Annotated in this window: 244 protein-coding genes, 6 tRNA genes, 1 other RNA gene and 2 pseudogenes (2 of these 253 running past the window's edge); 109 read left to right on the top strand and 144 right to left on the bottom strand. The window is 34.3% G+C overall.

Features of this window, described 5'->3' with window-relative positions; translation table 11 throughout:
- Positions 1-22 carry the start of an amidase gene (locus tag ACMT7R_RS03535; RefSeq protein WP_415310049.1) on the bottom strand. Its footprint begins 1,373 nt before the window's first position, so the window shows 22 of its 1,395 coding nt (coding positions 1-22); its start codon is at positions 20-22; its stop codon lies off the left edge, out of view.
- Positions 23-397: 375 nt separating this feature from the next.
- On the opposite strand from ACMT7R_RS03535, the gene ACMT7R_RS03530 reads away from it, so the two are divergent.
- Positions 398-766, top strand: coding sequence for a hypothetical protein (locus tag ACMT7R_RS03530; protein WP_415310048.1), 369 nt, complete (start codon positions 398-400; stop codon positions 764-766).
- Positions 767-1,121: 355 nt separating this feature from the next.
- Positions 1,122-1,385 (top strand): hypothetical protein, encoded by a 264-nt coding sequence (locus tag ACMT7R_RS03525; RefSeq protein WP_415310047.1) that lies wholly within the window; start codon positions 1,122-1,124, stop codon positions 1,383-1,385.
- 469 nt (positions 1,386-1,854) lie between these two features.
- Here the strand turns inward: ACMT7R_RS03525 and ACMT7R_RS03520 are convergent, their stop codons facing one another.
- The 3 genes from ACMT7R_RS03520 to ACMT7R_RS03510 all read right to left on the bottom strand — a co-directional run bounded on the left by ACMT7R_RS03520 (position 1,855) and on the right by ACMT7R_RS03510 (position 4,542).
- The gene (locus ACMT7R_RS03520) at positions 1,855-2,262 is read right to left on the bottom strand and encodes a hypothetical protein (RefSeq protein WP_415310046.1); all 408 of its coding nucleotides are present in this window, start codon (positions 2,260-2,262) and stop codon (positions 1,855-1,857) included.
- A 221-nt stretch (positions 2,263-2,483) separates the two neighbouring features.
- A complete protein-coding gene (locus ACMT7R_RS03515; RefSeq protein WP_415310558.1) occupies positions 2,484-3,941 on the bottom strand; it encodes a tetratricopeptide repeat protein in 1,458 nt (485 codons plus the stop codon).
- A 10-nt stretch (positions 3,942-3,951) separates the two neighbouring features.
- Positions 3,952-4,542 (bottom strand): tetratricopeptide repeat protein, encoded by a 591-nt coding sequence (locus ACMT7R_RS03510; protein ID WP_415310045.1) that lies wholly within the window; start codon positions 4,540-4,542, stop codon positions 3,952-3,954.
- A gap of 632 nt (positions 4,543-5,174) precedes the next feature.
- On the opposite strand from ACMT7R_RS03510, the gene ACMT7R_RS03505 reads away from it, so the two are divergent.
- Complete coding sequence (locus tag ACMT7R_RS03505; protein WP_415310044.1) at positions 5,175-5,348, top strand: hypothetical protein; 174 nt, start codon at positions 5,175-5,177, stop codon at positions 5,346-5,348.
- A 502-nt stretch (positions 5,349-5,850) separates the two neighbouring features.
- Positions 5,851-7,218 (top strand): hypothetical protein, encoded by a 1,368-nt coding sequence (locus ACMT7R_RS03500; protein ID WP_415310043.1) that lies wholly within the window; start codon positions 5,851-5,853, stop codon positions 7,216-7,218.
- Here the strand turns inward: ACMT7R_RS03500 and ACMT7R_RS03495 are convergent.
- Complete coding sequence (locus tag ACMT7R_RS03495; protein ID WP_415310042.1) at positions 7,211-8,083, bottom strand: AAA family ATPase; 873 nt, start codon at positions 8,081-8,083, stop codon at positions 7,211-7,213. The two genes, ACMT7R_RS03500 and ACMT7R_RS03495, sit on opposite strands and share 8 nt — an antisense overlap.
- Positions 8,084-8,161: 78 nt before the next feature.
- On the bottom strand, positions 8,162-9,445 hold the full coding sequence (locus tag ACMT7R_RS03490; protein ID WP_415310041.1) for a sensor histidine kinase: 1,284 nt from the start codon (positions 9,443-9,445) through the stop codon (positions 8,162-8,164).
- 324 nt (positions 9,446-9,769) lie between these two features.
- Here ACMT7R_RS03490 and ACMT7R_RS03485 point away from each other — a divergent pair, with 324 nt between their 5' ends.
- A complete protein-coding gene (locus ACMT7R_RS03485) occupies positions 9,770-10,810 on the top strand; it encodes a hypothetical protein (protein ID WP_415310040.1) in 1,041 nt (346 codons plus the stop codon).
- 186 nt (positions 10,811-10,996) lie between these two features.
- Positions 10,997-11,392 carry a response regulator gene (locus ACMT7R_RS03480; RefSeq protein WP_415310039.1) on the top strand — a complete coding sequence of 132 codons (396 nt, stop codon included), beginning with the start codon at positions 10,997-10,999 and terminating at the stop codon, positions 11,390-11,392.
- Between the two features lie 42 nt (positions 11,393-11,434).
- Here the strand turns inward: ACMT7R_RS03480 and ACMT7R_RS03475 are convergent, their stop codons facing one another.
- Positions 11,435-11,644: a dodecin family protein gene (locus ACMT7R_RS03475; RefSeq protein WP_415310038.1), complete on the bottom strand. Its 210-nt coding sequence runs from the start codon at positions 11,642-11,644 to the stop codon at positions 11,435-11,437.
- 359 nt (positions 11,645-12,003) lie between these two features.
- On the opposite strand from ACMT7R_RS03475, the gene ACMT7R_RS03470 reads away from it, so the two are divergent.
- Positions 12,004-12,852 (top strand): sulfurtransferase, encoded by an 849-nt coding sequence (locus tag ACMT7R_RS03470; protein WP_415310037.1) that lies wholly within the window; start codon positions 12,004-12,006, stop codon positions 12,850-12,852.
- A gap of 8 nt (positions 12,853-12,860) precedes the next feature.
- Here ACMT7R_RS03470 and ACMT7R_RS03465 read toward each other — a convergent pair whose 3' ends face one another.
- Together ACMT7R_RS03465 and glmS are read right to left on the bottom strand one after the other, a co-directional pair.
- Positions 12,861-13,613, bottom strand: a complete 753-nt coding sequence (locus ACMT7R_RS03465; RefSeq protein ID WP_415310036.1) for a hypothetical protein — start codon at positions 13,611-13,613, stop codon at positions 12,861-12,863.
- 56 nt (positions 13,614-13,669) lie between these two features.
- Entirely contained in the window at positions 13,670-15,445 is a 1,776-nt protein-coding gene (gene glmS / locus ACMT7R_RS03460) for a glutamine--fructose-6-phosphate transaminase (isomerizing) (RefSeq protein ID WP_415310035.1), read from the bottom strand.
- Between the two features lie 167 nt (positions 15,446-15,612).
- Between glmS and ACMT7R_RS03455 the strand changes: the two genes are divergently transcribed.
- Complete coding sequence (locus tag ACMT7R_RS03455) at positions 15,613-16,596, top strand: hypothetical protein (RefSeq protein WP_415310034.1); 984 nt, start codon at positions 15,613-15,615, stop codon at positions 16,594-16,596.
- Positions 16,597-16,603: 7 nt separating this feature from the next.
- Here the strand turns inward: ACMT7R_RS03455 and ACMT7R_RS03450 are convergent, their stop codons facing one another.
- On the bottom strand, positions 16,604-17,113 hold the full coding sequence (locus ACMT7R_RS03450; protein WP_415310033.1) for a 30S ribosomal protein S4: 510 nt from the start codon (positions 17,111-17,113) through the stop codon (positions 16,604-16,606).
- Between the two features lie 15 nt (positions 17,114-17,128).
- A complete protein-coding gene (locus ACMT7R_RS03445; RefSeq protein ID WP_415310032.1) occupies positions 17,129-17,608 on the bottom strand; it encodes a 30S ribosomal protein S13 in 480 nt (159 codons plus the stop codon).
- Positions 17,609-17,912: 304 nt separating this feature from the next.
- Here ACMT7R_RS03445 and ACMT7R_RS03440 point away from each other — a divergent pair, with 304 nt between their 5' ends.
- From ACMT7R_RS03440 to ACMT7R_RS03410, 7 genes are all read left to right on the top strand, one after another.
- On the top strand, positions 17,913-18,419 hold the full coding sequence (locus tag ACMT7R_RS03440) for a PadR family transcriptional regulator (RefSeq protein WP_415310031.1): 507 nt from the start codon (positions 17,913-17,915) through the stop codon (positions 18,417-18,419).
- Between the two features lie 6 nt (positions 18,420-18,425).
- Positions 18,426-18,869, top strand: a complete 444-nt coding sequence (locus ACMT7R_RS03435) for an Sjogren's syndrome/scleroderma autoantigen 1 family protein (RefSeq protein WP_415310030.1) — start codon at positions 18,426-18,428, stop codon at positions 18,867-18,869.
- A gap of 290 nt (positions 18,870-19,159) precedes the next feature.
- Positions 19,160-19,843, top strand: a complete 684-nt coding sequence (locus tag ACMT7R_RS03430) for a PAC2 family protein (protein ID WP_415310029.1) — start codon at positions 19,160-19,162, stop codon at positions 19,841-19,843.
- Between the two features lie 201 nt (positions 19,844-20,044).
- Positions 20,045-20,227 carry a hypothetical protein gene (locus ACMT7R_RS03425; RefSeq protein ID WP_415310028.1) on the top strand — a complete coding sequence of 61 codons (183 nt, stop codon included), beginning with the start codon at positions 20,045-20,047 and terminating at the stop codon, positions 20,225-20,227.
- 68 nt (positions 20,228-20,295) lie between these two features.
- A complete protein-coding gene (locus tag ACMT7R_RS03420) occupies positions 20,296-20,481 on the top strand; it encodes a hypothetical protein (protein WP_415310027.1) in 186 nt (61 codons plus the stop codon).
- A gap of 240 nt (positions 20,482-20,721) precedes the next feature.
- A complete protein-coding gene (locus tag ACMT7R_RS03415; RefSeq protein ID WP_415310026.1) occupies positions 20,722-21,459 on the top strand; it encodes a hypothetical protein in 738 nt (245 codons plus the stop codon).
- Between the two features lie 105 nt (positions 21,460-21,564).
- Positions 21,565-23,367 (top strand): M3 family oligoendopeptidase, encoded by a 1,803-nt coding sequence (locus ACMT7R_RS03410; RefSeq protein ID WP_415310025.1) that lies wholly within the window; start codon positions 21,565-21,567, stop codon positions 23,365-23,367.
- A gap of 494 nt (positions 23,368-23,861) precedes the next feature.
- On the opposite strand, the gene ACMT7R_RS03405 is transcribed toward ACMT7R_RS03410, so the two are convergent.
- Positions 23,862-24,251, bottom strand: a complete 390-nt coding sequence (locus ACMT7R_RS03405; RefSeq protein WP_415310024.1) for a cyclic nucleotide-binding/CBS domain-containing protein — start codon at positions 24,249-24,251, stop codon at positions 23,862-23,864.
- Between the two features lie 349 nt (positions 24,252-24,600).
- A complete protein-coding gene (locus ACMT7R_RS03400) occupies positions 24,601-25,179 on the bottom strand; it encodes a methane monooxygenase/ammonia monooxygenase subunit B (protein WP_415310023.1) in 579 nt (192 codons plus the stop codon).
- A gap of 641 nt (positions 25,180-25,820) precedes the next feature.
- Between ACMT7R_RS03400 and ACMT7R_RS03395 the strand changes: the two genes are divergently transcribed.
- Together ACMT7R_RS03395 and ACMT7R_RS03390 are read left to right on the top strand one after the other, a co-directional pair.
- Complete coding sequence (locus ACMT7R_RS03395) at positions 25,821-27,848, top strand: 2-oxoacid:acceptor oxidoreductase subunit alpha (RefSeq protein WP_415310022.1); 2,028 nt, start codon at positions 25,821-25,823, stop codon at positions 27,846-27,848.
- Entirely contained in the window at positions 27,838-28,812 is a 975-nt protein-coding gene (locus ACMT7R_RS03390) for a 2-oxoacid:ferredoxin oxidoreductase subunit beta (protein ID WP_415310021.1), read from the top strand. The genes ACMT7R_RS03395 and ACMT7R_RS03390 overlap by 11 nt, the downstream gene beginning before the upstream one ends.
- 236 nt (positions 28,813-29,048) lie before the next feature.
- Here ACMT7R_RS03390 and ACMT7R_RS03385 read toward each other — a convergent pair whose 3' ends face one another.
- Complete coding sequence (locus ACMT7R_RS03385; RefSeq protein ID WP_134482982.1) at positions 29,049-29,699, bottom strand: ammonia monooxygenase; 651 nt, start codon at positions 29,697-29,699, stop codon at positions 29,049-29,051.
- Between the two features lie 171 nt (positions 29,700-29,870).
- Positions 29,871-30,212: a hypothetical protein gene (locus tag ACMT7R_RS03380; RefSeq protein WP_415310020.1), complete on the bottom strand. Its 342-nt coding sequence runs from the start codon at positions 30,210-30,212 to the stop codon at positions 29,871-29,873.
- A 216-nt stretch (positions 30,213-30,428) separates the two neighbouring features.
- Here ACMT7R_RS03380 and pdxS point away from each other — a divergent pair, with 216 nt between their 5' ends.
- Both pdxS and pdxT read left to right on the top strand, forming a co-directional pair.
- Complete coding sequence (gene pdxS, locus ACMT7R_RS03375) at positions 30,429-31,352, top strand: pyridoxal 5'-phosphate synthase lyase subunit PdxS (protein ID WP_415310556.1); 924 nt, start codon at positions 30,429-30,431, stop codon at positions 31,350-31,352.
- The gene (gene pdxT / locus ACMT7R_RS03370; protein WP_415310019.1) at positions 31,352-32,008 is read left to right on the top strand and encodes a pyridoxal 5'-phosphate synthase glutaminase subunit PdxT; all 657 of its coding nucleotides are present in this window, start codon (positions 31,352-31,354) and stop codon (positions 32,006-32,008) included. Before pdxS ends, pdxT begins: the two co-directional genes overlap by 1 nt.
- 208 nt (positions 32,009-32,216) lie before the next feature.
- On the opposite strand, the gene ACMT7R_RS03365 is transcribed toward pdxT, so the two are convergent.
- Positions 32,217-32,329 (bottom strand) — tRNA-Leu (locus ACMT7R_RS03365).
- 120 nt (positions 32,330-32,449) lie between these two features.
- On the opposite strand from ACMT7R_RS03365, the gene ACMT7R_RS03360 reads away from it, so the two are divergent.
- Positions 32,450-32,638 (top strand): hypothetical protein, encoded by a 189-nt coding sequence (locus ACMT7R_RS03360; RefSeq protein ID WP_415310018.1) that lies wholly within the window; start codon positions 32,450-32,452, stop codon positions 32,636-32,638.
- On the opposite strand, the gene ACMT7R_RS03355 is transcribed toward ACMT7R_RS03360, so the two are convergent.
- The 4 genes from ACMT7R_RS03355 to ACMT7R_RS03340 form a co-directional block, all read right to left on the bottom strand.
- Positions 32,627-33,100, bottom strand: a complete 474-nt coding sequence (locus ACMT7R_RS03355) for a hypothetical protein (RefSeq protein ID WP_415310017.1) — start codon at positions 33,098-33,100, stop codon at positions 32,627-32,629. The genes ACMT7R_RS03360 and ACMT7R_RS03355 overlap by 12 nt on opposite strands.
- A 651-nt stretch (positions 33,101-33,751) precedes the next feature.
- Entirely contained in the window at positions 33,752-34,837 is a 1,086-nt protein-coding gene (locus ACMT7R_RS03350; protein ID WP_415310016.1) for a class I SAM-dependent methyltransferase, read from the bottom strand.
- Positions 34,838-35,931: 1,094 nt separating this feature from the next.
- Positions 35,932-36,006, bottom strand: a tRNA-Thr gene (locus tag ACMT7R_RS03345).
- A gap of 368 nt (positions 36,007-36,374) precedes the next feature.
- Positions 36,375-36,833, bottom strand: a complete 459-nt coding sequence (locus tag ACMT7R_RS03340) for a cyclic nucleotide-binding/CBS domain-containing protein (RefSeq protein WP_415310015.1) — start codon at positions 36,831-36,833, stop codon at positions 36,375-36,377.
- 144 nt (positions 36,834-36,977) lie between these two features.
- Between ACMT7R_RS03340 and ACMT7R_RS03335 the strand changes: the two genes are divergently transcribed.
- Positions 36,978-38,732 (top strand): ATP-dependent DNA ligase, encoded by a 1,755-nt coding sequence (locus tag ACMT7R_RS03335; RefSeq protein WP_415310014.1) that lies wholly within the window; start codon positions 36,978-36,980, stop codon positions 38,730-38,732.
- A 250-nt stretch (positions 38,733-38,982) separates the two neighbouring features.
- Positions 38,983-39,765 carry a DNA-methyltransferase gene (locus ACMT7R_RS03330; RefSeq protein ID WP_415310013.1) on the top strand — a complete coding sequence of 261 codons (783 nt, stop codon included), beginning with the start codon at positions 38,983-38,985 and terminating at the stop codon, positions 39,763-39,765.
- 91 nt (positions 39,766-39,856) lie between these two features.
- Here ACMT7R_RS03330 and ACMT7R_RS03325 read toward each other — a convergent pair whose 3' ends face one another.
- On the bottom strand, positions 39,857-40,279 hold the full coding sequence (locus tag ACMT7R_RS03325) for a hypothetical protein (RefSeq protein WP_415310012.1): 423 nt from the start codon (positions 40,277-40,279) through the stop codon (positions 39,857-39,859).
- A 316-nt stretch (positions 40,280-40,595) separates the two neighbouring features.
- On the opposite strand from ACMT7R_RS03325, the gene ACMT7R_RS03320 reads away from it, so the two are divergent.
- Together ACMT7R_RS03320 and ACMT7R_RS03315 are read left to right on the top strand one after the other, a co-directional pair.
- A complete protein-coding gene (locus ACMT7R_RS03320; RefSeq protein ID WP_415310011.1) occupies positions 40,596-41,726 on the top strand; it encodes a Clp1/GlmU family protein in 1,131 nt (376 codons plus the stop codon).
- A gap of 519 nt (positions 41,727-42,245) precedes the next feature.
- Complete coding sequence (locus ACMT7R_RS03315) at positions 42,246-43,478, top strand: tetratricopeptide repeat protein (RefSeq protein WP_415310010.1); 1,233 nt, start codon at positions 42,246-42,248, stop codon at positions 43,476-43,478.
- A 43-nt stretch (positions 43,479-43,521) separates the two neighbouring features.
- Here ACMT7R_RS03315 and ACMT7R_RS03310 read toward each other — a convergent pair whose 3' ends face one another.
- From ACMT7R_RS03310 to ACMT7R_RS03275, 8 genes are all read right to left on the bottom strand, one after another.
- On the bottom strand, positions 43,522-44,448 hold the full coding sequence (locus ACMT7R_RS03310) for a PP2C family serine/threonine-protein phosphatase (RefSeq protein WP_415310009.1): 927 nt from the start codon (positions 44,446-44,448) through the stop codon (positions 43,522-43,524).
- A gap of 16 nt (positions 44,449-44,464) precedes the next feature.
- The gene (locus ACMT7R_RS03305; protein ID WP_415310008.1) at positions 44,465-45,913 is read right to left on the bottom strand and encodes a protein kinase domain-containing protein; all 1,449 of its coding nucleotides are present in this window, start codon (positions 45,911-45,913) and stop codon (positions 44,465-44,467) included.
- Positions 45,914-45,918: 5 nt separating this feature from the next.
- Positions 45,919-46,611 (bottom strand): vWA domain-containing protein, encoded by a 693-nt coding sequence (locus ACMT7R_RS03300; RefSeq protein WP_415310007.1) that lies wholly within the window; start codon positions 46,609-46,611, stop codon positions 45,919-45,921.
- A gap of 691 nt (positions 46,612-47,302) precedes the next feature.
- Positions 47,303-47,668: a hypothetical protein gene (locus tag ACMT7R_RS03295; RefSeq protein ID WP_415310006.1), complete on the bottom strand. Its 366-nt coding sequence runs from the start codon at positions 47,666-47,668 to the stop codon at positions 47,303-47,305.
- 84 nt (positions 47,669-47,752) lie between these two features.
- Positions 47,753-48,066, bottom strand: an RNA gene (gene ffs, locus ACMT7R_RS03290) — signal recognition particle sRNA.
- A gap of 99 nt (positions 48,067-48,165) precedes the next feature.
- Positions 48,166-49,830, bottom strand: a complete 1,665-nt coding sequence (gene thsB / locus ACMT7R_RS03285; protein ID WP_415310005.1) for a thermosome subunit beta — start codon at positions 49,828-49,830, stop codon at positions 48,166-48,168.
- 96 nt (positions 49,831-49,926) lie between these two features.
- Complete coding sequence (locus tag ACMT7R_RS03280) at positions 49,927-50,409, bottom strand: 50S ribosomal protein L11 (protein WP_415310004.1); 483 nt, start codon at positions 50,407-50,409, stop codon at positions 49,927-49,929.
- A gap of 41 nt (positions 50,410-50,450) precedes the next feature.
- Entirely contained in the window at positions 50,451-51,197 is a 747-nt protein-coding gene (locus ACMT7R_RS03275; protein ID WP_415310003.1) for a transcription elongation factor Spt5, read from the bottom strand.
- Positions 51,198-51,313: 116 nt separating this feature from the next.
- Between ACMT7R_RS03275 and ACMT7R_RS03270 the strand changes: the two genes are divergently transcribed.
- Together ACMT7R_RS03270 and ACMT7R_RS03265 are read left to right on the top strand one after the other, a co-directional pair.
- Positions 51,314-52,216 (top strand): D-aminoacyl-tRNA deacylase, encoded by a 903-nt coding sequence (locus ACMT7R_RS03270; protein ID WP_415310002.1) that lies wholly within the window; start codon positions 51,314-51,316, stop codon positions 52,214-52,216.
- 138 nt (positions 52,217-52,354) lie between these two features.
- Complete coding sequence (locus ACMT7R_RS03265) at positions 52,355-52,780, top strand: NUDIX domain-containing protein (protein WP_415310001.1); 426 nt, start codon at positions 52,355-52,357, stop codon at positions 52,778-52,780.
- 41 nt (positions 52,781-52,821) lie between these two features.
- Here ACMT7R_RS03265 and ACMT7R_RS03260 read toward each other — a convergent pair whose 3' ends face one another.
- Positions 52,822-53,268, bottom strand: coding sequence for a 50S ribosomal protein L19e (locus ACMT7R_RS03260; protein ID WP_415310000.1), 447 nt, complete (start codon positions 53,266-53,268; stop codon positions 52,822-52,824).
- A 5-nt stretch (positions 53,269-53,273) separates the two neighbouring features.
- Complete coding sequence (locus ACMT7R_RS03255; protein ID WP_415309999.1) at positions 53,274-53,711, bottom strand: 50S ribosomal protein L32e; 438 nt, start codon at positions 53,709-53,711, stop codon at positions 53,274-53,276.
- Positions 53,712-53,874: 163 nt separating this feature from the next.
- On the opposite strand from ACMT7R_RS03255, the pseudogene ACMT7R_RS03250 reads away from it, so the two are divergent.
- Positions 53,875-54,502 (top strand): annotated as a pseudogene (locus ACMT7R_RS03250) (superoxide dismutase).
- A 14-nt stretch (positions 54,503-54,516) separates the two neighbouring features.
- Here ACMT7R_RS03250 and ACMT7R_RS03245 read toward each other — a convergent pair.
- Positions 54,517-55,263 (bottom strand): YkgJ family cysteine cluster protein, encoded by a 747-nt coding sequence (locus tag ACMT7R_RS03245; RefSeq protein WP_415309998.1) that lies wholly within the window; start codon positions 55,261-55,263, stop codon positions 54,517-54,519.
- A gap of 84 nt (positions 55,264-55,347) precedes the next feature.
- Between ACMT7R_RS03245 and ACMT7R_RS03240 the strand changes: the two genes are divergently transcribed.
- Both ACMT7R_RS03240 and ACMT7R_RS03235 read left to right on the top strand, forming a co-directional pair.
- Positions 55,348-55,689: a hypothetical protein gene (locus ACMT7R_RS03240; protein WP_415309997.1), complete on the top strand. Its 342-nt coding sequence runs from the start codon at positions 55,348-55,350 to the stop codon at positions 55,687-55,689.
- 87 nt (positions 55,690-55,776) lie between these two features.
- A tRNA-Gln gene (locus tag ACMT7R_RS03235) sits at positions 55,777-55,905 on the top strand.
- Between the two features lie 52 nt (positions 55,906-55,957).
- On the opposite strand, the gene pckA is transcribed toward ACMT7R_RS03235, so the two are convergent.
- The 6 genes from pckA to pfdA form a co-directional block, all read right to left on the bottom strand.
- On the bottom strand, positions 55,958-57,520 hold the full coding sequence (gene pckA / locus ACMT7R_RS03230) for a phosphoenolpyruvate carboxykinase (ATP) (RefSeq protein WP_415309996.1): 1,563 nt from the start codon (positions 57,518-57,520) through the stop codon (positions 55,958-55,960).
- 192 nt (positions 57,521-57,712) lie between these two features.
- Positions 57,713-58,477: an SAM-dependent methyltransferase gene (locus tag ACMT7R_RS03225; protein WP_415309995.1), complete on the bottom strand. Its 765-nt coding sequence runs from the start codon at positions 58,475-58,477 to the stop codon at positions 57,713-57,715.
- 73 nt (positions 58,478-58,550) lie between these two features.
- Positions 58,551-58,859: a Rieske (2Fe-2S) protein gene (locus tag ACMT7R_RS03220; RefSeq protein ID WP_415309994.1), complete on the bottom strand. Its 309-nt coding sequence runs from the start codon at positions 58,857-58,859 to the stop codon at positions 58,551-58,553.
- 63 nt (positions 58,860-58,922) lie between these two features.
- Entirely contained in the window at positions 58,923-59,855 is a 933-nt protein-coding gene (gene argF, locus ACMT7R_RS03215; protein ID WP_415309993.1) for an ornithine carbamoyltransferase, read from the bottom strand.
- Positions 59,856-59,896: 41 nt separating this feature from the next.
- A complete protein-coding gene (gene ftsY, locus ACMT7R_RS03210) occupies positions 59,897-61,234 on the bottom strand; it encodes a signal recognition particle-docking protein FtsY (RefSeq protein ID WP_415309992.1) in 1,338 nt (445 codons plus the stop codon).
- 57 nt (positions 61,235-61,291) lie between these two features.
- Positions 61,292-61,789, bottom strand: a complete 498-nt coding sequence (gene pfdA / locus ACMT7R_RS03205) for a prefoldin subunit alpha (protein ID WP_415309991.1) — start codon at positions 61,787-61,789, stop codon at positions 61,292-61,294.
- 355 nt (positions 61,790-62,144) lie between these two features.
- On the opposite strand from pfdA, the gene ACMT7R_RS03200 reads away from it, so the two are divergent.
- On the top strand, positions 62,145-63,188 hold the full coding sequence (locus tag ACMT7R_RS03200) for a type II glyceraldehyde-3-phosphate dehydrogenase (RefSeq protein WP_415309990.1): 1,044 nt from the start codon (positions 62,145-62,147) through the stop codon (positions 63,186-63,188).
- A gap of 42 nt (positions 63,189-63,230) precedes the next feature.
- On the opposite strand, the gene ACMT7R_RS03195 is transcribed toward ACMT7R_RS03200, so the two are convergent.
- Complete coding sequence (locus ACMT7R_RS03195) at positions 63,231-64,760, bottom strand: 4-hydroxyphenylacetate 3-hydroxylase family protein (RefSeq protein WP_415309989.1); 1,530 nt, start codon at positions 64,758-64,760, stop codon at positions 63,231-63,233.
- Between the two features lie 139 nt (positions 64,761-64,899).
- Here ACMT7R_RS03195 and ACMT7R_RS03190 point away from each other — a divergent pair, with 139 nt between their 5' ends.
- Genes ACMT7R_RS03190 through ACMT7R_RS03180 form a run of 3 tightly spaced genes read left to right on the top strand, consistent with a single transcriptional unit; the run spans position 64,900 to position 66,006 of the window.
- Positions 64,900-65,217 carry a helix-turn-helix domain-containing protein gene (locus ACMT7R_RS03190; protein WP_415309988.1) on the top strand — a complete coding sequence of 106 codons (318 nt, stop codon included), beginning with the start codon at positions 64,900-64,902 and terminating at the stop codon, positions 65,215-65,217.
- A 53-nt stretch (positions 65,218-65,270) separates the two neighbouring features.
- Complete coding sequence (locus tag ACMT7R_RS03185) at positions 65,271-65,690, top strand: hypothetical protein (protein ID WP_415309987.1); 420 nt, start codon at positions 65,271-65,273, stop codon at positions 65,688-65,690.
- A gap of 1 nt (position 65,691) precedes the next feature.
- On the top strand, positions 65,692-66,006 hold the full coding sequence (locus tag ACMT7R_RS03180; RefSeq protein ID WP_415309986.1) for a hypothetical protein: 315 nt from the start codon (positions 65,692-65,694) through the stop codon (positions 66,004-66,006).
- Here ACMT7R_RS03180 and ACMT7R_RS03175 read toward each other — a convergent pair.
- Together ACMT7R_RS03175 and ACMT7R_RS03170 are read right to left on the bottom strand one after the other, a co-directional pair.
- Positions 66,003-66,809 (bottom strand): S-methyl-5'-thioadenosine phosphorylase, encoded by an 807-nt coding sequence (locus ACMT7R_RS03175; RefSeq protein WP_415309985.1) that lies wholly within the window; start codon positions 66,807-66,809, stop codon positions 66,003-66,005. The genes ACMT7R_RS03180 and ACMT7R_RS03175 overlap by 4 nt on opposite strands.
- On the bottom strand, positions 66,809-67,360 hold the full coding sequence (locus tag ACMT7R_RS03170; RefSeq protein ID WP_415309984.1) for an adenine phosphoribosyltransferase: 552 nt from the start codon (positions 67,358-67,360) through the stop codon (positions 66,809-66,811). The genes ACMT7R_RS03175 and ACMT7R_RS03170 overlap by 1 nt, the downstream gene beginning before the upstream one ends.
- Before the next feature lie 80 nt (positions 67,361-67,440).
- Here ACMT7R_RS03170 and ACMT7R_RS03165 point away from each other — a divergent pair, with 80 nt between their 5' ends.
- A complete protein-coding gene (locus tag ACMT7R_RS03165; RefSeq protein WP_415309983.1) occupies positions 67,441-68,058 on the top strand; it encodes an RlmE family RNA methyltransferase in 618 nt (205 codons plus the stop codon).
- Positions 68,059-68,079: 21 nt separating this feature from the next.
- Here ACMT7R_RS03165 and trpD read toward each other — a convergent pair whose 3' ends face one another.
- Genes trpD through ACMT7R_RS03150 form a run of 3 tightly spaced genes read right to left on the bottom strand, consistent with a single transcriptional unit; the run spans position 68,080 to position 70,781 of the window.
- Entirely contained in the window at positions 68,080-69,228 is a 1,149-nt protein-coding gene (gene trpD / locus ACMT7R_RS03160) for an anthranilate phosphoribosyltransferase (protein ID WP_415309982.1), read from the bottom strand.
- Positions 69,225-69,815, bottom strand: coding sequence for an anthranilate synthase component II (locus ACMT7R_RS03155; RefSeq protein ID WP_415309981.1), 591 nt, complete (start codon positions 69,813-69,815; stop codon positions 69,225-69,227). Before ACMT7R_RS03155 ends, trpD begins: the two co-directional genes overlap by 4 nt.
- Before the next feature lie 57 nt (positions 69,816-69,872).
- Entirely contained in the window at positions 69,873-70,781 is a 909-nt protein-coding gene (locus ACMT7R_RS03150) for a PfkB family carbohydrate kinase (protein WP_415309980.1), read from the bottom strand.
- A 57-nt stretch (positions 70,782-70,838) separates the two neighbouring features.
- Between ACMT7R_RS03150 and ACMT7R_RS03145 the strand changes: the two genes are divergently transcribed.
- A complete protein-coding gene (locus ACMT7R_RS03145) occupies positions 70,839-71,414 on the top strand; it encodes a UbiX family flavin prenyltransferase (RefSeq protein WP_415309979.1) in 576 nt (191 codons plus the stop codon).
- 111 nt (positions 71,415-71,525) lie between these two features.
- Here the strand turns inward: ACMT7R_RS03145 and ACMT7R_RS03140 are convergent, their stop codons facing one another.
- From ACMT7R_RS03140 to ACMT7R_RS03125, 4 genes are read right to left on the bottom strand one after another with little or no spacing between them, the layout of a single operon-like run.
- Positions 71,526-72,104 (bottom strand): KH domain-containing protein, encoded by a 579-nt coding sequence (locus ACMT7R_RS03140; RefSeq protein WP_415309978.1) that lies wholly within the window; start codon positions 72,102-72,104, stop codon positions 71,526-71,528.
- Positions 72,105-72,153: 49 nt separating this feature from the next.
- Complete coding sequence (locus ACMT7R_RS03135) at positions 72,154-72,408, bottom strand: MoaD/ThiS family protein (RefSeq protein WP_415309977.1); 255 nt, start codon at positions 72,406-72,408, stop codon at positions 72,154-72,156.
- 2 nt (positions 72,409-72,410) lie between these two features.
- Entirely contained in the window at positions 72,411-72,710 is a 300-nt protein-coding gene (locus tag ACMT7R_RS03130) for a 30S ribosomal protein S17e (RefSeq protein ID WP_415309976.1), read from the bottom strand.
- 9 nt (positions 72,711-72,719) lie between these two features.
- A complete protein-coding gene (locus tag ACMT7R_RS03125) occupies positions 72,720-73,499 on the bottom strand; it encodes a TatD family hydrolase (protein WP_415309975.1) in 780 nt (259 codons plus the stop codon).
- Positions 73,500-73,702: 203 nt separating this feature from the next.
- Between ACMT7R_RS03125 and ACMT7R_RS03120 the strand changes: the two genes are divergently transcribed.
- The gene (locus ACMT7R_RS03120; protein WP_415309974.1) at positions 73,703-73,933 is read left to right on the top strand and encodes a histone family protein; all 231 of its coding nucleotides are present in this window, start codon (positions 73,703-73,705) and stop codon (positions 73,931-73,933) included.
- Between the two features lie 97 nt (positions 73,934-74,030).
- A tRNA-Cys gene (locus ACMT7R_RS03115) sits at positions 74,031-74,124 on the top strand.
- Positions 74,125-74,130: 6 nt separating this feature from the next.
- Here ACMT7R_RS03115 and ACMT7R_RS03110 read toward each other — a convergent pair.
- The 5 genes from ACMT7R_RS03110 to ACMT7R_RS03090 form a co-directional block, all read right to left on the bottom strand.
- Complete coding sequence (locus tag ACMT7R_RS03110; RefSeq protein ID WP_415309973.1) at positions 74,131-74,733, bottom strand: DUF309 domain-containing protein; 603 nt, start codon at positions 74,731-74,733, stop codon at positions 74,131-74,133.
- Positions 74,733-74,909, bottom strand: a complete 177-nt coding sequence (locus ACMT7R_RS03105) for a hypothetical protein (RefSeq protein WP_415309972.1) — start codon at positions 74,907-74,909, stop codon at positions 74,733-74,735. Before ACMT7R_RS03105 ends, ACMT7R_RS03110 begins: the two co-directional genes overlap by 1 nt.
- 127 nt (positions 74,910-75,036) lie before the next feature.
- A complete protein-coding gene (gene sucD, locus ACMT7R_RS03100) occupies positions 75,037-75,954 on the bottom strand; it encodes a succinate--CoA ligase subunit alpha (protein WP_415309971.1) in 918 nt (305 codons plus the stop codon).
- Positions 75,955-75,967: 13 nt separating this feature from the next.
- Positions 75,968-77,080: a succinate--CoA ligase subunit beta gene (locus tag ACMT7R_RS03095; RefSeq protein ID WP_415309970.1), complete on the bottom strand. Its 1,113-nt coding sequence runs from the start codon at positions 77,078-77,080 to the stop codon at positions 75,968-75,970.
- 102 nt (positions 77,081-77,182) lie between these two features.
- Positions 77,183-77,656, bottom strand: a complete 474-nt coding sequence (locus ACMT7R_RS03090; protein WP_415309969.1) for a hypothetical protein — start codon at positions 77,654-77,656, stop codon at positions 77,183-77,185.
- A gap of 106 nt (positions 77,657-77,762) precedes the next feature.
- Here ACMT7R_RS03090 and ACMT7R_RS03085 point away from each other — a divergent pair, with 106 nt between their 5' ends.
- On the top strand, positions 77,763-78,083 hold the full coding sequence (locus tag ACMT7R_RS03085; protein ID WP_415309968.1) for a DUF424 domain-containing protein: 321 nt from the start codon (positions 77,763-77,765) through the stop codon (positions 78,081-78,083).
- A 24-nt stretch (positions 78,084-78,107) separates the two neighbouring features.
- On the opposite strand, the gene ACMT7R_RS03080 is transcribed toward ACMT7R_RS03085, so the two are convergent.
- A complete protein-coding gene (locus tag ACMT7R_RS03080) occupies positions 78,108-78,896 on the bottom strand; it encodes an orotidine 5'-phosphate decarboxylase / HUMPS family protein (RefSeq protein ID WP_415309967.1) in 789 nt (262 codons plus the stop codon).
- Between the two features lies 1 nt (position 78,897).
- Positions 78,898-79,611 (bottom strand): hypothetical protein, encoded by a 714-nt coding sequence (locus tag ACMT7R_RS03075; protein ID WP_415309966.1) that lies wholly within the window; start codon positions 79,609-79,611, stop codon positions 78,898-78,900.
- 290 nt (positions 79,612-79,901) lie between these two features.
- Here ACMT7R_RS03075 and ACMT7R_RS03070 point away from each other — a divergent pair, with 290 nt between their 5' ends.
- Together ACMT7R_RS03070 and guaA are read left to right on the top strand one after the other, a co-directional pair.
- Positions 79,902-80,585, top strand: a complete 684-nt coding sequence (locus ACMT7R_RS03070) for a hypothetical protein (protein ID WP_415309965.1) — start codon at positions 79,902-79,904, stop codon at positions 80,583-80,585.
- Positions 80,585-82,120: a glutamine-hydrolyzing GMP synthase gene (guaA, locus tag ACMT7R_RS03065; RefSeq protein WP_415309964.1), complete on the top strand. Its 1,536-nt coding sequence runs from the start codon at positions 80,585-80,587 to the stop codon at positions 82,118-82,120. The genes ACMT7R_RS03070 and guaA overlap by 1 nt, the downstream gene beginning before the upstream one ends.
- A gap of 315 nt (positions 82,121-82,435) precedes the next feature.
- Here guaA and ACMT7R_RS03060 read toward each other — a convergent pair whose 3' ends face one another.
- Positions 82,436-83,167 carry a 6-hydroxymethylpterin diphosphokinase MptE-like protein gene (locus ACMT7R_RS03060; RefSeq protein ID WP_415309963.1) on the bottom strand — a complete coding sequence of 244 codons (732 nt, stop codon included), beginning with the start codon at positions 83,165-83,167 and terminating at the stop codon, positions 82,436-82,438.
- A 162-nt stretch (positions 83,168-83,329) separates the two neighbouring features.
- Between ACMT7R_RS03060 and ACMT7R_RS03055 the strand changes: the two genes are divergently transcribed.
- From ACMT7R_RS03055 to ACMT7R_RS03035, 5 genes are all read left to right on the top strand, one after another.
- Positions 83,330-83,749 carry a CoA-binding protein gene (locus tag ACMT7R_RS03055; RefSeq protein ID WP_415309962.1) on the top strand — a complete coding sequence of 140 codons (420 nt, stop codon included), beginning with the start codon at positions 83,330-83,332 and terminating at the stop codon, positions 83,747-83,749.
- A gap of 97 nt (positions 83,750-83,846) precedes the next feature.
- Positions 83,847-85,034: a DUF373 family protein gene (locus ACMT7R_RS03050; protein WP_415309961.1), complete on the top strand. Its 1,188-nt coding sequence runs from the start codon at positions 83,847-83,849 to the stop codon at positions 85,032-85,034.
- 42 nt (positions 85,035-85,076) lie between these two features.
- On the top strand, positions 85,077-85,886 hold the full coding sequence (gene uppS / locus ACMT7R_RS03045; protein WP_415309960.1) for a polyprenyl diphosphate synthase: 810 nt from the start codon (positions 85,077-85,079) through the stop codon (positions 85,884-85,886).
- 37 nt (positions 85,887-85,923) lie between these two features.
- Positions 85,924-86,073: a hypothetical protein gene (locus tag ACMT7R_RS03040; protein ID WP_415309959.1), complete on the top strand. Its 150-nt coding sequence runs from the start codon at positions 85,924-85,926 to the stop codon at positions 86,071-86,073.
- A gap of 77 nt (positions 86,074-86,150) precedes the next feature.
- A complete protein-coding gene (locus tag ACMT7R_RS03035) occupies positions 86,151-86,564 on the top strand; it encodes a bis(5'-nucleosyl)-tetraphosphatase (RefSeq protein WP_415309958.1) in 414 nt (137 codons plus the stop codon).
- A gap of 8 nt (positions 86,565-86,572) precedes the next feature.
- Here ACMT7R_RS03035 and ACMT7R_RS03030 read toward each other — a convergent pair whose 3' ends face one another.
- From ACMT7R_RS03030 to ACMT7R_RS03020, 3 genes are all read right to left on the bottom strand, one after another.
- Positions 86,573-87,187, bottom strand: a complete 615-nt coding sequence (locus ACMT7R_RS03030) for an NERD domain-containing protein (RefSeq protein ID WP_415309957.1) — start codon at positions 87,185-87,187, stop codon at positions 86,573-86,575.
- A gap of 67 nt (positions 87,188-87,254) precedes the next feature.
- The gene (locus ACMT7R_RS03025; RefSeq protein ID WP_415309956.1) at positions 87,255-87,662 is read right to left on the bottom strand and encodes a plastocyanin/azurin family copper-binding protein; all 408 of its coding nucleotides are present in this window, start codon (positions 87,660-87,662) and stop codon (positions 87,255-87,257) included.
- A gap of 332 nt (positions 87,663-87,994) precedes the next feature.
- Positions 87,995-88,402, bottom strand: a complete 408-nt coding sequence (locus tag ACMT7R_RS03020) for a plastocyanin/azurin family copper-binding protein (RefSeq protein ID WP_415309955.1) — start codon at positions 88,400-88,402, stop codon at positions 87,995-87,997.
- A 148-nt stretch (positions 88,403-88,550) separates the two neighbouring features.
- Here ACMT7R_RS03020 and ACMT7R_RS03015 point away from each other — a divergent pair, with 148 nt between their 5' ends.
- Both ACMT7R_RS03015 and ACMT7R_RS03010 read left to right on the top strand, forming a co-directional pair.
- Complete coding sequence (locus ACMT7R_RS03015; protein WP_415309954.1) at positions 88,551-89,330, top strand: hypothetical protein; 780 nt, start codon at positions 88,551-88,553, stop codon at positions 89,328-89,330.
- A gap of 131 nt (positions 89,331-89,461) precedes the next feature.
- Positions 89,462-89,713: a Fe(2+)-trafficking protein gene (locus ACMT7R_RS03010; RefSeq protein WP_415309953.1), complete on the top strand. Its 252-nt coding sequence runs from the start codon at positions 89,462-89,464 to the stop codon at positions 89,711-89,713.
- A gap of 27 nt (positions 89,714-89,740) precedes the next feature.
- On the opposite strand, the gene ACMT7R_RS03005 is transcribed toward ACMT7R_RS03010, so the two are convergent.
- Positions 89,741-90,205: a hypothetical protein gene (locus tag ACMT7R_RS03005; RefSeq protein WP_415309952.1), complete on the bottom strand. Its 465-nt coding sequence runs from the start codon at positions 90,203-90,205 to the stop codon at positions 89,741-89,743.
- 94 nt (positions 90,206-90,299) lie between these two features.
- Between ACMT7R_RS03005 and ACMT7R_RS03000 the strand changes: the two genes are divergently transcribed.
- Positions 90,300-91,301, top strand: a complete 1,002-nt coding sequence (locus ACMT7R_RS03000) for an adenylosuccinate synthetase (RefSeq protein ID WP_415309951.1) — start codon at positions 90,300-90,302, stop codon at positions 91,299-91,301.
- Positions 91,302-91,455: 154 nt separating this feature from the next.
- On the opposite strand, the gene guaB is transcribed toward ACMT7R_RS03000, so the two are convergent.
- The 3 genes from guaB to ACMT7R_RS02985 form a co-directional block, all read right to left on the bottom strand.
- Positions 91,456-92,892 (bottom strand): IMP dehydrogenase, encoded by a 1,437-nt coding sequence (gene guaB, locus ACMT7R_RS02995; RefSeq protein ID WP_415309950.1) that lies wholly within the window; start codon positions 92,890-92,892, stop codon positions 91,456-91,458.
- 226 nt (positions 92,893-93,118) lie between these two features.
- The gene (locus ACMT7R_RS02990; RefSeq protein ID WP_415309949.1) at positions 93,119-94,195 is read right to left on the bottom strand and encodes a prohibitin family protein; all 1,077 of its coding nucleotides are present in this window, start codon (positions 94,193-94,195) and stop codon (positions 93,119-93,121) included.
- A 58-nt stretch (positions 94,196-94,253) separates the two neighbouring features.
- The gene (locus tag ACMT7R_RS02985; RefSeq protein WP_415309948.1) at positions 94,254-94,586 is read right to left on the bottom strand and encodes a hypothetical protein; all 333 of its coding nucleotides are present in this window, start codon (positions 94,584-94,586) and stop codon (positions 94,254-94,256) included.
- 123 nt (positions 94,587-94,709) lie between these two features.
- Between ACMT7R_RS02985 and ACMT7R_RS02980 the strand changes: the two genes are divergently transcribed.
- Both ACMT7R_RS02980 and ACMT7R_RS02975 read left to right on the top strand, forming a co-directional pair.
- Positions 94,710-94,850, top strand: a complete 141-nt coding sequence (locus ACMT7R_RS02980) for a hypothetical protein (protein ID WP_415309947.1) — start codon at positions 94,710-94,712, stop codon at positions 94,848-94,850.
- 39 nt (positions 94,851-94,889) lie between these two features.
- On the top strand, positions 94,890-95,096 hold the full coding sequence (locus ACMT7R_RS02975) for a hypothetical protein (protein WP_415310554.1): 207 nt from the start codon (positions 94,890-94,892) through the stop codon (positions 95,094-95,096).
- A gap of 133 nt (positions 95,097-95,229) precedes the next feature.
- Here the strand turns inward: ACMT7R_RS02975 and ACMT7R_RS02970 are convergent, their stop codons facing one another.
- A complete protein-coding gene (locus tag ACMT7R_RS02970) occupies positions 95,230-95,541 on the bottom strand; it encodes a hypothetical protein (protein WP_415309946.1) in 312 nt (103 codons plus the stop codon).
- 650 nt (positions 95,542-96,191) lie between these two features.
- Here ACMT7R_RS02970 and ACMT7R_RS02965 point away from each other — a divergent pair.
- The 3 genes from ACMT7R_RS02965 (at position 96,192) to ACMT7R_RS02955 (ending at position 98,573) form a co-directional block, all read left to right on the top strand.
- Positions 96,192-96,959 carry a hypothetical protein gene (locus ACMT7R_RS02965; RefSeq protein WP_415309945.1) on the top strand — a complete coding sequence of 256 codons (768 nt, stop codon included), beginning with the start codon at positions 96,192-96,194 and terminating at the stop codon, positions 96,957-96,959.
- Positions 96,960-97,029: 70 nt separating this feature from the next.
- Positions 97,030-97,578: a hypothetical protein gene (locus ACMT7R_RS02960; RefSeq protein WP_415309944.1), complete on the top strand. Its 549-nt coding sequence runs from the start codon at positions 97,030-97,032 to the stop codon at positions 97,576-97,578.
- Positions 97,579-97,583: 5 nt separating this feature from the next.
- Positions 97,584-98,573 (top strand): alpha/beta hydrolase, encoded by a 990-nt coding sequence (locus ACMT7R_RS02955; RefSeq protein WP_415309943.1) that lies wholly within the window; start codon positions 97,584-97,586, stop codon positions 98,571-98,573.
- 360 nt (positions 98,574-98,933) lie between these two features.
- On the opposite strand, the gene ACMT7R_RS02950 is transcribed toward ACMT7R_RS02955, so the two are convergent.
- The 6 genes from ACMT7R_RS02950 to ACMT7R_RS02925 form a co-directional block, all read right to left on the bottom strand.
- On the bottom strand, positions 98,934-99,848 hold the full coding sequence (locus tag ACMT7R_RS02950; RefSeq protein WP_415309942.1) for a branched-chain amino acid transaminase: 915 nt from the start codon (positions 99,846-99,848) through the stop codon (positions 98,934-98,936).
- 26 nt (positions 99,849-99,874) lie between these two features.
- On the bottom strand, positions 99,875-101,293 hold the full coding sequence (locus tag ACMT7R_RS02945) for an aspartate kinase (protein ID WP_415309941.1): 1,419 nt from the start codon (positions 101,291-101,293) through the stop codon (positions 99,875-99,877).
- 25 nt (positions 101,294-101,318) lie between these two features.
- Positions 101,319-102,413, bottom strand: coding sequence for a glycosyltransferase (locus tag ACMT7R_RS02940; RefSeq protein ID WP_415309940.1), 1,095 nt, complete (start codon positions 102,411-102,413; stop codon positions 101,319-101,321).
- A 209-nt stretch (positions 102,414-102,622) separates the two neighbouring features.
- Positions 102,623-102,883, bottom strand: a complete 261-nt coding sequence (locus tag ACMT7R_RS02935) for a DUF2024 family protein (protein ID WP_415309939.1) — start codon at positions 102,881-102,883, stop codon at positions 102,623-102,625.
- Positions 102,884-103,030: 147 nt separating this feature from the next.
- The gene (locus tag ACMT7R_RS02930) at positions 103,031-106,117 is read right to left on the bottom strand and encodes a S8 family serine peptidase (RefSeq protein ID WP_415309938.1); all 3,087 of its coding nucleotides are present in this window, start codon (positions 106,115-106,117) and stop codon (positions 103,031-103,033) included.
- Positions 106,118-106,164: 47 nt separating this feature from the next.
- On the bottom strand, positions 106,165-106,392 hold the full coding sequence (locus ACMT7R_RS02925; RefSeq protein ID WP_415309937.1) for a hypothetical protein: 228 nt from the start codon (positions 106,390-106,392) through the stop codon (positions 106,165-106,167).
- 155 nt (positions 106,393-106,547) lie between these two features.
- Between ACMT7R_RS02925 and ACMT7R_RS02920 the strand changes: the two genes are divergently transcribed.
- Positions 106,548-107,246, top strand: coding sequence for a hypothetical protein (locus ACMT7R_RS02920; protein ID WP_415309936.1), 699 nt, complete (start codon positions 106,548-106,550; stop codon positions 107,244-107,246).
- Between the two features lie 182 nt (positions 107,247-107,428).
- Here the strand turns inward: ACMT7R_RS02920 and ACMT7R_RS02915 are convergent, their stop codons facing one another.
- From ACMT7R_RS02915 to ACMT7R_RS02875, 9 genes are all read right to left on the bottom strand, one after another.
- Entirely contained in the window at positions 107,429-107,668 is a 240-nt protein-coding gene (locus tag ACMT7R_RS02915; protein WP_415309935.1) for an Lrp/AsnC ligand binding domain-containing protein, read from the bottom strand.
- A 55-nt stretch (positions 107,669-107,723) separates the two neighbouring features.
- Complete coding sequence (locus ACMT7R_RS02910) at positions 107,724-107,999, bottom strand: DUF3303 family protein (protein WP_415309934.1); 276 nt, start codon at positions 107,997-107,999, stop codon at positions 107,724-107,726.
- 1,629 nt (positions 108,000-109,628) lie between these two features.
- Complete coding sequence (locus ACMT7R_RS02905) at positions 109,629-110,963, bottom strand: glycosyltransferase (protein WP_415309933.1); 1,335 nt, start codon at positions 110,961-110,963, stop codon at positions 109,629-109,631.
- Positions 110,960-111,370 carry a hypothetical protein gene (locus ACMT7R_RS02900; protein WP_415309932.1) on the bottom strand — a complete coding sequence of 137 codons (411 nt, stop codon included), beginning with the start codon at positions 111,368-111,370 and terminating at the stop codon, positions 110,960-110,962. Before ACMT7R_RS02900 ends, ACMT7R_RS02905 begins: the two co-directional genes overlap by 4 nt.
- A 239-nt stretch (positions 111,371-111,609) precedes the next feature.
- On the bottom strand, positions 111,610-112,152 hold the full coding sequence (locus ACMT7R_RS02895) for a UDP-N-acetylglucosamine 2-epimerase (protein WP_415309931.1): 543 nt from the start codon (positions 112,150-112,152) through the stop codon (positions 111,610-111,612).
- 40 nt (positions 112,153-112,192) lie between these two features.
- A complete protein-coding gene (locus ACMT7R_RS02890; protein ID WP_415309930.1) occupies positions 112,193-112,645 on the bottom strand; it encodes a UDP-N-acetylglucosamine 2-epimerase in 453 nt (150 codons plus the stop codon).
- Between the two features lie 578 nt (positions 112,646-113,223).
- Positions 113,224-113,631 (bottom strand): hypothetical protein, encoded by a 408-nt coding sequence (locus tag ACMT7R_RS02885; protein WP_415309929.1) that lies wholly within the window; start codon positions 113,629-113,631, stop codon positions 113,224-113,226.
- Positions 113,632-113,637: 6 nt separating this feature from the next.
- On the bottom strand, positions 113,638-114,735 hold the full coding sequence (locus tag ACMT7R_RS02880) for a hypothetical protein (RefSeq protein ID WP_415309928.1): 1,098 nt from the start codon (positions 114,733-114,735) through the stop codon (positions 113,638-113,640).
- A 607-nt stretch (positions 114,736-115,342) separates the two neighbouring features.
- The gene (locus tag ACMT7R_RS02875; RefSeq protein ID WP_415309927.1) at positions 115,343-116,089 is read right to left on the bottom strand and encodes a family 16 glycoside hydrolase; all 747 of its coding nucleotides are present in this window, start codon (positions 116,087-116,089) and stop codon (positions 115,343-115,345) included.
- 159 nt (positions 116,090-116,248) lie between these two features.
- Here ACMT7R_RS02875 and ACMT7R_RS02870 point away from each other — a divergent pair, with 159 nt between their 5' ends.
- Positions 116,249-116,827, top strand: coding sequence for a hypothetical protein (locus ACMT7R_RS02870; RefSeq protein WP_415309926.1), 579 nt, complete (start codon positions 116,249-116,251; stop codon positions 116,825-116,827).
- A 467-nt stretch (positions 116,828-117,294) separates the two neighbouring features.
- Here the strand turns inward: ACMT7R_RS02870 and ACMT7R_RS02865 are convergent, their stop codons facing one another.
- Both ACMT7R_RS02865 and ACMT7R_RS02860 read right to left on the bottom strand, forming a co-directional pair.
- Positions 117,295-119,292 (bottom strand): PQQ-dependent sugar dehydrogenase, encoded by a 1,998-nt coding sequence (locus tag ACMT7R_RS02865; RefSeq protein WP_415310553.1) that lies wholly within the window; start codon positions 119,290-119,292, stop codon positions 117,295-117,297.
- The gene (locus ACMT7R_RS02860; RefSeq protein ID WP_415309925.1) at positions 119,208-119,717 is read right to left on the bottom strand and encodes a hypothetical protein; all 510 of its coding nucleotides are present in this window, start codon (positions 119,715-119,717) and stop codon (positions 119,208-119,210) included. The genes ACMT7R_RS02865 and ACMT7R_RS02860 overlap by 85 nt, the downstream gene beginning before the upstream one ends.
- A gap of 616 nt (positions 119,718-120,333) precedes the next feature.
- Here ACMT7R_RS02860 and ACMT7R_RS02855 point away from each other — a divergent pair.
- On the top strand, positions 120,334-121,278 hold the full coding sequence (locus tag ACMT7R_RS02855; protein WP_415309924.1) for a UDP-3-O-(3-hydroxymyristoyl)glucosamine N-acyltransferase: 945 nt from the start codon (positions 120,334-120,336) through the stop codon (positions 121,276-121,278).
- A gap of 190 nt (positions 121,279-121,468) precedes the next feature.
- Here ACMT7R_RS02855 and ACMT7R_RS02850 read toward each other — a convergent pair whose 3' ends face one another.
- Entirely contained in the window at positions 121,469-122,158 is a 690-nt protein-coding gene (locus tag ACMT7R_RS02850; protein WP_415309923.1) for a PIG-L deacetylase family protein, read from the bottom strand.
- Between the two features lie 1,385 nt (positions 122,159-123,543).
- On the opposite strand from ACMT7R_RS02850, the gene ACMT7R_RS02845 reads away from it, so the two are divergent.
- Complete coding sequence (locus ACMT7R_RS02845; RefSeq protein WP_415309922.1) at positions 123,544-124,011, top strand: hypothetical protein; 468 nt, start codon at positions 123,544-123,546, stop codon at positions 124,009-124,011.
- A 1,181-nt stretch (positions 124,012-125,192) separates the two neighbouring features.
- A complete protein-coding gene (locus ACMT7R_RS02840; RefSeq protein ID WP_415309921.1) occupies positions 125,193-125,735 on the top strand; it encodes a hypothetical protein in 543 nt (180 codons plus the stop codon).
- Between the two features lie 75 nt (positions 125,736-125,810).
- Here ACMT7R_RS02840 and ACMT7R_RS02835 read toward each other — a convergent pair whose 3' ends face one another.
- The 3 genes from ACMT7R_RS02835 to ACMT7R_RS02825 all read right to left on the bottom strand — a co-directional run bounded on the left by ACMT7R_RS02835 (position 125,811) and on the right by ACMT7R_RS02825 (position 128,090).
- Positions 125,811-126,356 carry an RDD family protein gene (locus tag ACMT7R_RS02835; RefSeq protein WP_415309920.1) on the bottom strand — a complete coding sequence of 182 codons (546 nt, stop codon included), beginning with the start codon at positions 126,354-126,356 and terminating at the stop codon, positions 125,811-125,813.
- 424 nt (positions 126,357-126,780) lie between these two features.
- Positions 126,781-127,095 carry a P-II family nitrogen regulator gene (locus ACMT7R_RS02830; RefSeq protein WP_415309919.1) on the bottom strand — a complete coding sequence of 105 codons (315 nt, stop codon included), beginning with the start codon at positions 127,093-127,095 and terminating at the stop codon, positions 126,781-126,783.
- A 308-nt stretch (positions 127,096-127,403) separates the two neighbouring features.
- On the bottom strand, positions 127,404-128,090 hold the full coding sequence (locus tag ACMT7R_RS02825) for a hypothetical protein (RefSeq protein WP_415309918.1): 687 nt from the start codon (positions 128,088-128,090) through the stop codon (positions 127,404-127,406).
- 195 nt (positions 128,091-128,285) lie between these two features.
- Between ACMT7R_RS02825 and ACMT7R_RS02820 the strand changes: the two genes are divergently transcribed.
- Entirely contained in the window at positions 128,286-128,555 is a 270-nt protein-coding gene (locus ACMT7R_RS02820) for a hypothetical protein (protein ID WP_415309917.1), read from the top strand.
- 195 nt (positions 128,556-128,750) lie between these two features.
- The gene (locus ACMT7R_RS02815; protein WP_415309916.1) at positions 128,751-129,971 is read left to right on the top strand and encodes an HPP family protein; all 1,221 of its coding nucleotides are present in this window, start codon (positions 128,751-128,753) and stop codon (positions 129,969-129,971) included.
- 150 nt (positions 129,972-130,121) lie between these two features.
- Here ACMT7R_RS02815 and trxA read toward each other — a convergent pair whose 3' ends face one another.
- The 6 genes from trxA to ACMT7R_RS02785 all read right to left on the bottom strand — a co-directional run bounded on the left by trxA (position 130,122) and on the right by ACMT7R_RS02785 (position 136,544).
- Complete coding sequence (trxA, locus tag ACMT7R_RS02810; protein WP_415309915.1) at positions 130,122-130,556, bottom strand: thioredoxin; 435 nt, start codon at positions 130,554-130,556, stop codon at positions 130,122-130,124.
- A gap of 251 nt (positions 130,557-130,807) precedes the next feature.
- Positions 130,808-131,986, bottom strand: coding sequence for a hypothetical protein (locus tag ACMT7R_RS02805; protein ID WP_415309914.1), 1,179 nt, complete (start codon positions 131,984-131,986; stop codon positions 130,808-130,810).
- A 573-nt stretch (positions 131,987-132,559) separates the two neighbouring features.
- Positions 132,560-134,218 (bottom strand): cation diffusion facilitator family transporter, encoded by a 1,659-nt coding sequence (locus ACMT7R_RS02800; protein ID WP_415309913.1) that lies wholly within the window; start codon positions 134,216-134,218, stop codon positions 132,560-132,562.
- 148 nt (positions 134,219-134,366) lie between these two features.
- Positions 134,367-135,347, bottom strand: a complete 981-nt coding sequence (locus tag ACMT7R_RS02795) for an NAD(P)-dependent oxidoreductase (protein ID WP_415309912.1) — start codon at positions 135,345-135,347, stop codon at positions 134,367-134,369.
- Positions 135,348-135,553: 206 nt separating this feature from the next.
- Complete coding sequence (locus tag ACMT7R_RS02790; RefSeq protein WP_415309911.1) at positions 135,554-136,132, bottom strand: hypothetical protein; 579 nt, start codon at positions 136,130-136,132, stop codon at positions 135,554-135,556.
- Positions 136,133-136,259: 127 nt separating this feature from the next.
- Positions 136,260-136,544, bottom strand: a complete 285-nt coding sequence (locus ACMT7R_RS02785; RefSeq protein ID WP_415309910.1) for a hypothetical protein — start codon at positions 136,542-136,544, stop codon at positions 136,260-136,262.
- A gap of 62 nt (positions 136,545-136,606) precedes the next feature.
- On the opposite strand from ACMT7R_RS02785, the gene ACMT7R_RS02780 reads away from it, so the two are divergent.
- Both ACMT7R_RS02780 and ACMT7R_RS02775 read left to right on the top strand, forming a co-directional pair.
- The gene (locus ACMT7R_RS02780; protein WP_415309909.1) at positions 136,607-137,542 is read left to right on the top strand and encodes an alpha/beta fold hydrolase; all 936 of its coding nucleotides are present in this window, start codon (positions 136,607-136,609) and stop codon (positions 137,540-137,542) included.
- A 248-nt stretch (positions 137,543-137,790) separates the two neighbouring features.
- A complete protein-coding gene (locus ACMT7R_RS02775) occupies positions 137,791-138,369 on the top strand; it encodes a matrixin family metalloprotease (RefSeq protein WP_415310551.1) in 579 nt (192 codons plus the stop codon).
- Between the two features lie 1,240 nt (positions 138,370-139,609).
- Here ACMT7R_RS02775 and ACMT7R_RS02770 read toward each other — a convergent pair.
- Positions 139,610-140,146: a hypothetical protein gene (locus ACMT7R_RS02770; protein WP_415309908.1), complete on the bottom strand. Its 537-nt coding sequence runs from the start codon at positions 140,144-140,146 to the stop codon at positions 139,610-139,612.
- 4 nt (positions 140,147-140,150) lie between these two features.
- Here ACMT7R_RS02770 and ACMT7R_RS02765 point away from each other — a divergent pair, with 4 nt between their 5' ends.
- The gene (locus ACMT7R_RS02765; RefSeq protein WP_415309907.1) at positions 140,151-140,483 is read left to right on the top strand and encodes a hypothetical protein; all 333 of its coding nucleotides are present in this window, start codon (positions 140,151-140,153) and stop codon (positions 140,481-140,483) included.
- A 4-nt stretch (positions 140,484-140,487) separates the two neighbouring features.
- Here the strand turns inward: ACMT7R_RS02765 and ACMT7R_RS02760 are convergent, their stop codons facing one another.
- Positions 140,488-141,546, bottom strand: a complete 1,059-nt coding sequence (locus tag ACMT7R_RS02760) for a hypothetical protein (protein WP_415309906.1) — start codon at positions 141,544-141,546, stop codon at positions 140,488-140,490.
- 504 nt (positions 141,547-142,050) lie between these two features.
- On the opposite strand from ACMT7R_RS02760, the gene ACMT7R_RS02755 reads away from it, so the two are divergent.
- The gene (locus ACMT7R_RS02755; RefSeq protein WP_415309905.1) at positions 142,051-142,395 is read left to right on the top strand and encodes a hypothetical protein; all 345 of its coding nucleotides are present in this window, start codon (positions 142,051-142,053) and stop codon (positions 142,393-142,395) included.
- Between the two features lie 827 nt (positions 142,396-143,222).
- Here the strand turns inward: ACMT7R_RS02755 and ACMT7R_RS02750 are convergent.
- The 5 genes from ACMT7R_RS02750 to ACMT7R_RS02730 form a co-directional block, all read right to left on the bottom strand.
- The gene (locus ACMT7R_RS02750) at positions 143,223-144,920 is read right to left on the bottom strand and encodes an ATP-binding protein (protein ID WP_415309904.1); all 1,698 of its coding nucleotides are present in this window, start codon (positions 144,918-144,920) and stop codon (positions 143,223-143,225) included.
- Between the two features lie 210 nt (positions 144,921-145,130).
- The gene (locus ACMT7R_RS02745) at positions 145,131-146,300 is read right to left on the bottom strand and encodes a response regulator (RefSeq protein WP_415309903.1); all 1,170 of its coding nucleotides are present in this window, start codon (positions 146,298-146,300) and stop codon (positions 145,131-145,133) included.
- Positions 146,301-146,912: 612 nt separating this feature from the next.
- Positions 146,913-147,251, bottom strand: coding sequence for a hypothetical protein (locus ACMT7R_RS02740; RefSeq protein WP_415309902.1), 339 nt, complete (start codon positions 147,249-147,251; stop codon positions 146,913-146,915).
- A gap of 219 nt (positions 147,252-147,470) precedes the next feature.
- Positions 147,471-148,235 (bottom strand): hypothetical protein, encoded by a 765-nt coding sequence (locus ACMT7R_RS02735; protein WP_415309901.1) that lies wholly within the window; start codon positions 148,233-148,235, stop codon positions 147,471-147,473.
- A 72-nt stretch (positions 148,236-148,307) separates the two neighbouring features.
- Positions 148,308-149,261 (bottom strand): 6-bladed beta-propeller, encoded by a 954-nt coding sequence (locus ACMT7R_RS02730; protein ID WP_415309900.1) that lies wholly within the window; start codon positions 149,259-149,261, stop codon positions 148,308-148,310.
- A gap of 1,072 nt (positions 149,262-150,333) precedes the next feature.
- On the opposite strand from ACMT7R_RS02730, the gene ACMT7R_RS02725 reads away from it, so the two are divergent.
- Entirely contained in the window at positions 150,334-150,915 is a 582-nt protein-coding gene (locus tag ACMT7R_RS02725) for a hypothetical protein (RefSeq protein WP_415309899.1), read from the top strand.
- Between the two features lie 449 nt (positions 150,916-151,364).
- Positions 151,365-151,898, top strand: coding sequence for an HNH endonuclease (locus ACMT7R_RS02720; protein WP_415309898.1), 534 nt, complete (start codon positions 151,365-151,367; stop codon positions 151,896-151,898).
- A 126-nt stretch (positions 151,899-152,024) separates the two neighbouring features.
- On the opposite strand, the gene ACMT7R_RS02715 is transcribed toward ACMT7R_RS02720, so the two are convergent.
- A complete protein-coding gene (locus ACMT7R_RS02715; RefSeq protein ID WP_415309897.1) occupies positions 152,025-152,462 on the bottom strand; it encodes a hypothetical protein in 438 nt (145 codons plus the stop codon).
- Positions 152,463-152,746: 284 nt separating this feature from the next.
- On the opposite strand from ACMT7R_RS02715, the gene ACMT7R_RS02710 reads away from it, so the two are divergent.
- A complete protein-coding gene (locus ACMT7R_RS02710; RefSeq protein WP_415309896.1) occupies positions 152,747-153,217 on the top strand; it encodes an MgtC/SapB family protein in 471 nt (156 codons plus the stop codon).
- Between the two features lie 195 nt (positions 153,218-153,412).
- On the opposite strand, the gene ACMT7R_RS02705 is transcribed toward ACMT7R_RS02710, so the two are convergent.
- A complete protein-coding gene (locus ACMT7R_RS02705; RefSeq protein ID WP_415309895.1) occupies positions 153,413-154,411 on the bottom strand; it encodes a UDP-3-O-(3-hydroxymyristoyl)glucosamine N-acyltransferase in 999 nt (332 codons plus the stop codon).
- A 198-nt stretch (positions 154,412-154,609) separates the two neighbouring features.
- On the bottom strand, positions 154,610-154,834 hold the full coding sequence (locus ACMT7R_RS02700; protein WP_415309894.1) for a hypothetical protein: 225 nt from the start codon (positions 154,832-154,834) through the stop codon (positions 154,610-154,612).
- A gap of 398 nt (positions 154,835-155,232) precedes the next feature.
- On the opposite strand from ACMT7R_RS02700, the gene ACMT7R_RS02695 reads away from it, so the two are divergent.
- The 4 genes from ACMT7R_RS02695 to ACMT7R_RS02680 all read left to right on the top strand — a co-directional run bounded on the left by ACMT7R_RS02695 (position 155,233) and on the right by ACMT7R_RS02680 (position 158,117).
- The gene (locus ACMT7R_RS02695; protein WP_415309893.1) at positions 155,233-155,805 is read left to right on the top strand and encodes a hypothetical protein; all 573 of its coding nucleotides are present in this window, start codon (positions 155,233-155,235) and stop codon (positions 155,803-155,805) included.
- A gap of 262 nt (positions 155,806-156,067) precedes the next feature.
- On the top strand, positions 156,068-156,481 hold the full coding sequence (locus ACMT7R_RS02690; RefSeq protein ID WP_415309892.1) for a hypothetical protein: 414 nt from the start codon (positions 156,068-156,070) through the stop codon (positions 156,479-156,481).
- A gap of 503 nt (positions 156,482-156,984) precedes the next feature.
- Positions 156,985-157,254 carry a hypothetical protein gene (locus ACMT7R_RS02685; RefSeq protein ID WP_415309891.1) on the top strand — a complete coding sequence of 90 codons (270 nt, stop codon included), beginning with the start codon at positions 156,985-156,987 and terminating at the stop codon, positions 157,252-157,254.
- A gap of 542 nt (positions 157,255-157,796) precedes the next feature.
- Positions 157,797-158,117: a hypothetical protein gene (locus tag ACMT7R_RS02680; protein WP_415309890.1), complete on the top strand. Its 321-nt coding sequence runs from the start codon at positions 157,797-157,799 to the stop codon at positions 158,115-158,117.
- Between the two features lie 160 nt (positions 158,118-158,277).
- Here ACMT7R_RS02680 and ACMT7R_RS02675 read toward each other — a convergent pair whose 3' ends face one another.
- Positions 158,278-158,550, bottom strand: a complete 273-nt coding sequence (locus ACMT7R_RS02675) for a winged helix-turn-helix domain-containing protein (RefSeq protein WP_415309889.1) — start codon at positions 158,548-158,550, stop codon at positions 158,278-158,280.
- Positions 158,551-158,734: 184 nt separating this feature from the next.
- Here ACMT7R_RS02675 and ACMT7R_RS02670 point away from each other — a divergent pair, with 184 nt between their 5' ends.
- Positions 158,735-159,247, top strand: coding sequence for a winged helix-turn-helix transcriptional regulator (locus ACMT7R_RS02670; RefSeq protein WP_415309888.1), 513 nt, complete (start codon positions 158,735-158,737; stop codon positions 159,245-159,247).
- Between the two features lie 149 nt (positions 159,248-159,396).
- Complete coding sequence (locus tag ACMT7R_RS02665; RefSeq protein ID WP_415309887.1) at positions 159,397-159,666, top strand: hypothetical protein; 270 nt, start codon at positions 159,397-159,399, stop codon at positions 159,664-159,666.
- 298 nt (positions 159,667-159,964) lie between these two features.
- On the opposite strand, the gene ACMT7R_RS02660 is transcribed toward ACMT7R_RS02665, so the two are convergent.
- Both ACMT7R_RS02660 and ACMT7R_RS02655 read right to left on the bottom strand, forming a co-directional pair.
- Positions 159,965-160,294, bottom strand: a complete 330-nt coding sequence (locus ACMT7R_RS02660; RefSeq protein WP_415309886.1) for a hypothetical protein — start codon at positions 160,292-160,294, stop codon at positions 159,965-159,967.
- A gap of 473 nt (positions 160,295-160,767) precedes the next feature.
- Positions 160,768-161,073 carry a hypothetical protein gene (locus ACMT7R_RS02655; RefSeq protein WP_415309885.1) on the bottom strand — a complete coding sequence of 102 codons (306 nt, stop codon included), beginning with the start codon at positions 161,071-161,073 and terminating at the stop codon, positions 160,768-160,770.
- A gap of 903 nt (positions 161,074-161,976) precedes the next feature.
- Between ACMT7R_RS02655 and ACMT7R_RS02650 the strand changes: the two genes are divergently transcribed.
- Positions 161,977-162,294 carry a hypothetical protein gene (locus ACMT7R_RS02650; protein ID WP_415309884.1) on the top strand — a complete coding sequence of 106 codons (318 nt, stop codon included), beginning with the start codon at positions 161,977-161,979 and terminating at the stop codon, positions 162,292-162,294.
- Between the two features lie 574 nt (positions 162,295-162,868).
- Here ACMT7R_RS02650 and ACMT7R_RS02645 read toward each other — a convergent pair.
- Entirely contained in the window at positions 162,869-163,240 is a 372-nt protein-coding gene (locus ACMT7R_RS02645) for a response regulator (RefSeq protein WP_415309883.1), read from the bottom strand.
- A 451-nt stretch (positions 163,241-163,691) separates the two neighbouring features.
- Here ACMT7R_RS02645 and ACMT7R_RS02640 point away from each other — a divergent pair, with 451 nt between their 5' ends.
- Positions 163,692-164,693, top strand: coding sequence for an integrase (locus ACMT7R_RS02640; protein WP_415309882.1), 1,002 nt, complete (start codon positions 163,692-163,694; stop codon positions 164,691-164,693).
- Between the two features lie 147 nt (positions 164,694-164,840).
- Here the strand turns inward: ACMT7R_RS02640 and ACMT7R_RS02635 are convergent, their stop codons facing one another.
- Positions 164,841-165,209, bottom strand: a complete 369-nt coding sequence (locus tag ACMT7R_RS02635; RefSeq protein ID WP_415309881.1) for a putative quinol monooxygenase — start codon at positions 165,207-165,209, stop codon at positions 164,841-164,843.
- Positions 165,210-165,299: 90 nt separating this feature from the next.
- Entirely contained in the window at positions 165,300-165,650 is a 351-nt protein-coding gene (locus ACMT7R_RS02630) for an FxLYD domain-containing protein (protein ID WP_415309880.1), read from the bottom strand.
- A gap of 271 nt (positions 165,651-165,921) precedes the next feature.
- Between ACMT7R_RS02630 and ACMT7R_RS02625 the strand changes: the two genes are divergently transcribed.
- The 3 genes from ACMT7R_RS02625 (at position 165,922) to ACMT7R_RS02615 (ending at position 167,231) form a co-directional block, all read left to right on the top strand.
- A complete protein-coding gene (locus ACMT7R_RS02625; protein ID WP_415309879.1) occupies positions 165,922-166,056 on the top strand; it encodes a hypothetical protein in 135 nt (44 codons plus the stop codon).
- Positions 166,057-166,581: 525 nt separating this feature from the next.
- Positions 166,582-166,857 (top strand): hypothetical protein, encoded by a 276-nt coding sequence (locus tag ACMT7R_RS02620; protein ID WP_415309878.1) that lies wholly within the window; start codon positions 166,582-166,584, stop codon positions 166,855-166,857.
- A gap of 209 nt (positions 166,858-167,066) precedes the next feature.
- Positions 167,067-167,231: a hypothetical protein gene (locus ACMT7R_RS02615; protein ID WP_415309877.1), complete on the top strand. Its 165-nt coding sequence runs from the start codon at positions 167,067-167,069 to the stop codon at positions 167,229-167,231.
- Positions 167,232-167,304: 73 nt separating this feature from the next.
- Here the strand turns inward: ACMT7R_RS02615 and ACMT7R_RS02610 are convergent, their stop codons facing one another.
- Positions 167,305-167,703 carry a hypothetical protein gene (locus tag ACMT7R_RS02610; protein WP_415309876.1) on the bottom strand — a complete coding sequence of 133 codons (399 nt, stop codon included), beginning with the start codon at positions 167,701-167,703 and terminating at the stop codon, positions 167,305-167,307.
- 392 nt (positions 167,704-168,095) lie between these two features.
- On the opposite strand from ACMT7R_RS02610, the gene ACMT7R_RS02605 reads away from it, so the two are divergent.
- Complete coding sequence (locus ACMT7R_RS02605) at positions 168,096-168,380, top strand: hypothetical protein (RefSeq protein ID WP_415309875.1); 285 nt, start codon at positions 168,096-168,098, stop codon at positions 168,378-168,380.
- A 33-nt stretch (positions 168,381-168,413) separates the two neighbouring features.
- Here the strand turns inward: ACMT7R_RS02605 and ACMT7R_RS02600 are convergent, their stop codons facing one another.
- Positions 168,414-168,620 carry a hypothetical protein gene (locus tag ACMT7R_RS02600; RefSeq protein WP_415309874.1) on the bottom strand — a complete coding sequence of 69 codons (207 nt, stop codon included), beginning with the start codon at positions 168,618-168,620 and terminating at the stop codon, positions 168,414-168,416.
- A 685-nt stretch (positions 168,621-169,305) separates the two neighbouring features.
- On the opposite strand from ACMT7R_RS02600, the gene ACMT7R_RS02595 reads away from it, so the two are divergent.
- Complete coding sequence (locus ACMT7R_RS02595; protein ID WP_415309873.1) at positions 169,306-169,725, top strand: response regulator; 420 nt, start codon at positions 169,306-169,308, stop codon at positions 169,723-169,725.
- A gap of 61 nt (positions 169,726-169,786) precedes the next feature.
- Here the strand turns inward: ACMT7R_RS02595 and ACMT7R_RS02590 are convergent, their stop codons facing one another.
- The gene (locus tag ACMT7R_RS02590; protein WP_415309872.1) at positions 169,787-170,389 is read right to left on the bottom strand and encodes a hypothetical protein; all 603 of its coding nucleotides are present in this window, start codon (positions 170,387-170,389) and stop codon (positions 169,787-169,789) included.
- Positions 170,390-171,031: 642 nt separating this feature from the next.
- The gene (locus ACMT7R_RS02585) at positions 171,032-171,328 is read right to left on the bottom strand and encodes a hypothetical protein (protein WP_415309871.1); all 297 of its coding nucleotides are present in this window, start codon (positions 171,326-171,328) and stop codon (positions 171,032-171,034) included.
- Positions 171,329-171,712: 384 nt separating this feature from the next.
- Here ACMT7R_RS02585 and ACMT7R_RS02580 point away from each other — a divergent pair, with 384 nt between their 5' ends.
- Complete coding sequence (locus tag ACMT7R_RS02580) at positions 171,713-172,033, top strand: hypothetical protein (RefSeq protein WP_415309870.1); 321 nt, start codon at positions 171,713-171,715, stop codon at positions 172,031-172,033.
- Between the two features lie 353 nt (positions 172,034-172,386).
- On the opposite strand, the gene ACMT7R_RS02575 is transcribed toward ACMT7R_RS02580, so the two are convergent.
- Positions 172,387-172,794, bottom strand: a complete 408-nt coding sequence (locus tag ACMT7R_RS02575) for a hypothetical protein (protein WP_415309869.1) — start codon at positions 172,792-172,794, stop codon at positions 172,387-172,389.
- Positions 172,795-173,191: 397 nt separating this feature from the next.
- A complete protein-coding gene (locus tag ACMT7R_RS02570; RefSeq protein WP_415309868.1) occupies positions 173,192-173,527 on the bottom strand; it encodes a hypothetical protein in 336 nt (111 codons plus the stop codon).
- 722 nt (positions 173,528-174,249) lie between these two features.
- On the opposite strand from ACMT7R_RS02570, the gene ACMT7R_RS02565 reads away from it, so the two are divergent.
- A tRNA-Val gene (locus ACMT7R_RS02565) sits at positions 174,250-174,324 on the top strand.
- Between the two features lie 474 nt (positions 174,325-174,798).
- Complete coding sequence (locus ACMT7R_RS02560; protein ID WP_415309867.1) at positions 174,799-175,242, top strand: DUF3800 domain-containing protein; 444 nt, start codon at positions 174,799-174,801, stop codon at positions 175,240-175,242.
- A gap of 226 nt (positions 175,243-175,468) precedes the next feature.
- Here the strand turns inward: ACMT7R_RS02560 and ACMT7R_RS02555 are convergent, their stop codons facing one another.
- Positions 175,469-175,858 (bottom strand): VOC family protein, encoded by a 390-nt coding sequence (locus ACMT7R_RS02555; protein WP_415309866.1) that lies wholly within the window; start codon positions 175,856-175,858, stop codon positions 175,469-175,471.
- Positions 175,859-176,147: 289 nt separating this feature from the next.
- Here ACMT7R_RS02555 and ACMT7R_RS02550 point away from each other — a divergent pair, with 289 nt between their 5' ends.
- The gene (locus ACMT7R_RS02550; RefSeq protein WP_415309865.1) at positions 176,148-177,137 is read left to right on the top strand and encodes a hypothetical protein; all 990 of its coding nucleotides are present in this window, start codon (positions 176,148-176,150) and stop codon (positions 177,135-177,137) included.
- Positions 177,138-177,308: 171 nt separating this feature from the next.
- Here ACMT7R_RS02550 and ACMT7R_RS02545 read toward each other — a convergent pair whose 3' ends face one another.
- From ACMT7R_RS02545 to ACMT7R_RS02525, 5 genes are all read right to left on the bottom strand, one after another.
- Positions 177,309-177,779 (bottom strand): pyridoxamine 5'-phosphate oxidase family protein, encoded by a 471-nt coding sequence (locus ACMT7R_RS02545; protein ID WP_415309864.1) that lies wholly within the window; start codon positions 177,777-177,779, stop codon positions 177,309-177,311.
- Positions 177,780-178,160: 381 nt separating this feature from the next.
- On the bottom strand, positions 178,161-178,454 hold the full coding sequence (locus ACMT7R_RS02540; protein ID WP_415309863.1) for an integrase: 294 nt from the start codon (positions 178,452-178,454) through the stop codon (positions 178,161-178,163).
- Positions 178,455-178,503: 49 nt separating this feature from the next.
- Positions 178,504-179,007, bottom strand: coding sequence for a hypothetical protein (locus tag ACMT7R_RS02535; protein ID WP_415309862.1), 504 nt, complete (start codon positions 179,005-179,007; stop codon positions 178,504-178,506).
- 167 nt (positions 179,008-179,174) lie between these two features.
- Entirely contained in the window at positions 179,175-179,654 is a 480-nt protein-coding gene (locus ACMT7R_RS02530; RefSeq protein ID WP_415309861.1) for a hypothetical protein, read from the bottom strand.
- A 313-nt stretch (positions 179,655-179,967) separates the two neighbouring features.
- Positions 179,968-180,234 carry a hypothetical protein gene (locus ACMT7R_RS02525; protein WP_415309860.1) on the bottom strand — a complete coding sequence of 89 codons (267 nt, stop codon included), beginning with the start codon at positions 180,232-180,234 and terminating at the stop codon, positions 179,968-179,970.
- Positions 180,235-180,631: 397 nt separating this feature from the next.
- On the opposite strand from ACMT7R_RS02525, the gene ACMT7R_RS02520 reads away from it, so the two are divergent.
- The 7 genes and pseudogenes from ACMT7R_RS02520 (at position 180,632) to ACMT7R_RS02490 (ending at position 187,299) form a co-directional block, all read left to right on the top strand.
- A complete protein-coding gene (locus ACMT7R_RS02520) occupies positions 180,632-181,780 on the top strand; it encodes an alpha/beta fold hydrolase (protein ID WP_415309859.1) in 1,149 nt (382 codons plus the stop codon).
- 499 nt (positions 181,781-182,279) lie between these two features.
- Positions 182,280-182,699, top strand: coding sequence for a transposase (locus ACMT7R_RS02515; protein ID WP_415309858.1), 420 nt, complete (start codon positions 182,280-182,282; stop codon positions 182,697-182,699).
- 17 nt (positions 182,700-182,716) lie between these two features.
- A pseudogene (locus ACMT7R_RS02510) lies at positions 182,717-183,166 on the top strand (transposase).
- A 347-nt stretch (positions 183,167-183,513) separates the two neighbouring features.
- Positions 183,514-183,984: a hypothetical protein gene (locus ACMT7R_RS02505; protein WP_415309857.1), complete on the top strand. Its 471-nt coding sequence runs from the start codon at positions 183,514-183,516 to the stop codon at positions 183,982-183,984.
- A gap of 854 nt (positions 183,985-184,838) precedes the next feature.
- On the top strand, positions 184,839-185,099 hold the full coding sequence (locus tag ACMT7R_RS02500; RefSeq protein ID WP_415309856.1) for a hypothetical protein: 261 nt from the start codon (positions 184,839-184,841) through the stop codon (positions 185,097-185,099).
- A gap of 320 nt (positions 185,100-185,419) precedes the next feature.
- Positions 185,420-186,565, top strand: coding sequence for a lactonase family protein (locus ACMT7R_RS02495; protein ID WP_415309855.1), 1,146 nt, complete (start codon positions 185,420-185,422; stop codon positions 186,563-186,565).
- A 440-nt stretch (positions 186,566-187,005) separates the two neighbouring features.
- A complete protein-coding gene (locus tag ACMT7R_RS02490; RefSeq protein ID WP_415309854.1) occupies positions 187,006-187,299 on the top strand; it encodes a hypothetical protein in 294 nt (97 codons plus the stop codon).
- A gap of 478 nt (positions 187,300-187,777) precedes the next feature.
- Here the strand turns inward: ACMT7R_RS02490 and ACMT7R_RS02485 are convergent, their stop codons facing one another.
- Entirely contained in the window at positions 187,778-188,347 is a 570-nt protein-coding gene (locus tag ACMT7R_RS02485; RefSeq protein ID WP_415309853.1) for a hypothetical protein, read from the bottom strand.
- Between the two features lie 1,144 nt (positions 188,348-189,491).
- Here ACMT7R_RS02485 and ACMT7R_RS02480 point away from each other — a divergent pair.
- The 3 genes from ACMT7R_RS02480 (at position 189,492) to ACMT7R_RS02470 (ending at position 194,885) form a co-directional block, all read left to right on the top strand.
- Complete coding sequence (locus tag ACMT7R_RS02480) at positions 189,492-189,800, top strand: hypothetical protein (protein WP_415309852.1); 309 nt, start codon at positions 189,492-189,494, stop codon at positions 189,798-189,800.
- Between the two features lie 862 nt (positions 189,801-190,662).
- The gene (locus tag ACMT7R_RS02475) at positions 190,663-193,380 is read left to right on the top strand and encodes a glycoside hydrolase family 38 C-terminal domain-containing protein (RefSeq protein WP_415309851.1); all 2,718 of its coding nucleotides are present in this window, start codon (positions 190,663-190,665) and stop codon (positions 193,378-193,380) included.
- A gap of 365 nt (positions 193,381-193,745) precedes the next feature.
- Positions 193,746-194,885 (top strand): hypothetical protein, encoded by a 1,140-nt coding sequence (locus ACMT7R_RS02470; RefSeq protein WP_415309850.1) that lies wholly within the window; start codon positions 193,746-193,748, stop codon positions 194,883-194,885.
- 927 nt (positions 194,886-195,812) lie between these two features.
- Here the strand turns inward: ACMT7R_RS02470 and ACMT7R_RS02465 are convergent.
- The 4 genes from ACMT7R_RS02465 to ACMT7R_RS02450 form a co-directional block, all read right to left on the bottom strand.
- Positions 195,813-196,217 (bottom strand): hypothetical protein, encoded by a 405-nt coding sequence (locus ACMT7R_RS02465; protein ID WP_415309849.1) that lies wholly within the window; start codon positions 196,215-196,217, stop codon positions 195,813-195,815.
- A gap of 78 nt (positions 196,218-196,295) precedes the next feature.
- Positions 196,296-197,159: a DNA double-strand break repair nuclease NurA gene (locus ACMT7R_RS02460; RefSeq protein WP_415309848.1), complete on the bottom strand. Its 864-nt coding sequence runs from the start codon at positions 197,157-197,159 to the stop codon at positions 196,296-196,298.
- Positions 197,160-197,217: 58 nt separating this feature from the next.
- Positions 197,218-199,230, bottom strand: coding sequence for an AMP-binding protein (locus ACMT7R_RS02455; protein ID WP_415309847.1), 2,013 nt, complete (start codon positions 199,228-199,230; stop codon positions 197,218-197,220).
- An 83-nt stretch (positions 199,231-199,313) separates the two neighbouring features.
- Positions 199,314-199,997, bottom strand: coding sequence for a hypothetical protein (locus tag ACMT7R_RS02450; RefSeq protein ID WP_415309846.1), 684 nt, complete (start codon positions 199,995-199,997; stop codon positions 199,314-199,316).
- A 177-nt stretch (positions 199,998-200,174) separates the two neighbouring features.
- Here ACMT7R_RS02450 and ACMT7R_RS02445 point away from each other — a divergent pair, with 177 nt between their 5' ends.
- Positions 200,175-200,915, top strand: a complete 741-nt coding sequence (locus ACMT7R_RS02445) for a class I SAM-dependent methyltransferase (protein WP_415310549.1) — start codon at positions 200,175-200,177, stop codon at positions 200,913-200,915.
- Between the two features lie 105 nt (positions 200,916-201,020).
- Here ACMT7R_RS02445 and ACMT7R_RS02440 read toward each other — a convergent pair whose 3' ends face one another.
- The 4 genes from ACMT7R_RS02440 to ACMT7R_RS02425 all read right to left on the bottom strand — a co-directional run bounded on the left by ACMT7R_RS02440 (position 201,021) and on the right by ACMT7R_RS02425 (position 206,644).
- Positions 201,021-202,073, bottom strand: coding sequence for a tyrosine--tRNA ligase (locus tag ACMT7R_RS02440; RefSeq protein WP_415309845.1), 1,053 nt, complete (start codon positions 202,071-202,073; stop codon positions 201,021-201,023).
- A gap of 97 nt (positions 202,074-202,170) precedes the next feature.
- Complete coding sequence (locus ACMT7R_RS02435) at positions 202,171-203,262, bottom strand: hypothetical protein (protein WP_415310547.1); 1,092 nt, start codon at positions 203,260-203,262, stop codon at positions 202,171-202,173.
- A 172-nt stretch (positions 203,263-203,434) separates the two neighbouring features.
- On the bottom strand, positions 203,435-205,612 hold the full coding sequence (locus ACMT7R_RS02430) for a CDC48 family AAA ATPase (RefSeq protein ID WP_415309844.1): 2,178 nt from the start codon (positions 205,610-205,612) through the stop codon (positions 203,435-203,437).
- 159 nt (positions 205,613-205,771) lie between these two features.
- The gene (locus ACMT7R_RS02425) at positions 205,772-206,644 is read right to left on the bottom strand and encodes a hypothetical protein (RefSeq protein ID WP_415309843.1); all 873 of its coding nucleotides are present in this window, start codon (positions 206,642-206,644) and stop codon (positions 205,772-205,774) included.
- Between the two features lie 161 nt (positions 206,645-206,805).
- Here ACMT7R_RS02425 and truD point away from each other — a divergent pair, with 161 nt between their 5' ends.
- Positions 206,806-208,101, top strand: coding sequence for a tRNA pseudouridine(13) synthase TruD (gene truD / locus ACMT7R_RS02420; protein ID WP_415309842.1), 1,296 nt, complete (start codon positions 206,806-206,808; stop codon positions 208,099-208,101).
- Positions 208,102-208,618: 517 nt separating this feature from the next.
- Entirely contained in the window at positions 208,619-209,401 is a 783-nt protein-coding gene (locus ACMT7R_RS02415; RefSeq protein WP_415309841.1) for a hypothetical protein, read from the top strand.
- An 11-nt stretch (positions 209,402-209,412) separates the two neighbouring features.
- On the opposite strand, the gene ACMT7R_RS02410 is transcribed toward ACMT7R_RS02415, so the two are convergent.
- Positions 209,413-209,916, bottom strand: coding sequence for a DUF4149 domain-containing protein (locus ACMT7R_RS02410; RefSeq protein WP_415309840.1), 504 nt, complete (start codon positions 209,914-209,916; stop codon positions 209,413-209,415).
- A 111-nt stretch (positions 209,917-210,027) separates the two neighbouring features.
- Here ACMT7R_RS02410 and ACMT7R_RS02405 point away from each other — a divergent pair, with 111 nt between their 5' ends.
- A complete protein-coding gene (locus tag ACMT7R_RS02405; RefSeq protein ID WP_415309839.1) occupies positions 210,028-210,510 on the top strand; it encodes a hypothetical protein in 483 nt (160 codons plus the stop codon).
- Positions 210,511-210,614: 104 nt separating this feature from the next.
- Here ACMT7R_RS02405 and ACMT7R_RS02400 read toward each other — a convergent pair whose 3' ends face one another.
- The 3 genes from ACMT7R_RS02400 to ACMT7R_RS02390 form a co-directional block, all read right to left on the bottom strand.
- Positions 210,615-211,079 (bottom strand): transcriptional regulator, encoded by a 465-nt coding sequence (locus ACMT7R_RS02400; RefSeq protein ID WP_231129144.1) that lies wholly within the window; start codon positions 211,077-211,079, stop codon positions 210,615-210,617.
- Between the two features lie 801 nt (positions 211,080-211,880).
- Positions 211,881-212,159, bottom strand: coding sequence for a hypothetical protein (locus ACMT7R_RS02395; protein WP_415309838.1), 279 nt, complete (start codon positions 212,157-212,159; stop codon positions 211,881-211,883).
- Between the two features lie 209 nt (positions 212,160-212,368).
- Positions 212,369-213,715 carry an adenylate/guanylate cyclase domain-containing protein gene (locus ACMT7R_RS02390; RefSeq protein WP_415309837.1) on the bottom strand — a complete coding sequence of 449 codons (1,347 nt, stop codon included), beginning with the start codon at positions 213,713-213,715 and terminating at the stop codon, positions 212,369-212,371.
- A 168-nt stretch (positions 213,716-213,883) separates the two neighbouring features.
- Between ACMT7R_RS02390 and ACMT7R_RS02385 the strand changes: the two genes are divergently transcribed.
- Both ACMT7R_RS02385 and ACMT7R_RS02380 read left to right on the top strand, forming a co-directional pair.
- Positions 213,884-214,951, top strand: coding sequence for an ATP-binding cassette domain-containing protein (locus ACMT7R_RS02385; RefSeq protein WP_415309836.1), 1,068 nt, complete (start codon positions 213,884-213,886; stop codon positions 214,949-214,951).
- Between the two features lie 10 nt (positions 214,952-214,961).
- Entirely contained in the window at positions 214,962-215,744 is a 783-nt protein-coding gene (locus tag ACMT7R_RS02380; RefSeq protein ID WP_415309835.1) for an ABC transporter permease, read from the top strand.
- A 680-nt stretch (positions 215,745-216,424) separates the two neighbouring features.
- Here the strand turns inward: ACMT7R_RS02380 and ACMT7R_RS02375 are convergent.
- Positions 216,425-216,551: transfer RNA gene (locus ACMT7R_RS02375), tRNA-Gly, on the bottom strand.
- A 104-nt stretch (positions 216,552-216,655) separates the two neighbouring features.
- On the opposite strand from ACMT7R_RS02375, the gene ACMT7R_RS02370 reads away from it, so the two are divergent.
- Positions 216,656-217,276 carry a DDE-type integrase/transposase/recombinase gene (locus ACMT7R_RS02370; RefSeq protein ID WP_415309834.1) on the top strand — a complete coding sequence of 207 codons (621 nt, stop codon included), beginning with the start codon at positions 216,656-216,658 and terminating at the stop codon, positions 217,274-217,276.
- A gap of 62 nt (positions 217,277-217,338) precedes the next feature.
- On the opposite strand, the gene ACMT7R_RS02365 is transcribed toward ACMT7R_RS02370, so the two are convergent.
- The 6 genes from ACMT7R_RS02365 to ACMT7R_RS02340 form a co-directional block, all read right to left on the bottom strand.
- Positions 217,339-217,965: a hypothetical protein gene (locus ACMT7R_RS02365; RefSeq protein ID WP_415309833.1), complete on the bottom strand. Its 627-nt coding sequence runs from the start codon at positions 217,963-217,965 to the stop codon at positions 217,339-217,341.
- Positions 217,966-218,025: 60 nt separating this feature from the next.
- Entirely contained in the window at positions 218,026-218,811 is a 786-nt protein-coding gene (gene cobJ, locus ACMT7R_RS02360) for a precorrin-3B C(17)-methyltransferase (protein WP_415309832.1), read from the bottom strand.
- 171 nt (positions 218,812-218,982) lie between these two features.
- The gene (locus ACMT7R_RS02355) at positions 218,983-220,380 is read right to left on the bottom strand and encodes an aspartate kinase (protein ID WP_415309831.1); all 1,398 of its coding nucleotides are present in this window, start codon (positions 220,378-220,380) and stop codon (positions 218,983-218,985) included.
- Between the two features lie 135 nt (positions 220,381-220,515).
- Complete coding sequence (gene pcn / locus ACMT7R_RS02350) at positions 220,516-221,268, bottom strand: proliferating cell nuclear antigen (pcna) (protein ID WP_415309830.1); 753 nt, start codon at positions 221,266-221,268, stop codon at positions 220,516-220,518.
- 56 nt (positions 221,269-221,324) lie between these two features.
- Positions 221,325-221,672 carry a transcription factor S gene (locus tag ACMT7R_RS02345; protein ID WP_415309829.1) on the bottom strand — a complete coding sequence of 116 codons (348 nt, stop codon included), beginning with the start codon at positions 221,670-221,672 and terminating at the stop codon, positions 221,325-221,327.
- A 30-nt stretch (positions 221,673-221,702) separates the two neighbouring features.
- Positions 221,703-221,981: an RpoL/Rpb11 RNA polymerase subunit family protein gene (locus tag ACMT7R_RS02340; protein ID WP_415309828.1), complete on the bottom strand. Its 279-nt coding sequence runs from the start codon at positions 221,979-221,981 to the stop codon at positions 221,703-221,705.
- A gap of 55 nt (positions 221,982-222,036) precedes the next feature.
- Between ACMT7R_RS02340 and ACMT7R_RS02335 the strand changes: the two genes are divergently transcribed.
- Both ACMT7R_RS02335 and ACMT7R_RS02330 read left to right on the top strand, forming a co-directional pair.
- Positions 222,037-222,552 carry a hypothetical protein gene (locus tag ACMT7R_RS02335; protein WP_415309827.1) on the top strand — a complete coding sequence of 172 codons (516 nt, stop codon included), beginning with the start codon at positions 222,037-222,039 and terminating at the stop codon, positions 222,550-222,552.
- A 53-nt stretch (positions 222,553-222,605) separates the two neighbouring features.
- Complete coding sequence (locus ACMT7R_RS02330; RefSeq protein ID WP_415309826.1) at positions 222,606-222,752, top strand: hypothetical protein; 147 nt, start codon at positions 222,606-222,608, stop codon at positions 222,750-222,752.
- 29 nt (positions 222,753-222,781) lie between these two features.
- Here the strand turns inward: ACMT7R_RS02330 and ACMT7R_RS02325 are convergent, their stop codons facing one another.
- Together ACMT7R_RS02325 and ACMT7R_RS02320 are read right to left on the bottom strand one after the other, a co-directional pair.
- The gene (locus tag ACMT7R_RS02325) at positions 222,782-223,147 is read right to left on the bottom strand and encodes a Rieske (2Fe-2S) protein (RefSeq protein ID WP_415309825.1); all 366 of its coding nucleotides are present in this window, start codon (positions 223,145-223,147) and stop codon (positions 222,782-222,784) included.
- 55 nt (positions 223,148-223,202) lie between these two features.
- A complete protein-coding gene (locus ACMT7R_RS02320; protein ID WP_148686100.1) occupies positions 223,203-223,466 on the bottom strand; it encodes a winged helix-turn-helix domain-containing protein in 264 nt (87 codons plus the stop codon).
- Positions 223,467-224,075: 609 nt separating this feature from the next.
- On the opposite strand from ACMT7R_RS02320, the gene asnS reads away from it, so the two are divergent.
- From asnS to ACMT7R_RS02300, 4 genes are all read left to right on the top strand, one after another.
- Positions 224,076-225,386 carry an asparagine--tRNA ligase gene (gene asnS / locus ACMT7R_RS02315; protein ID WP_415309824.1) on the top strand — a complete coding sequence of 437 codons (1,311 nt, stop codon included), beginning with the start codon at positions 224,076-224,078 and terminating at the stop codon, positions 225,384-225,386.
- A gap of 202 nt (positions 225,387-225,588) precedes the next feature.
- On the top strand, positions 225,589-226,749 hold the full coding sequence (locus ACMT7R_RS02310; protein ID WP_415309823.1) for an aconitase X: 1,161 nt from the start codon (positions 225,589-225,591) through the stop codon (positions 226,747-226,749).
- Between the two features lie 41 nt (positions 226,750-226,790).
- A complete protein-coding gene (locus tag ACMT7R_RS02305) occupies positions 226,791-227,234 on the top strand; it encodes an aconitase X swivel domain-containing protein (protein ID WP_415309822.1) in 444 nt (147 codons plus the stop codon).
- A gap of 162 nt (positions 227,235-227,396) precedes the next feature.
- Positions 227,397-227,606, top strand: a complete 210-nt coding sequence (locus ACMT7R_RS02300) for a hypothetical protein (protein WP_415309821.1) — start codon at positions 227,397-227,399, stop codon at positions 227,604-227,606.
- On the opposite strand, the gene ACMT7R_RS02295 is transcribed toward ACMT7R_RS02300, so the two are convergent.
- From ACMT7R_RS02295 to ACMT7R_RS02285, 3 genes are all read right to left on the bottom strand, one after another.
- Positions 227,603-228,550, bottom strand: coding sequence for a TIGR00269 family protein (locus tag ACMT7R_RS02295; protein ID WP_415309820.1), 948 nt, complete (start codon positions 228,548-228,550; stop codon positions 227,603-227,605). The two genes, ACMT7R_RS02300 and ACMT7R_RS02295, sit on opposite strands and share 4 nt — an antisense overlap.
- 171 nt (positions 228,551-228,721) lie before the next feature.
- Entirely contained in the window at positions 228,722-229,231 is a 510-nt protein-coding gene (locus ACMT7R_RS02290) for a hypothetical protein (protein WP_415309819.1), read from the bottom strand.
- Positions 229,232-229,323: 92 nt separating this feature from the next.
- A complete protein-coding gene (locus ACMT7R_RS02285) occupies positions 229,324-229,749 on the bottom strand; it encodes a zinc ribbon domain-containing protein (protein ID WP_415309818.1) in 426 nt (141 codons plus the stop codon).
- 96 nt (positions 229,750-229,845) lie between these two features.
- Here ACMT7R_RS02285 and ACMT7R_RS02280 point away from each other — a divergent pair, with 96 nt between their 5' ends.
- On the top strand, positions 229,846-230,292 hold the full coding sequence (locus tag ACMT7R_RS02280) for a 30S ribosomal protein S15 (protein WP_415309817.1): 447 nt from the start codon (positions 229,846-229,848) through the stop codon (positions 230,290-230,292).
- A gap of 3 nt (positions 230,293-230,295) precedes the next feature.
- Positions 230,296-230,686, top strand: partial view of a hypothetical protein gene (locus ACMT7R_RS02275; protein WP_415309816.1) — the start only. The gene runs 1,133 nt beyond the window's last position; the window shows 391 of its 1,524 coding nt (coding positions 1-391); the start codon lies at positions 230,296-230,298; its stop codon lies beyond the right edge, outside the window.

Raw genomic sequence — 230,686 nt, 5'->3', positions numbered from 1 at the left:
TGGATAATTCAATCAAAGTCATATTTTTTTCTTTAAAATAGAGACTAAAATCTGTCAATTGTAAATTAGTAGTGTTAATTTAGACTATTAGGTATTTGGACAGATCTAATTGATAAGCTCTTCTTGAATGGCTTTGCAAATATCTATCTCCAGTTGCTTTTAATAAAACTGCATATAAGGATGCTACTAATAACTTTGATGCTCAGACATGAAAGTCAATTTAGCATTCGGTGATGGGATTTCGTAAAAATAACTAGGTTCAATTATCCTATTGGAATCTAGCAGAATATAGTAAAATTGAAAAGAAGTATTAGAATTGGATTGTAGTTTTGCTACGAGGATTTCACAGTAATAAATTTGATAAATTTGTAAATATGATATCTGGTTTTTGAACCTGATGAATAAATTCATTACAGGAATAATTTCTGCTTTACTTGTAGCAGGCATCGTTGGAGCATACGTTCCAAACGCACTAGCAACATTAGGAGGTTTAGGAGACTGTACTGGCAATAGTGCATTAGGCCAACAACCAAGTAGCTCAGCCGAGCAAGAGACAGAACAAGACCAAGAAAGTGGAACCGACGCACAATCAATATCACCTGAATTTAATGCTTTGACTGGTAACAACCTTAACTTCGCTGATCAACAAAATGGCGAATGCTCATCACCATTGAGATTACTTGAAGAAAGTTCATCACCAATGGCTTCTCTTGAAGAAAGTCCCTTAGCATCCACATCAGCATTACAAAACAGCACTGGTCAATAGGATCATACCCACATAGGTAGATCCTATTTATTTTTTAATCCATATTTTAGGTTCAAGATTAACTCTGAATTTCAGTTTTTTAGAATACCCTATTGTTCAATTATAGTAACACTAAGTAATTAGTTAGATGATACAGTTTTGACAGTGGTCAGACCACCTTCAAGGTATTTGCATCAAGTCAATGGATCTAGAGAGAGATGCTAAATTAGATATTTGAATAGAGAATAGTAGCAGTGAATAAAAACAAGAGGCAAAAAAATGCAACTTCAACGTTATATACTTCTATGCGTATACTATCATAGATGATTTTTTGACTACGAATAATTTTCCCTTAAAAAGTTGGCATATTGAAAATATGGAAAAGACTGTTTTAAAATATGTAAAAGGGCTACCTGATGATGCATCAAAGTGGGAGATAAGAAAGCACAAGAAATACGGTAAATTATCTAATATCATTCGAAACATAAATTATGATATGAAACATGGTGTCACAAACGACCAAGTTATTGAAGTATTCTCCAAGATTCGACATGAGCCGAATTATTGTGATTTACAAAACAATTTAGAAGCAATGAATAGGTTAGGAGATTTGGAAAGACACTGGAAGGACACCTATTAAAAAATTCTGTTTGATAATTGGTATTAAAATTTACAAATATCAAGAATACATAAAAAATACTACATTAGCTAAAAAACTAGATAAGATAACCGGCATTAATTTAAGGAAAGCAAGTTAAAATATTTGTTCAACCAATTTTTGGTTCAGAGAGTTATATATCCTCTCTTAGTATGTTAAAATTGGATTTAGAATATGAACTGAAATCAGTTTCTAGGTCGGAATCCAGAATTCACTCTGCGGTGTGACGAAGAGCAATACCCACAATAATCTACTATTCCTGCCTTTCCATGGCACATACATTCACATTTACTTCCTGCTGAAAATTTTTGTCTCATGTATACATTAAATGCAACAACCCTTATAATAATTAGTAATATTTTATTTGTAATAATCAATTATTTATATTCAAAATTACAGTAATTGCAACTGCTTTCTAGCATTTTGTAGTGCATACAAAGTAATCGAGTAATCAGGTTTGCGGTTCTTCTTTAAGTAAATCGATATACGGTAGAATTTTTTTTTCCAGAATATTAAATGCATCCGCATCCACGTCCAAAGAAATCAAGACATAGTATTTTTGGCCATTTGCTCCGACCATAGGGACAGTGGCTCTAAGCAACTTGTCATATTTTCCTACCGAATAAATTAGTGTGCCCATATTTTTCTGAAAATCTTCTCGTAGTTCGGCTCTAAGTACCGCCTGCATAGAGTATAATCGCGTCTCATCTTCGTTCAACAATGGTTGAAGTTGTTTCCTATGCGAAGTACCTAAAAGGGTGCCCATTGCGTTTGCAATACCTACAAATCTAATAAGGGGATCTAATTCCCTAATGCGATCGCAATGAATTTTTGCAAAATCTTGATTACTTAAATCCAATGATGATCAATGAATATCAAATACAAATACTATTAAAAATTTTATGACGAGATAGTAAAAGTTAAAATTTTGTATCTTAGTATGTTCTCTAAATTAAGTGCATATTATCCTTGGATACTTTTTACACTATACTAACAATACCACAAATTGACCATTTGTAGTAGCAATTTGTTTTTCTTTACTTAATTGCGTAAAATGCAAATGTTTTGCCACTGTCGAATTTAAATTCCCATAAATGGAATTGAAAAACGAACTTCTCTCTCAGCAATCTTCTTTTGGTCGTCTTCTCTAGATAATTCTGCATATTCAGGATTCAAATCAATGGCTTGATTCAAATAAAACGCCGAGTCAGAGGATTCACTATCGCTGGTTTTGGTTTTAGATACAAAACATCTATACCAAACCTCAGGTATTAATGGATCTTGCTTTAGTATGTGACGATAAATCGAAAGCGACTCCTGGTAAGATCCTAAATTTTCCAGAATAAACCCATATGTATAAAGAATATCTATATCAGTTGGATCTATACCCAAGGCACGTTTGATTATTTCTAACGATTCTGCTAAGCGATTCGGAAAATAGAAAGCCGTTATCCATGCTTTACCATTCAATGCTTTCACATGATCGGAATCGATTTCAATGGCCTTGTCAAATGAGGCAATAGCTTCGGGGAATTTGGAGAGTGCAGAGAGAGACATACCTTTGTTGAAATAGGCGTCTGCAAAGTAGGGATTACTTTCAATGGCCTTGTCAAATGAGGCAATAGCTTCGGGGAATTTGGAGAGTGCAGAGAGAGACATACCTTTGTTGAAATAGGCGTCTGCAAAGTAGGGATTACTTTCAATGGCCTTGTCAAATGAGGCAATAGCTTCGGGGAATTTGGAGAGTGCAGAGAGAGACATACCTTTGTTGAAATAGGCGTCTGCAAAGTAGGGATTACTTTCAATGGCCTTGTCAAATGAGGCAATAGCTTCGGGGAATTTGGAGAGTGCAGAGAGAGACATACCTTTGTTGAAATAGGCGTCTGCAAAGTAGGGATTACTTTCAATGGCCTTGTCATAACAGGCGATGGCTTCTGGATTATTTCCAAGGTAGTATAGAGAGAGACCTTTGTTGTTGTATGCATCAGCGTATTGTGGATTGATTTCGATGGCCTTGTCATAACAGGCGATGGCTTCTTGATTATTTCCCGTGACGGACAGTACTATACCCTTGTTGTAATATGCCAAATCGTATTCAGGGTTGATTTCGATGGCCTTGTCATAACAGGCGATGGCTTCTTGATTTCCAAGGTAGTATAGAGAGAGACCTTTGTTGTTGTATGCATCAGCGTATTGTGGATTGATTTCGATGGCCTTGTCATAACAGGCGATGGCTTCTTGATTATTTCCAAGGTAGTATAGAGAGAGACCTTTGTTGTTGTATGCATCAGCGTATTGTGGATTGATTTCGATGGCCTTGTCATAACAGGCGATGGCTTCTTGATTATTTCCCGTGACGGACAGTACTATACCCTTGTTGTAATATGCCAAATCGTATTCAGGGTTGATTTCGATGGCCTTGTCATAACAGGCGATGGCTTCTGGATTATTTCCAAGGTAGTATAGAGAGAGACCTTTGTTGTTGTATGCATCAGCGTATTGTGGATTGATTTCGATGGCCTTGTCATAACAGGCGATGGCTTCTTGATTATTTCCCGTGACGGACAGGTACTATACCCTTGTTGTAATATGCCAAATCGTATTCAGGGTTGATTTCGATGGCCTTGTCATAACAGGCGATGGCTTCTGGATTATTTCCAAGGTAGTATAGAGAGAGACCTTTGTTGTTGTATGCATCAGCGTATTGTGGATTGATTTCTATGGCCGGGTCATTTTCAATGGCTTGGTCGTTTTGTACAGTATCGTTATTATCGATATATGTTGAAGGCTTGAAATCTATTTTTTCTACAGGTGATTCACTACTAGATCTCGGTGACTCTAAATCATTTGAAGGAATCGACTTCATCAGCAGCGCTAATTCTTCAATGCGTTCTTGAATAGAATTCTTATATTCACTGGACAAAGATATTGATCTAAGTTTTTTGTCAAGAATTTCTGTAATTTCGCTAAAAGCGTCCTGTAGTTCGGGAATAGGTATTTCATACACATTCTTGTTTATCGAGCTCGAACTGTTCTCCTTCTTTACAGGGCAGGAGTCATCAAAATGATTACTATTTTTATTATTATTCCCCCCATCAAAGCTTTTGGGGGTTTTGTTAATTTTGTAATTTTTATTCAAAAAGTGTCATTATATATTAACGTCTCAATTATTTAACTATTATAGTTAAACCATTAACAAATAAATTTTTTTCAACTAAAAATAGAAATTTTGTAGAAACCATCTTAAATATTTACAATTCACAGCATAATTTTGGCAATAAAATAATCTTCTCAAGTATGGCGATTTCCAACATTATTTACTTACTTTTATGATAAATTTGCTTATTTACTTTGAAAATATCCAGTGGTTAGATCAAACCTATCATACAACCATTCATCCCTATGAAAAACCAATGAAACCATGATAACGACCTATTGCTAAAAGAATCCCTAAACAAGAACGAAGAATTATTCTAATTATTATTTGGTGATAGAAATTTATTCTTCTCTACAAAACAACATCTTTATGGTAAAAGGAATTGTCATTCATTGAAAATTAATTAATTCATATAACCTTAGTTAGAATCACAACACGATAAACAAAATAATAGTGTTACTATATATTCGTCAATGAATGGGATGTGTATTCAAGTACTATTCGATCATTAAAGAAAACTTTGAATGATCGAAACCTATTCAGATCACCTAAATTTTCTTGAATATTGTTACTGTAATGATAACTCATAAGTTATTTAATAGCATATATTATGTATGAACAAAATAACAAGAGAAATAGCTAATATTTTACAAGATCAAATCGATAATCAAACTGTTGAGATCCAAAATAATGGTCTTTCAGCAGAACAGGCAGAAGAAATACAAAAGTTCGCAAGGTCTTTATCCAGAAATAGCCCATTTTTCCCATATCCCCTAAAAGGAAGATAGAGTGATTTTAAGCTAACTAGCACATTTTCTTAATATAAAAAAATAACATTTCGTGAAGTATGTATGAAAGAGAGTAGATGTATAATTTGTGGAAAATCATGTAGTATGGATTTCCATAGCTCAGGCGATATTAAATTTAGCATTGATAAGGCTAGCTGTTATTTGATATATAGGAAGCTGCTTGGGGTTTACGGAATCCAATACATGAGATTATTAAATTCACACTATTAATTTCATGCAATTCTCTGAGGCTAATCCTTACCATAAGCAAGTATATATGACTTAAATTATGTGTCCTTTTGGTTTGTTTGAATTTGTTTTTGATTTTTCAATAGCTTAATTAATTTACGAGATTACTAAAAAACGAATATGTTATTTGAGTAACGATAATAAGAGAAGAGAATGGTTGTTGGAGATTGATCAAATTGGATCAAGGTAATCCACTTTTGAATCCCCTATGATGTCTTAAAAACTCAAATAGTACGTCCAAATATGCTATTTATTGAATATCGCTGATAAGCTGGATTCTTTGAGTAGTAATTCAAATATTACAACTTTATCGATACTGGCTTTTATTGTCCTTTTGGGTACTGATCTTTATATAAGTTCCATAACGGATGTCGCTGTAAGTTTTATACAATCACCATTTGGATTTGGGTTGTTCTTAACAATCCTTGGATCAACTGTAATTGCGAGTTTATTAGTTGTCAACAGAGTATTCATCATTATTAAGGAGAAATCGTCCTTTGAAAAATTCGCAAAGATGTTGCGGGTAGTTCAAATCATAATTTACTCCTTGTTGTTCGTATTACTGTTGGATATCTTCATTGACAACAAGTATTTTACTATCAGCTTGACAACAATTATGCTTGTAAGTTATGGTTCGAGTATATTGATGAGTATTTTTGTGAGTTATAAGCTATTTAGTTGGTTTAAAGAAAACAAAAATAAATTTGCATTTATTTTTGGATTATCAATTTTTATCTTATTTGTTAATAATGTTGTTTCCATATTGCTGTTTGGTACTTTGTTGTCCGAAAAACCCTCAGAAATAGGATTCTCAACTCCAGTGGTTTTCAATTTTGAATGTGATGCCGATTCTTTATACTGTCTCTTTAAAGAAAACATAATAAACATTCAATCGTATACGTTAATGATTTATTTTTCATTATTTTGGATCAGCAACTACTTTCTATTGCACTACCATATTAGAAAAATAGGAAGGATAAGGTTTTTTACACTAATCACTCTACCCCTGGTATTATTCTTTTTTGTTTTCATTTATCATTATGACGAACTTTATTCACTCAGCGAGAATACAAATTTTGATGAGAATGTCATTTTTATGCTTCAGATCTTCATAGTTATGTTTTCTATTTCTTTATGCGGAGTTTTATATGGAATTGGATTTAAGTCGGTAGCAAACCTCTTGAAAATATCTCATAATGTAGAACGGTACTTGAAAATGGCTTCATTTGGAATAATTTTGCTATTTATTTCAGCAAATGCTACCATAGTTGGCGCGTCATTACCACCATATGGGATACCCAGTATTGCATTTTTGCCCTTTGCCTCGATACTCTTTTACATTGGAATCTATTACTCTATTATAGCAATATCTAATGATATTAAAGTTAGAAAATATATCAAGAGTTCTGCGTATAAGGAATTGGAGATAATGGGAGACTTGGCCCAGTCACAAATGATGGATACCATGAAACAAAAAGTGTTGAATATGACAAAAAAATATTCAGATGAACTTCATCAGAGTAATAATTCTGAAACCACGGAATCTGATGAGGACTTGAAAAACTACTTGGATGAAGCAATTAATGTTTTTAATAGCCGAGAGAAAAAAAAATCTACCTAATTTCCTCTACTTTTGATGCTAAGTTATAGATCTTACGTGTAAATGGATGCGAGGGGTATTCACGTGTAGTAAGGAATTCTTTTTCCTTAAACTGAATATCACAATAACACGGAATCTCAAGAAGAGTATCAATGTTAGAGGATTTATCAAAGATCTTTGCGATTTCGAGATCTATTTTTTTCTTAAAAAAAGAATCATCCTCTGTTATTTGAATGGATCCTGGTTCTAAATTAGTCGTAGGAACGCAGTATCCAGATACACGATTCAACAAAAGCTTACAAACAGCTCCGTGCTCAATTAGGGAGCCATATATTTCTCTGATCATCTTAATGGTTCCCTTTAAATCCAGGTCACCCATTTTAAGCGTCAGTAAAACAATATCAGATATCACTATCGAATTAATAGACCAATACCTTATTCCAGGACTGGTATCCATAACTATAAAATCAGCATTTTTTGTAACAAGTAGATCTTCTCTCATCGCAATGAAATTCCTAAATTGTTTAACCTGTTGCTCTCTATCGTTTAGTATGCTGCCTTCTAACTGATAAATGTCCTCCTTTCCTCCCCTTGAGAATCCTACCTTTAGTTCCCCTTTGACAGATTCATCCAAAAAATTGGATGAATCAACCATAATATCATCCAATTTGGCATTTCCCTTTAGATAATCGTTAATCCAGTACTTGGGTTCGAAATTAAAATAAGAATAAATACTTGGGGCATAAAAATCCAAGTCTAGAAGGTAGACACTATAACCCCTTGAAGCTAATAAAAATGAAAAATTGGCGGCTAAAGTAGTTTTCCCAGTCCCTCCTTTGTAAGAATGGAAGGAAATACACTTTGCCAATTCATTTACTTGAAGCATTCATTTAAAAAACTTTTGCAATTTTACTAGTTACGAAATCAATATGCTCGTTGATAAATACAGACATTTTGTGATATTTTACACCGGTAAATCGATTGTAAAAACACTTCCTTCGCCATTTTCATTGTTTCTTGCCTGGATTTCCCCTCCATGTCTCAAAATAATAATTTTTGAAAGATAGAGTCCCAAGCCCGTGCCAAGTTTATCTGTTGTAAAGAATTTTGTAAATAACTTTTTAAAGTCCTTATCATTAATGCCGCGACCAGTATCTTTAACCTTGAAATGTATAGAATTTTCCAATCTTTCCACAGATAGATCTATTCGCCCCTTCTCGGTGAATTTTATAGCATTGCCTATCAAGTTATCTAATACTTCAATAATTCGAACCTTATCTGCTCTGATATAAAGTGGTTTTTCTGAATATTCTAGGTTGAGTGAGAGCTTCTTTCGATTGATTTGAATGCTGTAGTCACTCAACAACTCCTCAAAGACCTTAATAATATCAAAAATTTCATAATTTAATGTAAAATTATTGTTTTCCATTCTAGCATAATCGAGGATATTATTGGTCATGATGTCTAGCTTCCTAGCATTCCTGGATATGATTTTTAAGAGATCATTCTTTTGATCTCCGTCTAGCCTTGTATTGTTTTGAATCATATCAGAAAACCCAAGAATCGGTTGTATCGGATTTTTCAATTCATGTGCCAAAATTCTCATATAATTGTTACTTGGTTTGGTATCATTTCTGATCTTGATGGACAATTTTTTTATTTTGCCTTCCAATAGGGATTGTTTCCAGAGGCTCTCAAACGCAGCTGCTCCATGCCAAACCATTGATTCCTTTCTTGAAATGATATTAACATACCTTCTGTGTTTATTACTATTTTGGGATGCGGATAGCTCTGAAAAAAAGGCGACAGAACGGTCAAAAAGTGATAAAAAATAATTGTTCCTATTGTCGTTAATATAATTTACATTAATATTTGAAATCTCACGGATTCTAAATCTATCCAAAAGTTCTGACGCATCTTTGCTTTCTACCAACAATATACGTACTTCAACTGACTGGAGTTGATTTTTGAGCGAAGAAAGAAGAGCGGCCTCCAAAAGTTTGCCAAATCTTTTGAAAATTGAACTATTTGAAAATAATATATCAATAGTACTCTTTGCTCGAGTGTACTCATCTAAGAACATGGCTTTGAATTCAGCGAAGTCGGAAACCACTTCAGATTTAAGATATTTAGAATTCTTTATATCATAAAGAGATAATTCAAGTAAATCCCCTCTTTCAGATCCAGAACCCCATTTGACCCGGTCAAGTTCCAAATGAGAAAAATCATCACCATAGATAGATATCAATCGATTGAAGAATCCATAACAACTTTTATGATGGAATCTCTTAACGCCTTCTTCCGAATAATTGAAAAAAATATCAAGTTGGTTTTTAATTGGCTTACCACATAGGTAACAATTTCTGTTGATTATGGGGTCCATGCCACTCGAACTTGAATCAGATTTGATTGGAATAACACTATTTACTTTAAATAATTATATAACCTTATCTTGAGAATATCCATTCTTGAATAACATTGCAAAAATTTTTATGCACATGTAACAAGGTAAAATGTGACCAAAAAGCCTCTAATGTTTAATTTTTTGCAAAAACTGAATTATAGGGATATTTTGAAAAATAATACTAATCCATTGGATCTGTTAGATAAATTAAACATAGGAGATGTAAAGAAAAATCGTGTATCACCACAAGTTTTGATTCTGACCAAGAGGATGGATATAGAATCAGATTTGATTGGAATACAATTATTAAGAAATGGAATAGAATATATCAAAATTAATGAGGAAGATATCCCGCTGGATTTTGGTGCAGAATTTAGAGTTGGAAGGGAAAATAGTGTGTTACTAAAATTAAGAGATAAGGAAATAGTTACTGAAAGTATAAAAGTTGTTTTGTTTAGATACTTTGACTTAAAATTCTTGAAACATCTTACCGGTATTCATCAAATCTATGTTGAACAACAGTGGTATCAACTATTCAATTGCCTCCAAGCATCATTAAGGTGTCTTTGGATTAACGATCCTAACAATACTTTTTCATCAGAAAATAGATTGCATCAATTGCTCGTCGCTCAAAAAAACGGATTTAGAATACCAGATACATCTATTACAAACATCCCTTCCTCAGGAATAAGATTTTGTAACGAATACCCGACAAAAACTGTAGCAAAGGTACTTCATCATCACGAAATTATTTATAAAGAGTATTCGTATCGTTTTCCAACAAGTATTATCACAGCGGATAGTCTTTCAAACATAAACGGATTAAGATACGCCCCATTGATACTCCAAAAAAGGATTTTAAGCAGGGAGGAGATTCGTATTACAGTAGTTGACGACAAAGTATTTCCGATTCGAATCACAATTTCTAAAAACAAGAGGAAATATTATTCGGATCTTCATAAAATTGAGGAGAGGTTCTTGAATTTTGAAAATCTCGATATCGAAAAAAACATCGAAAAAAAGTGTATCAAGTTAAACAGGGAGTTGGGGTTACTCCTTTCAAGTATAGATTTAATGGTTGACAATAAAGGAGAATTATATTTTCTTGAAATTAACCCAATAGGAGACTGGAATTGGCTCGAAAAGCATGTAGATTTGTCGATCACTGATTCAGTCTCGAAGCTAATCTTAAAGTCTTTAGAAAGATAAGTATAATATTCTATTTCTCATAATAACTTTATGTACTTTCTTTTACCTGTTGAAAGTATCTATTGTAATAGTTAAAGAGCATAATTTCTTCATTTGAGTTCAATTTTCCAGCCTTGAAGAAGTGATTTCATTTTCTTGTTTGAGAATTACTATTGGCAAAAATGTAAAAATATTTTAATTGGTATCATGATACTAACTTATTCTGTGATGGGAAGTAATATCTTGATAATAGATGACGATGTAGGTACAGCATTATTCTTTAAAATTTGTCTGGAGGATGAGGGCCACCAGGTAACCATATTCAATGATCCAGGCTCATTGTTGGAGGAATTTGAACCCGGTATTTACGACCTATTGATTACCGATATACGAATGCCTCGGATAAATGGTTTTGAATTAGCCAGCAGAATCAGATTAATGGATAACAAGATAAGAATTTGTCTCGCTACAGCATTTGAGGAATACTATCAATCAATCATTAAATCATATTCCGATCTTAGTTTTAATTGCATTATAAGAAAACCCATAAATAAAGATAGTTTTCTGGAAATTGTAGAAAATAGGTTGAAACAACCAACATAATCCTCATTAGAGAGCTAGATCAAAAAGCCTAAAAGTCGTATCCTAGTCCTTACCTCGTTCGACTTTAAAACCTATTCGTACTTCAGCTTGATATTCGAGCTTTTGAGATTCATCTAGCCTAAATGTAACTCGACCCATCTCGCCCCACTGTATGTTTTTCACAGTTTCTGAAGCTTCCTTGAATGCATTGTTGACTGCATCATCCACTCCAATTGAAGAAGTTCCAACAATATCTATGTATTTGTAAACCATATGAAAACTTTCCAAGTAGTTGCATAAAAATATAACCAACAAGTGTAGCTACCAAATTGCTGAAAATCTCACCTAAATACTTTAATTGATCTTTAACATCTTTGGGACATGATTTTACGTATTAGGAATCCACGATAATTTAAGTACAAAATCCAGAAGAATTACAGACTTATGGTTAAGTGTTGAATCGAATTTATAGGCCGTTAATCATTTAATAAAATCAGAATAATAATAATAATAATAATCGACTAGAACTACGAACTTAACTTAAAAGTTAGATTTTTTGTACAGGTAAGAAATTCAAGATGTAAACAAATATTTTCACAATTTAAATAGCTGATTTATTAATCTAAATCAATATGACGAAGAATTATGCTTATCCAGAAGTTTTGGTAGATACTAACTGGACTGAAGATCACATTAATGATTCTAAAGTCCGTATCGCAGAAGTTGATTACGATCCCACTACTAATTACCATTTGGGTCACATACCTGGGTCTGTGTTACTAGACTGGAAAAAAGATATTAATGATCCTGTAAGTAGAAATATCTTATCTCAATCAGCTTGTGAGCAGTTACTTCGATCGATTGGTGTCAACAATGATACAACTTTAATCCTGTATGGCGATTTCAATAATTGGTTTGCTGCCTTTGCTTTTTGGGTTTTTAAATATTATGGATTTGATGATGTCCGCATAATGAATGGCGGAAGAAGAAAATGGTTAGAAGAGGATAGAAAGTTAGACAAAGTCATACCATCTTATCAGAGGGGTAATTTTAACGCTAAAGGGCAGGATGAAAATATTAGATCTTACCTAAATGAGGTATCAAACTCTATAAATAGAGGCGACCGGATAATGGTTGATGTTAGATCACCCGCTGAATTTTCTGGAGAAGTTACCGCACCAGCAGAATATCCAACAGAACATGCACAAAGGGGTGGGCATATACCAGGAGCGAAGAATATCCCATGGGGAAAAGCAGTAAACGATGATGGTACTTTCAAATCTGCTGAAGAATTGACACAACTATATCATGGTTATGGGGTATTGCCTGAGAAAGAAGTTATTGCGTATTGTAGAATCGGCGAAAGATCGTCGCATACTTGGTTTGTGCTAAAATACTTGTTGGGTTATCCAAATGTAAAAAATTACGATGGCTCGTGGACCGAATGGGGAAATATGATTGGAAATCCTATAGAGAAGTAAACCACGACTCAATCTACTTTTTTCCTAATAATAATATTGAATAAATACTTGTTACCATTATTTTCTGATCCCGAGTATGCCTTATTCTTTTCCTTAAGTATTTCCACAATTTCTTGGTGATTCTGGTCTGCCCATCTCAATAGTTCTAGATCAGCTGTAGGATCATCTGATACCAGTCTAATTACTTGACCCTTTTGCATCGATTTTTCCATAAATTCATCTAGTTTGGCTAAAGTGGCCGAACATTCCGTTCCAATTTCAAACATTTGGAAGTCAGGAAATAATCTGAAGCATTTAACATGATATTTTCTAATCTGAGCCAACAAGTCATCTTTACAATCCTCCATTTTTTTAACAGAATTTGCATAATCATAGTCATTAAAGGATACTAGTCTAGCTATCCAACCATTACCAAATGGAGAATCATTGACAATTTTAGGATTATCAACTGCACTTTCATTAATTTCTACTATTTTTCCCCTTAAAGGGGAACGAATAGTCCCAAAATGGACTAAACTTTCAACCGACCCTATACTTTTGTTTCTTTCAATTACTGATCCAATTGGTTTGACTTTTAGATTGTTTATCTTGCCTGTTATATACGCATATATTGGGGTAATTCCGATCAGAAATTCCTTCGGAACGTTAGTTTGATTGTTTGTTGTATTGTTTAGGGATTTAATCCATATCAGGTTTTCAAGATCATACAAATAATCATTTGGAAAAAGGCAATTATCAATTAAAAGGTTGGGCAAAGTCAATATTTACAAATATGTTTGTAACTTTATTTAAACATAAACAAAATTTGTATTATTTATTATTTCACAGTAACAGATTTTGCGAGATTTCTAGGATAGTCCGGGTCTAGCTGTTTTTGAATAGCCAAGTAGTAAGACATGATCTGCAATGGTATAATCTCTATTAGAGGATAGAGGTAGCTATCTGTTTTTGGTAATTCTATAAATATATCGTACAAATCATTATGCAAATCTGAAATCCCTATTATAAAAGCCCCTCGTGATTTTATCTCATTTGTACTAGACACGACATCTTGATATGTTTCATCGTTCGGATTTAATACGATTACCACAGATTCTTTATCGATCAATGCTAATGGTCCATGTTTTAGTTCTCCGGCAGCTATACCCTCAGCATGAATATAGGCCAATTCTTTGATTTTAAGTGAACCTTCCAGAGCAATTGGGTAATGGATCGACCTTCCTAGAATATAAATATCCTTTAAATCATGATGTAGGGAATTGATCAGTGTCTTAATTTTGTTATCTAAATTTAATACTGTTTGGATCATTGCCTGTAATTTCTTTCTCTCCTTAGAATCAAATTTGATATTATTGTTTGACAGAATACATACAATATTGTATAGAATCATCAATTGATTTAAGAAACTCTTTGTAGCAGCTACTCCGATCTCCGGGCCGCAGTCAAGGGAGATATAGCAATCACTCATTCTAGCTAAGGAGGAAGTAGGAATGTTGACGATGGATAGTATCTTCGCGCCTTTTTCTTTTGCCCTCTTCACGGAATGAAGTACGTCGGCTGTCTCACCGCTTTGGGAAATTGCTATAACCACAGACAGCGGTTCTACCGTATCCGAGAAGTATTGGAATTCACTTGACATATATACTTCCGACTTTTTCTTTGCAAACTTCGACAACAATAATTTGCCAAGTAGGCCGGAATTGTAACTTGTACCGCTACCGGTAATGTAAATATTGGATGCATCATTTAAATACTTGCAAAATAATTCAAAGTTATTAGAAGTGACAAATGGTTTTAACATAGTTTCTGATTGCTCATGTATTTCTTTTATAGTGTAGTGAGCAAATTTTCCCTTTTCTGAAGATCCTAATTCCCATGCAACCTGAGTAACAGGTCTATTTACAATAGTTTGTTGATTATCGAAAATAGTATATTGCTTGTTTTCAACTATCACAATATCCCCATTGTCTAAAAATATAGCTTGATCGGTGTGTTTTAAGAAACCTAGGACATCACTTGATAAGAACAAAGCATCAGATGATATACCAATAATTAAAGGTTCATCATACCTAGCACCTGCAATAGTACCATTACTAAATACTGCTACAAATGCAAAGGAGCCCCTAATTCTCTCAAAAGTTCTTGTCATGGTTTCCCTGACATTAAAGTTGGATTTTTCGTAATTTAATTCGAGCAAATGGGCTATCACCTCGCTATCCGTCTGACTCTTGAATATGTGACCGTCATTTTCTAATTCAACTTTCAATTCTTGATAATTTTCTATTATACCGTTATGTACTACTGCAATATTTGCGGAGCACGAGTAATGTGGGTGAGCATTCTTATCTGTTACGCCTCCATGAGTGGCCCATCGTGTATGTCCGATTCCAATTTCTCCAGGAAGTTCGTTAAGATGTAATTGTTGATCAACTTCAGCTACTTTTCCAACTCCTTTACTAACCAGAATGTTACCTTTATTTAAAGTAGCAATTCCAACACTATCATAACCTCTATATTCCATTTTCTTTAGACTTTCTACCAATAATGGTGCCGCAAGGGTTAGTTGACCGCTATATCCAATTATAGAACACACAATAATTAATTGTAAAAGGAGTTTAAAACAATTATTAAAAAAAGATAATACCGTTATATGAAAATTTATAATAAGTCATGAACAGAAAATAAAAAACAATCATGACATCAACTCGATTACAAACAAAATATATATACCAGTAAAAAAAAAATTATAATGTTTTCTTTATGGGAAGTAACAAACGAATAACCTACCAAAAAAGGAACAAATTTTTCGAAAAAGAGATCTTAATATTTGACAATCAGAAGGAAATACAAATTCTTTCAAATCCTATCGCATGGAGTATTATTAAATTGTTGGCTTCAAGATCTCTATATACAGCTCAAATAGCAAAAGAGTTGGGAATTTATGAACAAAGTGCATATTACTACGTTAGAAAGTTACTATCCATCGGAGCCATTATGGAATCTGGAACAGATTTTGTTAGAGGAGGTACGGCTAGATTGTATAGGACAGCTTTCCCAGCTTATGGGGTAGAAATGGATTGGGGAGAGTCACTCTCCCCTGTGTACAATCAGGAAGATTGGAAGAAAAAATCTGAAAACCTCATAGTGCGAAAATTTTTGAGGGAATTTATTGATCAGGAAAACAAATTTGACGGATTAATAATTGTAGGTTCGCCAAATCCCCATGGTATATTCAAGACATCTGCAAGGGATGGTCATTATGCTATTCAATTGGCCTTTTTCTTAGGAAATGTATGTAACCTCCCCAATGGATTCGTTGTTAAATTGGATGAAGATGCTAAAGCTGAAAAGGAATTAGAGGACAATAACTTGATAATAATTGGTGGACCAGGTACTAATATCGTTTCATCCGAATTTAACAGATTTCTTCCTATAAAATTTAATGATGAAAACTACTGGTCTGGATTGATGGACGATAAAGGAAAATTGTACCACTTGGATAATTTGGGTATTATCGCCAAGTTTAAGAATCCGTTCAATCAAGACAAATCCATTATACTGATCGCCGGGGTCCGGTCAATTGGTACAAAATCCGCAGTCATTGCCATTACGAACTTTAGTCAAAAAACTTTTTCAAACTACTTTGGAAATGAAATTGAATGGGAAGTATTGGTACAAGGCTATGATATGGATAGCGATGGCAAAATTGATTATGTTGATATTGAAAAAATCGTAAAGAAATAGCTAAATTTTAGCTACTAGAAACTGATTCTGAATTTTCTGGAGTTGGTAATAAATGTGTCAGTATAAGTGACTCTTCTTCTCGTTTAACCAGATAACCAGGCAGATTAATTTTTCTGTTCCCAATACTAACATGTCCATGCACAACTAGCTGACGCGCTTGATAAGGTGATTTCATATTGGATTTCTTCATCACAATGGTTTGAAGTCGCCTTTCAAGAATATCCTCGATTTTTAAGTTTAGCACGTCATCAAGAGAAGATTCATTAGTAACCAATCCTAATCGAGATAAATAATTCAATAACTGAGTCTCCTTTTCTTGTCTTACGTCTATTGAAAGTGCCAATAGTGCACGCGCCTGATTTCTAATTCGAGCTATTTCTGTCTGAGCCTTCCACAATTCGCGTTTGTTTCTTAACCCATAAGACCCTACTACATACAATTCAGTACTAATTTGGTCACTTGTCCATATGCTTCGAGGTCTATTGTAACTTTTTTTGGATTTTCTAGGATCTCCCATTCTAATCATCCTTGATTACTTTGCACCGGCCCCCGCTGGTGCTTTTCCTGCTGCTTTCTTTACTCCAACTGCGGTTGCTTTTCTACCAGTAGTCCTTGTACACTGACCTCGGACTCTAAGACCAAACATGTGTCTATATCCTCTCCAACTCATTACAGACTTTTCCCTTTCAATATCATTTGATTGAGTAAAATCTAGATCTGATGTTATCAAATGGATATCTGCACCAGAGTCCATATCCTTTTGCCTGTTTAGATACCATTTTGGAACGCCTACAGTACCAATATTTTTTAGCGCGTTTTCAATATCTGAGAGTTCCTTATCCGTGAGAAAGCCTACTCGAAGATACGGATTAATATTTAAGGATTGTAATATCACTTGTGATAAATTATAACCAACGCCTTTAACCTCACTTAGAGCAACGACTGATTTTCTGCTACCTTCAATATCTTTACCTGCAATTCTTAGAATGTGCTTAAATTCTTCAACTGACAACTTGCTTATAAAAAAGTAGGTCGTTTTCCTAAATAAAAACTATGCTGGATTAAACCCACTACTATTCCATAAATATATTTAGAAAGTATTAAACTATTCTTACTCTCGTTCATTTCCTTAGAAATCCTCAGATATTTCATGTTTCCTCACCAATGGCAGGACAATGGATGTTAAAGAAGTGTGATGTTGTTATAGGATTAGCTGTTACAACATCTTAGACCTTCACAATTTAGTCTATTAATTTTGAAAGGAAAATTTTAATTAGTCGCTAGTGATATATACACACTAAATGATATCCGATTGGTTGTCCAGAGTAGGAAGCGCAATTCCAAGGGGGTTTTCTCGTCATTACATATTAGAGTTACTTGCAGAGCAACCAATGACTGGTAAGGAGATTATTGATAAGGCAGTTCTTCAGACAGGAGGTAGGTGGAAACCTTCTCCGGGACTAATTTATCCGCTACTTGGCAGGCTATTAGAAGAAGGATTAATTGAGGAGCACGAAAATGGAAGATACCGGATCACGAAAAAAGGGATATCGATTGCTTCGGATATCAAATCAGCTCATAATATTATGCAAAAACATCTTGAGGTAATGTTTAGAATTGGAAATATGGGAAGGTTCATGACTATGGATTTGATTGATCGCATTTCGGCTATCGGATCGACATTGAGTTCAAATTTGGACAGAATGACAGAAGAAGAAAAAAACAAGTATAAGGATTTCCTTGTTAATGAACTTAAAAAACTAAATAATCAAGAACGCATCCAAGTAGAAGATAGAAAATTAGACGATAAGACGATAGCTTGACAGAAAATGAAGGATGATTCTATAAAACAAGGAGCTTACTACTTACTAAGGGGAGGTACACTATTATCTGAACCATGTAAGAAATGTGGAAATTTGCAAATAAAATTTAAAGGAGAGATTTTATGCTTGAACTGTCATGCAGGTAACAAGATACTAAATTCATCCATCACCAAAGGTGATAGCGACACAACACAATTAATTAGAAATGACGACGGAGGTAAGAACCAGCAAGACCTGAATAGTGTTAATAAATTAGGATCTAGAATTGAATTAAACTTTGTTCTAGACGAAATTGAACGCAAGTTAATTAGCAATATCTCAGACTTTGGAGTTAACATTAGTATAGGAGACTATTCAAGGGAACATAGAAAAGCTTTAAAGGGCATCAAAGAATGTCTAAAAATTATTGAAATTATCAGAAGATTAAAAGGTATTAAAAGTGAGAGATAGAGTAATACCAATTTAGCTGGTTTCGCAATCGTAGTATGGATTTTTATCCATCTTCTGATATGATTCCTGCTAAAATACATATATGAAAACTTATTGTTCCTAACTTGAATATTTTAGCGTCATGTACCTAGAAAAGGGGTCATTACTGGATTGAATGAATCATGAATCATAAAGGTTCATTAGAGTCAATATTTAATTGGTAATGTTTTGCATAACTTCGATATCTTACAAAGCCCTTCTGTGAAAGTGTATAAGGAGATAAAGATGAATGATTTATCGTATTTACATCATTGTTTGATATGGGCCAAGTTGGTGGATTAGTATCTAAACATCTGATAAGAGAGCTAAAGACAGAAAAAATTGCGGATATAAGAATTTTTGAGAAACCTTGGGTAAAAATCCGAGAAAGTTTGATAACTTCAGTTGTTGATACGTTTGAGAGATTTTCTAATCAAGATCATAGGATAATAATATTTTCTGGAACTGAGCAACCACAAGACCCAAATAATCTTTTGAATTTATGCCGTAGTTTATTTAGATTGATAAACAAAATCCGTACTCCTAAACAAATCTTTACCGCAGGTGGTTATCATGTACCACACCTGTCTGGTACTCAGCAAGTTTTCGCGGTAGCTATTGTTAATAATATAATCCTAAGTTCGAAGGAAAAAAGAATAGAAATATTTAGCAAAGAAATAGAAATCATTACATGGTTTAATGGTCTGATAATGACTAATGGTCTGATAATGGCAGTGCGCAGAGGAAATGGGATTCGATGCTATAGGCCTTTTGGAGACATATCCGAGATAAATAAATCACAACAATTAACTGCCAAGTCTGTAGTACAAATCTTCTCTAAAGTAGAAAATATTAATATAAGCACGGACAAGTTTGACGTGGACCATAATAGCCAAATTAGAGAGGAAAAGGAAAAGTCAGTTTGGGAGGACTCAGTAAGAAAGATCATCATCTAGGGATAGGATAACTAACAAAAATTTCAATCAAACTTGGATTAATTCTAAGGTTGTAAAAATCTCTTGTTAATCCCTACATACATGTGGGTCGTATCAATTTATGCTTACATTTTTCAAAATCTGTCCAATTTTATGAAATGATCTTTTTACTTAATGAATGCAAATTAATTACAGAAACGAAGAACTTGAACGAGTGTTGTGATGATGCTAATAAGGAATAAATCAGACATCCCTTTGGAGATAATCTGGCAAATCGTATCAGAAATTGATAATGATCCACATTACTGGTATGGAATAAAGAAAGTAAAGAACTTAACAACGGATGGAAATACAATTGTACGAGAAGCTGTATCTCATTTCGAAACTCTAGATGCGAAGAAGTAATAACACTGTACCCTACAAATCAAATACTAACACAAATAACCAAAGGTCCAATCACTGGTGAGAAGGTTTTGAATATTACAAAAATTTCTCATGTACAATGCATGCTTGAAGTCAAATGGGATATCCAGATCCATGGATATATGAGACTGTTTAGCTTCGCAATTAAGAAACATATTTTAAAAGGTACTACAAACTCAATTGATCGCATTGCCAAAGAAGGCGAAAAACGATACAAGAAAGGTAGCATGAAATAAAAACTGCAGTAGGCTTATCAAATTCATATTTCAGATGAAAAGCTTGTGAATAAGCATTTTTCTAATGAAGTGGATTGATTAATAAACAGCTTAGTAATATCCGACGGATGAATTATGATGATTTAATCGCTAATCTCTTATTTTATAATAGACCAGTATTAACTTGTAATAGTTTATACATATTGTAATCGTCATTTCATTCAGTAAGGTTTATTTGCATTACGATTAATATATATTAATATGTACATCCGTGACGCATCCGTACCTCAGGCCGTCAAGGAAATAATCCTTTCAAATGATTTGTATTCAAAAGCAATCAAGTCTGGTATCGCTAACTATACAGCAATAGCCAATAAAATTCAGACAGAAGTACAAATTTCAACGGGAAATAAAGTAAATATAGGTACTATTGTAGTAGCCATTAAAAGATTAGCGGATGCTATGATTGCTAACGAGATTGGTGGACATGATAGTCACACATCAGATAATAACAAGTATAACAATCAAGACGCTAAATCAAGACAAGGTCCTTCCATAACCCCACAAGATGCGAGAATGAAGTTGACAGGTAGCATAATAGATATTGATTTGGGAAATCAGGATTCGTTCAACGCTGTATATGATATGATGAACAAACTGTCGGGAGAACACCTGTTTGACTACAACTTGGTCCGGACTGCAGAAAAGATAAGGATTATTACGGAAGATATGTTAAATTCACGAAAGATAATAGCATCTTTGGCGGAGGATTGGCAAGGAAAAGTTACCGAGGGACTTTCCAAGATCACCATTAGTTTAATCTATGAGGATATAGATGTGATAAGAAACCTTTTATTTGGAATATTTGATGTCCTAGGAAATCACAAAATAATTATTCATAACGTGTTTTTTACTAGTAATGAAATAGCAATAATCTTGGAGCGTAATCAAGCGATTAGAGCATATGATTTGTTGCAAAATCTAATTTTTAAACGATAAACCATTTCTAAGATAGGATTATTCCAAATCAAGCTGACAAATAGTAACGCCTGGCAATTAAAATATCAAAAAGACAAATAAAGGCTTGGATATGTAACTAAAATTATGTCCAACCTAATTAAATTGAAAACTGGAGAGTGGGATTTATCTGACCTCGTCAAAAATCCCAAGGCTGATGAGATCAATGATGAATTAGATAAAATTAATTCGATGATACGTTCATTTGAAGAATATAAACTTTTACTTAATTCTAATATATCTACAAATGATTTTATAAGAATGATTCGTGATTCCGAAGCAATAGCCGAAAATTTAAGCATAATTACAAGTTATGCATATCTTAAATACGCCGAAAACACTTCTTCGAACAGTAATGCAGGATTAGTTACTAAGATGAGTAATTTTTCGACAGAAGCGGCGAACAGATTGCTATTTTTTGATCTCTGGTTTAAGAAAGTTCTTGATAAGGATAATGCGAATAGATTAGTTAAAGGCGCACCACCAGTTTATAGAGATTATTTAATCCACGAACGATCTATGTCTAAATATACTTTGAATGAATCAGAAGAAAAAATAATCAATATATTAGATGTTACTGGAATGAATGCCTTAATCAAAGTTTATGATAGAATGTCCAATTCATTTGAGTTTGAATATATAGAATCAAAAGGTAAGAAAAAAATTAGAAAGCGTTTTACCAATAAGGAGAAATTAATTTCGTTAGTAAGAAGTTCAAAATCATCAGAAAGAGTGGCGGCATACAAGGCATTATTGTCTACTTATAAGAAGAATAGCGGAGTATTAGGTGAAATTTATTTAAATAGGATTCTAAATTGGCATAATGAATTTATCGAACTCAGAAAATTTCCAACTCCCATATCAGTAAGGAATCTCTCAAATAATATTAGTGATGATTCTGTTTTAGCGTTATTAAATGCATGTAGAGCAAACTCCAAGGTTTTTCAAAGATATTTTACAGAGAAAGCGAAGATGCTTGGGGTTAGAAAATTGGAAAGATACCATTTGTATGCACCTTTAAAAAAGCAGAAGAGAGAGAAAATTGAATATGGCAAAGCCTTAAAAATAGTGCTGGAAGCTTTTGAAGAATTCCATCCAGAATTTAGAACTATCGTTCAATCACTAGTAACCAAAAAACACATTCATTCCAAATTACAAGATAATAAGCAAAGTGGTGCATTTTGTTCAACCGTCAGTCCATCTATAGATCCATATGTCTTGCTCAATTTTGATGGAACCTTAAGAGATATTTCAACAATGGCCCACGAATTTGGACATGCCATTCACAGTGTATTAGCATCCGATAAACCCATAAGTGTTCAACACCCTTCTTTACCCTTAGCTGAAACTGCCTCTGTATTTGGTGAAATGATACTAAATAATAGACTGTTAAATAATGTCAATAAGAAGGAAAAACGTATTTTATTGGCAGAACAGATAGATGATTTCTATGCAACCATTATGAGACAGGCTTATTTTACTATTTTTGAGATCGATGCACACAATCTGGTTGGTAAAGACAGTTCAACAACTAGTGATCAGATTTGTGATTTGTATATGAATAATTTGAAAGAGCAGTTCGGTATGTCCATGAAATTGTCTGATGATTTTAGGTACGAGTGGTTATACATACCTCATTTTTATCACTCACCGTTTTACTGTTATGCGTATTCATTCGGAAATCTTTTAGTCTTATCACTTTTCCAACAATTTAAAAAAGAAGGAGACGAATTCATTCCAAAATATTTAAGCATTCTTTCTGCCGGAGGCTCGAGGAAACCTGAAGATTTATTACAAGAAAATAGAATCGACATTACAAAAGAGAGTTTTTGGCAAAAAGGGTTTGACTTTGTAAATGAACATATTCAGAATCTAAGAAATGTAGAATAAAGATCACATTTTTTAGTGATTTGATTTAATTATGATAAAAGTAAATAAATCTAGCTTACATGACCTAACAATAAGAAACAAGATATGTATTTATAAATAGACATAGTGATAATGCCTCAAGAGTGGAAATATATATAACAATATCAACTGGAGTATTTTCCCTAGAAAAAATTAAAAATTTTTAAATGTAAGTAACTAGATTCAAGATCGAATATCTAACTCCATTCTTGTTTACCGAGTGCCAGATTCGTCATCTTGGCTATGATACTGCTTGCCGAGTTTCTGAAAAACAACTGCCGAGATTACCAACACTGATGTAATAAGTATTGATCCGGCAAGTTGATTGATAGGAATATTTAAAAGAAGACCAATGACGAGGGTTATAGTTATAATAAGAAATAGCACATATATCCATCGCTTAATGGAGGAAATTTCATTAAAACCAATCATTTCTAGAATGGTTTTGCTTTGTGTAAGAGGTTGTAAACAATTTCCTAATCGATTAGTTCTATAATCCCCTGTGTTAACATTATGCGACGCAGTTCCTTTGCTAAATCAGTCACAGTAATAATTCCAACAACTTTTCCATTGGAAATGACAGGTAACCGTCTGATCCTGTTATTTATCATTCGTTGAACTGCCACATCAACTGGAGTATCTGGTGCAGCATAGGTCTGAATCTTGGACATCAATTCAGTTATCATCACATCCGAGGATTTCTTGTCATGTGCGCAAACTCGCTTCACGAAATCTCTTTCAGTAATAATGCCCAGTAATTGATCATTATCTTGGACTATTAGTGAACTTATCCTTTTTTCCTTCATCAACAAAGCGGCATCTAAAGCGGTTTTAGTAGAATCGATGGTTACAACCTGATTTGACATAATCTCACTGACCACTTCTTGCATAACAATTTCTATTTCATTGGATAAAAAAAGATTTCCCTTGGCTCATGATCACAACAAGATTTAAAAATAATTAGTAGGTAGTTACCATATATATGGAAAATAAGTCCTTTTTTACAAAAATAATTAGCGTAATTCGCCTTATAAAAGCATCCCGTAGAAATAAAGTGACAGTATAAACCCACTAGCTGTGTCTCTAATCTTATTTTAGTGTCCAGACATGAGTAAAATTAACCAGATAATGTTATTCTGGGATAGATATTCGTGATAAAATATATTATTTTATTAATTGATATATATTAAAAATTTAGACTAAAATAAAAAAAGGTTAGATTACTTGCCATGGTCTGGTAGCAAACGTTACTCCTAATCCGGCAGCGATGATTATACTCTGGTAAATTATGTTATTCCAAGGTATTGGCTTAAGTATTGGTTCACCGACTACTTGGATTGTTTGTCCGGGGCCTAGTCCTGGTCCTACTGTTGCCAAGTTCAATTGGGTGTGGACGTGATATATTCCTGGTTCAAGTGCCTTTGCTTCTATTCTGTAAGGAATAGTTTCTTGTGGTTGAATTTCTATTATGTTGCCTGGTGGATCTCTACTAACGAATTCCCATCTATTACCAGCATTGGTAGACTCACTGAACAATGATATCCAACCTCGCATTGGTCTATTTACAAGACTTTGAAGCTCTCCTGTAACTACCAAAGTATCACCAGTGTTTAGGGATTGTGCAGAGAAAGCTTCGTTATTGATTCTAACGAATCTACTTTGAAGCTGTGCCTGAACACCGTGTCCATCAGCCAATGGAAGTAGTGCAATAATACTAGCTAATATGGATGCTCCTGCTACAAAAGTTACAATTAGAAACACCATAGCGGTTGTGTTGCCGCTCTTCTTATTCATCTAGGGATTCCACTATCTACATAGATAAAAAGTTTGCTGTTTTTAACTAATCAAATATACAAATCCAAGTATCTATTGAACGATATGTTATTCAAAATTATCTTTTCTCTTTACAATGTCAACATCTACATAGATCGATACAGCGAATTTTTATATCTAATACTAAGCTAGAAGGGCATTTACTCCGATCCTACGTTAAGTAATTTCAGTGTGCCAAGGTAAGAGAAGATAGAAGACGGGTGTAGAATGCAAGAAACAAGACAGGATAAGATTTTGAAAATTTGATCGATTTTTGCCTTGATATTCTTTATTTCTAATTAAACATAATATGAAATAGTTCAAGATTTAATTAATCTTGATTCAAATTTTTTATGAAGTATAAGTATTAATATAATAATCTGCATTGAAGTATTTATTGAAACAGGCAAATAATTTCACAAATAATAGCAAAGAGGAAAACTTAAACTGTGATTTATGTGGAAATATGTTAGAAGCTTGTATGTGTGTATGTCCGTATTGTGGGAGAGGAGATAAATGTGAGTGCTGTCTCCATGATTCCTTGACTGGAGGATAGAACTGCCTATACACTTGGGATGTAATTGAAACTATAATAAGATCGATTGATGATATTAAAGTAATTAATGTTAATTTCTAGAGAGTCCATTTCTTGGGTTATCGGTGGGCCTCAAGGAAGTGGAGTTGATTCTGCGTCTCACATTTTCCTTAAATCCATAGCCATGTCAGGAATGAATGTATTTGGAAGGAGAGAATATCACTCAAATATCAAAGGCGAGCATAGTTACTTTTCAGTCAGATTTTCAAAAGACATCTTAAGATCTCATGTTGATAAGGTGGACATACTAACTACGTTTGACTCTGAGTCAATAGTGAGACATTCGCCGTTCTTGGTGGATGGCGGTGTTCTTATTTATGATCCAGATATCCTTACAAAAAAAATCGAAGAAATTCATACATTAGACATGTCTTCTGAGTATCGATTGAGAAGGATTTTGCTTGAGAAAAAAAAGAATTATGATTTTCAGGGATTACTAGATGAATTAAGGCAACGGAATGTAACACTGGTAGAATTGCCATATTTTCAGCTAATAAAAGAATTTTCTGAACAAATAAAAGATAATTCTCTCAGTAAACTAGCGAGAATTACTAACGTCATGTCACTGGCTGCTTCTCTAGCTGTTTTGAGATTTGATACGGTATTGATGAAACATGCCATACAGGAGACGTTTATTAACAAGCCTAAAATCTCCGAAATTAATGTTGAAGCTGCGCTATATACTTATGAATATATTGAAAGAAACTTCAAAAACATTCCAGAAAGGTATTCAAATTTCTTAAAAAGAGAAAAAGTAACTGCAAAACACGTGATTTTAGCACAAGGTAATCAAACTTCACCTTTAGGGAAGATAGTTGCAGGCTGCAGATTCCAAACTTATTATCCTATTACACCAGCTACCGACGATAGCGAATATTTGGAATCGAACCAAATATTGAAACAAAAGGATAATATTAATGGATCAGTTGTGGTGATACAGACAGAAGATGAAATCGCTGCAATTACTATGGCAATTGGGGCAGCTTTAACTGGGGTAAGGTCTTGTACAACCACTTCGGGTCCAGGATTTTCTCTTATGGCAGAAGCCCTCGGATGGGCGGGTATCAACGAGGTACCTTTGCTAGTGAGTTTATACCAGCGTGCAGGTCCCTCAACTGGCCTTCCTACCAGGCAAGAGCAAGGGGATTTATTATTTGCAATACATGCAGGTCATGGAGAATTTCCCAAGATAGTATATGCATCAGGTGATATTGAAGAAAGTTTTTATGATACCATTAGAGCGTTCAATTACGCAGAGATCTTTCAAACTCCGGTTATACATTTGTTAGACAAATATTTAGCAAATAGCATAATTACCTGCTCACCATTTGATTACAAAACTAAAAAGATTCTGAGAGGAAAATTCACCGACAAGACTGAAGTTCAAAATAATGACAAAAGCGAAATTTACAAGAGATTCAAGTTGGGTGATGAACCTGTGTCTCCTCGTGCCCCCCTGGGGATGGAAGATAAGATATACTGGAATACAGGGGATGAACATGATGAATTTGGGCATATAACGGAAGATCCAATTACAAGAATGAGGATGATGGAGAAACGCTTGTCAAAACTAGATTACATTCAAAAAGTCATACCTTTAGAAGAACAGATTTCCATTGAATTTGAAAATGACATAAAGTCAGATATGAAGAAACTCCTGGTGATAATGAGCTGGGGGTCTACCAAAGGCGCTATTTTGGATTCGTTGGAAGACTTGGTTTCAGAAATACATGATGTTCAATTTCTATTCATTCAACTAAAATTGCTAAATCCCTTTCCAGGTAAACTACTCCAAGAAATTATAAATAACAAGATAGATCAGATTAGAAAAAAATCCAAATCATTTTTAGAAAAAGATGTAATATATGTGACAGTTGAAATGAACTTTTTGTCACAGCTAGACATCTTGATCAAGCAGAATACTGTAATAAAAAGTAAGTTCAAAATACTAAAGTATAATGGCAGACCAATGAGTCATACTGAAATTCATGATTCATTGATTAACATATTAAACAACAATTCTAAAGACAGAGTGATACTAACTAATGGAGTATAAGATCGCAGACTATAAAACAGACGTTCACAACGATTGGTGTGCAGGTTGTGGTGATTTTGGAATACTCAATTCAATACAAATGGCACTCTTTGAGTTGGAAATATTGCCTCACAAAGCTGCTATTTTTTCCGGAATAGGTTGTTCAGGGAAAACTCCTCATTTCATAAACACTTTCGGAATCCACACACTTCATGGAAGAGTGCTTCCTTTTGCCCAAGGTGCCAAATTATCCAATCCAAAATTAAAAATTATTGCTGTTGGCGGGGATGGAGATGGTTTAGGAATAGGGTCAGGGCATTTTGTAAATGCGGGAAGAAGAAATATAGATTTGACATATATTATTTTTAATAACGGGGTGTACGGTTTGACCAAAGGACAAGCTTCTCCTACTTTGAAATTAGGAATGAAAACCAAATCTTTACCTCAACCCAATGTGAATGAGAGTATTAATCCAATCGCACTTGCGTGTATTAGTGGATTTACATTTATAGCAAGGGGTTATTCTTACGATGTCAGACATCTAAAAGAAGTGATCAAGAAAGGTATTATGCACAAAGGGTTGTCATTTATCGACGTCTTGCAACCCTGTCCAACATACAACGATATTAATACAAAAGAATGGTACCAAGGTTTTACTACTGAGGAGAATAATCCCAAGATAAGGATTCCCAAAATGTATAAGATTGAGGATGAAGGCTTTAATGGTAACGTAAACGACCAGAACGAAGCTTCGGTTAAAATTATGAACGCCATAGAGAAATCAAAGGAATGGGAGAATAGAATCCCCGTTGGGGTTTTTTATGAAAATAACTTGGTACCTACATTTGAAGAAAGATTACAATCGAGAATAGAAAATTACGACGAGTATCCCCCCGCTGTCCAAAAGATTATGGATAACGAAGGATATCCCAATATTAATGTCGACGGCTTGGTGGATAATCTGAAAATAAAAAGTTCTCCTTAAAGACAATTAATAATAAATCTTTTTTTGTTTAAAAGCGGTTAGGTATATAGTTAAAGTAGCGAAGGCATTTTCTAAATAAGATTTGAGAAATTTTGATCGGTTCCTAATTAATATCCCTATCAAACAATCGATGAACTTTTACTTTAATCGAATTGTCAGATCGAACCTATCCAATGAAAAGACAAAATTGAAACTAAAGATAACTATAATTTGTAAGAGAATAAAAAAAAGGAGAGTTAGTCCCACTTACTCCAGGCTGCCATCCATCTGTAAGTCCAGGTATTGAGTTTTGCACCCAATGCCGCTATAGGAACACATAGCACAGCTCCCGCACCGGCCCCTAGCGCAACAGGACTATTATAGAACTTACCTACCTGAGGTTCGATTGGAGTCATGTATGGTGGTAAAGTGGGTCTTGGATACTTGAATGCCATTTCCAAGGGATCAGCAACCAACAACAAGTTGATCATATTAAATAGTGGTAGCGACATTCCTACCAACACACCACCAATTAATATAGCCGCGTGTTTGTTTCTCCTTGTTGCCCAGTACGCCAAATCCAACAACATCGCCGATGGTATCCAAACAGGAACCACAACAAAGTCGTATGGATATCCCAATGCAAACCATGCACCTTTGGCAACCCATGTATATATAGTCATTATAGTTGCATAATACGTAGCAGTACCCGGAACGCCTGTAAACAACATATAGTATATAGCTCCAACCACAAGCATTGTGGATTGAGAAATCGAAAATACGACAAATGATGTCCACGCCCAGTCAGTATAGAAGATGTAATCTCCTGCGTTGATTGTAAGCAACGTACTGTTAACTGCAACAACAACTATGAACAAATAGTGAGTTGTACGTCTTAACCAGACCATTATTATGCTGTTCTTATAGGTAGTATATAAGATTTTGTGTGTATTATTTTAAAAATAACATCGTTTATGGCTAATCAGAGAGATAGTAAATGAATAGTTAATAAGGAATCTAAATAATTTTGCTAAGATAGGTTGAATAAAACTCAAAAAAATAAATTTGAAGGAAATATTCTACATTCTTACTGGTTTTTCACCAACAATTTTTAACATCCAGATCATGCCTAATATTTCGATTACAGTCAAAACAGAGAGAGCATAGATGCCACTTGGTAACGGGTATGCCCATGGATATACAGTAACACCTACATATACACCGCCAGCTGTAGCAACCCAACATAATATAAAGCCCAATACTATAATTCCCTTCATATTCTCGACTCTTCGGCCGATCATACGCTCGATTTCATCGCGACTTGCTCCAGATGAACCACCACTACTACCACTACTACCACTACTACCACTACTACCGGAACCGGTTTGCCCACTAGGTTTATACCCTTTTGGTAAAGTCATTATTTGTAATAAAGATAATACCTTTTTAAATATTGCTATGAACCTTTAGCCCTAAAAACAATATCTATTGCCCCTAAAGAGAAGATCCAATTCTACAAAGATGAACCCTAACTTACTAACTAATTCTGTAAAAAATATACCTATATATCGTTTTAACAAATAGAATATGTGGCTATTTCATTGGTACCCTCAAATAGAAAATCTGAGAGTAAGAAAATCCTTATCGAAAAAGACAATAACACTGTAAAAGGTAGTGTATTAGTCAAAAGAGGTTTTGCTCATATGCAAAAACATGGAGTAATTATGGACGTTACAAATGTGGAACAGGCTCAAATAGCTGAAGAATCAGGAGCAGTTGCAGTAATGGTTTTAGATAAATTACCTTATGATGTAAGAAAAGCAGGCGGGGTTGCTCGAACCGCGGGTGTAAAAACCATACTGGATATAATGAACTCCGTCTCTATTCCAATAATGGCAAAATGTAGAATAGGACATGTTTCTGAGGCCCAAATGCTAGAAAGCTGTGGTGTAGATATGGTCGACGAGAGCGAGGTTTTGACTCCTGCGGATGAAGAAAACCACATTTGGAAGTGGGATTTTACTACGCCATTTGTCAATGGCGCAAAAAATTTGGGCGAAGCATTGCGAAGAATTGAAGAAGGTGCATCAATGATTAGAACTAAAGGGGAGCCAGGAACAGGGAATGTTGCTGAAGCTGTTAATCATATTAAGATCCTTAATAGAGAAGTCCGAATGCTTTGTAGTGCATATTCTGAAAATGATTTTCAAGAGATGATAAAGCTTTCAAGAGAATTTAGAGTATCTCTAGATGTAGTAAGAGAAGTAGGAAGACTCGGTCGCCTTCCAGTTGTTAATTTCGCAGCAGGAGGCATAACTACACCTTCAGATGCCGCTTTCCTAATGAGATTAGGTTGCGATGGGGTATTTGTAGGATCTGGCATTTTCAAATCCGAAGACCCGTCATTGAGAGCTAGAGCAGTAGTCTTGGCAACTACTTATTATGATGATGAAAAAATATTATTAGAAGCTCAAAGAATGGTTGATGAAAAAAAATCACTTATTGGACTTGATACAAAAAACCTAGATATAAGGATGCAAGAAAGAGGACCATTAGTCTAATGAACAGTCTTAAAATTGGAATACTTAGTATCCAAGGAGATATTGAGGAAAATGCGTCGGCTGTAAAGAAATCATTGCTAGAGCTAGAAACTGAAGGACAAATAATACATCTGAAAAACACTTCAGGTATTGAAGGCTTGCATGGACTCGTAATTCCCGGGGGTGAGAGTACGGTGATGGGTATACTACTGTCTCTCCAGAAAATCCATCTAAACTTGTTAGTTAGGAAAATTAGTGAAGGGCTTCCAGTCCTTGGTACATGTGCTGGTCTCATTCTAATGGCAAACAAGGCTCATGACAAAACACTAGGTGAAACAAAACAACAACTGTTACAGGTTTTAGATGTTACTGTTGAAAGAAATGCATTTGGTAGGCAGCGCGAATCTTTTGAAGCGGATTTAGAAATTCCTATGTTGGGACAAGAGCCTTTCAAAGGGGTTTTTATTAGGGGACCAGTAATTACCGAGGTAGGAAAAAACGTTCAAATTCTGACTAGATTTGAAAACAAGATAGTTGCTGTTAAGCAGGATAACATTATGGCAACCTCTTTTCATCCTGAGCTTGCAAGCGACAACCGGTTTCATAATAAGTTTCTGAGCACATGTATAAAGTATTATAAATCAAAAGAAATTGGTCAGGACGGATTGAAAAGTTAAAGCCTTAACTCTTTTTGAGTTTGACTATTCAAATAATAATCATTTTACGTCCTGCCACAATCTAGATGAAACCGATAGGAAATCAATATTGATTTGTAACATCACCCACAGTATTTTTAAATAAGCCGATTTGGAAGATAATTATTAATGCATTCGTGATAATCTTCAATCATGCGAACGTGTTATTTATTAACAAGATAGCTTCAAGTGCGGGAGGTGGGATTTGAACCCACGAACCCCTGAGAGACGGGATCCCTTATAAAGATCTTAAGTCCCGCGTCTCCAAAATATATTTATTTGGCCAGGCTCTACAACCCCCGCCCGTTAACACTTATTTCTGAAATACTTATATATATATCATAAATCTGCAAACGGAACAATAAAATCAATAACTCATTCACTGATAAGCGGCTGCCTTCCAGATTTAATATGATAAAAAAAATGAATGAACCGACTGTCGAGTCGGGGGTTATGCATAGCCGGTTTGATCTCGAAGATAGATTGCAAATTATAGTCAAGCGAATTGTGTCATTGCATCATATCCTTTTTCCGCCACTCATTTCAAGAAAAAACGAAATTATGATACTGACCGAAACAAAAATGATAGATATTCATTTACTAGGCAGGTAAGCCGAAGGCCTGACAATCCCAGTCTTGGATATTCTCACTAAATTTACACTTTATGTCCACATCATAATAATCGATATCTATAGCATTATCAATAGATGTATTAAGTTGTTGTTGAATACTCGCACTTATGGTATCGATATCAACAAAGGGATTAGATAAAGAGGAAAGATTGCTGTTTGAACTGCCAATTGAATCGGAGGCATTAGATGGCTGTATTACATATCCTACAGTTGGTGACAGCATGAAATCATTTATAATGGTAGAGTTAATAATGCTCTGGGAGTTATTAATAGATGAGCTGCTCCCGCTGATAGTGTATGTTATATCAAAAAATGGTTTAATAAAAGCAGTATCGTTAACAATTGTATATGAATTAAAAGAGGATTTGGATATTTGTACTGAGGACACCTCATTTTCTTCAAAACTTTGTGAATAAGATGAAGTTACCTCAAAACTTAGCAATATGAGTGCTGCGCATATGGATAAATTGAACGGAATTAAAATTTTTTTTTTAAATATATCTGTTCTATACAAATTACGAAATAGTAATTTCATACAAATATAAACATTATTGATTTGTTCTTTACAAAAAATTTTTGGGCTCGTGTTAATTTTTTAACCTAAGATGGGATAAACTTTAATAGTTTTACAACTTTGACGAAACGACAAGGAAAACGAAGATTTTCTAAAACAAACGGAATCTTTCCGATAACTCAAGGAAAGATGATAATTCTTTCATTTTCTGTTTTTTCCACAAGAGTAGACAAACATGCGAAAAATCATAGATTTGTTAATGGAAGTTGGATAAAGTTACCCCTTCTTATCTTAAATGAATGACGTACAAATTATATTCTAAAATGGGGACCGATTAAAAGATCAACAGTACGCCACTAATTGATACAATTTTGTGCCTTTGCGAACTCTTGCTCTCTGATCAGGATTAAAAAAGTGCTTATAAGGAGCAACATTATTCGAGTGAGTCAGAATCATCTTCCATAACAGTAAATTATTATATGAGGAACTAAAATTAACGTCACTTGCACTACCAAAGTTCTCGTTTGTATTTAAGCCAGTACTTTAATTATGAAGATCTCCAAGAACGACCTGAACTTGCTACGTCTTTTTGACTACGTAATAGTAATTCAAAATATCCCCATCTATTTGTTTGATGTCAATTGCCTCTGAAAACCCAGCTTCTCTTAACTTTTGTTTAGCCAATTCTCGTCCCCAAACCGTACCCAAACCTTCCCCACCCTGAGCCAATGAAACAGTCAAGCAGTGCATTGTTGAAAATGTATAAAGGGTAGGGGCCAAAGGATTTTGGATGTTTTCCTCAGTGTTACTAGAAGCAGCTATGTCTTGCATTAGAAAAGTTCCATTAGTTTTTAAGGCAGAATAGATTTTTGACAACACTGTGGTGGGGTGTGCCTGATCATGGATAGTGTCAAATGCCATGACAAGATCATATTTATTGGTATCAGTTATAGTATTGACATCTTTTACTTCAAATTCAACATTTGTGAGATTCATTTCTTTAGACTCTTTTTTCCCAGCTTCCACTCCCTCGTCGGAAAAGTCATACCCCATAAACTTGCTATTTTGAAATGCTTTTGCCATAAGATTCAATGCGTGGCCGCGCCCACAACCTATTTCTAGGACAGACGCACCGTTTTGAAGTTTGCTGATCGTATCTTGACCAGTGAGGGGTACTATTTGGTCAATTAGTCTCGAATTGAATACCCTAGAAGTTTCTTCGGCTTGAAGAGTTTGAAAGGCGGGATACTCAGAATAGGGTACCCCTCCACCATATCTAAAGCAATCCACAATCCTGTCTTCCACCAGACCCATCAAAGAAATATATTGTGAAAAGAGAGCCAAGTTATCAATACCCGCGGCTCTTGTGGTGAAAGCTGAATGTTCTGTGGGTAGTAGATATTTTTTTCCATCTGGATCGTATTCAACAATTCCACCTACTACCATACCACCAAGCCATTCTCGAACATATCTTTCATTAAGATTAGCTTCCTTTGCTATTTCTTCTGATGTAGATGGTTTCTCTAATCTAGACATTACATCAAATAGCCCCGTTTTATGACCTACACTTATCATGAGAGAAAGACATCCACCATTTATAATCTCTAAAAGTTTTCCAGCAAAGGCTTCAGCCTTTGCACCATCAAATCCAGATTTTTCTAACATGAGAAATCAATTTTGAATGAATTATTAAAGATTTGTCATTGGTATAACCAGATTGCATGACAATGTGTTTGTAACTATCAAAAATAGATTAGGAAATTTAAAAAACTACCCCCCATATCAGGTATAACGGTCCTGAAAATAATGTCAATAGCATCACGCTGTCGACATAAATCATTTAACAAACCCAGCATAAAGTTTATCTACCTATTCTCCTATCAACTGAACCCTGATGAACCTGATGTATGCTAGAGTCATACATAAGCGGATGTTGATATTCGTCCCTCAAATTAATCAATTATATACTGTATTACACCTTCATTACTTAGAAAAGTAGCGAATATTTGGCAAAATATCAAGTTGCTCATCTTTAGATTTTTTTCTTCCTAAGGCAATCTGTTCGAACTATAAGATTGGGATTCTGAGATCTCCATGATTCCATGTATCTTTTCAAATAAGATAGAAAAGTAGGTAATTTTTTAATCTTCCCATCGAGCTTTCCGGAAATCCATAATGTTCCAAAATCCTCATCTATTGATATGCATTCATCCTTACTTACTTTAAGTAACCAAATACTCACAGGCTTTAGCGGGTCCCAATCATGATAGAGTATATTCTATCAGGACCGAAGAATATTTTTTCACATCTTTTACAAACATTATTTAGTTGTATTATCATCTGCGCGTTATCATTATTTCCTCAGATATTGTGAAAGCCTAAGCCTTTTGAAGATACCAGGCTCCCATTTCCATTAGCTGGCCATTGCAATTGATTTGTCTCAACTGTTTTTTCCATCTACCGTATCCTTCCAGAAACTTTAAAGGCGTGAATAGTGACTTTAAAAATGTGCATCTTCTTATCATCGGACAAGATGATCTTGCTCGGAGTATCACTATTCAAATATGATTTGTAATTTTTTTAGAGTATCTTAGTTGTGCACTGACAATATGTTTGCTATGATTTTTTCCAGCATTTTGTATATAATACATCCAATCAATCGACTCATAACAAGAATCTCACCGAATTTGGTTTGTTGATTTTATTAATAATATATTCACATATGGAGTCAGATTAGCTTTCATTTAGGCTAAAAAGAAAGCCTTGGGCGGGAATTGAACCCGCGACCTTTGCCTTACCAAGGCAACGCTCTGGCCAGGCTGAGCTACCAAGGCATTTTATTATAAAAAATTGCACACATAATTTAACCATTTCCATTGGAATTTGATTTGTTATTGTCTCTGGATAGATCTCATTACAGCATTCCATTTGATTGATATTCTATGACCAAAAAAAAAATTTTTTGTGGACCACAATTTTGTCCATATAGAATTATTGAATTCCGATTTAAAGAGATGATGATCTCATTGCATAACCATCTATGTATAATCATGGACAGGTGATATAGTTATTTATTATGTTACTAAACCCTTCATTTTATGTCAGTCTAGAGATAGGATGGAAAGATTGTACACAAAAAATTCCGGGCTCGAGTTCAATAGCTAGTAAAAATGACAATTTTAACCATTTGGTACAACAGATATTAATTTGCAATATCATCTATGTCTATGATTTTCTTCAGAGATCTGTATCTGTTATAATCGTCGAATAATATTTTTGCAAGGTTCCTAGCAATATCTGTCACGCTTATAATGCCAATAATCCTATTATCAGCCTCCACAACCGGTAACCGTTTAATTTTGTTTGTAATCATGATCCGTGATGCAGTATCAACAGAGTCATATGCCATTATCGTTATTAGGGGTGATGACATAATATCTTCGACTAATACTTTACTTGCATTTAGACTTTCAAGACAGATACGCTTCACTAGGTCTCTTTCAGTAATAATTCCGATGGGAGTCATATCTTTGTCGATAACGAGAACCGACCCAATACGATTTTTACTTAAGATAGTAGCAACATCGTGAGCGGTATTATTGGAATAGGCTTTTATTGTCCATGGTTCACGAGATGACATTATTTCGCTTACTGTGCTCATACTCTACATTAGCGTGATTAAAATAAGTATAAAAACCATAGACATGATTAACAATACATCCGGTTTTTTAGTTTAGGAAAGATGACTGACTGCTTTAAACGAAAGTAATCTTCAAATCTAATTATTGGACCTTAAGAAATGATAATGATGCTATTCCTAGAACTTGCTCAAACGTTTAAGGAAATGGAGACGACAAGCAGTAGAATCGCTCTAACACAGTTTTTAGTGGAACTTTTAAAAAAAACCCCTGTTGATATAATTGACAAGATTATCTATTTAATTCAAGGAAAACTCGGGCCCGATCATAGTTCAAAAGAATTGGGAATAGCTGAAAAAATGGTTATTAGGTCATTATCTATTGTTACTGGTAATTCTTCAAACGAAATTCAGTTACTATATAATAGGATCGGTGACTTAGGAGATGTCGCATATCGTTTAAGATATAATAGAGTACAAAGTACGCTATTTCAAGAACACCTTACTGTCGAGAAAGTGTTCGATACCATGGTAAAGATAGCGAACACATCTGGAACAGGCTCTTTGGATCTAAAAAGAAGATATATCACAAGTATGTTGAATAATTCATCTAATTTAGAGGCGAAATACTTATTGAAACTGGTTCTAGGAACTTTAAGGCTAGGTATAGCAAATTATACACTGATTGACGCACTTGCTCTTAGCTTTACTGGCGATAAGAAAAATAAGAGCATATTAGAAAATGCCTTCAACCTTTCCAGTGATCTGGGAAATATTGCGCGAATTTTGGCTAAAGGATCTATTAAAGATGTCCAATTAATTGCGGTTTCTTTATTTGTGCCAGTTCGACCTATGTTAGCAGAAAGGGCAAGAGATTCAAGAGAAGCTCTAAATAAAATGAAAGGAGAATGTTTTGCTGAATTTAAGATCGATGGTGAAAGAGTACAGATTCATAAAAAAGGAAACCAAATTGAACTCTTTACCAGAAGCTTAGAAAACATAACACCACATTTTCCAGAAATTGTAAAGATGTTTGCCGATGAAAACACGGATAATTTTATTGTAGAAGGTGAAGTAGTCGCTATTAACTCTACTAATCTAAAATATCTTCCCTTTCAAAGTCTAATGAAAAGAAAGAGAAAGCATGAAATTCAAGATGTAATGGAGAAGTATCCAGTATTATTGAATTTATTTGATTTATTGTATTATAATGGTCAAGATACCATGGAATTATCTTTTTTTGAAAGAAGGAGATTGCTAGAAGATGCTTTTGGAAATATCAAGAATGATCGGCTTAAACTAGTAGACCAAACTAAAGTATCAACCATAGACGAAATTGAAAAATTCATGACAAAGGCTTTGGAGAATGGATGCGAGGGTTTAATGTTAAAAGATCCGAGTAGTCGATATCGAGCAGGAGCGCGAGAATGGGCATGGATAAAATTGAAGAGAGAATATTCGGGAACAATAACCGATTCACTAGACCTAGTAATCCTAGGGGCCTTGTATGGAAAAGGGAGACGGGTTGGAAAATATGGTGCTTTGTTATTGGGTTCATATAGCAAGACAGAGGATACTTTTTATACGATATGTAAAGTAGGCACGGGTTTTAAAGATGACGTTCTTACTGCGTTGTCTAACAGACTGAATAAACTTGTTATTCACAAAAAACACCCACGAGTAGAGGCAGGAGCTTTATCTATGGACGTTTGGTTTGAGCCTAATATAATTCTAGAAATTGTTACATCTGAAATTACTTTAAGTCCGGTATATACAACCGGAAGAAACTTGATCAAACCAGGATACGGTTTCGCACTGAGATTTCCAAAGTTTACCGGTAACGTGAGGGATGATAAAGCTCCTGAAGATACCACAACTGTTGATGAAGTATTAAATATTTATAGCAATCAGCTAAAACAATGACCTTACATTTTATGGAAACTCTTTTTGAATCTGCGGGGTATTCCTGAATTAGGTTAATGCAGATGCGAAACAGCGGCCGACCCAAATTCATACTATACAAGATCATATTTCTGAAATTAGTGCTGGAATAGAACAAACATCGGGATAAAAGATAATAAAATTATAAATCCATCTGCTGACAATAGGACCTGTGATTTCTCGTAACCAGATTTATTGTCAAGATTGTATCAAATTCATGGATAGAATTAAAATGAATAATGAATTCAAGATTGATGTAATTGTCACATCTCCTCCATACAATATAGGGAAAAAATACAACGAATATTATGATAGGATGAAAGAGGATGGCTATTTAAAATGGCTTTACGAAATAGCACAAAAGAGTTACTCGGTATTGAAGTTTAATGGATCTTTTTTCTTAAACATTGGAGAGACTTCATCAAATCCGCTAGTACCCTTTAACGCTGTAAATAAATTCCTGAATGCAGGTTATAAACTGCAAAATACCATCCATTGGATAAAGTCAATTTCAATAGAAAAAGAAGATATAGGAAATTCAAATCCGTTATGCGCTGAGGGTTTCTCAATTGGTCATTATAAACCAATAAGAAGTAACAGGTTTTTGACCAATATTCATGAATACGTTTTCCACTTTACTAAAACAGGAAATTTGCCTATTGACAAATTATCAATAGGAGTTCCTTATCAAGACAAGACAAATATTAAAAGATGGAAATCTGTAAGCCAGGACAGAAAAGACAGAGGAAATGTGTGGTTCATTTCGTATCCTACCATCCAGAGGGAAAGATCTCATCCTGCTATATTCCCAGAGAAGTTAGCTAAACTTTGCATCAAGTTACATGGTAATAATACCAAAGATTTCATAGTTTATGATCCTTTCATGGGTATAGGCAGCACCGCATTAGCATGTATAGAACTAGGTATAGACTTTATTGGTACAGAAATTGATCTAAACTACATAGAATATGCAAACGAGAGTATAGCAAAGAAAAGAATTCTTGCCAGCAAGTAAATAGACTTTGTTTATGTGAATTAAAGTCCATTTCCTAAAATAAATAGAAAAAAAATTTGAATAAAAAGTTTTAGAAATAAATCCGAAAGTTCTATTTTCTCCTTATGATTCTCAATATTCCCATTCCCATTATTACGTATCCGATAATTATTATTCCAATAAACTGTGGTGCGAATATCGGTATTTGTTTTGAGTCTGCAGGCGACATCTGGACATTGTCCTCTGAAGGCAAAAACAATGATGATAATAGAACAGTAGTTCCCATGATAGCCCCACCTAGTACTAACAGAATAGTTAATATTTTTGATGGTATGTTTATGCCGATCCCGAATGAAATAACAAATAGAATAATCGAACCTCCACCAAATATCATTCCCCTATCTTTTTCAGATAAAGGCAGAAAACCGTCTGATTGATTTATCATTGCAACTCCTACGTCTAGAATATACACCACCAACAAGATAAATGCTATAGACACAAGAATTTCTGATATTATTTTTCTTATTCTTTGCATAATCTATGTTCAAACTCTGGTTATTTAATTTATTCAAGACTTTTGCATAAACTCTAGGTTTCACACATTATAAGAATACTAAATCATGATATCATAAATGGAAGAAATATACCTATTCTATATACTGGATGATAATCTGAATTCAAATAATATAACAAGCCATTAGCTAACGGCTAGGTATAGTAGATTTACGTTTAACCGAAAAAAAGGTAAAGTTATCCGCTATACTTACGATCATAAAAGTAAGATGATTGGAAAAATAATGGATTAGACCAAAAATTATAACCTAAAGACACCCATTCATAATGGGATTAAATTGAAAATTTTCCTTGTTCGTGGTCCGGTAATAATGATTGTATACGGGGAATGTTATATATTAGGTGTAAAAATCAAGAATCAAAAAATTATTTGGAATAACTTTAAGACACTACCCGTAGAAAAGAGAGATAGTACAAGGATTCATTTAATCGGAAATAAATATCAATTAAAAGGACCTTTTGGTAAAAATGAAAGCTCAAATTTAGGTATGTCTATCTGGAAAGAAATATCCGATGATATTTTGAATCGAAGACATAAAACCATTGTGGTTGTAGGGCCTACAGATTCTGGGAAATCTACCTTTTCATTGTATCTTGCAAATAAATTCATCGATAGTGGTCAAAGGCCGTTATTATTAGATGCTGACGTTGGTCAAGGAGATTTAGCGCCTCCAACTTGCATAGGTTCGGCAGTCTTGAAGAATCAATGCATAGACTCATCAAAGATAAAAGCCGATCATATAAGCTTTATTGGTAGTCTCCAACCATCTAACAGCGAGAATAGAATAATCCAAAGTGTTAGTAAATTAATTAATAAAACGCGCTCCTACGATAGATGTATCGTAAATACCGATGGATATGTGAACGGTAAAGGCCTAATTTATAAACTAAAGTTATTACATAAGGTTCAACCGGACTGCATTGTGAGCTTGGGAAAACCAAATATTCATGCAAACTTGAGTCGATATAAAAGGGCACCTGATGGATGGAAATTTGAAATCAGGTATGGAGGCACTCCAAATTCTGTTATCAGGCGATCCTGGTTAGACCGATATCAAAAAAGAATGAACACCTTGGCAAGATTCCTTAACCAAAATAATACACAACTTGTCAAGATGCATCTTAAGGATGTAAGGTCGATTTATTATCAGGGCCGATTTCATAGAATAAACTATTCATCAAACTACTATCGGGATATTAGTAGAATAAGTTTAATTTCTTTAAAATTATTAGCAAATAACAAGATGCAAAATGTTTTTGCGGGTCTTGGATCAGTTAGGGAAAGGGATATCGTCAAAGGTTTTGGTATAGTAAAGAATTTTGAAAACGATATATTGACTATTTTGACAACATGTAATAAATTTGACTCCATCTATTTAAGCGAATGGAAGATTAATTTTGCGATATAAGAGTGATTGATATTTATAAGCTTTGAAGATTTTCCAAGCATTAAGTTCAAAAAGGTCTTAGCTTAAGAATATCATCGAATGATACTCCCTGACGAAATACAGAATAAGTGTATTTTATGTAAGACCAAACTGAATAGTTTGAATACGAAGGTAGTTGAAAATCCAAAATACTTACGATTTAGAAATTTAGTATGTAATACATGCTTTGATGAATATTACCCCATAGACCCAAGCAGAATTAAAGATTGTTAACTTTTGAATAGTATAACTAGGGGGATGAAATGAATCAATTGAAATGTAGCCTACATCATAATTGAATATATTCAGTATACTTTTCCTTGCAGAATTAATAGGAAAAGTGTTAAATTATTAAGTTTGAAACAATCCATTTAAATCGATATTAATTAAAAGATGACATTAAATTAATATGATAAAGACGGTAATCGTTTACCTATTTGACGAATTAAATACGATCGGTAAAGAAGTTACTAAATATACATATGCAAATCCCCTATTGGTTTGAATCACGGAGGTGGCGAATGTACGAACCTTGTTCATGAGTTAGATTCCATTACTGCTTTATCAGAATCATTGAGTAATTTGACAATAATTGATCCTGAAATTCTAAAAGACTATAGCCGTCTTGAAGGATACCTTAAAGATATTTATGGCTCCACCCACAAAAAAGAGATTTTTCTTATTGTTACTGGTGCAAAGTCAGGTGTTATTGAACTCTTGAACAATAAATCAGGAGAACAGACTTCTCAAAATGCAATATTTGAAATAACAACAAAGCTTGTTTCTACTAATGTTTTGGACGAGGAATCAGCTGTTTGGACGACTATGGTATGGGCGTTGAGCCTCAAAAAGTTGACAGACGATGAATGTCAACAAATTATCACTACCTTTGAGGTTCCTCTTTATGAAAAGAAAGAAGTTCAATCAAATGTTCCGATCGTTCATGATCCAGTTTCGAATTTAATGTTCATCGATTCCTGTGCAATTAAGTATATACACGATCAGGGGAAAAGACTTCATAACGAAGGAAATTATTCAGAGGCGATAAAATGTTATGACAGAGCCTTATCAATAAATTGCCGAGACTATACCATTTTGTCTGACAAGGGATTATCTCTGCATAACGAAGGAAATTATTCAGAGGCGATAAAATGTTATGACAGAGCCTTATCAATAAATTGCCAAGATGAGTTCATCAAAAGAAGGAGAAATAATACGATGACACTCCTTCAAAAACAGATTAATAATATCTACTCCCCGCAAGATAAATCCAAAAGATATAATTCTTTAAATTCCAAATCCAAGTTATCTAACACACATCTCATCTGTATAATGGTAGTTGTTTCTGCCCTTAGTTTGGGGATTATTTTTTATTCAATGAGTTGGGCAGATAATAACGAGAACTCAAATTCATTAATTGCTGACCAAAATCTTGATAGTGATGGTTCGGTTCTCAAGACGAATACAGATAGTACATGGATTACAACGAAAAACAAACTCGACCAAGGGTTAATAGGTGAATTTACGGAAAGTGTTGAGAATCAAATAACAATTACGGCACCAAGCGACAAAAGATTTTCCGGTAATAATTCAATCAACAAAGGGCTAGATATTCAGCATTCTAATGATATCAGGCCTAGCGAATTAGGCACTGACAAGGTTGGCGAAATTACTCAGAGAGTCGACAACTTCAAGCTGGAGTTAGAAAAAGCTATGGAGAGTGATTTTAATTAAAAAAAATCAATAATCAACTCAAAAGAAGAATTAGAATACAAAATTACCTGTCTTTCTCAAACAAGTAACCTAGAGTAATATCATCACCGCTGCCCTTTGATGAGGTCGCTTTCAGCATTAATTTCAAATTGTTCTGCATGTGATCGAGTCCATAATTATTAAGAATGTCAAGATAATCTGCTCCTATTTTATAGAAACCTGATTCATTTTCAAAAGAATTATAATAACCATCAGTAGTAAGAAGGATTAATTTAGGTTTTAGATCAGATATCGGATATATTCTCACTTTGAAATCCAACCAACTAGAGTTCATGCACAATGAGCTGGTATAGTTTAATGGTATTACAATTTGATTCCCATCTCCAGTTTCATCTAGTTTATCGAATGGCGATGCTGTGTTCCTAAAATTATCAACAATTAGAATATTACCATCTCCAATTTGAAAGAACAGAACGTAATTTTCGGTCAAGACAGCGGTTACCAATGTCGATCCATATGCAATTTGTGGATTAGAAATAATATTGCTCAAAACGGAAGTATTTTTTTTATCAGATACTTTTGATAGTTCGATACTTGTAAATGGATATCTGCGGAAATGTTCAGAGACTTCATCATTCCAATTTTTTACCAAAAGTCTAGGAATTGAATATCTAATAATATCTCGGATTCCCGGGAAAGTAGTAGTATTTAATGGATATTCAGTGAAAAATTTATGCAGTGTTCTTGTCGCAATCTTGGTAGCAATTTTCGATCCTATTTTGCTTCGAAAGTGAGTCTCGCTGCCATGTCCATCTGCTACGGATAAAATTCCAAGATTTTGATCATCAGAACGTATCCAATAAATAGAATCTTGATTCAAGTTATGTTCGCGAGCGTGACTAATGCCTCTTACGCTGGCGCCATTAACTATCCACTTACGGCTGTTAAATGAATGAGAATCATGGAATGAAACAGGTTGGGTTATGATCATAGGCAATCATATATAATTAATAGTATATAATACCTTTAGTTTTTCCGAAGTTGATTGTTGTATTGGGAGTTAGAAGCAGACTTTGATTTGGTAACACTTCAATTGGACTAGAATTCCCTGTTTCTACCTTCCACGTAGTATCTGACAAGTTTTTCAATCCCCATAAGTTATCATTGTGTGGATGCTTAGTAATTTGTGCTACAATTCGTGTGAAATCATATCCAAGTGAAAAATCCACATGGTGTAAAAATAAACGGGTATCGTGATTTAATACAATCATTTTACGTTCATCAATTAGAATATACATGATCTTGTGGTTTATGTTTTTGCAAGTTGGATTCCAACATGTAGTAACATCATCATTATTTTTGAAACAATTTAAATTCTGCAGAATAGTGGACGACAGATTATCTTGGTTGACAAGATTGGTGCTTGATTTACTTAAGCCCAAGGTTTCACGAAAACTAGGATCGAGAAAATTTTCTGAACCACATTTTCTACAATAGTACATCGAATCTCTTAACTCAAGCAGTGCAATTTGCCATTCTGTTTCTCTAACCCTTCCATATTGCGGATCCTTTATTCCTTTGGTAAAGGACTTTGTGAATAGTTTTTTAAAGAATTCTGGATAAATATTCCAATAAATCAAAGCGTTTTTATGATAAATAGGATCTGGAAAATTGGAGGAATCATCTGGATCAAAAATGAAAACAGGATTAGTGCCATAAAGTTTTGTCATTGATGGAATATCAAGACTCTTGATAGAGCTTTCAGCTTTGCCTTCTAAGGGATGGTTCAAGAATAAAATATAGAATAATAACACAGCAAGCGAGTACAGATCAGTTTGTGTGTTTGGTAACTGATTTCCGGTAATTATTTCTGGAGCCATGAATTTTGGAGTCCCGATGACATTTCCTTTTTCAGATCCATTTATGATAATATTATCGGTGTCTCCAATCCTTATGTCTCCGCTATGCGGATCAAAGTATAGATTATTTATTGAAAGATCTTGATAACAAAATCCCTTCGAATGCAAAAGGTGAAAACTCTGCGAGATTTCAAAACAGGCAGTTAAAAGGACTTTGAACGAAGGGTCTATTTTTCTAGAGAGCCATAAACTGAAACTTTTAAATCTCTTGTCCTTAAGAGGCATTATATATCCGAATCCATCTTTTTCGGAATTTTCAACTAAAGCCAGAGGCCAAAGAAATTTTTCGCTGGGTGATTTGATGTCAATCAACGACTTTAAAATACCATATTGTTCTTTCGTTGCCATGGAAGGAAAATACCACTTTAAAGCAAGAGAAGAATTATTTGGTGTTATGAGAGAATAGACCTTGCCTTGAGTACCGGATCCTAACTCTGCTTCGATATTGCAAATCAAGTTTAATTCTTTTATATGCACAGATTCACCAACACTATACTCATACTGATAACTTTTATCAGTATTTTTTCTAGTCATCATCAAAGCTACCAAACATCCGTTGCGGTAGATATCATTTCAGGGGGTTTTGGAATTTCTACATTAGAATCATGAAGTTCATCATTTTTTTGCTGACTCCGAGGTCGCGCCGATGCAGACTGAACTACGGTTGATACCCATCTTATATAATTTGAAAGGACCTCTGGATTCCTAGCGAGTAACGGACTTCTCTCGTCGCTTCCAATGAATTGTTCAAGTACTTTCATATTTGCATCTTCTCCAATTGCAATGGAGATCCGTATGGCTTTTTTACCCCATGGCTCTTGTAGTAACTTATTTAGTCCGTCTTCAAAGTTATCTGTAGGTTGTCCATCGGATAAAAGCACCAGGACTGGTGGTAATCCTCTATTAGTCATTGGGGGAATATGCAATATTTCAGATAGTAACACTAAAGCTTGTCCAAGGTCTGTGTGGCCTTTTGCTTCTACATCTATCCACTTAAAGCTGTTTACGTCGGTGGGTGGGATAATCCAATGCGCACCGGTTGAAAATTTTAAGGCACTAACCAAAAGATTCGCTTGAAAATTACTCTCGGCCTCCCTTTGCATATGAGGAATAGCCTCTCTAATAGCATAGTTTAGAGATTGTATTTTTCCATCATCCCTCATGGAACCTGAACAATCTACGATCCAGATAAAATGAAGTTCCCTCTTTGAAATTTCGCCGCCTGGAAGTGTCATGAAATCAAGAAAAATAATCTAGATATTCTTTATAACAATTTCACAAGATACTTGTACATATTTTTTATAATGAAATGTATTTGATCTACAGTGAACGGTTACTTACAATATCTAAAAATGGTACAATCCATGAATTTTCGTAAGAATAAAATCTATTAAACCGACCATGATTTACGCGGCGCCATTTAGGCTAGATGCTTTTTCTAAAGATATTTCTAAATTTAGAGAAAGACCACGGACTTTGATTACCCATCAGAATTTAGATTACTTTGTGACTGCCGATGGACTAATCAGAGAATCATGTAATGCATTAATTTATTCATAAAAAACAAAGATACTGTCAAGTTTGTTATTTTGGCAGTGTCAAAACTTGTATCCTGTCAATTATTATAGTTGCATACGACAGTTCCTCTGTGGCTTTATCGAAATGTAATACAGTCTCATTCTATATAGATTATTTTTAGAATACAAACACAGTTTTGTATTCATAAAATATGAACGTCAAACTTGATTCCTTCCGATGATATCCATTTCATAAGAAGATTACTAGGCATATAAGTATTCAAAGGACCTATTAACACAATTATTTTGCATGAAATTATTTTTCCTAAATGTCTAAAAAGCATTCATGATCCATGAAAAAATTCAAAACATAGGAAAAGGATAGAGCTTTAACATTCCTTGTATGTAGCTATTCTTGCCTATTTACGGAAAAATTATTTCTGACCTGGTTAATTGTATTAAGACTATCTTTTCCTACAGAAACTATTTTATTTGCGATCTGAACTGTCCTTGATGCCACCTCTGGCATATCGTTAATTATATTTGACGTGGCCACAGCAAGTTGTCTGATTGTAGTTTTGAAAGAGATGTTATTATTTATGGTTTGATTTGATCTAGCTATAGAATCCTTGATGAGTCTTGTAACTTCACTATCTGATCTTGATTGTTCACTAGTATACGAAAAGCCAGCTCCCGTGCTACTATTATTAAAGGCATCTTGATCACTACCGGCGAAATCTCTTTCCTTGATACCATTGGCTTTATGCTGATCCATGTATTTAGGATAAGATCAATGGATTTAACTCGTTTTCATAATAGTTAATTAATAATGAAATATAACAAAAACCTAACTTAAAGTAGGGTAGCCTACTAGTACCAACGTAAACAAAAGGCCCCATCTCGAATCCTTCCAAATCCACCACGTAGACGTAACAGCACGGCTGCGATGCCTTAGGGTTGCTCCCTCCCGGACCTCACCCATTTCAACAATTCACAGTCAATATTACACCTTCATGTAATTTGCTGTTCATAGCCATCCGATACGGCATGATTTCATACTGGCCGGATAAGCAGGTATCCTCCCATTCACGAATTTACCTAATAGTTACTGATCCCGACATAAAGCCGATTTCCGGTATGGGGTACGGCTAGCACCCCGATCCTACCTACCCTATTGCTAATACTTCAAAATCAAATATAATGTTATTGGAACCGTAAATTTTATGAATTCAAAATTGGAATAATAAATAAAAAAATTGAAATAGGTAACTCCTACATCATTCCGTCCATTCCACCTGGAGGCATACCACCCATTCCACCTGGAGGCATACCACCCGGGCCACCTGATTTCGATGAAGCTATAACATCGTCAATCCTTAACAACATCGATGCTACTTCAGTTGCAGATTTTATTATTTGTTCCTTTACAGATAATGGTTCAAAAATTTCTAATTTCGACATGTCGGCAATTCTGGAATTTCTTGCATCAATACCTGCCCATTTTGAACCCTTGTTCTGCTTAGAACGTAGTTCGGCTAAGGTATCAATTTGATTCATACCGGCATTTTCTGCCAATGTTAAAGGAATGATTTCCAAAGCGTCAGCGAATTTCTCAGCTGCTAATTGTTCCCTACCTGTCAATGTATTGGTCCATTCCCTTAATTTTCCCGATACATATGCTTCAGGCGATCCTCCCCCTGCAACTATAAAGGGCTTTTCCAAAACATCTTTAGTCACCATCAAAGCGTCGTGAACTGATCGCTCTGCTTCATCCACGACTCTTTGAGATCCACCTCGTATCAAGATTGTTACTGATTTAGGATTCTTACAACCTTCTACAAAAACCCACTTATCCGTCTCAACTTTCCTTTCCTCTACTAGGTCTGCGGACCCCAGGTCCTTGGATGTCAAATCATCTAAATTGTTAATAATTCTCGCACCAGTTGCTCTAGACAGTTTTGTCATGTCACTTTCTTTCACACGCCTAACGGTCAATACATTTGCTTTGGCCAGGTAATGTTGAGCAATATCATCGAGTCCTTTTTGACAAATAACGACATTGGCTCCTGCGCCGGTTATCTTCTCAACCATCGATTTTAGCATCGTATTCTCTTCATCCAAGAATCTTTTCATTTGTTCTGGTGAGGTAATATTCAGTTTAGCATCAAACTCAGTCTTTTCAATTTCTAATGCAGAATTGATTAGAGCAATTTTAGCCTTTTCCACCCGTTTCGGCATTCCTCCATGCACAACCTCCTTGTCTAAAACTATACCCTTAATTAGTCTCGTATCTTTTATGGAACCCCCAGATTTTTTCTCTACTTTGATGTCATCAAGATCGACTCGAGTTGATCCGTTAGCTGTATCGGCCACTTGTTGAGAAGCTGTCACGACAATATTTGCAAGATCATTCGATTCCTTTGAGACTAGTTTGGTTTGCATAGATGTTTTTGCTATCTTGATCAATTGTTCCTTCTCGTTATTAGTCACTTTTATTGCAATATTATTCAAAAGTTCTATGGATTTAACGGCGCATTTCCTGTAACCATCAACGATTACCGTTGGATGAACATTCTTTGTAATTAGCTCCTCTGCCATTTCGATTAATGAACCGGCTAGAACTACAACTGATGTTGTCCCGTCGCCAACCTCATTATCAGTAGCTTTACTGATTTCTACCATCATCTTAGCGGCCGGATGCTGAACATCTATTTCTTTGAGGATGGTTGCACCATCATTGGTTATTGTTACATCCCCAAGCGAATCAACCAACATCTTATCCATTCCCCTTGGACCTAAACTAGTTCTTACTATTTGAGCGACCGTTTTTGCAGCATTAATGTTATTCCTTTGTGCTTCTTTTCCCTTTGTTTCACTAGCTCCTTCCTTTAATATTAATACGGGCATTCCGCCAGCTGAACCTGTTTGAATTGACATACTTCCATCATTCACCTAAAATTATAATTTAATCTGCTGTGATTGGGATATTTTAAACTTACTTAAATAAAACCAAAAAAGGAATGAATCCCAAGTTTAGATGAATTGGGAGTCGTATTTTCCAGAATTGACATCATCATAAATCTCATTAGCTACCTTATCTTCAACCTTGACTCCCAAACTAAGACATGTTCCAATGATTTCTTTGGCAGAAGATTTCGTTGATTGGGCGTATGATACGTCTAACTTCATTTTGGATATCTTAACAACACTTTCCATGGAAATATTTCCCACAAAATTTGTACCCGCAGTCCCCGACCCCTTATTTATACCCGCTTCCTTAAATATTAAGGCGGCAGTGGGAGGTACTCCTACTTCAACGGTGAATTGCTTGGTATCGGAATCGACTTCAACTTTTACGGGAACTTTCATTCCAGGAAATTCTTTTGTTTTTTCGTTAATAGTATTAACAACCTGAAGGATATTAATTCCCAAAGGTCCAAGAGCTGGTCCAAGTGGAGGTCCTGCACTTGCTTCTCCTCCACTAACTAATGCATTTACGACTTTTTTTTCGCCCATATCTTATTACATCATTCCTACCAAAAGATCCATTTATAATTCTATAATGATTTTTTCAGATAATTCGCATCTACTGTTACAGGGATTTGATATGGTGAATCCAGTAATACGACTGTTGCTTCTTGTTTTTCATAATCAACCCTAGTTATCTTGGCTTTCATCGATTTAAAAGGACCAGCTATTATCTCAACAGTATCATCTATTGTTAATTCTGTTACAACTGGTTTCTTTATCAGATAGCCCTCCAAGTCTTTAAACGGTAGTTCACCTCTTATCTGTCCCCTAATGTGACGTATCCCATGCAAAGCTTCGTAGGCGATGTTAGAATCAATAGCCTCTACAATTACGTAGCCTTTGAAATTTTCAAGAAATAGGACCGAATATATTCCCTCTATCTTTTTAGAAATTAGTCGGGTCTGTAGCATAGACGCAATCATACTTTCTTGGCCCCCCGCTACCCTGACGACAAAAAATTTTGAATCATCATCTTCACTTATCACATCGGAAGAATCATTTTCTGATCCTTTGGCTGCCTGAAGACCCATTGCAGAGTCCTGTGGCTCATTTATGAAACTGGTTTTGTTTCGTTTGTTCACCTTCGTATTTCGTTTGTTACCACCATTTTCATCTCTTGCGGAGTTCTGTTCACTTTCAACTTTGAAATCTTCAAAGTTTTCTTGATTATCTTGAGTATCTTCAACAAATGAACCGTCGTCGTCATCGACACTTTCACTTTTCAGATCCGCCAGGTCCAAGTCATTATCGTCATATTGGAGGTCTTTAGGCATTAATAGCTTCAATGAATGTATCTGTTTTGGAATTTATAAGTTTATAACAATCATTATACACAAGGTAGGAGTCCTGTCTAAAAACAACAATTAAATCTTAATAATGCTGTGTTCCCATGTCAATGAAATATCTCTTAATATCATCTTCAAAAGATTTGGCTAGCAGTACAATGAGAGATTACTTGCTTGAATTTGAAGGGTATAGTCAAGCAGAATTATCCCAATTACCCGACTGTTGCAATAATAATGCGAAGAAATTAATGGATATGGATGATAACCCAAGAATAGAGTTTAAAATTTTTAAATCAAATAAATACAAGTCAATTGATCTGTTAGTCTTTGATTCTGAATTAATATATCTAACCAATTTTGACAATGTCGGCTGCGAAAATTGTTTTTTGATATTCTTATCTAAACACGCTTCTAATAGCAAAATACCGACTTTGACTTCACACTTTACTGGAAATTTTTCCAAGGACAATTCTCTTGGTGGTAATCCATTCGAGGTGGGCATATCTTATCCGACTTTTCAAAAAGAATATATGAAAAATCTTAGTGGCATGAGAAAGAATATTCAGCATTATGATCTGACGATTGAAGCAACCCATCATGGTCCTACATCATCAGTAAAACCGCTTATATTTATAGAAATCGGGTCTTCAGAGAAGGAATGGAAAAATAAAACAACTGCGTCTATTATTTGTAAATGCGTATTAAAGACTATTATTGAGAACAACTGTGATCATTCTAAGAAGCAATCAAAGATTGCTATTGGAATTGGAGGAAATCATTATCCTCAAAAGTTTAATGAATTAATCCTGTCTACTAATGTGGCTTTCGCTTCAATTGCAAGTAAGTATAATTTGAAGTTCCTTGATGAAGGAATGATACAACAAATGAAAACCCGTTCAATAGAACATGTAACCGATATTTACTTTGACAAGAAATCATTAGGATCAGAAAAGAAACGATTGATATCGATTGCAGAATCACAAGATTTGACTCCCAATTTTATATGAAACCTTTGAATGGATGATTTAAAGTCTGGTTTTGATGATTTTGTTATTGGCAGATCTGGAAGACTTCAAATACACATGATTATCCATATAAGATTACTTTTATACTTTGAAAGCAAATCTATTTTTTAAGCGTTCGGATTGAAAATCCAAAGTAAAAATAAATCCTCATTGATTGTAACCTCTGTATTAGGAAATGATAATAAAATTTTAATTTTGAACCGAAGTTTGTCGACTAAGACACTGCAGAACAAATGGGCTGGGATCAGTGGATATATGGAGCCTAGTGAAGATCTACTATCTCGCGCACTACTTGAGATTTACGAAGAGACAAAAATAGAAAAGCATCAATTGATATTGCACAAGATATTGGATCAAGTTTCGATATACTTTGAACCGGACACAATTTTCTTAATCCAACCATTTTATTTTTTATCGTCCACCCAAAAGGTGATACTAAATTGGGAGCATATAGAATATCGGTGGATTGGTTTACCTGATGTAGACAAGTACGAATTTGTACCAAGATTTAAAGAAATTTTGAAAATTTGCTTTGGTCGATTCTAGATGTTCCTATCCTATGCCACAAAATTGATAAAAGGATAAAATTAGTGCGTTTTTGCTATCTTCACTAATTCCCTTAAATGAGACAATGAACGAACTTGTGCACCGTTTACCTTTTTGTATAAAGCCCAAAATTGTTCGTTAGTAATATCTTTTCTCTCCTTTAATATTTTCAGATGTTTTCGCATAGAACGAACTTTGATGACATATACTTCTTTCTTTCCTACTCTTGCAGTTTTTTTTCCTTTTTTTGAACCGGGGCCTGTACCATGTTTCTTTTTAGTTTCAAGTTTTGACCTTGTTCTTCCTCTAGATGTTCCTCTAACCGTGGCCGTCCAAATTGATCCGCTATTTATCAAAGCACGTATATTGTCCCTGGTAATAGAATCGGCTACATCATCTAATTTGTCAGGTTCAAATCTAATCCTATTGACTCCCACTCCAAGAATTCGAGATGCTAGTTCCCTCTTTTTGTGTATATTTACGACCATTTCAATCACTTGTTTTGCTCTTGCTCAGATTCAGCAACTTTTGCTTTGGATGTCTTTAGTTCGGGTTTTTTTCCATTAAGGACTTTAATTCCAATTGATTCTGCCTTTAATATTATTTCCAATCTTTTCTTTTTACCTACAGTGTGAGCGATACGAGCTGCATCTTTATCCTTGTTTAATTTCAATAATTCATTTACGTTGTGAATAAGATTATCTACATATCCAGAAGGATGTAAACCCCTAGCAGCTTTGGGTCCCCCATAGCCAATTTTTACTAATGCTGGTACACCTGACACTTGAAGTCTCATCTTGTTATCTATTCCCTTAGGTTTTCTCCAGTTTTCTGCAAGTCTTTTATACCTCCAACTTTCTTGTCTTTTGAACTTTGGTCTATGTTCGGAAACTTTTTTACGTTGGTCAAGGAGATCACCATTAATTACCATAATACTTTTTTATTCTTGTTTGAATAAATAAATATGTTTCCGACTGGTAAGCAGAAAATAACGATTATCAGCATACAAAAATAGTTATCTCAATACTAACATGAAGTACTAAAAGATAAGGAAATGGAAAAGGATAAAAGCTTTAATTTACAAAATTAATTTAATGAGTAAATACGAATTGCCCCAACTCCCTTATAATTTTGACGCATTGGAGCCATACATTGATGCAAAAACGATGGAAATCCATTATACCAAGCATCATCAAACATATACTAATAATCTAAATGCCGCTCTTGAAAAGTGCTCTGAGGATGTTCAAAATAGGGATATTACAGTCATACTAAGTAAGCCTTGATATAATACCAAGTGAATTAAGAGGCGCAATAAATTTCAATGGAGGTGGTTTTGACAATCACAGAATTTTTTGGAATAACATGACTTCAAATGGTGGAGGAGAGCCACAAGGACCAATTGCAGAAGCTATTAATTCTACGTTTGGGAGCTTTGCAAATTTCAAGGAGAAATTCACAACTGCTACGGTGGGAATTCAAGGAAGTGGCTGGGGATGGCTAGTATTCGATCCGATAAATACCAAGGTTGATTACAAATCCATGCCAAATCAAACAAGTCCAAGAACAGAAGGCTTGATACCACTATTAGGTTGTGATGTCTGGGAACACGCTTATTATTTGAAATACCAAAATAAGAGACCAGATTACGTCAATGCTTGGTGGAATCTAATAAACTGGCAAGATGTAAATGATAGATACGAAAAATCAAGAGGGAAATGACCTATCCGAAATTTTTATTCGGTGATATCTATCCTTGCAAAGCTTTCGCGGAGAGTAGTATTCACGCTCATGCTATAATTATAAATAATCTCTGAATAATTCCTCAAGATAGGGATATTTTCATCTAATGTTTTGGTCAATGAAAACCCAGGACAATCACCAGTAAATTGATAGGAGGCGTGGACCGATACCCTATTATTTTCATTCTGTGTCCATGAAAAAAAGGGATAAAGCGAACAAACTCCGGGTTTAGATGAGTTAATACTACAAGACCCTCCACCGTTTAAGAAACGACATGTAATCTGTTTTCCGTTCTCAGCTTCACCTTCGGTCTCACTTCTTTTAAGATTTACCATTGTCAGAGTAGTAATAATTTGCGATTCCTTCCTGAGAGTAGAGTTAGTATGTTCCCATGTAGCTACATACGTTTCCTTCTCTAAAAAATCTGTGCGGTTTGGATAACCTAAACCCTTTGAAATTACAGATATATCTCTAGATGTTAAAGGAAGCCTGCCCTGTTTTTCACAGCAATTATGACAGTCAGGCCAAAGGCAATCCCAAACCACAAACTCAGAGGTCTCTGAGAGGTAAGGGATATGATAGGTAACTTGATTCAATTTTAAGAGGTAATCCCTAACATCTGATCTAAGTCCAAGATGTATATCACGAATCTTAGGGTCAATAGTCCACTTCTTTGAAAGTTTTTCTAGTGCGATTAAAACCTCATCCGATTTCTCAGATTCCCTACTTATAGGGGTCATGTATTAGAATTATAAACCCGACTGTTTAAATGTGACTATGACTTCAATTCTGATCCTGCTGATCGAAAAAACAAGAAAATGACATTGGAAAATTACAAACAAAAGGAGAAAAGGAAGGGCAAACATGCATCTTCTACCGAAAATCGCCGTTTGGTTTGGGAGCACGTTATTTGGCCCCTTATTTTGGATGTCAATAGAAATTACTTTACTTTGCAAGAATATCATAGGAAAAGAGATATGGTTTGTAATGAGAAAGAGATTCTTCCTTCAAAAATAGCTGGCGGATTCGTCTCACTTTTAGTAAAAGGGATAGTCGTTCGTGAAAAAAGCATATACTCCATTCATTACAAACTAATTCCTTATATGAGGAAAAAAGCTCATTTAGACTATGGAACAGTAATAAGAGAAATTAATACTAAGAAATAGTCTTTTTTTCAAAATCTAGTTGTTCCACCCGCATCCTAGAGATAAAATAAAATATTGGAATATTGTAACAACAAATGTAGCTCGTGAAGCCCGGTCGAACCAAATTTCATGGTGCCGAATCTAGTGGTCAAACTCCAAAAAAGGGCTAGGGATTTCAGGCTCTGGATCTTATAGAAAAGAAACCTGGAGACAGCAGTTCGAATCTGCTCCGGGCTACTTGACTCACAGAATTTATTTTATTGTGCTTGTTTGTAACATCAATGATAACCTAAATCAAATGAGGTCCGGCCCCGATTATTTCATCAGAAATGGGCTCGAATTTTTTAAAATTATTAATAAATAATCTCGCTAACCTCTTTGCAGAAAAGTCATATTGATCTTTGTCGTGCCAAGTATTTCTAGGATTTAAAATACTAGAAGGTACGTCAGGACAGGATACGGGATATTGGAGGTTAAAAATATCGTGAGTTTCATATGAACTGTTTTCCAAAATTCCCTTAATTGCTGCAGATACCATCAATCGGGTATATTTGAGATCTATTCTCTTACCAATCCCGTATGGCCCTCCAGACCATCCTGTGTTTATGAGGTAAACTTTGGAGTCATGTTCAGTTATCTTTTCACCCAATAATTTTGCATATTCTGCTGCCTTCAATGGCATAAAGGGAGCTCCGAAACATTGGGAGAAGGTTTCTTTTGGTTCAGTAATACCTCTTTCTGTTCCAGCCAACTTGCTTGTATACCCAGACATAAAGTGATACATTGCACCCTCTTTTGATAACCTTGATATAGGAGGCAATACACCAAAGGCATCAGCAGTAAGAAAAATAACTACAGAAGGATGTCCACAAACACTTGGAATAACCGCTCCGGGTATAAAATCTAGAGGATAAACGACTCGAGTATTTTCAGTGAGGCCACTATCAGCAAAATCAGGCTCTCTCGAGAATGAATCGATGATCACATTTTCCATAACGGACCCAAACTTTATCGCGTTCCATATCTGAGGTTCTTTTTCTTTATTTAGATTAATACATTTAGCATAACAACCACCCTCAAAATTAAAAACTCCGGAGTCTGACCACCCATGTTCGTCATCCCCGACTAGTCGACGGTTTTCATCTGCAGATAATGTAGTTTTTCCTGTACCGGACAAACCAAAAAATAACGCAGATCGACCATCTCTTCCCAAATTTGTGGAACAGTGCATCGGAAAGACGCCTTTTTTCGGTAGTAAGAAATTCATAACCGAAAACATTGATTTCTTGATCTCACCAGCATAGGAGGTTGATCCCATCAGAATGAGATTCTTTTTAAAATTTATTATTATGAATGTATCGGAATTTGTTCCTTCACTATCCGGAATAGATGCAAAGTCGTTGAGAGACAAAAGTGTAAAATCGGGTTTAAAATCGATTAATTCGGTTTGAGTTGCGTTAATAAATATCTGATTAGCAAAAAGACAATGCCAGGCCTGATCTGTTATGACTCTTATAGGTAATCGTAACGATTTATCCGCACCTACATATCCATCAAACGTGTACAAAGTCTCTTCTAGCTTGTTCTTAGAGATATGCTTTTTCATGCGTTGTAGTATAGAATCAAAATTTTCTTCAGAAATAGGATGATTAATCTTACCCCAATCTACAGTGTTAGCAGTAATCTCGTCTCTGACTATGAATTTATCATCAGGCGACCTACCTGTGAATTTTCCCGTCCTTACGGACAATGATCCCGTGGCAGATAATTGCCCCTCGTTTCTTAATAAGGCTGCTTCAACTAATCGGGGGACAGGTAAATTTCTTCGTCCCTCATTAATTGTAAAGTCCATCTCCTAAATTTGCATGATAATATCAATAGTTATAATCTTTGGGGTAAATTGTTATTAAAGATATAGATAATTAATTAAAAAAAATAATTATAGGAATAATATTTTGATAATTTATTTTATTGCATTTTAACAAATAATAAAAAAAATAATATAAGTAGTCAATAAACAACTGGAAAATATAATTTGAATAGATTATTTGAATAAGAATTCACTTAAATCTATATTGAAAAAATATCGCATTATTTCTACGTAGCTCTTTACTGGTGGTGGAATATCTTCTTCACATGCTATTCCAAGATCCCTTGCATTGAACCATATAATCAAGCTATGAAGAATAACTAAGAATCGATAGTAAGCATTATCAACTGTTCCAAACGATTTTATATATTTGTCTGCCAAATTCCACGAAGCTGTAAAGTCTATGCAATCACTCTTGTAAATTGATTTGAGTTGATCTTCAACGTTGTTCCCAAATTTGAATGGCTTCTCGCATAGTAGTATCGGGAAATCAATCTTATTGGGTAAATAGAGAGCCGGTGGCGACCAGATAGACAAAATCTTTGATCCAGTTCCTAGTTCAGATTCAAACTTATTAGCTAATGTACTGTTTATTCTATCATCAGTAAACCAAGAGAAAATAACACTGGCTTCAGTAAGTGGATATTTCGTTGCATCACCTACAACCAAAAATATGTCATCTAAAGAACGAGTCTTGTTAGAAATTTCATCTAATACGGCCGGATCGATGTCGATACCTACTGCCTTTTTCACCCTAAACTCATTCTTAGCTATGATAAGAGTTGAAGGGTTATTACCTATTCCTAAATGGTAGAATACATCACCCTCATTAAGATTTGATAAAATAAACATTCTTCTAATGAAATCATCAGGAATTACTACTCTGTCTCCACTTATGATATTACTCGGAAGTGTCGATACAAATTCATTGATTTTCAAGAGTACTTACCTTGATTTATCTCAAATAAATCTAAATTTATTGGTTTCAATGGTAGAAACAAAAACGAAATAATCAAAATTCAACAAATATATTGTCATTTTCAACTATGACCTCGTACGATTCTTGGCTTTTCAGTTTATGAGAAAACCACAAGAGTTCACCCGTTTCAATATTCCATGTCGCACCATGTGATGGACAAGTAACTTGATTGTCCTTTAGAATTCCTGTGTGCAATCGTGCTCCCGCATGTGAGCAAATGTTGTTAATTGCAAAATATCGACCTCCCTTATTTATAATCAGAATTTCTTTACCACCAAGAGTCATACTCCTTAATTTGCCTTCCTCAAAATTATTGACATTATCAATTAGAAACCTAGTCATTATGTAATGTCCAAAAATAGAATAATAAAGTCATATTAAATTATCGTAAAAAAATACTCGATACTATTGAGGATTCAATTGCTTTAATAGTAGAGCTTTTTGAACATGCAAACGATTTTCAGCTTCAGTCCAAACTACCGAGTGTGGACCATCTATAATACTAGGAGATACTTCCTTTCCCCTTTTAGCAGGCAAACAGTGCATGAAAATATAGTCTTTCTTTGCAAACTTAACCAAGTCATCGTTGACCTGATATCTTGGAAAGAACAGCTTTTCTCTACTATGGATCTCATTTTCCTTTCCTATCGAGATATGAGTGTCCGTAACAACTACATCAGCATCGACTATGGCCTCATTTGGATCAGAAGTGATTAATATACATGAATTATTTCTTTTTGACTCTGTTCTTGCAATGTCTGTTATCCAATCCAACGGTTCAAAGCCCACTGGAGTGGCCACAGAAATATTAATACCTAGCTTTGAACATCCAAGTAGTAAATCATTACAAATATTGTTACCATCACCTATGTAAGTGAGCTTGATACCCTTTAACTTTTGTTTATATTCAAGGATCGTTTGAAGATCCGCTAATATTTGACAAGGATGAAATAGATCAGATAATCCATTAATTACAGGAATAGTTGCAAAATTTGATAATTTCTCAATATCTTCATGAGCATACACCCTTGCCATCAAAACATTCACATATAATGAAAGAGTTTTCGCGGTATCCTCAATAGATTCTCCTCTAGATAGTTGAAGTTCATTAGAGGATAGATTTATGGCGTGTCCCCCCAAATGAAGCATAGCTGTTTCAAAGCTTATTCGCGTCCTTGTTGAAGGTTTTTGGAATATCATCCCCAGGATTTTTCCATTGAGACATTTGGAATTCGACCCTATTTCTCTATATTGATTTTTCAAAAATAAGGATAAATCCAATAATGATAGTATTTCGTTTTCATCCAAATCGCGAAGACTTAAGAGATCGCCTTTCAATGTTAGAAAGGAAAAAAAACCTCAATTTAATGCTTTCAAAGCTATTTCTTCTTTTTGAACCAGCCAAAACGACTTTTTTTCTCATTCTTATTTTTTTCAACATCAGCGGACTTGACTATTTCTTTTTCTAATTTCTTATCCATGGAGAAAGAATTTTTTGTTACTAGACTTGATTCATTTGACGTTGTCTCAACGTTACTCGTCGGGGTTCCTATGTTAGAATCATTGTTAGATAGGCTTACTTTAACTTCATCGATGTCTGCGTCTGTATTTTCCTGACGGTGATCGGAAATTGAAGTAGGTAGTTCTGAAACCATCTCCTCTTCGAAAACTTTATCATCTATAGTTAAATCATCCTGTGATTGTTCATCCAAGACAGCTTGAGTATTATTTATAGTGTCAAAGGAAATTACATTTGATTCAACATTCTCTAAATTTTGAACATTTTTTTGGGAGGAAACGAAAGATTCGTTGGTGAAAATTGTATCTACAAACTTGTTTTTGTTGAACATTATAATATCATCATAGCCTTGACCCACTCCAAGATATATTATAGGCTTTGAGGTTATGTATGATATAGAAATGACTGATCCTCCCTTGGCATCTGCATCAGCCTTTGTCAATATGGCTCCATCAAATTCAGTGTAACTAAAGAATTCTTTTGCTTGGTTAATTGTATCATTTCCGGATAAAGAATCCCCTATAAATAACTTCAAATCAGGCTTAATTACTTTAACAATCTTGCCTATCTCATCCATCAAATTTTTTGCGGTTTGCATTCTTCCCGCCGTATCAATGAGCACTACATCCACGTAATGTTTTCTTGCGTATTCTACTGCATCTCTAGCGACGGCGGAAGGATCAGCACCATACCTTTGAGAAATCACCTTGATAGATAATTTTTCTGCATGAGAAGAAATTTGTTCAATGGCTCCAGCCCTATGAGTGTCAGCAGCTGCAATTACCACTGAAAAGCCTGCTTTTTTGACAAGATTGGCAACCTTTGCAACCGTAGTTGTTTTTCCCGTACCATTAATCCCCAAAAAAACTATCTTAAATGGACCTTCTTTGTTCTGTTTTTTTGATTTTATTTCATGAATTAAATCAATTGACCCTGCTTGAGATAGAATATTCGAAAAACTATCTTTTAAGGCGTCAGAAATAATCTGCTCAGCCGATTCATCCTTTTGTAATTTTATTCCAACTAATTTATGCTTAAGTTGTTTGGACAAATCATCTATCACATCCTGAGACACATCACTCTCCAAAAGTGAAACATTAAGATCGAAGAGACTTTCATCCAAATCCTTTTCTGACAATTCTTTTTGGCCTATGCTCTTTGCCGCGTTTGAAAAGGCTTTCTTTAATTTATCAAACATTTCAATATCCCTCCCTTAATATCTTAGAGTTAAGGCAAAACACATCATACAAGGCATCTAATGAGTATGTTTTGATGAACTATGGGAGTGGGAGTGAACGGATTCATTACCTTTTTGCATTTGACTCATGTAAGAATTAACCGTGTTCTGTATTTCCATCATGCGGTGAGATATTTGTTGCTTTTGGTTGGATAACTGTTTTGTTGCAAGTTCAAACTCCTTTATCCTTTGTTCAACAAAATTTATTGCGTCATCTTTCTTTTTTTCAATGACAACACCAGCACCAATGTTTACTAGAACTCGCTCAACTGGATAAATCGTAGATTTGACATATACTCCTATGCCTAGAGGTACTAAAGATATAGTTTCAGACTCCTGGGATAAATCAATTAAGCCATTATAGGAATTATGAGATTCCTCATATAGTCGATGCAAGACCGATTCCTTTGATACTATGTCGTTGTAGTAAGCCTCAAGTAGTTTAGATTCTTGTATCAAGTCATTTACTGTTTGCTCTATGCTTTGAGAGTGCCTTTCACCGCTATTTACAACCATAATTAGATATTGAAATATGACTTTATTATAACTTTGGCTTCCATAACATGATCATGAGATTATTAGCGTATGACCGCTTTTGTTGAATTAAGAAAGAATAGGTATGAGCATATTTGATTTGAATTAATAATTATCAGATCGAATCACCTCTATCAAATCTAACTTAAATAAGTAATTCATAAAATAGATTGAACCATGGGTCTAATTTATCCTAAAAATAATTGATCCTGTTATTAGAAGCAATTTTATTTTTTGCATTTTGTGCGTAGAGAATGATAATATCTTCACATTTTTTGAAAGTTCGTATCTTGACCATTAAAAATATATTAAATAATGTGAAACTTACAAACCAAGAGTGTATAAAGTTTTTATTAATGGTTATGGGATAATCGGCAGTCGTTTAGCATCGGTACTTTCAAAAGACAATGAGACCAAGCTAGTCGGGATTGCGAAATATTCGCCGGATGAAAAGACTCAAGATGCGATTAATAGAGGTTACAGAGTTTTTGTTCCCAATAAACATATCAAAGAATTTAAGAAAAATAATTTTGATATCGCTGGAAATATAGAGGAGGCAGTTATTGAATCTGATCTGGTCATAGACGCATCATCAGAAGGAAATGGATACAAAAATAAAGTCAAATACTATAGGCCGTTTGGAAAGAAGGCGATCTTTCAGGGAGGTGAGGATAGATATGGAAAAAAATCAGTTGCAGAAATAATTCATAATTCAAGGATAAACTATGATAAGACAAAAGGCAAAGACTTTGTTATCCAGGGAAGTTGCAATGTGACAGGGATGGGCAAGATAATTCAACCTCTAATTGAAAATTATAAAGATTCCATCAAGAGGTTTGATGTTAATTTGATCCGAAGGTGGGCAGATCTAGAAGATAAAAAAGAAGTCAAAGATTCAATAGAATGGGATAAAGATCCACACCATCAAGATGATTTTAAAGATATAGTTCCTAACATTAATTTATACGTAGATGCACTTAAAGTGCCCTCGCGTATGATGCATCTTCACCAAATGACGATCAGATTTAGCAAGTCTCCTCCCTCTAAGGATGCATTATTGAAAATATTTCAAGATGAATTTGGTGTGGCTATATTAAATAACGCAAAAGGGACCGGAGAAATCAGAAAAAAGGCAATAGAGTTGAAGTTTGAGCACGGAGATACAAACATGGTTCATATTCATAGTGAATTGATCAGAGTTCAGGAAGATATCTTAAAAATTTCATACTCAGATGATCAAACAGGCATGGTCATTCCAGAAAATTATTTGCTAATTCAATCTATGTTAGGGAAAAAACCAAGGAATGAAGCGATAAAACTCTGTGATAAACTATTTGGATTGAAGAGAAAAAAGAAGGTTTTAGAAAAAACATATTATTAGAAAATCCAGTATTGCCTTAGTTCACAACGCAGACCCCTTTTGTTAGTTCTTTTGAGATCCCTTCAAACCAAATATCCTATCAAAGTAATCTGAAGATTCAGCAAGTAATGGAGCATTAGTAGTGTTTTCCCCTTCCGGTACTTTTGCTAATTTTCGTGCCAACTTTTTCTTAAATTCTAACTGCATTTGTCTTGCAATTTGAATTCGTTGTGCTTGAGGAGAACCAGCACCGTGCATAGACTCGGTCAAGTAACCAACTGCATTTCTTCCCAATGTCATGTTTTCAATTAAACGAAGGATGCGAACCCTATCTTCGGTAGAAACGCCCTTTCTTCCTTTTAGATACTTGTCTAACAATGGACCAGTTACTGCTCCTCGGAAATCTTTTTCTGAAGGCATTGTAACCATGAGACCACCTGCAATATCTTGGGCTAGGCGCCCTATTTCGTAGGGAAAACGAGTAACATTATGTTTGCATACGTTAGCAAGCATATCATCGTTTATGAAATTGCCGGATTCGGTTTTATATGCCTGATGAGAGGAAGCAATGCCTGCAGCAAAAATTGTCTCATTTAGGTGTGTCATCTCTATTAATTTATCTTTAATGTGAGAGGCATTTGAAATTCCATTGTATTCAGCAATCGCTGCAGATGCACCTATCAATACATCCCCTAAGCCAGTCTTACATACATAGCTTCTTCTATGGTAACATGTAAATCTTTCAACAAGCATAGAAGCAAATTCTACTTCCCCTTCCATAAAAATTAATTCGTTTGGAATAAATACATTGTCAAATATTACCAAGGCCTCCTGGCCAGAAAATTGGGAGTTTCCGGCATCTAAATCGCCATCCTCCATACTCCTGGTATCACACGACTGTCTGCCATAGATGTAAGTAATACCTTCAGCATCAACGGGAATAGCTCCAACGATTGCATAATCTTTGTCTTCTGGTCTAAGTCTCATAGTAGGCATAACAATCAGCCAGTGAGAATTAATGCATCCTGTTTGATGTGCTTTTGCCCCTTTTATATACACACCCTTATCATCTCGTTTTACAACATGAACAAACATGTCTGGGTCCTCTTGCTGTGAAGGGGACAAACTTCGATCACCTTTTACATCAGTCATTGTGCCACCAATTACGTAATTCTCATATTGAATCTTTTTAATGAATTCAATTAATCGAGTGTGATATGGAGTTTGGTACTTCTTATCAATCTCAAAAGTTGTTGAATATAATGAGTTTAATGCATCCATCCCTACGCATCTTTGAAAGCAAGTTCCTGTTTGCTGCCCAAGCTTACGCTGCATTTTGTTCTGATTCACCAAGTCTTCGGACTTTTCGGCAATATGTAAAAATCGATTAACTTGCATACCTGTCAATGAGGATTTTGCTGAACCTATTTCGGGGTCTTCTACGGCTATATCATAAGTTGCAGCAACCGCATTTATTGATGGTCGTATCATTGGATGATCAACTGGCTCCTTAACTAACTCTCCAAAGAGATAAACCTGTAAATTTCTATTTCTAAGACTTTCAATGTACTCCGACCCATTCTTAATAGGCATATATTAAATTGGATGAGATTATATTTGAATATTTGTATATTTCGCAATACCTAGGTGCCCTTGATGAAAAACATATAATTTTATTTCGATCGGCACAATCAAATCCTAATTGAATCAATTGGAGGTTATAAAGTCACTTTTGAAAAACGAACTTCTGATGGAAGAATCCGAGGTTGAAGTATTTCTAGCGTTGGTAAAGATAGAAAAAAGTACTTCAAAAGAAATAGAAAATTTTACAAATAAATCAAAGGATGAGATAATCGAAATTGCGAAAAGATTAGAATCCAAGGGAATGGTAATTGAAGTAAATAGGAATGAGTTTAGGGCTTTGCATCCCAGATTTGCGGTAGTTAATAGATATCGAAAGTTATGTGCTTCTAAAAATATCGAATTCAAAAAAAATTTAAAGATAGATCAGTTAGCAGTGATAATCGAAAAGTATCAAAACTCTGTATAACAACCTAAAATGTAATGCCTAAATATGGGATTATCATCTATTTTATATTTAAGATGCAATCTTCAACTTCTTCTAACAATAAGGATAAGGTTACCTACTTTGGAGTAATTAATATTAATGAGAATGGCAGGAATATAGGGGCCATTGATATTTGGAGAAGTCTGATTACAAAGAAACTCTTTTGTGAGGAAAAGAGATTAGGGATTCTCGATATTACAGATAAAATTGGCATGCCCCAAATAAAGGATGAAGAGGTATGGGTCGTAGCCGTCAACAGGTTTAGAAAGGGAAAAGACAGATGGAAATTAATAAGTGTAATTAAGGAAGGCAAAAATGAATTTATTGATACAGATGATGAATCTAATGTTACAGTTGAAACTTCAAATTACAAGATTATTGATAATGATTGGTGGAGTTTTTCAGTTTCTGAGAATGTAAATAAGAGTATAGAGATTACAAGAGAATTGAATTAGTATGATAAATGAGTATCCTGAAGAATACTACAATCTGAACTTGGATATCAATATAAAGAATGTAGTCGAAGGTTCCGTTGCAAGCAAACTATCAGGGTTTTTTTTTGTTCGAGATAATAGAGTAGTATTTAGTGCTTTGGCTTTTGGACGCATAGGAGGGCATAATGTAAATGTAAAAATCTCAAAATCGAGCGCCAATGAAATAAAGAAATTAGGTTATGATCCTGAAATAATACTACAAATTGTTCAAAGGAAAATCATTGAAGGGGAAATTTCAATATTAGACGCAAAGAAAAAGAAAAAGAAAACTAGCTAAAGTAATGCATCTTTAAGTGCTGTTCCACAAATACAATCCAATCTTGCTTCTGTAACCGATGGGATTATATTTAGAAGTAAGTTCCTGGTATTTTCAACATTCTTATGCAAAGTTTCAATTATTTCCTTAGTTGAAACGGGTGTATCGGCCCAAACATCATAATCAGTAATGGTTGCTATAGATAGGTAACAAATTTCAGATTCCCTTGCAAGAATGCATTCAGGGACCAGAGTCATCCCGATGACGTCTGCGTGTAAAACTTCTCTAAATACTTTAGATTCTGCTCGGGTAGAAAAACGAGGACCCTCTATGCAAACATATGTACCTTTATCATGGTAATTCATATTCAGGTTGATTAGACATTTTTTTGCAGTACTCCTCAGATCAGAGCATAACGGATCAGCCATTGAAATATGACAAACTTGGGGTCCATCATAAAAGGTATACTCACGCCTTTTGGTAAAATCAATATATTGGTCGGGAAGCACTATGTCACCGGGTTTGAATCTATAATCTAGACTACCAACTGCAGATGGTGCAATTATTCTCTTTACGCCTAATTCTCTTAAGGCCCAAATGTTTGCACGATAATTTATTCTGTGAGGCGGAATTTTGTGTCCTTTACCATGTCTTGGAAGAAAAGCTACTTTTTTATCTCCATACCTGCCTACTGAAATAACATCTGAAGTTTCACCATATGGGGTCTGAGGCTGGAGCGTTTTTTCTTCTTTGAACAGATTTGTATCATAAATTCCAGTACCACCGATGACTGCAATAGGAACTGAATCATCTTGAGAAAGCATTAGTAAGTCACCATGGAACAAACAGAGTAACCCTTAGATTGCAATAATGCCCCTCCCCCAAGAGATGACAGTTCCACTATCATGGCAAATCCAGAAACTGACCCCCCTAATTCTTCTATAAGTTTAGCAGCAGCTTTGGCCGTGCCACCAGTAGCAAGAAGATCGTCAGCAATCAAGATATTATCACCCTTTTTCAACGAATCTGACTGCATCTCCATGACCGCTGTACCGTACTCTATGCTATAATCCTGTTTTATGGTACTGCCAGGTAGTTTGCCCGCCTTGCGTATCATGATAACACCTCTATTGAATCTCAATCCAAGCAGTGTAGCTAGAATAAAACCTCTGGCCTCTATTCCCGCTATATAATCAATTTTTAGATTTCCAAATTTTTCATAAAAATAATCACCAAGCATGTTAAATGATTTAACGTCTCTAAATACTGGAGTGATATCCCTAAACAAAATCCCTTGTTTCGGAAAATCAGCATAATCTCTGATTAAGTTTTGGATATAATTTGTACTGGCTTGCACAAAATTTTTAGCATACATCCCACAAAAAAACATTTCTTGATATTTAGGTAAGAAACAATTATTATAAATCTCTGGTGTATAAAAAGAAGTAATAAATCTTGAAACTTGCCGACGCAAGAAGGGATCAATATCGTAAATTAGCCAAAGAAAATAACTACAGAAGTCGTGCTGTTTATAAGCTATCACAGATAAACAAATCCTTTCATTTATTAAAAAGGGGAATGAAAATAGTAGATATAGGAGCAGCACCCGGCGGGTGGTTACAGTTTGCTTCAAAGATTGCTGGGGATAATGGATTAGTTATTGGGATAGATCTAAAGGATATAGAACCGATTCCTAATGTCATTACTCTTAAGAACGATGTAGATGACAGAGAAACATTAGCCTTGATCCTAAAATCTTTGGGAGGAAAAGCAGACATAGTAATGTCCGATCTTGCTCCCAATGTATCGGGTTTATGGGAAATAGATCATCTAAGACAAATTGATTTAACTAGAAAAGCAGTAGAGATAACTAAGAATATACTTAGGCATGACGGAAATGCTTTATATAAAATATTTCAGGGCGAATCTACATCTGAATTTGTGGCTGATACTAGAAAAATCTTTTCTGAAGTAATTCTCACGAAGCCTGATGCAAGCAGAAAACAGAGTAGTGAATTATATTTATTGTGTAAGAAATACAAACCGCCCAAGGTGTCAGACATTTCTGGATAATTTAGGTACGATGTGGATCAATCAGTAATTCAACATCGTCTTTTCAGCGGATTCTAATCTACCAAGATCTCCAATACTTTTGATTAAGTTTTTTAATAATTTCTGTGGTCGGCCTTCCACAATCGATTCACGAGCAACTTCTAAGCCGTCCTTAAATGATTCTACCCTATTTCCTGCTACAAGTACAGCAGCACTATTTAGAAGAACGATATTTTCTTTTGGTTTATTGTTGTATAATCCATAGACAACACGCAAACTTTCATTAATAGCATCCATTTTATTTTTTACTATCATCTCATTCATAGAAACTCGTGGTAAACCTAGTGAGAGCGGATCGAGTATTTCAGAGTAGAGATTATATTTTCCATCCTCGGAAATAACATGAACGATTGTATTTTTCGCAGTAGTTGAAAGTTCATCCATGCCATCTTCTGAACGCACAATCATGGCCCGTTTAAGTCCAAGTATTGGAATTATTTTTGGAATGATATGTAACATTAAAGAATCAGAGACACCGATAACTTGTGCGTATAGATTACTACAAGGATTACATAAAGGTCCAATTTTATTGAAGACGGTTTGTATCCCTAACTCCTTCCTAATATGTGAAACATGTTTGAGCCCTGGGTGATAATTAGGAGCAAACAAAAATCCGAATCCTATAGATTCAATGGAGCTAATAACATTTTTCATCTTGTTATTATCCAAAGGGTAACCTACATGGTCAAAGAAATCGGCGCTACCACTTAGCCCAGATGATGATCTGTTACCATGCTTCGCAATTGCAAGATTTTTGCAAGAACTAGCAATAATCGCTGCAGCTGTACTAATGTTAAATGTATTAAGCATATCCCCTCCAGTTCCACAGTTATCCACTATTGGGAATACAGTTTCGGGAGTTATTCGATTAGATGCTGATCTTACTGCATCAATCACACCTGCAAATTCGACATGGTTCTCACCATTTACTACCAAACCCATCAAGAAAGATGAAATAAATATATCAGAGCATTTTCCCTCCATAATGTTCCTCACTACTCCAGCGATTTCTTCGTGATTGAGATGCTCTCTCCTTGACAATTTTGACAGGATTCTTTTATAAAGTAACCTGCCCTCTTCCGATGAATTAACATCTTCTGCTAAATGGTGTTCCTCAAAAATAGAGCTCATTTCTTCACCATTTGAATGAAGTTTGATAAGATTTTTTTTCCCTCTGTCGTTAGCACTGATTCAGGATGAAATTGAATTCCCTCAATCAAAAATTTTTCGTGGCGTGCACTCATAATTTCATCATCGTCAACCGATGTAGAGGTAATTTTCAAGCATTTAGGAAATGTAGCTTTGTCAGCGATTAACGAATGATATCGTGTAGCTATAAATGGATTTTCAACACCATCAAATAATTTTGAGTTTCCTTTAAATCTAATCTCACTGGTTTTTCCATGTCGGATGTCTCTTGCTCTTGTAACTTTTCCACCAAATGCATGCACCACTCCCTGATGGCCCAAACATATACCCAAAATAGGGATAGAAGGTCCAAGGTTAGTTATTACTTCGTTACAAATTCCAAAATCTTTTTTATATTTTGGATGACCTGGGCCTGGCGATATAATGATAGCATCAGGATTCATTTTGAGAATTGAGTTGATGTCAATTTGGTTATTTCGCATCACTACTGGTAATACATTTAACAATCCCACTAGTTGGGAAATATTATAAACAAATGAATCAAAATTATCAATAATAAGGATCTTCATTTATAATGCTAGTCACTTGTTATTACACGCAAGATGATAATAACGCTTTCTAAAATTCTAAATTGAAAGCATCTTTTTGTAGAAGTCGAATCTATTCATTATATCAGAATTGGTAATTTCAAACAATCTCTCCGTGCCAAATGATTCTATTGCAAATGTGCCCATTATGTTACCCATCAAGATAGAATCTTTTATCAAAGGAATATCGTCAAATATATCACCTTTCTTATTAGAGATCAAATATCCCATGAAACCACCTGCGAAAGAATCGCCTGCACCAGTGGGATCGATTACCGAGTCTAAAGGATAGCCAGGGATTGGTATGATGTTATCATCAAAAAAGAATAGAACACCATGTTCTCCCTTTTTAATGATCGCAAACTTTGGACCATATGATAAAAGCTGTTTACCGCATTTAATCAAATTTGAAGTATTGCAAAGTAATCTAGCTTCCTGATCATTTATTACAACACCATGTGTCTTTTCCATCATCTCAATTACCGCATTTTTTTTGTTTTCTATCCAGTATTCAATTGTGTCACATACGATTAATTCAGGCTCAACAAATTTGTCAATAATCTTAATATTTTGATCTGGATCGTTGTTTGCCAGGTATAGAAATCTAGAATTAATATAGTCTTTTGGAACAACAGGATGAAAATCTTCTATAGCATTCAATTCAGTGAGATTTGTAGTTCTGTGAGACAAGTCATAATCAAATGAAGAATCATAGAAAAAGGTCTTTTTGTTGTTATCAAGTACAAGGCCATCTAAATTGAATCTACTTTTTAATAACTCATAGTAGGAAGACGGAAAATCGTTACCGATCACCCCTATTAACGAGACCGGGGTAAAAAAGGACGCAGACATAGATGCGAAAGTTGCAGCACCACCCATAATTCGTTCTCTCGTCTCAAATGGAGTACGGGTCGTATCTAGGGCGACCGAACCAAAAACTGTTAACATTAACAAATTGTATTAGAATATTTAATATAAAATATTGGTTACTGAGATATTATAAAGATGGGTGAGAGTCTAAAAATTGTCGTAGGGATTAGTGGAAGTTCGGGAGTAATTTATGGTATTAGATTTTTACAAGCTTTATCTAAGTTGAAGGTAGAAACCCATCTGGTCTTAAGCAAATGGGCAAAAAAAAACATTGAGATTGAAACAGATGAAAATATTGGAGAAATCTTAAAAACTGCAAACTACAACTATGACGAGGCCGATATGGCCGCCGCTATTTCAAGTGGTTCATTTAGGACTAACGGAATGGCCATTATCCCTTGTAGTATGAAAACAATGTCTAGCATAGCAAACGGATACGATGATAATCTCATCTCAAGAGCTGCCTCTGTAACCATTAAAGAGAACCGGCGGCTTGTTATTGTTCCTAGAGAAACTCCTCTATCTAAAATCCATATTTCAAATATGCTAAAATTATCTGAAATTGGGGTTATAATTTTGCCTGCAATGCCAGGTTTCTATCACAGGCCAAGCACAATTGAAGATTTAATAGCACATATAATTGGTAAAACTCTTGATCAGTTTGAAATAAAGAATAGCGCTTTTACGAGATGGGGTACAGAACACCACTAAACAGAAATAATTTGTTACGGTTCTGTCGACATATTCATGGGTTCGATAAATTGGCATGATGTTAGAGCATTCTGATTAAATTCAAGCTATGAACCTAAAGCAAATGAATTTCTAGCTACTCTTTTCCCATAGTTCTAACCGTTCTAATTTTTTCTTACGTTTATGCTCCTCTAACATGTGATAAACAGATTTGTGAGAACTACCCTTACATATCATAAGGATTGCGTTTAGTGCTAATGAGTTCTCGTCAAATGTACCAATAAAACCTGCAAAATGGCCATAAATTGAAATATCACATCCTGAAAAATCTTCCAGATTCTTACGGAACTTCCCATTTTGTCCAATGAGTCTTGATTTTATCCGGTCTAATGAATTTAAAGATTTTCCCGAGTATTCTCGAAGGTCTACTAGCTGAAGTATGCATTCGTCTGACATGAGTCGAAACGCTCTTTGCGGGGCAAATCCCTTTGAGATAGCAAGTATGATTTCTGATGCTTTAAAAATACCGCTTTGGAGTAGAGAATCCTTATCTTTCAATCTGATTGATACGTCACCCGTCTCGCCATCAATGTCCAAGTAAACTTTACATTTTGATTCGATTTCAGTTTTAACTTTACCGTTTTTTCCAACTATAGATCCAATACGGTCCTTTGATACCCTAACCGTTTTAAAGACGCCATCAAAAGTCACTGCATAAATTATAATGTCAATCTATAATAAATTTCATAAGGATATTTTGCTAGCCACCATGAACTACAGTTAATATAGTTACGATATCACCAGACGTAATTTTAGCTCGGCCCCCACCTAAGATGGAGGAATCTACACCGTTAATGGCCACCATAATCTCATTCTTCTTGATTTCTCCACTTAATTCATATCTATTTTCTATGTAATCAATCATATCGTCTATAGTTAATCCATCTTCTTCCACGAGTAATTGCGGATAGCCTACGGATTTTCTAATTCCCCCTCGAAGATCTACAGTTATCAATATTATTCAGAAACTTCTTCTTTCTGTTCGGAAGGCTCATCCGAATAAGAAAGAGAAGCATTTTGTTGGGCTAAATTTCTGTTTACGTTTGATGTTATGAATCCAGCTATTTTGTTTCTTAGTTCTTTTGACCTAACTACGGCGAAATTCTTAATTGTCTCTTTATTTTCATTAAAATCACTTGTAAATTTATCAGGATAACGTTCTAGCAATTCGTTAGCCATCTTCTTGACTCTGTCCACACAGTATGAAAAAAACAAGGGTATTTTATCTCTTTTCCTGGTAATACTATAACCGATCATTCTAAAATTCTATTGACCATGAATAAATCGCGATGCATTTTGCAATAGCAGGTTGGTAGTTTCATCAAATGATTTTTCTATGATGGTAGAAACTAAATACTGGACGCTAATAATCAATGACGGAGAAGTCAGCACGTTTTCAAGACAACCCTTGTATTTAACTGGCCCGTCAGTTTCCAATAACACCAAATCGATATTTGCTTCACGGAGCATATTTTGTTTCTCTTTGTTATACAAAATATAAGGACCAAAAGAGACGCATAAATCCAAGTTGATAATTTTTTTGAGCTGTTTTTTACTCCCTTCATACCAATGGAAAACAGCATTTTTAATTCTATATGAAGGCAACATGTTTAGAATATCACCTACTGATCTCCTTGAATGTATAGAAATGGGTATTTGATTCCGTTCAGCTAATAATAGCATTGTCTCGAAAATAAATTTCTGGCTCTCCATAGAATTCTTTGTCTCTGGATTCACATATGTCGGGTCGAGCCCGATTTCACCGATACCATCTATATGCCCTATGTTTGAATAGAAAAAATTTTGAAAAGAATCAATATCTATTAAATCATTTGCAAACTGAGGGTGGATTCCTACGAAGGCATGTAAAAGATTAGTACCTTTTAAATAATGTTGTTTTAAAAGTAATGTGTTATAAGAAGAGTCATAATCTTCGGACATGCAAAAACACTTTATTTTAGTAGCTTGTATCAAGCCGAAAATTGATTCGTAATGTTGATGATATTCTCTTGATGACAGATGAATATGAGAATCAATATAACTCAATTATCAACATAATTGTAGAACAATTACTTAATACTTGGGTTATTAGATTTTATTACTGAATATTCAACTCGTTCTTTCAAGAAAAATTTTTACAACTCGCTAATACGAATAAGTTGGAATTTAATAAAAACATTAAAGTGAATAATTTAATCAATTTTACATTGTTATTTAATAGAATTGGATAGAAACAAAATCGTTCAAGGTTGATTATTGATTCAAATTCCGAAATAGCTTTAGCCTCAGTTCACAGAATTATAAAGAAATTTGGGGCCGAGAGAGTTAGTGATAGCGCAGCAGAGGAGTTAAGAAAAGTTCTTGAACTTGTTGGAGAAAATGTTGCCAAGCAAGCGGTAGAACTAGCAAGACACGCTCATCGAAAAACTATAAAACCAGAGGACATAACTCTTGCTTCTAAAAGTATACTAAAATACTAATCCTTCAAAACATGTCTAGATAAAGACTGGTCAAAACTAGATTTCAGATGGTTACAAAGAAATATAAGTTTTCAACCCTTGATAAATCAAAACTGCTGGTGGGGTGGCAGAGCGGCCATGCGTTCGCCTGCAGATTAAAAAAAAACATAGTAGATAGCGAATATATAAGGGTTCGAATCCCTTCCCCACCTTTGGTGTCATAATAAAAAAATCTTAAAGTATATAGCTTTTTTTTCTGATAAAATATTTTCAATCGATCCTACAAGTAGTCTCATATCAATGTTGAAGAGAACTTTTGGAGTCTCCCTAAATTTCTCCATAGAGCGTCTTAATATAGAAAAATAAATATCTAATTCGCCCTTTTGCAAATGAACATAAGCAGCATCAACCAAAATAATGCCATTGAGTAATCTCTTTGTGCAACCAGAAGCTTCCTTCCAAATCTTTTCCAAAACTTCATGAGACCTCCAAAATCTTTCCATGTTAAACAAAAATATTGCCGACGATATTGTTTCTTCGGTTGACCAGTTTTTGCTCTCTTCGGTGAGCTCCTCTATAAATAAGATTTCACCTATCCTTCTTATAGAAACAAGAAAAATCTCGTGGTTACTAAGGAAAATGGTATTTTGGTATGAACCTATATCCAATTCTAAAAAGTATCTTGATATACGAATATCTCTTATCTCTTCAGTATTAGAGTAGGGTTCCGTTATTTGTCGCAATTCTTGTAGAATGTCTTTAGAATTTTCAGGTTTACATTTCGTCTTATTACTAAGATAGACAAGATATCTCTTTCTCATCAAGGAATTTCCACCTTCATTGTACAGATCTCCTTTCCATATCCTGATACTTGAACAAGTTTTACACGGTTAGAAGACTGATTCCGAAGAAGGTCGTAACCCTCTTTTTTTAGATAAATAACCACAATTTTGACACTTGTACATTCGGGGTCTTTTATAGGTGTAGATAATGTCATTTTCTTCAACCGATTGGTGGAGAGTCTTTAACATACAATTGGTACAGAACCTTTTTTCCAAGGTTATTTGTTTAATTTCCCTTATATAAGAATAAAATGGGAATTAACCCAATTTGGATCTATAATACTATTTCTTTAGCAAGGTTCTTAGCAACAATGGGACTTCCCTTGGACTTTTTGCAACGGGAACATTTGCCTTGGAATAACTACTTATCTTTGAATCTGCTGAGCCGTAATTTCCATATACTATAGCTCCCGCATGTCCCATTCGTTTTTCCTTGGGAGCAGATCTTCCTGCTATATAGGCAACCACAGGTTTTGAAAAATTTGTCTTGAATATATATTCGGCCAACATTTCCTCTGCATCACCACCTATTTCCCCTACGACCACTACGGAGTCGACATCTTCTCTCTCTCTAATTAGATCAAAAGAATCAATAAGGTTAGTTCCATTTATGGGATCCCCTCCAATTCCCAATCCTAAACGCTGTCCAAAGCCAGAATTGGAGAGATGATAAGAAACTTCATACATTAATGTACCACTTCTTGAAAAAACCACAGTACCACCTTTTGTAAATGGTTGTGCTGGCATAATTCCAACTTTCATGGTATTGGGGATTATTACTCCTGGAGTGTTCGGACCAATCATTCTGGCACCATTCCTTTCAGCATATTCGTAAATTTTGATAGAATCAATAATTGGAACATGCTCAGGTATAGCTACGAGAAGTTTGATTCCGCTGTCCAATGCTTCCTTTGCAGCACTATAAAAGTATGGAGCTGGCACAAATATTCCAGATATAGTTGACCCCGTCGCCTCTACAGCTTCTTTCATTGAATTAAAAACCGGAACTCCTTCAAATTTAGAACCACCTTTACCGGGTGTAACACCTGCTGCAATGTTGGTTCCATATTCTCGCATGAGTCTTGTATGAGTTGAACCAAAACTACCTGTTATTCCTTGGATTATTACCGGTTTTTTTTCATAATCCGCATCATTACTATTACCAGTTAATATACTAAATATATCAAATTTCGTAGCCAATTAACACAACCTTTTAGTTATTATTATTGACCTTAAGAACAACAGCATTTATTGCTTCCTCTACCGTATCGAACAACCGAGCTTCACTTCCTTGAAGTAATTCTTTTGCTTTTTCTGACTGAGCACCCGAAATGCGCGCAAAAACGGGTACATTTAATATATTATTCTTATAAGCATCCAATATTCCCATAGCTACCAGGTCGGTCCTAACTATTCCTCCAAATAAATTAACCAAGATTGCTTTTATTTTTGGGATTCGGCTAATAACTTTAATTGCTTCATAAATGGTCTCACTTGTAGCACGACCGCCAAAATCCAAGAATGACCCTGCTGTTCCCTTGGCATCGGTAACCATATCAAGTGTAGACATCACAAGCCCAGCCCCATTACCGATAATTGCTATATTACCTTCAAGCTCAACAAATGAAAATCCGTTGTCTGAAGCCTGTTTTTCCAATTCACTCAAATGCAAATATTTTACTAAATCTTTGTGTCGAAAAAGGGAATTGTCATCTATGATTACCTTTGCATCTAATGCCAAAAGCGAACCATCTGAAACTATAGCAAGAGGGTTTATTTCAGCCAGTTCAGCTTCCTTTTCGATAATAACTTTAAATAAGTTGAATAATAACGTTATAAAACTTTCTCGTGATTCTTTTGGTATATCTAATCCATTTGCAATTTCAGAAGCTAATTCATTAGAGATGCCATTAATTGTTATTTCTTTAATGATCTTATTCTCCGTTTGCTCAATATCAACTCCACCTTCGGATGAAGCAATGATGGAGAAGCATCTTTTACTCCTATTCAAAAATATGGACAAATAAATTTCTTTCACAATTTCAACCATTTTTTCCAATAATATGCCGCGCGGTAATTCCCCTTTGACTTCCTTATGAAGTAATTCTTCAAATTTCGATTCCAATTCAACAGAATCTTTGCATTTTTGAATCGCTCCAGCTTTGCCACGTCCACCTACAGTCAGTTGAGATTTTAAAACGAACGGAAAACCTAACTTCTCAGCGGCAGATTTCGCCTCCTCCATGTCCTGAACTAAAATTGATTGAGGCGTCTTAATTCCGAACTGATTGAATAGCTCTTTACCTTGATATTCAAGAAGTCGCATCTTTTAATGATTCTAAAAATACTCTTTATAAACAATCCTTTTTCATTAATCAATGGTAACTATATGCAATTACAAATCCGATGGTTCAATAACCAAAATATTTTAATTTGATGTTGCATTCTTTAAGTCAGAAAGATACAACGTATAATTCTTCATCTCGCTCATTAAATTTAAATAATCAGGCATTAGGGATTGATCCGGATTTCCATTCAAAAGGGACATCATAAGTTCGTTATTCTGATCGATTGATGCATCAATTAAGGAATTAAATTCGGTTTCATTTTTAACTTGATCTGGTCCTGTTTTGTTATTAATTTGATCTTGTAATTCGTTCTGTAGAACTACAAATTGACTTTTTACAGATATTAATGTGGCATTAGGGTCTCTGAATGTGACAGTCATATTGCTCGTTACTTGATTTGGAATATTATCAGAAGGTATTAACCAAACAACAAAGCTCGCTCCTAGGATCCCAGCAACTAGAACGCATGTTAATATTAAACCTTTATTAGTTATTCTACGGTTCTTTTTACTGATATCATCACCATTACCACTCTTTTTATTGCCAAAAGTCATAGCTTTGTCTATAATTGAGCAATAATATTACTTTATGTTTCGCTAACTCTTAATATAGAATTTAGCTGCTAATTAGTTAAAGTGGATACAGAGTTTAGGTGAAAACATGAATCAAGATAAATTATTTGCATTAAGGAAAATAAAATATCAAGAAACAACAATGATTAATATATGTGATATAGATTTGGTGGGGAAAGAAATAGATCGAGGGGATTTTGTAATTGATATTTCAAAAGATTATTTTCTCGAACATGAAATCGATGAAGAAGAAGCCATTATCTTGCTGAAATCATCGTCAGTTCTCAATCTAGTTGGTGAAAAAATAGTAAACCTTGCATTAAGACTCAGGCTAGCAAAAGGAAACAGCGTAAAGGTAATAGAGAATATTCCATTCTTAATGGTTTTTAGTTTTGTAGGTAATTACTAGCCGAGTGAGTTGCGCAAAAAAAATTTATGACGTTCTATCTAGTATTGAATTTTGTATAGTTTTAATTGTCATTACTGGAGAGTCTGACTCGATGATGGCCCTTCCTATAATAAAGTATCTAGTTCCAGATTCTAACGCCCGTTCAACATTTCCACCTTGAGTAATGAGTCCAGGAGAATATATTGGAAGTTGCAATGTTCCCATTTTAGAAAATTCTTTGATTATATCTAATCTATTGCCTCCAATTACAATACCATCGACATTGGCTTCCACACAATTATCGTAAAACGACCTGTAAAACGGAGTTAGAATGTTTTTTCCATTCTTACTCTTGACACCTAGGGGAGATTGAATCAGTGCTCCATAACCCTCGACTGCATCTGGGTGACTCATGTAAACTAATGCGATAATGCCAAGATTAAGAGAGTGTGTAAATTCAGTGATAGAAATTAGGCTGTTTCTGCCAACAAAAGGATTAACGATAGCACAATCAAATCCCATTGAAGCAAGGTGCTCTATAACAACTTTGTTTGTTTCAAGAATATCATTTAACTTTAAATCTGCTATCACTTGTAATTTGTAATCATGGGCAGTCCTTGTTATTTTTCTAAGGTCAGAGATTGACAGTGGCAGAATGACGTGAAAATTCAACTTGATCGCACAAGAATAGTAGCTAAGATCTTTTATTTTCTGGATGACATAGTCAAGTACATTCATTGTTCCGTACGATGGATCTATTGCCAAAATAATACTCGTTCTCTTCTCCTCGGATATGGAATCAATTCTTTCTTTGAATGATAAAGAAAAATTCATTTTAAATTTTAACTAAGGGATGTGGACTGTCCAATTGTATCACCTTCAAATATACAAACCCATGCTCATCAGTATGATTTGAAAAGGAGGGGTGATGAGATTTTTGTATACTGAATTTAAGAAAACATTTATCTACAGTTTGATCGAGTGTCACATAATAAAAATAGTTCGATTCAGCGGAATCGAGCATATTCAATTGAGTTCCAAGAATGTATGTAGGAATATTCCGCTTCTCCTCCGCTAAAGGTGGGTTGGCAGAGTTTTTGGGAAAAAGGAACAACGGAATAGTGTTTTCCTCATATATAGTACGAAAGGCTATTAACTTGGATAAACTAAGCAGATCAGCTAATCCTACTCCAGTATACCTTATAGTTGCACCTATCTTGGAAGGTTTAAGAAAGACCTGTGGGGGGGAGCTTATTTTGATTATAGGAGAGTATATTGCAGAAGTGTCTCGAACAGTTTCTACCAATGACGCGTCCTCAATGTTATTGCTGATCTTGTATAGGAGATATTGCTGTTTATCATTAGATGGAAAATTGTCAACATAATAAATAATGGATCTCCCGCTAAAAGAATCCAATGGAACTGCCAAAATATTTTTTCTTTGATATTGGTATTCATAAACAGGAGAAGGGACTCTTTCTAACGAACATACCAATCTAGCAAAGTCATTTAGAGTTTTTAATTTAATACAAATTGGAGATTTTAACAATTTTAGCCTAACTTAAGAACAAGGTTAACATTCCATATATAATTTTAATACAATAAGGATAATATTAACATCAGATACTGCGTCTAAAATTTCAATAATTTTCAATAAGCAGTAAAATTATCGCACTTTCGAGTCATACTATGTGAATGCTGAAATTCATAAAACAAAATTATTTATTCTATAATATCAAAAGATAATCAAATTAGACCATCAAATCATCCAAACTACATTTAAAAAAATGATATTTCCTATCAAATAACATTTAATATCGAAAAAAATCAAACAATATTGTGTTAGGTTACTCTGATGATGATATTAAGAATGCAGCAGAGATTAGAGAATGGCTTACCAAGCAAATTTTGGAAAAGCAAGATGAAATAGAAAAAATAAAGATTACACTTTCACTCATTGATGCGGTATTAAAAAACGGCAGTTTCAAGACAGCTGCAAATTTAACTACTACCACTACTACTACGCCTGCTGCTGCTAAAAGCAATCCACTACAAACCAAAAAGATGGAAGTTGGTTCAGCCATTAAATCTTACAAAAATACTGCGGTCAAGCGTCCCACTGAAGGGAGGCGAAATGTTGTAGATGATCCAACCGCCATCGAAGTAAAACCAATCAAGCGGTCAAAAGACAATACTTTGGTAGCTCAAGTACATATTTTCCCTGACAGCGTAGAAATCATTCCCGAGGAAATGATCAGCATTAGTATTGAAACACCACCATTCCGATCTTTCTTCTTAAACAGAATATTGCAAGGAATGAGAAATAAGGACCAAGAGAAAATCAAGCAGGGATATTTATCAGAATCAGAAATGATAAATTTTGAAATAATTACAGATGAAGTCAATAGTGAAAACATAAAGAAAGTAATAATAAACAATTATAGGGATAAAGAACGCGTAAATGAGATTTTTAATACAGCAGCCTGGGTAATTACAAGAATGCTAGAAAAGAGTGAAAAGTAATGGATAAAATCGTAGTACTGGATTTTGGATCACAATACAGTCACTTGATTTGCAGAAGGATAAGAGAATCAAATGTTTACTGTGAATTGGTACCTTATAATGTTCCTCTCGACAAGATCACAGAGTTGAATCCAAAAGGAATAATTTTTTCAGGGGGACCTGCCAGCGTGTACTCGAAGAATTCTCCAAAACCAGATAACAAGATTTTTGAAGCTGGGATCCCTATTTTAGGAATATGTTACGGTCATCAGATAATTATAGATCATTTTAATGGAAAAATAAAAAGAGTTGATAAAAGAGAATATGGAAACGCGCTACTTGAAATTTCAGATAAAACAAATCTATTTAGTAATATTCAGTCTAATACCCTAAAATGTTGGATGAGTCATAGTGACGCCGCTGAAGTAATTCCTGAAGGCTTTAAGATCTTAGCAAAGACTACCAGTTCCTTTTCCGCCGCTATAGGAAATAACGAGAAGAAAGTCTATGGATTACAATTCCATCCAGAGGTTGCTCATACAGAGAATGGCAATACCGTATTGAATAATTTTGCTAAAGTAATCAGCAAAGCAAATCCAGAATGGAACATGACTAACTTTGTTGAAAGCATTGTTAAAGAAATACAAGAAAAGACAAAAAACGAAAAAGTTCTTTGTGCTGTTAGTGGCGGAATCGATTCCACCGCATGTGCAGTTCTCATCAACAAGGCTATAAAAAATAATTTAACCTGCATTTTTGTCGATAATGGGCTATTGAGAGAGAATGAAAAAGAAACAGTTCAGGAAATGTTTACTCAAAAATTAAGAATACCACTTACGGTTATCGATGCTAGGGAAAGATTCCTAAAGAAGTTGGACAAGATATCTGATCCCGAAATAAAACGAAAAAGGATTGGTGAAGAATTTGCAAGAGTATTTACAGAGTTTGCTGAAAAAGAAGGTCCATTTCACTGGCTAGCACAAGGAACCTTATATCCAGATGTCATTGAAAGTGGAGTTTCAGGAGGACCTGCGACTGTAATAAAGACCCATCATAACGTCGGCGGTCTACCTGAATGGCTAAATCTCAAGGTTCTTGAACCCCTGAGGTTTTTATATAAGGATGAAGTACGAAATGTATCCAGGATACTTGGAATTCCCGAAGAAGTATTGACCAGGCATCCATTTCCCGGGCCAGGTTTGGCTGTCAGGATCATTGGAGAAGTTACACCAGAAAAAATAGACATAGTTAGAAAGGCCAGTAAGATAGTTGAAGATGTTTTGATTGAAGATAAATTATATAGCAAGGTTTGGCAGGCATTTGCTATCGTAGGAGATGACCGTGCAGTTGGAATACTTGGTGATGAGAGATTAGAAGGTCGAATTGTGACTATCAGAATAATGGAATCTGTAGATGCCATGACTGCTGACTGGGTGCGACTGCCACATGAGACCATGGAAAAAATGAGCTCAAGAATAACAAATGAGATAGATAATGTTGCATGGGTTACATATGCAATTTCTAGCAAACCTCCGTCAACAATAGAACCCCAGTAGAAAATTTTTGGTAAATTACGATCGCATCATCAACTATTATTGGTCATTGTTCAATGGAATGCATAGAAATCAAGCCTATAACTTGAGATAATTGATTTAACTGAGAAATTTCAGATATGCAAATGTAGGCTTAGTGCCTATCTTTTAATTTATTTCTTCTATTGACCTTATTATTATTCATCTTCTTAAGACGAAGTATTATGAGGAAGGTCACACCCCAAAGAATTAATGCAATAGATATGTAATTAATCATCCATAAGTACCCTCCTACCAGAGCTAGTGCAATCCCTATAAATCCAAGAATATTCCTGGTTTTCACAATACTATATTGTTACCTACCCCATAAATAGGTGAAGGATAGTTTGAATTAGATACTTGTGTCATTTCAGCAAAAGTCTTCTTTGATAGCATTTCGATTAGATTTTTTGCAACATACAATTTTTTCCTTTTGAGGTCATAATTGGACACACTTCTTTTAGAAAAAGATCCTATCCGAGAATCAAAATCCATCCCAACAAGTACTATTTCCCGTGCGAAAAAATGATCAGCAAGAAAAACGGCTCTATCGCCGTCCGTAAAACCACCGAAATTGAAAATGTGGGATAATGGAAAACTTTGAGTTGTCCCTATAATATTTCTAAAATTTGATATGAATGAATTGATTTTTTCAATATTATCACCATGAGCATGGATAAACATAATCGAACCTTTCATGTTAGCAGTAACAAGGGATTCATGATGACCATCTAAATCGGTTATGACAAAATCAGGTATAATCCCCAATTTCAAAAGAAGTTCAGTTGCTCCATCTGCAGCCATTATCACAAAATTGGCTTTAGTTGATTTGTCTGATTTTGATTTAGAATTATCATAGAATTTAAGAATATAATCCTGGATATTTTGATCTTCGATGCTGGGTCCAGCTCCAACGACCATAGTCTTGCTTTGATAAATTCTGTCACAATGGCTCATGTTCTTACGACTGTCATCTAAATAATGAGATAAATAAAGCGCGCTTAAAAAATCCATTTCAGCTCGTAAATTCAAATACTTTAAAATCGCCTGATAGTGACGATACCAACTATTAAATCTCAAATGGCCACCATAAAAATCAGGAATTTGTTTTATTTTTGTCTTTGCCCATTTTATGAATTTAATAATTTAGTTAGAAACCGTTAACTACGAGACATGTTAATTTAACCGCTGTATATGGATGATAGAGACAACATAACAGACAGTAGACTAAAGGAAATTTACCAATTCAAGAATATAGCTGTAGTTGGCATGTCTCCGACTGAAGGTAAACCAGCGAACTACGTTCCAAAATATTTAATTGAAAAAGGTTATAACGTAATTCCCGTCAATCCAATTTATGATAGTGTATTGGGAAGAAAAACATATCCTAAAGTATCAGTGATTCCAGTTGTAGTAGATATAGTAGACATTTTTAGAAAATCAGAAGAAATTGTTCCAATTGCTCAGGACGTAGTAAAGAAGGACGGTGTTAAAGTCCTTTGGATGCAATTGGGAATTCACAACCAAGAAGCATTAGAAATCGCCCAAAAAAAAGGCATAGAGGTAATCTATAATAGATGTATGCTGATGGAACATCAAAGACTATTCTTATAAAAAGTAATAATTAATAAATATATCCTGCGCCCTTGCAAGACATCAAAATTTAATTAACTTAATAAAATAGTAGAACTTTTTATTCATTGAAATATTAATGCCTAAATGGGGCCAACTGGATAACAAGGTAGATTTTAGAAAGACTAAGAATTATAACAATTTAGGACGATTTCAAGATTTCTCCAAGGTCATTATAATATGCATAGATCGTGATGATGATATTGGCATCAAGGGCGGACTTGAGACCCCAATTATAGGTAAAGAAGCGTGTATAAATGCTGGAACAAGGCTGGCAATAGAGGATCCTGAAGATTCAGATTGTAATGCCATATTTGGAGCAGTAAAATCATATGAAGAATTTAAGATAAAAGGCTATGACGTGGAAATAGCCTTAGTTGCGGGTAAACACAATAGAGGGATTGAAGGAGATGTGAAAATTACGAAGGAAATTGATACTGTTTTAGAAACTTACGTTGCCGATGGTGCGGTAGTAATATCAGATGGAGAAGATGATGAGACCGCAATCCCATTGATACAAGGAAGGGTGCCTATTATATCCATTCAAAGAATCATAGTAAGACAGAGTCGCAGTGTGGAATATTCCTATGCGATACTAGCACGGTATATAAAAATCCTTTTTTACGATCCGAGATATTCAAAATTCTTTTTAGGCCTTCCAGGTGCTTTGCTAGTCACCAGTGGATTATCAATAATATTCGGATTCTCAAGGGAAGCATTTGCCCTAGGTATCAGTATTCTTGGGGCGGCATTCATATTACGAGCCTTCGATATCGACAAATCGATTTCTACTCTTTCCAAGCCGAGTCCTTCTGCATTCATAAGAGTGTTCTCTTATTTTGCAGGAACGATGATCATTATTGCGTCGATTCTAAATGGAATTTCGCATGTTCCACAAGAAATTATTGATTCAGAGCGTCAATTAACATCTTTGATAACAAACAAGATTGTATTGAGTAGTTTTGCTAATGGAACTATTACTCTTCTTTGGATAGGAATAGCTACAATTTTTGCAGGGTTATTGCTGAGCAATTGGTTTAGAGGAAGCATAAAGATAATATACGATATTCTAAGGCTGGTAGTTTTGGGGCTTTTTTATATTCCCATGTTGCAGTTAACCTCCTTGATAACAGAGCGAGGAAATCCCTTTAATCTTATATCATCATTACTAATAGGTTTGGCTATAACACTGATAGCAGCTACCTTTTTATTCCAATACTTTAGAAGCAGGAAAGGCGGGGAAGCATTAAAGCATGATGACCAGTAAGGTATATTAGAACATTGAAAAGGCTATAAGATATCCTTCCTAATGCCTATAACAGATAACCTACTAAAATTATTGTATACGGTATCTAGGCAAAATCTTATTTACAGGATATATGAAAAGCACTTGATTAAAGAAATCAATCAATTTCCCTTTCCACAGCACATCGGCATTATTTTGGATGGAAACAGGAGATGGTCAAAGATAAAGGACATGGACAAAGTCATGGGTCATCAAATGGGCGCAGATATTGCAGAAGATATGTTAAACTGGATATATGATTTAGGTATAAAAATTACAACAGTTTACGTCCTATCTAATGAAAACCTTAGTCGCGATCCCCATGAGTTAGAAAACATATACTCATTACTCGAGGAGAAATTAGTAGGATTATATAATGACGATCGCATTCATAAAAAACAAATCCGCGTAAAATCAATAGGCGAATTCGATAAAATTCCAGAAAACTTGCAAAAAATACTAAAGAAATTGGAGGACAGGACGGAAAAGTACAACAATATGTATTTGAATATTGCAATTGCCTACGGTGGGCAACGAGAGCTGATTGATGCGATTCGAAAAATAGCCAATTCCGTTAAGGAAGGCAACATCAAGGTCGAAGAAATTGATGAAAAAATAATTGAAGCAAATTTATATACGGCACACCTGCCCCAGGCGGAACCAGACTTGATACTTAGGACGTCTGGTGAAAAACGATTGAGCGGATTTTTGTTGTGGCAGAGCGCTTACAGCGAACTAGTTTTTGTAGATATATTTTGGCCTGAATTCAGAAAAATTGACTTAATGCGAGCGATTAGAACATTTCAAAAAAGAGCTAGAAGATACGGAAAGTAAATTTAAGTATATTACTTTATTTCAATATTATGAGATTATGCCACAACATGGTGATTATGATAAACAAACTAACCAAATTTACTGCGGATACTGGATGAGTATCGAAGAATGGCAAGAAATTCACAAGTATACTCCTAATTTAGAAGGACTAGAAAAAAATGGTCAAGTCACAGATGAGCAGTATTGACCTCTGTTGAGTTCTGCAAAATGGTCAACTGGATACCCAAGAACATATTTTTATAATTGTTAAATTTATTCAAGGCAATGTATGATGAAATTTCTGCAGGAGCTGTTTTATACTTAAATGACGAAGGGCCAGAGATAAAGTACTTGATACTCAATTATAGTTATGGTCATTGGGATTTTCCAAAAGGAAATATTGAAGAAGGAGAAACCGAACTTGATACGGTTTTTAGAGAAATAGCTGAAGAAACAGGAATTACGGATATTCAAATTATTCAAGGATTTCGACAACAAATTTCATACAAGTATAGAAAAAAGTCGAAGTTGGTAAATAAGGCTGTAATTTATTATTTGGCAGAAACAAAATCAAAACAAGTCGTTTTGTCATTTGAACATAATAATTTTGGATGGTATACCTTTGACCAGGCTTTGGTAAAACTTTCATTCGAAAATAGCAAAAAGGTATTACGAAGTGCTAATCAAGTACTTTTGTAGATAAAAAGTTACGATAAACTGTGGTGGTGGCTGTTCCTGCTGCTGCTGCTGTCAGGTTGTGCATAAAAAAAACCTAGATTGTAGTCATCAAAGTCTAACAAGAATGAATTAAAATTTTGTATTGGAACTATCGGAACATCATCAATGTATTGAAACTCACATGGAAGAAACGTTACTATTATTGGATACATCCTTTTTATCCCCGAAGGTAGTTTTTTATCACAAAGTAAAATACTGCGTTCCTTTTGCTTCTTAACTATACCCTGTAAAGCAGAAAAGGATGTATACTTCCAATGTTTGCAATCAACGATCATGGCGGTCTTTGACCGTACTCCTAGTATGTCAATTTGTCTAGTAGGGTTCTTTATCCTATAGTTAACGTATACACCATAATCATGGAACTTTAAGATTTTGGATGAAAATATTTCAAAATCCCTCCAGTTTAATAGCTTGCAAACCTCCAACACATCTGCACCGCATTGTACTGCAGCAAGACCGAGAGAAATCTTGTTGGAAGAAGTGTTTTCAATAAGATTCTCTTTGACAGTTATTCCCTTGGATAAGAAAAATGCAAGTGTTTGGGGGGACGTACTCTCTTCAATTGTAATTCCTCCTGACGACAAACTTATTCTACTTAGCAGTTTAACCAAGTAATTTGGATTGTTTATCAAATGTTACAAAAAATGGTCGTTAAGTTACTATGACTGTTCCGACCATGGCAGGATGCAAGATACAAAAGTATGGATATTCTCCTGGAGTATCAAAAGTGTGTTCGAATGTTTTTCCTTGACTACTTAACGCGGTTGGGCTGGCCAAGCCAGAATCAAATGCTTTACCAGCATCCACTGCCCCAGCACTACCAGAAGTTACGGTATGAAAAGTAAAATCATCATTTGTCCATACCACAGTTTGGTTAATGCTAGCTTCAATAGGGTTAGGTGAATAGGCTGTATCAGTAAGTGAAGAAGCGCCATAAACTATAGATGCTTGTACTTTATCTCCTTGGGCAAAAACACTGTTGTATGTGCATGTTCCAATTAAGACAAAACTAAGGATTGATATGGAGATGGCAGCAAAATAAACTATTTCTTTAACCATATTCTCTAGCATTGGATTGAATAATCAGTAATAAATATCATTTTCAAAGGTTTAACCTTTTAAAATGTATTTGTATTTGAATTGCATAACTGAAAATTTTGCCAAAGGGCTCAAAGTTAAAAGTTTAGTAATAACTTTATGCGTGATAAGTACGTATGTACCAAAAGAAAAATGACTAATTGTTCAAATATAAGGTAAACGCTTTTTGCGTTGCCTTCATGTATTTCTGAAAAACACTTGTAGTTGGAAAGGAACAATCACAACAGAACTGGATAGTATGTCAAATATTCAAAGAATTAAGGTCGATTTAACAGAATTAAAAAAAAAGGAATTTAAGTTACGATTACTTTGCCGGTCATTGCAGGATGCAATGTACAGTGATAATCTATTTCGCCTGCTGTATCAAAAGTGTGTTCGAATGTTTTTCCTTTGCTTGTAAGGGCTGTCGGACCAGCTAAGCCAGAGTCAAACAGTTTTCCAGCATCAGCAGCGCCAATTAATCCGGATGTGACTGTATGAAATGCAGTATCATCATTTGTCCATACCACAGTCTGACCAACTTTTACCTCGATTGGGTTTGGACTTACTGCAGTATCAGTAAGGGTAGAAGCCCCAGGTACTATAGATGCTTGTACTTTGTCTCCTTGAGCAAAAGCAATATTGTCTGTGCTTGCTCCAATTGCTATCACACTAAGAATTGCAAGTAGACTCGCTGTAAGATAAATTGTTTTACTTACCATGCTTATCAAATAAACATTAATTTTCACGGTAATAAATATCATAAGATTTTGCTCTAATATATTAATAGATTTGTGTAAATATGTTAAATATTTTTATTCAATGGCCAAGCAGTAGTTACAAAGAATTGAAGTGAATGACCTGATCTCTTTGGTGTGGACAACGACAAGTATCCCAATCACAGAAGATGAAAAAAAATTAATATATAGTTTAATTAACAACGAACAAGAGAATCCTCATCTAAAGTACGAAAAATTAAAAAAAAGATTCTTTAGTATTTTTGAAAAAAGGAAGCATCAGAGAAAAGATCCTAACCAATCGTACGATTTTACAAGTTTGTTAGAAAAGGGATTGATTGAATCAGGAAATTCTCCTTTTCCAACAGCCGAAAATACTATTGCGAATGAAAGGCTAAGTCCTTTAAATAATACTTACAAGCTGACCAGCATTGGCTTGATACATATTTTCAACAATAAATTCATTTATTCTCCAAGTCTACTCGTGAAATATCATGATTCACTAGTATTGAAAGACTTGCTTTACAAGTATTTTGAACTCAAGACAATAGCGTCGTCTTCGGCAAAATTTTTTGTATTAATAACGGACTATCTGTCTGATGTTTCAAGCTACTTACTCGGGTATCAGCGTAATTCTTCTGGCCAATTAACTTTGGAAGTCGAGCGAGAATTAGAGAACCATTTGAATTTGTGTGCGTTAATTTTGGGATTTAAAGTGGCAATTCTATTTAAAGAATCTAATTTGATATCCGCTTCTCTTAAAGGAGATAGCGAAAAAGCAATAATAGCACTACAACAGATTGAGACTACCATGAAGAGAATCTTATCAAAAGATTCAATGTTCCAAAATCTAGTGTCAGAGGTTTCAAGTGAGCTCAGTATCGCCCGAGAAGAGATTTTAAACCTTAGTTGATCGATTTTAGACGTTAGACTAAAATTGTTCAAGGAGATAAAGTCTGTTAGATATCAAATCGGTCAAAAAATCCCGAGTTATCGATAAAAACAAAATATAATAAGTATCTTGTGCGTCAAATTAATCTAGCGATGTCAAAAACATGTCTCAGATGCAATAAAGAATTTGATGAAAATAATATAGAAGATCCAGCATCTCAAAAATACCCCTCTTGTCCAGATTGTTGGAAGGAATGGACTACCTATGCGGTAATGGTGATGAATGAAATGAGACTTGATATGTCTCTGCCCGAGCATAGGAAAGCACTCAGAAAATATGAAAAAGGATTTTTTGAAAAAACTATAGGTGAAATAGAAAAGAATCCGGAGGAAAAGAAGCAATAACAATTATGTTCTTTTCTTGTTTCCTTTTCATATGAGTAAATCTGAAGGAATTACCTTTATTAAGAATCGTGGATTGGGCATATTTAGTGTCATCTCAAAAAAGCAGTAGAATAGTTTTTTCCGTTTCTGTTCTGGAAATGAAATCAATATTTTAGATATAGACTCTACAAAGTCTGACTTGAAATCGTCTAGTAGAGAGGGATTCAATGAAATTTCAATAAGGTATTGATAGAATATGGAGTTGATTTGGTCGGTCCTCATTTCAGATAATGAATTTAGCCATGACTCGATCAAGTTCATTAGTGACTCATTATTGATTTTCCTATAATTCGCAAATATATCTTGAATTATGACTTTTCTTTCATCATTTTCAAAAGACAGAAACTCCTTTAATCTATTTTTGACAATTGGATTGCGTAGGCCGGTAGGTAAATTGGACAAAATATTCAATATATTCTCCACAAAAGTTGAAGCCTGATCTTCTTTAGCCACGACAATGTGGTAATTGCATCAATATTTCATTCTTTCTTAGCAAACGTGCGAACTATTAAGATTAAATAATCAAGGTCGGTTCATTAACTAAGATATGCCTTGTGTAGTAACCGTTGGCGGGTTTTATGGTGATGAAGGAAAAGGTAAGATTGTAGCTTATCTTTCTATAAAAGATAATATTGACATCGCTGCTAGGGGAGGAGTAGGTCCGAATGCCGGACATACATTCATTCAGAACGGAAAAGAGTATAAAGTTAGAATGCTTCCTAGTGCTGTTCTTAATAGCAATACTCGATTATTAATTGGCTCAGGAGTTTTAGTCGAGCCCACTATTTTGCTAAAAGAGATTCAAACCTTTAATACAACTGATCGAACTTTCGTAGACTTTCAATGTGGAATAATTGAGAAAATTCATCAAGATAATGACAAGAACAACGAGCATCTAAAGAAAGTTATAGGTACTACGGGGAGTGGGACAGGTCCTGCTAATGCCGATCGAGCATTAAGAAATATCAAACTAGCAAAAGATATCCCTGAAATCGCTTTGTATTTAGAGGATGTTAGTAATTCTATCAATCATTCGATTGATAATAATGAAAAGGTCTTGATCGAAGGAACGCAGGGAACCTTTTTATCACTTTTTCACGGAACTTACCCGTTTGTAACTTCTAAAGATGTTACGGCCTCCGCAATTTGCTCGGATGTTGGAGTGGGTCCAAAAAAAGTAGATGACGTCATCATTGTCTTCAAATCATATGTCACTAGAGTGGGCGAGGGGCCACTTAACTGTGAAATTACTTCTGAACAAGCTCGTGATAAAAATTGGCTAGAATTTGGCAGCGTTACGGGTAGACAGAGAAGATCTGCACCATTTGATTATGATCTTGCAAAAAAAGCTATTCAAATCAACAGTGCCACTCAAATAGCCTTAACAAAACTCGACGTAGTATACCCCCAAGCAAAAGGGATAAAGGATTTTTCTAGTTTGTCACAAGAAGCTAAAGATTTTGTATCAAACATTGAATCCGAGACAGGGTTGCCTGTAACTATTATAGGTACCGGAGCTGAAATAATGGACACTATAGATAGAAGATAGTAACATAAACCGATAATAATTTAATAGTTTTTGAGCAAACTCGATGTATATACATCCTATTGCAATATGTTGACATGGATTACTAGGTTATACACACCAAATCTAAAACATACGAGAGAAGAATGTTTACAACCCCTTGATCATATCTTAATTATCATATTACATCGACGTCGTGCGGGTGACTCTCCTTGTAACCAGCTAAGGTAATCTTTATGAATTCTGCATTTTCTTGCATCTCAGGTATGGTATTTGCACCACAATAACTTAATCCCGATCGAACTCCACCTACCAGCTGTCTAATTATCTCAATGACGCTTCCTTTGTAGGGTACCATAGCCTCAACTCCCTCTGCAACATAGTCATTTAGATCATCTTCGTCAGAATTGGATTCAGGGTTTTCACGATATCTTCTTCCAAGAGAGGCGTAAAAAGAAGCCATTCCCCTATACATCTTGTACTTTTTCCCATTCTTTACTAATGTCTTGCCCGGGCTCTCATCGGTACCTCCGAAGAGACTACCAACCATAACGGTAGAAGCACCAGCGGCAAGGGCCTTTGTCATATCACCCGATGTTCGAGTTCCCCCGTCAGAAATAACCGGAATATCATACTTTTTGGCCATCTTAACACTATCGATTATAGCAGTAAGTTGGGGAACTCCAGATCCAGTCACTATTCGTGTTATGCATATAGAGCCAGAGCCAACGCCCACCTTCACTGCATCAACTCCTGCTTTAATAAGGTCTTCAACGCCCTTTCCAGTGGCAACATTTCCAGCTATTAATTCACATGCTGGAAATGCCTTTTTGATCAATTTAACTGTGTTAATTGCATTGTCACTATGGCCATGAGCGATATCAACGACTATAACATCTGCACCATTATTAAGCAACTCTTCTGTACGCTCAAGGTAGTCACCTTTGACGCCAACTGCTGCTCCTACCAATAATCTACCTTTTTTATCTTTTGAAGCATTAGGGAATTCCTCCATTTTCAAAATATCCTTTCCGGTTATTAATCCATGGATTTCTCCATTTTCATTTATGACTGGCAACTTTTCGATTTTATTTTTATGAAGAATCTCTTTTGCTTGATCTATGGTTGTACCAACTTTTGCATAAACTACGTCTCTAGTCATCAGATCCGAAACCAATGTATCTAGGTTACGTTCAAAAATTGTATCCCTTCGTGTGAGAATACCACACAGCTTGTTTTCTCTGTCCTTTACAAGCAATCCGGAAATGCCATTTTCTATCATTAAAGCGTTGGCTTGACGTATGTTACTATCTGGTTGAATTGTGTAGGGTTGTTCGATAACTACAGATTCACTCCTTTTTACTTTAAGAACTTGTTCTACTTGTTCATGGATTGCCATAAATCTATGAATTATTCCTATTCCTCCTTCTCTAGCAAGAGCGATAGCCATTCTAGATTCAGTCACTGAATCCATATTGGCACTAATGATAGGGATATTGAGACTAACATTAAATGATAATCGAGTTTTTAATTTAGTTTGAGCTCGTGATACGATAGGGGATTTTTTAGGAACCAAGAGAACGTCATCAAAGGTGAGGCCTTCTTTGAAGTACAATATTACCTTTATCCATATCATGCTCTAGGATTATAAGCGTTTTCATTTCGTTAATTAGTTTGAAATATCCAGGTAAGAATTTGTAAAATGCATTGAAATTATCTTCCTATCAAGTGACCAAAAATCCAGCGAAAACAAAAAAATGAAAAAATAGATTATTTATGGCATCTTGAGCCATCCTAAAGTTTTCAAAAAAAAGGTGTGAATTTGTAATGCGTTATTATACCTAGGGGGTGGGAGCTGTTGATAAAGGTGGAGATGTCTGACCTGATGAGTTTGCAGAGCTATTTGTTTGTTGAGCAGAGCTTGCAGTAGATCTAGACTCCGAATCACCTAATGGAATCTCTATAAATGGGATTGCGCCCAAATTGTTGCCACTTCCACCACCACCACTACCTGTTACAAGAGGAAGTTTACCGTCCCATCTTTGAGATTGAAGCCAGTTCAGATATTCAGTGCTATTTCTTAACTGTGCGTCAATTATCTTTACTGCTTCAGATTCACCCTGGGCCCTGAGAATGTTTGCTTGTCTTTGACCTTCAGCCGAAGCGATGTTAGCCTTTTGCTCACCCAATGCCCGTGCTTCTGTTTGTTGAGCCTCAATCTGAATTCTACGAAGTTCATTTTGTGCTTGAAGTGCTCTTTGCTCTGCTTGAACTTTAGCCTCTACTGCCTGAACAAACTGATCAGAGAATTGAAAGTCAGTGATTGATATAGTATCAGTCAAAATATTATAAGGTGTTAGTCTAGCCTCAATTTGTTCTTGTATTTCAGCTTTTACCTGATCTCTTTTGGTAATTAGTTCTTCAGCATTATACCTAGCAGTAACTTGTTTTACTGACTCTTGGATAGTCGGAACTATTACCCTATTAGAATAATCAAGGCCAATTTCTTTGTACAAAATTGGAACGGTTTCGGGATCAACTCGATAGTTCAACGCCACCTCCGTCGCTACATTTTGAAGGTCTTTTGATGCGGAGGTAGTGCTTTCAACTATCTTTTGAGTTCGAACTTCCATAGGTACGATGGAGTCCCTAAAGGGCAGTACAAAATGCAGCCCCTCACTTAATGATACCGAAGTATCGACTGCTCCAAATTTGAGCAATACGCCACGGTTACCCGCCTCCACAATCTTAAGGCTCGAGGTCAAGATAACAAAAATTATAATAACAGCAATTATTGCAGGTATTGCGATCTTTAATGGACTCGAAAAACCAAATCCACCACCACCACCAACATCTTCCAATGGTTCTCCATCTGGAGTAATTCTTCTATTTCGTTTAGATTTAAAAAAATCTACCATATTTATATTAATTTACGAATATACGTGATTTAAATATTTACAAATAAAATCCTAGTTTTTAAAATTTCCCAAATCGCTCTACAAATTCCTTGGAAAAATTCGCTGTTTCAGATAGTTCTGAATCCTCTTTTAGATTGTTTTCTTTTATCCAGACTATATTCCCATCCAAGTCCACAATTATCCTATTTGATCTCTCCAGGTATTTCAGAATTGCATTAATTTTGTCCAACGATAAGGTGGGGCTCAACAGACATTTTAAATCCCTCATTTTTGGAAATGGTTTGACGTCTCTAATCTTATTTATAAAATACTCTACTTCCGAATCTGTAAATTCATTTAATGCATGAAGTCTCCTCTTCTTATTGACCTTTTTTCTTTTAATACCGTTCAAATATTGCAAAAATCAAATATTTAACAGTACTGTGAATATGTTTTCTAGTGAAATATTTACAATAATCCTAATAGGCGATAATTAGAGAAAGAATTATTTATTACTATTATCAACTCTCCTTGATTGCTTCTAGATGAATATAGTTTGGATGAAAAGAAACAGCTTTTTGAAAACCGGTTGGACTATATTCGAATAGCTCATAACGAAAAAAAAGATGATGAAATTAGAACTGATAGAATTGAAGATTATTTAGAAGTAATTTAAGAGTTAATCCAACAAAAGTGATACGCAACTACAGCAGACATTTCAAAATATCTGAATGTCAGTTCACCCAGTGTCACAAAAATGGTTAAAAAATTAGATGAAAATCATTACTTGATTTATGAAAAATATAGGGGACTACGTCTGACGGCTGATGGAATTACCATAGCCAATAACATACAAGAAAAACATAGTTTATTTGCCGAGTACCTAAAAATGATAGGGTCGAAGACGAAGTGGCTCACCTAGATGCGGAAGGAATTGAACATCACTTACATCCTCAACCTATAGAAGGGTTAGAGCATTTGATACTCATGCTAAAGAAGACTAGTCCAGATATTCGCAGCAAATTATAATCATAATAGACACTAGTTGTTAACATCTAAGGAAAAGGCAGATCGATATCAATCTTTAGATACGAAATATCTACAATGCCCTTACTAAATGAGTGCGAGATTCCATTTAAGCTGATGTTATTTTCTTGATTACACAAATTTAAGAAATCACACTTGTACAGGTTCGAGTGATTTGCTTCATACTTGTGAACAATATTTTCAAATGATGATGACGATGGTGATGGTGAAGGTGATAAGGGTTGCTTGTAAGAAAATATATAACTAGAGTCATTCTCTGGCATAATCAGTAACAATAAGGACAGACCAGTTAATAATGCAAGGATCAGGTAATGACTCATTTGCTAATACTCTATTTTGATGACCAAATTATAATTGGATTTCCGCTGATAGTGCTGGTAATTTAATCCTAACCGATTTACTAGAAAAAAAGACATAAAAATTAACAAAGTATTATGAACCAAATTATTTTCCAGACTCCTATAGATCTCAAATATTTGGTAGGTGTAATACCCCATATGCCTGATAATTCTTTAGTGTAGCTTTCTATTTTGAACCGTTAGTTGGGCACCGTTTGCGGATAGTAAGTATATACTGGAGTATCAAAGACTTCAATCCATACCATTGAGTTTATGATTCGACTAGAATATCCTTTGCTAAAAAAAATAAGTATTTTATTCCCGACAAGATACAGTGGTTTTTGGCTATTTTTCTCTCAATGCCCGTTGACTAAACGATAAAACTTGCAAATTATTTGACTAAAATCAACTATATACAATGACAAGTATTATTATCAAGACATAAACACCCATTAGTCCAAAATTACGCCAACTGGGATCACCTTTTGCGTAATTTTCAAAAAGTCCTCGATCTATGATTGCGCTGTATCGAGATAACATAGTTATGACACAGATAGAAATCAGTAATCCCTTAAATAGGAAAGATTAAATGCTTGAATAAGAAAAGGAGTTTAAAAGGAGTGAAATTATAGATGACGCCTATCTCAAACTGGAAACGCTGGATAATCTATAATTTAATTGGTGAAGGGGTTCATAACGTTCTTTTTGATGATCAGCTAAAAAAGCTCTGTGGAAACAATTATGATAGTAACTATGAAATCGCACTAAACAGCCTTGTGGATAACGGTATATTGCTCAAGTTAGAGACTTATAGAAGGAAAAAATTCATCGTAAATTATGATAAATTAATTGAGGCAAAAAAAATATTAAATGACAACCGAAATTGGAAATTGAATCGAGATATCGAACAAACATACAGATCAGGACATGGCAGCAACATTGACGATATTCATCGTTTTTATTCAGAACCTGAAGGGTATAGTTTTTGGTTTAATTTAGAAGAAAAAAACCCAAGAAAAAAAAGGAGCATTTACAATATATACAGGAAAAAGACAGACGACATGGAATTCGCTGCCCAAATTCTAACCCAAAAACATTCCAAAATATTGTATCTCGGATCGCTCCGACACACCCATTCAATAATATCGACCTTGTGGCGAGCTTGTGTAGAATTATCAGGTGGTCCAGATTCAAACAAAAAGAGATTTATTCTACAGGATTTGCAAGATAAGGAACGAAAAGCATGTGGTAATAATCGTCAAAGAGGGAAAATTGCGTTGGTTATTTTCAAAAAGTTAGAATTCATCGTCGAGAAGGGTAAGAAAGGAAATTCAACATTATTTGCAGCCACTGGCAGGTCTCCGCCTTTTTCCACTTTAGATGATGTTATTAATGTCTGATCTCCAGTCAAGGTATTATAAAGGTCTGTAAAACGTAATCCTATTATTAAATGACTGGTAGTTTATAGACATGGAAATTCTGGAGGAAAAGTCCTTGGCCAAGCAAATATTCAAAACGTATTCTACAAATCCAAAAAATTGGAATTTTATAATTTCTACTAGTTCAATAAGAGACGGCTTTTACGATGCTACCGTAACTAGTCCTCAAGAGTCTTGGAGATTGAAGATAGATTCGATTTACAAACCTTCACCAATTATTTCAGGAACTAGGTTAGACATAGATACAAAGATAATTGAAAGAGACGCCAACAACAATTTGATACCCTTCGGATATAGGAAAATTGATCCGCCGGTTTTTATCAATATTTTTAAAAAGCTTTCAGAAGAGCAAGAGTCTATAGCAAGAAAAAACAATGATTATTTAAACCAAGAATTAAATACGCTCTTAAATTCTATGGAGCCGACGGTGCCAACACTAGGTACAGATTACCTCTATGGTCCCTTTTTGTATACTAATAAGAATATAGCGGGAAAAAGTAGGTATGATGACGTGGTATCGGAGAAATTATCACAAAGCATTCGGAGGAAAATAAAAGAAAGATATCCAGGATATGGATAAAGGAATTGAAAGGAAAGTTAGAGTATCGATCCTTTGAAAGCAATGCACTTGAAGATAATCCACTTGGAGATTCCCCTATAAGAGATATTATTATTTATACTCCAGAAAATTATAAAATTAGTAATTCATCGGGTTATCCAACTATTTATTTACTGCCTGCATTTGGTAATGATAATTACTCCGCAGTGAAGCATGACCCATTTTCAGTATCAATTTTTGAAAGGCTAGAAAAACTGATTAGTGACAAGGAATGCGGAGACATGATAATAGTTATTGTAAACTGCTTCAATAGACTAGGAGGAAGTCAATATATCAACTCAAGTGCCGTAGGCAGATATGAAGATTACGTTGTGGATGAAATCGTTCCTTTTATTGATCGTAACTACAATGTTTCTAAACGCGCAGTGTTAGGCAAATCTTCCGGTGGGTATGGGGCACTTTCGATGGGAATGCATCATCCCCAAATATTTAGTGCTATAGGGGCACACTCATTTGATTCGGGTTTTGAATATTGTTACCTTCCGGACTTTGCTACTGCTATCAAGACTTTAAAAAAGTATCAAAATTTCCATGATTGGCTAGATGAGTTTTGGAATTTAGATTCAGGGCGGACCAAGGATGATTTTACTACGCTTAATATTTTGTCTATGGCTGCACATTATTCTCCAAATGCGGAAAATAATAAGTTAAAAATAGATCTTCCATTTGATATGACCACAGGAATATTTAAAGAAGATGTCTGGTCTAGATGGAAGCAATTTGATCCCATCAATATGATATCAAACTTTGCAGAACAGCTGAGAAAAATGGATTTGATATATCTTGATTGTGGTATTTTTGATGAATTTAATTTACAAATAGGAACTAAAATTGTTAGCGAAAAGTGTAAAAGCTTGGATATTAGGCACGAGTACGAGGAATACGGAGGAGGTCACTTTAATACAGGCTATAGGTATGATATCTCAATGCAAAAAATTTACAGAGCTCTCAGCTAAACAACAACTCTAAAATACATATGCCCCCATAAATAGAAACGCTTGTAAAAAGTTAGTGGGTATGTCAAAATACCTTGCAGGGGTATCGAATCTTTGTTATGCCGCAAAAGTACATTTGCCAGTACAATTTTTTTTTGTTTTAGAAAAATACAAAACGATGATTCAGAGTTCAATTATACAACTTAAAATAAAATGGACTTTATAAAAATGGAAAGTGACTATCATGACGCAGAGGAACCGAAAATGATTAAAGGAAAAAATAACACTAATTGGTTATACTTCCTGCACAAAACATAATCCTTTCTTAACAAATAAGCATGATTTTGATTCTCTTTCTTGGATTTATAGGACGAATCTATTTTACAGGTATGTCAGCCAATCGTGATATACTTTTTCTTTTCCACTTACAATGTCTGCAAAATGCTTTCTAATTAGCGAGGTTACAGGCCCGATCCCTCCGCTGCCTATTTTTCTGTGATCTATATATCCAACTGGAACTATTTCTGAAGCCGTTCCTGTTAAAAATACCTCATCATAGTAATAGAGTTCGTCTCTGGAAATATTTTCAGAAATTACTTTAACATTGTTTCTCTCAGCAATATCAATAACTGTATCTCTAGTTATACCCTCAAGAGCTCCACTTGAAATTGGGGGAGTATACAAATCACCATTCTTTACTAAAAAGATATTCTCGGCGCTTGCTTCCACCACATGACCATTGGAATTTAACATTATAGCTTCATCAAAACCGGACTTTAATGCTTCCATTCTTGCAAGTGCAGAATTTGCATAGTTCGCAACCCCTTTTGCATGAGTAGGAAGACTTCGAGATCCCACTTTCTCCCATGAAGAAACCATCAAATGAATTCCAAGTTCTAAATCTTCTTTTCTAATATGTTCGGTCCATTTCCAAGCAGTAATCGCAATAGAAACTTTATTTGGTAACGGGTTTACCCCCAACTTGCCGTATCCGTAAAAAGCAATAATTCTGATATAACAATCTCCCAACTTGTTGGCTCTAACAACGTCTATTGTAGCATTTTTTAATTCTTCAGGTTCATATCTAAGCTGCATAAAATATGCCTTTCCACTATTATAGAGGCGTTTGATGTGATCATTTAATCTAAATATAGCATGACCATTTTCAGTAGAATAGGAGCGAATTCCTTCAAATATTCCAGTTCCATAATGCAACCCATGAGTTAAAACGTGAACCTTTGCTTCTTGATAGTCGATTAATTGTCCATCCATCCAAATTTTATCACTCTCGAGCATTAAAAATCCCTAAAATAATTAATTAATTAATTAATTATCGTGCCTTTTGAGTGTATTGATCGAATAACTTCCTCTACATTATGATCCTCGACGAGAATTAGGATACGGGAGGTTTCCTCTTGAGCGTCAATATTAAGTATGTTTATGTCTTGCTGACTTACGATACTACTTGTTTCAGATACAATCTTTGGAATTTTCCACATAGAGTCACCTATCAAAGTAACCACTCCTCTACCGTAAACCATTTCCACTTTTGGATAAAACGCGCGAAATATTTTTTCGTGTCTCCTAACATAATCCCCATCTAAAAACAAAAATCGAGTCATCTCCTGATTGTCTTTTTTGTAGGGAGACAATTCAACAAAATCGTGGTATTGGCGCTGTTTTTCAAACAATGCAGCAATATGCGATGCAGCAATCGATTCCATTCTCACTATTGCACAATTCTTTTTGCCAGTAACAATCTTAATTTTAGGTTCAATCTCATTTTCATCTTCTGGAACTTTTTTTATGATTTGGGTATAATTATCGGGATTTGATATATTTGTAATCAAAATAAGCAAACTTAAATCATGGTCATCAATATCCTTGATAGCAATTGGATCCAAAATTTTCATACCGAACATTCCAGCAAGTTTAGCTTCGTTATATGAGAGGGTCTTTACATTAAGTAAGTTATTAGAGACTACTTTTGGATCAGCACTTAAAACAGAGTTATCTTTTTCAAAATCAAGGCTCACATTGAACTTTGAGGATAATAGAATGCCTAAATCTGCAGCCGATCTGTCTGATCCACCCCTCTCATATGTAGTCTCAAGGCCATCTATTGTTTTCCCTATAAAACCACCGATACAAACAACATCATTCTCATTGACGAGATTAACTAAACCATCCAATTTTTTCTTTGATTCATCTAGCATAAAATTAGCCGCTTCAAAGTTGTCATCAGTTATAATGGGCCATTCATCGATATTTACACTTGATGACAATATATCGTTAGATCTCAAAATATAATTCATAAGACTAGCTATTACAATCTCTCCACTATAGGCAAGAATACGTGATCTACTTACATCCACAAATCTCCTGTTTTCTGCCACTTGCTTTAGGGAAATAAGAACAGTTCTGTTAAATTTCTCTAATTCATTTTCAAATTTCTTTTGATTTCCACTCGAAAGATATTTTCTTGATATTCCGAGATATACATTTTTGAGGATATCTATATCTACTGGATTTGACGTAGCATAATTCCGAGAAATTCGGATTGCTACATCAGTCATCGACAGATTTTTTCCTTCATAGCTTGTGAGTGGAGCAGAAAAAACACAAATTATTTTGGAATTTTTTCTTAATTCTTTGATTCTCTCTATGATTACAGGAATTTTGACACCATCTACTCCTAACGCAGAACCGCCGAACTTTGCAATTATTAATTGCTCCAACACTGAAATCTAATGTGTTAGCCGGTTATTATTCATTCAGATATTCGGATATAATCTGTGCGGCCTGCATTGCACCGTTTTTAACATTATATTTTTTTCTTGCTCCGATACTGGATAGGTATTCCTCTATTATCTCCTCCAGTCGATTAATATCATCATATGAAAAGCCAAATTTCAATGCCCGTTCTTCTTGCTCAAAATGATTCTTTATTGGAATAAAGATTCCAGGAGTACCATAAATACTGCACTCGTCGATAGTAGATTTTCCCGCAAGGGAAATAACCAAATCTACCGCAAATATATATTCATGAATATTAGGAACAAACCCAATATTTCTAAAAGCATGATCCTCAAACCCTGAGACATGTAATTCATAAGGAAAAGAGAGAATCAAATCAAAATCAAACCTTCTGATTAGTACGAGGAGAACTTCAAGTACTTTTTTGCTCAAATATTTTCCAGCATTGGTCCCCCCTGTAGTAATTAGAATTGTTTTTCGAGAGAGTGAAAATCGACGTCTTAATTCGGTTCTGCTTGTTAATATCTCTCTAACAATAGGACCGACATAGATTATGTTGTCTTTGTTGTCCCCCAATTCTGGAACAATCACACAATTACAGGATTGCATCAACTTGGACATGGTATTATTAAGAAAGCTTTCTACTCCGGACAGCATTTTGGATTCAATAAAACGAGTATTTAGGATATCCGTGATAAAGATCCTGGGTTTGTCAGTGTCCTTTGTTACAGATATGGATGCAAAATCCTCGTCAGAGATTACCAAGTTTGATTGCGATTTTTCATAATGAGAAGAAATCAGCAGCAGATTTTTTGCAAGAGTCTTTGATCTATTGTAATACCAAAGATAAAGTAATAGCCATACAAAGTTATTCTTCAGCACTCCATTTGAAATGAAGAAATCTGGAGGTTTGTACAAGTCATAAAATTGTAAATTTATTTTTTCTAATCGGTTTTTAGGATATGTAGATACAAGTTCATATGCTTTAAGTCCAGTTATCATCGTCAGATCAACGGTACTAGCAAGTTCAGGCATTTTTTCTAATATCGCTATGTCACGTGTAATATGCCCCAACCCAATTGGGCTAGTAAAGAAAAAAGCCATGTAATATTGTCTTGAACTAATTGAAGAGTCTAAATATTAAGATTAAGAATTTTAGTTATTTGGAGTTTTTTAGATGGAGGCACGTTTGCACAGCTTATTGATATAAAAACAAATTTAGTAGCTAGACTTGCGGAGTCTGTTTAAAACTATAAACGAACAAACAAAAAAATTGATGCAATTTAAAAATTTAATGTGCCATTGTCGAGATTTTAAGGACAGCCTTCCATTTTTTGGATATAATAACCAGATTTTTCAATATCTTTAGCAACTATTGGTGGTGCTTCTTGAATATGACAGAATTGACATTCCTCTTGAGTCATTTTTTGGCCACCCTGGTCCACAGTTTTAAGGTATTCCTTACCGTATTCAATAGCCTTTTCGTGTGGGGTACTTGCCTCTACGATGACATCAAAATGCATTATTCTGCCATCTTTTTTTGTGACATATGTATCATAAACTGCACATTCCATACATTAGATTTGCGCTATGCATATTTAATTTATTACATCGTTATCTATGACGAAATTGACTAAAACTGGTTTTATCTAAAATTAGCATTGTAATTTTATTTATTTCAAGTTAACGAAGATGAATGAACAATAAAAGGATGGATTTAACTAGGGAGTCTGACTCGCATTAGGAACTTTGGCTGGAATGTTTATTGAATAAATCAGTGGTTCTTGATGGAAGTCCTGGATATCCTCAAAGTGTCCATGACTCTCTCCCGCACAGGCCGTGGTATAAGGAATACTAGAATTGAGCAGTGCAGAAATCACCTGTTCTGACGAAGCCTCAGGATAATAACTCTTGTACAAAGCAGCCTGGCCGGCAACAATAGGAGCTGCCATACTAGTACCACTGTCAAAAGCATAACTTTGTCCTAAATATGTAGAGAAAACATCAACACCAGGGGCAGCAAAGTCTATGTTTTTTCCGTAATTACTAAAGGAAGCAGCAAAATCATCAGGGCCGCCGATCGTGTTATTTCCCCGACCACCACATGCACCATCACTATCTGAAATAGCAGATACTGTTATTACCCCAGGAACTCGAGCAGGCGATGTAGCAGATATATTAGTATTACTGTTACCAGCTGCTACCACATAAATTACTCCCTTTGAAATGGATTCTGTAACGGCCTTATCTAATTTGTCAGATGGAGGATTTTCAATACTTAAATTTACAATATCAATTTCATCTGCATGTTGGTTTACATACTGAATTGCTTGAATTTGGGACGAAAGTGGACAATTTCCATTTGCATCGCAAACCTTGATTGCCCACAATTTTGCGCCGGGTGCAACACCCAAAACTCCAAAGGAGTTGTCCATTGCTGCTGCAATTCCTGCAATGTGTGTTCCATGTCCCAAATCGTCGTTACCGTTAGGTACTCCTTCAATAAATGAAATATTTCTGTACACATTTAGATCGGGATGGTTAAGACTTATTCCGGTGTCAATAATCGCAATATCAACATTTGAGAAATTCAAATTTTGGTTCGTACTGGTAAGGTCACTATTTTGGGTAGCATTAGCAACTGTAAGATTCAGTATGTTGGCACTAATCCTTTCAAGACTACTTGGAATAGTTTGATTTTTATATTTTAAAGCGGAAACTTTGCCAAACAAATCCTGATTTATGGCAAATATTCTTGAATCACTTGCAAGCTTGCTTACAAATTCCTTTTCATTTATTGATCCACTTCCGAACATGTTGATTACAAAGCCTGGAGGATTCTCAAAAATATGTATGATCTTGCCATTCTGAGAATAGTCCTCAGATACCGTCTCAGCGTCTGACGTAACACTCTCATCTAACCATACAATGTACTGAGAAGGTATTCGTTCGTAATCCAAATTCGGCTCAAAAATTTTTTCAAACAAGTAAATGACTGGTGATGGGAGATTCTGATTAATTGAAATATCAAAAACTTTGTTATTGTCTGAGTTTTGTTCGTCTAAAATTTCTATCTGGTACCAACCAAAATCTAAACCATTCAACGAAATTAATGAATCATCAGCTGTACAGTCAAAGAAATCATTATTTACAAAGTACAATGAATCTTCAGAACCATAAGGATTTGGCGTAATTTTATAGATTTGAGTGAAACTTTGATCGGTTGCTATTGTTAATGTACCTTGGTCAAAAGGTTCGTTTGTAGTGTTACAGGATTCAGTCACTGTTTGGAACTCGACTGGACCTGGTGTTTGAGGATCGGGTTGGTTGGTTGGTGGGGTATCAGGGGTTTGAGGATCGGGTTGGTTGGTTGGTGGGGTATCAGGGGTTTGAGGATCGGGTTGGTTGGTTGGTGGGGTATCAGGGGTTTGAGGATCGGGTTGGTTGGTTGGTGGGGTATCAGGGGTTTGAGGATCGGGTTGGTTGGTTGGTGGGGTATCAGGGGTTTGAGGATCGGGTTGGTTGGTTGGTGGGGTATCAGGGGTTTGAGGATCGGGTTGGTTGGTTGGTGGGGTATCAGGGGTTTGAGGTATGACAGCTGGGGTAACAGACACAGTCACAGAATCTGGATCACTTCTTGCAGAATCAGTACTTACTATTAATTGAAATGTGAGTGGAGTTTCTTCTTGAACCTGAGGGGAAATAAAGTCAGGATTAGCAGTGTTTGGATTATTTAATGTGACTTCAGGTCCAGCAGTTTGAGTCCAATCATAATTCAAAGGGGGACTGACATCATCACCAGAAGCATTAGGATCATTGCTATTACTACCATCCAACTGAGTTAAGGTTTGGCTTTGTACAGTAACGTCGGGACCTGCATCTGCAATAAGTGTTTGAGGTATGACAGCTGGGGTAACAGACACAGTCACAGAATCTGGATCACTTCTTGCAGAATCAGTACTTACTATTAATTGAAATGTGAGTGGAGTTTCTTCTTGAACCTGAGGGGAAATAAAGTCAGGATTAGCAGTGTTTGGATTATTTAATGTGACTTCAGGTCCAGCAGTTTGAGTCCAATCATAATTCAAAGGGGGACTGACATCATCACCAGAAGCATTAGGATCATTGCTATTACTACCATCCAACTGAGTTAAGGTTTGGCTTTGTACAGTAACGTCGGGACCTGCATCTGCAATAAGTGTTTGAGGTATGACAGCTGGGGTAACAGACACAGTCACAGAATCTGGATCACTTCTTGCAGAATCAGTACTTACTATTAATTGAAATGTGAGTGGAGTTTCTTCTTGAACCTGAGGGGAAATAAAGTCAGGATTAGCAGTGTTTGGATTATTTAATGTGACTTCAGGTCCAGCAGTTTGAGTCCAATCATAATTCAAAGGGGGACTGACATCATCACCAGAAGCATTAGGATCATTGCTATTACTACCATCCAACTGAGTTAAGGTTTGGCTTTGTACAGTAACGTCGGGACCTGCATCTGCAATAGGATTTCTCTTTTCGGGCGGAGTCGGAGAAGAGGTGGAGTTGTCTCCACTGTCGCTGTCGCTGTCGCTGTCGCTGTCGCTGTCTTGATCTGAAACTTCTTCTGGCGAAGGAGTAGAAGAAGAGGTGGAGTTGTCTCCACTGTCACTATCTGTTTCTGACCGGTCCGTACTTCCAGAAGCAGTCAGAAATAGTATACCTTGTTTACCATGTTCTTTTACAAATGTATTGAACGGATAGGAGATGGATCCGGTTAGAATTACTAAGATAAATAGAAGAAATAGTGCTTTAGCTTTCAGCTTCATCGACCAAACTCAACTCAACAGTGTCTAATTATTGACGAACTCGATTTTCAGAGAGGCATGTGTCTGCGATCGCTGTCAATTGAACCAGGAAATGATGCAATCGTTCCGTTTTGATTATCAACCACAGAACTGGAGTTGGATGCTGGAATGGTGGAGTTGGATGCTGGAATGGTGGAGTTGGATGCTGGAATGGTGGAGTTGGATGCTGGATTAGCATATACACCTGCAAACGTTGATACTATTATCAGCGAAAAAATTATTATATTTATTGACAATAGCACTAAACCGTCAGTTCTTTTGCCTTTTTTAAATAGATTTCTTATCATACAGTTGATTGACTCGGTAAATAGATAAATTTTGTCTTGAAAATATTATACTCCAAGGTTCTTAAATTCTAAAAGTATAAGAATAATAGAAAATATTGGAGATCATGAAAAATTATTTTGAAGGATTTTATTGCAGAGACGACCTTCATTTACAAGTAATTAACAAAGATAGTAACCGAAAAATCCTAAATGCATTAAGGGAGGCTTATCCAACAGGATTGTCCGTTGAAGAATTAAGTGAAGTTACTAAATTACCAATAAAGACAGTGTACGCTCAAAAGGCCGAGCTTTATAGAGAATATTACATTAATCACGTGGAAGAAGAGAAAAAGAGTCAAAGAGGCAGGCCGTCAAAGAGACAAGATCCATTTATTTTTCGAAAACGAGCTAGATTGGTTATAGAGGAATTGTTTGGTATCCATGACATATATGAAGGTAATAAGCCGGTTCCTTTACCTCCCGGTCACAGTATATTTAGCGAGGGTTTTGCCGATACATTAACAAAGCTCACATTAAGAGAAGAGAAAAACGAGTTGTTTGTTACTCTGTTAGACTACGTAAGAAAAGTCCTCTCACGAGCATACAATAATGAAGAAATCAAGGAAAAATGGGCACCAAGCAATGAGAGTAATTATTGTTGTACGCAATGCGGACTTAACCATGAGGCAAGAGACTTTTTTAGAGCAACCCTAATGAATCTGATAGACGAATTTGAACAGAGTAAATACTTTGTCGATTTTTTGAAGAATCAAAATATGTTAACCCAACAATCATATGAAAAAATCGAATCAGCTATAAAATAAATGACTGAACACTAGATGTCAAAAGTAACACTATCATATATTTTCTATTCTTCTCAATAAGGAACAATAAAAACATAAAATAACTGTTTAGATAAAAAAACTCAAATTAATTGAAAAGAAGTTGATGATGCACTAAACAATATCACTTTACGAAAAAAACGTTATTTCTACTAAATACCCAATCAGTTTTGAGTGTTAATCTCAAGCAATGTCAATGTAGATTTAATATCGTCTAACCGTCTAATAAGTAAAACTTTTCTCTGCAAGTCTTCTTTGTCATTTGCATTAACCTTTACAATAATATCATAAACCCCATAGACACGATATGCCTTGTCCACATATTCTAAATCTTGTATATGTTCCATCACCTTTGCTTCAGATCCGAGTGTGCAATTTATTAGAACAAAGGCATTATGTTTCATATTCTAGTGATCAGTGGTATTAAATAAAACTGTTATCTTTCTAAAAATAGTATGTCTATTTTCTACGTGCGGTTATTGTGTGTGTGTGATCTACGTACCACCTAATACTGTCTTTAAAGCTCGACCACCAATCCATAAATCCATCGCTGCTCTCTGATTCAAAAAGCAGGAAACCATTGTATTCAGTTCCCCAAGCGTGGCTATATTCGCCCATTAATTCAATCCCTTGTGGGAGACTTCTCTTCATTTCTCTCCACTCCTCGTTTGCCTTTTTCGCCTCCTCAGGAGTCATTGTCTTGAATCTATAAAAGACTAAAAAAGTAGCACTCATAGTGTTAGTTATAACGATCACATTTTAAGTTTTACTATGCAATTCATACCTCTAGGTAGAATTAAATTCAATAAGAAACAGAATATTCTAATAGGCTAAATTGAAAGGTATTAGTTTAAAGATCTAGTCGTTTTCAAAAGTACTGATTAAGCAAATTTTATTTTGTGAAACAGTGGAAAGTTTGACCTGATTAGATCTCAAGAAAAATCGGGATAATGCCAAATCTAAACAATCATGGAATGGCGTTTACGATATTTGTACCTATAGTTTGTTTAATAATAATTTAGAAAATGATTGACTTATTTTTATCTTGATGCAAATTGAAAGACCATAAAAATAATTGATTGGAATAAACTCATCTAAACGACTTAATTATGAGAATATAGTTCTGATCTAAAGTTCAAGAGGGAACAATATAATAATAACATTATATATTATATTTACTACATCTTATTCTCTTAGTGTAAGAGCTATAAAATGTGCAGTCAATAGCAGGATCATGATTCTGTTTTACCTCATCGTTCTGATTTCTTTAGCAAAATTGGTACCACTCATTCTAATCAATTTGGAATCGGTTAAAACGACCGCATAATAAATAAGTTCCAGAAAGCTCTTGAGCTCGGTATGAATAGATAAAACAAGCGACTTCATAGTAGTTATTCTCCAAATATTTTGTAATAATCCTTGCTTGATCTATATCATCCTCGTACATAAGAACAAATTTTATTATTTAAGAGACATATCTAGAAATAAGTTGGCAGACTACATACCATTGGTGCTGAACCCTGATAAATTAGTTCTAAGGGTAGATTGGTATGTCCCTATTACATAGATATTAATGGTATTTACAAATAATTTCAAAACTTTGGGTTATTTACTTTTGATACTTTTATCACGGCATTTCCAATTATATGGTCTTTTTAATAGTAATTGCCCAAATACTAGAAGATCCCACGGAGCTCAACTACAAAAAATGGAAGATCAGTACCCTATGCTGCATTGAAATGCGAATACTATAGATTTGACCAAAGTCTGAGATTTAGTCCGTATTCCCTTTAATTTTGATTTCAAAGACACCTCGTATTTTTATCTAGTCCAAAGTAATATCCTAATATTAATACAATTACACTAAATATTTTTTTGGAAATCTATGAGACTTTACATAAACTACAAGTCAGAAATTCCGAATTTTGTGTAACAAGAATTACACTTAAATTTTTCTTTTCCTGGAATATTGGATACCACATCCAGCGGTCCTTTTGACCTACAATTAGGACATTTCCCATAGATTGTTTTTTTCGTATTATGTTAAAATAGAGATGATTATATAAACTGTTTTGACATAATGATTGACATGTTTCATTAGTCGAAACCTTAACTATTAATTTCATTTCCTATTATTGGATTTCCAAGATTATTCGTTCCGATTTACCGCATCACCTAAATACTAAAAATGATAATTTAGCCAAGGATATTAACTATGCAACAAACCCTACCCTTAAAACGAAAGGGTATCATAAATATTCATATCTGGATCATTTATACCAATGATAGACATTAAAAGTCAATCCCAAGCAAATATTGAAAATCTAAATCAGATTGCATATTCAAATTTGCAGTTGACATCCTTTAAACGCTGTTTGATTTTGTGGTAAACCCATGAGTAGTTTTGGTCGCTCCCCATGATTTAATTGTAAACGCCCTAACAAAAACAACAAAAACGTACAACACAAACGAATTGTAAAGCGGTATAAATATTGCATATTTAAGTCCAGTCCACCCGTATTCTTTTGCCAACACAGTCACTTGAACCACCCAAATAAAGGCCGTGAGCAAAAGCCATTGGTTAATCGTAATTGCAGCATAGTTAAAAGGGAAATATCCAAACACTAAATTAAAGATCATACCAAATCCAATGGTCAAAAAAAGACCTAGCGCAGTCAATATTACTATAGGACTCAGCCAAAAAATGATCCCTAGTATATCGGTAGGTTCGCATACTTGATTTTTCAAAAGATCAATGAACCCTTTGGCCCACCGGGCTCTTTGCTTTAATAATATATCTATGGTTGGGGGTTTTTCATCATAATTAATACATTGGGGTGCAAAAACTATTCTATAACCTTTTCTCAATAATCTAGAAGTAAGTTCATAGTCATCTACCAAATGGTTGGTAAACCCTCCGACTTCCTGAAGAATATCTTTTCTCAAAATGTAACCTGTTCCTCCAAGTCCCCCTCTTTTATCCAGTGCAGTCCTGGCAGTCATATAAGGGGTGGACCATAAGTCACCTTCGATCGACAATAATCTAGTAACGAAGCTATAATTTCTATTACTTGGGACATATCTTCCTTGTACAGCGGCGTATTTTTCTAGTAATGGAAGCCCCTTCTCTACAAAGTCAGGACTCAAAATTCCATCTGCATCGAGAACTAAAATGTATTCTCCTTGAGATTTCGAAACTCCATAATTTAGTGCTATTCCTTTTCCAGAGTCTTTAGTCTTATAGTCAAGTGGCTTTACTCGAGGATCTTGAAAAGAAGCTTCGGCAAAAGTATTATCACTGCAGTTATGACATACGACTATAATTTCGGTATTTTGATATGTTTGTTTTAGTAATTCTGTAACTGTTTTTTTTATTACTGTGTCTTCATTGTGTGCGGCTATTACTATAGAGCATAAACTATTCTTTTTAATAATCGCATCTTTGAAATTTTCGTATGCTTTTTGTTGAATAGATTTCACCTTCTTATCCATTGCAAGATAGGTAATGAGTATAAAACATGTTACTGCGGTATAAATAATTATAATGATTAATGGTAGCAATGTCACATAGTATAGATTTACATCGGTATCGATCAGAATTTCGTTTCCCGTATTCCAATAATAAACCGTATTAAGTATTACTGTGAGCCATATTACCAGTAATACAGAATACATAAATTTCCATTTCTTGTCTTTCAACGAGGTTCCCCGAAAAGAGCTTGAGTATTTTTCCAAATAGGATTATTTGTGATTGAAGATATGATCATGTCAAACCAATTTTCCACTTTTATCTGTTGAACCAATCTAGCAGAATTATCGTTAACATCTACAGCTCGCACCTGTATTTCTGTAAATGGTGGAACAACCTTAACAAGGGCAATATATTCTTGATTTTGTTCCTTTGCCAAATAAGTTTCTATATTCTTGTTACCCTGAGTGAAGTTTATACCTCTAAGCTTCAATGGGGATTCATCCTCTATTTTTAACTTCAATACGTTATTACCCTCATATAGGATATCAGTAGTTATAATTATTTTTGGAGGAGTAGTATCATTACTTGTATTACTACTACAGCACTCAGGGCCAGGAGGACCAGGAAGAGGCAAAGGCTGCATCACCCATTGTGCATATGACGAATTATTACTATAAAAAAAAAGTAAAAGGATAAAAAAGTAACATGGTATAAACATTAGCACAATGTATATACTATGTTTCATTTTAGTATGAAAAAGGAAATGTCCATATATTTAGGTACCTTTATTCGCGTCTATTGATCGGTTTATCTGTGGAACATTCTTTATGAGTAGCACAATCTTTAATTCCTATCAAGTAATTTTACCTATTATTATTTTAGCTCAGATTGCAGTATTTCTAGAATGTTTTGAGCCACATTTTCACCATACGGATTCCTGTTTATAGTAGTGGAAAGCATTGTTTTTATGACCTCATCCAAGTTACCCTCTCTGTCTGGCGGAAATAAAATGTTGGCCTTAAGTAAGATAGTTTCCCATCTTGCCGAAGTATGTCTCAGAGTAATACAAGGTTTTTTTATTGTTATAGATTCTTCTTGAATACCCCCAGAGTCTGTCAGTATTAATTTTGATTTTGACATTAGAGAAAGGAAATCCATGTATCCGAGTGGTTCTATCATTGTAATGTTTGAAGGAACATTAATGTTGAAGAGTTGCAAGTTCTTTTTTGTCCGGGGATGAACTGGAAACACAACAGGATGATTAGTAGAGGCAATATGATTCATAAGTAGTCTGAGATTTTGAGGATTATCGACATTTTCTGGTCTATGCAAAGTTAACAAGAGATATTCTTGGGGAATAGATACTGGAAGTTTTTTTGAAATTGCAATACTTGAGAGATCTTTACAAACATCCACTATTAAATTTCCAGTAGTAAAGATTTTGCCCCTTGTATTTTCATATGATAGGACGGTCTGTACAAAAGTTAGATGGAGAAAAGAGATAGTCAGACATTTCATCTATACGTATTCTAAGGGGTTCTTCGGGTACATGCAGGTCAAAATCTCTGACGCCAGCTTCAACATGAATAATTTTACTCTTGATATCTTCAGCCGCTAAGGCCGCAGCCATGCTAGAATTAGTGTCGCCATAAACTAGGACAAAATCGGGGTTGATCTCTCTTAGTACAGGTAATAAATTAGTTCTAATTGTGGAAATATCTGATGAATTTGATTGCAAATCATAATCAGGCTTGACCTTTAATTCATCAATGAAGATATCGCTCATATTTGGAGAAAAATGTTGACCTGTATACACAAATTTGTGATCAAAGTTGTTATTTAACAACGGAATCAAATATGCTAGTTTGATTATTTCAGGTCTAGTCCCTGCGATAGTAACTAATTTCATTTTAATTGTTTGCGACAAGGTTTATAAAAAGTTATCTTTATTAGAATCCACCTTCTACCAAACCTAGAGTTATTGAATCCAAATGAAAGGTGTTGCATTAATCCTTAATGGCTTAAATTATAGAGGATGTGAATGATAGTCATCTGAGAGTTAGTGATATCCAAAGAAAATCATCAGTAATTTAATCATACAGATCATTCTCTGAACCATCAAAAGAAACAGAAGATTCTCATGATATATTACATACCAATACTATTTGTAATTTCTTTAATCCAGACCCTATCAATTTTGGTTTCAATAGTTTATAATTTCAGGCGACACTGTGCCTCCTCTCAATTTGTTAGGCGATCTAAAAGTCTTGGTTGGAAATAGATCCTCAAATAAAATAAAAATCGAGTAGTTCGTACTTAAGGAGGCCATACTAGCGATCGGTTAAAAATGAAACTTGCTATGGAACGGTCGAATTAGGATTGTGATTTAAGAGCGTTCTATTTCATTTGCGAAAGCACATTTTTTGTCCGAATATAATCTTTGGAGTCCCATGGGATTCATAAAAAATTAAAGATCTGCCTAATCCTCTACCTATAATTTTGCCCAATAATTAAATTTTCTTGTGGAATAATTATTGTCTGATTAGGTAAGGTCGGTTTGTTACTATCAAAACCCTCCAGAGTACCTGTTTTGATGGCAATGGTAGCATTAGTAACACTATATGTAGGATTATTTAACAAGGGATTTAGTACTGCAGAGGTATTTGTTATATGGTAATTTTTAGAGGTGGCCCCATTTTCAATGTCTTGACTTGCCCCTTGAGAAGATAAGGCAGTATATGTAGATTCGTGAACCTTATATGTTGTGGTCAAAGATGTAGTCTGAGAGAATGCAGTATCGAAATTAGATTTTACAAATATCAAAGAAAATAAGATAATAATAGATACCAGAAATACTAATCCCATAGAATCTAATTTGTAATCTGAGTTAGTCATTTTGGTTTAATCCATTCTGACAATTTTAGAACCATTCTCATCAATGTAGTGTATGTTTCCAGCAGAATCAATCTCTATAGCAGATGGTTTCTCCTGTAATTTCCATTCAGTAAATTCACCTGAAAATGGTATCAATCTTGCAATTGTGTTGGCATTGCTTTCTATAAAGTATAAGTTACCGGTAGTACTATCAAATTCAACTGAACTGGGATGGCTATTAGCAGTTGGTATATTCCATTTTGTAATGGTGTTAGTATCCACATTGAGTCTTCCTATTGCATTTGAGCTACTATCTGCAAAGTAAATTTCATTGCTGCCACTAAAGCCTAAAGCAATCGAATTTATGCTGGTGGAATTTGACTGGATAGCCCATTCTGTAATAGTGTTAGTTTGCGGCACAAGTCTTGCAATTGTGTTTGAGTTACTTTCTATAAAGTACACGTTACCATTTGACGGGTCTATATTCACTGAGCTGAATTGCCTAGTGTTGTCATTTGCCGCGGAGTTATTGCCTGCAGATGAATCAGAAGAATTTGACTGGATAGCCCATTCTGTAATAGTGTTAGTTTGCGGCACAAGTCTTGCAATTGTGTTTGAGTTACTTTCTATAAAGTACACGTTACCATTTGACGGGTCTATATTCACTGAGCTGAATTGCCTAGTGTTGTCATTTGCCGCGGAGTTATTGCCTGCAGATGAATCAGAAGAATTTGACTGGATAGCCCATTCTGTAATAGTGTTAGTTTGCGGCACAAGTCTTGCAATTGTGTTTGAGTTACTTTCTATAAAGTACACGTTACCAGAAGAATGATATTTAATTGAAGTAGGAAGGCTGTTGGCTGTAGGTATATTCCATTCAGTAATTGTATTACTTCCCGAATCAAGTCTTCCTATCGTGTTTGAGCTACTATCTGCAAAGTAAATTTCGTTACCACTAAATGAACTAGTAAGTGCAAAACCGCTACTTTGATTGTCAGGTAGCGGAAGTGCCCAACTTTTAATGACAACTATATTCTGATCTGAAGGAATTGCGAATACTTCAACAGGGCTAATACAAAAGGAAAAAGCAATTACTAAAAGACCCAATAAAATAAATATTTTCAATTTATAGACACTATTAAATTATTTTATATATAAATATTCAGAGGACCATGTTTTTCATATTCCCACCAAGTTTTCAGTAAAACAGGTACATGTCATGAATAAACACAAATAGATTGTTCTCCTATAACATGAAATCAAACATTTTATATTTCACAGGGAAGGTACAATGAGTAAAGCGTATGGACAAAGGCTCTAAAACGGCCATAAAAGTAATAGATGAATGCTCTTGTTTTTTTACATTTTATATTTCCGATATCAATATTACATTTCTCTTCAAGTAGATCCACACATACTGTATTAGACTGATTGATGCATGGTAACATCAATACGACTAATCTTGCGTAATTATGAAAACCTACGATTATTAATAATATATTTGAAACCAAACGGTGGGTAAAGATCTTCCTAAGGTCTTATGGTATTTAGGTCGGTCACAATAGTGAGTCTCAAGTAGAATTCATCGCTTAGACATGAGTACAAAAAATTACACATCCTAAAAATGAATTTGTTTTCGTAAACTGATAAAATCTTTATATCCGCTGTTAATATACTGATTGAAGTCGTAATACAGGATTTTACAAGAATTTGACATTTACAAAAAACATTGTTATTTTGGCGAAACGTCCATGTTGTTATATAAAACATATGCATCCTCCGAATACATTGCTACTGAGCCAGAAGCCATCTTTGGAGACATCTCCTGATCGATATAGTCTATAACTAAGTCGCCGTTGACGTATACCTGGATGTGATTGTCAACCATATTGATCTTTACATTATTCCAAGTATTCAGCTTCATTTGTGGAGTGGATTTTGTTTCTAGGAATTGTTGTCCATCCACAGGATCTGTACAGCTATCGCAATCTTTCTTGCCTAACTCTATTCCATTGGGCTTAAATAATAGAGAATAATGATGAAATCGATCCACATATCTAAAATCAATCCAACCAACTTCCCATACATTGGGTGGAGAGTTTAGCCTCAATTGTTTTACAGTATTTATATCAAACTCCATTTCAAAATCACAAAATTTGTCTGTAGACTTGACCAATGCAGCGTGAGTATGAGTATCATATGGTGTTGATGATGCATTAGGTTTAAGATAAAAAACGGATTTCCCACCCACTTCTTCAACTCCCGTCGAACCATATCCAGAGTAAACATTTTGCCACTCTCCGTTGGGTGAAATCTCACCTTCACCCAAAAAATACGGGCTATCAAAATTATCATATAAATGCACATCACATGAATCTTCGATGGTGGCTTCAATCTCTCGGGTTGATAATTGTAATATAAATATGATCGAGAACAAGTAAAAAATGATAAAAGCAATCATCGATGATCTTGCATTCATTTCGCTCTTAAACTCTGATAAAGAGTTTGAGTAATGCTTAATATTAAAGTATAACCATTCAAATTCTATTTTGATATTCTAATATTATTTTATCATACAGAATTAACTTTGAAAAAGTCATTATGTTTATAACTGATTGGACGTATTATTCTAAGTAGGTTGAACCAAAAGTATAGTGCATTCTTAAATTCAAAACAGCGTAAATTATTAGGGATTGTTGTATGCCTTATTGTTACTTCAGTTGTTTTATTTGATAATGGTAATACTGTATATTCTATAACACATGGAAAAATTTCTGGTACCGGTTATGGAAATAATGGAGAACGTTTTGGTTCTTTTGTAGCATGTTCCGAGCCTGATGTGGTCCACTATTTTAAAGGATCAAATATCCATTTTGAAACATCTTTAAGCGACGATTCTGCGATACGTGATAATTCCGATATTTCTCTAGGGTTCTGGGTAATTGAGTTCATATCAGATAATTCGCAAAGTCCAATAAGAATCGGTGGGCAAATAATAGAATCAAATCTGAATGATGAAACTTATACGCTTCTTGGAGAAAAAACCTTTGACGATGTATGCAATAACGTAGGAAATGCGATTACGCTGACAGGTGGTTGTGGAGAAAATACGAAAATATGGCTTTCAAATTCAAATAACGAGGAAGTCGGGTCAGTTACCCCGCCAAATGGTGACAAAATAGATTATTTGTTTGGATCAGAGGTAAATTGTTTTTAAGAGTCTATCCATTGTTGCCATCTTAAGCATGCATAATCGCACAGCATAGTAATTTTATTTTTATACACTCCAAACAGAGACAATTGCCTGCTAGTCTATCCCTTCATTATTATTAGCTCTAGTAATTAATGCAGCACAGACAGTAGATGGTCTTTGCAGTTATTATCTCTCCAATAACAGCTCTAAAAATTAGTAAAACAATGCCTATTTGGCGTTGAATCCCGATTCAATATAAGAGTCCAAAATTTGCAAAATCCTGCGATATAGTTCATATCTTAACCAGATAAGGAATCCACAACATATTGTATTTAGGTTAGAAACAAGCTTAGCTTAGTAGTATCCATATTAGAAAATTGTGTGTATTATTAGAAAGGGTAAACTAAAACATGACAAAAATACTGTATAACAAATCATATCGTAAATGATTAGATCAGGATATTAGAAAATTTATTTGGGTTTAAATTGTATTATTCCATATTTGAGGAATCGTCTTCATTATCGCTTGAGGAATCGTCTTCATTATCGCTTGAGGAATCGTCTTCATTATCGCTTGAGGAATCGTCTTCATTATCGCTTGAGGAATCGTCTTCATTATCGCTTGAGGAATCGTCTTCATTATCGCTTGAGGAATCTTGACCGTTTATTCTTATATTCGTGACCATGCTGTCGTTTGGTACGGGAATAGACAATTCATTATATTTTGGTGAAGAGTTGTCTAACAAATAGTCAGTAATATCATATGTGTTTTCTCCGTTTAAAGGTGATGCCACTGTAGCGTTTACGTTTGTAACGTCACTAAGCAGGGATTTAGGAATTTTTATTTTGAAAAGCGAATAATTATTACTGGAATTGTCTAGTTTCTTAACAGCATTATTTTGTATATCAACCCCTACATATTTCTGGTAACCTGCAAACACATTATCTATTGCAATATTATCAGGATAATCCACTTGTATTGAATATAATATTTGGTCGGGGTCATCTTCAATGACTGAATCCAATCTATAAATATGGTAACCACCATAGTAAATATCTCCACTTGGAGTTTGAGTTAATCCAATGATCGATTCAAATGGATAATTATTAACTTGAATATATTTTTCAGAAACTATTGTTTCCGGGTCATTATGGGTCGTTATTTGAGAACTTATTTTTTTGGTTATATTATCAATTTTAATACTATATATGTCGCCTGTATAGGTGGCGACAAGGAAAGTGTCTTTTAGGGAGGGAAAGTGCTCACCTGTATAATAAATTGTTTGTGTTGGGGCAATTGAATAATAATAGGTACGCAGAGGTTTTATATCGACTGTACTATTCGATACACTCCAATGTAGATTTTCAGGTTGAAGATTTGGAAATCCGTAATTGCCTCCTTTCTTTATGACATTAATTTCATCAAATAGTGCATCACCGTTTTCGCTAAATACTCCTATGTCATTCTTCTCGTCAAATGCAATTCCAAATATATTTCGATGTCCCATTGTATACACTGGAGAATTTGGAAACGGATTATCTGATGGAATGGTTCCATCTTTATTAATTCGAAGTATTTTTCCAACCAATATATCTTTATTTTGTGAATATATTGAAGATCTGGCATCTCCAATAGAAATATACAACTTATCGTCAGGACCCATGGCGAGCGCGCCTCCGGCATGAAACGCCGCATTGGAAGGGATATTATCAAAAATAACGGTCTCGTTAAAAGCTAAATTATCTTTTTCAGTGAATCTCACCACTTGATTTATAGGTTTACCGTTATCATCATAAGTGGAATAATACACATAAACAAAATGGTTATTCTCAAATTCGGGGTCTATAGCCAATCCCAGCAATCCAGTCTCCCAATTGACATCCAAATCGTCAATTACAGCAAATGGTCTGTTTAACAAGATATCATTCTGCAGAATTCTTATCTTTCCGGTATTTTTTTCAGAAATGAATATTTTTCCATCTGGAGAAGTTACCATGCTAGAAACCATAGTTAGCATTCTTCCATTATTTTTGAAGATAGATGAATCATTCAAAGTGTTATCGAATGTCCAGTGCCCAACTAGGTCGTCCGAATCGGAGATCAATTCGTTATCATTATATATTTGGCTTATTTCAGTTGGGGACAATGCTTTATCGTAAAAACGGACATCGTCAACTATGCCCTGAAATTTGGTGCACTCTGAACAATAGGATGCAACACCAACGTGAATTGGCAAATTTTGAGTGGGAACATATGTTCCATTATACTCAATACTTTCGAAAAGACTTCCATTACCATAGATCCTAATGTCTGAACCATCAAATGTGGCAACTATATTGGTAAATGTCGAATTAGAGATGGGAAGAGGGTTGGACATAAAAGGCTCATTTCCAAGGTTAGATGTTAACCCAAAACGAATGGCTTGATCCTGTGCATTATTTGTGCTAAAAAACCAGCCCTCGTCCTGATTATAAGTAGTATGAGAAATAACGTGTGCAGCTGGTGTAGATTGAATCGGCGTACTATTTTTTTTACCCAAAAAGAGATAGAAAACTCATCAGATTGATAAGCGGTAATGTTAGACATCTCTACAAAATCCCTAAATTTATCCCTGAATTCTACTGCACTACCATTTTTACCCTCCACATAATTAGGCTCTCTTGTTATCGGAGTAATCTGATCGCTTGTAGAATCTACAGAATATCCTTCGAATTCATTTTTAGATAAAGCACATTGAACGGATTCGCGATAATCCTGACAGCTATAAAAACTAGTTTTGTTAGATATAGATTCATTTTCCACATCGTTACCACTACCACTAACAATCGAAGGTGAAAAGATCAAAAAAGGAATAAACACTAAAATCAAAATAATAAAATAGAGTATGTATTGCTCTGAATGTCTGTGATTCATATAGTTATTTATATTGAGACATTTTAGATCCGACAAATATAAGTTTTTATACTTCAATAAGACGCGGCTAACTTACAAATTAATAATCTGTTGTTACGAGGATTTGTCATAATATTCAATCAACAAGATAGAGCCTTGACATACAATTGTTAAAAATGTATAGAGAATAGTCACCGAAATATACAATATTATCCTTCGTAAGATAATAGGGGTCTGAACTAGGTTTTTCTACCGACAAGAGTTACAGTATATTCTAAATGTCGAAACCAACCAAGATATAGATACCCATTCAGCAATCAATTGACAATAAAAGTAGGTTTTACTCTTTGACTATATGTGACAGAATATCAAATTAAACATGTATGTTTCCACTGTTAGGGATAGATAACCCGATAATTTGTCTGTATGAAGGCACTAAAAACTATTCAGAACCATAACAAAACTGACTCTGTTTTGAAATTTGTTAGATCCAACATGAACCATGCAACTTTCTGCTTAAATGAAGAGATATTCCTAAACGTAATTTCTAAGCCAAGCATCAAGACACGGCAGCACTCCTTTCCACAAATCATAGACAAAATATTGTTTTTATAGACTAATTGATAAATCATTACCTATGGCTATTGACATTGAACAAGAATTGAATCATTTAGGATATCCGTTTGAATCAGAAGGTACCAGAAACTTACAAGTGACAAGTTTTTCTTCCATTAGTGATGCGGGATCAACGGATATTAGTTTTTGTTATTATGAGGGAGATAAAGCTATAAATTATATCTCCAAATCAAATGCTGGAATTATTTTATGTAAGCAATCAATAAAGGGCAAAATTAATCCCAAAAATGAACAAAAACTCTATTTTCTAGACAACCCTCGACTTGTATTTGTTCAATTGTTTGATAAATACAGTAAGGATACCGAAACAAAAGAAGTGTCCCAATACTCAATAATACATGACTCCGCTAAGGTGGGTAGAGGTTGCTCTATCGGATCTTACTCTGTAATCGATAAAAATTGTGTCGTTGGAGATAATTGTATTATTGGCAGTCGAGTTAGCCTAAAAAATTGTGTCGTTGGAGATAATTGTATAATTCAAACAGGAACGGTAATAGGAGAGGCTGGATTTGCCTATGAAAGATATGATACCAATGAACTATTACAATTTCCCCATATTGGAAAAGTTATAATATCTGATAACGTGGAAATTTGTGCCAATTGTTCTATTGCAAGAGGTTCTTTGTCAAATACAATAATAGGAAAGGGCACAAAATTGGATGCTTTGGTACATGTAGCACATAATGTAAAAATAGGAAAGAATTGTGAATTAACAGCAGGTACAATTATTGGAGGAAGTACAACGGTGGGAGATTCAACATGGACTGGATTAAATTCCACTCTTAAAGACAATATCAGAGTAGGTGATAATGTAATAGTAGGGGCGGGCGCGATGGTAATTAAGGACGTCGAGAACAATGATATCGTAGCAGGAGTACCTGCAAAGTCTATAAAAAATAAAACAAATACCAATTTAACTTTTTTAATGGCTGGTCAAAAAGACTAGTTTTTGTTTACTTTCAATCATGTTTTTTTTTTGGAATATTTACTGTCTAATTTGTCAGGCATAGTCATACACTCCGGATATTTTGTTTTATATTTCTATATTTTCGAATCACTCTGTTGATTTGAGGTTACTATCACAATCTTTATAGACGATTACTGTTACAATTCAGAACTAACTTTGACCCTTTGATTTACAAGATAAATTCTATAATATTTCTAGAAGGTGTAAGATCGGCAGAAGGTCTTCTTGTAGGTACCAAAGTATAGGCATTGTTTATCATCATTTTAACTACTTCAAATGCTTCCACCTGAGTTATGTTTGGATCAAGCCTGGTTTGTATTGCTCTATATTCTGCTAGAGCCTTTACTGAATTAGAACTTAGGAAAGCCTTTGAATTTTGGGATCCATAAAGTTCTATTAATCTTATTTTTTCAAATATTACGTCAGATATATCGCTATAAAGGACCGGTAAAAAATTTTTAGTGGATGGATTCTCGTATGCCAATATATTAGGTGTAAACCGTCCCGCCTCAATTGTTGCTTCGCCTATCGCTCTATGATCATGATGGTTGTCACTTTTTGGGTGTGTATATATAATATCTGCCTGTGTTTTTCGGATAAAGAATTCAATTGAGTTAATTAATTCTTTGGTTAAATATACAGCAGAATCTTCATAATCATCTATCCATAATGCTTTGGCACCTATATATTTAGCTGAACTTATTATCTCATTAGAGCGTTTTACTACGGAACCAGCACTGGATCCTCGAGTTACTATATACATAAATACGTTTACCCCATTTCTAGCAGCTTTCAGTAGCGATCCCCCACACCCGAGTTCAATATCATCAGGGTGTGCTCCAATCGCTAAAATATTCACACGAATGATGTAATATATCCCTATTTTAAATTAATGTGATGAATACAAATGAATTAATATTTCCCTAACTACCATAAACTACGAAATATTCCAATTATCTCGATTTATAATTTAGGTATGCTATTGTTCTTCTTTACAAGAAATTGATCGCACAAACATTATTTTCATTTCCATTATTTTTAATGCTGGTCTTTTGTTATTAGAGAAAGAAATTAATGAAATCTAATCAGCCATAGAATTAGCAGATTGCAAGTCTTCTTGAAGAATGGAATGAAAATCAATAAGCCTGAATTTCGATCAAGAAGTAAGAAACCGATTTTGTTTCTTCAATAAAAGTTTGTGTATTTGCCTATTTCGTTATAGCATGACGATCCATAATCAACTTTTATGGAGTCATTGAGTTGGTTATATATTTGCCAAAATTATTTCGTTACGATAGTTATTAATAGCATAACAAAATTAATCAAATATATGAAATGTACTTCCAATAGGATTGACAATCTTGAAATTGATTCTTAAACAAATGTTTAAAAATTTCTATAAAAATTTAAAAAATGGCTCGAGTAAAGGATTTCATCAGCATGTTTTGAATATGTTGATTATTTTCATCATCAATCAAAGGTGTTTTATTAAATTTCTTTAATAATTATTGAATCGATTTTACAGGAGATGTAGAAGATATTGCAAATGTTTTTATCTTATTGCCAGGAATTATAGGCTATTTTTCATTTTCAAGAATCTCCTCTATGTTACGAGTAAGATAATTACCCAAAGTTGTAAATATGAATGTGGTCGTCGGGGAGTATACGATCAAGTCAAATGGACCATAAGAATTTTGATTTTCTATAAAATGATAATAGTGCTTTGCTTTAAACCCTGATTGAGTTAAATAGTCTTCTAATTACATTAGTGAAAAGAAATTGTTCTTAATTTTGTCAACATAATTATCATGGATTTTAAACTTGTACAGGTCGATACATTTTGCAGAATTCAAATCAAATTTTTGTAGTTACAGTCATTACAAGTGTGTAGTATAGACGGAGTAGCAAATACTTTACGACAATGTATGCACTCAAATCCGAGAACATTATAACAGTTTAAAATCCGCATTTTCTTAATATTGTCTGTTGGGGATTAATTTACAATCTAGATCCTTCTGAAATAATCATGTGTGAACAAAAACAAAATTATCATAGTTTGTATCTAGAAAAGTAGTGAAATGAAAATAAGAAGGAATAGTAAATACCCCAAGACGTTTTGACTTAATAAATAATTGGTAGGTATAAGACGGCCTCGATCAAGCTACATTTGAGATTGGACATGCATTTTTTGATAATAACCAATATTATTATATTATAGTGATAGATAATTATTTTGGAATTAATTTGACTACAAACACAAAACGCCCTATAGGCGTTACAATAATTGCAATTCTAATAATCATAGGCGGAATTGTCCTTTTGATCGGTGGCATTTCACTGATCGGATTGGGCACGCTTTTGTCTATGGGCTCCACAGAGATGATTCAAACAGGAACGAATTCGGCTGACTTGGCAGGAATCGAAGCTTTGGGAATGATTCCAGTCATCATGGGGATTATAATGCTTGTCTTAGGAATTGCATACCTGGTAGTGTCATACGGATTGCTTAAAGGCAAAGGTTGGGCATGGGCCATTACAGTAATAGTAACTATAATTGGTCTCATCATGCAGATCATATCGGCCATTGTTATCGGGTCCGTTACCTCTTCAGTGGTAGCAGGATTGACTAGTCACATAATAGGAATTATAATAAGTGGTATCATTATTTATTACATGTTTAGACCACATGTAAAAGCATTTTTTAGGCAATAACTACCCTTATTTTTTCAATCACATTCATCGATAATTTAATTATAAGAAACACAATCCAATACTTATTATTTAGCAAATTTTCATTATAATTATGAGAAAATTCCTAGAAACATTTAGCGACCGAAATAAAGAAGGTAACCCAGAAAATGGCACCACCAGAATCCAAAAAAATTCAGATAATTCAATCCATTTACAAATATTTTACAACGGAAGTTGGAGGCACGATATTAACTGTAAAGTAAAAACAAACAAAGAATGTAACATCAGTATATAAACAAATTTTTTATCTAACTTTTAGATTATTTATTTATTCAGGATTAGTTAGAAATCAGAAAATACAATAAATGGAACAAAAATGCGTGAGATTTTATGATATAGTATTAGATAAATGCACAGGCAACTGACACGATAATGCTAAAATAGTAATACCAATTTGTATATTCAATTCAATGTCTTAAATTGGAATTAAATTTAAATATATGAACGTAATTATAATATATGATTAAAATTCGAAGCAATTTGAATTTTAGTTAGTAGGTATTTCATGTGTACGAGAAGTCTCCAAACCGCTTCTCGTAGACATTTAAATTTTTATGAGCAAATGTATCTAACAGGATATTATCTAAGTAGATATTTCTGAAAGCTCCAAGGACTAATCGTCAGCAAGATCTGATAGTAAAAGAATTATTTTGAATGGCGAATTGTCAATGTACAAAAAAATTAATGAACTGAATGACCTATTACCGAATTGTCCTTCATATCGATGCAGCAAGGGCACTTTTGTTTAACGCATAGATCTGTGACCTCGTGTTTACAGATTAGACATAAGCATTTTTGATCTTTTAATTGTTGAGATCTTTTTTTCCTATCGACCTTCAAAATAAAGTAAATCCAGATAATAAATAGAAACAAAGCAATCCCAAAGAAAACAAATGAAATCCGAACATTTGCCCTCATTGCAATCAGCAGAATACCAAATAAAGTAAAGCCAATACCAGTCCAGAAGGGCCAGATGGGATAATGTTTACTCAAAGTGAATTACTTATTTCGTCAGCTTTTTATTTTTTCTCATTTGGAGATAGAATTCAATTCGCAATTGGTTCAAGCGCAATTTACTTCTTAAACGCCAAAATAGGATGCGTTTAGCAATTTAAATAATGGAATGCACTCATTGCATTGTAATGAAATCTTACACAGTAGTGGTCATTATTCCATTAGCGATTTTACTTTCCTTATTGCTTTTCTCAAGTCAACAGCAGGATTACTTGAGTCTTGGTCAGAGTGAATTATCAAAAGCTCCCAATACGATAGGAATTAACACTAACATTTCGGGAATAACATGTGATGAAACTGAACATCTAGTATATCATAACCATACTAAACTAGCAATAAATTATGAAAATGGTTCGTTATCTGTTCCAGCAGGTATAGGAATTATTCCCAACGAATGCATATTTTGGTTGCACACTCATGATGATTCTGGAATCGTTCACGTTGAATCTCCTTACGAGACAACGTTTTCGTTGGGACAATTTTTGCAAGTCTGGAATTTATTTGATAATTCATCCATAGTTGATTATATTCTACAAAATAATTTACAAACCAAAGCTTCAATTCTGCTAGAAAACCAATCAGTCGTATTGCCTTCTACTGACGTGATTGATATACCATTGGAAAACAATGCCATAATCACATTGGAGATCGAAAATATGACAAATAAATAACTTGGCAAAACACCATTAACAGACTAGAGACCTGAAAAAAAATCCTGGGTATAGAGTAGAAGATTGAGTGAGTACTCACTGATCTTTTATATACTTAATGGAATCATTTTCATCTTCATCAGATTTACGTAATTTTATTACAATTGTGCCACTCACCTTGTTGAAAATTCTTTGCCTACGCCTGCTTGAAAAGATCAATCCCAATATTATGTCTATAGGCAGAAGAAATGCTTTTCCGAATACTTCTATTGCAATTTTTGCGATATTTGCTCGTTCTCCGAACAAATTAGTAGTCTTAATATGTACAACTCTTTTTCCGATTGTTTGTCCGGTTAAGAATTCCAGCACTACCCAATATATGAAAAAAATCGCACTTGCAGCAAAGTATTCATATGGTTGTTTTATCCCGATTCCATTTTCGCCATCAAAATAAATCCCCCAGAACGGAAAGGAATATTGTGCCGAAAAAACATAAAACAGTATGTTTGTAATTATTGATATAATTATAAAGTCAATGAGCCATGCCACAAATCTATCCTCCCATTTAGCCAATAACAACTCCCTAGAGAATTTCCCGTCAGAATTCTTTGACTTTATATCTTCATTCCCCTTTTCACTCATATATTGAACAACTATTGATAAATTATAAAAAGTTATATATCTGAAAAATTGTCGAGGCCTTTGCTAAATCCAGATTTGCATCTGGCATATTATCACTCTTAAAATATAAAGTCGGAAAGTAAAGAGAAATTCTCGCTATAGTGTGGATGTTAAAAGTTAACTGTTAAAGAAAAAGCTAATTTGGATTCACTGACTGACTGAATTATCTGGTTTTTACCACAATTGTTACCAATCTATACATTGGTATCTTTATTTACTTAAAATGAAAGTTATCTCAGGTTATTGGTTTTTAAAAATATCTTGTAGACAAAATAATGTAGGTAGGTATTGTGACCATTGTGTCGACATCGACTAACTCAAATGATCAAGATAAATAGAGAGAGATATTCGTGATAAAATCACTAAAACATCACTTACTTAGAATTCACAAATCATGTGATTCTGCGATATCAAAAGTAAATATTTTCCCGTGTATATTATTATCACTCTTTATTGCCGCTATTATAGCGCTGGCTTTAGTATCATCGACAATTGTTTCAATGCGTGTTCTACGTGCAAATTCCGGAGTATATTTTTCTCCTGTCTTATAACCTTGAACTATTCTCTCAGTAGCTTCTCTGTCAAGCGGTCCTTGCCCCATTATATCAAAATAAGTAATACCACCTACTTGGTTGTCAATGAGAATTTGTTTAACTGCATTAAAATTATTTTCCTTAACGTAAATAATTAAACCCTTCATGCTTATGGATTTGATTCTGATTTATATAAATATAAATAAAATGATTCTCTTAATTTAATAGACTGTATTTATACTATTCAGAACTAAATGAACTTTTATACTACTGCGGATGCTTACTTTCTTTAAATAGTCTTGTTCACACTGATTTACATACGGATTTTACTACAACTGAATGACAAATTCATAACCATACTAATCCACTGAAGCTTGGCTAGAATTTGATATTTTGCAAGAAATGTGTCAGCTCTAGAATCCTCATATATTTTGGAAGCCCATAAATTTGTTAAAAAAAAGATTGGATTTAATACTCATCTCGATAAAATATTCGAAAATTCATTGATCAAGCTACCGAAATCAGATTTCAATTGATTTAATAATTTGCTAGAATTAGTATCATTCTTAATTAGGGTAACTGTTTGGTTTACAAGATCCATTGAGGCGTTTTTAGCTTGGTTATATGCACCCTTTAACACACCTGGAGTTTGGTTTACAAGATCCATTGAGGCGTTTTTAGCTTGGTTATATGCACCCTTTAACACACCTGGAGTTTGGTTTACAAGATCCATTGAGGCGTTTTTAGCTTGGTTATATGCACCCTTTAACACACCTGGAGTTTGGTTTACAAGATCCATTGAGGCGTTTTTAGCTTGGTTATATGCACCCTTTAACACACCTGGAGTTTGGTTTACAAGATCCATTGAGGCGTTTTTAGCTTGGTTATATGCACCCTTTAACACACCTGGAGTTTGGTTTACAAGATCCATTGAGGCGTTTTTAGCTTGGTTAAAAATATTGTTGACTTTGGTAACATTTGAAGAATTTTGAGCGTGTACCAAAGGACTATAAGACAATAGGCATGCAGAAATTGCTATGAAGACCAAACAGCAAGTTGATTTTGAAACGATTACTCTAGAATTCAATCTAACAATACTACGCACAATCGAGTCATTAAAGTTATTGATAAGAACATACATTACAATCAGTTTATTTTTCATTCAGAATTTATATGGGAATTTTGAAATGATTTAATCATGATATCTCCTCTTTGGACAATTCGATAGAGAAATCAATGACTTGTGTTAAAGTATGTTGTATTTGGTTAAATTTGAGATAATACCTATTGATATGTCAAAATTTCAGTAAATGATTCAAATTTTACTATGATTGATTAAATGTTGATATAATATTACATGGTATACATAAACGTGGAGCTAGAGAACAACAATATCAGTATTGATTCAGAAGAAGAATATTTTAGAAAGTCCTATGCTTTAGAACTACAGAAGAAGAAACAACAAATTAATGATTTTCAACGAGGGTTTAACGAATTAGAGGAAGAAAGAAGACAAGTCAATCAACAAGCAATTAGAACGCCTGGAAGGAGAGGTGAAGTAATCAAAAAGGAAGAAATTGAAAAAGAATTCACCAGGCGATATAAAGAATATAACCACAGACGATAATAATTCCCATAAAAACATTTTAGAACTAATTCTCATACACGATGCTATGGGAATAAATTAACTCGTTAATATTCTTGAAGCAACCCCAAAACATATCGAGTGCTAGGACTCTTGACTCTTAAAATCTATTAAATATTATATTCATCAATTTCGCGTTACACAAATATAAAATAACATTAGATACTTAACTCTAGTATGATTTCACAAGAGGTAAGCAGACAATTATATAATCACCTTAAAGACGTCCGTGGTCAAACAATTGGAGATCTTATGGAAAAACCGGCGTTGATTAAGGAAGACGTTCATGTATCTAAAATCATCGGAACTATGCTCAAAGAAAATTCACATGAAGTTTTTGTACAGATGTCTGACAAAACAGTATACTGTCTGAACATGAGGGACACATTGGTTGCTCGAGATATCAATACTATGAAGTCTTCTACCATAGGTAAGAGAATACCTAGTCTTACTCCATCAGATTCAGTTGGAAATGCAGCAAGAATAATGAGTCTTCACAGATTACGAGCCTTACCTATTGTAGATGAAAACAGTCAAGAGGTTATAGGACAATTATCTTCAAAAAGAATTCTACAATATATATTTGACACATTTGTGAAAAAGAAGCTAAACTTTGACAAAAGAATTATAGCGTCAGACCTTATGACTCCCGAACTTGTCACGATTGGTCCAGAAGATAAAGTGGCAACTGCAAGGAACATCATGATAAAAGACATGATTGATCATTTGCCAATAGTTGAACAAACACAAGATGGCAAGAATATAGTTGTAGGAATTCTAACATCAACTGACATACTTAGAACTCTGATCCCTTCTGAAAGAATTGCCAGAGACGCTATGATATCGGATCACGAGCAGCATCGTCTGGAACTAGCCTCAAGAGGAATCGCGGACAAAAACCTAATTACCATTAGCCCAAACGAAACTATCAATTCAGTTATCGACTTGATGCTAAAATCGAATTCAACTTACGCCTTAGTAAAATCAATGGAGACCGTGTTGGGTATAATTACCTTTAGAGACATAGTAGCTCTTCTTGGCGAACAGGTCGAAAGCGAGATCCCAGCTTACATAATTGGGCTCCCAGAAGATCCTTTCGAATCAGAATTGGTAAAATCAAAATTTACAAATACTATTAAATTATTGTATAAAATTTCACCAGAAATTGTTGAGGCAAGGTGCAAAATCAAGATCAAAGATATTACCGGCGAACGCAAAAGGTATGAGATTTCTGCTAGTATAATCTCACCTTATAGAAGATACTCTTATACCTCTACAAATGAGTACGACATAGCAAAGATCTTTGATGAAATGAGTGATAGCTTTAAAAATCAAATTTCACGTAAAAAGTCCTCAGACAAGCAAAGAGAATCAGTGAGGTACTCACCGAGAGAATGATCCCTTTATTTTGAAAGTTGCGAAACTTTGAATTCATTTTCTAATTATCTCTTCTCAAAGACATTGCAAATACTCAAGTTTCTCCCGTGATTCAGCTTCCATAATAATCAGGGGATAGTAAATGCCTTCATAATAGGAAAATATGTTAAATTAGTTATTGTACTTTGAAAGTTTTGCTAATATTTGTGCCTTTGAAGCTGCGCCTAATATACCATCTACTGCAGTTCCATTTTTAAATATCATCAAAGTAGGTATGCTCTGAATGCCAAATAAACTTGCAACAGTGGGATTTTCATCCACATTTAGTTTTCCGAAAACAACTTTTCCACTTAGTTCATAAGCAAGCTGATCAATGATTGGAGAGACCATCTTACAGGGGCCACACCAGGGTGCCCAAAAATCTACAACCAAATAGCTGTATTTTTGAGTCATCTCGTTAAAATTATAATCGGTTAAGGAAATTGGAGTATTAATTTTCCCGTCAGAAATATTTTGTGATGGGTCGTTCCTAGTTTCTGCAATATCTCTATACTGTTTAAGTTTTTTCTCCATTAATTTTTCTAGCTCTTCATCCCAATTATGCATTGATTATTAGTGATATTCAATCAGCGTATTAAATTTTGGCTATTTAAGATTATGAAGAAAGTATGAATAGTTCTTTTTCATTTCGCCAAGACTCCCAATTTAGATTGTATAATCCAAATTACATATCCCAATGATCAAGTATCATGAATAATATTCATGAAAGCAAACTCAGATAATGGATAAAACTTCTTAGGCCAATATTGTTCTTAGAGATTGAAATTAAATTTTTTGGAAAAATACCAATTTAATAATTAAAGGGTTTCGATAGTACTTTCTATAGGAAAGTGATCGCTATAACCCGTCAGAATTGTTCTGCCAGGAGATAATTCTTCAAGCTCACCATTTGGTCGAATTCTCTGATACTCGAATCTCATTGGAACTTGCCTTAGTGATGGGTGAATTTTGTTTCTGTCTTTATTATCAAAACTACTTTCAGGTAAAGCTCGATCCAACTTAGTACTCTTGTTGATTCGAATAGAATCCAGATTCATCTTTAACTTCTGTGAACCATACAGCAGGCCTCGAGATATGATAAATTGATCAAATAAGTCAAATCCATCGTTATAATAAATAGTACCATCTGGCATGATTGGCCACATGCAATTAAACAAGTAACCTTGATAAAATAGATAATTATGTTTGTCAGTTTGTTTACTTGTTGGCCATCGCTTAGTAAGGCTAGGATGTTCGAAAATTTCATCCCAATTTAGAAGTTTATTAGCGTCGGGTGTGGCATGTAGATGATTCAGTATACTCTTGTCATACGGGTTATCATTGAAATCACCCATTAGAAGAATATTTTTATTCCATTTTTGATTCAAATGAGACAGAACATTTTCATCGTTTCTCAAATCGACAGGAAAATTTTCTAATTCACCTTGATCGATCTTTAATGTATCCTCAACGGCTCTTGCACAACTTTCGGCTGCTGCAATTCTCAATGGTTCAGTTTCATAGCGACCACCAGACCTAGAAGGCCAATGATTCACTATAACAGTTATATCGGCTTTGTTTTCTAACAAAGTAAAGTTGGCTACTAATATGTTCCTTGTTGGATATCTCAGGTTGATACTATATCCTCTTAATGAGTTAAGACTAAATTTCTTTTTTGAATATAGTAGACAAGTGTCAATCCCTCGAACATCTGGCCCATTTAAATACTCTGCAATGGCATATTCCTTTTCAGGAGATAATTTATCCACTAATTCTGAAAGCATTGTTTCAGTTTCTACTTCACATAGGCCTATAAGATCAGGTCCTTCATTGTTATGAAGCGAGTCTATGGTGAAGGCCAGGTTTTCAATCTTCTTGTTTTTTACTATATTATTCCATCCTCTGGAAGGGGTAAATTCAATATCAGATCCAAGAGATGAAGGAAGTGTATCAAATAGATTATTTACATTCCAAAAGCTTGTGTAAAATTTACCCATAATAGGCAGAAGAAATTAGACAGTTTAATAGTTTTGTTAATCAGTGTGTTGTACACATGGCTTAAGTGTGCAACATAATCCGTGTGTGAGAGTATCAAAAATAAATTGACTTAAATAACTGCCATTGAAAGTCCAGTATATTTCGTAATAGTGGTAACACGAAGTATAGTATTTTTTTCTTTGCAACTCTTTTGCCCAATTATCACTTTAAGACAAAGTGGAACCTACAAAGATAACAACTTTGTTCTATAGAAGCAAAATATTTCATACCTATCTGCTATTCATATTATTTTCTCCTAACAGACATAAAGGCGATAGTAGACTAATTACTTAGTAATAATTATTAGTGTTAATCTGAGTAATAGTATAATAACTGTAAGTTCTGAGAAAACGCTTTTAGAAATTATTTGGTAGCTAGCAGATCATTATGAATTCGAAAACACCCTTATCTTCATTTTTGGTTATATCTTTGGTCAGCTTGAATCCATAAAAAAATCAATATAAGATGTTTCAAATACCATATCTAATCAATAATCTTTCTTCGTCATATTCAAGGAGCGATCGTGGTATTTGTTACTCATCAGGTTCGGCATGCACTATAACTCTCGATGCTTTTGTGCTTTGAAGTAACAGATTCTGCACCTGGGTAGATATGGAATGAGCCTTCTCAACAGAAATATCATTTGGCTGGTCGTCACTGTGGTCATCGTCAATGATACTACTGCTTTCATTGGACGAAGTTTTACTATTAACCAAATCATCAGTCCCAGTTTTGATATGATTGGGATTAATTTTGATAGTAAGGGTAATGTGTAATTCCCCTTTAACATATACAAGAGAAATATCATTACAATCAGAAACTCCCATTACAGACATGGCAGTTTCCTTTACAATATCTAGAAAATGCTCGTCGGCAAATTCTTCTTGTCCAACAGAGGATTCGACGTCGAGGTCCGTTTCGATATGTGTTGTAACACGAATTATGTTAGGAATTTCCGTTTTTATTTTTTTTTCGAATTTGTCCACTACACTATGTGCAATCTTGAACCCCAATTTATCATCCATTTGAACATCAAGATATAGATGTAACGATCGGAAATGATTTTCAGAGTTTTTGTTCTGTTCAGTATCTATATCAGTTTCTGAGACAACTTTAGAGATGTAAATAGAGTGAATGTTTTTAATGGTTGGAAAATCTTCGGCTATTAGTCGAATCTTGTCTTTGATAGTTTCAGACATGTTATCCTCCACCGCGTCAACATGTACTACTATATCACAATTGGGAAGAAGTTCGTTCTTAATTTTGTTCTCAACATTGGTGGCTATCCTATGTGCTTTATCATGAGTAAAAGTTCTGGGAACTTCTATGTGAAGATCAACGAATGTATCTTGTCCAACTTTTCTTACTCTTATGCTATGTGCCTTTTGAATGCCTTCAAAACCGGTTATAGATTCATGTATCTGACCCTGAATACCTTTAGGAGCCTTGTCTAATAATACGTCTAGGGTTCTCCGGCCCAAACCTAATGAGGTGTAAACTATCAATATGGCCACTGCAATTGCAGCATAGGCATCAGCGTTTGGAATCTGAAATAAAAAGACAACAGCTAGTCCTACTAGTACAACTGACGATGTAAGCATATCAACACGGAAATGTAATGCATCGGCTTCTATTGCCTGGCTACCATACTTGTTAGCTACTCTATATAGAGCCCTAGAGCGCCAATAGTCAACAATTATTGAAGCAATTAAGACTCCAAAAGAAAGTAGCGTTACTTCTGGGTTTACATGTTTGAAAAAGATTCGTTCAAAGCCTTCGTAAAGTATCCACCCAGCCACGACAAATAATAACAATACCGCGCCAAGACTAGCCAAACTCTCAAATTTTGCGTGGCCGTAATTATGATCAATATCAGGCGGTTTACGTGAAATTCTGATCGCATAAAGAGTCATAGAAGCAGCAAACACATCTAGGCCTGAATGCATTCCTTCAGATAACAAACCCAAACTGTTTGTAAAGATTGCAATAATGAATTTTGATATTGTTAGTGCAGAGGAGGCAATAATAGAAGAAATGGCGATTTGGATTTTTTCCCTATAAGCTTTCTTCTGATCTGAAGCTTGTTCATCAGTATCGACTATGTTCTTTGTATCATGCTCATCTATATTATTATTAGATTGAGCATTATCTTTAGGAAATAATTCATCTCTAGATTTCTTCCTTTTTACCACAAATAAAAGTGAATAAAATATCGTGTTATATAATAGATTTGAAAAGCCAGCAGAATTTGGATTTTGCTATTGTGTCAAAAGCGGTAAATGAGTATCGTTGTTTTATGGCAAATTAGGTAGTTGCACATTGTTATCTTAAACAATGATTTTAATCGATATGGTTAACCAAAGTTAAAGGGATTTGACCACGCATCATCCTTTCGATGTTAATGCGTATGATATCAGAGATAGAATCTATTGCTTCGTAGGTCCATCCAGCTATATGAGGAGTCAGAAGGAAGTTATCAAGCTTTAACAAATCGTCGTTTTGATCTGCAGGTTCTTTCCAAAACACATCAAATGCTGCACCTGATATATTTTTATCTCTCAGGGAAATAAACAACGCTTCATGATTAACAACTGGTGCCCTAGCCACGTTAATCAAATACGCAGATTTTTTCATTAAATCCATTTCTTTTTTGCTTATCATGTTTTCTGTTTCGTTATTTAGTGGAGTATGTATCGAAACTATATCGGCTAATGGCAGCGCTTGTGGAAGTTTGTCAACACCAAATATGCTATCTACAAAATATTTCTTATCTCCACCTTCAGTTTTAGTAAATGGATGTTTCGTTACCGCTATGACTTTCATTCCGAAGGCCTTTGCCCTTTTGGCAACTTCGATTCCGGTAACTCCCAACCCCAGAATAAGTATAGTTTTTCCAGATAATTCAATTCCCATATGATCAGGCATTCTTCGAATAAATGCTCCAGAATTTGGATTTGAACTAAAGGAATTGAGCTTGATATTCTTTGAAAGATAAAGGATTAACAAAAAAGTATGTTCAGCCACAGATATTGCATTTGCCATAGGCACGTTTGCTACGTATATTCCCCTTTCTGAGCAATAGTCAATGTCAATTCCATCAACACCGATTCCCGATTGTTGAACTAATTTCAGGTTAGGACAAGAATTTATGATTTGCCTATCAATCCTGTCAACGCTATTTATCAGTATTTCAGAATCTTGAATTTGAGGGATTAAAGGCTCGCTATAATTTACAAATTCAAACGGTATATTAGAATGATTTAATTTCTCGGTAATGCGCTGTTTAAACTCTAGATTTTGAACAAGTGCTTTTATTATCAAGATCTCTCTTTAGTCTGTGATTTCTTATAAATCAGCATGACAGGTATCTGATTAACGTGAAGTTAGTAGCCGTAAACTAAATGATATTGAAATCCGGCAATCATAAAGAAACATATGATTATTACAACAGTAGATTAATCTCTGCTACGAGTGCAAGCAATTTGATATCATGACGCTGTTGCAACCAAAAAAAGGATCCTCTTCGACTATCTACAGGTGATTAGTACCTTAAAGTGATTAGTATTGCCTGTAGATATCTCTGTATATTTAATTGTCTTTAATGTACCGCAAGTTAATGATCCTAGTTCAAAGGTGGTGCCACTAAGCTGTAATCCCGGAAAATGACACAATGTATTCTTATTGTTCAAATTACCTTTAAAAGAATACGAGATTCCTTTAGCCATTCCACTGATTATACTTCCACTTTTTTCTCCCGTTGATCCCTTAATAGATATGGTTCCATGCCATTTACCATTTTTTTTGTCAGCACTAACTTTGAAATTCCCAGGGGAAATGATAACTCCTTTCTGTCCCGTAGCGCAGTTATAGATTGATTGTTGAGTATTTTTTGCCTGAAGGTGAGTATAAGACCCTTTTCCACTTGAGGACGATTTCATCATCGTACCTGAATCGCCTGTGTTAGTATCGTCAGTGATTATACCTTCATCTATAGAGTCTATTGATGCGTTTGCGACTTCAAATGGTTCTGAAAACATGAGTGTGGGGGTTACAAATACGCCCAAGATAAGAAACAGAATTACAAGGGACTTGTTTGATTTGGTCATTGCCTAACATATGTATTCAATTTGCGGTAATACTTAAGGAATGTGTTATCGCGCCTTTACTATTGCATCTACCAAATAATATTATTGTTATTTATGAAGGGACAATAAAAGATTCCATTACCCCAATTCAATTTATACCCTGATTGGGATCGGACTCTATTTTTATCACTCTAGGACGGGTATGATTTCCTATATCATAACCCATTTGCCTAAAATATTTTAAGATCAATTTATAGACTATTTCGTCATGGTTGGCTGTTTCTAAAATTTTGTTCCAAGATATTTCCGTGTTGATAGGTGTTTCACTTGCCATCTTTGTTACCAATCTATGGGCTTCGGTCTTGCATTCTTCAAAAGTCTTTCCGTTCTTATATGCCTTGGTTCTTGGATCGCAACTAGAATTGTTATTCAAATAACCGAATTAATCAAATCAAGATATATAATATTTCAGTCGTTATTTTATGTAAACTGGCTATGATGAACGCGGACCTTGATATTTATCTGTTAACCAAAGCTAGAGAAACAATTCATTTGAAATATCAAAAAGTCCAATTTCCGACCCATCAAATTTTTATTAATGTGATGCAATATTGTAATTTGCTATACTTGTACAAGACTATAAATGGTAAAAAGGTAAAATATGACGAGTATGGTATTAACAACCCAGATCATGTTTTATTTATTCATGGACTAGGATCTTCTTCTCTTGTTTGGCGTGATTTTCCTGAGGCCCTATCGAGAAGATATCATACTATTGCAATTGATCTCATTGGGTTTGGCGAAAGCGATAAGCCTAAAGAAGACTATACAATTAGTTTTTTTACCAAGTTCATTAAAGATTTCATAAATGAAATGAAATTTGATACCAATGAGAAAATTTCCATTATAGGTCATTCTCTTGGAGGATATATTGCAATAGACTTTGCAATATCTAATAGAGAGAGAGTAGATAAACTAATTCTCTTTGATTCTTCGGGTTTGTTGAAAAGCCCCACTCCTTTACTATTAGATTACATGAATGCAGTGAAGGTTACCGATCCGATTTTGAGACGCGAGAGAATTAACAGGGTCTTGGGAAATTTGTACTCCGACCCAACTAGGCTTTTGCCAATAATAGTTGACTTTTTTCTTTACTTTATAGAAAAACCCGGCGCATTAGAAGCTTTTGAATCTGCTTTCATGAATAGTACTTCATCGAGGATTGACTCAAACCAAATCAAAAAAATAGAAAATATTCGCTGTTTAATATTATGGGGAGAAAAGGACAAACTTATTCCCGTATCATATGCTGAACAATTCAAACAGCTATTATCAGCAGCTAAAATTGAAATAATCAAAGATGCAGGACATGCGCCATTCGTAGAAAAACCAGCTATAGTTTATCAAAGCTTAATGGATTTCCTAAAATGAGAACATTAAATAATTCTTGACGAATAGCAAATAAGGAAAAGAAGCCTTAGGATATAAATCGAAATGAATAAATTTTATATAAAAAAACACTATAATATTAAACTATTACAAAAAGTTTTAAAAAAAATATGTTAAATACTATAACTACTATGTTATAATATAGTATGAAAAACCCCTCGAATCTGCTAATTGTTTCTTTTTTTATATTGATTCTTTTATCTAGTCTTTATTATAGTAACTTCTTGGTTGTGCGAGGTGACGATGATGACGATGATGATGATGATGACGATTTTTCGGACAAAGACATTATAGAAATTTGTTGTACTTGGGGTTACGAATTAGCAGATGGGATTCTTACTTATACTATTGACAGCGATGATGACGATGATGATCTTAAGGACTCCATAAGGAGCGCAGTCGCAACATGGAATGGTGAACTAAATGGGATCAGATTAGTTGAAATAGACGACAGTGATGAAGATATCAAGATTTCATTTAAGAATGACGGGAAGAAAATAGCAGGAAAAACGGTAAATTACTTTGATCGATTTGGATTCATTCGACAATCTGAAATCATAGTTTCTGAAGAATCTTACGATAGGGACTTTAGTTCTTCTCAAATTGAACAGATTGCGCTCCATGAACTTGGTCATGTTTTGGGATTGGAACACGCTAACTTTAGAGGAAACCTAATGACAGAGAGAGTAGATATTGGAAGCACGACTATATCTCCATGTGAGATCCAAGCGGTAAACATTGCTAACTCTTGGAAGTTAAGTGGAGGTAATACAATGTATTTGCCAGATGAAAAGTACATAGAATGCTAATCCTTTTAGATCTCAAATTATACAGGTTACAGATTAAATAGTATTAGCAAATTTTTTTTTGATAGTCGTGTTATTCTAGTACTTTACAAACTGGCGTCCTGCGGGTCATTATACAAACGTGGGAAAAATATCTATATAAGAGATATTGACTTTGTAGGCTAGTGCCATTAAGTAGAATCGCTGTCTGTGTAGCAAATTAGTTAGTTTTTGATTTATTAAATAAAAAAGAAAATCGTACGAAATATAATATTCGCGTTTCAATATCGATAATGGATATCGACTTTATAAAAAAATTTTATTGAAACCTGTATATGCAAGAAATCTAATTTGTTTTTCTAATCCCAACATTGCCATTAATGATAAGCTATATTCTGAGTAGAATAATTTTTCCATAATTCAAAGCTAAAGATTTTCAAATAATAGGTATTTAGTATAAAATAAAATTAAGATAAATTATAAATTTATTAAAAGAGAATAATTTTTACCTTTAATATCAATGTACTTAATAATATCCTGAATTCAATTTTATTGTGAATATACTACAGAAGAAATACAAATGTGAAAAGGACGGGGAAAAGTTTAGCTCATATGAGAAGTTCATCGAACATGGTAGAAGAGTTCATCACTTCGTGGTTTTAAAATGTAATCGCTGTGGAAAGCAATTTATTCACGAAAAAGATAGGTTACATCATGTCAGAGATCGATGTAAAGATAAATAGTTAATTCCTAACAGAACGGGCGTAATCCACGGAATCTTGCTGTTTTGGAATTTACTGAATATTGCATTATCATATCACGGACGTCACTGTAACGAAGTTGTGAATATGAAACATATGTCTCGAGATTGATGTAAATTCTTTTTTCCAATTTGCTAGATAATTTGCCAGTTGCGCTGCAATAACCTCCTCAGGTGTATCTTCGCTAAAGAGTAATTTTTTAACGAATGAAGTAGTTTGAATTTTGACCCACATTATAGTCCGCACCATCGTGTTCTGTTTTAGAAGCTGGAGTGTACTGATCAATGTACCATAAGCATACGGAATAAATTATGCACATTTTGTCTTGAATATTGGAGTACAACAAAATAATTTGGTTATAGGACTATAAAATATAATTTCGTCGGATCCAATGTAGATTCCGATATAGATCCAACAACTATTACAAAATTAATTAGAATGAATTAGATGCAGATATCAAAAAAAGTAATTATAAAAAAATCCGGTTAAGAGATCTAAATCCCTTATTCTTCGGTGTTGTCACCAGATTCTTCTTCGGTGTTGTCACCAGATTCTTCTTCGGTGTTGTCACCAGATTCTTCTTCGGTGTTGTCACCAGATTCTTCTTCGGTGTTGTCACCAGATTCTTCTTCGGTGTTGTCACCAGATTCTTCTTCGGTGTTGTCACCAGATTCTTCTTCGGTGTTGTCACCAGATTCACTGTCGCTCGATTGTACTAATTCTTCTGTCCCAGATTCGTCGCCGCTCTCTTCAGTTCCTGCTTCCTGAGCTTGTGCGATACCTTGTTCGGCTGAGTTGCCACCGCTACTGCCACTGCTTTGTGCAGCTACGTTGTCGCCCTCATTTTCTTGGTTTTGAACATTCAAGTTGTTTCCCGAGAATATTGAACTTCCAGGAGTCACTACACTGCTGCTTTGAATAGAGGATTGAACTTGTTCGATTGCTTGTTCGGCTGAGTTGCCGCCACCGCCATTCTTTCCATGGTATTTACCACCGCCTGATGATCCACTTTCATCTTCATCTAGACCAAATTGTGCCAAAACATTGTTTCCACTGTTGACTTGGTTTTGGAAAGCTACATTATTACAAGATACTATTGCATCCTCTCCAGAAACACATTGGCTTCTTTGGTTAGAAGATTGTGATTGGCCAATGCCTTGTTCGGCTGAGTTGCCGCTACCCTTTCCATTGCCACCAGATTGTAAACCAACATTACTTCCACTGTTTTCTTGGTTTTGGAAGGAGACATTGTTACAAGAGGCCTCTATACTACCACCTGCAACACATTGGCTTCTTTGGTTAGAAGATTGTGATTGGCCAATGGCTTGGGCTGCGGAATTGCCGCTACCCTTTCCATTGCCTCCAGTCTTGTGCTAATACGTTACTGACCCTCATTAACTTGGTTTTGGACGCTAAGGTTATTGCAAGAATTACTTACATCGCCACCAGAAACACATTGGCTTCTTTGGTTAGAGGATTGTGATTGGCCAATGCCTTGGGCTGCGGAATTGCCGCTACCCTTTCCATTGCCACCGTCTTGTGCTGCGACATTATTTCCATCGTTGAATTGATTTTGGACGTTGATGTTGTTACATGATTCATTTACATCGCCACCTGCAACACATTGGCTTCTTTGGTTAGAGGATTGTGATTGGCCAATGCCTTGGGCTGCGGAATTGCCGCTACCCTTTCCATTGCCACCAATTTGACCTAATACGTTATGGCCCTCGTTAACTTGATTTTGGACGCTAAGGTTATTGCAAGATTCGTTCACATCACCACCAGAAACACAGCCACCAAATTGATTTGAGGATTGTGATTGGCCAATGCCTTGGGCTGCGGAATTGCCGCTACCCTTTCCATTGCCACCGTCTTGTGCTGCGACATTATTTCCATCGTTGAATTGATTTTGGACATTTAGGTTATTTCCAGATAATACTGTGTCTTCGCCGGAAACTACTAAAGCACCCTGTGTTGATGATTGCTCTTGTCCTATTGCTTGGAATGCAGTGTTACCACTGTATTTTCCATTTCCACCGATTTGACCTAATACGTTATGGCCCTCGTTAACTTGATTTTGGATGTTAAGGTTATTGCAAGATAAGAATGTCCCGTCGCCGCTAACACAAACTGCAAGTTGTCGTGCGTCTTGCTCTTGTCCGATTGCTTGTTCGGCTGAGTTGCCGCTACCCTTTCCATTGCCACCGTCTTGTGCTGCGACATTATTTCCGTCGTTGAATTGGTTTTGGACATTTAGGTTATTACAAGAAATAAATGTGTCAATGCCCGACAAACAAATTCCGAGCTGAACAGCCCCTTGTATTTGGCTGATTGATTGTTCTGCGTCATTCTGTGCGTATACATTACTTGGCATGGCCATTAAAGCCGGAGCCAAAGTTAACATAATGAATATTGGTAAAATAGCTAATAAGTATTTCATTATAGTATTTTTCTATATTTATTTTCATTATTTAAACTTTCTTCAAATTAACCACAATAATGTTCAAGAACAATCATAGATAAAATTTTTCTAATAGATTTTTATCTATATAGATTTATTTGAGCTGCAGAACTAAATGAAGAACACTTTTGCCTTTAGTTCTTTTTACCTTAAAAATAAACTATCAATTACCTTAAGAATAGAATCATTGACATGTCACCTTTACTAACTTATACAATGTTCCTACTAGAGTAATTTTTAGGCAAGAAATTGATCAAAAATCAAATGGTGATACATTCATTTTACATACCAACAACGTATAAATTCTTCTAATTTGCCCGTTTGAACAAGCCCAACTGCTTCTCTCAAGCAAGGAGTTAAGGACATCATGATTAGTCAAAATAATCATAGTCACTAACCAAATCTAATTTGCTTTGTGTCACCACATTTCAAATTAATGAAAGAATATTTAAAAACTTGAATGATCAACGTATATAAAATCAAATGAATCATAAAATTAAATCAAAAATGTCATATGCAATCTTGGGACTTGCCTTCGCAGCCTCCTTGGGTGTATTAATGAATTTTAGTGGCTATAACCCAGCCATAGGACAACCAACTTCAGAAATAAGTATTGGAAATACTACAAGCGAGGCAAGTGATACTTTTTTCCAACTAGAGAATTCGATTGAAATCATGAAATCGCTGGTAAACGAAACTCAGGCATCACTTGACAACGGTAACACCACAGAAGCACTTGACTTTCTAAATCAAATCTACAATGAACTAATACAAATTGCAAACAATTCAAACAACTTGATTTGGGACCTTTCTAACGAAGGTAATTAATCAGTACTTGAGAATCTGTATCAAAGACTATTTAGATTTTGATTAGTATCTAAACTAAAAATTTTTTTTGTGATAATCATTACTTTTGATAAATCCTCATAAGTTTACCCAGAATAGGATTAAGTGAGATATGGTTTGTTGTTTAAGACAAGACAATACTTGTCGAGTATGTCATTTAATCGCAGACTTCACAATTATTACCTAAAATATTTGCTAATTGCCAATCTAACCATAAAGTTGGGAGGCTTTCAAATGCAAGATCGAATTTTAAAATTCTTGATGAAACTAATAACTTAAGAAAGATATTCCAATTCAAGCGACTGTGATTTATTTAGTCTAAAAATTCAAGTTCAAGGTTACTTTGCATTTCCATTCCCCTAAATTTAGGAGTTTTTGGCGATATGCGTCAAGTGCCTGTGACACTTGTGATTTGGCAAGAAACGAATCTAATCTAAGGAACCTCCAAAAGTAAGGTTTTGTTCAAATCCAATCTACAATTCTGATAACATTTACATACGATCAAGTATCAATGTCTTTATGGTATTGATTGCATGTCCTAAATGTGGGGAATCATACTCCGCTTCTCCTCCAGATTCTGGTCACAGGAAATTAGTCAAATATCCTGATAGAAATACATACCCTCATACAATCGAATGTAAGATGTGTGGGAATGTAATTACGATTTACTGGAAACCAACTGAATAATTATTCCCTTTTCGTAGATACTATGGACACCAAATAATAGTAATAATGATAGAACTCTATTCTACAAACATACATTCAAGATAATATTTCTAAATTATCTTATTACCGGACAACTTACTGGACTAAGGTTGTGAAATCATTGGCAATGTAAAAGTAAAGGTAGCACCTTTATCATCGTCGTTGTTTTCCGCCCAAATCGACCCACCATGAGCTTCTATAATATTTCTACATATATATAGGCCAAGCCCTGTCCCTGAGGGAGAGCCAGTAATAAATTTATCAAATAGTCGAGGTAAAATATCCCGATCGATCCCAGGACCAGAATCCTTTATTCTAACAAATATGCGATCCTCTCCCCTTCGTATACCTACTTCAATAACCCCCTGCTGGGTAAATTTAATTGAATTTATCAAGATATTTGACATTACTTGATTAATTCTATCTTTATCAGCATAAACTAATAGTCTCCTTTTCTGTTTGGCTATATCTAAATTCAAATCTATTTCTGTATTTTCATGCGAAAACCTTATGGTAACATTATTACAATTTATTTGATTTGTATAATCTCTAATCATTGTATGGACTACTGATATGATATCAAACTTTTCTAAATTCAAATGTAAGGTACGACTTTCAATTCTTGCAGCATCTAATATTTCTTCAGATAGCTTTTGAAGGCGTTTAGAATTCTTAATGATTATCTCCATATGTTCTTTATATTGTTCTATATTACCGTTCTTATTGTAGAGAAAAATTGAGAGTGCCAAAATGGGTTGAATGGGAGTACGTAATTCATGAGCAGCAATATTTATGAATTCATCCTTTAACTTTTCTGATTCTTTAATTTCCTCATATTGGCTTTGGATTAGTTCATTTCTCTCTCGTAAGTTAATTGTATAGCGGATGCCGGAAATTGCTAAGGCTATTATATTGACAAAGTATCCCAAGTCCTTTAATACATGTGCAACATTATGAGCGGTATCAAAGGATTGAATGGAGTATGACATAATAATCTGTGAAAAAATATCAATGATAAGATATATCAAAATTCCTTTGTAAATTATGTCCTTTTTTAGATACAGTTTTTTCTTGTAAAAGAAAAACAAAGCGAGTACAAAAAGCACAAGTGGGGGAATTTCATATGGCCTATGTACCGAATATTCGTCTAACACACTAGCAGGAAATATCATTACAAAGGAAATCATAGCGATGCTTCCTGCTATAACACCCAGGAAAATTAAATAAATAATCAAATTCTTTTGGAGTTTATCTTCATATTCTCTCTTTTGATCGTTGTCCAAGAACGATCCTGTATCTACGATTTTGTCATTTTTTTTCTTCTTGATTTCATGAGGCCTTTTAGTTGCCAATTCATCGGGAAACAGAAATGAATATTTTGCAATCGCTACTAGTAACATACTACTTAGAAATATTCTTCCTGCAAACCACGTTTGTGGGATAAAATATTTTAAGAAATCTACATGCTCCATTAGACCAAAAGACACAGTCACATGAAGTAAATCGATACTGGCACTCACTGCAAAACCTATACCTATAAACAGACTGAATTTATCATTAAGATTCCGAGCATGCAAAATGTAATAGAATGCTATAACACTTGAAAGAATGACAGCAAATAATTCAATGTAAAAGTGATGCAGTTCTGAACCCACCCATAAATATGGATCGACTGATATTACAGCTAGTAATAAAAGAGGGATTGATGGAAGGAGAGTATACTTTAGAAATATCTTATTTGAAAAAATATCGAGCACCCTGTAACATTTGTCTATATAAGAATCCGAGGGTATTATAATCAAGATAAAGACTCCGCTTTTCTCAAAGTAGAATGTAACTTTGTGTTCTCAAATAATAACAAATAATTTTCAAGAAATGAAGTACCATTGGTATTCATGAAGCTTGGACAGTAATTGTGCTTATCAAAAGTAGACTGATGTAACAAGATTATTGAAACTTCATAATCGATTACCAACATGACTTGCATTTATTAATCATCACATAAAGTTAAGCTATATTGGATTTCGTAAAATCGATCTTATGTTCGATAATAATTTTTCTGGTTCTATTGGTTTTCGAATAATTTCACTGTATTTTATCTCGGGGAAAATACTAAGAACTTCTTCCAATGCATTTAATGCCGAGAGAAATATTACTCTCACGTCAGGGTTGAGAATTTTTAACTGAGAGTATAACTTTATTCCGTTTAATTCAGGCATTCGTATATCCATTATGACTAGATGATAGAAGTAAGGATTCTTGTCAGAAAAGTGACTAAGCGCACGTGCAGAATTAGAAAATGTAGTTACATTATAGCCTTCGCTGGAAATTATTGAATGAAAGGCAAACAAGATATCTTCATCATCGTCGATTAATAGAATGTTAAATGCTGAATTTGGAAGGCTTTGTTGATGTTGTTGGTCATCGAAAATTCTTTTCCTTTTGCTCCTTTGGATTTCAATTTTTTTATTATCATCTTCAATACGATGGACGGAATATGTTTTGAAAAGCGAATTTGGACTAGCACGGTTATAATCTTGCGTACAATCCAAAGTTCTAAAGTCATATTCTTTGAATGCAGAAGTTTCTTTTATCACTTGCAACAAATCTTGGTGAATTATCATTTGATTGGAAGGGGCAAAGCGATTGATTTTAGAACATACATTTACAGGAGGACCAAAAAGATCGACATTATGAGAATTTAGAGAAATGGCCAACTCAACTTTACCATAATTGGCGCTAATTCTATAGTTGACTGGAGACAATCCTTGTTTGTGTAGGTTATCGTTTAAAGAATTATTTTCATCGATCATGGATAGTCCGCATTCAAGTACATCATAAAAGGCCGATTCATTTTCAGAATTTACGGTCCTTGGAAAATAATATAACAATCCATCTCCAGAATTCTTAATAACTCTGCCATTATGATTTCGAATTATGTTCGACATAGTATTAAGAAAAATAGAATAATATCCCTGAATCATGTCAGAACGCATAATATCATTTGTATTTTTCGTAGAATCAATTATGTCAATAAAGCATACGCAATATTTGTGAGTACAATTGAGAAAAGTGATTTGATTTATATCTATTAAGGTTGTACTCGACGTATCGCTTTGCCTTTCATTTTTTCGGAGGATATTGTTATAGTAAATAGGAGACTCAAAATTAGGCTGACCCACTTAGGACCCACCTCTTAAGACCACATGTTTGAAATTGAAATAAATTCTCAATAATTCCGACTGACTTGCAAGCGGAACGTCGATTGCTGAGAACAAAATTCTCACAAAATTTCGCGTTTTTGGCATTGTATCGCACAATATCATGATATTGTTTGACATTGGCAATACTACACAAATAACGTATATAACTCTTTCGAATGTTTCTTTAACAATTTCACATTTTCTCAAATAATTAAAAGTCGTTATCCATTATCAGAGAAAAAACAAAAACTAGAGAAAGATTAGCACGATTCAGGATGCAGTAAACAAATAACTGAATGCTATGTTATATCAAATTTGCGGTATTGTCGAAATTACCACATGATAGTCCACGTCCAAAGTCGAGGGACCTACAAAAATGGGCTGATAAAGCTATAATAGGTAATGTCTCAAAGGTTTGAATCCCAATATGACTTGATAAACATATTGACATGCTGGGCTCCAAGGCTTAAATAAATTAGGTTTCACTAGATGGAATTAATCTAAATTTTGGATAACAATGATCAACAAGGATGATATTCAAATTTCAAATCCTGATGACAAAGTATTTTTATGACCACAAAATTAAGAATCTCAATTATTTGATAGATTATCCAAATGTGTTTCTGTAATTTCCATTAATGCGTCTTCTATGTCATCATCAACCGGAATTCCCATTTCTGTACTTAGTGATTCAATTGCACTGTCCCAATTTTCACCACCGTTTTCGTCGCCATCATCCTTGTCTTGTTGTAATGCTAGAGCCAATTTTTCTACCGCAGAATCACCTGATTGATTTGAATTGACGGACGTTTGAATTTCATCTAAAGATGAAGTGCTAGCATAAGAAGAGCCTAAAACTGAATAATTTCCAACTATGGCCAATAATAAGACGGCACAAAGAACAGAAAAAGAAAAGGCAAAGTTTTGCATTTACCCTAAGTTTCGTTTAGTGTATATAAAGCTAAATAGTGATTAAAGTTTTACAACTAGTGAAACAAGTTAGATACCTTTTATCTGCTATAACCCTTTTTCACAAATTTTCATCACTTTTTAAATGTCCATACACTATCGCTTGCTTACCTACATAACATATGTCCAAAAAAATGAGGTTGACCAGTCTTTGAAAGTGCTAGACCGGTTTAAGATACTTTATCTCTTTAGGGTAAGATTAAATGCTAATTGCAAATTAGGATGTACCTTGGCATGCACAATTTCCATTATTTTCATAGGGGATGCAACATTTGTAACTTCTCTTTGTAATTCATATAACGACTTTTCCAACGCACTTGGAGTTATATTGTTACTAACGGTACCAATCTCATGACCTTTGAGGTCGCTGTCATAAATTTCCACTATTCGGTCAGAAATTTCTTTCGCATTGTAATAGTCGGCCTCACTATCAAACTTTAATTCAGTCATCGCACCTACAGGATGATTGGCAGAATGAGATAAGTTTTGGCCCTTTGAATCTATGTTGGTATAATTTACAATTTTTGAAAAATCCATACTTAGCATTATATTGGATGGAACATTGAATGCTGCACCGTAATTCCGTAATACTTCATCTGCCAAATTAGCTATAACTGTAGCCATAATAGTGTTATTATAAAACTTGTCACTGTCCACAACATACGAGTCTTCGCTGATAATAATATCATCATATATATCAATGATATTCTTTACAGATTCTATAGCATTAGCACGGTCTAAGTCATCTGAAGAAAGACTATTGTTAATCAGTCGTGTTTCGATCAATATTTGATTAATTAGAGTCAAAAATGTTGAATTATCATCAGTATCGAAATTATGTGCCTGAATACTCTTTATACCAATGACACTTTGGATAGAAAATAGTAGTAATAAAGCGATACTTATACTAGGTATTGGTAATTTATAGGTATTCAGTATTTTCACTGGACTTCATTTTAATTTGAAACATAATCTTTAGTTGTTTCTAAAAAATTGTGTAAATGAGGGTTTTATCCATTAAGATGGTTTAAAAACTACTATCCGAGTGTTGCCGGTATCTGCTACATATACTGTACCTGAATCTTTGTCTACGCCTACACCTTCTGGATCAAGTAATTGTCCCTCGCCAGCATCTGCACCGCCAAATTGCGTAATATATTGTCCATCGGCGGTAAATACTTGTACCCTGTTATTGTTCTTGTCAGTAACATAAATATTGTCGTTACTATCTATAGAGAGGCCAGATGGTCCTTGGAATTCACCATTAGCAACTCCTTTTGTTCCCCATTGAGACAAATAAGTACCGTTATTACTGAATTTTTGAATTCTATCGTTACCATAATCGGCGATATAAACATTGCCTAGAGAATCAACTATAGAACTTTCAGGATTTGAAAGCTGACCAATGCCTTCACCTTCAGAGCCCCATCTATAAAGGAATTCACCATCTGTAGAAAATACCTGCACGCTGGGCTGATCTCTATCTGTGACAAACAATTTACCGGTAGCATCGTTTGCAGGAACATGAGGATGCAAGAACTGTCCATCACCTTCACCTTCAGAGCCCCATTTTGTCAAAAAAGTGCCATTATTGTCAAATTTCTGTATCCTGTAATTAAACTGGTCTGCTACATAGATATTACCTTCTGAATCCATCGAGAGTGCTGATGCTTTGTGAAACTGACCATCACCTTCACCACCCTCTCCAAATTTGGTGATAAAATTACCCTCTGGATCAAAGATTTGAATTCTATGATTTGCATAATCGGGTACAAATACTTTGCCATTAAAAAAATCAACATCATTTTGACCATCAAACTGCCCATCTTCTTCTCCAGGGGACCCCCAACTTGTATAATAAGTAAAATTAAGATTTTGCGCCAACGCTTGATTAGAACTAGTATATTCCAGTCCTATGAATAAAGTCATAAAGATTGAAGCTAAAATTATGATACTCTTGTTTACACTCACAATTCAGTATTAGAATTGACATAATTTAAAGATTTGAAAACAATCAGATTCGTAAAAATATCGCATGCCATGATACGGTTAGATGATTGTTTGAAATGTCACATGATAGCCTTATTGTGATTTGTAATAAAACGGATCTAAGCATTTGTAAATAATAAGGTGACTGTATATAGAGCAAAACAAAATCACAAGAACAAGTCCAATACAGTATAGAGCACAAATTTCTGCCATAATCTAATTTTGATTTTAACAGTAGAAAGGCACGTCGCCTATCATACTATATCACACTAATATAGACCCTGTTAACTAAACAAAATTTTTTTGATCACGACCACATTTAATAAGTAAATTACATGTCATTGTGGATGTGGGGTTTGTGAGTAAATACCTTCACACCTTAACAGGTAATCAACGTAGAGAATTTTCATCTATAATTTCTTCGCGCTTATTGCGATGCTACCATCATCAGGTTAACAAGATTATAGTCATTGACTTTGATTTATTATTTTAGTGTTAAAACTAGCGTCCTGCGGGTCATTATACTTTACGTACGCTATAGGCCTTTATAAGACTTGGTTGATTTAGAGACTAGTGTCATTTTGTATAGCTGTATTTAGAGAATAAATATGCAATTTTTTCCAATAACATGAAAATAATATAGATTTTTTGTCCAGTGATTTCAGTATTGATGTTGATGTTTCAATAACTACGACTCTATTAACGTAGGCGTTTTATTGAATCAAAATTAAAACCATTTTCAACCAAATCGGTTAATGTTGGCATAATGGCTTAATTTGAGCGTAATTTATAATTATCCAAAATGATTAGCCGGGAGCAAATATAATAAATGAAAATCAATTTAAAATTTTGTTAAGTTAACGGGCCGCTAATATATTATCAGTTTGTTTGTTGCAAAGACTATTAAAAAGTCAAAGATAGATATCTAATTTTTGTATCAACATATACTAAAAATTTTCTCCTTAGAATAATCAGCTATCAAGAGTAAAAAGGATCTCATTTTCTTGTCTCATCAACTAAATATTAATTAGTCCTCAGAGTAAATACTAGCCAATTGATTAAATTATTATCTTTCATAGCTGCAGTCTTTTTTATATCAAGTGCTGTATCAGTAGGCGGTTTTTCCCAGACGAGCTTAGAGTCATTTGGCCAATCCAATGTAACTAGCGAGATTAAACGAGAGTCCGTGAATTCGTCATCTAATTCAGATATGGCTACCATAAATGTAACAAAAACAGTTCACTGCGATTCGTCTTTGGGTATTCCTTCGGATGATGCAATTTGCCAATTTGTTTTGGCAAATGTGGAATCAGGACAGTTTGGTATGGAGGTCACAGGAAACATATCTGACTCAACTAGCTTTCAGGGTTCATCCAATGGTACAATAATTTCAGTATCTCCAGGTAACTATACGGTGACAGAAGATTCATTCGACACCATGGATTTAGAAAATCAACTTGGAGAGAATGCAATAGTCTCCATGCTTACCGAGACTAATGGTGATTGTACTGGTCAATTCAATCAAGTAGATTCATTCCAAGAAGCTACTGGTATTGTTAAGGAAGGTGAAAATCATTCTTGTGAAATCATAAATACAATTAGTGTCAGTCAAGGATCTTCTCCTGAAGAACCATAAACTTTTTTTCAAATACCCAAATCAAAGGGTTCTGTAATCGCACTCATTTTTTTATCTCTCTCTAATTGGATAGAACGCAAGAAATTCTGAATTTTTTTTGAACATACATCCGACTATTGATTCAACTCAAGTCCTTTAAGAAAAAATAAACAATTTAAGTCGACGAATAATCACACCATTTAACAATCTTGATACAACTACTTTGATATAGTATAGAAGATTGTTTCGTATGTAAAGTACAAGATTTTAATATATATTCTTCTATTAGTGCTTGGTATCTACAATCATTATTAAACATGTTATGTTATTTTGTGATATACAACAGTAATATAACTTTCAAACTTACTATACAGGTTCTTTTTTGCATCATTATAATCAGTCTTATTACTGTACTTTTTTTCGACAAGATGTTAGCCTATGGTAACATTTCACTATTTCCACGTTACTGTTTGAGTATAGATTCCCCTATTAATATAGACCAGTATGTTCAATACATCAAAAATTTACTTGCATCAGATATTAACCAAGAGATAGATAACAGGAATCTAAATCAAGGATTCTGTATGGTACATTCTGAATTGGAATCCCAACCGTTGACTTCTTTGCCAAGCTCAATTTACTATTTCCAAGACATACTTCCACCACTAATATCTTTGCAAATTGTACCGGATATTATTGCTCATATCTTCAAACCATCTATTTTGATTGTATTGTTTACGATAATAATCACGGGCTTAACGATGAAATCTTTAAGGTGGTTTGAAGGTAACAGACCAAAAGAAAGAAAAGGATTTACACAATTAATCAAGCATAATGTTCTTAAACGACAGGACAATAAGTGTGGTCATTGTAGGAAAATTCTAACTGTTGTTGATTTCCATCACAAGAATGGAGACAGATCGGATAATAAACAAAGCAATTGTCTAGCATTATGCCCGAATTGCCATGCAATTGAAACTCGGGGGATTCTCAAAAGAAGCTGAATGGGCTTCATTGTTATTTCCTTTGTATCTTTTATTCTCCTAAAAAAATATTCGTTAATGATAAAAAGAAATACTGATTGATTTACTGATTGATTGATTGACCTCACTATTTCGAGACTGGCAGAATCACAATTCTGTGGAAGCGAGAGAAGAGGAGGAAGGTTTTTGAATTATTCTATCCAACAATTCCTTAGTTATATCGGATTTTTCTTTGATGGACCCTTCTCCCATTGGATATAAATTGTAATGGCGATTCAGCAATTCTTTACATCTTTCAAGATCTTTATGATATACAAAAAGCACGCTTCTAAGAACACCGATATTGGGAAGTTTATTGGGGTCCTGATCGGGCTTAAATACGTTACCAATATGTTGGACATAGTAGTCTTTAGTCTTGTTCAAGATCTTTTCAATCCTATCTAAGAAATCAATAAGAGCAAAGTTATTACCATTTTCACGCTCATTTTTAATTTCCTTTCTCACAGTGTCTCTATAGAATTCAAACGCACAATGAAGAATATCGGTATATTTTAGATATTTATTTTTTGAACTATCGAAGACCACAAAATTTTGATGTGTTGGCTGATGATAAATGTTTGTTGTTTTGGTTTTCAGCCTTATTTGATGATTATGATTATTTAATGAATTGACAGAATTAATTTAATTAGTTTTTTGCGAAAGGATTCGGACAATATGAAATTTAATCCATAAAAATGCTCAATAGTCATCAGATTACACTTGTAAATACATCTGCAAAACAATAGTAATTCGTTAATCAGAGTAGATGTTGGTGATTTCAATTAGATAGTGTGTTATACTGTAATTCCACATACTATTATTAGTGGAAATTGGTCGCAGGAGTATTCAACATTAACGAGTTTGATTTTGCTCTAAGTATGGGATTAGCCCTATTGGCAGGTTTCTTAATTGGTGCGGAAAGAGAATCAAAGGGAAAAGCCGCTGGTATTGGTACCCATTGTTTTGTTATCGGAGGTTCAATGATTTTTACTTATATTTCGGCATTAGTCGATCCAAATTCCACCTCAAGAATTGCAGCACAGATTGTTACGGGTATAGGGTTTTTAGGAGCTGGGATAATATTAAAAGGAGAACTGTTTGATAACAAAGATTCTGACAATCCTTCTAATAAAAAAGTAGTAAATTTAACAACTGCTGCAAGTATCTGGTTTTCAGGTGCTATAGGAATGGCAATAGGTTTTAATTTTTACTTTATTGCTATAGTTTCAATTGCATTTGCACTGATTGTTCCACGAATTCCAAAAGTTGGTAAAAGACGTCAAGAAGACACTGACGAATAACAAGGGTTATTGGTAACCCGTATTCAGATTAATTAACTAAATACTTTATTTTGATACGAAAGAAACTGGTCATTATCCTGACAATAATGCTGACCGAATCAGATCAACTTTTACCGGAACTAAGCTGTTTGAATAGGTGTTATAACTTACAAGAAATTTTTTTGAAATTCACATAATGATCTTGGCTTTTTCAGCCTAACTATCAGAGCAAATTGCATCTTCTTGTCCAGCCATCAAAAAGAGTTTCTCTTTGTTTGCTGTTATCTTACTTTTTATTGATTTGGCTGGAACACCAGCAACTATATCTTCATCCTCTATATCATTAATTACCGAACTGCCAGAGCCAACAATAACCTTGTTGCCTATCTTTAATTTGTTTTTGACAGTGCTGTTAAGCCCAAGCCAACAATTGTTGCCAATTGTTGTACTTCCTCCTATTATTGTCCCCGCAGTCAATTCAGTATTTTTTCCAATGCTAACGTTGTGAGCAACATGGCATAAAGCATCGATTTTGGTTCCCTGTCCTATTACTGTATCAGACAAAGAACCTCTCGCAATAGAACAATTGGCATATATTTCTACATCATCTTCAACAATTACCTTTCCATAGTGAGGAAATTTTTCTAATTCTAATGTATCCGCATCCCTTTCAAATGCAAAACCATCAGATCCTATTGTTGTATTTGGTTGAATAATGCAGTCATTGCCTATTGTACAATTTTGTAAATTTGCTTTAGATTCTATTTTTGTATTATCTCCTATTATACAATCTTCCCCTATGACTACATGATCTCCAATATAGCAATCTTTTCCTATTTTTGCTGAATCGGCTATAACAGAACTTGAAGATATACCTAATTTGGGCGGGATACGGTTAATTTTTTTTGCAATACGTGTAAATTCTAATCTCGGATTTTGTACAAAAACAAGTAGTTGATCCTTTTTTTGTTTCGGATATACCTGTCCTTCCAAGTCTTTCCTGCAAAGTATCACACCAGCATTAGACCGTGAAATTGATAAAATGCCTCTGTCGATATCATCTGTTTGACAGAAAGATACATCATCTGGCGTTCCAGAGTACAGAGAGGATACATTTTTTATGGATTTAGACTTTAATTTTGATTTCTGACCATCGATTGAATAATTTGAATCATCAAGATGCTGTAATAGTGATTCAACTGTCCATTGAACCATATCGAGAGTCAGTATTCTTTTAATATAATTGTTTTCTGTACGAATATACTACAAGATTGGCAGAGTTAACATCACTGCCACCACACTTTCAAGTTAATAATCCACTATTATCTTTGTTCATAAAACAATTTCTATATCAACTGAATAACAGCTTCTTAATTGTAAAAGAGACCTATAATTTCTGACAAGCAGTTATTTTCAGCCGAGCAATTTGATCGTAACGGGGCCTCCACTCAATGTTTTTTGTTCAAGCCTAATAATAGATCGCTTGCCTCGATACATTACATATGTTTCAAATTCCCTTTCAGCGAATTCAAACTTGACACGTTTATTCAACCACTCTTTTGGAACTACAGCAGTTAGACCCAACCCTGGCACTTGTCTAAAATGTGTCTTGTAGGTAAAATTATTATTTTCAGACACAACAGGTTATAGGTTTGTTGAATACAAAAACTTATTCTATCAATTTTAGTTTATTATTACTATGTAGTTTTGGCAGGTATAGAGAATCTAAACATTAGTTGGAATTATCTTCCATTACACTACAAGAATACCAATATCACCAAATATCGTGCAAAAGATTACAACTAAGATAAATATGGCATACGTGGGGTTCAATGCCTACACATTTCCAGGGATATCCCATACGTGATATTAACTAGTATTTTGACAAAATGTTTTAAATAAAATGGCAATGTAAATTAGACCCTATGCCTATGTAAAGGTACCAATCTTTTCTGCTCTGTCAAATAGGGGATTTAAATGGTAATAAATACCTATTATTACCAATGTTTATATATGAGCGGAGCTAAATATCAGTAATGTCTAAACAAGATAAAAAAGAAACAACAGTCAAGGAAAATTTCGATCAAACTATTCAAAATAACAACCAAGTATTCAATCGTGCAGTTGAGGAGACTACTCAAACACTTAATCAAGTCTTTGACGAGTCCAAAAAGAGTATCGAGAGAAATATTACCGAAGCAAAGAGTCAGATTCCAAGATACACTCAATCGATAAATGAAGTACAAGAGCAAGCTGTACAAGCAACTCGAGATATAGCAGAAAACTATCTAGAATATCAGAAACAAGCCATTGATTCATTTCAGTCCATCTTTACTCCATACATCGAAAACGCAAATAATCAGTTAGTGAACAATCAAGCATTGTTTAGAAGACTTCCAGAAATATATTCCAAAATTGCCAATAATTACGCTGAAAATAGTGTTGCAGTGAGCAGAATAATAAATAACATAGCCTTTTCAAACGTAGAATTAGTCAAAAACGTAATCAACAACACCAAAGAACAATCAAAGCAATTTGCAGAAATTGGAAAAAGAAACGCTAAAGTCTACGAAACAATAGAAAGAGACAATCGAAACATCTCCATCTAAACAATTTTTTATTTTTTAATCTTTTCTTCTAATCATGTTATAGTTTGATTCATATTTTTAAAACGAACTTTTTACGTCCTAAATTTTGGTTTTAACTCTAACTTATAATATTAAAGACCTGACGGCCCTGCCTAGATATGATCCATCTCAGAACTATCAAAAAGGGATGGCAAAAACTACTGATAACTATTTTTCTTTCTCACTACAGGACCATGCCTCGGTATTAATTGATGGTTAATATAGTTTGGTATTAACATATTGTATGCAATCTGTCAGAAGGAAAGCATCTGAAATAATAGCTTCAGTGGCCCTGGTATTGCTAATAATTTATTTTGTGGATGTATTAACCTCCATGCTCACAACTGACCCCGGATTTTTGCCATTTTCATCAAAAGATAGGGGCTTGATATTTGGAGGATTTTCAATTGCACTTTTTGTAATTTCCTTCATAGTCGGATTGAGGATTTATTCGAGGATTTTGGCCATCCTTCTTATGATAGGAGGAGCACTAATTGGAACTTCAGTGCTAGTTTCTACCTTTGTAACCCCTCAACTTGCGAATATTTCAGACGGATTTAAGATAGTAACACCTCCATTGCCTCAGTTTATTGGCATAATAATTGTAGGCTATATAATATTGGGTTTGGGTATTTTGAAGGCTTTGAAAAAAACTTAGATTTGTTTGCTATACCAAACACAGATATCTAGATCTTCAATTGAGTAAAACGAGATAAGTTGATCCTAAAATAATATCGTCAGGTATATAAAAAAGATAGTTCCGCTGACCAACTTTAGGCGAGTAGTGCAAGTATGCATAAAATAGATTAAGTATGGATATGTTAGAGCTTAATTCAAATTACGAGTCTGTTTATCCTTAAGGATATATACTCTAAACTGAAGAAAATAGATTCTACATAGCTAATTTGGAGGGTAACTTAGTGAATATGTAAGAAGACGGCTATTGTTTAAAACGTGAAGCTTATTCACCTAACATTTAGCATTATGGATGATTTTTGTTTGTAAACAGGAAGGATACTCTCAACGGAAATTCGCTTTGTGAACCGTCAAAAACTAGGTAAATAGCCAAGCATCATGGAATAAGTTTTATTTCAGAAAAGTTTTACAGTGTATAGCTCAAAAAGTCAAATATCTAAAGTTCCGTTAATCGATAATTGCTAAATGTCAACAGGAAATAAAAAACCATTATTTATAGCAGTAATTGCTATTGCTGCATTTCTAATTGCAGGACCTCTAGTAGTGAGTTTAGACGGTCAAGATGTCTTTGCAGTAAAGAAATCAGACAAAGCAGCACAAGGTTTGGCTCAGGAAGAATCTTCTGCTCAATCAAGTGAAGTATTCTCAGAGAACGGAACTAGCACAGCATCGGGTAACAACATTGATTTGTCATTGAACCTTAACGACGGTAAGAATGCTTTAGGTCAACAATAACTTTTATTTTTTTATATAATTTTATACCAAAAAGTTTTCTCTTTCAGCAGAGAAATTATTTCTAACCGACGTATTTGTCAGATTTTAAGAACCAGGATAGTCGCATTGAATTGTATATTATCTTCCTCAAGAGATCATATGACAAAAATTCTTGATAGATCAGTTAGTCCCCTAGTAATTTTCATCGAGTAGGACTATTTTTTTTCAAATCAGGTCTAGACATGTAGAACAATAACCTAGAATTTTAAGGTGGTCTATCTCCGTGCCGCAGTCAAACATTTTGAAAAATTATTCTGGAAAGATCCATTAACACTAGATCCCACAAAGCATAGGATAATCACAATCATCAAATGAAATGAAAGTTATCAAGTAGTTTCTATCAAAGTTAACATAGAAAGAGATAATCGCTTTAACTTTCAGACTCAATTAAACATTGGAAGTAACGAGATATATCAGCGAAATTTGAATTTATCAACTTTTGTTTATAATCAGCAGCAAATTAACGCATGAAATATAGTAGTATTAAACTTACAAAAATGTAGATGAAGATATCTGAGCTTTGTAAACTAATTGAAGAATCTTTTCATTCAGGAAAATATCCACTTTCATCAGAGATAGAAAAGATATTGTCTGGATCTGTTAAAATCATAAACAAGTCACCATCAGAGGATTTGAAAGGAGAAAACATTATTATCGAAACCAGAGTAGAAGAATTCTTTGTATTGAATAACTACATCCCCAGTATTACTCATTTGCCAGGTATCATAGAGATGGATTCTTTGGATTCATTTAAAATGCTCAGTCGTCGTATAGAGAGAAAGTTATCCAATAATACAAAATCGATTTCAATAAAACCTCTGTAAAAGGTTCAAAATTATCGGTTTTCTAATTGTAACACGCGACAATATATTTGGTATGAGAACATAGATTTGATTGATATTGTACATCCACTTCATCATAATTAACTGAGCTCTAAAATAGTCAAAACTGCGAATAGTAAAGAAAAAAGAAATAAAAAATTTCCTAGTTGTTTATTGTTTTATAATTGCGAGTTGGAGTCGCAAGTAGTTCCTCAATTTCATTATTCATTTTCAGGAATACTAAACCCTTTTGAGTTGTTTTGTATTCTGACCCTTCTATATACTCTATTAGATCGTTTTCTATCAACACCGAAAGATATTCTTTCAATTGTGCATAGCTAAGAAAAGCTTTGTACATAATTTTTGTTTTAGTTGCACCGCCATTGGCTGCATCTAAAATCATAGCTACAATTTCGGTTCGGCTCCTGTATTTCATATTTATTATATAGATTTACTACTATATAACCGCTACAAATTATAATCTAAATTAGATACTAAAATGTGACTCAAAATAGCAATTATTCTTTGTATAATCAGACTATGACATAAATATTTACCATTATAGGCTAATACAATATACAAAATATAGTATAAGAACTAGTATGGGAATAAAAGTATAGTTGTATCACGAAGCTAATGATCAAAGTAATGTCGATAAAATGGATTTGGAAAGTGAATGTATTATAAGACCACAAGTTAAGATCAAAAATTGTCCAATAAGAACTTCGTTAGGAGTTTTGGGTAAGAAGTGGACTATGCTAATAATAAGAGATATAGGGTTTTTAAGAATAAATAGGTTTAACAGAATTCTTGAATCTATACCGGGTCTGACTCCAAGAGTATTGTCAATGCGACTTAGAGAATTAGAAAGGGAAGGGATTATTCGATGTACCCAAATCAAAAGAGAGCAGACGATGGTTTTTTGGAACCTAACTGAAAAAGGCAAAGACATATTACCGATTTTGTTGATGTTGACTGCTTTTGGATCCAAGTGGTATTCTGAGCATGTATTTGAAGATAAAAAACCACGAAGACTGGAAGAGGTTTTTTCGTTACCAGAGACAAGAGAAATGATATTGGAGTATAATAAAAGACTTAGTATTGACAAATCATTCTCTAATAAAAGACCATAATTTAAATATTCCAATTTCAAATCCGTTTTTAAAATAGTAATAGAATTAATTTCAGTAATTCAATACCTCAATTCAATTACAAAAGAAAAAACTAGTAACATGTATCCAAACTATGATATAATTAATTTGAATTATAGTATTCGATTATAATGAGTAACATAACAAAAAACTATAAAGTCGGAATATTTGCAATGTTTATTGCAGCAGCACTCATAGGCTCAGTAGTTGCCCTAGGTGACAACTATGCATACGCTGGTGGAAAAAAGAAACACAATGACGCAGAGCAAGAAATCGAACAAGGTCAAGCCAGCGAACAGAATGCACAATGTGTATCTGGAGACTTCTCATTAATCTGCGGAAATAACGTGAACTTACAATTACAAAACCAATTAGGTAACTTGGCATTAGGCCAACAATAAATTTTTTTGTTTTCATACTTTTCAGATTTATATTATTCGTTACTAAATGAATATATTACTTCTACTATAAAATAGCATACAGGTCTCTTTCCTAATTGATGTCCTAACTTTTAGAATCTGATGAATTTTAAGAAAAAATTCTAATACTAACTAGGTAATTAAATTAAGAGATTTATCCCACTTTGTAGTATAACTTTTACGATCCCTTCCCCAAAACTCATCTTAATTATTAGTTTATGAGCAAAAACCCATAATAATATTCGGATATTAGATAATGATGTTGCTGTTTTAAAAAAAATTATTGTTGGCCTAATGCCAAGTTACCGACATTGTCATTGAAGAACAAACCTATGTTGTTTCCTGATGCAATAGAATCACCACCAGACACCACTTGACTACTCTGTTCAGAGGATTGCTCTTGTGTTATGCTCTGAACTGCTTCATTTGAATTTCCATTTCCTTCAGAATGGTGATCATGATCATTATCATGATCATGGTCATCGTCGTCACATGAATGTGCAAATGCAAAAAAACTATCAGAAGTCATTATAGCAGGCACCATAGCTAGTACAATTGTTGCGATGGCAATTGTTACTATTACAGATGTATTTCTTTTCTCAGATAACATTTGAGTCATTGAATGCACGGATAATAAGAATATTAGAATTTGTTAAGTTGTACCTATAATATTTTTCTGCCTTATAATTCAGTATTGGTTTTACCTCATGAAGATATATCTAAAAAAGATCAATGAAAATTTCTAAATATGATTTACACTTGATGTTGTAATCATTGATAACAGAGGAACTATGTTTAGATGTATACAATCCAAGCCTTATTCTTTTACAACTAAAATTTTCCTTGTAAACCACAGACAGAATGGGTATTTATTTTTTTTATTTATCCTCAAAAAGTTCTCCTGGAGACCCAAATAGTTTTAGAAAATCGAATAAGCAAAACCATAAAAATGGAGAATACTATGGGTATGAATTGCTAACAAGTTTGTGATTTAGTTGAAGCAATGAAAAGGATATATGAACTGGCATCCCAATCTGCAAGTATTTGGATTATTTGGTCCATATATCAATATTCAGTTGAACGTTATTGACCAAATATGTTATATCCGGAATTATAACTTGACGACAGATCGCCTGAATTGCAGGAATTGATTATTGTCGCGTTAGGTGGAGCATAGCAGTATGAGCCTTGAGACGAACTTTGTGAGTTAGTTATATAGCGGTCTTGACCGCCATATGGAGCAGGTGCAGGAGAAGTATCTCCGTTACCACTAACATCAAACTCCACGTATGCAAATGTTAAATCAATTGGGTTAACTGAAAATGAAATTGCCAAGAGGATACCAACAAGAGAAAAGACAAATGATTTTTCTAATGAGATTTTTATCATCTATTATATATTTAATTTATGCTATTTCGACATTATGTAAATTCAATCTGATATCTTGTTACAGTAGATTCTCTTTGAAAAAATTATATGTATCACTTTACTAGGTCATTTTTATCAAGATTTGTGCTTATTCGAGGAATTAAATCTGGCGCTATTGTACCCCACTTAATTTCTCTTCTTGTTACATGAGGTAGTTAAGATAATCAAGATACAGATTATATGTAGTCATCAGCCAAAATACCTACATCACCAAACCTTTATAATTAAACGAAAATGATCATTTTCTTATCCCTAATAAGATGAAATCAGCATTTAAAATATTAGGCCCAGTAGCTAAAATAGGTTAAAATAGATACCGTCTCAGTATCAATAAATATAACGTCGAGGTTAAAAAAGAAACTAATTAACTAATTTCGAAAGGCATAGACTTGAACTTGTTTTTGACTAGTGGTTATGTAAATTCAGTCAAATAGAATCTTCAAGGTGAGAATGGGATACAAAATCACGGATCATATTCCTTGCGGGGTCAAACAAATCTTTATTATTACAAATTCCAAGTCAGCTATTTGACTAAAAATAATGTCATCACCCCTAATCGAATCAATTAGTTCTGCTTTCGGATATCATATTATCAGTTAGTAGCGTAGTGCACAGGTCCACATGGATTATTGTGAGGATTTTTTTTCTTTCTAGCAACATCAGTCTTAAGACAGATATGTCAAAACTACCTATAGATAATTTCAAAATCATTTCTAAACAAGCAAAGGTTGATATGGTAAAAATATCAATCGATTGAATTAAAAGTTCCCACTATTAGGGTCATATTTTCTAACAATTTTTGCAAATAATCTTAAATAACTATTTTAAAGACTTGCTAAATAGTTTAGAATTTCAAATTCAAACATGAATAAATTATTTACCGGAATTCTCTCAGTATTCTTGGTAGCAGGAATTATGGGCGTATATGTTCCCGACGCACTTGCATCGATTTTTAGCGAGCGTCCGTTAGAAACTTGCGGAAACATTGCAGCAGGTCAACAACCAAGTAGCTCAGCCGAGCAAGAGACAGAACAAGACCAAGCATCAGAAACAGACGGGCAAGCTGTTGCACCAGAATTCAATGCATTAAATGCAAATAACATCAATTTAGGCTTGCAACAAAATGGTGAATGTATACCGACTTTCGAACAACCTCCAACTGATTCTACAATACCTGAATAGATTTAACCCATCAAGACGGCCATAACCTTTTTTTGTTGATTTATTCTATTTTACAAAGTTAAATTCTTTATAAAACACTAACAAATTTGTATTCTCATAATCTTTTACCAAGAAGATAAGTAGTTAAATCCGAAACAAGACCATGAAAAATAATAGAAAGATCTATTAATTACTCTTTAATGGATACTTTCTTTACTTCTCTCAAAATCAGAGATCCAATGCCTTTTAGGTAAAAACATGTATCAAAATCCTATCAACACAAACTCAAGCCGACATTAACGAAGTAAATTTCCAACCTTTTTAATCAAGATTTACCTCTTCTTACTGTTTTATTACATGATCCATTAAATCTTGATAAAATCAGTAAGGTCAAAAAAAGATGGAAGAAATTCTAAATAATCTTACCAAAAGCTTTCTAACTCTATGTTGATTTAATGAGAGTGGGGATTTTCAGAATTGCTGAATAGTGTTTACGGCCCTATATTGTAAGCGTTACAATTTCACGCCAAATATAACATTCGATATTAAAGTTACAAAGTTTTCACGGATTTATTAAACCAACATTTGAATTTACTCATGTACAGTTCATCAAAAAACTTTTCACGACTTTATCGAGATGGTCCAGTTCTACCGGTTTTTTGATGATTTCTCTTACCCCAACCTCCTTGTAGTCTTTGAAGTCTTCCATTTTCAAGCAGCAACAAGCGGTAAATACAACAATCTTCTTATCTCGTACACCCTGTTTTTTCATTTCACTTAGAAGATCAAACCCACTATATTCGGGCATTGCCAAGTCCAAAAGTATAAGATCATAATCTCGTTCATGAATCTCACTCAATCCCTTTTGACCATCATTGACCACTTTGCAGGATATCCCTTCCATATTGCAATAATCATTCACTGCCTCGGTGGTATCGATATTGTCATCGATTGTGAGTAAGTTCAAGATATATTATAATATTAAAACCTAGTTATAAGTCTTCAATTTTATTTATAGAATTAAAAATATAATCTAACTTACATAAAACAATCTGACAATTCAAAAACAATTGCCCCATCAAAAGATCTCAACGTCCACCCTTAACAAACCAATTAATTCTTACAATTTGTTCTATACGTTAATGACAAGGCAAATTCAAAAGCCTACGAGTATAAGAATGTGTCCACTAATGAAGAAGGGACTACCAACATACTAGACGACAACTTGCCACATGTCTCACCTATATATCAATACCTGCTAGAATTAGATCGGTAGCATGACCCAAGGATAAATCTAAACATACCTACTCTATATGCTCTCTCAGAGATACCTGCCATTGACAACCATAGTAGAACAGGTACTAACCTTAGCATTCTATTAAATCCACGTCCAAATCCATACAATCACAAATTATATATTGAGAACAGAAAAAAATGAAGACAAAGATATTGCTAGGGCCGGTGGTCTAGCCTGGTTAAGATACCGCCTTGACATGGCAGATGGTAACGATCTTAATATAATTCATAAAGAATTTGATAAACAAACATTACTAGCAAATCAATTGCATACTGAAAACAAAGAATCTGAAAGGTTCCAAGAAAAGGAAGTGATATGGGACAACTATAAAAAATATTTGTTATCCAAGGTCAGCAAAACCACAACTTCAAACTTGTTCAGATATGCTAAGCAATATTACTATGTTTTACAGTCAAGAAATGCATCTGATCTTCAACTATTAACTCAGGAAAAAAGAATACATGTAATGAAAGCTTTATCATCGCTATCCAAATTTATCGGAATTCATAGTGAGTGGAAAAGACTAATCGAAAACTTTGACCTTAAATGGACAAATAGCAACCATACCAATAATACTTTCTTAATCTTCAACACTGACGCAACGGATATGAATAAAATGATTCACTGGTTAAAAGATTCAGCTGGGCAGTTACCTGATAAGTATACGAATATTCTATTATTTGCTACATTAACCGGATTACGACCATGCGAATGCTGGTATAGTATAAGATTAATTCAGAATGATAAAGACCATTATGTTAGCAAAGGCAAGCTCCTTCACTATCAATATCCCGACATCTTTCTGAGAAGGACTAAAAAAGTTTTCATTAGTCTGGCCTCGGAACAGATCATTGTGATTGCAGAGCAAGCAGACATTAAAAAGCCATATCCTCAATTATGTAAGATTTTTAGATCCAAGAATCTTTCAATGAATATGTATTACTGCAGAAAGATATTTGCCACTTATCTAAGAGACAATGGGATTGAGTCTGAGATTATTGATTTGTTACAAGGTAGAATACCAAAATCCATGTTTCTTAGACATTATTACCGTCCCGACATAAACGAAATTGTAACTAAAAAGATAAGGCCGGTTTTGGATGAGTTGAGAAGGAATTGTTAACTAGATAACCATTAACCGCCTTTAGGATTAAAACACATGTAGAATTCAGATGACTTCATTAGTTTATTGTTTATACATTTTTAACTGTTAAAGAGGATATTCATTAATTGTCTTACTGATTAAAGTGTGGAGATGAAAATTTTATTGTTAGCGACTGAATCCTGTAAATGCGCTAAAGTTTTGTGCATTAAAACTTGATAAAACTTTTTGCAATTTTTCATTAGGATTTCCGTAAACCTCAAATCTATTTATCTGAGAGATATTCAAGATTCTTGGAATTATCGTTCTTGATGCAATCCCATCACTATGGACAAGGGCCGCATCTGAATTTGTATAGGTCTCATGTACCGTACATTTAGTTTCATCGTCATTAAAATAAAACTGATATTCAAGGGTATGTGGTTCGTTATCTTCGACAACTTTGCACAATTCCTGTATTAGTTTTTTATATTCTTCCAATTTCCCTTTACTAATGATAAATTCTGCTCTGAAGTATATCTTTTCAGAACCATTCATCTAGTTTATTTACCAATTTATCCTTTAAGGATTTTGTTATCTAATTTTTATTTGAGAGAATAAATATTTCAGGAAAATAACATCAAATTTTTATGAAGCACGTTCTCCATATGCTGTAGCTGTATGATGATCAAATTCTTGTATGCTCATCAAAAAATTAAAACGTTCTGTAGAATTTGGCTCGTAAACTGTAAAAGGAGCAGAAACAAATCTGTTGGTATCCCTTATTGTTTTATTTTCTGCATCAAATAATGTGACGTTAATCTTTAAGTTTACTACATTTTCGGTGGAATTATTCTCTACCATTCCAATAACAGAAGTTAAACCTGTGACACTTTCCTCTACAGTGATATTTGGAATATCTAGCACGATAATGTCTGAGTTATTTGAAGAAGGAATAATATTTTCGTCTTCTGCCTCTTGCGAGTAAGTTAAAGACAATGACGGGAATAAGCTAGACAATGGGAATACCAATAATACAAAACAGAATATCATAATCAACTTAAAATTGTCAGAGACCAATGAGGGTGTTTTTAATTATTGCCTCAGATAAATAAGGTTATCCTGAGCTTGTAACTTTCGATTTATTTTAATGATATTACGATATGAATAATCTTAATTTATATGATTACTTTAGGATTGTTGGCTTGAAGAACTAATGCCCAAAGGCACTATCGGGACATTAAATGACACAAACTTAAAACACAAATAGTTGCCTTTCTACATTAAATCTGAATTATACAAATACAAAGAGAATAAGGTCGATGATGGAGGAGTTGAGCAAATATTATTTGATAATTTACCTGCGACAGACTCCCCTTCTACTTCTTCTTCATCATCCAAATAAGTAGGAGCGCAAGGTGGTAGTTAATGATGAATTAGTTAATTAATTTAAAAAATAATACAAAACAAAAAGATCCATTTGTTATCGATTTTCAGAAATACACAGGGCAGTTCTAAAATCAGATAGCCAGTGCTGGATGAGTTGACTAGGGACTTGCAAAATTAAGTACATATTTATTCCGATTTCAGATCTAATTCCCCGTTCTTAAATCAGTATGAGTTGCAATGGAATATGTGTTAGGTATAAAGACTAAAAGGAATAATGAAATTCCATCACGATATAAAGAAGGTCAAAAAAGGTGTAGTGTCTGTGAGATATTTATAAACTGGAATGAGACATCTTATTGTCCTTGTTGCAACTACAAGCTAAGAACAAGGTCTTTTAGAGGATTTGGAATGAGAAAAAAACATAGAGAATTGACTATAAAGCGGTATTGAATTAATTGCCAGTAATTCAGTTATGTAATCCAAAATTGGACTCTGTATACGAATTCAAACTATATTACTTAATGTATTATTAGTATTTTTCGTGTATCGTTATATCGACCCTTCTGATGATTCCTTTCTGAAAAAGGATAAGATATATCAAAGAATAGAGGAACTACTAAATCCTTTCATTTCTAATTTGAAATCTGAAGAAGATAAACAGCTAATGCTGAGAATGATTTCAAAATGTTATCATAAATACCATAATTCAATAATAACTAAATCAGAAAGTGATGCAGAACTACTGCTTTCAACTATAATGGCGTTACTAATAGAACAGAGCAGCGAAATTGAAAGATTGAGTAGTATTAAGAATTAAAATTGATTTAATATGGATATGATTTTAGAAAAGAATTAGGGGATCAGTCTTTGTCAATCACTATTGTTCTCTGGACATTCATTAAATCATTATAGAAGAGTAAGACCTGTATTGGATGAATTGTGGGATGAGTTAACCCAAAATTGACTCTATGAAAGAAGACGTATGAAATTATTTCAAATATATTTATATTGTGATAATATAAGAAAATGAAATTAACCAAAGAAATCAAAGAGAAAAGAGATCATAATGGTAATCTTATCGATTTTACAATGTGCATAAGATGCTATCACTTTATCCATTTTGAAGATGAACCAGAAGGAACGGATATCAAATGTAGCTATTGTGATACTGACGAGTATCTTACATTGTAGTATTGATATAGTAAACTGACTTGACAGTTGTTAAAGAACAGTGGTAAACTAACAACTACAAATTAGTGCCTTTCTACTCTTCTGATGAAAAATATGCTTTATTAAATGCCGACAAATCAAATACACTAGTCATGATTGCAGTAGTAGGAGACGTTTCTATAAAAGAGACATAAGTAAACTGTGAATCGCTATTTAAAGTGTAATTATTTAATTGCCCACCATTAATTACCTCTACTCTTTTAATATCAAAGGTAAAATCTATTGGAGTTATATCATATGCATTAGGATTATCAGTAACAGGAGTCTTCATAGCACCGGCTAACTGAATCTGAGTGTTAGTAACAAGTGCATTTGCTCCCTCAATAGGTTCGTTGCGGGATGGTGGGGAGGTGAAATCATATTGAATGGAGGCATAATCTACAATGTAAGCCTTGTTTCCATTTTCGTCCACTTTTCCATCTTTAAAATACATTTTGAAGTAGTTGACTCTGCATAAGCATAATTCATACCATTTCCGACTAGTATTATAGCTATCAGTAAAAGTACACCCACAGTATATTTCATACAAATGGAATATAGTATTTGATCTTTATACTTTATGAATGATTTCACTTTTTGGTTTGATCCGATATTAAGAGAGAAATCCAAGTTCGATAAAAATTACTAAAAAACACAAATGAGCCTCTCCGGTATCGGTGATAGAAGTTTACTTTTTCTCTTATTAATATTAAATAAGTGAATACTAGTAGGTGATATTAAAAATAAAAATTTTCATTTTACACTCTTGGCCTATTTTTATCTAAATTGAATTATTATCAACAAATAGTAAAGATAAGAATTTAAGTATAGAAAGCAGTTATGATCATGGATAAATTTTCCAATTCTAAAGATGAGGAAGTGGCTCTCCATAATGCTGAAACTTTTGTATTAGAAAAGCTATTCAACAAAAGTGGTTCAGATGATTACTATGTCAGTATAGGAGAATTGATGACCTCCATGGATAATGCAATGTATCCTTTACTTGATCAAGCCATCGAGGAATTAATCGCACAAAGCTTTGTACACTCCGAAGATGGAGAAAACTATCAAATTACACCAGATGGGATTAGCGAACTAAAAACTAGAAAGAGCGAAGCGATACCTCTTTAGAGATTAGATACAAAGAACACAACTCAAAATTTGTTAGTATCGAACCAAATCCAAGGCCAATCTTAATTTGGAAATTTCTTGCTTTAACATATCTATTTCCTCATCATCCTTTGCATATTTTAATAATCTTTCACAGGCTTGAATTTGTGCCAATAACAATTCGCCTTTTTCTAAACAAAGATTGTGAGAAGATTCTATAAAGTGATAAGAAACAGTACAGTCCTCTCTCTTTACAACCACAAGTTCTTGCTTCTACCAGAAATGGTGTTTCACTTTCAATTATATTCATATCTATATATCGCTTAACTGTCTAATATTATTTCTTTAATGTAAATAGTCTATGTACTACTATGTGGAATTATATATTGACAGTAGACAAGTTTGCGAGTTCATTTGTATATTTCGAGAAATCTTGAGTTATTAGATAATTACCATAGCTTTGGGTCTTGCAGTATAATCTCCCACGTCGCTCATCATGCAAGACCCGATTGTGACTTTGTTGAGGAGATAAAGTCAATATTGACTGTCTTGGTAAATTTCAAAATATACAATATCAGTAATCAGGGTAGACTATAGTTACTGTGCGTCCTTAAACATCACCGTAAAACAAAAAAGCAAAACAAGATACACTTTTGACATACAAATATTATTATTAATTTATGGGCTCGAGCACAGATTAAGAAACTCTAATACAATAAAGAAAAAATTAAACAGGTCTAACCATTGTTGAATTTAAAATTTATATTCGCGGATTTGAATGTTACTATAAACATCTAATTTGATCATGCGACTGGTTTTCTGAAACTCGTCTCGTACATTCTAATTATACAAGAATGACTAAATGCATTATGCAGATAGAGTGCTTGTATGTTATTAGAAATAGAAAACAATGGTTATATATACATCATCATGCATCGTTCTACTAATGCAATCATCATCATCTTCTTTATCCTTCCTCGTGATAGATGATGAACAAGAGCTAGCTCATCTTTATAAAGAATTTATTAAAGAAATTGGCTATGATGCAGTTTCGTTCACAAACCCTATACTAGCCTTAGAACACTACAAGCGATGCTTTGACAAGTATTCTTTGATTTTGACTGATCTGAGAATGCCCGGCATGTCTGGAATAGAATTTGCAAACAAGGTACGGGAATTAAATTCCAAAGTCAAGATATTTTTGACTACTGCATTTGATATGGCCGATATAAAAGATTATAAAGATTATCAAAAAGCAAAAATTAATAAGATATTACAAAAACCTATTAAATTTTCAACATTAAGAAAATTCATTGAACAGGAATTGGTAGTTCAAAATGTTAGTAAAGACAACCATGATAATTAATATTAGTCTTAGAAAGACTCATGAAATAGATTAACTAATATTGTATTATACATCATTTTGGTTAATGCGCTTCTATCTTTATGACTTTGCCATGATGGTTTACTAGTTCTTGTTTTTGTTCCTCTGATAATCTATCAAAGTCTTTTTGATGATACAAACAAAACGCTTTCAAGTTTAGATCAAATTGCTTAGGCAGAGAACACTCGTATTCTAAAAGCTCTGTGGTCTTTCTCATAAAGTGGAATGCACCTGCATCAGCTAAAATGGATAAACCCACGTTTCCCATTTTATCTGCATGTTCAATCATTTGTTTGTTATCATCCCACCAATGGCTGGTTCCAACTTTTTCTTTATTTGTAGTTTTTATATTTAATCTCCTGTTTTGTTTACTTTCATCTATTTGGCCTGCTATTTTTTCTTCTCCTGCTTCTTCTTTATAACCAAGGTATTTTTTTAAGGAATCACTAATCACTAGTTTTTTTTCTTTCCCTTCATATTTTGTTACGTCTATTGCCTTGTGTCCACTTGACAAAGTCTCTCTTACTGAATCTGTGGTTTCATAAAAAGGATTGATAAGTACAATCTCCTTTTTTTCTTCGATTTGTATTTTAATGTAGTAAGAATAAAACTCTCTAAGTGTCAGCAAATCGTCATAAATAATCACACAATGCAAACCAGGATTTGAATAAGCTGATTGAATAACCGCATCCTCAACCTTTACGTTTTGAATTAGGTTATTGTAATTAGGGGAAATAGTTGATTATCACCTTCTTGTCTAGCACCCTACTTCAACCATCAATATATATTAGGATCATATTATAAATAGTATGTGTAATTCTACCAACAGATCCTTATGATTATAAGGTGACAATATGAAATTATGATACTTGTTTCCGAGGAGTCTAAATCCCTAACAGAAATCAAAAGTGGATTATTACAAATTCAATCTTTGATTATTATTGCTGTTTAATATTGTGAATAAGTTATCAATTCTGAATCATAATAGAAGATATGATACCATGCAATGAAATTGGTATTTGAAAATCTGAATGCTTTCCTAATATTGATCTTGCATAAGCGACTATGATATAATGCAATACCCTTAATTATTGATAGATTGAATTATTACTACCAATCCGGGTTTAAATAGACAATGTATTGATTGCTGTGATTCACTCTAGTTACTCCTTACTTTTCAACAACTATAGTCGAAAGAAGTGATTAGTTATTTTATGAGATCAATTCGATAGTGTTAAGAAAAGCTACCTCTGACTAGTATTACGTTAACTCAGTTAATGTTTTAGACTCAAAAATTTGATGATTCCTTATTGACTGCTTTTATCATTCTCTCTTTTTCATTGTTTAGCTCTTCATCCGTAAAATTAATTGCGGAAATTATAGTAGTAGGATTATTGTCAATATCTTCCGTGAAAATCATCACATGATTAGAAGTTTTCATTTTGTCAATAATTGAATCATCATAGGGTAGGACGTTCAATACTAGGTCCTTCATAGGAACAACTGATCCCAGATCGTCAATGTCAAGCAAAGTCACACTCACTTTATTCTCTGATTCTTGGAGGTGATTTACTTTGACAAGCATGATTAAGATATGACTTAATGCTTAATACCCTTTTCGTTGATTCATAGCACTGAAGTAGATAATTTCAAAAAAATACACGACTCGGAGGTAAATTTTCTTAACACATGTTGTTTCGAATAGAAGTTACACTTAATTAACTCAATCAAATAATTTAATAAAAAATCATGAGGCAAAATCTACTTATGTACTCGTTATATTACCAACTGTAGGTAATATTTAAATATTATCGATGTTATACACATGATATGGTAATTGGTAACAAACGTTACAAGCAAATTCTAATAGACTCAAACAACTACAATGCGTGAAAGAAATTGGGACAGACAGGAGATTCTTTTAACTCGGTAATTAGTAAATTAATTGAGCGATTTAAAGGAGATACTAATGTCAGAATTAAAAGATGATGCATTCACAATTGATTCCAATAAACAATTCAGAATAAGGGTTGACGGTTATTTAAGAGGTCTAGGAATTTATCAAATTGTCGGCACCAAAGAATATCTAGAAATCGTATTTGTTGGTGGAGAATTTAGTATTAGAGTAGCCTATCCAAACAAAATAGAGAAATTATTTGACACTGTAAAAAAGAGATTACTAGAAGAGACCGAATTTGACATTAAGGAAATCAGCAGCATTAGTTATTTCATTAAAGAGTATAGTGATCAAATAGAAAAGTGGGTAAGACAACCTCCTAATAAAAAATAGATTTGTGTTTGCTCTAAAACTTCGGCTTCATAGTACAATCTGGTGGAATTGGACCTTGTTTGGGACATTCTGGAGGAACAGGAGAATTTTGAGTATTTCCTCTCTTTGAGAGACTAGTGGGTGTTTCAGAATTTGATGTTTCGTCATTTTCTTAGGAATTAGATGCTGTATTGGGATTATTTTCTTCAATAGATTCCTCAGTTTCCTGACTCTGTTCATCATTTGATGAAAATTGAATTGGCTGATCCTGTACTAAATTTTCTTCACTAATTGTTCCTTTATTTGGGTTAAAGGTGGGATTTGTTGATTGTTGTTCATCAATAGCGTTGTTATCATCATTTGGACCAACTGAGTTATCTGATTCTTATTGGTGGTGCATTTTCTGTCGATGGTTGTTCTAAAACATCCTCTTGCTGAGGTGCGACAGGACCTGATGGTGGACGAGGGGGTCCCTGTGGATATTTTTCACCACAGCCGCTGGCCGTTTTAGTTTCTGGATTATAATCACACATCTGACAAAAATAAAGCTCAATTCCTTCGGGATCAGCTGGGTCTGATTCAGTCCAACAACACGTTTGAACAAATGCGTATGACGGCCCATCCCATGAAAGTTCCACTCCACAATCTGCATTGGAAGGGGCCGCATTAGGTGCAGCATATACATTAGATATAGATATTGAGAAAATTAGAGAAATAACCATAGCGTACAGAACTAATGTAAAAGTTGATTTTGAGGTTTGCAAATTTTTAAACTTTTTCAATTATAGTTATTAGTTGTGGAAATATTTGAGGATTTATCTAAAATTCTCATACTCTTATGCCATTGATTTCAGAATTATCATAAAAATTATTTATTCAAATCAGATATGCTAAAGTCTTAAACTGAAAGCAAAGAAGTATAAACGCTCTTAGCAATCTGTGAGGGAATACTGCATAAATCACTTCTTTCAAAAGGCGAGGTCCAATTCCTAAGAGGGCAAAAGCAAGTATCAAAGGAGTATGAATACTAACTCTAATTGGTTAGGAGAAAAGTATTTTTTTACAACTTTTCAATAATGACCTAAATCTATTATCACATTATTTCAAGCAAAAATTCTTTCCTAAGATGATAATGCAATAGCGAAGTGCGGGTCGTTATCAATCATAGGGATCGCGGGTTCAAATTCCGCACTTCGTATTTTTTTGAGATTGATTTGTCTTCTTGACGTGCTTTCTAATCCTAGTCCAAGCTTGTTTAGTTTCATAATTAGTATGGGGTATATCAGATTTCTTTAACTTGCCATATCGATTAAATTCTCGAGCAAATGTTGTTTGTAATCTGTTTAAAACTTGATTTCTATCTATCCCTACAATAACAGATTCTGTATTATTTATTGCATTGTCATCAAGAATTTCTTTGGTCGGAATTTTTATTACTCCTAAATGAATGTCAATAGGAATTGGATTAAATTCATAACCATCAATGGGATCTGGTTGGAATAAGAATCTGGGCATCGCCTATAAAGGAGCTATTTACAATATTAATTATTAATCTCGCAAGTAGAGAGCTTCCGAGGTTAATAAAAATTGAATTAGGGGTTTGAAATAAAATAGAAGAGATATAGAAATACCCGCATAAATAATCTTTTTTTCAAAAAGGGAACCCATGAGGAATTATTAAGAATTCTTTAGATTTTCTATTGGTTAATTACCATGGTGAAAGCTCACTAGTTTTCTATTGTACTAGTTAACCGAGGTATATGTTAATGACAAATTGAAGTCAAACCCATAGTTAATCCGAAAGATCTTTTAAGGTCTATAATTAACTAATTCAGTGTCACTTCTCTCTAAAGCCGAAGTTCAATACCTACAAGGTCAAAAGAAAATATCAAAGTCTTATGAATACAAACTAAAGTCAATTATTAAGAAGAAACTTGCTAATCTTATAGAAGAGGAATTACCATTGTTAAGGTCATTGATCCCTACTTCAGATAATCTTACCAAATTTAGTAAGACAGGCGACAAGGACAATACTTTATCAAATCTTACTAATTTTAGTAAGATCCATCAGAGTAATACCAAAGTCAGTAAATTTGATAATTCTGCAAGTAATCATAACCATATAAAGACTTCATATGACAATTCAAACCATAATAAGGTGCTAAACCCATCCAAGTTTCCCCTCAATCACAAATTATATATTGAGAACATTAAAAATGAAGACAAAGATATTGCTAGGGCCGGTGGTCTAGCCTGGTTAAGATACCGCCTTGACATGGCGGGGGTCGTTGGTTCGAATCCGACCCGGCCCATATAAAATTTGCATGCTTTTATTTGGAAGGTTGAAATCATTTGAATACTCTCCTAAAAATCATATTATTTTCAATTGTACGAGTTCTGGGAGCCTGTACTAAACTAGTATACTGTTTTGACAAATCAGGCGAATAGTAAATATCACATGTGACACAATAAAGACCCACCTTCTTGAAAGATTCTTTTGCACCTAATCTGATATAATTAGAATTAAGACCTTTATGACGATATTGGCATTTGGTCAATAATTTATTATTGAGATACCGATATTTGATCTTTGGGTAGTACCATAACCTTTGTAGGATAATTAGAGGACACGTTGTTCAAAAGAAGTGCGGGATTTGAACCCACGATCCCTAGCAATAGTAATCTAGCAAATCCCGAACTACTTTACGAATGAACAATAGTATACGAGTGCCCAAGCAAGAATGAATTGATGAATTATAGACATAAAACTGGGAGATAAATCTCTCTTGTCATTGTATACTCTCTATTTAGATGAAAGTGGGGATGAGGGAAAGCACAATATTAATCAGGATATGACAAAAGATGGAAGATCGAGATTCTTCACCCTAGGAGGCATAATTGTGGAAGATAAGAATATCCCTTTATTCAGAAAGCGAATGGATGAATTGTTAGAAAAATACTTTCATAATATAGATCATTTCAATAAATTTAAGTTACACTATAATGATTTCCTTCAAAGTAAACATCCATTTGACAAGATGACAGGTCTTGAAAAGAAAGCAGTTGCTGATGATATATTTAATATTGTAAAGGAAATTAATTGTTATTTACTTTCCGTAACAATTGATCTGTATAAACACTACTACAAATACAAAGATCGATATGCGACAAGACCAAGAGCCTATTCCATAATCCTCATAAAGAGAGTATGGTCGTCGATGGATATCTGAAACTGTTTTTTAAACAATTAGGAAAATATTTTAAGGGTATGCGTCAGCTACCAAATTTCAAAACGCAGTAGAGGAGATGATGATAAAAGTATTTGTTTAGAGGAACATAGAGAACAGAAAGAAGAGAGATGGTTAATGAGTAAGAGAGATTTATGGAACAAAGCATAAAATTAGAAAAATTTGGATCAGCAAACCTTGAATTGGGGTTTACAGAGGTTCTCCATTGTTACTTTGCTGATTTATCATTCTCCCATAAACCAAATGTGTTATTTTCTGTGTCAGAGCATATAGCCATATAACCCATTTTTGGAATAGCCATTTTCGGGACTTTAACTGTTCCTCCTAGTTGTTTCACCTTGTCAGAGTATTCATCTACTGATTTGACATCAATATAATTCAATATTCCTTGTTGTTCTGGATCATGCCTTTTCATCAGACCTCCCATAACAGCATTATTTCCTTCATGATCTTTTGTTGTGATTCCCCAATATTCGACACCTTCAGGTAACATATCAGATGGAACCTTTTCAATGGTCCATCCAAACAAATCACCATAGAACTTCTTTGATTTTTCAACATTGTCTGAAGGAATCTCAAAATGTACTATTGTTGTCATAGGACAGAATTAATATGCGTACTTAATAAATTAGTAAGAGATCAATTGTATAGTTGACAACACCTGTCATCATAGATCAAAATACTATCTTGTAGAATCTGGGGATATATGTTTCCCTATAGCACATGATCCTAATAATATATCTTCTATACGATTTAGCGTCTATCCCCTAATTACCTTTGTATAGAAAACAAAATGAACAGGCTTTAAAATAACATGTCGATATTGTTGATTTTGGGTCGTTTGACCAAGACGTTTTAAATATAGCAATTACATATATTAGAAATAGTTGCAAGATGCGATATACAAACAATTGATCGAGTCAGGTCAATCTTTTCCTGAGATAACCGATGTAATTTATGACGCTAATCAAATGGAGAAATTAATGCTAAATTCGGTTGACGTAGTAACTATCGGATTTGATACAATTTGGGATAAAAAGATATTCAATTTTCATTATAAATTTCTGAGAGAAGGATTTGATGTATTGGAAAAGTTAATTGAAGAAAGATGTCTAAGGATACGGCTCATAGTTGAGACCGCACCTGAAAATATAGAATTCATAAACAGTATTAAATACTATGAAATAAGGCATCTTGATAATATAAGAACTAATTTTGGTATAATGGATCAGAGAGCTTATATGTTATGGGTATTTCATGAAGATGACCAAAGACCCGAACAGGCTTTCTTCAGTAATTCACTATCCTTAGTTAAGAAACAGCAAATGTTATTCGACAAGATTTGGAAACTAGGAATACCGCTAAAGGAAAAAAACAAACAATTAGAAAATGAACAAACGTCGGAATTTCATAAAATGTTAGCTAACTTTGTCGATGCTCGAACCGAAATTATGACTTTTCTTGATCATAGTAAAAAGGAACTGCTAATCCTTTCATCTATTAAAATGCTAGACTATTTTGCAGATGATGACCTTTTTTGGCTAAAACTCTCAGTGTTATATAGAAAAGGAGTATTAATCAAATTATTAACAGATGGATACAATAGATCACTAATTTACCAGCTTAACAAAATTACAAAGGAAGCATCTAGAAAAACACATGATCGTTTTCAGATGGGATACTCTACCAAACTTGGAAGTATCGATGAGTTTGTTTTGATTACCGATAATAAAGAGGCCCTTGAGTTGACCTACGCAGATCTAAATCAATATAGAATATCGTTTTTGAATGATAAAAATCATGTTTTGGTTCAAGAAATTCTTTTTGAAAAGTATTGGAATGAAGTTCAAAGTTTGTCAGGCATATCTACTCCCTAACTCATGAATTGTTCTCTATTCCAAGTTTTCTCCAAGGTAAACAATCAAAGCCTGGGTCACCTTAGATTTTTCCAACTTTAACAAAAAGTGATAATTTGTTTCTCTTTACCCTTTGTGTAGCCCAAAGGCTTGCATCTCCTTATTTGATTATAACCAATCTTCGCAATTTGTTTACTGTTTCTCTAAATCCCATGTAGAGTAATACTTTGGAAAGAGTTCCAAAACAACTGATTGTCCACCCTTCTGCATATTCAATAGAGTCTGTGCTATCGGATGTTCAGTATTTCCCAAGTACTTTATCATTATCTTTTCCGCTATAGGAATATTGAAGTTGATATCTTCATGAATCTTAACATCACCTTCTCCGCGTACTCCTCTGGGTACATTTGGATCATCAATACAAAAATAAACAATCGTATTGTTTCTGAGGTTATTTGTTTTCTTGGACTGTTTTGATGTTTCTATATATATTCTGTAATTTCCAGTATCGTAGTAGTACCATACAGGATGTACGTTTGGATGGCCTTTCTCATTTACAGTTCCCAAATGTAGATTTAATTTGCCAGTTGTAAGGAATTTTACTGTTTCTTCTTCATTAAAAGGTACGCCAAATCCTGGATTCCCATTAAGGATTTTTAACATGTAAAACACGGTGTACTAATCTATTTAAATTGTATCAGGAGATAAACGGCTCTGTTGAGCGTAAATCCACTTAATTCAATTAATGTATCATTAAATCATATTTCCATCATTAGTTAATACCTCTTTACTGTTTGTTTCCTGTACTTTTTCCTCATCTCCCAACCTCGAAAAGATCTAGTTCTTAATTTGTAGTTGCAACAAGGACAATATACATTTTCATCCCAGTGTATGAATATCTCAAATGCCACATCTTTTCTATCCATCTTTATATCTGGATGGGATATCATGATTTCTTTTCGCTCTGAACTTTACACATAGTCCATTACAACTCATACCGATTAGAGCGTGAAAAATAATTTTACAATGGCTATAAATACGTAATTAATTTTGCATTTCCTTAGTCAATTCGTCCAACACTGGCCTTATCCTCTTTGTTATTATTTCGTTAATGTTGGGTCGATAGTAATGATTTACAAATACAGAATTGCTTATTCTTCCCTGTAACAAATCTATGATTTCAGGTTCAATTCCTTTATTGCGCAGGTAAGTCGCAAAGACCTTGCGACAGTAATACATATTCATCTCAATATTCTTTCTCTTTAGCATAACCTTAAGAGAATTGTAAGTAGTTTTAGTTGAACAGTTTAAAGCAAGTTTAACAATTTGTGGGGACACGACGCTAATGTATACATTTTTGGTTCTTCTAATTAATTCACTAGGGAATTTATAATGTTCCAATATTCCTTTTATCTTTATTCCAATAAGAATCTAAATCCTGTTGCAAGAGATGTACTGACTTAATGGATTCGCTTGGTCTCAAACCAATAAGAATATTAAATATTATTACATTCGAGTGAGATTGAGAAAGTATCTTAATTACTTGTCTAATCCAATCCATCATAACTGAATAGTTGGTATGATTAACTATCTTGTCAAATACTACAAAGGAACTATTCCCTGTAGACCATTTAATATTATTTCTTTTGATTGCTTGTTGCCAAACATCACTATATCCTAAGAATTTGGATAGAGAAGATAAGGCCTTCATAATGTGTAATCTTTTGTTTGGTGAAAAAGACAGCAAATCAGAAACAGTGTTTGGATTTAGAAGATATCTTTGATATTTGATAGAATAATTGTACCTATCCTTAACTGTATTTTCAATACAGGTCGTCTTAAGATATTCTTTAAGCCCGGCCCAGCCTATTCTTAAGATATCATTACTCAATCATATCGTTAGAGCCGTGATAAGAAAGGACCAAGTCTTTGTCAAACATGAGGTGGTATTTTTTGTAATGACCATACTGCTTTTTTTGAAAGATTTCTGTTAGATCAGCATATCTTATGCCATTCATATCGTTATCAAAAATGAATGGGATTAGCTCGTATCCACTTTTAACAGCGTGTCTTCTCTCTAATTGCTTTTGTTTGTTCTCCGCCAAATGTGTCTAGCAAGTCATAATAACTGTTACCATCATTCTGATTTCTGAATGAAACTTCAAATGTAGCGGTCACAGTGTTACCCCGCGGTATTTGACAGGTAATCTTTAGTGGTCCCGGATCGGCTAACGGAGTGTATGTATTTTGACCCGAGATTGGATTACTAAAACCAAAATAGACCCTATCAATAACTTTTCCAGCCTGTTTAACATTGGTAGTAACCCAACCTTTCTGGTTATCTCCTAGTAAACTTGAGCCAACCGTAAACCATACTATTTGCATACCTTTTTCAACTATCCTGGGACCGCTAGTAAATCTCCCATCATTCTTGGACGATACAAGATCAGAAAAAGTTGTACCTGGTGGAACTGTAGCTTTTCCATGTACAACTGCCTCAGCTTCTTCCACTAACCCAGGAATTAGAAATACCATCATCGCACCCACAAAGACAACTGAAAGGATCGATAATTTTGTAGTTATCTATGACCTAATTTCTACTATGTCTGTTTTGTTCATACAATCTTAGGTTGAATTGTCGATTTAACAATGACTAATAATTATACTTCTAAATGTTATTGCTTCACAATCCTTGACTATTGCCCTTGACTCGCGAAATCGGAACCATGGTAGGCCATCGTCAAAAACTAATTAAAGATATTGACAATATTAGATGATATTTCTCTATCCATAGTTGTTAAAAATTCTAAAAAAATAATTAAAAAAATAAAGAGAAAACGGTTGGTTGTGTTTACTGTTGTCCTGCAGCGTTGTTACCATCATTCAAGTTGAGTGTGAAGGCCAAATTGTTACATGAAGCAACTGTGTCACCAAGTTCGGAAAAACAACTTGAATCTTGACCAGTAACTGAAGATTGTTCTAAAAGTTGTACTGCTTCATTTGATTTTTTGTTTTTTCCACCAGCATATGCCAAGTTTTCACCATAGGCTACAACTGAGCCTAAGAGTGCTGCTGCGAGAAATATTGACAAGATTGATAATTGAATTTTCTTATCCATGATGTTATGTATGGAATTTCATATAACTGGGTTGATTAAGTTGATACTGAAAAGAACTTATTTAAAGATCATTCCGAAGATTATACTGCAAAAAAGCATAGCTATAGAAGTACGTACGACTTGATATATGTGTGTAATTTGGAAAGGTGAAAAAATGCTAGAGATTTTCGACGTGTGATTGTTCAACCTAATTGTCTATTGAAGATCATTGCCATTCTATTTAGCACATGAAAGTTTCTTTTCAGGGAGTTAGATATCGTCAATCCTTACTCTATTTTTATTCAAATCCCCCAAAAACAGATGGGTAATGGTGACGGAAGAAAAAACAATGAATACAAGAAATAGAATCCATAATAACGATTCTAAATTTTATTATCCGGTTTGAGATAAAGAAAGTGTGAATCTCTATAAATTCTCATCTGAATTGTTTCTAGCATTAGTCGTTATTACAGTTCTTGTTAGCAGTATTTTAATTTCGATCCCAGAAATCAATTTGCTTTATTCAACATCATCTTTTGGTCAATCCTTACAACAAAGTCAGAATGAATTGCAATCCTCAAGTAACAAGCAAGTTCAGCAAACAATTGCAGACACCATTGACAGAATAAGTAATAGTATTTCTAATTCAAGCAAAATTGAGAGTAATGCTAGTCAAACTCAAAACGCTACTTCTTTACCAACTTTTCAACATAAAGTATCGATACTGGATAATATTGTATCACAAAAGGTAAGAGTCGGTGATATTGACATAGCGTATAAACAGATTGGCCAGGGAGAACCAATACTACTGATAAGTGGTAGTGGCAATGTAATGGATGTATGGCCTGCCTACTTCCTCGAAGAATTGTCAAAGGATCATAAAGTGATTTTCTTTGACAACCGAGGGGTTGGTAACACGACCTCAGGGACAATGCCCTTTTCCATTGAACAATTTGCTAGCGACACTGCAGGGTTTATGAGTGCTCTAAAATTACAAGAAATTGATGTGTTGGGCTTCTCTATGGGTTCATTTGTTGCACAAAAGCTTGCCCTAGCATATCCAGAAAAAGTAAACCGTCTCATACTATCGGGAGCTTCCTGTGGTGGACAAGAAGGTATTCCTCAAAGTCCTCAAATTGTAAAAGCACTTTCAGATTTTGTAAATAATCAGACTGAAGACGTAAATTCATTTCTGGAGGTAACATTTCCAATCAACTGGATTAAGGAAAACCCAGATTTTTTGGATGCAATACCAAAGTCTTCTGAAATCGTACTCTCTAGTACATTAAAAAAACAATTTGATATAAATGAAAACTGGCTTTCAAAGAACTGGACTGGGGTATGTGACCAACTTCAAAGATTGACTAAACCTACTTTAATAATAACCGGAATGGAAGATAAAGCTGTTCCTGCTAACAATTCTTTAGTCTTGATGGATAAAATACCTGGATCGTGGCTCGTACAGATTAGAGATGCAGGACATGGTTTGATGTATCAATTTCCTGAAACCTTTACCAGAATCATAGAAACATTTTTGAGTACAACAGGCAAAAATAATGGAGAATGATTTCTTCAAAATTATAGCAATATGACTTGAGGTTTATTTGTAATCGTTCGATGTTCCTTTCTATCCATTGATAATCAATCGGCTTTCTTCCTCCGAAGTCGGCATCATAACATGAAATTTCTAAAAGATTTTAGAAAGACAGGCTTGTAGGTGCTTGCTAAAAAGTTTTTCGTTATTGAAAAAAGAGTTAAACCAGGTAGAACGTTTTTGTTCTTAGTTCATAAGCATTCACAGAATAGGAATGCCTACTTTTAACTAATGAATAATTCTTAAATACATGGTGATACTTTTTTCTTAACACTGTCAGTTGAATTTGTCTAGAATACATTGACTGCAATTTTTTCTAATTACGATTGTGAAAAGGTCTAGAGTGATTACGTTAAACCAGATCAAACAGACATCGTCTTTACAAACCCAACACGAATAACATCTAACTTTTTACTTAGAGCCTATCCCAAAATTAGATAGAAATATAGCTCCTTATCTGTCTTGGTAAACCGTGATCTGTGTCCAGACTAAGGAAGACAAAGCAATACATACTCTTCCCACCATCAGAAGGATTCCCAATGAATTATGGAACGAGTTTAAGAAGATACTGCCAACAGAAAAGCCACCAAAAACTGTGGGTAGACCGATTATACCATACAGAAAGGTATTGGATGGTATTCTTTACGTTCTTAGAACAGGATGCCAATGGAAAATGTTGTCCAAGGAATATGGTTCTGGTTCTGTTTGTCATAGGAGATTTCAAGAGTGGAATAAACTAGATGTATTTAAGAATGCATGGATCAAACTATTGAAAAACTATGATGATAAAATTGGTATCAACTGGACCTGGCAGTCTATCGATTCTATATCCGTAAAGTCGCCTTTAGGGGGGACAAGACAGGAAACAATCCCACTGATAGAAGCAAACTAGGCACAAAAAGACACATTTTGACAGAAAAGAAAGGTATTCCTCTGTCGGTTGTAATTTCACCTGCCAGCACTCACGACATCAATCTGGTAATAGAGGTAGTCGATAAAACCGTCATCAAATGACCAAAAGCATTATCCAGATCGAGACGACGACGACGACTACAACATCTGTGTCTTGATAAGGGATACAAATCTGCAGAGGAAGAACAGGAATTAATCAAACGAGGATATGTTCTGCACATTCCAATCAAGAAGAAAAAAGGGAAGAAAGGTGAAGTGGGTAAAGAAATAGCAATACCAAATCGTAAGAGATATTCACCCAAGAGATGGGTTGTAGAGAGAACGAATTCATGGCATAACAGGTTTAGGAAACTCTTCACACGATATGAAAAGAAGGATGAAAACTATCTTGGATTGGTACAGTTCTCTTGTAGTATAATCATCTATAGAAGGTTAATTTTGGGATAGGCTCTTAATTATTTTAGAGGGGTCTTACAATTTATAATAGTGGTCTATCATGCAAGACCCTACAAATCTAACAACTCAACATTTCCAAGGTAAAAAGTGGATTCATTTTCGAGATCGACGAGATTGCAAAAGAGTTGACCGTTGTCACAGTAATAATCTGTTAGAAAAATTCCCGAGTTTGATTAGTAGTCATATTATTAAATCAGTTAAGGAAATCGCCCAAAGGTGCAAATTGTTGTGCCAAAAAAAAGAAAAAGAATAACTCATAGTATCCATGAAAAATAGTAGACAATCTTTATGCGATCTCTAAAGTAATTTGTCGTAATGTATTGATATGATAATGTGAAATGAAGACTTTTGAGAATCATGAACTTGGAATATCATTTGATTATCCATCTGATTGGGTTTCGGTTTATAATTGCAGAATCAGATATGGTGTAGATGTTCTCATGACTCATGGTCCCATGAGCTTTGGGATCATGAGGGTGGCGGACAAAATTAGAAATGATGTGATATCTAGCAATAAAACCCTTGAAGAGATATTGAGGGCCACGGTTCAACTCAATGAAATTGTATACAAAGAAATCCAATTCAATAAATATGTGGTTAGAGATTCATATTCTGCCAGTGTAGTGGTCAGAAAGAAAGGCAAAACAACTGACAGTGTCATGACAGTTGAAAAAACGCTTTTGGTATATACTTGCGATAATAATCAAATGTTTCTCGTGGTATTAGAAGATACTCCAGAAAATTATGAATTTGGTTACAGTCCATCTGAATTAAGACTTGTGTTTAATTCATTTAGATTTTTGTGTTAATTTTCTATATCTCAACCATTTATTTTGCAAATCCGAATGAAGGAAGGAAAGACGTATGGTTATTCTTATTATTCAGTTTATTTATCGAACTAGTCAAATTTTTAGAGCATTGAGCTACGCAAATCTCTGCGCAATTTCTAACTGGACTTGCAACAAAGACCATTGCTATACAGCCGTTCAAATCTATCTTACTAAATGTGTGATGAAATAGTGTTATCGACTTAATCTGTAAAAGTTCTTTCCCCTACCCTTCCTCTCCCTCCTCTGAACCAAAGTATTAGTCTTATGATATTCTTGATCTGTTATATTGATGGTGTGCCTTTTTTGCCTTTGGTATTTTTTCAGTCGTTCTATGCATAAGTAAATTTACAATAAATGATCTGCTTTGAAATGGAGATAACAGAAATTTAGCACATTGGACTAAGTTCGATTTGTATAGATAGGCACTACCTTAATGTAGTAATTCAGTATATTGATGTAATTGTGTAATTTACACAAAAACGTTGGATAGATTGTCAACAGAAAGTAAATCACATCGTATAAGATGTAATCTCATATATGATCATCATCGTGAATAAATGCAGTCTGTCCCAATGGTGATTAGCAATTGCAGCAGGGAGCGAAGGAGGAACATAAACACCAGATATTGTCACAAAGGATGCAAATAGTGGATTAATTGCTAACTAGTTGAAAAATACATCTGTTAATACCTCCTAAAACCTTTTTTTATAGATTTCAATAGCCCTATTCGTCAAGAATCCACCTTAATAATTTGTTTTGGATAATTCTAATTGACAAGATGATATGGTCAATTTAACACTTGTACTTTTAGAAGTGTCTAGTTTCTATAGAGTATGAAAGATTTCGAGGATATGTCTATCCAAGAAAGAGAGCAAGTACTTGAACAGATTAGAAATCTTCCAGATGAAACCAAGGATCCCGTAGATCTATTTACAGACTCATTTAATGAACTTTCAAATAACTGGTCGAATATTACTAAAGAATTTGAAAACATATACTCAGACTGCTGCAATAAAGAAATTAACATTGACTTCGTTTCTGATAAAAGCGACGGTAGCTGGGTGTCAAAATTTCAAAAACTTTTACATCAGTAATTTTTTTGATATTTAGAAATTTTAGGTTTCAAATCAAGATTGATGCGCGTTGAATCGAAGAATTCAAAAATAATGGGATAGGCATTTACATGATGTTGGAAAAATGGATGCACATTTTATTAGTTTGATGGTCCAAATAAATCCAATCCATAACGCTGATAAAAAGGGATGACTTTTGGTTCTTGTCTGTGTTCAATACCTAATCAAAAACATGGATCTATGAAAGAGTGAATTCTCTAAAAAGTACTGTCCAAATCCGGTATTGTAATTGTACTCTTTATATATGTAAACGATTCATCAATGACTGATAAATAGGGTCGATGTTAACCTTAAGATTCTCGATTATTTTGCTAGGATTTCTAATTAGTCAAACTATAATTGTAGGAATAACAAACTCTTATTCTCAAGAAACATTTGTATATGTTTCTAATGGTGAAGAGGGCAATATTTCCATCTTTGAGTTGAACTCAGGTACTGGGGATATGAAAATGGTGACCAAAGTACCTGCTGAACAAAAGGTAATGCATATGGCAGTAAGTCCAGATCAGCGATTTCTTTATGCTTCAATTCGCGCGGAACCCTATTCAGCCATTACATATCTGATAAATCCTGAAACAGGTAACCTAAGTCAGATTTCAAAAGAGTTGCTACCCGCTAACATGGTATATATTTCTGTTGATCAGACTGGTCGGTTTCTCTTATCCGTGTCATATAACGAAGCAAAAATAGCCGTTAATTCGATTGAACTTGACGGCACGATTCAGCCACAACCCGTCCAAATAATTTCTACCGGGGCAAAACCTCATTCAATACTTAGTGATTTATCAAATCGATTTGTTTTTGTACCTCACCTAGGTACATCACAAATCAAACAATTTTTGTTTAATGAAAACAATGGAACGCTTGTAGCAAACGAACCGAGTGCCATAAACACCAAGGATAACTCAGGGCCAAGACATTTAGAATTTTCACCTGATAATAAGTTCGTTTATGTATCAAATGAAATTGATGGAACTGTCTATGCTTATGAACTAGATAATAAGACAGGTGTTTTAAAAGAAATTCAACGAATAAGTGCCATGCCTCGAAACTTTAGCTTTCAGGATAGAGGCGAGATTACTAGTGATGATAAAGTTACCAATTTAGGAGTAGCTGATATTCATATTACTCCCGACGGAAAATGGTTGTATACAAGTGAAAGAGCATCCAGCAGTATAGCTGCTTTTGCCGTAGATAATCAATCTGGAGTGCTAACACATATTCAAAATTATGATACTGAAAAGATACCACGTGGTATTAATATTGATCCGAGTGGTCACTTTGTGCTGGCAGCTGGACAAGAATCAGGATATTTATCTATTTATGAAATCAATCAAGATACTGGCGAATTAAATTACTTGGATAGATACGAGTCAGGAAAAAGTCCTAACTGGATTGAAATTGTTGAATATATTCAGGAATTATGATATGACAACTTCTATAATGTTTTCCAATAAACATCTATACACAAAGGAATTATCACGATCCAAATCCACTTGGGCAATACAGACATTTTTGCTGAAACAATTTACAAAAGGCATTTGAACTTCTCGAATTAATTAAAAGGATCAAAAAAATTAATGAGATAGAAAATGTTAACAGAACAACAAAGTTTCTTGAATACTCAGTTAACAACATATGCCATCTAACGATTTTTGACGCAAAATATGATCACTAAAATATGATTTTGACCGCCAAAAACTCTTCAAAAATAAGTTATGTATATTAGTAAATATACCATTTATGATAATTTTTATATTTCAAAGTCTCACAATTTCAAAAAATTCTATGTTTATGTGATCGTTATTGTAAGTATCTGGGTTATTTGAAAACTATTTAAAATAGCAAACAAATACATTCTAAGAAAATGGATTCTAAGGCAATTGACCCGCATAAAAATGGAATAGGCAGTTTAGTAGTTCACCTTTATACACTGAGCTCTTCAAATCCAAAAAAAGAATTTTGGACTGTAGAAGAGATTTGCGATGAGATGTATCCAAATGTTAGCAGCACTGAAAAAGCAAATACAGTATCGGCATTGAGAACTAATTTAGCATGGATTAAATCCAAAAAGGCATTAGAAACCAGAGGTAAAAATTCGATAAAACCGATAGGCTTTAGACTTAGTAGTCTAATCGATGAACTGTATAATACAGCTTGATCCAATCTACTCCTCTATCCTCCTCCTTCTCCTTCCTGTAATAAAAGAAGGTTTATAGGATTCATGGATTCTGCGCATCAAGAGTGATAAAACTAGACTAGCCGCTCAAGTTTATTAAATATTGTAACGTTCATTGTTATAGTAAAGAAAACGTATTGACCGATCCGCCAAAAAAGAAACCAGAAGTTATTTAGCATATTATGCTCACGATATTCAAAGTACCAAATCCATCTACTGAAAATTGAAAACACGTTGAAATTTTTATTTGTCAATTGTATTCATCGTTGTTATCTTCCCCATTTCCATCGGCTTCATTGTTATTATTTTCCTGATCGTCTCCCGCATTATTGCTGTCATTACTATCATCTAATGTATCCTCGTCCTCGTGTTCATTTTGTTCTTCTCTTTCAGCCTCTTCGCATTCGGATAAGTCTCCACCTGAAGATCCTGCCTCTTCACTGCAGTTATCGTCATCAAATCAAGGATTACCATCATCATCTCTTCTTTGTTCACCACGCTGATTATCATTATCATTATCGTTATCGTTATTGTCGTTGTCATTGTCGTTATCATTGTTATTACTCGGTTGAATGTTTTGATTTGTATCCTGATCGATACTCAAAAAGGGATTTATGAATTCACCACCGCTAATGAATTGCCCAGTATCTGTATTGTGGACACCAAAAGTACCCTTTGGATTCAAAGTAGGACTCATAGAACTTTGTGCAGAATCCACATTTAAAGAATAAAATGCAGCCTGGGACTTTGTTTTATTGTCTGTAATCGTAATGGCAAAAGGTGCCGCCTGATTATTAGCCAAACTACCCACTTTGAGTCCAAAACTCTGGGTACCGACAACTCCCAGCCTAGAATTATCATAAAAGGTCGCAACTAAATTTAAGAATTTTTCTGGGGACTGCCCTTGATTAATTATGCTGCCTACGATATGCGGATTTCCAACATTATCCACAAATGAACTGCTACCTTTTATTGCCAGAGTAGAAGGTTTTTCTGTCATGGCAGGTTGGGATGCAGTTAAAAATTCCATAAAGTTAAACTTGCCTAATATTTGTTGAGGATCTTGTATTACAATATCTAATGGGGAAAGCTCTGATGGCCTAAGAGTTTCTATTGAAGAAAATGCCGAGTAATTACCAAAAATTGCATTATTGGTATTATCAGATAAAATTGCTGTAATAACAATGTCTGTTTGTGAGTTAGTCGATATGTTATTTACCTAGCCAATAACAAGAAAACTACCCGGACTATCTGTAAATGTAGAGGTAATCGTAATTCGGATCAAATCTGAGGAGATACCTTGCGCTAAGACATGGTTGGTTTTAATCGGTCTACTGAATTCATTTGGAGTGATTGTCAAATATATCAAGGAGAGTAACAACAATAGTGGAATGATAAACATATTATTTCTTGACTTTAACAATTTTTTCGTAAATTAAGTAAATAGAACATTAATTAAAATAATTTTCTAAAATAGTTCCGAAAGATTAAACTATCTGATGATACTGAAATAATTCTTCAAAGCATTTTGATTACTTTTCTTGTCAATAGTAGTTTGTAAATCGTTAATAGAAAAGCCGTAGCAATTATATCGTGATAAAATTTCATGTTGAAGGCATCTTGAGAAAATCAGTTTGTCGGTAGTTTACTAGTTTTTGTTATTTTCCAACTAAATTTCTCTAATTCTACCTGCTGTTTGATAAGGATTGTGATTATCAATCAAAGTATCGATTTACTCTCACTTTATAACTGTGCAGATAATAATTCATTTTATAGACATATAATTACAGTTAGAAATCAGTTTACTTACTAATTAGTTGTGTTTGTCAGCCGCTTTGTATAGTGTCTCCATTAAGGGCTCCATCCATAACATTCCCCTCTCTTGCATAATTTTTCAGTTTGAAATTGATTATCAGATGTGCTGATCCATTCATATATGTTGCATAGTGTCGTAGGTAGAGCGTTACTTATCTGAAATATCAATACAGGTCTAATTTCCCAATAACTAATAAATATACACAGAATTTAAATAATACAATTTATAGCAGGTTTGTCATGTTAGACAGAAAAGCTGTTCACTTGAATAGACTAGTATTTCAAAAAGGGAGAATGTTCATTATTTTTGTTTTTGCTCTGATGAGCTCGTTGTACTCTGCAAGTCCTTTAATTCTGCTTTGTATGCCAGTCCAGAAATAGTCTCAGATGAACCTGCATCTGAACAAGGCTACAAGATAATAACCTATTGTTATAAATCAATCCAAACCAATTATTTTGAACCCGGATATTCTCTGAAGCATTGTGATGAATCGATGATCTATTTTAATGAATACTGTCATGAGCGAGCTTTTTATGCGGTGGATCATGTGTGTACGGACAATAAAGTTGTAGGAGCCCTCAACACGTATATCGAGATTAGGGGATTAGAAGGTTATCCCGCTTCAGGTTATTATCCTATTGAATTTACTGAGAATACAAACACCTGAAACTCACGAGTTGCTTTTTTTAGCAACCTTAACGGTAATCATGAATTTTTTTTATGCTAAAAAGATTGATATTTGAATAATTCAGACCGTTATGTTTTGTGTGACAGTTTATCCAAATTGACAATGCCAAGCCGAGTCAAATTCTAAATATCCTCATGTATAATAATATGATATTTTCGCAAATCTATTTTGTACTATTTTTCTGCTCAATAAAATAGTATGGCATAAATATTTGAATGGCAAGTTTATTTAAAAAGAAGGCTGTTGCGGATAAGATTTTCGTAGAAAGGTGATGTGGTGACCTATGATGGCATGACCTGGTCACTACATCTAATTTCTATTTATTCAGCCATATTATTCATGCAAATGCCGATGCAAAGGCAAATTATTATAATAATATTTCGTTTACTGCCAGATACTTGCTTTCTCTTTTTTCTTGGTCAAGATTAATTGCGCGTACAAAACAACTACGAAAAGCCTGAATACTAGAATATTCACCTATGTGTTTAACCAGATATTGAGTTATCTAGTATCGCGATAACCCGTTTCAAACATAACCTCACTTGCATCAATTTAAAGTTACCAGAGTCGGATACACAAATTTTCTACATTTAGAATGTACATCAGCAGGGTTTGTCCTACTTTGGCAATAACTATTTATTCTCTTTTTATAATTTAGCCAATATACATCAAAACTAACAAGCCCATTATAATAAAGAAATGGAATGTTATAATAGTTACATCAATATTGTAGTTTTAGTAAATAATCATAAATATTATTAAATATTTCTCCAATTTTATCAGTTTGATGTTGATTTTGGATGGGCAAAACTTACATATCTCAACGTAACAAAACATAGAATTGGACAAACCGATTGTACATGTTGTTCCTCATAGTCATTATGATGCTATTTGGATATTTAGCAAAGAAGAGAATTTTGATATTAATTGTAATTTCATTATAAAAAAAGCAATTGAGATTTTAAAAAGAGACAATGATTTCAAGTTTATTATAGAACAAACATATCTATTGGAAAATATAGAAATTAGTTATCCAGAATTATTTGCCGATATAAAACGATTCGTCCAAGAGGGACGGATCGAAATAGCAGGGGGAGAATACCTAATGTCCGATGTAATGCTTCCATCAGGGGAGGTATTAATTAGAGAGATTCTTGAGGGCAAAAATTATGTAAAGGAAAAATTTGGCAAAGACATTGTTGTTTCCTGGGGAGCTGATGAATTCGGATATAACGCTCAGTGGCCTCAAATCCTCAAAGAAAGCGGATACAAGTATTTTGCTTTCAGAAGAGGCGTTTCAGAACCTTTAATCTCTGAATTTTATTGGAAAGGAATCGATGGCACTTCAATTCTATCTCATTGGATGCCCCTAGGATACCGAGCAGGATTAGATCTGTCGCTGTTGCATGAAACCTTTGAGCAACTTAGGAGACAATCATCCACTAGACATGTATTGATGCCTTCAGGAAGCGGATCGACACCTCCTCAACCAGAATTATGTGATACTATCAATAATTACAATGAATCTGCCAAAAGCACAACAGAAAATCCATTTATGAAAATATCTACCCCATCAGAATTTTTTATGGCTCTTGAACGCGAAATTCAGGAGAAAAATATCTGCATGTCCACAAAAAAGGGAGAAATGTATTCTGGAAAAGCTTCGTTTGTTTTTCCAGATAGTACATCAACCAGATCATGGATAAAACAAGGATTTAAAGAATATGAGACTAGTTTGCTTTTACTAGAGAGATGGAACACAATATTAAAATTAGTATCAAAAAATCATGATTTCAATGACGACCTTAAGAAATACTGGAAGCAGGCACTTTTCTTTGCGATGCATGATTCTTTGCCTGGTACTGGGATAGACGCAGTATATGATGAAATGAGGTCGGCGTTTGAGAAAATAGAAAACACATTAAAAAAATCGCTGTCTGAATGTTTATATGAAGTTGCGAATGCAACCCTTGAACAAAATAATATAAAACATTCTGTGTTGGTCTTTAATTCCGTATCTTGGGAAGTCAAGGAATGGGTAGAGGTAACAGTAGACTTTCAGATTGACGAGGCTTTTGAAATAATGGAATTACGTGCAGTAACGAGCAATGAGATAATCGATGTTGAAATTTTAGATCTTGAACTTCACGAAAAAGATCGCGGAATAAAAAGAGTTCAATTAGGATTTGTTGCAAAGTTACCTCCATTAGGATATTCGGTTTATGAAATAGTTTATAGAAAGAAGGAAAAAGGGAGAAACAACGCGATGGAACAATCTCCTCTTTTGGCATACCCAAGGTCGTACGAAACTAGATTTAATTTTGATGATTTCAATTTAGAAATTGATGCTGAAACAGGCATTTTTACTCTAATGAAAGCTGACAGATTATACTTCATAGGTAACGAAATAAGGATAGAGGAAGAATTGGGCGATTTATACTATCATAAGGATGAAACCGGGATAATTAAGTCAGAAAGTGGCGAGGGAATACCATTTGGGGTATTCAAAAAGGAAAAATATACGGTCTTAAACGGCAAGATCAGAACCAAAATAGTATTTCAGAACAAGTACTACGCCATAAGATGGCCTTATCGGCTTAATGAAAAATTGCCGACAATAATATACCAACATAGTTTCTTGACAATAAGAAAAGAAATTTCGATTTACAAAGGGCTATCTAGAATTGATTGCACAACATATGTGGAAAATACTCATCCACATGTCAGAATAAGAGTAAAGTTTGATGTTCCATTTAAAGGGTATACCTATTGGACTGGAACTCAATTTGGTGCAATTCAGCGACCAACCAATCTATTTTATTTGAACAAGGATCCTGATGTTACAAAAAAATGGAAAGAACCGCCAAGTGGGACGTTTCCAGCCTTTGAATGGATTGATTTTTCAAACAAGGATCAAAACATAGGAGTTACTTTAACTCACTTTGGAATTCCATCACATGAAATTAGAGATAATAGCATTTATCTCACTTTGCTGAGGGGAGTAGAAACCCTTTCTGCCGATGGAACAAAAGGACCGTGCATTGCAACACCCGACGCCGCAGAAAAAAGACCATACACATTCAAATATTCACTTGTGCCACATACAGGAGACTGGCGTGATGCCTCAAGTTACCGGGAGGGGACAGTGTTTAACATGAAACCCATTGCCATCCATCGTGTCAATAATGGAAAGCAACTAAAAAAATCTGGTTTGAGCAACTCGATAAAAGATCTTGAGAAATCAAGCGGTATTTCATTCATGTCTATTTCTCCAAAAAATGTGTTATTAAGTACACTCAAACTTCCTCATCAAGAAAATCAAGACAAGGACATTGATGTTGTTATCTTGAGAATATATGAATCAGAGGGGAAAACAGTTAATTCAAATATACGCTTCCATTTTCCTATTAAATCTGCTTCCTTCTTGAACTTGATGGAGGAAGACAATATAGATACCAAGGAAAAGATTTCAATTGGTGGACCTAACAACAATACACTCGATTTTATCATACATCCTTTCAAGATTATCACGATCCGAGTAGTGTTTGACTTGAAATAAGATCACAAGATTAGTCTGCAACACTTTCGGTATTTCAACGCAATTGGTCATTGTCCACTATTGTAAGGTATCCACCTCATGAATAAACGATCTGATATTTGCCTCTAAATAATTTAGAGCCAACTATTTCTACTCTCAGTCACTTTCACAGAACATGGATAATCATGCATTTTTGGCTTTTCTGGATTTTAGATTGGAAACAACTTAGATCATTTTGATGAAGGTTTTTAAGAAATAAAATTTTTTTTTATTATTGGGATCACAGATATATATTTGTCTCATTATCTACCACTTGAACAAAAATGAAAATCATATCATTGGTCGCAGTTTTTCTTTTAATTTGCTCGATAAGTTACACCCAATCGGTGGCTGTCGCTCAGTTAGATCCCTTTACAATAACTATCAACCCCGGCGCTTCGGATGGGGATAGTCAAAATCCTATAAATCCTGCTAACATGACAGTCCCTACGGGAGCTACAGTAATATGGCTAAACAAGGATTCTGTTTACCACCAAATAGTTTCTGGAACCTCTGATAAAGGTCCTACGAATATTTTCTATGGAGATTTCTTTGGTCCAAATGAATCATTTAATGTAACTTTTGACACAGCCGGTGTATTTGACTACTATGATCCAATTTGGACCAATATTAAAGGAAAGATAGTAGCGACTTCAGAAAATAATACAGGTTTAAGCACAAATAACATTGGCAGCGATTCGAATCAGCCCCCAAACAACCAGGCACCTGTTCAAAACGACATTTCTAACACGGCATCAGATGTAGGTAGTACGATTCAAACTCAACCTCAAGCAGGTATAATTGGCGAGAATCCCCCAGTACAAACACTGGATCAGCAGCAACAGCAGCCAGTCCAGGATCAGCCTGTTCAATCTTTAGATAACCAAGCTCCTATTCAAAATGAGAACACTCAACCTCAAGCAGGTATAATTGGCGAGAATCCCCCAGTACAAACACTGGATCAGCAGCAACAGCAGCCAGTCCAGGATCAGCCCGTTCAACCAATACAGCAACAGTTTCAGATACCTCAACATGGAGATATAGATAGTTTTAAAGCGACCGGTACAATACATTCGTACATAGTAACACCGGCTAGCCCATGGAATGCAACAGGAGACTGGACTTTAATTGTCGAAGACGGCGAAGTTATAAACTTTATTACAAACATGGCCTGGTTTAATGGAACAACAGGTCATACGCATGATTTCCTGAACTTGGAATCAAGTTCAGACATAGAATTGCCTGCCGACAACATTGTAACCATAGATGGTGAAATGGATGTAGCTTCCAATGGACTTGTAACATGGGATGAGGTTGAGTCCTCTATAAATATAGGTGGCGGAGGAAGGACAATCACTATCAACGTTGATCATGATGAAACGGACCACCATTTTGCAGGACAACCAATAATTGGAACTGTAAATTCGCTAACTCCATGTTCGGATAGTCCAGGCCCGAGTATGGAAATTTTACCCACATGTAGTTAGGTCTAATTAATTCCAAGACCAACCAACTTTTTTGTAAAAAAATTATTATTAAGTAACGATTGTTTGTAAATTGACTTTTGAAGGAATACACTATTGAATGATTAAAATGGGTTATGGAGCCGGTCGGTTCTAACCATCCTGGCAACAATACCCACAGTCACAAGTCCTTTCTCCGTAATTTTCGCATGTATATAATAATTTCATATCTTATTACATGATGAACACATATTTAAAATTACGTATTTCGTCTATAACTAATTTTACAGGGGTTGTATTCGGTTTTTTTAATTGCTTTTCGCTATTCCGTTATTCTTAAATGCCTTATTGCGTTTAATAATAGATTCAATATTTTCAAAAAAGGTATTTAGGAAAACTTAATAAAATCAATATAGTTTGGAAGGATTTGATGAGATTTCTTTATAATATTTTCCACAAGGATTCTGATCATAAACCAATTTGATTTATTTTTTATATAACTTCAGACTTTATTATAGTAGTGTAAACAGATGGAAATTGCAAACCATGACTGGACCAATCAATTTAATTTTGGCTCAGTGTGTAATTTTCCAGATTGCAGAAACCAGTCAAGTTGTCAATGTGTTAGATGCTTGACCTTGTATTGTAGTGTCCATTTTCAGATACATTCGGCTTCATGTATCTATTCGACCACACAAACAAATTTTGACGCAAGTCCAGCGCAACATGTAGTTGACACACAATTCACCCGCGAATCAAGTAATTATTGTCTAATATGAGCTTAAGTCGCCAAAGTTCTTCTTATACCCCTTTTTTCTTTATGTTTATCGAACAAACGAAATAAAGGAAAAAATTATAGTAGCGAAGTAAGACGAATTTGTAAATAAGTATTATCAGCGGCTATAGGAAGTATCGACACCAAAATAGATAGAAAAAATAAAAAGATTCAGATCATCTGTTCTTCACCAATTCTATGTCACCATTGTTGGCCTCTACAACTACTTGTTTAAAGTTTGAGCTTCCACTCTCAGGAGTTACAAATATGGATGCAAATGGTCCCATATTTCCCAAGTTTTGAACCTGTTCATTGTCAAACTGCACTGTTACGTTACTAATACCAAAGAAATTATTGTTACTTAATTTAACGCTTATGGTTTCAACAGGACCTCCTCGTTGGATAATTTCAACATTTAAACCAGAAGTTGAAAAATACACATACAAAATTACAATTCCTACAATAGCAAATCCAATAAATATCACTCTACGTATAAGTTTGAGCCAATTTCTTTTTTTTCCAGAATCAACACCGGAACCCCCATATTCATTTGATCTATCATTATCATCCCAACGTCCCATATTATAGGAATAGAAGTGCACATGCAAATAAGTGTTCTATATTGCCAACCAAAATAAGTAATAATATTTAATTTCAATTCATTCATTTAAAGAGTCTCTAGACCCGAACTCATTCTTAAAGCCATATAAGTTTGCTAATCGAGTTACATCATTGTTCGTTATCTTACAAGTTTGATGTGCAAGTTTAAGACAATAGGGATAACCCTTTATACTATGGAAATACAATTTGTTCAACAGGCTCCGAATTTCACTTTCTGAAATTGAGCCATTTACAATCTCAATCTTAATTAAAGGAACATAGGAGGAAAGTCTTGCATATATTTCTAGAACTTTTAATGTTGTTGAAATATGAGTGTTAAATTTTGCGTGGCTATATCCAGGTTCAAACCCTAATTTACTGTAGTAGTAGATGTCAGCGGCTTTTGAGCCAAATTTTTTAAATTGGTTCGTTGAAGTAGAATTTTTGGAAATAAAAACTATTGTCGTTTCACCGACATCATCAAATAAGCTTCGAACACTCTGTAAGTAAGAGTTATTCTTATTATGGAATAAATTAGATATGATTGATCCATCAAAACAGATTACATCAGGCTTTTGGTCTAGTATCAACTTGGCAACATCAATTTCCATCTGCATCGCTCGCAAACTAAGAGAATCACCACCGATATTTCCTACGCCGTAATCCCATTTTGACTTTGATCTTGAAATATCATTATGCGGTCCAATCGCAATACAATCAATTACAAAAAAATCAATACCTTGAAAGGACTTTTTATTCCAACTGCTGTCAACTCCAATAGTAAATGCGGAGTTTCCTATCGGCCTAAAATTTGTCCAATTATTTGAAGCGATTTCTAGGAGATCTCTAAACCCATCCCCGTGCAAGGATGAAATTTTAGTTTGCTTGTTTCTGATAGCATCCAAAAATAGATCAGGCAGCATTATTGTTTTTGTGTGTGTTATTTTTATATATCAATTACGCCTTTAGGAGGTGAATTTCTTAATCAATCTTGGAATGAATACCATCTAGGGATTCTGGATTTTCCACTAGCAGTAGATCATCGCAAGCGATATCGTTATTTACCAATTTTTGGCGTATAAGTCGTCGTAGAATCTTGCCAGATCTATTTTTTGGGAGTTCTTTAACAAAACCAATATCCTTTGGAAGAAGAAATTTTCCAATTTTTTCAGTCAATAATCTGTTCAGGTTCTCTTTCATAGCAAAAACCTGCTGATCTGTCATGGTTGTATCCCTTAAAATACAGAAAATGTGAACAGCTTCTCCTGTCACCTCATCTGGTATACTAACAGCAGCTGATTCAATTACGCTTGGGTGGCTAGTCAATATTTCTTCGATCTCGCTGGGGTCAATCCTATGTCCCGAAATTTTGATCACATCGTCTACCCTTCCTAGTATATACCACATATTATGTTCATCAACCATTACCTTATCACCATGATACCATACATTGGAAAATCTCGACCAGTATGTTGTAATATATCTTTCATCATCATTTAATAGGCCCTTGGTCATGGCAGGCCATGGTTTTTTAATAACTAGGTATCCTGTGTTGATAGATTTACCATCTTCATCATAAATATCGACGTCAAAACCAGGGACAGGTATACCTACTGATGAAGGTGCATTTCTTAATAATGGTAACATGCTAAGTATTGCACCTCCGATTTCTGTACCTCCGGACAAATTAATAATTGGACACCTATTGTTTCCAACATTTTTAAAAAACCAATACCAAGCCTCCTGATTTAGTCTTTCTCCAGTAGAGGCCAGCAACCGGAGAGAACTAAAATCGTATTTTGATCCTTGAATGTTATTTTGCATAAATTGCCTTATAGCAGTCGGTGCTGCACCAAAAATGGTCACTTTTAGTTTTTCAATCTGCTTTGCCCAAAAATCTTTCGTTGGATAATCTAAGGTATCTTCAAATACTACGGTGCAAGCTCCTATTATCGGGGATCCGTATACAACCCAAGTTTGACCAGTTATCCATCCTATATCAGCGTACCAAAACATAGTATCAATGCTTTTAAGGTCGATCAGGTATGCTGCCTGTTGTGCAGAAAATATAGTAAATCCACCATGGGTTTGAATAGTCCCCTTGGGTTTACCAGTAGTACCAGAAGTATAAAGATAAAACAATGGCTCACTGGAATCCATGATTTCTGAATCAAAATTCGAATACTTGTCAAGATTATTCAATGAGGTATCATAAATATGATTATAAGAAAAAATATTGTCTTGTTTATTTTGATATCTGAATCTATCATTTACAGCAGCAGCAGCAACAGCAGCAGCAGTATCAACCAGGACGACCTTCTGAACGTTTGTATTTCTAAAGACATCCTTCCAATGATCCTTTAGAGTAATAGTTTTACCTCTTCTCTGCATTGTTTCACTTGTGATCAAAAATTTGGAATTAGAATCAATCAATCTTTGTTCGAGTGCTAATTTCCCGAATCCGGAAAAAATAGGTACATGGATGGCACCTAGTGATGAAATAGAATAAATAGATATGAAGGACTCACTTCTCATTGGGAGATAAATTCCGATAACATCTCCTCTCTTTACCCCTATACTTTTAAGAGCCAACTTAAAAACGCGAATTCTAAATTCCAAATCCCTAAAAGTGAGTTTTTCCTTTATTCCATTTCGATCTACAAAGATAAAGGCCGTTTTATCCGGATGTTTTTCGATGTTTTTTTGAATAATATTATCAATTATGTTGCATTTTCCGCCGAGAAACCATTCAACCCAGGGTGCCCCCCTTTGAACATCAATTACTTTAGAGTAGGGTTGTTTCCATCTTATGTCGAGATCTTCGCGTACCTTGTCCCAATACCATTCAAACTGTTCCGTTGACTGAGTTAGTAAATCTTGTAATGTATCAATATTGTTTTTCTTCATAAACTTGACTAAATTGTTACTTGTCAAATTGGTGGAGGAGGTAAGATTATTAATTGAAAAAAATGGTACCTGAAAATTTTTTTTCATCTAGGTATGAAATAAATGGGTTCAGGTCGACTATATTAATTTGTTTTAGAAATTAATGAATCGTCAATGACAAACTAAGAAAATTATGGGGTAGTAGTAGGATACTGAAAACTAAAAGAATGTTCTCCAACCTGAGCATCACTACCACGATTGAGGGTGTAAAAATAAGTTCCATTAACATCAAATACCTCATTGATTTTAGCAACTGTACCTGAATCAGAACCATTAGAAGATGAGGCTTCAATCAAATTTCCCTGAGGATCAAACAGTGTTTGGGCTTCTTCTGTCAAAGGCTCTTTATCTCGGAGAACAATTGTTTGATTTCCGATTATTGTAAAAACTGATTCGAGCGAATCGACAAATCCTTCTGTACGAGATCCTACATCTCCAGAACTTAATCGAAGATCATCTAGATAAACATTATAGCTGATTGTTTCGAGAATAGCTGTACCCTTGTTTGGATTATACGCATTGAATGCAACTTCCAATCTAAGTTCATCATTTACAGGTATAACTTTGACCGAATTGATCGACAAGGATAGATTTTGGTAATTAGGCTGTTGGGATAATAATTGTCCATTTGCTTCAAATTCGGCCTGATTCTGATTAGATCCAACTAGATTTCCTTGACTTGAATTCAGAGAGGATGCTGTGGGATCATTTGAATTAGGATTTTGAGCTATGAACCCGGAATTGAATAGAAAATAAAAGACTATACCGATTATTATGATTCCTATTCCTACTGCATAAACGATCCGTGTATTCATAAATAGTAGAATAACACATTTGTGCCTATAAAATGCTTTAGAAAGATATTGCGAAAATGTATTCGCCTTCAAAAGATTTAACCCCAATAGAAACAGAGAATTAAGGAATGGAAAAGTGGGATGCGAAAACTTACCATAAAATATCTCACATCCAAGAAACTTGGGCAAAGGAGCTGAATCTCAAAGTACGAGTGGACAGGAGATGAGGTTGTTTTAGATGCAGGGTGTGGAAGTGGAAGAGTAACAAACATTATTGCGAAAACTTTGAACAAAGGAAGAATTTTTGCGGTCGATGTAGATGAAAACATGATAAAAACCGCTAGGGAAAAATACAACCATCTAAAAAATGTATTCTTTTTGAATTCTGACTTGCTCAATGTTGAACTTCCAGAACCTGTTGATGTTGTTTTTTCAAATGCAGTGATTCATTGGATACCCAATCATAATCAACTATTTAAAAAGTTTTGGGATATTCTCAAACCCAGAGGAAAAATACTGATTCAATGTGGTGGAAAGGGCAACTTGGGCAAAACACATGGTATTTTAGAATCGATAAGAATGAAAAAAGAATTTGGACAGTATTTTAGGAATTGGAAACATCCATGGAATTTTCCTTCATCAACAGAAACTTATTCGATCCTCAAGAGTATTGGATATAGGAAAATCCATACAGATTTAACAAGAAAAACTGCATTATTTCGGAGCTTTGAGGATTACAGGCTTTTTATGAAAACTGTTGTTATGAAACCGTATCTATCATATCTACCATCCAATGATAACAATCTAACAAGGGATTTATTCATTGATCTGTTTATGAAACAAATTAAGAGACATAACACGGATTTACTAAATGAAAAAAGTGGTGGAGAACAGCATAGAATTGAATATGTTAGATTGAATATTCATGCAATAAAGTAAACTATAGGTTTACTATTATCACAATCTCAATCCTCCCAGATAACCTATACATTTTACTTTAAATGGACCTGCACTTTACATATTAAGGAGAGTAAGAAAGCATTATCAAAAAATTTCATGCTCATCTTGTCCCAAATAATTTCTTATCGGCGAAATAATTTTATTTAGATATACACTTGTAGCCAGTTTGAGATCCATTGGATGAATGCTGCCTTGTTCAAATGCTGATTTGAGTTCTTCAAAAGAGCAATATGCGATGTTTCCACCAAATTTTTGTGGTCGTTCAATTATGAACTCGTCATACTCATGAAATATTATATAATTCACTATTTCGAGTATTGGATTGTTTTGAGAAACTTTTGCCGGACAGTAAGCTTTTTTTATCTTTGAGGTAATGTCAGCTTCGCTGTCATTAATCAATATACTGCTAGAAGGATTGCTTTTGCTCATCTTGCTGAATATTTTTGATTCGTCCGAATTCGTTCCATTAGGATCAGAATTTAGAGTATTAGGTTCAGATAACCCAGGCAATAAATGATGATGGACTGAAACAGGAACCTTCCAATTGAGTTTCGGAAAAACCTCTCTTACCAACATATGAATTTTTCTCTGGTCCGTTCCAGCGTGTACAATATCGAGGTCCATTGCCTTGATATCGACTGATTGCATAGACGGATACAACAGTTGAGAGAAATCTAGGGCATCTTTTTCGGTACGTCCCATAATTGTCAAAGAACGAAGGGCTCTAGACATGGTGATTTGTTTTGAGAAGAGTATAAAATTCTTCCAATAATCATCTGTTTCTTCATAGAGTAGCGACCCTTGTAAAATGTTTACACCGGGACAAAAAAATTTGAATGCCTTTTCATAATATCCTGAAACTTTTGAGATTAATTCCCAATCATTATTTAGTTTATTGTTGATATAGGTGTGCCAATCTGCCAAAAAAACATTCGTTTTGACACCTGCAGAAATAAAATCATTTAACTTAAATCCTGTTAATACTAGGCTGCCTAGATGCAATCTACCAGAGATTTCAAGCCCTATGTAGTGTTTGGGAGATGTGTTACTTTTAAACAATGAAACTAATTCATCTCTAGCAATTATCTCCTCAGTTGGAGGCCTCTGTATAAGATTGACCTTCCCTTCAACATCCATTGGTATGATGTAGCGAGGAGAATATTATAAATTATAATCCGTTCACACGAGCGAAAAAGAGAGCTTGACTGTAGGATTGATTAGGCTTAAGGCATTATTATTCCGCAAGTAACTTGTTTACTTTGAAACTTTCGAGCCTTCGTGGGAATGCATATGAATTGGAATTGGCAGAGGCGGTAGCAGGAGAACTAGAAGAAGATGAGTGTTTCGGATACTTCTTGTTAGCATTGTTATTAATTACGATTATTGGTTCACAATTTATTTCGATAAATTTTTTTCTCTTTCGGTATTTTTTATCCATTCTGAAATAGAGATAATGTTCCAGTACTCCTTCCCTAATCCCAGTTGGGCAAATAAACATGGTGTCAAAATTGAGTTTCTCCATCAATATTTTTAAAACAAAGCTCCCTGCCGTAATGGTTTTTGATCTTTGCGGATCAACAAACCGAAGATTAGACATCTCATGCAAAGATAGCGCACTAAAAATACTATTAGTTAGATCTATCATTCTTTTCTCAAGAAAAACATGATGATGAGAAAAAGGCAAATTCAAAACAAAAACTTTAGAAATGAACTTGTAAATTGACCTGGCCGTACCGCCAATGGCCACAAGCTTCAATTCATGTGATTTATCAAGTTTAAATTGTGTTCGAAGCGGCATATTCTTGGAGATAGTTTTTTCGAGTTTTCCATAATCGAGTCTTGAGATAAATTTATCACTATTTTTATATTGATCAAATTCTATGAATTTTTCAGACAGTCTCAAAACACCCAATTCTGCGCATACAGTTTTTACTATTTTATAATCCTGAATATGCATAACTTCCATACTACCCCCACCTAAATCAAAAAACAAACCATTTGGAATATGCATGTAAGATTGAGCGCCTAAATACGAGAAAAATCCTTCCTCAGGTCCAGTTAGTACGTTAAAATAAAGCCCGGATTGATCTTTTAGATCGTAAATGACTTCTTTTTGATTTATTGCATCTCTAACTGCGCTAGTTGCAATTGGAATAACATAGTCAACATCTTGTTCTTTCAAGCCCTTTCTAAAAGATAGCAAGGCACTTGCAGTACGTTCTATATTTTGTTTTGAAATGAGGCCATTATTTTTACTTAAATCTAATCCAATTTGGACATATTCTTGCCGCTGAAAATTCTTCTTATAATGCCCATTCTTGTATATATCGTAAGCAGAAATTTTAACCGAATTGTAACCTAGGTCGATTATCGCAATACTTTCTTTTTTTTACTCTCTACTACCGAACCAGTATACAATTCTAACAAAAATTGTATTTCTATTAAATTTAATTTTTACTAAATGATTTAGGATTGTAAAAAACAGATAAAAAATAATGTTACCTGTACTGAGAAAGCGTAACCTTCTCACCAGGTTTCATATCTCTCTGAGTTTTTATCTTCTTTACAGCATCCTCAAAATGCTTCATAGTCACATGTGCTTCTGAAGCATGTTTTGCAGCATCTTCTGGACTGCTATATTTTTGAAGATATTCATGCAGTACTAGAGATATTGCAGTATTGGCTACGGCAGACATATCGGCACCGCTAAATCCATCTGTAAGTTCGGCAATTCTTTGCAAATTAACGTCACTTGTTAACGGTTTTTCTTTTGCATATATTTCCAAGATCTTCAATCTTGTAGCGATATCGGGTTTTGGAACAAATACAATCTTATCAAATCTGCCTGGTCTTAACAAAGCACTATCGATCATATCCAGTCTGTTAGTAGCAGCAATAATGACTACGCCATTCAGTTCTTGGATTCCATCCATCTCTGTTAGCAATTGAGAAACCATACGTTCAGTTCCGGCATTTACACCTTCCATTCCCCGGATAGGTGCAATAGAATCGATCTCATCAAAGAAAACAACACAGGGTGCTGCCTGTCTCGCACGTCTAAAGATTTCTCGGATTCCTCTTTCCGACTCCCCTATCCACTTTGATAACAATTCTGGTCCTTTGACACTGATAAAGTTGGCTTCTGATTCTGTTGCGACTGCTTTAGCAAGCATTGTTTTTCCAGTCCCAGATGGACCATGCATCAAAATTCCTTTGGGTACTGAATGTCCCAACTTTGTATAAAGGTCAGGATATCTTAGTGGCCATTCTACTGCCTCTTGTAGTTCGCGTTTGACTTCATCTAATCCACCAATGTCAGCCCATTCAACGTCTGGGGACTCTAGGTATACCTCTCTCATGGCCGATGGCATGACTTCCTTTATTGCGTTTTCAAAATCTGCCATAGATATTATTAACTTTTCAAGCGTCTCCGGTGGAATTTTCTCATCTTCAAGATTAAGCTCTGGTAATAACCTACGCAGACATTTCATTGCAGCCTCTTTACATAAATATTCTAAATCTGCACCAACAAATCCATGGCTTACAGATGCAATCTTTTCTTGATTGACATCAGAATCTAATGGCATATTTCGGGTATGGATTTGCAATATTTCTAATCTACCTCGTTTATCTGGAACTTTGATTTCAATTTCCCTGTCAAATCTTCCGGGTCTTCTGAGTGCTGGGTCAATAGCGTTGGGTCTGTTTGTAGCTGCTATAACAATGACTTTGCCTCTTGCTTCTAATCCATCCATCAACGATAGTAATTGAGATACAACTCTTCTTTCAACTTCTCCAGTTACTTCCTCACGTTTTGGAGTAATAGAGTCTATTTCGTCTATAAATATAATTGATGGGGCTTTTTCTTTGGTTTCTTTAAATATCTCACGCAATCTTGCTTCTGATTCACCATAGAATTTACTCATAATTTCTGGACCTGAAATACTAATGAAGTGCGCGTTGCTTTCATTCGCAACAGCCTTTGCTAGTAATGTTTTACCAGTACCTGGAGGACCATACAACAATACTCCTTTGGGTGCTTCTATACCCAACTTTTCAAATATTTCAGGATGCCTAAGAGGAAGCTCTATCATTTCTCTGACTTTCTGAATTTCCTCCTTTAAGCCTCCAATATCTTCGTATGTTACTTGTGGTACTCCACGGAGTGTTTCTCCACGTTCAGCAATATGAAATACAGTTTTTTGTGTGACTAAAACAGCGTCAACACCAGGACCTGGAGTTACCCCTATTACTTGAAATGTTAATCTACCGCCAAAGTAAGGCACCATCACATTATCACCTTTTATAAGAGGTACGCTTTCAAGTGCATCTGCAAGGTATCGTTCATCGATTGGTGGAATAGCTTCTAATGGTGCTACAATCACCTTTTCTGCAGGAACTGCCTTTATCTTTCTAACAATTACAGTGTCACCAATAGCCACTCCCGCATTGTTTCTGACAAGACCATCAACTCGTATGATACCCTTACCTTCATCTGAAGGATACAGAGGTAAACACTTTGCAACAGTCTTACGTTTACCCCTTATTTCCACGACATCACCTGTAGATGCGCTCAAAGCATCCATAGAATCATAATCAATTCTAGCAACACCACGGCCTACGTCTCGGGTATATGCTTCAAGCACCTTTAAAGAAAGAGTATTACTTTGAGACATGATTACTATCTAATATTTACTAACATACTACTTATACACTTTTGTAAATAGGGTGCTTAATTTCAAATAGGAAAATCAAAAGAATTAGATAGGTTCTATAGCCGAGAGATGAAATAAATGAAATAGTTAACAATGGTAGCTCATTGGCTATTATCATTGTTATCTTGTTATGCCCACAATTGGAGCATTAGTAAATTTATTCGACAACGGGGATTGTGTATCAAAATTTATGAATCGTACTCTATTGTCAATTAAAGTCAAGGAGACTCCAATACCCTTGTAATTATTAGTTTCATCGGAAACTGTTGCATTCTTTGAATGGATTACTTCAACCACATCAATTTTTCCTTTGTATGTAACATCATTATTTTGTTGCTGAACAGAGTTGGCTACAAAATTTGATAATTCATATGAAGTTGTGATGTTTGCAGTTAGGTCATTTGAATTGGTATTATTCACAGGTGTTGTTACATTATCAGCAGCTATCTGAGCATTCACTGAGGAATTTAGATAAATTGGTTGTTTAGTAAAGACGGCACTGAAGTTTTTGGATCCATTATCTTGAGTATTTAAAGACCAATTACCGTAAATACTATTCACGATAACACCACTTTCTTGATCGTACTCTGAACTAACTATTGTCCCATTCAGATTACCATTTGCAGCGCTTGTTGATCCAATATTGCCAGTTGATGTACTACTGGTCGTTTCACCATCACATGTGTTGCGAGTTGTACTGGTAGTCTTTCCATTTTCATTGGTCTGAGATTGTATTGATATACTGTTGTTACAGTTATTGTTATTGTTGTTACTATTTTCACTATTTTCAATGGTAGACTGAATATTCTCCTGTGTCTGTTTCATGAAATCGTCAAGATTCAATTGTGCATCTGCAGGAGCAAAGTTAATCGAAGTCGAAATCAGCAATGCAGACAAGATTACAATAACAAAATGGGATCTCTTGAGTGGATCTTTATTAATTATATGATGATTTTCAAATAAATAAATAAAATAGTTTTTTTCACTAGTCATAAATAATTCATAATTCATATATGCAAAATACGATTTATGTTTTTCTGAATAAAAGATAGGGTTTTATATTAGCCTAATTTGTTATATAAAATAATTATTAATGATTCTATACTTTTTGACTCTCGCTAAAAAGCTGTATTTGCGTATGTGATTGAATGCAAATGAAGATTTCATCGCCCGAAATAGATAGACTAGCAGGGATCGAATATTATACAACTTTGATAGATGGTATTGGAGGACATATCAAGAAAAATTATGAAGACTTTTCTGTTCGAGAGATGGTGAGTGAGAGATTTCTCAATCAATTAAACCCAGTCCCAGAAAGCAAATTTCCATTTCCAATTTATATGATTGAAAAAAAAGGGATTGATTCGAGTCATGCTATCTTGTTACTAAAAAAGAAAACAGGATTAAACCTTAAAATAGTAGGGATGAAGGACGCCAAGGCTACTACTGTTCAATATGCAAGCTGTTATCGCAACAATAAATCAGGAAGAATAACTAGTGATTATAGTACTGGTTCTGTAAGACTTAGTTTGGTCGGGTACTCCAAAAAACCTATTGAAAAGAACAATCTAGTAGGTAACGCGTTTGTTATAAGAATATCAAATGCAAAAAATATTAAAGCAAGCAAAATTGCACAATTCTCTTCAGAAATTGATAGTATGGCAAACTATTATGGCCTTCAAAGGTTTGGTAGCGAAAGGTTGGTAACACATCTTGTGGGAAAAGCAATCATTAAGAAACAATTCAGTAAAGCCGTGGAAATCTTAATGACTAACACTACTAAATATGATTCAAAGTTTAGTATCGAGATTAGAGAAAAATTAAGAGACATAAAAAACAATCCATCAGTCCTGAGACAAATCCCGAGAGGTATGGATATCGAGAGGAACTTAGCACGCGAAATATTGAACGGCAGAGATCCCATAATAGCTCTTAGATCGGTCCCAATAACAATAAGAAGACTTTTTATTCAAGCATTTCAGGCTTTTCTTTTTAACAAAACACTTAGCAAAGCAATCGAAAATAATTTTTCCCTTGTCAGACCAGAAAACACCGATCTCTGTTTTGAAGTAAATAAGAACAGTCTTGAATTTGGAAAAATACGAAAATACGAAATGGGAAAAAATAATGTTGGTGATATTATTTATTTACCAATTATAAGATTGCCAGGATATTCATTTCAACCAGGAAATAACCGTTTTGACAAAATTCTTAGGGACGTGATGATTTTAGAAAATATTACTGCTAAAGATTTTTTTGTTAAGGAAATGCAGGAGATAAGTGAGTCCGGAGGCTTCCGTCAAGCAAGTTTTTATTGTAAAGACTTTACATACACCATTGACAATGTTGAATCATTAACAGTAGAATTTTCTGCACCGAAGGGATCTTATGCTACCATATTGCTAAGAGAATTAATTAAGCCTGTGAATCCCATAACAGCAGGGTTTTAGGTTGAAAGTTGATGAAGTGATGTTGGCATATACATGCATAATTATTTAACACTGATTCACTTAATATCATCATGGTGGAATAATATTTCAATCGCGAATTCATCACCATTATTTAAGGCATTTATCACGATAGGGATACTAGTATGTTTGTTTGGATTATCGTTTGTTTTTATGGATGTAGTAATAAACTCCTTTACCGAAGGTTTGCGGGAAATTGGAATAAGATTCATATTTATTGGGATTATATCAATAGCTATAGCTTATATTTACAAACATCATATTGTAATATCGTTCATTTTAAGAAATTTTAAAAATAAGTTAATTGATCAAGATAGATTTTCAAGATGGTATAAACCATAAATTATTTTCTGGATAATGGTTGAGAAATTAGTGAATTACTTGAAAAAATAAGTTATTATATTATTATTGGATGTGATATGTCATATTATATCATTTTCAAGTCAGATTACAAATAAACAATTAATAGTTTAATAAACAGCAGGATCTAATTGATTATTTGACAATTGAAGTAATACAGTACAACTTTGAGGAACATCCTGAACAGTTTAGTACTTATTTTAAAAAGGTAATGAAATTGTTAATAATTTCAAAACTAAATTGTATAGAAACAAATCGATTGTCGGTAAAATATTTTCAAGCACTAGTAAGTAGGATAGAAGGGTGTGATTTTCATTCCATAAAGTACGGAAAACCTATGTTATTCACCAAATTTTTAGGTTATGAGTTTAATTACCATACAGTACGGGTCATCATAAAAACTGTTGATAGATTCGCGATAGAAATATCAATCGAATCAATAATTCAAGAATTTGTAAAGACCTTTGATGAACTCAGCTCAGATGCAAGAGAGATAAAATGGAATGTTACTCCGTCTTCTGACAATGTCCAAAAACAATCCCCTCTTACTAGGTTCCCAGATGTCCAACCAATTGAAGAAAGAGGAGGAGGAGAAAACAGTGCGTCACAGATTGTGTCAAAAGATGAGGAAAAAGAAGGAGCAAAAATAATATTTCATCTGCTAGATTCGCTCGTTGGCTCATTATATATTTTGATGAATTTGTCTAAGAAAGATCAGAGCAGCCTACTTGGAAAGAATGTTGAAATTAAGGATGTTTCACTGACAAGGAGAATACTAAACATGGAAATATTAGTAGATAATGAGACCATAATTTTGGACTTCAATTCCAAAACAAGGAACAAAGTGTTTGTCTCACTTGACAATGAAAAAAAAGTTGGAGAAACGATAAAGAATCTAATGTTGCAAAATTATGCTATTTAATCAATTCATGTTCATCCAAATACAACTCCTCTATCCAAAAGGGCCGCCAGAAACAATATAGCAATGGACAACCCGACTGTAACTCGTCCAAGCAATATTATTTTGCCTCTTAGCGAAATGAAATATTCATCTGGGACTATACTCTCAAGGATTTGTTTTTCCACTTTCTTGTTTAGGATCAAAACATGAATTATGTATACTATGAACAAAATACAAACCAATATTATTTTAGCCAAGAGTATATACCCGTATGAGGATTCAAACAATAGAGAGGGCTGGGCAAAAATTGTCCGTGCATTATAAATTCCAGTGATTACAAGAATTAATAGCGCGGATCCACCCAAATAATTGAACCTGCGTCCTACTATAACCATGAACGATATTCGTTTGTTAAGATCGGGCATAGTTTTTTTCAAAAGTGGGGCCAAGACCACTCCTATAAATATCGACCCCCCAACCCAAATTGATGTAAATACCAAGTGAACCCAGATAACAAGTGGATCGTAAAAGTTCATTGGAGATCAATAATATCTAATAGTTCCTTAATATATTATTATAAACAAAGTTTTTTAAAGCCAATCCTTTACACATTAACTCGATAGTAATTGTTTTTAAGTAGACGAAGATTGGTTCTAATCGGTACTGCTACAGTTATAGTGGGTGTGATCATTTTGCTACCATTAATATTGACAATAACATTGCCTGATTTGGGGGCTATTAGTATCATTGTCAAGAAGATTGAACTTGAAAAACTATCGGGTGATAACAATACGGCGACTTTAAATGTGATATTTAATATCGAAAATCCGACTGGCCAAGCATTGACAACTTCTAAGATTGACTATGAGTTGATAGCAGACGGCGAATCTCTAGGAGAACATTCAAAGTCTTTCATTGACATACCAGTGAATGGTAGACCTCAGCTCTTGTCTAATACAGATACAAACATTAGTTCAGTAATTGAAACATCTATTTCAGACAAGAGTATTAGAACAGATCTCTTGAGAAACAATCAGTCAATAGAAAACATAGAGTGGATTATTAACGGTAATGCAATTATCGAGTCAGGGTTTAGCTCAGCTCCAAAAATATTCAATACTACTTGGTAATACCGTCTATTGCTGACCATTCCACCTCTTTTAATTGATCCTGACTAAAAAAATTTCAATGAAAAAGCAAAAAAAGGATTTAACAAGTGTTGGCAATCTTATTTTTACATTAATTCCTGATCACTAGATTGTTGTTGATTGATCATGAATTTGTCGAAAGACGTTACAATCCATTCCTCAATAATTTGACATTTTGCAGGACTGTATTGATTTGATTCGTCTTCATTAGAACAAAGATGTTGAAAGGAACAACAAAGACACGGTGCGCCCTCAACCATGCTAACGTCTATAGGTTTTTGTTCTTCACAATCCATAGAAATAGTTTTTTTTACTACTAACTTGTATGTCCATCTTCCCCTATACAAAGCCTTTTCACGTGTAATCAGTGATTGTTTTTCTAAATTCCCAACTAGTCTTGAACCGTCTCTACTATCCAATGAAAATAGCTTACAAAGCTCAGTTTGAAATACACCATCCTCGCCGCTCGTGGTAATAGCATCATACACTTTATCAATAAGATCACTTTTTGAACGAACAGATAATTTTGAACCAATAATTTCAGATGACAAAACATAGTATAAACAACAAAATGATATAAATGTCTTTATAACTTCATAAATATACCCAGATAAGGAAATTGCCCACCATCTAAAGAATCCCATAAATAATTCTTAGGCGAGTATGTGGAAATAACATATAACCCTATAGAATAAAGTGAATTTGTTAATAAGCAGAATTCAAAGTAGAAATTAGAGGAGACAGCGGAACAAGTCAGTTGACCGACAATAATGCTAGAATTACCAGAATTAACCTTGTGTGACTAATTGACCAGAATTTTTTTGAAGTGTAGATCAAATTTGCACTTGTTATACTGTCGATCTATGTATCTGAAGGACTCTTAGCGGGCTCGATTTTACTGACAAGATAAAATCTCAACCTACACGGAATCAATAAGCAAACATAGGCATCATCGTCGCAGAGGACATATCATATGTAAAAGAGAAGCTAGGGAACCTGTGAAGTCATCCGATAAGACATGAGGCGTAGACTATTGGCACTAAAGTATACTTGGGAGGATTGAAGATATAAAAGAATGAATTTGATGTTAATTTACATCATTATTAATTTTTAGGCTCTGAATTCAATTGTAATGATAAGTTTGACTATCTTAACTCGACTTTAGAATTACTTTAGAACTGCGCGAAAGAGATTATTTAAAAAAGTTTCAAGAATAGAATAACTGATGATAATTGTTTTTTAAATCCCCCATAAATCTCATAAATTAGGGTATGATATTGTAGCACAATTTATCACAGATAGTATAGAAATTGAGAGATATGAACTTCAGTTAAACAGATTCAGACCACTCATTAATTAAAATTTTTTCGTCTTGACTCAAGAAATTCCTTTGTCAAATTAGATAAATTAGAGGTATCATGTCCCCTCATTTGGTTCACCATTTTTCGAAAACCCTGATAAGGATTATCACCCTCAGGAAGATTTTGCATTCGTACTCTTAATGATTCAATCATTTGATCATTTATTCGCTCAAGTTCAGATAATTCTTTTTTTGGGAATTGTTTAAGAGGATTATTATTGACATGTCGTTCTCGATTCATTCTTTGAATATGATGATTTGCAAAATCCATGAATTTAGTTTGTTTGCAGCTAATAAAAGCATATTTATTTTTCTCTGGATTGATTATTGGATAACTGGAGATTAATTTAGTGAAAAGGTCGATCAATAATCAATTTCATTAGGTAAAATAGATCAGAGTGACGATTTTGACAAACGCAACTATGTAAGAACCAATGGAACCAAAGAATCCTAGTTATACAATCCAACCCAATCCAACTTCTATTTCCCATTGATTATGTTATTGTAATAGTTATGATCAATTCGAGTCAATTTCTTCTTAGAGGCCAAATCGACTAATTCATTGAAGAAATTTTTGCTTTGATTATATGTTTCACTACCTGTTGCATGTAACCAAAATCTTCTTCTCAATAATGGATGATTTTGGTCTTTCTTATTAACGTATTCCATAATGGGTCCGAACTGGAGCACATATTTTCCGTTCCAAAAACCAAGCCCGACATTATGTACTATTTTGGGATACTTTACTAGAATTGAATTAATATCAGATGAATTAATAAAATATAGGTCTACATTATTTTCTGAATGCCATTTTATGAAAAGAAGAGAACTATTTTGGTTATCCTTTATATCATTATCAAGTTTCCCTTTCTCCATAATCAAAAACCTAAAATGATTTCTAGTCGCATTTTTATGATCCAATCTTCGCAAAGCTTTTTCCTGATGGCTCAATAGATTTAGTGGAGCATTATTCTGTAACTCCCAATATTCCCCCGGCGGTAAATATGTAGCGGAAATATAATCACCACCGTTCTCAAATAACACCTGATAAATCAATCCGGTAGATAGCAGACCAATTTCCAGCCCCTTGGACGGATTGGTTAGATCCTTAAACTTGTCTAATACAGTTACAAACCTAGCTTCGCAAAATTTTTGAATTGGTTCTACAAAAGTATCATCAAATTTTTGGTATTGAATCAATGGTTTAAGATCGATGCTGAATTCAATATCAGAATTATTCCCATACTCATCTAACTTATAAAAGGAATAAACATTCTCCAACTCGTTATGATGCTTTAGCATTATTTTTCCTTTATCATATAACGAGGAACCGTACTTGTTTTTACCAAATAGATAATCATTTTTTATTTTTTGATATGCGAAATCGGTTAACAGTATTTGATTGGGTCTAGCCATGTCCATTATTCGTCTAGCAAGTACCAATTCATGTCCCCAAGGTGCAAACTCTTTATGAACTCCATCTCGAAATGAAAGAAAAGAACCGTATCCGATCCCTATCCTAACAAAAATTCTCTCGTTTCCGCTTGCGGAATTATTATATTCCTTGATTTTTTCATGAATAAAAATAGATAATTCTAATGGAGAATTGTAATTCAAAAAGACGATGAGCATCCCGTCTCCTGTAAATGATTTGTAAATTACGGGATCCCCGATAGAGGTAAGATAAGATGCGATAAAATCTTTGATGGTGTTTATTTTTTCCAGTTGACATGTTATGGACAAATTTGGATTGGAAGAACCCACAATATCTATGAAAAAATACCAGCCATCTTCTATATCCTTCTGTTGTAGTCTTCTCTTGTTCATTGTTAAAATTTAAATAAATTAAATTTGTTCTTCCAATTTATAATTGTAGAGTTTACTGTTGTAAATCATACGTATCAAGAGGATGCAGGCCATTAAACATCTGGAATTCAAATTATTATCAACGTATTTATCACCTCATTTGAATATTATGATAGATCTTATTTTTTGGTGGTTGATCATAATGGTCCTACTCCTGCAGTTGCTCCTAACAGCAAGAATTCAGCAATTCTCTGTCTGGGACTTTCAAAAGTGTATGGCTCACAAACGGTAGTTGACAATCTCCGATTAGAAATTAGTTATGGGAGCATATTTGGGTTATTAGGTCCAAATGGAGCTGGAAAAACTACGTTGATCAAAATTCTCACAGGATTATCAAAACCATCTGAGGGAAAAGCTTTTGTTGCTGGTTTTGATACAAATAGTGAATCGATAAAAGTTAAGGAAAATATCGGCTGGATTTCATCAGAGGTAATCTTAGATGAATCACTTACAATCATGGAAAATATTCAGATTCAGGCAAGGTTACATGATATTGGCAAAGGCTGGAAGGATAGAGCCGCAAATCTCCTAAAGTATTTTGAATTGAATGACACAAAAGTGAAAAAAGTTGAAAAACTTTCTACTGGGATGAAAAAAAAATTAGAAATTATAATGGCATTATTACACAAACCCAAAATATTGTTTATGGACGAACCCACTATAGGATTAGATGCAGGTACAAGAAAACTTCTTTGGAAGTTCATTAGAAAAATAAATACTGTTTATGGCGTAACAATATTTTTAACTACTCATTATATTGAGGAAGCTGAAGTACTATGCGACACAATATCCATAATCAATAATGGAAAAATTATTGCAACAGGATCGCCACAAGCACTCAAAACTCAAGCTCATGGAGACATTATAGAAATTGCTTTTCTATCATCATTTGATTACAAGAATTTTAGTACGATTTGCGGGATAACAAATATTGAAGAAATAGATTCGATCGACTTCAACAAAACTGTTGAAAAACGTCTCACCAATAATTTAAAATTGCGAATTAAGGTTAAAAATGCTGAAACAGTTTTGCCTGACCTGATTTCCAGAATTACAGAATTACGTCCAAACAACATAGAAACTATCAGGATTGAGAAACCAAATCTAGAATCAATCTTTCTAGAGCTTACAGGAAAGAGATTTGATGATGTTGACGATGTCTCTAGTAGCAGTAGTACCAATAGCAGCAAGAATTGATTTTTGAGAAATGATACGAGCAATAAATCAATTCATTGGATTATATATAAGAGAGATAATGAATACTTTTAGAAATCCAGCTGTTATCATTCTCAGTATCGTACAGCCGTTATTATGGATTGTATTTTTCGGAAGTAGTTTTGCCTATGCACCTGTCTCTTTTCTGACAGACTTTTTTCAAACTGATAATTATGTTGCATTTCTTTTGTCTGGTCAACTGGCTACATCAATGCTCTTCGTAGGAATGTTTAGTTCTTTAAGTCTCATACAAGATAAAAAATCTGGATATGTTAGAAGAATAATGACATCTCCGACGAGAAACTATATAATTTTCTTGTCAAAGGTATTTGGAGCTTCAACACGGGGGATGTTACAGGTACCCATAGTGTTCATAGGAGTCATGATATTAGGTGTCCAAATTCCAGATGCAATAGGATTGATGATGTTTCTATTTTCATTACTGTTATTAAGTTTAGGACTTTCGTCAATTTACCTGCTTTTGACTATGTCAAGTTCAGACTGGCAAATCCCTACACTAATATCTAATTTCATAAATCTTCCCCTAATGTTCGCTAGTACTGCTCTATTTCCAAATGATAATTTTCCGCCATGGATGCAAATCATTTCTAACCTAAACCCAGTATCATACTCATCTACTTTTGGAAGAGAAATCATCTTTGCAGGAAATATCACTGAAGTTAATTGGATATATTTTTATTATTTGCTTATTTTTGCAGGTTTTATGTTACTTGTTGGAATAATCGTAGCTAACAAGACTTTGAACATAGATTAATCCATACGCAATAAATACGACCAATATTCATGAAGAATTACCTATGGAAAATCATTAAGATTTTTCACTGAAGGACACGATATAACCAGGATCCAATTTTCACATGTTGTTTTGGAACAGATTGACTTCTGCGAATGACAGTATAAAATATTTAACTCGAAAAGCGCACGACATGTTGTGAAAAAGCTAAGGGCATATTATATGATTGCAGATTGGTATTTCAATCAAGTTTAAGTTATTTCACATAAATCCCCGAAATAATAAAGCATCGGTAAAGATATGCCATATCAAATTGGATGAAAATGAAGAAAACAATGAAAATGGTGCAAACTCTTGTACTTTTAGATTGATAGATCATGATATGTAGGCATAATGGATTACTGCTGAATTTGCTTCTAATATTTGGTATTTAATTCAATAATTCGCTATCATTAAACTCATTTTCTGAAATTAGTGATGTAATTGATATGGTGTTTAGAAAAGCCGCATAGACAGTAGTCAATTTTAGGATCCGTATTGGGGTAACATTCACATATTGCATTCCACTCTAGCCTCCAGCCTTGGCGATTACCCTTATGATTATTTGATCAACAACTCAAGTAAGGGATGTACATTTTGTTGATTACTCGCCATGATGGATCGTAAATAACGTGACCAAACAAGTAATTTTCTAAACTAAATGCGGTCACCGGGATTTGAATTCCCGCTCTGTCTATAAACAAAGACAAAGTCCCGGGTTACGGGCTCTCTCCATATAGGTCTTATACATGGAAGGCCAGTGTCCTAACCAAACTAGACGATGACCGCTACAACAATTCTTTTTGTCTATTCGGATATTAACTTTTCCAATCTCTTAAAGATGCTGTTGACTTAATGATAAACCTATAGCTTTAAGTTGCTCTATTTCAATCATGATCAGTAAAAGAAACAGAACACCTTCACAGTATATTGGTTATAGTCTGTATTTGTATTTTCTTGGACTATCATTAAGAAATGTTGTAAAAGCATTATCATATCTGCATCGAGTAAAAAGAAGTCATGTATCCATCTGGAAGTGGATTCAAAAATGTCATCATGAAGGGAAATTATCAACAAGGAAAAATAAGATTTCAGAATACATTGTAGACGAGACTATTCTAAAAGTTGGTTCAGAATTTATATGGCTTTGGGTTGCGATTGAGCCAGAAAACAGGCTGATTCTCGCACAAAATATAACTAAAGAGAGAAACATGCTTGTTGCTGAAAAGTTTATGTCTGATCTAATAAAGGCTCATGGAAATCATCCAGTATCTACAGATGGAGGTAGTACGTGGTACCCAATGGCTTGTCAATTCCTTAAACTAAAACACCACACCCATTCCCCTTTGGAGAAAAGTCTGATTGAGAGGAAAATGCAATACATCAAAGACAGAACTAAAGAATGCTTTGACGATTACTTTCCATGTAGAAAAAAGAATTGCAAACTCAACCATGTACGGAAATGGTTAAACCTGTTTGTTGATTATCATGATAAGGAGAAGATTTGTTCTTAAGTTAACAGCACCCTCTTAAAATGTATTGGTCGAAACTTCTTGAAAGTTAATTGGATTCAAATCTATTTGCGCTTGTTGGAAAATATATAATTGAGCAAAGTATCTATCGCCTTGTTAGTCAATTTATGTTTATAGTAAGTCGTCCCTTTTTTAGGCTCTTCAATCAACTTGTCCCTTTGGATGTACTCATAAGGTCGATGATCAAGTGCGCCCTCAAATAACACCTTTAATCGCTGACTGAATTTAGAAACTGCAATTGAATCAAAAACTTCTTTCTGCCATACAGATCCTACGAAATAGATTGTTGGCGGATTATCAAGTGAGCTAATACGATTCACTACATTATTTATTACAGATTCAATTGAATTAGAATTATTATCCTGTTCAATGTATTGTGCTGAAATTCCCTCAGTAATTAATCGATCTCTAATTACCTGGCTAAAGTCATTATTGGCTACCAAGACAACCGTAGTGTTAAACTTGTCAGGTTTAGATTTCATTATTATGTCGAATGTTTGGATGCATAGTGCAATTCTTGCCTTGACAAAATCCGGTAGTGAATCATAAGATACTTTAGGGTCTTGATCTCCATCTTCCCCATCTTTTTCAGGAAGATTCTCCGTATTAAATTTACAGTATAATAGTATCAAATTACCATAGGTAAAGGCAGTATCAGACAATTTATTCAAATATTGAACAAATGATTATCAAATTTATAGGTAACGAAAAAAAATGAAAAAAGATTCGTTTTACTTTACTAACTGGTATTTAGAGCGATATCCACGTGGATTTATCATCATGTTGTTATAATTGAAAGATGACGTATTCCCGATAATTACGGTTGTAATCATCCCCATTAGATCTGGAAAATCTAACATTTTTTCTAAATCGGTAACAACTATTGTTTGACTTTCTCGAAATGCCCCCTTTACTATGGCAACGGGGGTATTGGGACTTCTGTATTTTAAGAAAATATCTCTAGCATCCTGAAGTTGATGTATCCGCTTTTTGCTAGAAGGATTGTATACCACAGTAACAAAATCCCCTAATGCAGCTGCCTCAACTCGCTTTACAATAACTTCCCAAGGCACGAGTAAATCACTCATACTCACTACAGCAAAATCAGTCATCAAAGGAGAGCCTATTAATGCACTACAAGAATTTAGTGAAGATACACCAGGAACACATTCTACTTCTATGCCTTGATTTCTTTTCCAACCTTTTTCCGCCAGTATTTCATATATCAACCCCACCATGCCGTATATCCCTGGATCTCCCGAAGATACCAATGAGACTATGTTGCCCTTCTCAGCGAACTCTATTGCCTGGTTTGCACGGTCGACTTCTTGAGTCATTGGATATCGATAAACTTCTTTACCACCAATTAGGTCCTCAACCAAAGAAACATAAGTTTCGTAGCCAATTATAATTTGACTTTCTTCTATCACCTTTCTAGCTCTAAATGTCATATGATCATGATGACCCGGGCCAACTCCTACTACATATAATTTTCCTAGACTCAATCCAAAATTCATTGAATATGTATTTCATTTATTTTTTTTCTTTTAGTCAGATATATACTACCGGTTAAACCTCTATTTTCTATCAGTCTAATATCACAAGTGTAGACACATTTATTTAAGAAAGATTCGCGCAAGATGTATGCACATATTCACTAGTACGAAAACACTCAACTTTAGTCTGATCTAACTTGATTTATTCAGTCCAAATTCTTGATGTAATGTTTTCACCGCTTTTTCACAATCGATATCATTAACTACAAAGGCAAGGTTTAATTCAGAAGACCCTTGAGCTATCATTATTACATTGACATCATTCTTAGCAATTGACGTAAATATTCTTCCTGCTATTCCTTTGATCCCACGCATCCCTGACCCCACCACAGTAACAATTGAGACATTCTCCAAAACATTGAGATGTTTAATAACTTTCCCCAATAGCTTTAGTTCTAATGAAGTAATCGCCTTGCCCAAGTCATCTTGCTTAAGTATCATAGAAATACTCGATTCAGAAGGTCCTTGCGAGATCATCATAATGTTTACTTTATTTTTTGCGAGAGTTTCAAAAATACTGGCAGCAGTACCAGGTGCTCCAACCATTCCTCCTCCACTAACGTCAATTAATGCCGTATTTCTTATTGCAATTATTGATTTTACTATCTTGTCTGAAATTTTCAACATTGGTGTTATAGTAGTTCCCTGATGGTTCAAATTAAAGGCATTTCTAATTCTTATGGGGATATTCGAATCCATAACAGGTTCTAAAGCTCGAGGATGAATGTATTTGGCTCCAAACAGAACCATTTCAGCTGCTTCACTATATGATATTTCGGACAATACTCGCGCATCTTTAACTATTGTTGGATCAGCAGTCATTAATCCATCTACATCACTCCACAGGTATACTACGTCAGCATTAACACAATATGCGATGATAGTAGCAGAATAGTCTGAGCCACTCCTCCCTAATGTTGTAACATGATCATGTTGATCCGCAGCTATATAACCAGTTACAACTGGTATGACATCTTTTTGTAACATGGGAACCAGTTTTGCATTTACCCGAAATTTTGTAGTATCCATCAATGGACTCGCTTCCCCAAAATTCGAATCCGTAACAATACCAATCTCCTTTCCAGTAAAATAATTAGAATCTAAATTTTGATCCTTGAAAGAATAACTAACGATTGGTGCCATTAATCGTTCCCCAAAAGAGAGAATGTGATCCAATGATCGCGGCGTTATCTCCGCTATTAACACCAATCCCTCAAGTATTGCTTGAAATTCACGCATTATTGACAATACAGTCTTCTTGGATTCCTGCTGGAGTGCGGGATTATTTATTGATCCTTGCACCAAGTCAAGATGAATCGAAGTCATCTCATCTATGAATGCTTCAATGGCCTTTTTATCGCCCCTAGCCAAAGAATCAGAGAGAGAAAGAATTTTGTCGGTTACCCCATATGCTGCCGATATTACACAAACAATTTCAGGAGCATCTCCATTATTTTCAAACGATTTTACTATCTCAACTAGTTTCTTTATTTTCAATGGTGAATCCAATACTGAACCTCCAAATTTCATAACCATTCTCATATTGTCAAATTACATCCTTTATCATACAAGAATGTTAGTTGAGTATATCCAAACAACAATTTCAAAAATATTATCAAGCTTAGCTATCCCTCAAACAATCCCGGCCACAAGAACAATACATCCCTAATCCTGGACGCGCGGAGCTAGATAGAAATGAATACGACCAATATTGGCTATTCGAAACTCTAGTCTAATTGGCATTTTGGTGGAATATTCTATCGCAGCTGCAACACCAACAGAGCTAACAGATTTGACTATTTTAAGTAGATAATCAAGACTATAGGTAGCCTTGGATTCTTCTTTGACATTAATTTCCTCTAGTCCCTCGCTGTTAGGTTCCATGGTGACTACAGCCTCTCCGGTGTCACTTTTGCCGACAAATTCTATTTTTTCAGGATAGGATTCTATTTCCACGTACTCAGAAACGACTTCAATATCAGATAATATCTTATCAAAAGAAGGCAATGAAATTACCAGTTTGGAATTGAAGGATAATTTGGGTAACGGGGTTGAACCTGACGAGCTTTCGATAAGCCGCATTTTGTATTCCCTCTTATAACTCCCGCTAGTCTTTATCCTCAGAAGATCCTGATCGATAATGGATACTTCAAGTTCATCCTTCTTGTCAGTCCTCTTAATTAACTTAGAAAATTCAGAGATACGAACCCCAAACTTTAGTTCAGAGTCACATTCATAACTATCAAATGCTGTATTAGGCCAAAAAATATCAATCAATGCAACATGGGAAGGATCCATTCCCCTAAAAGATATCCCTTCCGAAGTTGCTTCAAATGTTGCCTCATCTACTAATGTAGATATGGCTGAATTGATTATCTTCCATTCCTCTGGAGATTTAGTTTTAGCTATAAACTTCATTTTGATCAACTATAACAAAAGTTCTTTAAAAAAATTCTCAGGTTTTAGAAGAAACTTTAGGAATAATTTCTCCAAGTATGGCTACACATTGTACATCTATAGAATTGGGTAGTCGCTTCATCCGCAGAGCGAGTTTGTAACATCCACCAAAACGCCAAATTATTTTGACATTTGGGACATTCAATACTGGTAGTAGGTAATCCCTCTAGAGGCTTTTCAGTGTCCATAATTTTTAAAGTATCATCAGAATAATCATAATTGGAAACAGTGCTAACAATACTGGCAGTATTAGAATTACTAGTATTATTTTCTCCTGCCACAATGTGACCACATTTAAGACATGTCAATATCTGTTCTTCCTGTCTGTTCCTCAGTCGAGAGTCGCATTTTGGACAGAATTTCATATAGTAATTTTCACCACATTCATTTTTCCCTCAACTTCCTATAGTGAGCTTCATCATACCTGAGAGATCATTGGTAAACTTGATAGCAGAGTCTACTGAATCACTAATCATCTTATAAGGGTCATTCTTATTAGTCAATATCTTTAACATATACTCACGAACTAATGGATGTTTTAACACTACACCTGCAAATCTATTATCTTGATCTTTCTGAATTTCATGTTGGATTATATACAAAATAGATATATCTATATCATGTATCTTAAATTCCAATTCCTTGTCTTTAGCATGTGTAACCTCAGCATGCATATATAAAAGACAACTACATATTGAGGATATAAATGATACCTTCTCAGTATCTAAATTGGAAGATAATGTTAGCTATATCGATGGCCTGACTTTAATGAGGTCAAGTAATAGTATAGAAAAGGAAAACATAATTGCTTTTACTTTAGGTTTTGATTTAAAAGGATCAATTCGTAATCAGTTAACTCAGAAAAACTGGGAGAAAGCATACAATAAACATGACAATTCTTTGAGGATAACCGTTAATTTGGATATAAAAATTAATGGAAAGGTCACGAATACAATTAAATTAGTTAGAAAAGCTATTTTCTTTTGGACCAGAAATCCAAAAATTGCTCACAGAATTTGGATAATGATTATGAAGGATGAAACTCCATTCTATCCACTTGAGGAGGAAGAAGCTAGGCAATTGTTATTTGATTTTGAGAAAAATATAGAAATTGAAAAGGATTATTTTAAGAAAGGTAAGAACAACATTTCAATCTTGGTAAAACTTTCTTGGGGCAAACACACTTTCATAGATAAACAAAAGTTAGAGAAAGAGACTAACGTTGAGCAATTGGAATTAACTTAATTCACTAACTTTTGCAATTTAATTTAAATATCCCTTAGAATGGCCTTATTTACATGGCCAAATTTGATGGGATAAAGGGACAAGAATTGCTAGATGTTGAAGAAAGTGAAAATGAATTGACTTTGATTTTCAAAGACAATAGATACTTGTTTGTTAAAACTGAAAATGGAAAAATAGTATGCGATTCTGTCCCTGAATAGCAAACGGGAAAAGCTTTGACCCACTAATCTCATATCGTTTTATTTAATTCAACAAAAATTCTCTCGTTATCTGAAAAAATTTTGTAGATCTTCAAGTCATCGGAATATCTCCACTGATCATTTTGCTCGATCCATGTTGAATCCTTCTTCCAAGATTTCATGTCTTCTAATTTTCCATTGAATATATTGTATTCGTATCCATGCATATAACAAACAATGTTGTCACCATTCAATCTACCTTTTGATAAGGAGGCGCCTTTATGCGGACAAGAATTGTTAAATGCAAAAAGGTGGTCATCTTTTTTTCCGATTACTATTTCTTCCTTTTCTATTGTGATCTTCCTAAATGGTGCAGAATTCAAATCTTTTAATGTCAAACCAGTATCAAAAATCACGAATACACTTGAAAAAACCTTATTTATAAATTGATCAAAATTGAGTTAAAAAAAATTAAAGTATTGGTTTGGTCATTGTGATGGACTCTGTCATTTGTTTGTACAATATCAGAAAGCGTCTTCCCTTGTCAGTCATTCTGTACATTTGAGCCCCATCATCATAAATGATCAAGTCATTTTTCATAAGTTGAGACAAGTACTCTTTCATTTGAAGAAAAGAAAGATATACCTTATACATGATTTTAGCCTGTATTGCACCGTTATCACCTACTGTTTCTAGTATCATGGCAATAATTTCTAGGCGGCTTCTATTTTTCATTTTATCTAAAGTTATAATTAATTTAAAAAATAAAAACGGAGCAATACTAAGACCAATAGGTATGTATTAGTCATTTTTTCGATTTGATGGTATTGAAATTATAATATAGATAATACTAATCATTCAAACGAACAGGTTAATATTACAATTGCTTAGAAATGGAAACCTGTAATGAGAAATAGTATGTCCAATCCGGTGTAAATTGGTAAACAATTTAAGAAAGAGATAAAAGCATATCTATTTTGGTCGAAGTAGAAGTTGTTTTTTCCGATAGGCTTGTTTTGGTTTTACTGGATCAGAATCGTATACTTTTGACAAATAGATTTGGTTGAATCTTATTGCTAATTCTAAAATATTATTCATGTGGGTGCACCAGGTTTGCTTCGGCTGCTCCATGTCCCCGAGAATGAAACTATATGAGTTCTTGAGAGCAACGGTAGATCGATTAGCCCTAATGTTTAAGGAATATTGCAGTGATGAATTTACATTCTCTAAAAAGGAGCTATAACAAATCATTCAGGTATTGTCTAAATAGGATAGATTATCCTAGCATTTATTTCGGCCAATATTTGCAAAGATAAATAAAATATTTGGATCAAACAAAAACTGTTGTCAAGAAGAATCTCAGAAGTTAGGATGGAGAGTACTGTAGGCCAGACCGTTGTGTTGAGGGGATGGATACACAGATTGCGAAAACAAAAGGAAAAAGCTTTCATTATACTTCGAGATGATAGGGGAGACATAATTCAAGCTGTATCTCCGTCCAATCTAACTGAGAACTTAACAATTGAATCATCAGTCGAAATAACTGGCAGACTAGAAAGAGATGATCGCGCAATTGAAGGAGGATATGAAGTAAAAGTCAACAAAATTGTTGTCTTTAATATAGCAGCATCAGATTATCCTATTGGCGAATATCAAAGTGATGAAATTCTACTTGATTATAGACATCTAGCACTTAGGACACGCAAATTGATAAATGTGGGAAAAATAAGAGGTTCCTTACTAAAATATTCACGGGGTTGGTTTGACAGAAAAGATTGGATAGAGGTGACTCCACCTCTACTAGTTAAGGGTGCTGTTGAAGGCGGTGCGACGTTATTTGAGGTCAAATACTTTGATAATAGAGCTTATCTCTCCCAAAGCTCTCAATTATATCTCGAATCTATGATTTACAGTTTAGGTCCTGTGTGGACAATAAGTCCGTCCTTCAGAGCAGAAAGATCGAGAACCGTCAGGCATTTGGCAGAATTTAGTCATTTGGAAGCTGAAATTCCTTGGATAGGACTATCTGAACTAATGTCAATTCAAGAGGATTTAATTAATCATATTATAACAATGATAAAGACGTTTAACAAAAAGGAATTGAATTTTCTAAGTACTGATGCATTATCGAAATTAGAAGAAATATCTACTCCTTTCCAAAAAATAAGCTACGAAGAAGCTATTGATACCCTGAGATCAATGGAATGCAAAATAAAAGACCAAAATGGGAGTGAAAGAATTATTGAGTGGGGAGACGATCTTAATACAGAATCTGAAAGAGAATTAACCAAGGATAAAACTAGCCCTATTTTTGTAACCGGATATCCGATGAAAATAAAACCATTCTATGTTAAACAAGACCCATCAAACGAGAGTATCGGCCTAGCTGTGGATTTGTTGGCTCCTTATGGATTCGGAGAAATATCTGGTGGTGGAATAAGAGAAGATGACTGGAGTAAATTGAGAGCAAGGATTGAACAATCGAATCTCAAAATTGATGACTATTTATGGTATTTAGATCTTAGAAAATATGGATCAGTTCCTCATGGAGGGTTCGGTCTGGGAATAGAAAGATTTCTCAGGTGGATATTAAATTTTGACGATATCAAGGACGTCACCCTCTTTCCCAGGACAATGTCAAGAATATTGCCTTAGTTACTAAATTAACAATTTTGATTTCATAGGGGTCCACAAATCGATCCTCGAGATCATCAAAGCGATTAGTAATGCTTTACAATTTAAACCTAAAGGAATTGGATTATTCTAATTGATGTAATCGTCCTTCTGAAAAATGGTAGTGGAAAAGAGGATAGAATAATAATAGATTAATACGAAACTAAGAACGTAAGAAAATAAGATGCTTCTCACACAAGAAGAAGAAAAAGGTTTGTCTGGAGAATACGGAGAAGCGTTAGCAGCTGCCTATCGGATCTTGGTTGCGATAGGCGAAGCAACTAACGCAGAGAAGTTAGTACCTATTAAGTGGGCACATGTATCTGGAGTAAATTACAATACGATAGGAGATAGCGGCCTCGAGTTCTTAAAAAAAATCAGCATTGATGGAAGAGTTGGTGTAACCACATCATTAAATCCCATGGGGTTTGACAGAGATCATAAACCCGAACTGTCAGCTGAATTTATTGAAAAACAGTACGAGATTATCCAAGCTTACAACAAAATGGGAATAACACCTACCTTTTCGTGCATTCCTTATGAAATAATCTCCTTGCCAGATGAGGATACTCAAGTAAGCTTAGCAGAAAGTAGTGCAGCTGTCCTTGCCAATTCACACTTAAATCTCAAGACCAACAAAGAAAGTGCTTTAAGTGCCTTAGCTAGCGCGATAACTGGAAAATCCCCATATTCTGATTTAAGAATAGAAGAAAATAGAAATCCTAAAATTGAGATAGTTAACGAATTGGAATTGGATAGTGAATTAGATTACGGATTGTTAGGTTATTTTACAGGCAAAAATATTCAAAAGAGCTGCGCAGGTTTTTGCAATGTATCTAATAGATCAGGGATTTGGAATCTAAAATCACTTGCATCAGGAATAGGAACATCTGGATCTTGTGGAATGTTCCAATTGAAAAAATCTGATGATTCAGTCGAAAAAATAAACTATGGTCAACCGGAAATGAAGGAAACCAGAGACGAGTTAAATACAGCAGAGGATGGCCAGGTGATCACATTTGGAAGTCCGCAGTTGGGAATGGAGGAATTATGTAAGATTCAAACAATGCTACAGAACAAAAAATTTACTAGACCGTGTAAAGTTTTTTGTCCAAGAACAGTCTACTGCAAAGCCAAAAAACTAGGGCTGATAGAATCATTACAGAGATCTGGAATAAGTTTTATCTCCGACGCATGCACTTGCTTGACTCCCCTCATCACTAGGAAAAATTTTGACAGTATAATCACAAATAGTGTAAAGGCTTCTTACTATATGAAAACATCCAACAAGATTTCAGTCGCGCTTATGAGTCTGAAATCAATTATCAAAAAATATACTGAATAACATATTAGTCATCTGGACTATAGACTGGTGTTGAGTCTGATTTGAAATTAACTTGCAAAAGAATAGTTAGAGGTAAAGCTAGGGGTTCAGTTTTATTACTAAATGAGCCTCTAAATTTTCTTGGAATGGTAAACACGAAGACTGGTGAGATTTCAATCAGTAAAGATAGTCAAGAAAGAGATCACCTTAGAGACAAAATACTTGTCTTTCCAAATTCCATAGGAAGTAGTGTAGGCGCGTACACCATATTTTCTTTGAAGTGCAATACTAATAGCCCCAAGGGAATAATATGTACCAACAAGGCAGACATAACTACCGCTTCTGGCTGTGCTATATCGAATATTCCGTTAGCTTTGATCGACAGTGACAACTATAATAGATTGATTGAATTTATTAATGATAATTCGTTTTGTAGAAACGAAATTGAGATCCAAATGGATACAGAAAGTGAGATTATTAGTATCGATCTGAAAAAATCTTTATAGGCCGTACTTTTCATTAAAAATGTCTCGACACATGGTTTTCGATGGGCGAACTGACCTTATAGTATGGAATGAGGATAAAAATCCATGTGTCGAGACGCACAAACGATCAGACTTTTCAGTTAATTCAAAACGTTTTTGTATAGATCGTTATATAATAAATTATTGGTCAAATTTTGTCCCGAATGTGGAGGCAGTCTTGGTTTTGATTCTGTTACAAAGAACTTCATATGCAGAAGCTGTGGTCTTTTTGCGCCCAGAGAGAAATTTGAAGAATTACATGAAAAAATAAATGCAAGAGAACAAAATAACAAAAGCGAAGATTACTTGGACTGGTGGCAATCGTCGAAAAAAGAAAAGAAAAGTAATTTCTAATTATAAAAATTTTTTTTGTTCCTGTTTAGCATCTGTATAGTTGTACAGACTGAACAAATATTATTAGAAGAGGTTTCTCCACAATTTATACAACTATTTTTGACAGGCTCATTTTTCTCTGAAGTTTTTACAATCTTTGATATCTTATTCATAGATTTAAAACAATTGTATTTAATTCCAGGATGAATTTTTTCTAATTCATTGAAAAATAATCGAAATTCTGAACGAATGCTTTCGTTCATATAGGGACATTGTTCTGTTTGAAACTCTATTCCACTATGAAATGCATAAAATACGATCTCGCTTTCATATAATTCTACGAAGGGTTTTATCTTTTTTAATCCATTGTTATACTCGATTGGTTGTGGATACATCCATCCAATTCTGCTCACGTCTCCTGAGAACAAGTTTATCATATATGTCTGCAGGTAATCATCTAAATTATGAGCAGTTGCAAGTACTTCTGCGTTCACATATTGACTAGCTATATCCAAGGCTCTTCGCCTAAATGTACCACAAATAGAACATGAACTGAATTTATTGGATTGTCTTTCTTTAATGGCATCATCCATGCTAGAGCCAAAAAGATCTTTATAACCAAAAATACTTAACGAAATATCCTTTTCTTTACAAAAGTTCTTTACTATGGAAAAAGATTCATTGCGGTAACCTTCTATACCTTCATCGATTGTAATTGCAACAATCTCATTATTGTTACGTTTTGAGATCTTTTTTAGGATATGTAACAAAGTAAGGCTGTCCTTGCCTCCTGATACACCTACAGCTATCTTTTGATTGAACTTGATCATAGAGTATTTAGAGATAGTTTGCAAAGTCTTCTTCTCGATAGATTTCATGAAACACGATTTACAAAGAGTTTCTCCAGAGTACGGACGATGATAAACGGCTTTCTTCTGATTGCACTTGTTACATGTCGGTACCATGGCACTGAAATCATAAATCAAGACAATTTAAAAATGTTAAATTCTTGTCCCATTTAATTTTTATCGTTAAAATAAGATTTGGTCAAACCCCAACTTTAAAACATCTATTAATTAGTGAAAAACTTCAAAAAAAGGAGAGCCCGATTCGTTCGAGCAAATCAAGTTGTGTTTTTATTTATTTCTGTAAAATGATCTTGCGAAAGCAGTCCAGGCATTGAATGTATTTGTGCTATAATCTGTAAAAGCATCCAAGGCTTTATTATAAAGCTTTACATTTTCTCGAGTTGTATCTATAGCATCAAAATTAAATTGATTACCTGCAGTAAAAGCCTTTACAAAGTTATCTACATTTTCATTAGTCTTGTTAAATAATTGTTGATAAGTTTCATTTGGTTGTGCCTGTGAAACATTGACAAATTCTTTGATCAATCCCTTTTGATGTGCAATGGTTTTATTGATAACATCTTTTGATGATTGAATAACTTCCAATTGGAAATCAGATACTGATTGTAAGAAACGTGGCTGAATTTTCACATATTCGTCTATAGATTTTATCATGTTTTCTTTAATGGTGTCCAAAGTCTTTTCGACTGATTGTTCAGTGAGGTTTATGTATGATGATACATTTTTTTCCATGGTATTTGATACATCTGTATTTGTATTTTTAATTTCTTTACTCATATGTATAACTAGTTAACTGTTTCTTATAAACTTTACCATAATTAACCATTAAATTCCATATAAATCCGTTATATGGACAAAATAAAAAAAAATTAGGCTTTTGTTCCACAGTTTCCGCAGAACTTTTGGCTATCACCAAGTTGGGTTCCACAGTTTGTACAGAATTTTCCGCTCGTATAACTACCGTCAGTACTAGCAGTAACCGCTCGTTTCCTACCACTTCCACCAGCAGCAAAGAATGCGGCTGAAATACCACCCATAATTACAGTAATTATTATTATCATTAATACTGTGTTATCCAAATTAGTACCAAACATTGCTGTACCAGAACCGTATGCACCCTGTTGTTGAGCATTTGTTAATTTTTCTTTTGCCAGTTGAAGTTGTTCTTCTAGAGTTGCGCTGCCAATTTCACCCTGACTTCCATATTGTGCAAATGCAATATTTAATGCTGGTAATAATAGTATTGAACCCATTACCAATGAAAAAGCCGCTACCATTAAGTGTGCCTTATTCATATTAAAATTTACTCAGATAGGAATTATATAACTTTTATGTTAATATAAAAATAATAACATTTAAGATGTGTAGTTTTTTATACAATATAGAGACATATGGCACGAACCCACGCCCACACACACGGGAAATCACATTCAATTAGGCCAACTTCTAAAAATGCACCATCTTGGACTATAGGAAGCCAGGAAATAATAAAGTCAATAGTAGACTTTGGCAAGGATGGAATGTCTGCTAGCGAGATTGGTTTAAGATTAAGGGATGAATTTGCAGTCCCGTTAGTAAAGCCGATTATTGGAAAAACCATAACTCAAATCTTGGAAGAGAACGATATTAAAAGAGCCATGCCAGAGGATTTAGAGAAATTAGTTCGCAAGGCTTTAGGGTTACAAAAGCATTTGAATGTGCACAATAGTGATAAACGAAATGTTAGATCGCTTGAATTAATAGAATCAAAAATTCACAGGTTATCAAGGTATTATAAAAGAGTTGGCAAAGTATCAAAAGATTGGAAATATGCATCAGTAATAGCCAAATTAGAATAGAGAATGGATGATAAAAAAATTGAATCCCTCTTATTATCAACTGGCAAACGATTACAAGAACAGGTAGAACAAAAGAAAGTTATTTTCATTGTCTCTAATTCGACTGTAGACGGTGTTACAAGTAGTTCAATATTATTTGACTCTATCAAACGTATCGGAGGTAGCGCTATCATAAGATGTTTAGATTCCTTAAATTATTTGAAACTAAAGGATAGCATAAAATGTTTGATTGAAGAAAAACATGATTCATACGTCTTTCTTGATTTTGATTCAAGTATTTTTAATGATGTAATTGATCCAATAGCACAAGATAGTTATTTTTTATTCATAAACTCAGATAGAATACTAGATGGCCAAGAAAATATGAATGAAAAAGAAAACCATTCGTACATTA

This window comes from Candidatus Nitrosocosmicus sp. FF01 (genome assembly GCF_047711275.1).
Lineage (GTDB): Archaea > Thermoproteota > Nitrososphaeria > Nitrososphaerales > Nitrososphaeraceae > Nitrosocosmicus.
This window is presented reverse-complemented; position numbering and strand designations above follow the sequence as displayed.

What these genes read in the sequence shown, in the direction of transcription:
- ACMT7R_RS02525 (WP_415309860.1), bottom strand. Translation starts at nt 180,234, where the DNA reads ATGGATAAGAAAATTCAATTATCAATCTTGTCAATATTTCTCGCAGCA.
- ACMT7R_RS02395 (WP_415309838.1), bottom strand. Translation starts at nt 212,159, where the DNA reads ATGGATTTTGCAAATCATCATATTCAAAGAATGAATCGAGAACGACAT.
- ACMT7R_RS03415 (WP_415310026.1), top strand. Translation starts at nt 20,722, where the DNA reads ATGTACATCCGTGACGCATCCGTACCTCAGGCCGTCAAGGAAATAATC.
- ACMT7R_RS03220 (WP_415309994.1), bottom strand. Translation starts at nt 58,859, where the DNA reads ATGACTAGGTTTCTAATTGATAATGTCAATAATTTTGAGGAAGGCAAA.
- ACMT7R_RS02685 (WP_415309891.1), top strand. Translation starts at nt 156,985, where the DNA reads ATGTCAACAGGAAATAAAAAACCATTATTTATAGCAGTAATTGCTATT.
- ACMT7R_RS02370 (WP_415309834.1), top strand. Translation starts at nt 216,656, where the DNA reads ATGATCAGTAAAAGAAACAGAACACCTTCACAGTATATTGGTTATAGT.
- ACMT7R_RS03110 (WP_415309973.1), bottom strand. Translation starts at nt 74,733, where the DNA reads ATGAGAAAGAGATATCTTGTCTATCTTAGTAATAAGACGAAATGTAAA.
- ACMT7R_RS03350 (WP_415310016.1), bottom strand. Translation starts at nt 34,837, where the DNA reads ATGTTAGAAAAATCTGGATTTGATGGTGCAAAGGCTGAAGCCTTTGCT.
- ACMT7R_RS02310 (WP_415309823.1), top strand. Translation starts at nt 225,589, where the DNA reads ATGCTTCTCACACAAGAAGAAGAAAAAGGTTTGTCTGGAGAATACGGA.
- ACMT7R_RS03105 (WP_415309972.1), bottom strand. Translation starts at nt 74,909, where the DNA reads ATGACATTATCTACACCTATAAAAGACCCCGAATGTACAAGTGTCAAA.
- ACMT7R_RS02705 (WP_415309895.1), bottom strand. Translation starts at nt 154,411, where the DNA reads ATGGTTCAATGGACAGTTGAATCACTATTACAGCATCTTGATGATTCA.
- ACMT7R_RS02450 (WP_415309846.1), bottom strand. Translation starts at nt 199,997, where the DNA reads ATGAATACACGGATCGTTTATGCAGTAGGAATAGGAATCATAATAATC.
- ACMT7R_RS03085 (WP_415309968.1), top strand. Translation starts at nt 77,763, where the DNA reads ATGAATCAAGATAAATTATTTGCATTAAGGAAAATAAAATATCAAGAA.
- ACMT7R_RS02965 (WP_415309945.1), top strand. Translation starts at nt 96,192, where the DNA reads ATGACGCCTATCTCAAACTGGAAACGCTGGATAATCTATAATTTAATT.
- ACMT7R_RS02930 (WP_415309938.1), bottom strand. Translation starts at nt 106,117, where the DNA reads ATGAAGCTGAAAGCTAAAGCACTATTTCTTCTATTTATCTTAGTAATT.
- ACMT7R_RS03175 (WP_415309985.1), bottom strand. Translation starts at nt 66,809, where the DNA reads ATGCTTTCTCAAGATGATTCAGTTCCTATTGCAGTCATCGGTGGTACT.
- ACMT7R_RS02355 (WP_415309831.1), bottom strand. Translation starts at nt 220,380, where the DNA reads ATGAAATTTGGAGGTTCAGTATTGGATTCACCATTGAAAATAAAGAAA.
- ACMT7R_RS02665 (WP_415309887.1), top strand. Translation starts at nt 159,397, where the DNA reads ATGAGTAACATAACAAAAAACTATAAAGTCGGAATATTTGCAATGTTT.
- ACMT7R_RS03475 (WP_415310038.1), bottom strand. Translation starts at nt 11,644, where the DNA reads ATGGTTTACAAATACATAGATATTGTTGGAACTTCTTCAATTGGAGTG.
- ACMT7R_RS02790 (WP_415309911.1), bottom strand. Translation starts at nt 136,132, where the DNA reads ATGACCAAATCAAACAAGTCCCTTGTAATTCTGTTTCTTATCTTGGGC.
- trpD (WP_415309982.1), bottom strand. Translation starts at nt 69,228, where the DNA reads ATGAGCTCTATTTTTGAGGAACACCATTTAGCAGAAGATGTTAATTCA.
- ACMT7R_RS02860 (WP_415309925.1), bottom strand. Translation starts at nt 119,717, where the DNA reads ATGAATCACAGACATTCAGAGCAATACATACTCTATTTTATTATTTTG.
- ACMT7R_RS03000 (WP_415309951.1), top strand. Translation starts at nt 90,300, where the DNA reads ATGCCTTGTGTAGTAACCGTTGGCGGGTTTTATGGTGATGAAGGAAAA.
- ACMT7R_RS03195 (WP_415309989.1), bottom strand. Translation starts at nt 64,760, where the DNA reads ATGCCTATTAAGAATGGGTCGGAGTACATTGAAAGTCTTAGAAATAGA.
- ACMT7R_RS02460 (WP_415309848.1), bottom strand. Translation starts at nt 197,159, where the DNA reads ATGCTGCCTGATCTATTTTTGGATGCTATCAGAAACAAGCAAACTAAA.
- ACMT7R_RS02495 (WP_415309855.1), top strand. Translation starts at nt 185,420, where the DNA reads ATGTTAACCTTAAGATTCTCGATTATTTTGCTAGGATTTCTAATTAGT.
- ACMT7R_RS02650 (WP_415309884.1), top strand. Translation starts at nt 161,977, where the DNA reads ATGAATAAATTATTTACCGGAATTCTCTCAGTATTCTTGGTAGCAGGA.
- ACMT7R_RS03170 (WP_415309984.1), bottom strand. Translation starts at nt 67,360, where the DNA reads ATGTATGCTAAAAATTTTGTGCAAGCCAGTACAAATTATATCCAAAAC.
- ACMT7R_RS03450 (WP_415310033.1), bottom strand. Translation starts at nt 17,113, where the DNA reads ATGGGAGATCCTAGAAAATCCAAAAAAAGTTACAATAGACCTCGAAGC.
- ACMT7R_RS02935 (WP_415309939.1), bottom strand. Translation starts at nt 102,883, where the DNA reads ATGGAATGTGCAGTTTATGATACATATGTCACAAAAAAAGATGGCAGA.
- trxA (WP_415309915.1), bottom strand. Translation starts at nt 130,556, where the DNA reads ATGCATAATTGGGATGAAGAGCTAGAAAAATTAATGGAGAAAAAACTT.
- ACMT7R_RS02555 (WP_415309866.1), bottom strand. Translation starts at nt 175,858, where the DNA reads ATGACAACAATAGTACATTTTGAGATTCCTTCAGACAATGTTGAAAAA.
- ACMT7R_RS03330 (WP_415310013.1), top strand. Translation starts at nt 38,983, where the DNA reads ATGAATAATGAATTCAAGATTGATGTAATTGTCACATCTCCTCCATAC.
- ACMT7R_RS02760 (WP_415309906.1), bottom strand. Translation starts at nt 141,546, where the DNA reads ATGAAATACTTATTAGCTATTTTACCAATATTCATTATGTTAACTTTG.
- ACMT7R_RS02340 (WP_415309828.1), bottom strand. Translation starts at nt 221,981, where the DNA reads ATGCATGCTGAGGTTACACATGCTAAAGACAAGGAATTGGAATTTAAG.
- ACMT7R_RS03270 (WP_415310002.1), top strand. Translation starts at nt 51,314, where the DNA reads ATGTCAATGAAATATCTCTTAATATCATCTTCAAAAGATTTGGCTAGC.
- ACMT7R_RS02390 (WP_415309837.1), bottom strand. Translation starts at nt 213,715, where the DNA reads ATGAACAAGAGAAGACTACAACAGAAGGATATAGAAGATGGCTGGTAT.
- ACMT7R_RS02970 (WP_415309946.1), bottom strand. Translation starts at nt 95,541, where the DNA reads ATGAGTCATTACCTGATCCTTGCATTATTAACTGGTCTGTCCTTATTG.
- ftsY (WP_415309992.1), bottom strand. Translation starts at nt 61,234, where the DNA reads ATGTTTGATAAATTAAAGAAAGCCTTTTCAAACGCGGCAAAGAGCATA.
- ACMT7R_RS03340 (WP_415310015.1), bottom strand. Translation starts at nt 36,833, where the DNA reads ATGAGCACAGTAAGCGAAATAATGTCATCTCGTGAACCATGGACAATA.
- ACMT7R_RS02920 (WP_415309936.1), top strand. Translation starts at nt 106,548, where the DNA reads ATGAAAAATTATTTTGAAGGATTTTATTGCAGAGACGACCTTCATTTA.
- ACMT7R_RS03405 (WP_415310024.1), bottom strand. Translation starts at nt 24,251, where the DNA reads ATGTCAAATCAGGTTGTAACCATCGATTCTACTAAAACCGCTTTAGAT.
- ACMT7R_RS03470 (WP_415310037.1), top strand. Translation starts at nt 12,004, where the DNA reads ATGACGAAGAATTATGCTTATCCAGAAGTTTTGGTAGATACTAACTGG.
- ACMT7R_RS03435 (WP_415310030.1), top strand. Translation starts at nt 18,426, where the DNA reads ATGAAGGATGATTCTATAAAACAAGGAGCTTACTACTTACTAAGGGGA.
- ACMT7R_RS02345 (WP_415309829.1), bottom strand. Translation starts at nt 221,672, where the DNA reads ATGAAATTCTGTCCAAAATGCGACTCTCGACTGAGGAACAGACAGGAA.
- ACMT7R_RS03145 (WP_415309979.1), top strand. Translation starts at nt 70,839, where the DNA reads ATGGGTGAGAGTCTAAAAATTGTCGTAGGGATTAGTGGAAGTTCGGGA.
- ACMT7R_RS03505 (WP_415310044.1), top strand. Translation starts at nt 5,175, where the DNA reads ATGAACAAAATAACAAGAGAAATAGCTAATATTTTACAAGATCAAATC.
- ACMT7R_RS03385 (WP_134482982.1), bottom strand. Translation starts at nt 29,699, where the DNA reads ATGGTCTGGTTAAGACGTACAACTCACTATTTGTTCATAGTTGTTGTT.
- ACMT7R_RS02595 (WP_415309873.1), top strand. Translation starts at nt 169,306, where the DNA reads ATGCAATCATCATCATCTTCTTTATCCTTCCTCGTGATAGATGATGAA.
- ACMT7R_RS02815 (WP_415309916.1), top strand. Translation starts at nt 128,751, where the DNA reads ATGATTTCACAAGAGGTAAGCAGACAATTATATAATCACCTTAAAGAC.
- ACMT7R_RS03255 (WP_415309999.1), bottom strand. Translation starts at nt 53,711, where the DNA reads ATGGTAATTAATGGTGATCTCCTTGACCAACGTAAAAAAGTTTCCGAA.
- ACMT7R_RS02820 (WP_415309917.1), top strand. Translation starts at nt 128,286, where the DNA reads ATGGTATACATAAACGTGGAGCTAGAGAACAACAATATCAGTATTGAT.
- ACMT7R_RS03040 (WP_415309959.1), top strand. Translation starts at nt 85,924, where the DNA reads ATGCCACAACATGGTGATTATGATAAACAAACTAACCAAATTTACTGC.
- ACMT7R_RS02455 (WP_415309847.1), bottom strand. Translation starts at nt 199,230, where the DNA reads ATGAAAAAAAATTTTCAGGTACCATTTTTTTCAATTAATAATCTTACC.
- ACMT7R_RS03025 (WP_415309956.1), bottom strand. Translation starts at nt 87,662, where the DNA reads ATGGTTAAAGAAATAGTTTATTTTGCTGCCATCTCCATATCAATCCTT.
- ACMT7R_RS02780 (WP_415309909.1), top strand. Translation starts at nt 136,607, where the DNA reads ATGATGAACGCGGACCTTGATATTTATCTGTTAACCAAAGCTAGAGAA.
- ACMT7R_RS02610 (WP_415309876.1), bottom strand. Translation starts at nt 167,703, where the DNA reads ATGTATTTTAAAGATGGAAAAGTGGACGAAAATGGAAACAAGGCTTAC.
- ACMT7R_RS02295 (WP_415309820.1), bottom strand. Translation starts at nt 228,550, where the DNA reads ATGGTACCGACATGTAACAAGTGCAATCAGAAGAAAGCCGTTTATCAT.
- ACMT7R_RS02885 (WP_415309929.1), bottom strand. Translation starts at nt 113,631, where the DNA reads ATGACTAACTCAGATTACAAATTAGATTCTATGGGATTAGTATTTCTG.
- ACMT7R_RS02585 (WP_415309871.1), bottom strand. Translation starts at nt 171,328, where the DNA reads ATGCTTGTCAAAGTAAATCACCTCCAAGAATCAGAGAATAAAGTGAGT.
- ACMT7R_RS02910 (WP_415309934.1), bottom strand. Translation starts at nt 107,999, where the DNA reads ATGAGTGCTACTTTTTTAGTCTTTTATAGATTCAAGACAATGACTCCT.
- ACMT7R_RS03150 (WP_415309980.1), bottom strand. Translation starts at nt 70,781, where the DNA reads ATGTTAACAGTTTTTGGTTCGGTCGCCCTAGATACGACCCGTACTCCA.
- ACMT7R_RS02485 (WP_415309853.1), bottom strand. Translation starts at nt 188,347, where the DNA reads ATGGAATTTTTAACTGCATCCCAACCTGCCATGACAGAAAAACCTTCT.
- ACMT7R_RS02425 (WP_415309843.1), bottom strand. Translation starts at nt 206,644, where the DNA reads ATGACTAGTGAAAAAAACTATTTTATTTATTTATTTGAAAATCATCAT.
- ACMT7R_RS02465 (WP_415309849.1), bottom strand. Translation starts at nt 196,217, where the DNA reads ATGGGACGTTGGGATGATAATGATAGATCAAATGAATATGGGGGTTCC.
- ACMT7R_RS03130 (WP_415309976.1), bottom strand. Translation starts at nt 72,710, where the DNA reads ATGATCGGTTATAGTATTACCAGGAAAAGAGATAAAATACCCTTGTTT.
- thsB (WP_415310005.1), bottom strand. Translation starts at nt 49,830, where the DNA reads ATGTCAATTCAAACAGGTTCAGCTGGCGGAATGCCCGTATTAATATTA.
- ACMT7R_RS02950 (WP_415309942.1), bottom strand. Translation starts at nt 99,848, where the DNA reads ATGCTCGAGAGTGATAAAATTTGGATGGATGGACAATTAATCGACTAT.
- ACMT7R_RS02855 (WP_415309924.1), top strand. Translation starts at nt 120,334, where the DNA reads ATGGCTATTGACATTGAACAAGAATTGAATCATTTAGGATATCCGTTT.
- ACMT7R_RS02505 (WP_415309857.1), top strand. Translation starts at nt 183,514, where the DNA reads ATGAAGACTTTTGAGAATCATGAACTTGGAATATCATTTGATTATCCA.
- ACMT7R_RS03335 (WP_415310014.1), top strand. Translation starts at nt 36,978, where the DNA reads ATGATGCTATTCCTAGAACTTGCTCAAACGTTTAAGGAAATGGAGACG.
- ACMT7R_RS02500 (WP_415309856.1), top strand. Translation starts at nt 184,839, where the DNA reads ATGAAAGATTTCGAGGATATGTCTATCCAAGAAAGAGAGCAAGTACTT.
- pcn (WP_415309830.1), bottom strand. Translation starts at nt 221,268, where the DNA reads ATGAAGTTTATAGCTAAAACTAAATCTCCAGAGGAATGGAAGATAATC.
- ACMT7R_RS03280 (WP_415310004.1), bottom strand. Translation starts at nt 50,409, where the DNA reads ATGGGCGAAAAAAAAGTCGTAAATGCATTAGTTAGTGGAGGAGAAGCA.
- ACMT7R_RS02320 (WP_148686100.1), bottom strand. Translation starts at nt 223,466, where the DNA reads ATGAAAAATAGAAGCCGCCTAGAAATTATTGCCATGATACTAGAAACA.
- ACMT7R_RS03480 (WP_415310039.1), top strand. Translation starts at nt 10,997, where the DNA reads ATGATACTAACTTATTCTGTGATGGGAAGTAATATCTTGATAATAGAT.
- ACMT7R_RS03305 (WP_415310008.1), bottom strand. Translation starts at nt 45,913, where the DNA reads ATGATGACTAGAAAAAATACTGATAAAAGTTATCAGTATGAGTATAGT.
- ACMT7R_RS02660 (WP_415309886.1), bottom strand. Translation starts at nt 160,294, where the DNA reads ATGTTATCTGAGAAAAGAAATACATCTGTAATAGTAACAATTGCCATC.
- ACMT7R_RS02695 (WP_415309893.1), top strand. Translation starts at nt 155,233, where the DNA reads ATGTCTAAACAAGATAAAAAAGAAACAACAGTCAAGGAAAATTTCGAT.
- ACMT7R_RS03360 (WP_415310018.1), top strand. Translation starts at nt 32,450, where the DNA reads ATGAATGAACCGACTGTCGAGTCGGGGGTTATGCATAGCCGGTTTGAT.
- pckA (WP_415309996.1), bottom strand. Translation starts at nt 57,520, where the DNA reads ATGGACTTTACAATTAATGAGGGACGAAGAAATTTACCTGTCCCCCGA.
- ACMT7R_RS02940 (WP_415309940.1), bottom strand. Translation starts at nt 102,413, where the DNA reads ATGGCTTTTTTCTTTACTAGCCCAATTGGGTTGGGGCATATTACACGT.
- ACMT7R_RS02285 (WP_415309818.1), bottom strand. Translation starts at nt 229,749, where the DNA reads ATGAATAAGGCACACTTAATGGTAGCGGCTTTTTCATTGGTAATGGGT.
- ACMT7R_RS03495 (WP_415310042.1), bottom strand. Translation starts at nt 8,083, where the DNA reads ATGCTTCAAGTAAATGAATTGGCAAAGTGTATTTCCTTCCATTCTTAC.
- ACMT7R_RS02545 (WP_415309864.1), bottom strand. Translation starts at nt 177,779, where the DNA reads ATGTTAAAAATCCTTAATGGGAATCCAGGATTTGGCGTACCTTTTAAT.
- truD (WP_415309842.1), top strand. Translation starts at nt 206,806, where the DNA reads ATGAAGATTTCATCGCCCGAAATAGATAGACTAGCAGGGATCGAATAT.
- ACMT7R_RS02605 (WP_415309875.1), top strand. Translation starts at nt 168,096, where the DNA reads ATGGATAAATTTTCCAATTCTAAAGATGAGGAAGTGGCTCTCCATAAT.
- ACMT7R_RS03390 (WP_415310021.1), top strand. Translation starts at nt 27,838, where the DNA reads ATGGAGTATAAGATCGCAGACTATAAAACAGACGTTCACAACGATTGG.
- ACMT7R_RS02830 (WP_415309919.1), bottom strand. Translation starts at nt 127,095, where the DNA reads ATGAAGGGTTTAATTATTTACGTTAAGGAAAATAATTTTAATGCAGTT.
- ACMT7R_RS02655 (WP_415309885.1), bottom strand. Translation starts at nt 161,073, where the DNA reads ATGATAAAAATCTCATTAGAAAAATCATTTGTCTTTTCTCTTGTTGGT.
- ACMT7R_RS02490 (WP_415309854.1), top strand. Translation starts at nt 187,006, where the DNA reads ATGGATTCTAAGGCAATTGACCCGCATAAAAATGGAATAGGCAGTTTA.
- ACMT7R_RS02580 (WP_415309870.1), top strand. Translation starts at nt 171,713, where the DNA reads ATGTCAGAATTAAAAGATGATGCATTCACAATTGATTCCAATAAACAA.
- ACMT7R_RS03095 (WP_415309970.1), bottom strand. Translation starts at nt 77,080, where the DNA reads ATGCGACTTCTTGAATATCAAGGTAAAGAGCTATTCAATCAGTTCGGA.
- ACMT7R_RS03185 (WP_415309987.1), top strand. Translation starts at nt 65,271, where the DNA reads ATGCAATCTTCAACTTCTTCTAACAATAAGGATAAGGTTACCTACTTT.
- ACMT7R_RS02835 (WP_415309920.1), bottom strand. Translation starts at nt 126,356, where the DNA reads ATGAGTGAAAAGGGGAATGAAGATATAAAGTCAAAGAATTCTGACGGG.
- ACMT7R_RS02915 (WP_415309935.1), bottom strand. Translation starts at nt 107,668, where the DNA reads ATGAAACATAATGCCTTTGTTCTAATAAATTGCACACTCGGATCTGAA.
- pdxT (WP_415310019.1), top strand. Translation starts at nt 31,352, where the DNA reads ATGAACAGTCTTAAAATTGGAATACTTAGTATCCAAGGAGATATTGAG.
- ACMT7R_RS02805 (WP_415309914.1), bottom strand. Translation starts at nt 131,986, where the DNA reads ATGGGTAAATTTTACACAAGCTTTTGGAATGTAAATAATCTATTTGAT.
- guaA (WP_415309964.1), top strand. Translation starts at nt 80,585, where the DNA reads ATGGATAAAATCGTAGTACTGGATTTTGGATCACAATACAGTCACTTG.
- ACMT7R_RS02635 (WP_415309881.1), bottom strand. Translation starts at nt 165,209, where the DNA reads ATGAATGGTTCTGAAAAGATATACTTCAGAGCAGAATTTATCATTAGT.
- ACMT7R_RS02990 (WP_415309949.1), bottom strand. Translation starts at nt 94,195, where the DNA reads ATGGTAGATTTTTTTAAATCTAAACGAAATAGAAGAATTACTCCAGAT.
- ACMT7R_RS02890 (WP_415309930.1), bottom strand. Translation starts at nt 112,645, where the DNA reads ATGAAATTAGTTACTATCGCAGGGACTAGACCTGAAATAATCAAACTA.
- ACMT7R_RS03275 (WP_415310003.1), bottom strand. Translation starts at nt 51,197, where the DNA reads ATGCCTAAAGACCTCCAATATGACGATAATGACTTGGACCTGGCGGAT.
- ACMT7R_RS03410 (WP_415310025.1), top strand. Translation starts at nt 21,565, where the DNA reads ATGTCCAACCTAATTAAATTGAAAACTGGAGAGTGGGATTTATCTGAC.
- ACMT7R_RS03020 (WP_415309955.1), bottom strand. Translation starts at nt 88,402, where the DNA reads ATGGTAAGTAAAACAATTTATCTTACAGCGAGTCTACTTGCAATTCTT.
- ACMT7R_RS03455 (WP_415310034.1), top strand. Translation starts at nt 15,613, where the DNA reads ATGGGAAGTAACAAACGAATAACCTACCAAAAAAGGAACAAATTTTTC.
- ACMT7R_RS02430 (WP_415309844.1), bottom strand. Translation starts at nt 205,612, where the DNA reads ATGTCTCAAAGTAATACTCTTTCTTTAAAGGTGCTTGAAGCATATACC.
- ACMT7R_RS02280 (WP_415309817.1), top strand. Translation starts at nt 229,846, where the DNA reads ATGGCACGAACCCACGCCCACACACACGGGAAATCACATTCAATTAGG.
- ACMT7R_RS03090 (WP_415309969.1), bottom strand. Translation starts at nt 77,656, where the DNA reads ATGACTTTTGGCAATAAAAAGAGTGGTAATGGTGATGATATCAGTAAA.
- ACMT7R_RS02755 (WP_415309905.1), top strand. Translation starts at nt 142,051, where the DNA reads ATGAATCATAAAATTAAATCAAAAATGTCATATGCAATCTTGGGACTT.
- ACMT7R_RS03395 (WP_415310022.1), top strand. Translation starts at nt 25,821, where the DNA reads ATGTTAATTTCTAGAGAGTCCATTTCTTGGGTTATCGGTGGGCCTCAA.
- ACMT7R_RS03155 (WP_415309981.1), bottom strand. Translation starts at nt 69,815, where the DNA reads ATGAAGATCCTTATTATTGATAATTTTGATTCATTTGTTTATAATATT.
- ACMT7R_RS03260 (WP_415310000.1), bottom strand. Translation starts at nt 53,268, where the DNA reads ATGGTCGTAAATATACACAAAAAGAGGGAACTAGCATCTCGAATTCTT.
- ACMT7R_RS03180 (WP_415309986.1), top strand. Translation starts at nt 65,692, where the DNA reads ATGATAAATGAGTATCCTGAAGAATACTACAATCTGAACTTGGATATC.
- ACMT7R_RS03400 (WP_415310023.1), bottom strand. Translation starts at nt 25,179, where the DNA reads ATGAATAAGAAGAGCGGCAACACAACCGCTATGGTGTTTCTAATTGTA.
- ACMT7R_RS03080 (WP_415309967.1), bottom strand. Translation starts at nt 78,896, where the DNA reads ATGAATTTTTCTTTATCATTCAAAGAAAGAATTGATTCCATATCCGAG.
- ACMT7R_RS02960 (WP_415309944.1), top strand. Translation starts at nt 97,030, where the DNA reads ATGGAAATTCTGGAGGAAAAGTCCTTGGCCAAGCAAATATTCAAAACG.
- ACMT7R_RS02615 (WP_415309877.1), top strand. Translation starts at nt 167,067, where the DNA reads ATGAAATTAACCAAAGAAATCAAAGAGAAAAGAGATCATAATGGTAAT.
- ACMT7R_RS03425 (WP_415310028.1), top strand. Translation starts at nt 20,045, where the DNA reads ATGATGCTAATAAGGAATAAATCAGACATCCCTTTGGAGATAATCTGG.
- ACMT7R_RS02740 (WP_415309902.1), bottom strand. Translation starts at nt 147,251, where the DNA reads ATGCAAAACTTTGCCTTTTCTTTTTCTGTTCTTTGTGCCGTCTTATTA.
- ACMT7R_RS02680 (WP_415309890.1), top strand. Translation starts at nt 157,797, where the DNA reads ATGAAGATATCTGAGCTTTGTAAACTAATTGAAGAATCTTTTCATTCA.
- pfdA (WP_415309991.1), bottom strand. Translation starts at nt 61,789, where the DNA reads ATGGTTGTAAATAGCGGTGAAAGGCACTCTCAAAGCATAGAGCAAACA.
- ACMT7R_RS03055 (WP_415309962.1), top strand. Translation starts at nt 83,330, where the DNA reads ATGGATGATAGAGACAACATAACAGACAGTAGACTAAAGGAAATTTAC.
- ACMT7R_RS03035 (WP_415309958.1), top strand. Translation starts at nt 86,151, where the DNA reads ATGTATGATGAAATTTCTGCAGGAGCTGTTTTATACTTAAATGACGAA.
- ACMT7R_RS02440 (WP_415309845.1), bottom strand. Translation starts at nt 202,073, where the DNA reads ATGGATGTTGAAGGGAAGGTCAATCTTATACAGAGGCCTCCAACTGAG.
- ACMT7R_RS02330 (WP_415309826.1), top strand. Translation starts at nt 222,606, where the DNA reads ATGGCCAAATTTGATGGGATAAAGGGACAAGAATTGCTAGATGTTGAA.
- ACMT7R_RS02840 (WP_415309921.1), top strand. Translation starts at nt 125,193, where the DNA reads ATGAAATCTTACACAGTAGTGGTCATTATTCCATTAGCGATTTTACTT.
- ACMT7R_RS03300 (WP_415310007.1), bottom strand. Translation starts at nt 46,611, where the DNA reads ATGACACTTCCAGGCGGCGAAATTTCAAAGAGGGAACTTCATTTTATC.
- ACMT7R_RS03050 (WP_415309961.1), top strand. Translation starts at nt 83,847, where the DNA reads ATGCCTAAATGGGGCCAACTGGATAACAAGGTAGATTTTAGAAAGACT.
- ACMT7R_RS03325 (WP_415310012.1), bottom strand. Translation starts at nt 40,279, where the DNA reads ATGCAAAGAATAAGAAAAATAATATCAGAAATTCTTGTGTCTATAGCA.
- ACMT7R_RS02825 (WP_415309918.1), bottom strand. Translation starts at nt 128,090, where the DNA reads ATGAAAAATAAACTGATTGTAATGTATGTTCTTATCAATAACTTTAAT.
- ACMT7R_RS02690 (WP_415309892.1), top strand. Translation starts at nt 156,068, where the DNA reads ATGCAATCTGTCAGAAGGAAAGCATCTGAAATAATAGCTTCAGTGGCC.
- ACMT7R_RS02290 (WP_415309819.1), bottom strand. Translation starts at nt 229,231, where the DNA reads ATGAGTAAAGAAATTAAAAATACAAATACAGATGTATCAAATACCATG.
- ACMT7R_RS03310 (WP_415310009.1), bottom strand. Translation starts at nt 44,448, where the DNA reads ATGATCATAACCCAACCTGTTTCATTCCATGATTCTCATTCATTTAAC.
- ACMT7R_RS02530 (WP_415309861.1), bottom strand. Translation starts at nt 179,654, where the DNA reads ATGATGGTATTTCTAATTCCTGGGTTAGTGGAAGAAGCTGAGGCAGTT.
- ACMT7R_RS03525 (WP_415310047.1), top strand. Translation starts at nt 1,122, where the DNA reads ATGGAAAAGACTGTTTTAAAATATGTAAAAGGGCTACCTGATGATGCA.
- ACMT7R_RS02875 (WP_415309927.1), bottom strand. Translation starts at nt 116,089, where the DNA reads ATGAATGCAAGATCATCGATGATTGCTTTTATCATTTTTTACTTGTTC.
- ACMT7R_RS02675 (WP_415309889.1), bottom strand. Translation starts at nt 158,550, where the DNA reads ATGAAATACAGGAGCCGAACCGAAATTGTAGCTATGATTTTAGATGCA.
- uppS (WP_415309960.1), top strand. Translation starts at nt 85,077, where the DNA reads ATGCCTATAACAGATAACCTACTAAAATTATTGTATACGGTATCTAGG.
- ACMT7R_RS02380 (WP_415309835.1), top strand. Translation starts at nt 214,962, where the DNA reads ATGATACGAGCAATAAATCAATTCATTGGATTATATATAAGAGAGATA.
- ACMT7R_RS03380 (WP_415310020.1), bottom strand. Translation starts at nt 30,212, where the DNA reads ATGACTTTACCAAAAGGGTATAAACCTAGTGGGCAAACCGGTTCCGGT.
- ACMT7R_RS03010 (WP_415309953.1), top strand. Translation starts at nt 89,462, where the DNA reads ATGTCAAAAACATGTCTCAGATGCAATAAAGAATTTGATGAAAATAAT.
- ACMT7R_RS03245 (WP_415309998.1), bottom strand. Translation starts at nt 55,263, where the DNA reads ATGACCCCTATAAGTAGGGAATCTGAGAAATCGGATGAGGTTTTAATC.
- cobJ (WP_415309832.1), bottom strand. Translation starts at nt 218,811, where the DNA reads ATGAATTTTGGATTGAGTCTAGGAAAATTATATGTAGTAGGAGTTGGC.
- ACMT7R_RS02410 (WP_415309840.1), bottom strand. Translation starts at nt 209,916, where the DNA reads ATGAACTTTTACGATCCACTTGTTATCTGGGTTCACTTGGTATTTACA.
- ACMT7R_RS02570 (WP_415309868.1), bottom strand. Translation starts at nt 173,527, where the DNA reads ATGCCCAGATTCTTATTCCAACCAGATCCCATTGATGGTTATGAATTT.
- ACMT7R_RS03530 (WP_415310048.1), top strand. Translation starts at nt 398, where the DNA reads ATGAATAAATTCATTACAGGAATAATTTCTGCTTTACTTGTAGCAGGC.
- ACMT7R_RS03295 (WP_415310006.1), bottom strand. Translation starts at nt 47,668, where the DNA reads ATGGATCAGCATAAAGCCAATGGTATCAAGGAAAGAGATTTCGCCGGT.